Annotated in this window: 201 protein-coding genes, 1 tRNA gene, 1 other RNA gene, 7 pseudogenes and 2 riboswitches (2 of these 212 only partly in view); of the genes and pseudogenes, 132 read left to right on the forward strand and 78 right to left on the reverse strand. The window is 67.4% G+C overall.

Annotation, left to right across the window (positions count from 1 at the left end; genetic code table 11):
- Positions 1-2,570, forward strand: partial view of a DEAD/DEAH box helicase gene (locus IEW22_RS01605; protein ID WP_188584847.1) — the 3' portion only. Its footprint begins 967 nt before the window's first position; 2,570 of the gene's 3,537 nt are visible here — the last part of the coding sequence; its start codon lies off the left edge, out of view; it ends in the stop codon at positions 2,568-2,570.
- Positions 2,571-2,651: 81 nt separating this feature from the next.
- Here the strand turns inward: IEW22_RS01605 and IEW22_RS01610 are convergent, their stop codons facing one another.
- On the reverse strand, positions 2,652-3,167 hold the full coding sequence (locus tag IEW22_RS01610) for a T3SS (YopN, CesT) and YbjN peptide-binding chaperone 1 (protein WP_188584848.1): 516 nt from the start codon (positions 3,165-3,167) through the stop codon (positions 2,652-2,654).
- Between the two features lie 124 nt (positions 3,168-3,291).
- Complete coding sequence (locus IEW22_RS01615) at positions 3,292-4,191, reverse strand: spermidine synthase (protein ID WP_188584849.1); 900 nt, start codon at positions 4,189-4,191, stop codon at positions 3,292-3,294.
- A 120-nt stretch (positions 4,192-4,311) separates the two neighbouring features.
- Between IEW22_RS01615 and IEW22_RS19930 the strand changes: the two genes are divergently transcribed.
- A complete protein-coding gene (locus tag IEW22_RS19930) occupies positions 4,312-5,406 on the forward strand; it encodes a cobalamin biosynthesis protein (protein WP_229742082.1) in 1,095 nt (364 codons plus the stop codon).
- A gap of 334 nt (positions 5,407-5,740) precedes the next feature.
- Here the strand turns inward: IEW22_RS19930 and IEW22_RS19935 are convergent.
- Positions 5,741-6,505: pseudogene (locus IEW22_RS19935) on the reverse strand (SURF1 family cytochrome oxidase biogenesis protein); the annotation flags it as partial.
- 163 nt (positions 6,506-6,668) lie between these two features.
- Here IEW22_RS19935 and IEW22_RS01625 point away from each other — a divergent pair.
- A complete protein-coding gene (locus IEW22_RS01625) occupies positions 6,669-7,679 on the forward strand; it encodes a zinc-binding metallopeptidase family protein (protein ID WP_188584851.1) in 1,011 nt (336 codons plus the stop codon).
- A gap of 64 nt (positions 7,680-7,743) precedes the next feature.
- Here IEW22_RS01625 and IEW22_RS01630 read toward each other — a convergent pair whose 3' ends face one another.
- Entirely contained in the window at positions 7,744-8,238 is a 495-nt protein-coding gene (locus tag IEW22_RS01630) for a low molecular weight protein-tyrosine-phosphatase (RefSeq protein WP_268235451.1), read from the reverse strand.
- Entirely contained in the window at positions 8,231-8,926 is a 696-nt protein-coding gene (locus IEW22_RS01635) for an HAD hydrolase-like protein (protein ID WP_188584853.1), read from the reverse strand. The genes IEW22_RS01630 and IEW22_RS01635 overlap by 8 nt, the downstream gene beginning before the upstream one ends.
- A gap of 107 nt (positions 8,927-9,033) precedes the next feature.
- Here IEW22_RS01635 and IEW22_RS01640 point away from each other — a divergent pair, with 107 nt between their 5' ends.
- The 3 genes and pseudogenes from IEW22_RS01640 to IEW22_RS01645 all read left to right on the forward strand — a co-directional run.
- The gene (locus tag IEW22_RS01640; RefSeq protein ID WP_188584854.1) at positions 9,034-10,173 is read left to right on the forward strand and encodes a Nif3-like dinuclear metal center hexameric protein; all 1,140 of its coding nucleotides are present in this window, start codon (positions 9,034-9,036) and stop codon (positions 10,171-10,173) included.
- 68 nt (positions 10,174-10,241) lie between these two features.
- Positions 10,242-10,970 carry a zinc ribbon domain-containing protein gene (locus IEW22_RS19940; RefSeq protein ID WP_229742083.1) on the forward strand — a complete coding sequence of 243 codons (729 nt, stop codon included), beginning with the start codon at positions 10,242-10,244 and terminating at the stop codon, positions 10,968-10,970.
- A pseudogene (locus IEW22_RS01645) lies at positions 10,900-11,679 on the forward strand (histidine phosphatase family protein); the annotation flags it as partial. The gene IEW22_RS19940 and the pseudogene IEW22_RS01645, both read left to right, overlap by 71 nt.
- A gap of 15 nt (positions 11,680-11,694) precedes the next feature.
- Here IEW22_RS01645 and IEW22_RS01650 read toward each other — a convergent pair.
- A complete protein-coding gene (locus IEW22_RS01650) occupies positions 11,695-12,768 on the reverse strand; it encodes an alpha/beta hydrolase (protein WP_229742084.1) in 1,074 nt (357 codons plus the stop codon).
- Positions 12,769-12,871: 103 nt separating this feature from the next.
- Here IEW22_RS01650 and rnpB point away from each other — a divergent pair.
- Positions 12,872-13,286, forward strand: an RNA gene (gene rnpB / locus IEW22_RS01655) — RNase P RNA component class A.
- A gap of 12 nt (positions 13,287-13,298) precedes the next feature.
- Here the strand turns inward: rnpB and IEW22_RS01660 are convergent.
- The 3 genes from IEW22_RS01660 to panB all read right to left on the reverse strand — a co-directional run bounded on the left by IEW22_RS01660 (position 13,299) and on the right by panB (position 16,829).
- Positions 13,299-14,801, reverse strand: coding sequence for a CYTH and CHAD domain-containing protein (locus IEW22_RS01660; protein WP_188584856.1), 1,503 nt, complete (start codon positions 14,799-14,801; stop codon positions 13,299-13,301).
- 54 nt (positions 14,802-14,855) lie between these two features.
- Positions 14,856-15,878, reverse strand: coding sequence for a prolyl aminopeptidase (gene pip, locus IEW22_RS01665; RefSeq protein ID WP_188584857.1), 1,023 nt, complete (start codon positions 15,876-15,878; stop codon positions 14,856-14,858).
- A gap of 90 nt (positions 15,879-15,968) precedes the next feature.
- Positions 15,969-16,829, reverse strand: a complete 861-nt coding sequence (gene panB, locus IEW22_RS01670) for a 3-methyl-2-oxobutanoate hydroxymethyltransferase (RefSeq protein WP_188584858.1) — start codon at positions 16,827-16,829, stop codon at positions 15,969-15,971.
- Between the two features lie 145 nt (positions 16,830-16,974).
- Here panB and IEW22_RS01675 point away from each other — a divergent pair, with 145 nt between their 5' ends.
- The 4 genes from IEW22_RS01675 to IEW22_RS01690 all read left to right on the forward strand — a co-directional run bounded on the left by IEW22_RS01675 (position 16,975) and on the right by IEW22_RS01690 (position 24,060).
- Positions 16,975-18,594, forward strand: a complete 1,620-nt coding sequence (locus IEW22_RS01675; protein WP_188584859.1) for an alpha/beta hydrolase — start codon at positions 16,975-16,977, stop codon at positions 18,592-18,594.
- A gap of 84 nt (positions 18,595-18,678) precedes the next feature.
- Entirely contained in the window at positions 18,679-20,019 is a 1,341-nt protein-coding gene (glnA, locus tag IEW22_RS01680; RefSeq protein WP_188584860.1) for a type I glutamate--ammonia ligase, read from the forward strand.
- Between the two features lie 58 nt (positions 20,020-20,077).
- On the forward strand, positions 20,078-23,089 hold the full coding sequence (locus IEW22_RS01685) for a bifunctional [glutamine synthetase] adenylyltransferase/[glutamine synthetase]-adenylyl-L-tyrosine phosphorylase (protein ID WP_188584861.1): 3,012 nt from the start codon (positions 20,078-20,080) through the stop codon (positions 23,087-23,089).
- Positions 23,086-24,060 carry an endonuclease/exonuclease/phosphatase family protein gene (locus IEW22_RS01690; protein WP_188584862.1) on the forward strand — a complete coding sequence of 325 codons (975 nt, stop codon included), beginning with the start codon at positions 23,086-23,088 and terminating at the stop codon, positions 24,058-24,060. Before IEW22_RS01685 ends, IEW22_RS01690 begins: the two co-directional genes overlap by 4 nt.
- A 95-nt stretch (positions 24,061-24,155) precedes the next feature.
- Here the strand turns inward: IEW22_RS01690 and IEW22_RS01695 are convergent, their stop codons facing one another.
- From IEW22_RS01695 to IEW22_RS01715, 5 genes are all read right to left on the reverse strand, one after another.
- The gene (locus IEW22_RS01695; protein WP_373284117.1) at positions 24,156-25,154 is read right to left on the reverse strand and encodes a glycine betaine ABC transporter substrate-binding protein; all 999 of its coding nucleotides are present in this window, start codon (positions 25,152-25,154) and stop codon (positions 24,156-24,158) included.
- Between the two features lie 17 nt (positions 25,155-25,171).
- On the reverse strand, positions 25,172-25,963 hold the full coding sequence (locus IEW22_RS01700) for an ABC transporter permease (protein ID WP_188584864.1): 792 nt from the start codon (positions 25,961-25,963) through the stop codon (positions 25,172-25,174).
- The gene (locus tag IEW22_RS01705) at positions 25,960-27,357 is read right to left on the reverse strand and encodes an ABC transporter ATP-binding protein (RefSeq protein WP_188584865.1); all 1,398 of its coding nucleotides are present in this window, start codon (positions 27,355-27,357) and stop codon (positions 25,960-25,962) included. The genes IEW22_RS01700 and IEW22_RS01705 overlap by 4 nt, the downstream gene beginning before the upstream one ends.
- Complete coding sequence (locus IEW22_RS01710) at positions 27,354-28,001, reverse strand: ABC transporter permease (RefSeq protein WP_188585013.1); 648 nt, start codon at positions 27,999-28,001, stop codon at positions 27,354-27,356. Before IEW22_RS01710 ends, IEW22_RS01705 begins: the two co-directional genes overlap by 4 nt.
- Before the next feature lie 362 nt (positions 28,002-28,363).
- The gene (locus IEW22_RS01715; RefSeq protein ID WP_188584866.1) at positions 28,364-28,939 is read right to left on the reverse strand and encodes a MarR family winged helix-turn-helix transcriptional regulator; all 576 of its coding nucleotides are present in this window, start codon (positions 28,937-28,939) and stop codon (positions 28,364-28,366) included.
- Between the two features lie 93 nt (positions 28,940-29,032).
- Here IEW22_RS01715 and IEW22_RS01720 point away from each other — a divergent pair, with 93 nt between their 5' ends.
- Complete coding sequence (locus IEW22_RS01720) at positions 29,033-29,431, forward strand: VOC family protein (RefSeq protein ID WP_188584867.1); 399 nt, start codon at positions 29,033-29,035, stop codon at positions 29,429-29,431.
- Positions 29,432-29,577: 146 nt separating this feature from the next.
- Here the strand turns inward: IEW22_RS01720 and glnA (IEW22_RS01725) are convergent, their stop codons facing one another.
- Positions 29,578-31,011: a type I glutamate--ammonia ligase gene (gene glnA / locus IEW22_RS01725; protein WP_188584868.1), complete on the reverse strand. Its 1,434-nt coding sequence runs from the start codon at positions 31,009-31,011 to the stop codon at positions 29,578-29,580.
- A gap of 261 nt (positions 31,012-31,272) precedes the next feature.
- On the opposite strand from glnA (IEW22_RS01725), the gene IEW22_RS01730 reads away from it, so the two are divergent.
- Positions 31,273-31,764, forward strand: coding sequence for an RDD family protein (locus IEW22_RS01730; RefSeq protein WP_188584869.1), 492 nt, complete (start codon positions 31,273-31,275; stop codon positions 31,762-31,764).
- A gap of 273 nt (positions 31,765-32,037) precedes the next feature.
- Here IEW22_RS01730 and IEW22_RS01735 read toward each other — a convergent pair whose 3' ends face one another.
- From IEW22_RS01735 to IEW22_RS01760, 6 genes are all read right to left on the reverse strand, one after another.
- Complete coding sequence (locus IEW22_RS01735; RefSeq protein WP_188584870.1) at positions 32,038-32,781, reverse strand: DUF4191 domain-containing protein; 744 nt, start codon at positions 32,779-32,781, stop codon at positions 32,038-32,040.
- A gap of 101 nt (positions 32,782-32,882) precedes the next feature.
- The gene (gene lipA, locus IEW22_RS01740; protein WP_188585014.1) at positions 32,883-33,869 is read right to left on the reverse strand and encodes a lipoyl synthase; all 987 of its coding nucleotides are present in this window, start codon (positions 33,867-33,869) and stop codon (positions 32,883-32,885) included.
- A 92-nt stretch (positions 33,870-33,961) separates the two neighbouring features.
- The gene (gene lipB / locus IEW22_RS01745; protein ID WP_373284121.1) at positions 33,962-34,702 is read right to left on the reverse strand and encodes a lipoyl(octanoyl) transferase LipB; all 741 of its coding nucleotides are present in this window, start codon (positions 34,700-34,702) and stop codon (positions 33,962-33,964) included.
- A 61-nt stretch (positions 34,703-34,763) separates the two neighbouring features.
- Positions 34,764-35,642, reverse strand: a complete 879-nt coding sequence (locus IEW22_RS01750; RefSeq protein ID WP_188584872.1) for a TIGR01777 family oxidoreductase — start codon at positions 35,640-35,642, stop codon at positions 34,764-34,766.
- Positions 35,643-35,701: 59 nt separating this feature from the next.
- Positions 35,702-37,453, reverse strand: a complete 1,752-nt coding sequence (gene sucB / locus IEW22_RS01755) for a 2-oxoglutarate dehydrogenase, E2 component, dihydrolipoamide succinyltransferase (RefSeq protein WP_188584873.1) — start codon at positions 37,451-37,453, stop codon at positions 35,702-35,704.
- A gap of 223 nt (positions 37,454-37,676) precedes the next feature.
- The gene (locus IEW22_RS01760) at positions 37,677-39,215 is read right to left on the reverse strand and encodes a leucyl aminopeptidase (RefSeq protein WP_188584874.1); all 1,539 of its coding nucleotides are present in this window, start codon (positions 39,213-39,215) and stop codon (positions 37,677-37,679) included.
- 151 nt (positions 39,216-39,366) lie between these two features.
- Between IEW22_RS01760 and gcvT the strand changes: the two genes are divergently transcribed.
- Both gcvT and IEW22_RS01770 read left to right on the forward strand, forming a co-directional pair.
- Complete coding sequence (gcvT, locus tag IEW22_RS01765; protein ID WP_188584875.1) at positions 39,367-40,482, forward strand: glycine cleavage system aminomethyltransferase GcvT; 1,116 nt, start codon at positions 39,367-39,369, stop codon at positions 40,480-40,482.
- 100 nt (positions 40,483-40,582) lie between these two features.
- The gene (locus tag IEW22_RS01770; protein WP_188584876.1) at positions 40,583-41,686 is read left to right on the forward strand and encodes a branched-chain amino acid aminotransferase; all 1,104 of its coding nucleotides are present in this window, start codon (positions 40,583-40,585) and stop codon (positions 41,684-41,686) included.
- Between the two features lie 82 nt (positions 41,687-41,768).
- Here IEW22_RS01770 and IEW22_RS01775 read toward each other — a convergent pair whose 3' ends face one another.
- The 3 genes from IEW22_RS01775 to IEW22_RS01785 are packed head-to-tail and all read right to left on the reverse strand — an operon-like array spanning position 41,769 to position 45,151.
- Positions 41,769-42,533, reverse strand: coding sequence for an adenosylcobinamide-GDP ribazoletransferase (locus tag IEW22_RS01775; protein WP_229742085.1), 765 nt, complete (start codon positions 42,531-42,533; stop codon positions 41,769-41,771).
- Between the two features lie 20 nt (positions 42,534-42,553).
- Positions 42,554-44,461 (reverse strand): nicotinate-nucleotide--dimethylbenzimidazole phosphoribosyltransferase, encoded by a 1,908-nt coding sequence (gene cobT, locus IEW22_RS01780; RefSeq protein ID WP_188584877.1) that lies wholly within the window; start codon positions 44,459-44,461, stop codon positions 42,554-42,556.
- Positions 44,462-44,473: 12 nt separating this feature from the next.
- Positions 44,474-45,151 carry a DUF3043 domain-containing protein gene (locus IEW22_RS01785; RefSeq protein WP_229742086.1) on the reverse strand — a complete coding sequence of 226 codons (678 nt, stop codon included), beginning with the start codon at positions 45,149-45,151 and terminating at the stop codon, positions 44,474-44,476.
- 114 nt (positions 45,152-45,265) lie between these two features.
- Here IEW22_RS01785 and IEW22_RS01790 point away from each other — a divergent pair, with 114 nt between their 5' ends.
- From IEW22_RS01790 to IEW22_RS01800, 3 genes are all read left to right on the forward strand, one after another.
- Positions 45,266-46,360 (forward strand): glycerate kinase family protein, encoded by a 1,095-nt coding sequence (locus IEW22_RS01790; RefSeq protein ID WP_188584878.1) that lies wholly within the window; start codon positions 45,266-45,268, stop codon positions 46,358-46,360.
- 241 nt (positions 46,361-46,601) lie between these two features.
- Positions 46,602-46,955 (forward strand): HesB/IscA family protein, encoded by a 354-nt coding sequence (locus IEW22_RS01795; RefSeq protein ID WP_188584879.1) that lies wholly within the window; start codon positions 46,602-46,604, stop codon positions 46,953-46,955.
- 213 nt (positions 46,956-47,168) lie between these two features.
- Positions 47,169-48,140, forward strand: a complete 972-nt coding sequence (locus IEW22_RS01800; protein WP_188584880.1) for a carbohydrate kinase family protein — start codon at positions 47,169-47,171, stop codon at positions 48,138-48,140.
- Between the two features lie 56 nt (positions 48,141-48,196).
- Here IEW22_RS01800 and IEW22_RS01805 read toward each other — a convergent pair.
- Together IEW22_RS01805 and IEW22_RS01810 are read right to left on the reverse strand one after the other, a co-directional pair.
- Positions 48,197-48,343: pseudogene (locus IEW22_RS01805) on the reverse strand (integrase core domain-containing protein); the annotation flags it as partial.
- Positions 48,318-49,293, reverse strand: a pseudogene (locus tag IEW22_RS01810) (IS481 family transposase); the annotation flags it as partial. The pseudogenes IEW22_RS01805 and IEW22_RS01810, both read right to left, overlap by 26 nt.
- Positions 49,294-49,431: 138 nt before the next feature.
- Between IEW22_RS01810 and IEW22_RS01815 the strand changes: the two are divergent.
- The 3 genes from IEW22_RS01815 (at position 49,432) to IEW22_RS01825 (ending at position 52,472) form a co-directional block, all read left to right on the forward strand.
- Positions 49,432-50,091, forward strand: coding sequence for a GNAT family N-acetyltransferase (locus IEW22_RS01815; RefSeq protein ID WP_188584881.1), 660 nt, complete (start codon positions 49,432-49,434; stop codon positions 50,089-50,091).
- Between the two features lie 151 nt (positions 50,092-50,242).
- Positions 50,243-51,616: a divisome protein SepX/GlpR gene (sepX, locus tag IEW22_RS01820; protein ID WP_188584882.1), complete on the forward strand. Its 1,374-nt coding sequence runs from the start codon at positions 50,243-50,245 to the stop codon at positions 51,614-51,616.
- 172 nt (positions 51,617-51,788) lie between these two features.
- Entirely contained in the window at positions 51,789-52,472 is a 684-nt protein-coding gene (locus IEW22_RS01825) for a hypothetical protein (protein WP_188584883.1), read from the forward strand.
- 40 nt (positions 52,473-52,512) lie between these two features.
- Here the strand turns inward: IEW22_RS01825 and IEW22_RS01830 are convergent.
- The 6 genes from IEW22_RS01830 to asnB form a co-directional block, all read right to left on the reverse strand.
- Positions 52,513-52,585, reverse strand: a tRNA-Ala gene (locus IEW22_RS01830).
- A 79-nt stretch (positions 52,586-52,664) separates the two neighbouring features.
- A complete protein-coding gene (locus IEW22_RS01835) occupies positions 52,665-54,137 on the reverse strand; it encodes an alpha-amylase family protein (RefSeq protein ID WP_188584884.1) in 1,473 nt (490 codons plus the stop codon).
- Positions 54,138-54,170: 33 nt separating this feature from the next.
- On the reverse strand, positions 54,171-54,533 hold the full coding sequence (locus IEW22_RS01840; protein ID WP_188584885.1) for a histone-like nucleoid-structuring protein Lsr2: 363 nt from the start codon (positions 54,531-54,533) through the stop codon (positions 54,171-54,173).
- 118 nt (positions 54,534-54,651) lie between these two features.
- On the reverse strand, positions 54,652-55,149 hold the full coding sequence (locus IEW22_RS01845) for a phosphoribosyltransferase (protein ID WP_188584886.1): 498 nt from the start codon (positions 55,147-55,149) through the stop codon (positions 54,652-54,654).
- Positions 55,150-55,289: 140 nt separating this feature from the next.
- Positions 55,290-55,577 (reverse strand): hypothetical protein, encoded by a 288-nt coding sequence (locus tag IEW22_RS01850; protein WP_188584887.1) that lies wholly within the window; start codon positions 55,575-55,577, stop codon positions 55,290-55,292.
- A gap of 248 nt (positions 55,578-55,825) precedes the next feature.
- Positions 55,826-57,751, reverse strand: a complete 1,926-nt coding sequence (gene asnB / locus IEW22_RS01855; RefSeq protein WP_188585018.1) for an asparagine synthase (glutamine-hydrolyzing) — start codon at positions 57,749-57,751, stop codon at positions 55,826-55,828.
- 571 nt (positions 57,752-58,322) lie between these two features.
- On the opposite strand from asnB, the gene ctaC reads away from it, so the two are divergent.
- The 3 genes from ctaC to IEW22_RS01870 all read left to right on the forward strand — a co-directional run bounded on the left by ctaC (position 58,323) and on the right by IEW22_RS01870 (position 60,340).
- Positions 58,323-59,348: an aa3-type cytochrome oxidase subunit II gene (gene ctaC, locus IEW22_RS01860; protein ID WP_229742112.1), complete on the forward strand. Its 1,026-nt coding sequence runs from the start codon at positions 58,323-58,325 to the stop codon at positions 59,346-59,348.
- A 4-nt stretch (positions 59,349-59,352) separates the two neighbouring features.
- Complete coding sequence (locus IEW22_RS01865; protein WP_188584888.1) at positions 59,353-59,769, forward strand: cytochrome c oxidase subunit 4; 417 nt, start codon at positions 59,353-59,355, stop codon at positions 59,767-59,769.
- 64 nt (positions 59,770-59,833) lie between these two features.
- The gene (locus IEW22_RS01870; RefSeq protein ID WP_229742087.1) at positions 59,834-60,340 is read left to right on the forward strand and encodes a GNAT family N-acetyltransferase; all 507 of its coding nucleotides are present in this window, start codon (positions 59,834-59,836) and stop codon (positions 60,338-60,340) included.
- Positions 60,341-60,761: 421 nt separating this feature from the next.
- Here IEW22_RS01870 and qcrB read toward each other — a convergent pair whose 3' ends face one another.
- The 4 genes from qcrB to ctaE all read right to left on the reverse strand — a co-directional run bounded on the left by qcrB (position 60,762) and on the right by ctaE (position 65,190).
- The gene (gene qcrB, locus IEW22_RS01875) at positions 60,762-62,390 is read right to left on the reverse strand and encodes a cytochrome bc1 complex cytochrome b subunit (protein ID WP_188584889.1); all 1,629 of its coding nucleotides are present in this window, start codon (positions 62,388-62,390) and stop codon (positions 60,762-60,764) included.
- The gene (gene qcrA / locus IEW22_RS01880; RefSeq protein WP_188584890.1) at positions 62,387-63,559 is read right to left on the reverse strand and encodes a cytochrome bc1 complex Rieske iron-sulfur subunit; all 1,173 of its coding nucleotides are present in this window, start codon (positions 63,557-63,559) and stop codon (positions 62,387-62,389) included. The genes qcrB and qcrA overlap by 4 nt, the downstream gene beginning before the upstream one ends.
- On the reverse strand, positions 63,556-64,497 hold the full coding sequence (gene qcrC, locus IEW22_RS01885) for a cytochrome bc1 complex diheme cytochrome c subunit (RefSeq protein WP_188584891.1): 942 nt from the start codon (positions 64,495-64,497) through the stop codon (positions 63,556-63,558). Before qcrC ends, qcrA begins: the two co-directional genes overlap by 4 nt.
- 81 nt (positions 64,498-64,578) lie before the next feature.
- Complete coding sequence (ctaE, locus tag IEW22_RS01890) at positions 64,579-65,190, reverse strand: aa3-type cytochrome oxidase subunit III (protein WP_188584892.1); 612 nt, start codon at positions 65,188-65,190, stop codon at positions 64,579-64,581.
- A gap of 448 nt (positions 65,191-65,638) precedes the next feature.
- Here ctaE and IEW22_RS01895 point away from each other — a divergent pair, with 448 nt between their 5' ends.
- Together IEW22_RS01895 and trpD are read left to right on the forward strand one after the other, a co-directional pair.
- Positions 65,639-66,172 (forward strand): hypothetical protein, encoded by a 534-nt coding sequence (locus IEW22_RS01895; protein ID WP_188584893.1) that lies wholly within the window; start codon positions 65,639-65,641, stop codon positions 66,170-66,172.
- 40 nt (positions 66,173-66,212) lie between these two features.
- A complete protein-coding gene (gene trpD / locus IEW22_RS01900; RefSeq protein ID WP_188584894.1) occupies positions 66,213-67,355 on the forward strand; it encodes an anthranilate phosphoribosyltransferase in 1,143 nt (380 codons plus the stop codon).
- A gap of 37 nt (positions 67,356-67,392) precedes the next feature.
- Here trpD and IEW22_RS01905 read toward each other — a convergent pair whose 3' ends face one another.
- Both IEW22_RS01905 and IEW22_RS01910 read right to left on the reverse strand, forming a co-directional pair.
- On the reverse strand, positions 67,393-67,668 hold the full coding sequence (locus tag IEW22_RS01905) for an Lrp/AsnC family transcriptional regulator (protein ID WP_188584895.1): 276 nt from the start codon (positions 67,666-67,668) through the stop codon (positions 67,393-67,395).
- A gap of 101 nt (positions 67,669-67,769) precedes the next feature.
- Entirely contained in the window at positions 67,770-69,548 is a 1,779-nt protein-coding gene (locus IEW22_RS01910; protein ID WP_188584896.1) for a DEDD exonuclease domain-containing protein, read from the reverse strand.
- Positions 69,549-70,254: 706 nt separating this feature from the next.
- Positions 70,255-70,421, forward strand: a riboswitch (cyclic di-AMP (ydaO/yuaA leader).
- A 13-nt stretch (positions 70,422-70,434) separates the two neighbouring features.
- Between IEW22_RS01910 and IEW22_RS01915 the strand changes: the two genes are divergently transcribed.
- The 4 genes from IEW22_RS01915 to IEW22_RS01930 all read left to right on the forward strand — a co-directional run bounded on the left by IEW22_RS01915 (position 70,435) and on the right by IEW22_RS01930 (position 75,000).
- Positions 70,435-71,073 (forward strand): C40 family peptidase, encoded by a 639-nt coding sequence (locus tag IEW22_RS01915; protein ID WP_188584897.1) that lies wholly within the window; start codon positions 70,435-70,437, stop codon positions 71,071-71,073.
- Between the two features lie 312 nt (positions 71,074-71,385).
- Positions 71,386-72,435 carry a C40 family peptidase gene (locus tag IEW22_RS01920; protein ID WP_188584898.1) on the forward strand — a complete coding sequence of 350 codons (1,050 nt, stop codon included), beginning with the start codon at positions 71,386-71,388 and terminating at the stop codon, positions 72,433-72,435.
- Positions 72,436-72,460: 25 nt separating this feature from the next.
- Positions 72,461-73,813: a peptidase MA family metallohydrolase gene (locus IEW22_RS01925; protein WP_188584899.1), complete on the forward strand. Its 1,353-nt coding sequence runs from the start codon at positions 72,461-72,463 to the stop codon at positions 73,811-73,813.
- 68 nt (positions 73,814-73,881) lie between these two features.
- On the forward strand, positions 73,882-75,000 hold the full coding sequence (locus tag IEW22_RS01930; RefSeq protein ID WP_188584900.1) for a glycosyltransferase family 4 protein: 1,119 nt from the start codon (positions 73,882-73,884) through the stop codon (positions 74,998-75,000).
- A gap of 187 nt (positions 75,001-75,187) precedes the next feature.
- On the opposite strand, the gene IEW22_RS01935 is transcribed toward IEW22_RS01930, so the two are convergent.
- Entirely contained in the window at positions 75,188-77,029 is a 1,842-nt protein-coding gene (locus tag IEW22_RS01935) for an AMP-dependent synthetase/ligase (RefSeq protein ID WP_229742088.1), read from the reverse strand.
- A 213-nt stretch (positions 77,030-77,242) separates the two neighbouring features.
- On the opposite strand from IEW22_RS01935, the gene IEW22_RS01940 reads away from it, so the two are divergent.
- From IEW22_RS01940 to IEW22_RS01965, 6 genes are all read left to right on the forward strand, one after another.
- On the forward strand, positions 77,243-77,686 hold the full coding sequence (locus tag IEW22_RS01940; protein WP_188584901.1) for an SRPBCC family protein: 444 nt from the start codon (positions 77,243-77,245) through the stop codon (positions 77,684-77,686).
- Positions 77,679-78,116, forward strand: a complete 438-nt coding sequence (locus IEW22_RS01945; protein WP_188584902.1) for an SRPBCC family protein — start codon at positions 77,679-77,681, stop codon at positions 78,114-78,116. Before IEW22_RS01940 ends, IEW22_RS01945 begins: the two co-directional genes overlap by 8 nt.
- A gap of 23 nt (positions 78,117-78,139) precedes the next feature.
- Positions 78,140-79,363, forward strand: coding sequence for an ArsA family ATPase (locus IEW22_RS01950; protein WP_188584903.1), 1,224 nt, complete (start codon positions 78,140-78,142; stop codon positions 79,361-79,363).
- A gap of 66 nt (positions 79,364-79,429) precedes the next feature.
- Positions 79,430-79,813, forward strand: coding sequence for a hypothetical protein (locus tag IEW22_RS01955; RefSeq protein WP_188584904.1), 384 nt, complete (start codon positions 79,430-79,432; stop codon positions 79,811-79,813).
- On the forward strand, positions 79,800-80,816 hold the full coding sequence (locus IEW22_RS01960) for an ROK family protein (protein WP_229742089.1): 1,017 nt from the start codon (positions 79,800-79,802) through the stop codon (positions 80,814-80,816). Before IEW22_RS01955 ends, IEW22_RS01960 begins: the two co-directional genes overlap by 14 nt.
- Before the next feature lie 159 nt (positions 80,817-80,975).
- On the forward strand, positions 80,976-81,713 hold the full coding sequence (locus IEW22_RS01965) for a lysophospholipid acyltransferase family protein (protein ID WP_188584905.1): 738 nt from the start codon (positions 80,976-80,978) through the stop codon (positions 81,711-81,713).
- Here IEW22_RS01965 and IEW22_RS01970 read toward each other — a convergent pair.
- Positions 81,677-83,032 (reverse strand): glycosyltransferase 87 family protein, encoded by a 1,356-nt coding sequence (locus tag IEW22_RS01970; RefSeq protein ID WP_188584906.1) that lies wholly within the window; start codon positions 83,030-83,032, stop codon positions 81,677-81,679. The genes IEW22_RS01965 and IEW22_RS01970 overlap by 37 nt on opposite strands.
- A gap of 166 nt (positions 83,033-83,198) precedes the next feature.
- On the opposite strand from IEW22_RS01970, the gene IEW22_RS01975 reads away from it, so the two are divergent.
- A complete protein-coding gene (locus IEW22_RS01975; RefSeq protein WP_188584907.1) occupies positions 83,199-83,681 on the forward strand; it encodes a polyadenylate-specific 3'-exoribonuclease AS in 483 nt (160 codons plus the stop codon).
- A 128-nt stretch (positions 83,682-83,809) separates the two neighbouring features.
- On the forward strand, positions 83,810-85,219 hold the full coding sequence (locus IEW22_RS01980; RefSeq protein ID WP_188584908.1) for a class II 3-deoxy-7-phosphoheptulonate synthase: 1,410 nt from the start codon (positions 83,810-83,812) through the stop codon (positions 85,217-85,219).
- Between the two features lie 120 nt (positions 85,220-85,339).
- Here IEW22_RS01980 and pknB read toward each other — a convergent pair whose 3' ends face one another.
- On the reverse strand, positions 85,340-87,418 hold the full coding sequence (pknB, locus tag IEW22_RS01985; protein WP_188584909.1) for a Stk1 family PASTA domain-containing Ser/Thr kinase: 2,079 nt from the start codon (positions 87,416-87,418) through the stop codon (positions 85,340-85,342).
- Positions 87,419-87,749: 331 nt separating this feature from the next.
- On the opposite strand from pknB, the gene IEW22_RS01990 reads away from it, so the two are divergent.
- The gene (locus IEW22_RS01990) at positions 87,750-88,115 is read left to right on the forward strand and encodes an Rv2175c family DNA-binding protein (protein ID WP_188584910.1); all 366 of its coding nucleotides are present in this window, start codon (positions 87,750-87,752) and stop codon (positions 88,113-88,115) included.
- Between the two features lie 44 nt (positions 88,116-88,159).
- Here IEW22_RS01990 and IEW22_RS01995 read toward each other — a convergent pair whose 3' ends face one another.
- Genes IEW22_RS01995 through IEW22_RS02010 form a run of 4 tightly spaced genes read right to left on the reverse strand, consistent with a single transcriptional unit; the run spans position 88,160 to position 93,521 of the window.
- The gene (locus tag IEW22_RS01995) at positions 88,160-89,110 is read right to left on the reverse strand and encodes a phytoene/squalene synthase family protein (RefSeq protein WP_188584911.1); all 951 of its coding nucleotides are present in this window, start codon (positions 89,108-89,110) and stop codon (positions 88,160-88,162) included.
- Positions 89,107-90,720, reverse strand: a complete 1,614-nt coding sequence (gene mptB, locus IEW22_RS02000) for a polyprenol phosphomannose-dependent alpha 1,6 mannosyltransferase MptB (protein WP_188584912.1) — start codon at positions 90,718-90,720, stop codon at positions 89,107-89,109. The genes IEW22_RS01995 and mptB overlap by 4 nt, the downstream gene beginning before the upstream one ends.
- Complete coding sequence (locus IEW22_RS02005; RefSeq protein ID WP_188584913.1) at positions 90,717-92,375, reverse strand: phytoene desaturase family protein; 1,659 nt, start codon at positions 92,373-92,375, stop codon at positions 90,717-90,719. Before IEW22_RS02005 ends, mptB begins: the two co-directional genes overlap by 4 nt.
- A complete protein-coding gene (locus IEW22_RS02010) occupies positions 92,376-93,521 on the reverse strand; it encodes a polyprenyl synthetase family protein (protein WP_229742090.1) in 1,146 nt (381 codons plus the stop codon).
- 158 nt (positions 93,522-93,679) lie between these two features.
- On the opposite strand from IEW22_RS02010, the gene metF reads away from it, so the two are divergent.
- Positions 93,680-94,615 (forward strand): methylenetetrahydrofolate reductase [NAD(P)H], encoded by a 936-nt coding sequence (gene metF, locus IEW22_RS02015; protein WP_229742091.1) that lies wholly within the window; start codon positions 93,680-93,682, stop codon positions 94,613-94,615.
- Between the two features lie 40 nt (positions 94,616-94,655).
- Here the strand turns inward: metF and IEW22_RS02020 are convergent, their stop codons facing one another.
- The 5 genes from IEW22_RS02020 to IEW22_RS02040 all read right to left on the reverse strand — a co-directional run bounded on the left by IEW22_RS02020 (position 94,656) and on the right by IEW22_RS02040 (position 99,814).
- Entirely contained in the window at positions 94,656-95,846 is a 1,191-nt protein-coding gene (locus IEW22_RS02020; RefSeq protein ID WP_188584914.1) for a glycosyltransferase, read from the reverse strand.
- A 38-nt stretch (positions 95,847-95,884) separates the two neighbouring features.
- Complete coding sequence (locus IEW22_RS02025; protein ID WP_188584915.1) at positions 95,885-96,616, reverse strand: LppM family (lipo)protein; 732 nt, start codon at positions 96,614-96,616, stop codon at positions 95,885-95,887.
- A gap of 89 nt (positions 96,617-96,705) precedes the next feature.
- Positions 96,706-97,527: a carotenoid biosynthesis protein gene (locus tag IEW22_RS02030; protein ID WP_188584916.1), complete on the reverse strand. Its 822-nt coding sequence runs from the start codon at positions 97,525-97,527 to the stop codon at positions 96,706-96,708.
- On the reverse strand, positions 97,515-99,143 hold the full coding sequence (locus tag IEW22_RS02035) for a phytoene desaturase family protein (protein ID WP_188585025.1): 1,629 nt from the start codon (positions 99,141-99,143) through the stop codon (positions 97,515-97,517). Before IEW22_RS02035 ends, IEW22_RS02030 begins: the two co-directional genes overlap by 13 nt.
- Before the next feature lie 47 nt (positions 99,144-99,190).
- On the reverse strand, positions 99,191-99,814 hold the full coding sequence (locus IEW22_RS02040; RefSeq protein ID WP_188584917.1) for a GNAT family N-acetyltransferase: 624 nt from the start codon (positions 99,812-99,814) through the stop codon (positions 99,191-99,193).
- Between the two features lie 369 nt (positions 99,815-100,183).
- On the opposite strand from IEW22_RS02040, the gene IEW22_RS02045 reads away from it, so the two are divergent.
- From IEW22_RS02045 to ileS, 23 genes are all read left to right on the forward strand, one after another.
- Positions 100,184-100,744 carry an SAV_6107 family HEPN domain-containing protein gene (locus IEW22_RS02045; RefSeq protein ID WP_188584918.1) on the forward strand — a complete coding sequence of 187 codons (561 nt, stop codon included), beginning with the start codon at positions 100,184-100,186 and terminating at the stop codon, positions 100,742-100,744.
- Positions 100,745-100,996: 252 nt separating this feature from the next.
- Positions 100,997-101,413, forward strand: a complete 417-nt coding sequence (locus IEW22_RS02050) for a DUF3040 domain-containing protein (protein WP_188584919.1) — start codon at positions 100,997-100,999, stop codon at positions 101,411-101,413.
- Between the two features lie 352 nt (positions 101,414-101,765).
- Positions 101,766-101,984, forward strand: coding sequence for a hypothetical protein (locus IEW22_RS02055; RefSeq protein ID WP_188584920.1), 219 nt, complete (start codon positions 101,766-101,768; stop codon positions 101,982-101,984).
- A 140-nt stretch (positions 101,985-102,124) separates the two neighbouring features.
- Positions 102,125-102,556: a division/cell wall cluster transcriptional repressor MraZ gene (gene mraZ, locus IEW22_RS02060; RefSeq protein WP_188585026.1), complete on the forward strand. Its 432-nt coding sequence runs from the start codon at positions 102,125-102,127 to the stop codon at positions 102,554-102,556.
- A 166-nt stretch (positions 102,557-102,722) separates the two neighbouring features.
- On the forward strand, positions 102,723-103,703 hold the full coding sequence (rsmH, locus tag IEW22_RS02065; RefSeq protein ID WP_268235453.1) for a 16S rRNA (cytosine(1402)-N(4))-methyltransferase RsmH: 981 nt from the start codon (positions 102,723-102,725) through the stop codon (positions 103,701-103,703).
- Positions 103,700-104,665: a hypothetical protein gene (locus IEW22_RS02070; RefSeq protein WP_188584921.1), complete on the forward strand. Its 966-nt coding sequence runs from the start codon at positions 103,700-103,702 to the stop codon at positions 104,663-104,665. Before rsmH ends, IEW22_RS02070 begins: the two co-directional genes overlap by 4 nt.
- Positions 104,666-104,753: 88 nt before the next feature.
- Positions 104,754-106,703, forward strand: a complete 1,950-nt coding sequence (locus IEW22_RS02075; RefSeq protein WP_373284118.1) for a peptidoglycan D,D-transpeptidase FtsI family protein — start codon at positions 104,754-104,756, stop codon at positions 106,701-106,703.
- A 221-nt stretch (positions 106,704-106,924) separates the two neighbouring features.
- A complete protein-coding gene (locus IEW22_RS02080; RefSeq protein WP_188584922.1) occupies positions 106,925-108,613 on the forward strand; it encodes a UDP-N-acetylmuramoyl-L-alanyl-D-glutamate--2,6-diaminopimelate ligase in 1,689 nt (562 codons plus the stop codon).
- Between the two features lie 6 nt (positions 108,614-108,619).
- The gene (locus tag IEW22_RS02085; RefSeq protein ID WP_188584923.1) at positions 108,620-109,267 is read left to right on the forward strand and encodes a hypothetical protein; all 648 of its coding nucleotides are present in this window, start codon (positions 108,620-108,622) and stop codon (positions 109,265-109,267) included.
- The gene (gene mraY, locus IEW22_RS02090) at positions 109,268-110,356 is read left to right on the forward strand and encodes a phospho-N-acetylmuramoyl-pentapeptide-transferase (protein ID WP_188584924.1); all 1,089 of its coding nucleotides are present in this window, start codon (positions 109,268-109,270) and stop codon (positions 110,354-110,356) included.
- Positions 110,357-110,451: 95 nt separating this feature from the next.
- Positions 110,452-112,050, forward strand: coding sequence for a UDP-N-acetylmuramoyl-L-alanine--D-glutamate ligase (murD, locus tag IEW22_RS02095; RefSeq protein ID WP_188584925.1), 1,599 nt, complete (start codon positions 110,452-110,454; stop codon positions 112,048-112,050).
- Positions 112,047-113,783, forward strand: coding sequence for a putative lipid II flippase FtsW (gene ftsW / locus IEW22_RS02100; RefSeq protein ID WP_373284122.1), 1,737 nt, complete (start codon positions 112,047-112,049; stop codon positions 113,781-113,783). The genes murD and ftsW overlap by 4 nt, the downstream gene beginning before the upstream one ends.
- Positions 113,784-113,800: 17 nt before the next feature.
- Positions 113,801-114,928, forward strand: a complete 1,128-nt coding sequence (gene murG, locus IEW22_RS02105; protein ID WP_229742115.1) for an undecaprenyldiphospho-muramoylpentapeptide beta-N-acetylglucosaminyltransferase — start codon at positions 113,801-113,803, stop codon at positions 114,926-114,928.
- Positions 114,925-116,631: a UDP-N-acetylmuramate--L-alanine ligase gene (locus IEW22_RS02110; RefSeq protein ID WP_407066590.1), complete on the forward strand. Its 1,707-nt coding sequence runs from the start codon at positions 114,925-114,927 to the stop codon at positions 116,629-116,631. Before murG ends, IEW22_RS02110 begins: the two co-directional genes overlap by 4 nt.
- Entirely contained in the window at positions 116,624-117,454 is an 831-nt protein-coding gene (locus IEW22_RS02115) for a cell division protein FtsQ/DivIB (protein WP_229742093.1), read from the forward strand. Before IEW22_RS02110 ends, IEW22_RS02115 begins: the two co-directional genes overlap by 8 nt.
- 257 nt (positions 117,455-117,711) lie before the next feature.
- Positions 117,712-118,881: a cell division protein FtsZ gene (gene ftsZ / locus IEW22_RS02120; RefSeq protein ID WP_188584927.1), complete on the forward strand. Its 1,170-nt coding sequence runs from the start codon at positions 117,712-117,714 to the stop codon at positions 118,879-118,881.
- An 11-nt stretch (positions 118,882-118,892) separates the two neighbouring features.
- A complete protein-coding gene (gene pgeF, locus IEW22_RS02125; protein WP_188584928.1) occupies positions 118,893-119,624 on the forward strand; it encodes a peptidoglycan editing factor PgeF in 732 nt (243 codons plus the stop codon).
- Entirely contained in the window at positions 119,624-120,442 is an 819-nt protein-coding gene (locus IEW22_RS02130; protein ID WP_188584929.1) for a YggS family pyridoxal phosphate enzyme, read from the forward strand. Before pgeF ends, IEW22_RS02130 begins: the two co-directional genes overlap by 1 nt.
- Before the next feature lie 90 nt (positions 120,443-120,532).
- Positions 120,533-121,252 carry a cell division protein SepF gene (locus IEW22_RS02135; protein ID WP_188584930.1) on the forward strand — a complete coding sequence of 240 codons (720 nt, stop codon included), beginning with the start codon at positions 120,533-120,535 and terminating at the stop codon, positions 121,250-121,252.
- A gap of 55 nt (positions 121,253-121,307) precedes the next feature.
- Entirely contained in the window at positions 121,308-121,592 is a 285-nt protein-coding gene (locus IEW22_RS02140; RefSeq protein WP_188584931.1) for a YggT family protein, read from the forward strand.
- 289 nt (positions 121,593-121,881) lie between these two features.
- Entirely contained in the window at positions 121,882-122,757 is an 876-nt protein-coding gene (gene wag31 / locus IEW22_RS02145; protein ID WP_188584932.1) for a DivIVA-like cell division protein Wag31, read from the forward strand.
- 176 nt (positions 122,758-122,933) lie between these two features.
- Positions 122,934-123,497: a hypothetical protein gene (locus tag IEW22_RS02150; protein WP_188584933.1), complete on the forward strand. Its 564-nt coding sequence runs from the start codon at positions 122,934-122,936 to the stop codon at positions 123,495-123,497.
- 261 nt (positions 123,498-123,758) lie between these two features.
- The gene (gene ileS / locus IEW22_RS02155; RefSeq protein WP_188584934.1) at positions 123,759-127,025 is read left to right on the forward strand and encodes an isoleucine--tRNA ligase; all 3,267 of its coding nucleotides are present in this window, start codon (positions 123,759-123,761) and stop codon (positions 127,023-127,025) included.
- An 87-nt stretch (positions 127,026-127,112) separates the two neighbouring features.
- Here the strand turns inward: ileS and IEW22_RS02160 are convergent, their stop codons facing one another.
- The 7 genes from IEW22_RS02160 to IEW22_RS19955 form a co-directional block, all read right to left on the reverse strand.
- Complete coding sequence (locus IEW22_RS02160; protein ID WP_188584935.1) at positions 127,113-127,814, reverse strand: TetR/AcrR family transcriptional regulator; 702 nt, start codon at positions 127,812-127,814, stop codon at positions 127,113-127,115.
- A gap of 83 nt (positions 127,815-127,897) precedes the next feature.
- A complete protein-coding gene (locus tag IEW22_RS02165) occupies positions 127,898-128,305 on the reverse strand; it encodes a VOC family protein (protein WP_188584936.1) in 408 nt (135 codons plus the stop codon).
- Positions 128,302-129,048, reverse strand: a complete 747-nt coding sequence (locus IEW22_RS02170) for a TetR/AcrR family transcriptional regulator (RefSeq protein ID WP_229742094.1) — start codon at positions 129,046-129,048, stop codon at positions 128,302-128,304. Before IEW22_RS02170 ends, IEW22_RS02165 begins: the two co-directional genes overlap by 4 nt.
- Positions 128,999-129,583 carry an AAA family ATPase gene (locus IEW22_RS02175; protein ID WP_188584938.1) on the reverse strand — a complete coding sequence of 195 codons (585 nt, stop codon included), beginning with the start codon at positions 129,581-129,583 and terminating at the stop codon, positions 128,999-129,001. The genes IEW22_RS02170 and IEW22_RS02175 overlap by 50 nt, the downstream gene beginning before the upstream one ends.
- A gap of 29 nt (positions 129,584-129,612) precedes the next feature.
- Positions 129,613-130,305, reverse strand: a complete 693-nt coding sequence (locus IEW22_RS19945; RefSeq protein ID WP_229742095.1) for an APC family permease — start codon at positions 130,303-130,305, stop codon at positions 129,613-129,615.
- A 17-nt stretch (positions 130,306-130,322) separates the two neighbouring features.
- On the reverse strand, positions 130,323-130,466 hold the full coding sequence (locus IEW22_RS19950) for a hypothetical protein (protein WP_229742096.1): 144 nt from the start codon (positions 130,464-130,466) through the stop codon (positions 130,323-130,325).
- Positions 130,421-131,050: an APC family permease gene (locus IEW22_RS19955; RefSeq protein WP_229742097.1), complete on the reverse strand. Its 630-nt coding sequence runs from the start codon at positions 131,048-131,050 to the stop codon at positions 130,421-130,423. Before IEW22_RS19955 ends, IEW22_RS19950 begins: the two co-directional genes overlap by 46 nt.
- 108 nt (positions 131,051-131,158) lie before the next feature.
- On the opposite strand from IEW22_RS19955, the gene IEW22_RS02185 reads away from it, so the two are divergent.
- Positions 131,159-131,788, forward strand: a complete 630-nt coding sequence (locus IEW22_RS02185; RefSeq protein WP_188584939.1) for a TetR/AcrR family transcriptional regulator — start codon at positions 131,159-131,161, stop codon at positions 131,786-131,788.
- Positions 131,785-132,909 (forward strand): DmpA family aminopeptidase, encoded by a 1,125-nt coding sequence (locus IEW22_RS02190; RefSeq protein ID WP_188584940.1) that lies wholly within the window; start codon positions 131,785-131,787, stop codon positions 132,907-132,909. The genes IEW22_RS02185 and IEW22_RS02190 overlap by 4 nt, the downstream gene beginning before the upstream one ends.
- Positions 132,910-132,984: 75 nt before the next feature.
- Here the strand turns inward: IEW22_RS02190 and IEW22_RS02195 are convergent, their stop codons facing one another.
- Entirely contained in the window at positions 132,985-133,191 is a 207-nt protein-coding gene (locus IEW22_RS02195; RefSeq protein ID WP_188584941.1) for a hypothetical protein, read from the reverse strand.
- A gap of 192 nt (positions 133,192-133,383) precedes the next feature.
- Positions 133,384-133,561, reverse strand: a riboswitch (M-box (ykoK) riboswitch).
- 194 nt (positions 133,562-133,755) lie between these two features.
- Between IEW22_RS02195 and IEW22_RS02200 the strand changes: the two genes are divergently transcribed.
- Together IEW22_RS02200 and IEW22_RS02205 are read left to right on the forward strand one after the other, a co-directional pair.
- Positions 133,756-134,232, forward strand: a complete 477-nt coding sequence (locus IEW22_RS02200) for a nitroreductase/quinone reductase family protein (protein ID WP_188584942.1) — start codon at positions 133,756-133,758, stop codon at positions 134,230-134,232.
- A 110-nt stretch (positions 134,233-134,342) separates the two neighbouring features.
- Complete coding sequence (locus IEW22_RS02205; RefSeq protein ID WP_188585031.1) at positions 134,343-135,878, forward strand: DNA polymerase IV; 1,536 nt, start codon at positions 134,343-134,345, stop codon at positions 135,876-135,878.
- A 38-nt stretch (positions 135,879-135,916) separates the two neighbouring features.
- Here IEW22_RS02205 and IEW22_RS02210 read toward each other — a convergent pair whose 3' ends face one another.
- Complete coding sequence (locus IEW22_RS02210; protein WP_188584943.1) at positions 135,917-136,894, reverse strand: asparaginase; 978 nt, start codon at positions 136,892-136,894, stop codon at positions 135,917-135,919.
- A 349-nt stretch (positions 136,895-137,243) separates the two neighbouring features.
- Here IEW22_RS02210 and IEW22_RS02215 point away from each other — a divergent pair, with 349 nt between their 5' ends.
- The 5 genes from IEW22_RS02215 (at position 137,244) to IEW22_RS02235 (ending at position 141,340) form a co-directional block, all read left to right on the forward strand.
- On the forward strand, positions 137,244-137,789 hold the full coding sequence (locus IEW22_RS02215; protein WP_308421348.1) for a hypothetical protein: 546 nt from the start codon (positions 137,244-137,246) through the stop codon (positions 137,787-137,789).
- A gap of 63 nt (positions 137,790-137,852) precedes the next feature.
- Positions 137,853-138,506: a signal peptidase II gene (gene lspA / locus IEW22_RS02220; protein ID WP_229742117.1), complete on the forward strand. Its 654-nt coding sequence runs from the start codon at positions 137,853-137,855 to the stop codon at positions 138,504-138,506.
- Positions 138,499-139,425: an RluA family pseudouridine synthase gene (locus IEW22_RS02225; RefSeq protein ID WP_188584944.1), complete on the forward strand. Its 927-nt coding sequence runs from the start codon at positions 138,499-138,501 to the stop codon at positions 139,423-139,425. Before lspA ends, IEW22_RS02225 begins: the two co-directional genes overlap by 8 nt.
- Complete coding sequence (locus IEW22_RS02230; protein WP_188584945.1) at positions 139,422-140,162, forward strand: hypothetical protein; 741 nt, start codon at positions 139,422-139,424, stop codon at positions 140,160-140,162. Before IEW22_RS02225 ends, IEW22_RS02230 begins: the two co-directional genes overlap by 4 nt.
- Complete coding sequence (locus tag IEW22_RS02235) at positions 140,159-141,340, forward strand: serine/threonine-protein kinase (RefSeq protein WP_188584946.1); 1,182 nt, start codon at positions 140,159-140,161, stop codon at positions 141,338-141,340. The genes IEW22_RS02230 and IEW22_RS02235 overlap by 4 nt, the downstream gene beginning before the upstream one ends.
- Here IEW22_RS02235 and IEW22_RS02240 read toward each other — a convergent pair whose 3' ends face one another.
- Positions 141,341-143,080 (reverse strand): ABC-F family ATP-binding cassette domain-containing protein, encoded by a 1,740-nt coding sequence (locus IEW22_RS02240; protein WP_188584947.1) that lies wholly within the window; start codon positions 143,078-143,080, stop codon positions 141,341-141,343.
- Between the two features lie 484 nt (positions 143,081-143,564).
- On the opposite strand from IEW22_RS02240, the gene dnaE reads away from it, so the two are divergent.
- The gene (dnaE, locus tag IEW22_RS02245) at positions 143,565-147,131 is read left to right on the forward strand and encodes a DNA polymerase III subunit alpha (protein ID WP_268235455.1); all 3,567 of its coding nucleotides are present in this window, start codon (positions 143,565-143,567) and stop codon (positions 147,129-147,131) included.
- Between the two features lie 339 nt (positions 147,132-147,470).
- Here dnaE and IEW22_RS02250 read toward each other — a convergent pair whose 3' ends face one another.
- Entirely contained in the window at positions 147,471-147,704 is a 234-nt protein-coding gene (locus IEW22_RS02250) for a hypothetical protein (RefSeq protein WP_188584948.1), read from the reverse strand.
- Between the two features lie 116 nt (positions 147,705-147,820).
- Between IEW22_RS02250 and IEW22_RS02255 the strand changes: the two genes are divergently transcribed.
- Positions 147,821-148,255 carry a nitroreductase family deazaflavin-dependent oxidoreductase gene (locus IEW22_RS02255; protein WP_188584949.1) on the forward strand — a complete coding sequence of 145 codons (435 nt, stop codon included), beginning with the start codon at positions 147,821-147,823 and terminating at the stop codon, positions 148,253-148,255.
- 106 nt (positions 148,256-148,361) lie between these two features.
- A complete protein-coding gene (gene ilvA / locus IEW22_RS02260) occupies positions 148,362-149,642 on the forward strand; it encodes a threonine ammonia-lyase IlvA (protein ID WP_188585035.1) in 1,281 nt (426 codons plus the stop codon).
- 72 nt (positions 149,643-149,714) lie between these two features.
- Here ilvA and IEW22_RS02265 read toward each other — a convergent pair whose 3' ends face one another.
- Together IEW22_RS02265 and treZ are read right to left on the reverse strand one after the other, a co-directional pair.
- Positions 149,715-150,767 (reverse strand): LLM class flavin-dependent oxidoreductase, encoded by a 1,053-nt coding sequence (locus tag IEW22_RS02265; protein WP_188584950.1) that lies wholly within the window; start codon positions 150,765-150,767, stop codon positions 149,715-149,717.
- A gap of 71 nt (positions 150,768-150,838) precedes the next feature.
- Entirely contained in the window at positions 150,839-152,572 is a 1,734-nt protein-coding gene (treZ, locus tag IEW22_RS02270; RefSeq protein ID WP_188584951.1) for a malto-oligosyltrehalose trehalohydrolase, read from the reverse strand.
- 125 nt (positions 152,573-152,697) lie between these two features.
- Here treZ and IEW22_RS02275 point away from each other — a divergent pair, with 125 nt between their 5' ends.
- The 13 genes from IEW22_RS02275 (at position 152,698) to IEW22_RS02335 (ending at position 165,474) form a co-directional block, all read left to right on the forward strand.
- The gene (locus IEW22_RS02275) at positions 152,698-153,432 is read left to right on the forward strand and encodes a GntR family transcriptional regulator (protein ID WP_188585036.1); all 735 of its coding nucleotides are present in this window, start codon (positions 152,698-152,700) and stop codon (positions 153,430-153,432) included.
- A gap of 91 nt (positions 153,433-153,523) precedes the next feature.
- The gene (locus IEW22_RS02280; RefSeq protein ID WP_188584952.1) at positions 153,524-153,688 is read left to right on the forward strand and encodes a hypothetical protein; all 165 of its coding nucleotides are present in this window, start codon (positions 153,524-153,526) and stop codon (positions 153,686-153,688) included.
- Positions 153,689-153,693: 5 nt separating this feature from the next.
- Complete coding sequence (locus IEW22_RS02285; protein WP_188585037.1) at positions 153,694-154,887, forward strand: N-acetylglucosamine-6-phosphate deacetylase; 1,194 nt, start codon at positions 153,694-153,696, stop codon at positions 154,885-154,887.
- Positions 154,887-155,651 (forward strand): glucosamine-6-phosphate deaminase, encoded by a 765-nt coding sequence (locus IEW22_RS02290; RefSeq protein ID WP_188585038.1) that lies wholly within the window; start codon positions 154,887-154,889, stop codon positions 155,649-155,651. The genes IEW22_RS02285 and IEW22_RS02290 overlap by 1 nt, the downstream gene beginning before the upstream one ends.
- 311 nt (positions 155,652-155,962) lie before the next feature.
- Complete coding sequence (locus IEW22_RS02295) at positions 155,963-156,826, forward strand: MlaE family ABC transporter permease (RefSeq protein ID WP_188584953.1); 864 nt, start codon at positions 155,963-155,965, stop codon at positions 156,824-156,826.
- A 3-nt stretch (positions 156,827-156,829) separates the two neighbouring features.
- Entirely contained in the window at positions 156,830-157,696 is an 867-nt protein-coding gene (locus tag IEW22_RS02300) for an ABC transporter permease (protein ID WP_188584954.1), read from the forward strand.
- A 6-nt stretch (positions 157,697-157,702) separates the two neighbouring features.
- Positions 157,703-158,995: an MlaD family protein gene (locus IEW22_RS02305; protein ID WP_188584955.1), complete on the forward strand. Its 1,293-nt coding sequence runs from the start codon at positions 157,703-157,705 to the stop codon at positions 158,993-158,995.
- Positions 158,992-160,026, forward strand: a complete 1,035-nt coding sequence (locus IEW22_RS02310) for an MCE family protein (protein ID WP_188584956.1) — start codon at positions 158,992-158,994, stop codon at positions 160,024-160,026. Before IEW22_RS02305 ends, IEW22_RS02310 begins: the two co-directional genes overlap by 4 nt.
- The gene (locus IEW22_RS02315; protein ID WP_229742098.1) at positions 160,023-161,030 is read left to right on the forward strand and encodes an MCE family protein; all 1,008 of its coding nucleotides are present in this window, start codon (positions 160,023-160,025) and stop codon (positions 161,028-161,030) included. Before IEW22_RS02310 ends, IEW22_RS02315 begins: the two co-directional genes overlap by 4 nt.
- The gene (locus tag IEW22_RS02320; protein WP_188584957.1) at positions 161,027-162,187 is read left to right on the forward strand and encodes an MCE family protein; all 1,161 of its coding nucleotides are present in this window, start codon (positions 161,027-161,029) and stop codon (positions 162,185-162,187) included. The genes IEW22_RS02315 and IEW22_RS02320 overlap by 4 nt, the downstream gene beginning before the upstream one ends.
- Entirely contained in the window at positions 162,187-163,308 is a 1,122-nt protein-coding gene (locus tag IEW22_RS02325; RefSeq protein WP_188584958.1) for an MCE family protein, read from the forward strand. Before IEW22_RS02320 ends, IEW22_RS02325 begins: the two co-directional genes overlap by 1 nt.
- Entirely contained in the window at positions 163,305-164,474 is a 1,170-nt protein-coding gene (locus tag IEW22_RS02330) for an MlaD family protein (RefSeq protein WP_188584959.1), read from the forward strand. The genes IEW22_RS02325 and IEW22_RS02330 overlap by 4 nt, the downstream gene beginning before the upstream one ends.
- A gap of 115 nt (positions 164,475-164,589) precedes the next feature.
- A complete protein-coding gene (locus IEW22_RS02335) occupies positions 164,590-165,474 on the forward strand; it encodes a hypothetical protein (RefSeq protein ID WP_188584960.1) in 885 nt (294 codons plus the stop codon).
- Between the two features lie 5 nt (positions 165,475-165,479).
- Here the strand turns inward: IEW22_RS02335 and IEW22_RS02340 are convergent, their stop codons facing one another.
- The 4 genes from IEW22_RS02340 to IEW22_RS19960 all read right to left on the reverse strand — a co-directional run bounded on the left by IEW22_RS02340 (position 165,480) and on the right by IEW22_RS19960 (position 173,702).
- Entirely contained in the window at positions 165,480-165,995 is a 516-nt protein-coding gene (locus IEW22_RS02340) for a gluconokinase (RefSeq protein WP_188584961.1), read from the reverse strand.
- 62 nt (positions 165,996-166,057) lie between these two features.
- Complete coding sequence (gene treY, locus IEW22_RS02345) at positions 166,058-168,403, reverse strand: malto-oligosyltrehalose synthase (protein ID WP_188584962.1); 2,346 nt, start codon at positions 168,401-168,403, stop codon at positions 166,058-166,060.
- A gap of 69 nt (positions 168,404-168,472) precedes the next feature.
- Positions 168,473-171,217, reverse strand: coding sequence for a glycogen debranching protein GlgX (gene glgX / locus IEW22_RS02350; RefSeq protein WP_188584963.1), 2,745 nt, complete (start codon positions 171,215-171,217; stop codon positions 168,473-168,475).
- Between the two features lie 97 nt (positions 171,218-171,314).
- Entirely contained in the window at positions 171,315-173,702 is a 2,388-nt protein-coding gene (locus tag IEW22_RS19960) for an acyltransferase family protein (protein WP_229742100.1), read from the reverse strand.
- Positions 173,703-173,982: 280 nt separating this feature from the next.
- Here IEW22_RS19960 and IEW22_RS02360 point away from each other — a divergent pair, with 280 nt between their 5' ends.
- The 6 genes from IEW22_RS02360 (at position 173,983) to IEW22_RS02385 (ending at position 179,396) form a co-directional block, all read left to right on the forward strand.
- The gene (locus IEW22_RS02360; protein ID WP_188585040.1) at positions 173,983-175,242 is read left to right on the forward strand and encodes an adenosylmethionine--8-amino-7-oxononanoate transaminase; all 1,260 of its coding nucleotides are present in this window, start codon (positions 173,983-173,985) and stop codon (positions 175,240-175,242) included.
- A 127-nt stretch (positions 175,243-175,369) separates the two neighbouring features.
- Positions 175,370-176,533 carry an 8-amino-7-oxononanoate synthase gene (locus IEW22_RS02365; RefSeq protein ID WP_188584964.1) on the forward strand — a complete coding sequence of 388 codons (1,164 nt, stop codon included), beginning with the start codon at positions 175,370-175,372 and terminating at the stop codon, positions 176,531-176,533.
- A complete protein-coding gene (bioD, locus tag IEW22_RS02370; protein WP_188584965.1) occupies positions 176,533-177,381 on the forward strand; it encodes a dethiobiotin synthase in 849 nt (282 codons plus the stop codon). Before IEW22_RS02365 ends, bioD begins: the two co-directional genes overlap by 1 nt.
- 62 nt (positions 177,382-177,443) lie before the next feature.
- Positions 177,444-178,463: a biotin synthase BioB gene (gene bioB / locus IEW22_RS02375; protein ID WP_188585041.1), complete on the forward strand. Its 1,020-nt coding sequence runs from the start codon at positions 177,444-177,446 to the stop codon at positions 178,461-178,463.
- 43 nt (positions 178,464-178,506) lie between these two features.
- Complete coding sequence (gene bsaP, locus IEW22_RS02380; RefSeq protein ID WP_188584966.1) at positions 178,507-178,767, forward strand: biotin synthase auxiliary protein BsaP; 261 nt, start codon at positions 178,507-178,509, stop codon at positions 178,765-178,767.
- Positions 178,764-179,396: a DUF2567 domain-containing protein gene (locus tag IEW22_RS02385; RefSeq protein ID WP_188584967.1), complete on the forward strand. Its 633-nt coding sequence runs from the start codon at positions 178,764-178,766 to the stop codon at positions 179,394-179,396. Before bsaP ends, IEW22_RS02385 begins: the two co-directional genes overlap by 4 nt.
- Before the next feature lie 83 nt (positions 179,397-179,479).
- On the opposite strand, the gene IEW22_RS02390 is transcribed toward IEW22_RS02385, so the two are convergent.
- Entirely contained in the window at positions 179,480-180,187 is a 708-nt protein-coding gene (locus IEW22_RS02390) for an NUDIX hydrolase (protein ID WP_188584968.1), read from the reverse strand.
- A 172-nt stretch (positions 180,188-180,359) separates the two neighbouring features.
- Here IEW22_RS02390 and nadA point away from each other — a divergent pair, with 172 nt between their 5' ends.
- The 29 genes and pseudogenes from nadA to IEW22_RS02530 all read left to right on the forward strand — a co-directional run bounded on the left by nadA (position 180,360) and on the right by IEW22_RS02530 (position 211,721).
- On the forward strand, positions 180,360-181,502 hold the full coding sequence (gene nadA, locus IEW22_RS02395) for a quinolinate synthase NadA (RefSeq protein WP_188584969.1): 1,143 nt from the start codon (positions 180,360-180,362) through the stop codon (positions 181,500-181,502).
- Positions 181,499-182,368 (forward strand): carboxylating nicotinate-nucleotide diphosphorylase, encoded by an 870-nt coding sequence (nadC, locus tag IEW22_RS02400; protein ID WP_188584970.1) that lies wholly within the window; start codon positions 181,499-181,501, stop codon positions 182,366-182,368. The genes nadA and nadC overlap by 4 nt, the downstream gene beginning before the upstream one ends.
- Before the next feature lie 140 nt (positions 182,369-182,508).
- Complete coding sequence (gene hisD / locus IEW22_RS02405; RefSeq protein WP_188584971.1) at positions 182,509-183,840, forward strand: histidinol dehydrogenase; 1,332 nt, start codon at positions 182,509-182,511, stop codon at positions 183,838-183,840.
- Positions 183,837-184,982, forward strand: coding sequence for a histidinol-phosphate transaminase (locus IEW22_RS02410; RefSeq protein WP_188584972.1), 1,146 nt, complete (start codon positions 183,837-183,839; stop codon positions 184,980-184,982). Before hisD ends, IEW22_RS02410 begins: the two co-directional genes overlap by 4 nt.
- On the forward strand, positions 184,979-185,599 hold the full coding sequence (hisB, locus tag IEW22_RS02415; protein ID WP_188584973.1) for an imidazoleglycerol-phosphate dehydratase HisB: 621 nt from the start codon (positions 184,979-184,981) through the stop codon (positions 185,597-185,599). The genes IEW22_RS02410 and hisB overlap by 4 nt, the downstream gene beginning before the upstream one ends.
- On the forward strand, positions 185,596-186,234 hold the full coding sequence (gene hisH / locus IEW22_RS02420) for an imidazole glycerol phosphate synthase subunit HisH (RefSeq protein WP_188584974.1): 639 nt from the start codon (positions 185,596-185,598) through the stop codon (positions 186,232-186,234). Before hisB ends, hisH begins: the two co-directional genes overlap by 4 nt.
- Entirely contained in the window at positions 186,231-186,533 is a 303-nt protein-coding gene (locus tag IEW22_RS02425; RefSeq protein WP_188584975.1) for a hypothetical protein, read from the forward strand. The genes hisH and IEW22_RS02425 overlap by 4 nt, the downstream gene beginning before the upstream one ends.
- An 8-nt stretch (positions 186,534-186,541) precedes the next feature.
- Positions 186,542-187,303: a bifunctional 1-(5-phosphoribosyl)-5-((5-phosphoribosylamino)methylideneamino)imidazole-4-carboxamide isomerase/phosphoribosylanthranilate isomerase PriA gene (gene priA / locus IEW22_RS02430; RefSeq protein ID WP_188584976.1), complete on the forward strand. Its 762-nt coding sequence runs from the start codon at positions 186,542-186,544 to the stop codon at positions 187,301-187,303.
- Positions 187,300-188,283: an inositol monophosphatase family protein gene (locus tag IEW22_RS02435; RefSeq protein ID WP_188584977.1), complete on the forward strand. Its 984-nt coding sequence runs from the start codon at positions 187,300-187,302 to the stop codon at positions 188,281-188,283. Before priA ends, IEW22_RS02435 begins: the two co-directional genes overlap by 4 nt.
- On the forward strand, positions 188,280-189,053 hold the full coding sequence (gene hisF / locus IEW22_RS02440) for an imidazole glycerol phosphate synthase subunit HisF (RefSeq protein WP_188584978.1): 774 nt from the start codon (positions 188,280-188,282) through the stop codon (positions 189,051-189,053). Before IEW22_RS02435 ends, hisF begins: the two co-directional genes overlap by 4 nt.
- 151 nt (positions 189,054-189,204) lie before the next feature.
- Positions 189,205-189,549, forward strand: a pseudogene (gene hisI, locus IEW22_RS19965) (phosphoribosyl-AMP cyclohydrolase); the annotation flags it as partial.
- Between the two features lie 102 nt (positions 189,550-189,651).
- Positions 189,652-189,831 carry a tautomerase family protein gene (locus IEW22_RS19970; RefSeq protein ID WP_229742119.1) on the forward strand — a complete coding sequence of 60 codons (180 nt, stop codon included), beginning with the start codon at positions 189,652-189,654 and terminating at the stop codon, positions 189,829-189,831.
- 4 nt (positions 189,832-189,835) lie between these two features.
- A complete protein-coding gene (locus tag IEW22_RS02450; RefSeq protein ID WP_188584980.1) occupies positions 189,836-191,443 on the forward strand; it encodes an anthranilate synthase component I in 1,608 nt (535 codons plus the stop codon).
- Positions 191,436-192,284: a TIGR02234 family membrane protein gene (locus IEW22_RS02455; protein ID WP_188584981.1), complete on the forward strand. Its 849-nt coding sequence runs from the start codon at positions 191,436-191,438 to the stop codon at positions 192,282-192,284. The genes IEW22_RS02450 and IEW22_RS02455 overlap by 8 nt, the downstream gene beginning before the upstream one ends.
- Before the next feature lie 168 nt (positions 192,285-192,452).
- Positions 192,453-193,271, forward strand: coding sequence for an indole-3-glycerol phosphate synthase TrpC (gene trpC, locus IEW22_RS02460; protein WP_188584982.1), 819 nt, complete (start codon positions 192,453-192,455; stop codon positions 193,269-193,271).
- A 140-nt stretch (positions 193,272-193,411) separates the two neighbouring features.
- The gene (gene trpB, locus IEW22_RS02465; RefSeq protein WP_188584983.1) at positions 193,412-194,713 is read left to right on the forward strand and encodes a tryptophan synthase subunit beta; all 1,302 of its coding nucleotides are present in this window, start codon (positions 193,412-193,414) and stop codon (positions 194,711-194,713) included.
- On the forward strand, positions 194,710-195,507 hold the full coding sequence (trpA, locus tag IEW22_RS02470) for a tryptophan synthase subunit alpha (protein ID WP_188584984.1): 798 nt from the start codon (positions 194,710-194,712) through the stop codon (positions 195,505-195,507). The genes trpB and trpA overlap by 4 nt, the downstream gene beginning before the upstream one ends.
- A 17-nt stretch (positions 195,508-195,524) precedes the next feature.
- Positions 195,525-196,679: pseudogene (gene lgt, locus IEW22_RS02475) on the forward strand (prolipoprotein diacylglyceryl transferase); the annotation flags it as partial.
- A 256-nt stretch (positions 196,680-196,935) separates the two neighbouring features.
- Positions 196,936-201,531 (forward strand): glutamate synthase large subunit, encoded by a 4,596-nt coding sequence (gltB, locus tag IEW22_RS02480; protein WP_188585042.1) that lies wholly within the window; start codon positions 196,936-196,938, stop codon positions 201,529-201,531.
- Positions 201,524-203,026, forward strand: a complete 1,503-nt coding sequence (locus IEW22_RS02485) for a glutamate synthase subunit beta (RefSeq protein ID WP_188584986.1) — start codon at positions 201,524-201,526, stop codon at positions 203,024-203,026. The genes gltB and IEW22_RS02485 overlap by 8 nt, the downstream gene beginning before the upstream one ends.
- Positions 203,027-203,302: 276 nt before the next feature.
- Positions 203,303-204,721 (forward strand): pyruvate kinase, encoded by a 1,419-nt coding sequence (gene pyk, locus IEW22_RS02490; RefSeq protein ID WP_188584987.1) that lies wholly within the window; start codon positions 203,303-203,305, stop codon positions 204,719-204,721.
- Positions 204,722-204,916: 195 nt separating this feature from the next.
- Positions 204,917-205,801: an acyl-CoA thioesterase gene (locus IEW22_RS02495; protein WP_188585043.1), complete on the forward strand. Its 885-nt coding sequence runs from the start codon at positions 204,917-204,919 to the stop codon at positions 205,799-205,801.
- A gap of 8 nt (positions 205,802-205,809) precedes the next feature.
- Positions 205,810-206,283, forward strand: coding sequence for a hypothetical protein (locus IEW22_RS02500; protein WP_188584988.1), 474 nt, complete (start codon positions 205,810-205,812; stop codon positions 206,281-206,283).
- A gap of 93 nt (positions 206,284-206,376) precedes the next feature.
- The gene (locus IEW22_RS02505) at positions 206,377-207,048 is read left to right on the forward strand and encodes an HAD family hydrolase (protein ID WP_188584989.1); all 672 of its coding nucleotides are present in this window, start codon (positions 206,377-206,379) and stop codon (positions 207,046-207,048) included.
- 176 nt (positions 207,049-207,224) lie between these two features.
- On the forward strand, positions 207,225-208,232 hold the full coding sequence (phnD, locus tag IEW22_RS02510) for a phosphate/phosphite/phosphonate ABC transporter substrate-binding protein (RefSeq protein ID WP_229742101.1): 1,008 nt from the start codon (positions 207,225-207,227) through the stop codon (positions 208,230-208,232).
- A gap of 55 nt (positions 208,233-208,287) precedes the next feature.
- Positions 208,288-209,124 (forward strand): phosphonate ABC transporter ATP-binding protein, encoded by an 837-nt coding sequence (phnC, locus tag IEW22_RS02515; RefSeq protein WP_188584991.1) that lies wholly within the window; start codon positions 208,288-208,290, stop codon positions 209,122-209,124.
- Positions 209,121-209,948, forward strand: coding sequence for a phosphonate ABC transporter, permease protein PhnE (gene phnE / locus IEW22_RS02520; RefSeq protein ID WP_188584992.1), 828 nt, complete (start codon positions 209,121-209,123; stop codon positions 209,946-209,948). Before phnC ends, phnE (IEW22_RS02520) begins: the two co-directional genes overlap by 4 nt.
- Positions 209,945-210,784 (forward strand): phosphonate ABC transporter, permease protein PhnE, encoded by an 840-nt coding sequence (gene phnE / locus IEW22_RS02525; protein WP_229742102.1) that lies wholly within the window; start codon positions 209,945-209,947, stop codon positions 210,782-210,784. The genes phnE (IEW22_RS02520) and phnE (IEW22_RS02525) overlap by 4 nt, the downstream gene beginning before the upstream one ends.
- 103 nt (positions 210,785-210,887) lie before the next feature.
- Positions 210,888-211,721 (forward strand): MurR/RpiR family transcriptional regulator, encoded by an 834-nt coding sequence (locus tag IEW22_RS02530; protein WP_188584993.1) that lies wholly within the window; start codon positions 210,888-210,890, stop codon positions 211,719-211,721.
- Here the strand turns inward: IEW22_RS02530 and solA are convergent.
- Together solA and IEW22_RS02540 are read right to left on the reverse strand one after the other, a co-directional pair.
- A complete protein-coding gene (gene solA, locus IEW22_RS02535; RefSeq protein WP_188584994.1) occupies positions 211,700-212,893 on the reverse strand; it encodes an N-methyl-L-tryptophan oxidase in 1,194 nt (397 codons plus the stop codon). The genes IEW22_RS02530 and solA overlap by 22 nt on opposite strands.
- On the reverse strand, positions 212,890-214,047 hold the full coding sequence (locus tag IEW22_RS02540; protein WP_188584995.1) for a tyramine oxidase subunit B: 1,158 nt from the start codon (positions 214,045-214,047) through the stop codon (positions 212,890-212,892). Before IEW22_RS02540 ends, solA begins: the two co-directional genes overlap by 4 nt.
- 239 nt (positions 214,048-214,286) lie before the next feature.
- On the opposite strand from IEW22_RS02540, the gene IEW22_RS02545 reads away from it, so the two are divergent.
- The 4 genes and pseudogenes from IEW22_RS02545 (at position 214,287) to IEW22_RS02560 (ending at position 217,656) form a co-directional block, all read left to right on the forward strand.
- Entirely contained in the window at positions 214,287-214,883 is a 597-nt protein-coding gene (locus tag IEW22_RS02545) for a TetR/AcrR family transcriptional regulator (protein ID WP_188584996.1), read from the forward strand.
- A gap of 89 nt (positions 214,884-214,972) precedes the next feature.
- On the forward strand, positions 214,973-215,422 hold the full coding sequence (locus tag IEW22_RS02550) for a MarR family winged helix-turn-helix transcriptional regulator (protein ID WP_188584997.1): 450 nt from the start codon (positions 214,973-214,975) through the stop codon (positions 215,420-215,422).
- Positions 215,419-217,126: pseudogene (locus tag IEW22_RS02555) on the forward strand (MFS transporter). The gene IEW22_RS02550 and the pseudogene IEW22_RS02555 overlap by 4 nt, the downstream one beginning before the upstream one ends.
- Before the next feature lie 98 nt (positions 217,127-217,224).
- Positions 217,225-217,656 (forward strand): PPOX class F420-dependent oxidoreductase, encoded by a 432-nt coding sequence (locus IEW22_RS02560; RefSeq protein ID WP_188584998.1) that lies wholly within the window; start codon positions 217,225-217,227, stop codon positions 217,654-217,656.
- On the opposite strand, the gene IEW22_RS02565 is transcribed toward IEW22_RS02560, so the two are convergent.
- The 5 genes from IEW22_RS02565 to IEW22_RS19975 all read right to left on the reverse strand — a co-directional run bounded on the left by IEW22_RS02565 (position 217,635) and on the right by IEW22_RS19975 (position 221,991).
- Positions 217,635-218,381: a type 1 glutamine amidotransferase gene (locus tag IEW22_RS02565; protein WP_188584999.1), complete on the reverse strand. Its 747-nt coding sequence runs from the start codon at positions 218,379-218,381 to the stop codon at positions 217,635-217,637. The two genes, IEW22_RS02560 and IEW22_RS02565, sit on opposite strands and share 22 nt — an antisense overlap.
- A gap of 125 nt (positions 218,382-218,506) precedes the next feature.
- A complete protein-coding gene (locus tag IEW22_RS02570) occupies positions 218,507-219,169 on the reverse strand; it encodes an aromatic-ring-hydroxylating dioxygenase subunit beta (protein ID WP_188585000.1) in 663 nt (220 codons plus the stop codon).
- Positions 219,166-220,515 (reverse strand): aromatic ring-hydroxylating oxygenase subunit alpha, encoded by a 1,350-nt coding sequence (locus tag IEW22_RS02575; RefSeq protein ID WP_229742103.1) that lies wholly within the window; start codon positions 220,513-220,515, stop codon positions 219,166-219,168. Before IEW22_RS02575 ends, IEW22_RS02570 begins: the two co-directional genes overlap by 4 nt.
- Complete coding sequence (locus IEW22_RS02580; RefSeq protein ID WP_229742104.1) at positions 220,493-221,305, reverse strand: glutamine synthetase; 813 nt, start codon at positions 221,303-221,305, stop codon at positions 220,493-220,495. The genes IEW22_RS02575 and IEW22_RS02580 overlap by 23 nt, the downstream gene beginning before the upstream one ends.
- Positions 221,242-221,991 carry a type I glutamate--ammonia ligase gene (locus IEW22_RS19975; RefSeq protein ID WP_229742105.1) on the reverse strand — a complete coding sequence of 250 codons (750 nt, stop codon included), beginning with the start codon at positions 221,989-221,991 and terminating at the stop codon, positions 221,242-221,244. Before IEW22_RS19975 ends, IEW22_RS02580 begins: the two co-directional genes overlap by 64 nt.
- A gap of 149 nt (positions 221,992-222,140) precedes the next feature.
- Here IEW22_RS19975 and IEW22_RS02585 point away from each other — a divergent pair, with 149 nt between their 5' ends.
- The 4 genes from IEW22_RS02585 (at position 222,141) to IEW22_RS02600 (ending at position 226,033) form a co-directional block, all read left to right on the forward strand.
- On the forward strand, positions 222,141-223,034 hold the full coding sequence (locus IEW22_RS02585; RefSeq protein WP_188585002.1) for a MurR/RpiR family transcriptional regulator: 894 nt from the start codon (positions 222,141-222,143) through the stop codon (positions 223,032-223,034).
- Between the two features lie 300 nt (positions 223,035-223,334).
- Positions 223,335-224,789 carry a DEAD/DEAH box helicase gene (locus IEW22_RS02590; RefSeq protein ID WP_229742106.1) on the forward strand — a complete coding sequence of 485 codons (1,455 nt, stop codon included), beginning with the start codon at positions 223,335-223,337 and terminating at the stop codon, positions 224,787-224,789.
- Between the two features lie 111 nt (positions 224,790-224,900).
- Entirely contained in the window at positions 224,901-225,554 is a 654-nt protein-coding gene (locus IEW22_RS02595; protein ID WP_188585004.1) for a maltokinase N-terminal cap-like domain-containing protein, read from the forward strand.
- Entirely contained in the window at positions 225,551-226,033 is a 483-nt protein-coding gene (locus tag IEW22_RS02600; RefSeq protein ID WP_188585005.1) for a DinB family protein, read from the forward strand. Before IEW22_RS02595 ends, IEW22_RS02600 begins: the two co-directional genes overlap by 4 nt.
- Before the next feature lie 27 nt (positions 226,034-226,060).
- Here IEW22_RS02600 and IEW22_RS02605 read toward each other — a convergent pair whose 3' ends face one another.
- Together IEW22_RS02605 and IEW22_RS02610 are read right to left on the reverse strand one after the other, a co-directional pair.
- Positions 226,061-228,160 carry an amidase gene (locus IEW22_RS02605; protein WP_188585006.1) on the reverse strand — a complete coding sequence of 700 codons (2,100 nt, stop codon included), beginning with the start codon at positions 228,158-228,160 and terminating at the stop codon, positions 226,061-226,063.
- Positions 228,157-229,218 carry an agmatine deiminase family protein gene (locus IEW22_RS02610; RefSeq protein WP_188585007.1) on the reverse strand — a complete coding sequence of 354 codons (1,062 nt, stop codon included), beginning with the start codon at positions 229,216-229,218 and terminating at the stop codon, positions 228,157-228,159. Before IEW22_RS02610 ends, IEW22_RS02605 begins: the two co-directional genes overlap by 4 nt.
- 151 nt (positions 229,219-229,369) lie before the next feature.
- Between IEW22_RS02610 and IEW22_RS02615 the strand changes: the two genes are divergently transcribed.
- Positions 229,370-229,987 carry a TetR/AcrR family transcriptional regulator gene (locus IEW22_RS02615; RefSeq protein ID WP_188585008.1) on the forward strand — a complete coding sequence of 206 codons (618 nt, stop codon included), beginning with the start codon at positions 229,370-229,372 and terminating at the stop codon, positions 229,985-229,987.
- 37 nt (positions 229,988-230,024) lie between these two features.
- Here the strand turns inward: IEW22_RS02615 and IEW22_RS02620 are convergent, their stop codons facing one another.
- Positions 230,025-230,686, reverse strand: the 3' portion of a protein-coding gene (locus IEW22_RS02620) for an APC family permease (protein ID WP_188585046.1). It continues 1,117 nt past the right edge of the window; the window shows 662 of its 1,779 coding nt (coding positions 1,118-1,779); its start codon lies off the right edge, out of view — the gene reads right to left on this strand; it ends in the stop codon at positions 230,025-230,027.

Below are 230,686 nucleotides of genomic sequence, written 5' to 3' on the forward strand. Positions count from 1 at the left end.
TGACCCTGGCCCCACTTCGCCCGGCACCCGGCGAGGCGCTGGTGGCGATGTACGGCCGCGGGGAATCGGTCCGGGTGCCCGCCTCGGACAATGCCCGGTTTCGTACCGACCTGCTTCCGCGGCTCACGCTGACCACCCCCGTGCAGGTCGGCGGCGAGCGGATGGCTGCGCCGTCGGTGAGCGGGCCGTGGGTGCTCGCGCGTATTCGTGTCGACGGCCCGCGTCATCGCGGCGAATCCGCCGGTGCCGACGGTGACGAGACAGACCAGCGCACCGCGCGGGGGAGGTCGGAATCTGTTCGCGGACGGACACTTCGGGTCGAGTGGGCGTTTCGCTACGAGGTCGACGGTGTGCCCGTCGATCACCCCCATCGATTCGTCGACGCCCACGGCGGCGTCCGCGACCGGGCCGCCGAGGACGACGCCTGGCGGGCTGCGCGCTCCGCGGTGGAAGACGTGATCGCGTTGTCGTCGTCGTGGCCGGCCCAGGCGATCGCCCGCTGCCAGATCTGTCTGCGCAACGGAGAACCCGGAGCTCGCGCCGATGCCGCGGCGCTTCGGCAGGCCGCCACCCCGCATGACGCGGCGCGTGCGGCAACTGCTGCGGCGCTGGCAGATCCGGTGCGCTTCACCGAACTCGAATCGGCGCGCTTCGCGGTCGAGGTCATCCCTCGTCTGCGCGCTGACGACTCGCTGGTGGTCGAGATTCCCGATGATCTGCCCGCGTATGCCACCAGCGATGCCACACCCGTGCTGCGGGTGTCGGCTCCCGACGAGTCGGGGGCCCCACGCGCGCAGAAGCTCGACTGGCTCGACCTGCAGCTGACGCTGGAGATCGACGGCCGCACGATCGCCGTGGCCGAGGTGATGGCTGCGCTCTCCAATGGCGCGACACACATGCTCGACGATGCCGGCTTCTACTTCCCGTTGTCGGGACCGACCATCTCCCGGGTGGCCGAGCTGCTGGCCGAGGCGGAGGTACTCGACGACATCGGGGCCGCGCAGAGCGCACCCGACCACGGCCTGACGATCGATCAGCTGCGCGAGATGACGTGGTGGGAGGAGCTTTTCGAGCTGGGCATCGCCGACCGGCAGATTCACCGATGGCAGCAGCGTGTCCGTGAGGTGGCCGCGTTGGCACGCAGCCCGCAGCACGTCGAGGTGCCGGAGTCCATCACCGCGACCCTGCGCCCCTATCAGCGTGACGGACTGGACTGGCTGTGGTTCCTGTACTCGCACGGACTCGGTGGGATCCTCGCCGACGACATGGGGCTGGGGAAGACGCTGCAGACACTGGCGCTGGTCGCCGCTGCGCGCGGCAGCCAATCGCGTCCGTTCCTGGTGGTCGCGCCGACCAGCCTGCTGGGCAACTGGGCAGCCGAATGCGAGCGTTTCGCGCCGTCGTTGACGACCGCACTCGTCTCGACCACGTCGGCGAAACAGCCTGGGCCACTGGATGAACGAGTCGCCGGCGCCGATATGGTCATCACCTCGTATGCGATCTTCCGGATCGACAACGAGGCGTTCGCGGGTATCGACTGGGCAGGTGTGATCCTCGACGAGGCCCAGTTCGTGAAGAACCCGCACTCCAAGATCTACTCCTGTGTGCGCCGGCTCGGGGTGCCGTTCACGCTGGCGATCACCGGCACGCCGATGGAGAACAACCTCGGTGAGCTGTGGGCGCTGCTGTCTATCGTCGCGCCCGGGCTGCTCCCGTCGCTGCGGCATTTCGGGGAGCACTACCGCAAGCCGATCGAGACGGGAACCGAACCCCAACGGCTCGACAGTCTGCGCCGCCGCATCCGTCCGGTCGTGCTGCGCAGACGCAAATCCGACGTGATCGATGATCTGCCACCGAAATCCGAACACGTCCTCACCATCGACCTGGCGGGAGAGCATCGTCGGATCTACGACACCCGCGCCACTCGCGAACGGCAGAAGGTGCTGGGGCTGCTCGGCGACTGGGAACGCAACAAGTTCGCGATCTTCCGGTCGTTGACGATGCTGCGTCAGCTCAGCCTGCACCCGGGCCTGGTGGAGGATCGCCACCGTCAGACCACCTCGGCGAAGGTCGAGTTCCTTGTCGAGCGTCTCGGCGAACTCGCCGCCGAAGGGCATCGCGCCCTGGTGTTCAGTCAGTTCACCGGATTCCTGGATCTGTTGCGGGAGCGACTCGAACACAGCGGCATCGGGTTCAGCCACCTCGAAGGGGCGATGTCGCATGGTCGGCGCCAGCGTGAGATCGACGCATTCGTGGGCGGGGACCGCACCGCATTCCTCATCAGCCTCAAAGCAGGCGGCTTCGGACTCAACCTGACCGCAGCCGACTATTGCTTCATCTGCGATCCGTGGTGGAATCCTGCAGCCGAGCAGCAGGCCGTCGATCGCCTGCACCGTATCGGTCAGGACAATCCGGTGACCGTGTTCCGGATGGTGTCGGCGGGTACCGTCGAGGAGAAAGTGGTTGCGCTGCAAGAACGTAAGCGTGAGCTGTTCACCGCGGTGCTCGACGAGGGGGATCTGTTCGCCGGTTCGGTCACCGCCGCTGACGTGGCAGAGCTGCTCGGCTGACGACGGCGGCAGGAGACGGCCACCCCGACCGCAGCTCACAGACCACGAGGACTCAGACCACGAGACTCAGACCACGGGGACTCATCTGCCGAGGCTGCGTCGGCCCGAGCAGATCTGCATGACCTCGTCGGCGCCGGAGGTGAGGAAGGCGCCCCACAGGTGTGAGGCGTGACGGAGATTCTCGGCAACGAACACCGGAGTCGGCAGCCGCAGCGTCGCCTGCACGTCGGGGCCGACGCGCGTCAGATGGATGTCGGGCCACCGTGATTCGGTGTCGACCGCCAGCCGCGCGAACGCGGTGTCGTCGAGGACCGACGGGCAGCGCCAGCAGAAGCTCACCCTCTGACCGGACTCGGCGACGACGATCCACGAGGTGTGCCGTCGATGCGGCAGTGTCAGGTTGCCCAGCGCATCGGTGCACACCCGACGGCCGATCAGTCGGCTCAACGACGTCTGCACGAGTGCGGCGAGATGGCGCTGGTCGCGCGGGCGGATGGCCGCATCGGTCGGCGCGGCCGGACCCGCGCCGGGTGAGAGTCGTCGCGGGGTGCGCGCGGTACGGGACAGTCGTCGCGTGCGGGTGGGTGTGAGCGGCATGGCGTGGCCCCCTGTGCCGGATCGGATCGGTGATCTGACCTGTGACGTTCGGTGTGGCGATGGTCGGATGCGACGACCATAGATCGGTCCACCGACACCGCCGCCCGACGTCCGGAGGCGGCCGCTACCGGGCGCGGTGTGCCGGACCCTGCGCTGATCGGGCCTCGGCGTGGCTCTGCTCGGCTGATCGAGTCCCGCCGGGCCGGTCGCGGGACGGTGTGGCGAAGGACCGGGCGGCGTCGTCGCTGAGCAGATGGGCGGGACTCTGATCCGACAACAGGGCTGCCGACAGCGCCGCGCCACCGATCGGCCGGTCGGATCCGGCGATGATCACATTGCCCCGGGTGCGCCCCCGCAGCACCGACATGGGCGCGACCACCGCCACGTGGGCGAACACCTCGGCGACGCCGGCCGCGTCGGCCCTGATCGAGGTCACTGACCCGGCTGCGGCGGGTCCGCAGTTGACCACGTACAGCCCGCCGGGCGACAAGGCCGCGTGGACCTGCCCGGCGAACCGGGGACCGATGAACTCGTCGGGTGTGCGGTCGCCGGCGAACACGTCGCGGACCACCAGGTCGTAGGCGCCTGGGTGAGCAGTGTCCACCGCCCGCCGGGCATCGTCGACGCGGATCCGCAGTCCAGGCGCTCGGGGTAGATCGAACCAGTCGCGCACACCTGCGGCCAGAGCGGCATCGACCTCGACGGCCCGATGGTGCGAGCCCGGGTACTCGGCGACCAGATAACGGGGGAGCGCGCATCCGGCGCCACCGAGATGCAGCCCGCGCAGCCGAGGGGTGCCGGCGGTCTCAGGTGCGCCGTCGGAGTGGGCACGGATGATCGCTGCCATCCACCGCATGTATTCGAAGGCCAAGACGTGCGGGTCATCGGCGAGGTGCGAGCTCGGCTGGCCGTTCACCAGCAGCAGCCACCCGGGCACGTCGCGGTCGCGGACGATCTCGCAGGTGCCCGTGTCGATCGTCTGCTCGCCCTCGGGCGGGTGCGGGCTCGACGGGCGTGGCGACATGGTAGCGAGTCTAGAGTTGCCCCAGACCGAGCCCGTTTCGTGCATGGACTCGCGGTGAATCCGCGTGATGTGGCTGGTTGTGGTTCGGGTGCGGTGGCGTCGGGGTGAAATGAGGTGCAGGTGAGGGTTGCGCGGGCGAGTGGGCTGATCGCCGGTGTGGGGCTGGACGCCCTGCTGGGCGACCCGACCAGATTCCATCCGGTCGCCGGGATGGGACGTGCGGCCGGTGCACTGGAATCGGTCCTCTACCGCGACACCCGAGGTGCCGGGGTGGTCTACACCGTGATGTGTGTGGGGTCGGCTGCCGCACTGGGTGCGGTGGCGAGCGGCTGGTCGGTCGGTGGGCACACCGAGCGCTCGGGGGCGGGTCGAGTGCGGACGCCGGTGGGCCGCGCGGTGCGCGAGTTCACCGTGACCGCGGCGGCCACCTGGATCGTGATCGGGGGACGCTCACTGGTCCGGGTGGGTGATGGGATCGCCGGACTGGCCGAGGCCGGCGATCTCGACTCCGCACGCGAGCTGATCACCCACCTGTGCGGTCGCGATCCGAACAGCCTGGATCTTCCGGGACTCGTGCGCGCGGCCTGTGAGTCGGTGGCCGAGAACACCTCCGACGCGGTGGTGGCACCGCTGGTGTGGGGTGCGGTCGCCGGTGTACCGGGACTGTTGGGCTATCGGATGCTCAACACCCTCGATGCGATGGTGGGCCGCCGCGATCAGCGGTATGAGCGGTTCGGCTGGGCGTCCGCGCGCGCCGACGACGTCGCCAACTACGTTCCGGCGAGGTTGTCCGGTGCGGTGGTCGCGGTCATCGGGCCCGACCAGCGCGGTGCGGTGCGGGCGTGGCGAGCTGGGGCCCGAGCACATCCGAGTCCCAACGCCGGAGTGATCGAGGCGGCATTCGCCGGCGCCCTGGGGGTTCGCCTGGGTGGTCGAACCGAGTACCGGCACGGCGTCGAGCATCGCCCGGTGCTCGGAGGCGCCCACGCACCCGCCCCGACGCCGGCCGATCTCTACGCGGCGGGTGTGCTGTCGCGGCGCATCACGGTGACGGCGGCGATGCTGGCCGCACTGCTCAGTGTCCGTACCGATCGGCGAGTTTGGCGCGGGCATCCTCGGCGCGGTCGGACTCCTGCGCGCCGTGACCGATGGTTCCGTGGAACCGGGACTCGCCGAGTCCGGTGGTCGAATTGGCCGCGAGCCGATCGCGCATGAGCTGGTTGCGCCGCTTGCGCGACGATCCGCGCCCGGCCTGAGCGCCCTCGGTGCCGGCGGTGACGGTGCTCGCGGTGCCTGCGGGCTGCATCGCGTGGTCAGCCGGGCTGTCGTCGGTCGGGCTGTCATCGGTGGGGCTGTCGTCGGTGGAGCTGCGGCGAGTCGGGGCGTCGCCGGTGCGGCGGCTCGCCGACACCTCGTCTAGGTGCGCAGCGGACGCCACCGACACGCCCGCACTGTCGATGCCCGCGGGTCCGGCCGTATCACCGGCACCCGTGTTCGCAGCGGTCTTGGCGGCCGCGGCACGATCGGCGCGGCGGTGACGGATCTCGGAGTAGATGAAGTAGCCGAGTCCCAACGGTGCCATCACGCCGAATGCCAGCCACTGCAATCCGTACGACAGATACGGCCCGGAATCCATCTGCGGCAACGGGATCTCGCCGAGGCTGCCGGGTTGTGAGCCGTTGAGTTGCAGGTACCCGTGCTCCATCGGCGTGCGGGTGGCGTCCCCGATGGCCACCGGGTCGATGTTGTAGACCTGCAGTGCGCCGTTCTCGATCCGGGGCCCGCGATCGATCGCGGTCGGCTCGGCCATCCGGATACGTCCGGTGACGGTGACCGTTCCCTCCGGTACCGCCGGGATGTCGGGGAGAGCGGTTCCCTGCGTGGGTTTGACGTAGCCGCGGTTGACCAAATAGGTGTGATCGTCGGTGCGCAGCGGGATCAATACCTCATAGGACGGGCTCCCGTCGACCGAGCGCAGCCGCAGCACCGACTGGGCGTCGGGGAGATAGGTTCCGGTGAGGGTGACCGCACGCCATTCGTTGTCGGGGGCGAAAGTGTCGGTGCCCAGTTGCGCCACCGGCACGGGATCGGTCTTGATCGCCTGCTTGAGCAGGCTGATCTGGTGTTGCGTCGAGGTGTTCTTACCCAGCTGCCACGGTGCCAGCACGAAGAAGCACCCCACTGCGAACGCACCGACTACCACGGCCAGGGCGATCCAGCCGGGGCGCAGAAATCCACGCACGACACCCATGAGACCAACGGTACCCACCGCCGGTCGCGGTACCCAGCCGGGTGGGCAGTGATGTGGGCTCATCTGGTCGGTTTCACCCGCGGACACGGGCGAAACGCCGACCTCGCCGCCCGGCGCGGGCGAGTATTGTGGCGGAGGCGAAAACCCCTGCCCACCGGCGCCGCCATCACAGGCGGGCGTGCCCTTTGATCACCTAGCACACGACCTTCGAAAGAGGCCTTTGCCGATGCGTGCATTCCTGTGCCACAAGTGTGGCCAATTCCTGAGCTTCGAGAACTCGCTATGTCTGCACTGCCAGAGTTCACTCGGTGTGTACCTGCCTTCGCGAGACATCCTCGTACTCGACGAGAACGAACAGGCCGACGTCGACGGCGCCACAGTCGGACGCTGCGCCAACTCGGCGGTGGCGGCCTGCAACTGGCTTGTCGAACTCGGCCCCGACCTTCCGGCGCTGTGTGAGTCGTGTCGCCTGACGCGCACCCGGCCGTCCGACGACGACACCGAGGCGATGGCCGAGTTCGCCGAGGCCGAACTGGCCAAACGCCGACTGGTGTTCGAGCTGACCGAATTGAAGCTGCCGATCGTCGACCGCACAGAGGATCCCGAGACCGGGCTGGCGTTCGACCTGCTCTCCAGCGAGCACCAGACGGTGATGACCGGTCACGCGGACGGGGTCATCACCCTCGACCTCGCCGAGGGCGACGACGTCCACCGCGAACAGCTGCGCGTCGAGATGGACGAGCCCTACCGAACTCTGCTCGGGCACTTCCGGCACGAGATCGGTCACTACTACCAGATGGTCCTCGTCGGCGACGGGGAGAACCGTGCCGAATACGACGAGTTGTTCGGTGATCCCGACGCCGACTACCAGGAGGCGCTCGACAAGCACTACCACGACGGGCCGCCGGAGAACTGGGAGCAGAACTACGTCTCGTCCTACGCGACGATGCACCCCATGGAGGACTTCGCCGAGACCTTCGCGCACTATCTGCACATCCGCGACACCCTCGACACCGCCGCCGCCTATGCGATGGCCCCGGCCTCGGCGACGCTGGACTCGACGGTTCCCGGCGATGTCGGCTTCGATCGCGTCATCGAGTGGTGGCTTCCGTTGAGCTGGGCGCTCAACCAGATCAACCGGTCGATGGGCGTCAACGACCTCTATCCGTTCGTGTTGCCGCCGAAGGTGCTCGACAAGCTGCGCTTCGTCAACAAGGTCGTCACGGCGAATACCTAGCCGCGTGCTGTGACCCCCAGGTGATCGGCGCGGGTCCTGGCAGATGGCCGGGACCCGCGCCGCGTCACATGTCGTGCGAACGTGCCGGTGCGTCGTCGAGGTGCTCGTGGGTCCACGCCAGAAGTCCCGGCACTGCCGCCTCGATCTCCTCGCGCACCTCCCGGAAATCGTCGTTACCCCCGTAGTAGGGGTCCTCGACGTCGAGATCGTCACCTGCGTCGGGATCGAAGCTGCGCAACAGCACCGACCGGTCGCCGAGTCCGAGGTGCGTCAGCTCGCGCAGATGTCCCGAATCCATGGCGACGAGAAGATCGGAATCGATGTCGCGCGGACCGAGCTGTGCGGCAATGTGCTCGTCGGAATAGCCGTGCCGCAACAGTTCTGCGCGTGCCCGGTCGTCGGCGTGTTGACCCACATGCCAGCCGCCGAGACCACAGCTGGTCACCAGCACACGCTCGGCGAGGCCCTCGTCGGCGATCGCCTTGCGAAAGATGTTCTGCGCCATCGGGGAACGGCAGATGTTTCCCGAGCAGACGAAACACACATGAAGATCAGGCACCCAGCAACCTCCGGAGCTCCTCAACGGAGTCGACGACCCATGTCGCGCCAACAGATTCTCCCGGCTCAGAATAGCCCCACTTCACGAACACGGTGGGTATGCCGAAATGCGCGGCCCCGGTGACGTCGTGGTGGCGGTCGCCGATCATGACCACGTCGTCGCGGTCGGGATCCTCGGGATCGGTGGAGATGCCCAGTCGGGTCAGGGCCGAGGCGATGACGTCGGCCTTCGCCCGGCGAGAACCATCCGGTGTCGAGCCGGCGATCACCTCGAAGTTCTCGGCCAGTCCGAAATGCTGCAGGATCACCTGCGCGGTGTCCTCGTTCTTGGAGGTGGCCACCGCGAGCCGCCTGCCCTTTGCGTGCAGATCGCCGACGAGGTCTGCCATACCGTCGAAGACCGCGTTCTCGCGCCAACCGGTGTCGGTATAGCGCGCACGGTAGGCGCTCAGAGCGGCCGTGGCAGTGTCCTCGTCGAGACCCACCAGGTGCAGGGTGTCGAGCATCGGCGGTCCCGCGATGCCGCGGACCACATCGGGATCGGGCTCCGGCGCGCCGACCGCGGCGAGTGCATGTCGGAAGCTGTTGACGATCCCGGTAAACGAATCGGTGATGGTGCCGTCGAGATCGAAGAGGACGACGGTGGACGGGGCGGCTGGGTCTGGTCGGGGGTCTGGCTGGTCGGTCACACCCCAATCCTGCCCCCACCAGCCGTCAGTGGTGCGAGCGGCGGCGGTTCTGGGCGAATCGCGGTGCGTCCCGACCGCGCTGCGCGATCAACTAGTCTGGTTCAACCATGCCTTCTGTGACCGTCGCCGATGTGATCGCGGTACTCGACCGTGCCTACCCGCCGGTGCTGGCGCAGAGCTGGGATTCGGTGGGGCTGGTGTGCGGTGATCCGGCCGAATCGGCCGAGTCGATCCTGCTGACCGTCGACGTCACCGACGAGGTGGTCGACGCGGCCGTCGCCGACGGTCACACGATGATCGTCGCCCACCACCCGCTGCTGCTGCGCGGGGTGGATCGGGTAGGTACCGACACCGCCAAGGGCCGGATCGTCCATCGGCTCATCCGCCACGGCATCGCCCTGTTCACCGCGCACACCAACGCCGACTCCGCACAGCGTGGAGTGTCCGACGCGCTCGCCGACGCGCTGGGACTCGTGGACTGCGACGTGCTGGAGCCGACGCCGACCGGCGTAATGGACAAGTGGTCGGTGTTCGTCCCCGCCGAGGATGCGGACACGGTCGCCGAGGCGATGTTCGCCGCGGGTGCTGGCGAGATCGGCGAATACCGTCACTGCGACTGGCGCGTCGACGGGCGCGGTCAGTTCCTTCCCGTCGGCGCGGCGCAGCCGGCGATCGGAGCGGTCGGTGAGCTCGCGGCGGTCGCCGAGACCAAGATCGAGATGGTGGCCCGCGCGGGTGTGCGTGAGCGGGTCCTCGAGGCCCTGCGGCGCGCGCATCCTTATGAGGAACCGGCCTTCGACGTGCTCACACAGGCGAGCCTGCCCGGCGCCACCGGACTGGGCCGCATCGGACGGCTGGCAGAGCCGATGTCGTTGGCACAGTTCACCGCTCACGTCGCCGCGACGCTGCCCGCCACCCCGTGGGGGGTGCGCGCGGCGGGCGACCCGCAGTCGCGGATCGAGAAGGTCGCGGTGTGCGGCGGCGCCGGTGACTCATTACTCGATCTGGTCGCCAGAACCGATGCGGATGCCTACGTGACCGGCGACCTGCGCCATCATCCCGTCGACGAACACCGGCGTGCGGGCGGACCGGCACTGGTCGACGCCGGACACTGGGCCACCGAGTTCCCCTGGTGCGCTGACGCTTCGGCAACGCTCACCGCGGCCTTGCCCGCCGGCGTCGCGGTCGCTGTTCATCAGCGTCCGACAGACCCGTTCGTGGTGCACGCGGACAGCCCGCCGGCCTGAGACACCGCTCGACACCTCACACATCGGCCGTCTGACAGGCCACGACAACCCCAACAGATAGGAGGGCGATGAAAGCCGCTCCCGCAGACCAGCGACTGCTCCTGGTGGTCGCCGACATCGACGCACAATTGGCGCAGGTCCGCCATCGGGTGGCACATCTGCCCGAGGACGCCGAGCTGACCCGGCTGACCGGCGAACTGTCCGGCCAGCGCGATGCCCAGGTGCGCGCCGAGATCTCCGTCGAGGACGCCCAGCGTGAATCCTCCCGGCTCGAAGCCGAGATCACGCTCATGGGACAGCGCATCGAGCGTGACTCCGACCTGTTGGCGGGCGGTGGGCTCGCGCCCAAGGCGCTGGCCGAGCTCCAACACGAGGTCACCAGTCTGGGCCGGCGCCGCGACATCCTCGAGGACGAGCTGCTCAGCCTCATGGAGCAGCAGGAGGCCATCGACGTCGATCAACAGCGCGCACGGGAGTTCGGGGACCGGGTGCAGAAAGAGATCGACGAGGTGACCGCCAAGCGCGACACCGCCCGGCGCGAGGCCGCCGACCGCGAGACCGACCTGTTGGCCCGGCGGGAGAAGGCAGCCTCGGACGTACCGCCGGATCTGCTCGCGGTGTACGACCGGGTGCATGCGGGCGGACGGACGGGTGCGGCCAGGTTGGTCGGCGCCCGGTGCGGCGGCTGCGGCATCGAATTCGACCGCGGCACATATTCGAAGGTCTCCTCGGCCCCGGCCGACGACGTCGTCCGCTGCGAGGAATGCGGCGCCATCCTCGTGCGCGGCGGACAGTGACACGGCGGTGACACCCTCAGACGAGTCCCGACGCGACGCGACACCGCAGGCCTCGCAGGAGCATTCGGGTGGCCCCGGCTGGACCGGGGCGGTCGGCGCACCGACACGGCTGCTGTTGCTGCGCCACGGTCAGACGGCGTTGTCGGTCGACCGGCGCTACTCGGGACGCGGGAACCCGCCGCTGACCGACCTGGGCCGCCGTCAGGCCGACGCGGCCGCGCGGCGGCTCGCGGGAGTCGACGTGGCCGCGGTGATCAGCTCGCCGCTGGCCCGTGCGACGGCGACCGCGCAGGCGGTCGCCGATGTGCACCAACTGCCGGTGGTGGTCGAGGAGGGGCTCATCGAGACCGATTTCGGTGCGTGGGAGGGCCTCACGTTCGCCGAGGCCCTCGCGCACGATCCCGATCTGCACCGCCGATGGCGCTCGGATGTCTTGGTGAGTCCGCCCGGCGGTGAGAGTTTCGACGAGGTGGCCGTACGTGTCGCGCGGGCGCGTGACGCGCTCGTCGCAGCCCATCCCGCGAGCACGATCGTGGTGGTGTCGCATGTGACACCCATCAAACTGATGCTGCAACAGGCGCTCGGTGTGGGCCCGTCGCTGCTGTACCGCCTCCACCTGGATCTCGCGTCGCTGTCGATCGCCGAACACTATCCCGACGGTGGTACGTCGGTGCGTGGCGTCAACGACATCTGCCATCTCGACGGCTGAGAGCCCGACTCGGGGTCAACCAGACGTCGGATGCGCTGAGGAGGGCACCCGATCGTGGGCGTCGAGCCCGAGTGCGGCGCGCAGGGTCGGCCAGGCCTGATGCAGATCGCGCTCCCAGTATCCCCACGCGTGCACTCCGAGTCCGTAGTGAAAGCTCACCGACGTGACCCCGGCACCTTCGATCGCCGACTGGAACAGGCGCGTGCAGTAGTTGGATGCCCGTTCGATCACCACACCGGCCGGATCGGCCAGTGCCCGAATGCCCAGCGACAGGTCGTAATTGCCGTCGCCGACCGCCACATAGACAGGTTTGCCGGCGAATGCCTCCGGATGTGCGGACGGGTCGTGATCGAGCCAGGCCGGTGAACCCGGCGGCCCCCACATGTTCTCCGGGTCGCCCAGCCGGGTCGCGATCGTGGCCATCGTGGCCTGCTGCGCCGTGGGTACTCCGAGATCGGGGCATCCGCTGAAATAGGCTCCGCCGCTGTACAGGTGCGGATGCCGCATCTGCAGTACCGACGCTGCGGTGGCGCCCATGGACAGCCCCAGAAGGGCATTCGTGCCGTTGCCGTGAAATCGCCTGTCGATCAACGGGGGTAGCTCCCGGGTGAGAAAGGTCTCCCAGCGCATCCGGCCCAGCACGGGATCGTCGCGGCGCCAGTCGGTGTAGTAGGAGGCCGGTCCACCGACGGGGAACACCACGGTGGTCTGCTTACCGGACATGAACCGCTCGATGTCGGTCTGTCCGAGCCAATCGCTCTCGGTGAAACCCGATGTGGTTCCCGCGGAGATGCCGTCGAGGGCGTAGACGGTGGGCCGTGGTCGATCACCGGTCGGACCGAGGAGCACGTTCACGGTGACGACCCGACTCATCGCGGCGGAGAACACCTCGGCGCTCACCCGGTGGGCCGAGACCACATGCACCGACACCACGTGCGCGGGTCCGGCGCCCGCGGCCGCGGTTCCCGGCATCGCGGTGATCAGCCCGGTGACGGTCATCAGACAGGCCGGGGCGATGACGGTGACCGACGGCAGGACCGACTGCAGGACCGCGGCGACTGCTCGTACCCGCTGTGCGATGGTGACCACCGGCACGAGTCAACCAGGCACGGCGCCGATCGGCGGGGCGTCGCGCAGACCGATGTGAATTGTCCAGCGATCAGGGCCCGCGGGTATGATCTGACACCGCGAACGAGTCGGCCGGGCGGCCGCGGTCGCGGGTACCTCCGGCACATGACCGGTGGCCCGCGATCGAGGAAAGTCCGGACTCCACAGAGCAGGGTGGTTGCTAACGGCAACCCGGGGTGACCCGCGGGACAGTGCCACAGAGAACAGACCGCCGGTCGTCTGACGACCGGTAAGGGTGAAACGGTGCGGTAAGAGCGCACCAGCGTCGCGGGTGACCGCGACGGCTCGGTAAACCCCGCCCGGAGCAAGGTCGAAGCCCGCACCGCGTGTCGGTGCGGGTGCGCAGGTGTCCGAGGGCTGCTCGCCCGAGCCTGCGGGTGGACCGCTCGAGGTACCCGGTGACGGTGTGCCCAGATGGATGGTCGCCGCCGCCCCGTCTCGGGGTGGTACAGGATCCGGCTTACAGGCCGGCTCGTTCGCCCGCCGCGCGGCTATAGTTTCCGCGCCAGAGCCCGCCACGTGGCGATCGACTCCGCGCACATCTGCTGCTCGCGCGCATCGAGGCGCCCGAGGACGAATGTGTCGTCCCGGTCGGCGGCGCCGGTGCGCCGCAGCCGGGTGAGCCGGTGACGTGAGATCACCGCGTCGTGGAAATCCCCGAGGGCGTCCTGGATCGCCGCGGCCCGCCGCGCGGTCTTGCGGTGCGCGTCGACACCGAGGTCCTTCTCGGCCTCGGCGCTGTAGCGCAGCGCTTTGGCCTTCTTGCGGACGGTGTGCACGGCCTCCTCCCACTCGTGGGAATCCGCCGGCAACTCGTCAACCCTGCGTGTTGCCTTCTTCACCGCCTTGCGGGTGTGGGAAACCGCTTGGGCAACAGCATCTTTCGCGTCATCGTCGGCATGCGGACCGGGTTCGGGATCGCCGATCATCGCGTCGAGCATGTCGAGCAGCGCCAGATATCGGTCGGAGTCGAGTGCGGCGTGCACCCGCTCGACGGCGCGATCATGCGCATGTGACACGTCCTCGACGAGGGAACGGGTCAGCAACGGCCGCTGCTCCTCGTCGGCCAGCAGCTCGCGATGACGAGCGAGCTGCACCTCGGCGTCACGCGCCGCCCCGAGCACCTGGCCGAGTACCTTGAGCTCCTCGGCCAGCGCGTCGGTGCGCGGGCCGTCGAGCACGCCCGGGAAACCGCGGATCACACTGCGCAGCCGGCGGGCGGCCACCCGCATCTGATGCACCGCATCGTCCTCGTCGGCCCGGACGCGGGGATCGTGGTCCACCAGCAGATCTCGATGCCGGCGCAGTGACATCAGCACCAACTCCAGCGCGGTCGGATGGTCGCCCAGCGACCGCTGAGCGACGACCGGCGTCGACCCGATCGCGCGGGCCAGTTTCGACGAACTCGACGCAGGTCGGGCGCCGGCGGCCGTCAGCACCGACCCGACGTCGGCGAGTACGGCGCGTCCGGCGGCGTCGGTGTGGTCGGGGCGCAGCTCGAACTCCCACTCCGACCACGTCTGGGAGGTGCCGCCGGGCAGCAGGGAGCTGGCGGTGACGGTGTCGCGCGCCAGCTCGCCGAGCTCGTCACCGGAGTCGTCGTAGGCGACGGTGACCTCACGCTGGGTGTCGATCACCGCGACCGGGACCAGTCGCCGGCCGCGGACGTGGACGACGATCTGTGAGGCCAATGACTCGGGAACCGTGGACTCGTCGGGCGAGTCGCCGAGGTCGGCTTGGGTCTCCCGTCGTCCGTCCCCGGCGAGTGGGCGCTTGAGATGCCAGCCGGCATCGTGACCACCGGTACGCCGGCGGAGGGTGATGCGGTTTCCGGCGAGATCGAGCGAATTGGTGTCGAAATAGGTGGCCGAGAGGTCTTCGGTCTGCGGCTCCGACACCGAGGCAATGGCATCGACCTGCGTCAGATCCGGTGCGGGAGTGCCGGGTTCGACATCGAACTTGATCTCGAGCTCCACGTTGTCACGGGTGGGCACCGTGTTCTCCTCTTCTGTGCACGGCGATCGCCGACGGGCGGGTGGATGGGGACGTCACCGAGTCGCGAAGGCGTCGGTGGCCTCGATCAAATGATGGCGGATCCCCGGTTCGAAGGAGGCGTGACCGGCATCGGCGACCACATGCAGTTGCGCAGACGGCCACGCGCGGTGCAGATCCCAGGCACTGCGCATGGGGCACACCACGTCGTAACGGCCCTGCACGATCACTCCCGGGATGTGGGCGATCCGGTCGATGTTCGTCAGCAGCTGCCCGTCCTCGAGAAAGCCGTGATGCATGAAGTAGTGGTTCTCGATACCGGCGAAGGCGAGATCGAAGCGGGGGTCGGAATCCACGGCGGAGTTCTGCGGCAACAGATGTGAGGTGCTCTGCTCCCAGGTCGTCCACGCGGTCGCCGCGGCCTGCGCGAGGTGGCGATCGTCGCCGGTGAGCAGACGGTGATAGGCGGCGACCAGATCACCGTCGCGTTCGTCGGCCGGGATCACCGAAAGATAGCCCTCCCACTGGTCGGGAAAGATGTGGGCGGCGCCGCCGTTGTAGTACCAATCGATCTCCGAGCGCCGCAGCAGGAAGATGCCCCGCAGCACCAGCTCGGTGACGCGGTCGGGGTGGGCCTGGGCGTAGGCAAGGCCCAGCGTCGAACCCCACGAGCCGCCGAACACCTGCCAGCGCGCGACACCCAGGTGTTCGCGGATCTTCTCCATGTCCGAGATCAGCTTGTCGGTGGTGTTGACCGACAGATCGGCGCCGTCGGCGATATGCGGTGTCGACTGACCACATCCGCGCTGGTCGAACAGGATGATCCGGTAGGCCTTCGGATCGAAGAACCGTCGCTGGGTGGGGGAGGTGCCCCCGCCGGGGCCGCCGTGGACGAAGACCACAGGCTTGCCGTCGGGGTCGCCGCTGCACTCGTAGTAGATGTGCTGGCCGTCGCCGACGTCGAGGTGACCGGACTCGTACGGATCGATCTCCGGGTAGAAGTCGCGGTAGGCCGTCCCGGACGCCGGTGCCGGATCGGTGGTGGAGTGGGCGGAGGAGTTTGTGGACGGCGTGGTCATGGGCTCCACACTATGCCGCACACACCCGCGCCCGGTGGGCATCGGCCGCCGGGCGCGAGAGTCGGGCAGAAGTCCTCGCGGGGGGTGCGATCAGTAGCTGTGCTCGGGGCCGGGGAACGTCCCGGTGGCCACGTCGCGGGCGTATTGTTCTGCGGCCCGCCGCAATTCGGTCCCCACGTCGGCGAAGCGCCGCACGAACTTGGCGGTCTTACCCGAGGTGAGGCCGGCCATGTCCTGCCACACGAGCACCTGTCCGTCGGTTTCGTTGCCGGCGCCGATCCCGACGGTGGGGATGGTGAGTTTGCGGGTGATCTGGCCGGCGAGATCGGCCGGGACCATCTCCATCACGACGGCGAATGCGCCGGCCTCCTGCACCGCGATCGCGTCGGCGATCAATTGGTCGGATCCGTCACCGCGGCCTTGCACCCGGAAGCCCCCGAGGCCGTTGACGCTCTGCGGGGTGAACCCGATGTGGCCCATGACGGGGATGCCGGAGGCGGTGAGCGCGGCGATCTGATCGGCGATGCGTTCACCGCCCTCGATCTTCACCGCATGCGCGCCGCCCTCCTTGAAGAAGCGGACCGCCGATGCCAGTGCCTGCTGCGGGCCGGCCTCGTAGGAGCCGAACGGGAGATCGGCGACGACGAGTGCGTGCGGTGCGCCGCGGACCACCCCGCGCACGAGCGGGATGAGTTCGTCGGAGGTGACGGGGATGGTGGTGTCGTAGCCGTACACGACGTTGGCGGCGGAGTCACCGACCAGCAGTACCGGGATGCCGGCGTCGTCGAAGACGCGGGCCGACGAGTAGTCGTAGGCGGTGAGCATCGCCCACTTGTGCCCCTCTGCCTTCATCTGCGCCAGGTGATGGACGCGGGTGATGCGACGGGCGGGTGTAGCAGCCGGGTCCGACGCGGACGGGGTCTGCGCACCATAAACAGGTGTCTCTGACATCGTTGTCTCTTTTCGTGCCTCGAGTCCCGTCAGACGGGTACCCGGGTGGTCAAGGGCCACGTCAATCCTTCCACCGTGCACACTCGCCCGAAACCGACACATCTGTGTGTTCGGTCACATGACACCGACGTGACAGCATGAGCGGATGATCACGGCGCCGCATGTGCGGAGATCCCTCGCGCGACGCGCGCTGACGCTGTCGGTGCTGGTCACCTCGGCCGTCCTTCTCACCAGCGGGCTCACGGCGTGCGACTCCGGGGTCACCGGCAGTCCCGAACGGGTCACCGGGTCGGACTCGGTGTCCGAACCCGCCGGTGATCGGCCGACCACGATCGACGGCTTCTACGCGCAGACCCTGCGGTGGGGATCGTGTGAGTCGATGATCTCCTCGGACATCGACTATCCGAGCGACGGAAGCTCCTGTGCGCGGGTGCTGGTGCCGGTCGACTATGCCGATCCGGCCGGCGACACCGCATCGCTGGCCTTGTTCCGCTACTCGGCGCCCGGCGGATCGGCGCGCATCGGGTCGTTGCTGATGAACCCGGGCGGCCCGGGCGGATCGGGGGTCGACTTCATGGCCGGGCAGGCCGCCGATCTCGCCAAGCACGCCATCGGCGAGCACTTCGACCTGGTCGGATTCGATCCGCGCGGCGTGGGGCACTCGACTCCGGCCATCCATTGTCTGTCGGACTCCGACCGCGACGCCGACCGGGCTCGCGACGACACCGACTGGTCGCCCAGCGGCATCGCCGAACGAGAGGCCCACAATGCTCAGTTCGGCCGCGCGTGTGCCGACCAGCTGGGCACCGAATTCTTGTCGAAGGTCGGCACCGTGGACGTGGTGCGTGACCTCGATGTCATCCGCGCTATGCTCCGCGACGACAAGCTGAACTATCTCGGCTTCTCCTACGGCACCCGCATCGGTTCGGCCTATGCCGAGGCTTTCCCGACCAGAGTCCGCGCGATGGTCAACGACGGCGCGGTGGATCCCTCGCAGAACCCGGTCGACGAGCAGCTGGCGCAGACCGCCGGTTTCCAGCATGCCTTCGACGCCTTCGCCGCCGACTGCACAACGAGGAGCGACTGTGCCCTGGGCACCGATGCCGGTGCCGCGGTCTCGCGGTTCTGGTCGCTGACCCGGCCGCTGATCGGCCACCCCGCCGCGACCACCGACCCGCGTGGACTGTCGTACTCCGATGCGATGACCGGGGTGGCGCAGGCGCTCTACAGTCCCGAGCTGTGGCAGTACCTACGCACCGGGCTCGCCGAACTGCGTGCGGGCAGGGGGGACACGCTGCTCCGGCTGGCCGACATCTACGAGGGACGCGACGACGCCGGTCACTACGACCCCACTTCGGATGCGTTCACCGCCATCAGATGTGTCGACGGGCCGGCGATCACCGACCGTGCCACCGTCGACTCGCTGGAGCGCCGCTCGCGGCAGGTGGCGCCGTTCACCGACGACGGCCGCGGCACCGGGCACGGTGTCAAGGACGAATGCGCCTTCTGGCCGGTGCCGCCGACTTCGCAACCGCATCGGGTCTCGGCGCCGGGTCTGCCGACGACCGTGGTGGTCTCGACCACCAACGACCCGGCCACCCCCTATGCTGCCGGGCAGAGTCTGGCGGCGCAGATGGATGCGCGGCTGATCACCGTCACCGGTACCCAGCACACCGCCTCCTACGATGGCAACGCCTGCGTTGACCGCGCGGTCGACGCCTACCTGGTCAATCTCACACTCCCGCCTGAAAATCTCAGATGTTGAGACGCTCTGAGTGAAATGCCTGCATATTCTGGTTGTCTCGTGGATGTAACACCGATTTAACAGGGCACTTCTACTCTCCGGGGCATGGATCGGCAGAAGGAATTCGTGCTCAGGACCCTGGAAGAGCGTGACATCCGTTTTGTGAGGTTGTGGTTCACCGACGTTCTCGGCTATCTGAAGTCAGTCGCCATCGCCCCCGCGGAACTCGAAGGGGCTTTCAACGAAGGCATCGGCTTCGACGGATCGTCGATCGAGGGGTTCTCGCGCGTGTCCGAGGCCGACACGGTCGCGCGGCCCGATCCCTCGACCTTCCAGGTGCTCCCGTGGACGACGAGTACCGGCAAGCAGCACTCGGCCCGGATGTTCTGCGACATCGTCATGCCCGACGGGACACCGTCGTGGGCGGATTCGCGCAATGTGCTGCGTCGCCAGCTGAACAAGGCTGCCGACCAGGGATTCAGCTGCTACGTCCACCCCGAGATCGAGTTCTTCCTCCTGCGCGAGGCGCCGAAGAAGAACACCGAGCCGGTGCCCGCCGACGACGGTGGCTACTTCGACCAGACGACGCACACCGCCGCGCCCAACTTCCGCAGGCATGCGATCGAGGCGCTCGAGTCGATGGGTATCTCGGTGGAGTTCTCTCATCACGAGGGTGCGCCCGGTCAGCAGGAGATCGACCTGCGTTATGCCGACGCCCTGTCGATGGCCGACAACGTGATGACCTTCCGCTACCTCATCAAGGAGGTGGCGATCGGCGAGGGCGTCGCGGCGACGTTCATGCCCAAGCCGTTCACCGACTACCCCGGCTCGGCGATGCACACGCACATGAGCCTGTTCGAAGGTGACATCAATGCCTTCCACAACCCCGACGACCCGATGCAGCTGTCGGAGACGGGCAAGAAGTTCATCGCCGGGATCCTGCACCATGCCAGCGAGCTGAGCGCGGTCACCAACCAGTGGGTCAACAGCTACAAGCGGCTCATCCACGGCGGCGAGGCTCCGACGGCGGCCACGTGGGGCGGCGCCAACCGCTCGGCGCTGGTCCGACTGCCGCTGTACACGCCGAACAAGGCGTCGTCGCGTCGCATCGAGGTGCGCTCGCCCGATTCGGCCTGCAACCCCTACCTGGCTTTCGCGGTGCTGCTCGCAGCGGGTCTCAAGGGCATCGCCGAGGGTTATGACCTGCCCGACGAAGCCGAGGACAACGTCTGGGAGCTGACCCCCACCGAGCGTCGCGCGATGGGTTACCGCGAACTGCCGAGCAGCCTGGCGATGGCGCTGCAGGAGATGGAGAAGTCCGAGCTGGTCGCCGAGGCGCTCGGCGAGCACGTGTTCGACTACTTCCTGCGCAACAAGTGGGCCGAGTGGACCGACTACCGCGGGCAGGTCACCCCATTCGAGCTCAACCGTTACATCAGCCTCTAGCGGACCTCGTCAGGGAGTTGTCGATCGGGGCCGCGGGGCGTCACGATAAGTTCTCCCTGTGACACCGCCTCCCTCCCGCGCACGAATTCCCGGCCCCGGCCGCCTGGGGTTGCTCGACGCGTCGGCGTCGGAGAACCTCGATGCCCTCGGGTGGAACGACGAGAGGTCCACAGATCTGCTGTGGGCGCTCTCGCGTGCCCCGAGCCCTGATCTGACCCTGCGCACGCTCACCCGTCTGCACGATGAACTCGACGACGAGTGGACCGATGTCGACCGCCTGCTGCGTGACCGAGAATCGTTTCGCGGCAGGCTGTTCGGTGTCACCGGGGCCTCCGAGGCGTTGGGCGACCACCTCGCCGCCGAACCGCAGGACTGGCATCTGCTCTACCGGGACGAGCTGCCGACCGCCGAACAGATGCGCACGACGCTGCTCGATGCGGTGGGTGCGGTCGCCGAACCCGGCGAGGTGGAGAAGGGCAACCTGCTCTACCGCGCGGCCATTAGCGGTCCCAAGGCTGTGGTCGCACTGCGCAACGCCTACCGCTCGATCCTGCTGCAGATCGCCGCACACGATCTGGCGCCGGTGGTCGAGGACGAACCCGTGGTGTATTTCCCTGAGGTCGGGGCGCTGCTGGCCGACCTCGCCGACGCCGCGCTGACCGCGGCGCTGGCGGTGGCGATCCGCGAGGTGTTCGGCGACGGCGAGATGACCGTGCGCCTCGGTGTCATCGCGATGGGCAAGAGCGGCGCGCGCGAGTTGAACTACGTCTCCGACGTCGACGTGATCTTCGTCAGCGAGCCGGCCGACGGGACCAGTGCACGGCTGGCCGGGGAGATGATGCGGGTCGGGTCGCTGGCATTCTTCGAGGTCGACGCCGCGCTGCGCCCGGAGGGCAAGGCAGGGGCGCTGACCCGCACGCTGAACTCGCATGTGGCCTACTACGAGCGGTGGGCCAAGACCTGGGAGTTCCAGGCGCTGCTCAAGGCACGGCCGATGACCGGTGACATGGAGCTCGCACGTGCCTACGTCGACGCGCTGAGCCCCATGGTGTGGACGGCCTCCGAGCGTGAGGATTTCGTCACCGAGGTGCAGGGCATGCGTGAGCGTGTCGAACAGTCGGTGCCCGAGGAACTGCGGGCCCGCGAACTCAAACTCGGCCGCGGCAGCATCCGCGATGTCGAATTCGCGGTGCAACTGCTGCAGCTGGTCCACGGCCGGGTGGACGAGTCGCTGCGCGTGCGGTCGACCGTGGGTGCGCTCAAAGCCCTCACCGAGGGCGGCTACGTCGGTCGCGACGACGGGGCGAACCTCACCGCGTCGTATGAGTTCCTGCGTCTGCTCGAACACCGACTGCAGCTGCAGAAACTCAAACGGACACATCTGCTCCCGCCGTTCGACGACTACGAGGCGATGCGCTGGCTGGCCCGCTCCGCGCATATCCGTCAGCGTGCCGACATGGACGCCACCGACGTCTTGCGCACCGAGATCCGCCACCAGGCCCAGCGGGTGCGGCGACTGCACGAGAAGCTGTTCTACCGCCCGCTGCTCGAGGCCGTGACGCACTTCGACACCGACGAACTCCAACTCAGCGACGAGGCGGCGATCAAGCGGCTGTATGCGCTGGGGTACGCCCAGCCCGACCACGCACTCGGACACCTGCGTGCACTGGTCGCCGAGGGGGGACGTCGTGGTGCCATCCAGGAGATGCTGCTGCCGACGCTGCTCGAATGGATCTCGCGCACACCCGATCCCGACGCCGGATTGCTCAACTACCGTCGGCTGTCGGAGGCGCTGGAGAACCAGGAATGGTTCCTGCGGCTGCTGCGAGATGAAGGTGCGGTGGCCGAGCGGCTCATGCGCGTGCTGGGCACCTCGCCGTATGTGGCCGACCTGCTGACGCGCTCGCCCGAGGTGATCCGGCTCTACCAGGACGGCGCCCGCGGCCCGCGGCTGCTCGAAATCGACACCGACGACGTGGCGCATGGGATCGTCGCCTCGGCGATGCGCCAGTCCGACCCCGACCGCGCGATCGCGGTCGCACGGTCGTTGCGTCGCGCCGAGCTCGCGCGGATCGCCTCGGCCGACATCCTCGGGATGCTCGACGTGCCACAGGTGGTCGCGGCGTTGTCCTCGGTGTGGTCGGCGGTGCTCAATGCCGCACTCGAGGTGGTGGTCCGGTCGATGACCGCGGGAGGCACCGAACCGGCCCCGGCGCGCATCGCGGTCATCGGGATGGGACGCCTGGGGGGCAATGAGCTCGGTTACGGTTCCGATGCCGACGTGCTGTTCGTGTGTCAGCCCAATCCCGACGTGGACGAACCCAAAGCCGTCCGGTGGGCGAACATGGTCGCCGACCGGGTGCGCTCGGTGCTCGGCAAGCCGACCGCCGATCCGCCGCTGGAGGTCGACACCGGATTGCGCCCGGAAGGGCGCAACGGTCCGGTGGTGCGCACGCTCGCCGCCTACCGGGCCTACTACCACCAGTGGGCACAGCCCTGGGAGGTCCAGGCACTGCTGCGTGCGCATCAGGTGGCCGGTGACGACCAGCTCGGCATCGACTTCCTGCACATGATCGATGACATCCGCTATCCGCAGGGCGGAGTGTCGCGCGACGCGGTTCGCGAGATCCGCCGCATCAAGGCCCGAGTCGACTCCGAACGCCTTCCGCGCGGCGCGGATCCGGCGACACACACCAAACTGGGGCGCGGCGGCCTCGCCGACATCGAATGGACCGTGCAGCTGATCCAGCTGCGCTTCGCCCACCGGTTGCCGTCGCTGCACAACACCTCCACGCTGGAGACGCTCGACGCGATCGGGTCGGCCGAATTGCTCAGCGAGACCGACGTGGGACTACTCAAAGACGCGTGGATCACCGCGACGAAGGCGCGGAATGCGTTGGTGCTGGTGCGCGGCAAGCCCGTCGACCAGTTGCCCGGTCTCGGTCATCAGCTGCGCTCGGTCGCATATGCGGCCGGATGGCCAGACGGGCAGGCCTCGGAGTTCCTCGAGCACTACCTGCGCGTGACGCGTCGTGCGAAAGCCGTGGTGGTCAAGATCTTCGGCGCGTGAGGCGCTGGCCGTCGCCACCGCGCGGGGGATTGACCGCAGTGCTGTGGTTCCTCGTGGTGGCTCTCGGCTGGGCGATGCTGGCCGTCACGGCCGTGGCCGTGTGGCTGCACTGGTATCCCTCGCATGGCCAGAATGCCGTGGCGGCAACGAGTTTCGTGCCGTGGGCGATCATCGCCGCGGTACTGGGCGTCGTGGCCCTCTCGCTCACGCGACGATGGATCACGTTGGGCCTCACGGTGATCGCCGCGGTGGCGCTGGTGTGGACGCAAATCCCGCTCTGGCATGCCGACGCGGCCGCGCACGGCCGGCGGCTGGTGGTGGTGCAGTCCAACATCCGGCTCGGACAGGGTGACGTGACGACGCTGGTGAAGCGGGTGCGCGACGAGAACGCCGACCTGCTGACCGTCGAGGAACTCACCCCGCAAGCGTTGTCGCGCCTGCACGCCGCGGGGATCTCGGCCGAGTTGGGCTACGAGTACACCGCGGCCGACAGCGGTGGTCGCGGAGCCGGAGTGTTCAGCCGCACCGCGCTTCGCGACGGCGTGCTGCTCGACGGTCACACGCTCAACAACGTGCGCGCGGTGACCGCGGTCCCCGGAGTCGGTGATGTGACGATCTACGCCGTCCACCTGCTCGCACCGTGGCCGGATCCGCCGAGCAGGTGGACCGGCGAGCTCGCGGCGATGCGTGCGGACTGGATGTCTCGCTCCGGGCCCGTGCTCGCCTCCGGCGACTACAACTCGACCTACGACCACAAACAGTTCCGCGACCTGCTCACCGGCGGATTCGCCGACGCGGCTGTGCAATCGGGCAGTGGCTTCCTGCCGACCTTTCCGCGTGACCGCGTCTATCCGCCGTTGATCGGCATCGACCATGTGGTCTCACGCGGCTTTGTCGCCGACTCGGTGCGCAGCTTCGACGTCCCGGGCTCCGATCACCGCGGAATCGTGGTCACGCTGCGCGCGTCGTGACCCGTCGCTGATCCACGCGCACACCTGCTCCGGTCGTCACCACTGTCCTCAGTTGTCGTGCCCAGTCGTCTGTTGTGCCCAGTCGTCTGTTGTTCTCAGTCGTCACCCTTGGTGACGAAACCCTTCGAGACCATCCAGTCGCGCGCCACGTCGGCCGGCTCGCGGCCGTCGACGTCGACCTGGCGGTTGAGCTCGGTGATCGCCTGGATGGTCAGTGCATCCGAGACCGGCTTGGTGATCTTGGCGATCGACGGGTACTTCTTGGCGATCGAGGTGCGCATCACCACGGCGGCGTTGTAGTTCGGGAAGAACTTCTTGTCGTCCTCGAGCAGCGCGAGGTTGAGTGCCTTGATGCGTCCGTCGGTGGTGAACACCTCGCCGAAGTTGCAGTTTCCGTTGGCGATCGCCTGATAGATGATGCCGGACTGCAAGATCTTGATCGGGACCGAGCCGGCGTCGAAACCGTAAGCCTGCGCCATGCCGGGGAAACCGTCACGGCGACTTCGGAACTCGGTCTCCAGGCAGGTGGCCGCCGCACCCGGGTCGCGTCGTACGAGATCGGCGTACTGCGACAGCGTGCGGATCCCGGTTCTCGTCAGCGTCGCCTGGTTGGTGGCCAGCGCGTAGGTGTTGTTCAGCGGAGCGGGATTGACCCAGGTGAGTCCGTGGTGCTCGCGGTCCTCGGCGGCGACCGCCGCGAACTGCTCGGCGGGGTCGGTGATCGGCTTCTCGTGTTTGAGATAGGTGATCCACGCAGTGCCGGTGTACTCGTAGGTGATGTCGACCTGACCGGACTCCATTGCCGCACGCACACTCTGCGAACCGGAGATGTTGGTCAGATCGCGCACATCGGCACCCGCCGCCGACAGTGCGAACTCGAGGATGTAGCCGAGGATGATCTGCTCGGTGAAGTCCTTGCTGCCCACGGTGATCTTGGCACCCTTGAGATCGTCCTGCGGTGTGATGCTGCCGGAACCGACAGCCAGCGGCACGGCGCTTCCCGATTGCAGACCGCAGGCGGCGACGATGCTCACGAGTGCGGCGATCACCGCCAGCACCGCCACGCGTGGTGTCGAACCGATGCGTCGTGTCACACCACCGGTGCCCCGGATCATCGCAGGCCCTTCGGTCCGAGGAAGCGTTCGGCCAGCGCGCCGACCCAGTCGACCACCAGCGCCAGGCACACCGATAGACCGGCGCCCAGATACAGGGTGACGTTGTCGCGCAGCTTGTATCCGGTGTCGATGAGGATGCCGAGTCCGCCGGCATCGACGAGGAAGGCCAGGGTGGCGGTGCCGACGGCCAGCACCAGCGAGGTACGCAGGCCGGCGAGGATATAGGGCACGGCCAACGGCAGTTCGATGCGGAACAATATCTCCCTGGCCGACATCCCCTGTCCGCGTGCAGCATCGATGAGTGTGGGGTCCACCGAGTCGATGCCCAGCATGGTGTTGCGCAACACGGGCAGCAGCGAGTAGAAGGCGATCGGCAACACGCCGATCCAGAAGCCGGTTTGTGAGGTCCAGAGGAAGAACAGCACCAGCAGACCGATCGCCGGTGCGGCCTGACCGATGTTGCCGATCCCGATGAAGATCGGTTTGAGGGGTCGGAATCGCCTGCGGGTCAGCAGAACTCCCAGCGGAACCGACACCGCCACCACAATCGCGGTGATCGCGATGGTCAGCAGCAGGTGTTCGCCGATCAGCTGGCTCACGTAGGAGGCGTTGACGGTGGCCTTCTGCGTCGCGGTGAGATCCTGACTGAACACCCAGGAGAACAGCGCGACGGCGATCACGATGACGATGACCGGGGTCAGCAGGATGTCGAGCTGACCCGCGAGCCGATTGACCGACCCGCCACCGGTGGTGGATTTCGCCTTGGCGTCGGCGACTGTGGTGGTCATCGGTGCGCCTGCTCGGGGTCGTCGGCAGCCGCCGAGCCGTCGCTGTCGGTCTCGTCGGCGCTGCGAGCCCGCTCCGCCTTCGCGGCTTCAGCGGCCTTCTCGATGGGATCGCGGACGTCGGGGACGCCGGGCCCGGGTGCGGGGGAGGAGTCGTCGTCGGACTCGTCGTGATCGTGGGCGTGTTCCTCGTGCAGTGTGCGCACCGTGCTGATGAGCGTGTCGATGGTCACCACACCCTCGTAGCGGCCACGAACACCGGTGACGATCGCAGAGGCACTCGAATCGGCGAGGATCGCCTCGAGGGCATCCTGCAGCGTGGAACGCAGGCTCACCAACTCGCCGACGGGCTCACCCACGTCGCGGAGCGATCGCGCGTCGCGCAGATCGCGCTGTCGCACCCAGCGCACAGGCCGATCGCGCGAGTCGAGGATGATGCCCCAGTCGCGCACCTGATCGCGCAGATAGTCCACCGGATCGTCCTCACGCGCCGTGGGTCGCCGTTCGATCTCCACGTCGCGCACGCGCAGCAGGGTCAGCTGCTGAAGGGAGGCGTCGGAGCCGACGAACTTCGCGACGGTGTCGTTGGCCGGTGCGGCCAGGATGGCCTCGGGGGTGTCGTACTGCAGCACCTTGGACTGGTAGCCGAGAACGGCGATGCGGTCACCGAGCTTCACCGCCTCGGAGAAGTCGTGGGTGACGAACACGATGGTCTTGTGCAACTCGTCCTGCAGTCGCAGCAGCTCGTCTTGGAGAAGTCCGCGGGTGATCGGGTCGACGGCGCCGAAGGGCTCGTCCATCAGCAGGATCGGGGGATCGGCAGCCAACGCCCGCGCGACACCCACGCGCTGCTGCTGCCCGCCGGAGAGCTGGCGGGGGTAGCGGTCGCGGAACTCGGCGGGGTCGAGCCCCACCAGGTCGAGCATCTCCTCGACGCGGTCCTTGATGCGCGACTTCTTCCACTTCAGCAGTCGGGGCACGGTGCCCACGTTCTGCGCGACCGTCAGATGCGGGAAGAGCCCGGCGGACTGGATGGAATAGCCGATGTTGCGGCGCAATTCGTTGGCGTTGAGGTCCTTGTTGTCGCGACCGGCGATGGTGATGCGCCCGGAGGTGGGCTCGATCAGCCGGTTGATCATCCGCATCGTGGTGGTCTTGCCGCAGCCGGACGGGCCCACGAAGATCACGGTCTCGCCCGCGGGAATGGTCAGGTTGACGTCGTCGACGGCGGGCCGCCCGGCGCCCGGGTACTCCTTGGTGACGTGGTCGAGGACGATCTCGACACCGGTGTGTTCGGCGTTCGACCCGGTGGCGTTCGACCCGGTGGCCTTCGTGTCCTCGGTCCGGTGGTCGCCGCTGGTCGGAGTATCGGCTGTCTTCGGATCGCTGGTGGTCATCGAATGCCCTTCGGAGTGGTGAGCTTGCCGATGGCAAGCAGGATGCCGTCGAGGATCAGCGCGAGGATCACGATGAGGACGGTTCCGGTGAGGGCCTGCGGCACCGCTGTCGGACTGCCGACGCGGGCGAGACCGGAGAAGATGAGGTTGCCCAGTCCGGGACCCTTCGCGTATGCGGCGATGGCGAGGATGCCCATCGCCATCTGCGCCGACACCCGGATGCCGGACAGGATGGACGGCCAGGCCAGGGGGAGTTCGATCCGGCCGAGGATGCGCAGCCGGTTCATACCGATACCCCGGGCGGCGTCGGTGACCGCGGGGTCGACCGACGACAGGCCGATGATGGTGTTGCGGATGATCGGCAGCAGCGAATACAGCACGAGCGCGATGACCGACGGCGCGACACCGAGTCCGACGATGGGGATCAGCACGCCGAGGAGCGCGAATGACGGAACCGTCAGGATGACACTCGACAGCGCGGTGGCCGCCGCGGATCCGATGGGGCTGCGATAGACCAGAATGCCCACCACGACACCGATCACCGAGGCGACGACGAGGCACTGCACCACGGCACTGACATGCAGGTAGGAGTCGGTGAGCAATTGCTCTCGCCGAGTGGTGATGAAATCCCAGATCGCGTTCAGTGCGAACTCCCTTGTCCTCGTCAGCCGGGTGCGGTCGGTACGCGGGCGTGCCGACCTGTGCGCAGGGGACTGGAGTCGCCGTGTGGCTACAGCGACCGGTACGCGCCCCGGCCTGAGTGGATTTCGTCCGCTCACCACCGTAATCGTGCAGCGCATCGACAAGAAATGCAGGATCGAGAATTTCGCGGGTTTGCACGCGTGGATATGTCCGGAGAGCTGCGTCACGCTGCGGGTTCATGTCCTGTGCTCACAGGTGAAGGGCAGCAAAAATTCTTTCCATAGGAAAGCAAAATCTGATCTGACGGCCGCGCGGAACCGGCTGCTGAGTCATCCCACCGACAGGCGAGCATCACGCAGAGTGGTCATTCCGCGGCGTGCGATTCTTCCGTGTTGATCGGCTTTTCCTCTGTGATCGATCCTTCCGCGGCGATCGATCTCTCCGCGGCGATCGATCTCTCCGCGGCGATCGACCTCTCCTCGGCCGGGAGGTACAGGTCGAGATCGCGCATCATCTCGGTCAGTAGCTGGCGGAGTGTCTCCTGTTGCGACTCGGAGAGCCCCGCGTCATATCTCTGGCTGTCTCGCGTGACCTGCTGAACCCGTCTGAGCAGATCCGCTCCCGCTGCGGTGATGCGGCATTCCAGGATCCGTCCGTGTTCTGGATGCGGTGAACGGGTCAGGAGGCCTCGTTCGACCAGGCCGGCGACCGCGGTTGACATCGACTGCGGTGTGACCCCGGACCGGGCACTGAGCTGCGCCCCCGACAGTGCCTCGGGATGGGCGACGTCGAGCTGAGCCAGGGCGGAGAGCTGCGACTGCGTCAGCCCGAACTCGCGGAGATCCTCGTCGAGGCGTTTGGACAGTGCGGTGCTGACGCGGCGGAGCAGGTAGGGCACACGGCGGCCGAAATCCTCGGCCACGCGGTCGTTGTCGTCCACACCCTGATAGTAATGTCAGGCACCTGAGACTAATATCAGGTGCCTGACATATTGATGTCGGACTCCGCACTCTCGTCAACGATCGGATGCCCCATGAAACTTGCTTCGATACGCCTGATCACCAGTCGCCTCGACGAATTGGTCGAGTTCTATGAACGGGTCACCGGTGGGACCTTCGACCGTCCCAATCCGGTGTTCGCCGAGCTGGTGACGGCCGGCGGGACCCTCGCTCTCGGTGGTGATGCGACACTGCCGTTGTTCCCCGGTACCGGATTGACCGCCGGATCGAACGCCAGCGCGATCATCGAGTTCCAGGTCGACGATGTCGACGCCGAACGTGCGCGGCTCGGCGATCGAGTCCGGGTTCTGCAGGAGCCCGTCACTCTTCCCTGGGGCAACCGGGCGATGATGCTCGCCGACCCCGATGGCAACCGGGTCAATCTCTACGCGCCTGATACCGAGGAGGCCAAGGCCCGGTTCGCCGACCGCTGACGGGTGCGCGAACGCCGGGGCGGTCACGACCCCCGGGACAGACGAATCGGCCCGCCCGGGATCGAGGTGATCGCCGAGCGGGCCGATGCGAAAGCGCGAGCTGCGGGCCGACTTGCCAGAATTACCAGGTCAGCGGACCGAGCGGGTCAGCAATCGTAGTAGAGCGCGAACTCGTAGGGGTGCGGACGGATCTGCACCGGCAGGATCTCGTTCTCGCGCTTGAGCGCGATCCAGGTCTCGATGAGGTCCTCGGTGAACACTCCACCGGCGGTGAGGTATTCGTGATCCTCTTCGAGCTTGTCGATGACCGCCGACAGCGAGGTCGGAGCCTGCGGGATGTCCTTGGCCTCCTCGGGGGGAAGCTCGTAGAGATCCTTGTCGACCGGCTCGTGCGGCTCGATCTTGTTCTTGATGCCGTCGAGGCCGGCCATCATCATCGCGGCGAACGCCAGGTACGGGTTACCCGAGGAGTCCGGGCAACGGAACTCGATGCGCTTGGCCTTCGGGTTGTTGCCGGTGATCGGGATACGCACACAGGCGCTGCGGTTGCGCTGGCTGTAGACCAGGTTGATCGGGGCCTCGTAGCCGGGCACCAGGCGCTTGTAGGAGTTCACGGTCGGGTTGGTGAACGCCAGCAGCGACGGCGCATGGTGCAGGATGCCGCCGATGTAGTGACGAGCCAGATCCGACAGACCCGCGTAACCGGCCTCGTCGTGGAACAGCGGCTTGCCGTCCTTCCACAGCGACTGGTGGGCGTGCATACCCGAGCCGTTGTCGCCGAACAGCGGCTTCGGCATGAAGGTGACCGACTTGCCCTGAGCCCACGCGGTGTTCTTGATGATGTACTTGAACAGCAGCACATCGTCGGCTGCGTGCAGCAGGGTGTTGAACTTGTAGTTGATCTCGGCCTGGCCGCCGGTACCCACCTCGTGGTGACCGCGCTCGAGCTCGAAGCCGGCGTTGATCAGGTTGGTCGACATCTCGTCGCGCAGGTCCACGTAGTGGTCATACGGCGCGACGGGGAAGTAGCCGCCCTTGGGGCGGACCTTGTAACCGAGGTTCGGCGACCCGTCGGGATCGACCGGCGAACCGGCGTTCCACCAACCCGACTCCGACTCGATCTCGTAGAAGGTGCCGTTCATCTCCGAGCCGTAGGCGACGCCGTCGAAGATGTAGAACTCGGCCTCGGCGCCGAAGAAGCAGGTGTCGGCGATGCCGGTGGAGGCCAGGTAGTCCTCGGCCTTACGGGCAACGTTGCGCGGGTCGCGGCTGTAGGCCTCGCGGGTGAACGGGTCGTGGACGAAGAAGCTGACGTTCATCGTCTTGGCCTTGCGGAACGGGTCGATCTGCGCGGTTGCCGGGTCGGGCAGCAGCATCATGTCCGACTCGTTGATGGACTGGAAGCCACGGACGGACGAACCGTCGAAGGCCAGACCGTCCTCGAAGACGCTCTCGTCGAATGCGTCTGCGGGGATCGAAAAGTGCTGCATCACACCGGGCAGGTCGCAGAAGCGGATGTCGACGTATTCGACACCCTCCTTCTTGATGCCCTCGAGCAGTTCTTCCTTTGAGCTGTACACCGTGCTCCTTCGCTGTCGTTTCAGCCGGCCGGAGTTAAAGGACTCCGACAAGCATCATTGCAGTGCCGTGACCACACGGCAGACACTGCCACCCGCCTGTCGCCGACGATGTCGTCAGACCAACGGGATTCCACGCAGACGCTATGGATTCCACGTTGCGCGCGAGTCAAACCGATGTTTCGCCTGTGTAACGCAACTGGGAAAACGTGGTGGCCGAACGGCGCGTTCCGACGTCGCGGAGGCGGTCCCTATAGTGGGTGCATGGCACGAATCACGGGGTCCTGGCTGTCTGGACCGCAGGCTGGGCTCGACAACGGGCAGGCCGAGGGTGCCTATCGCGGTGAGGCCCTGGGCCTTCCGGCATCGGGGCCCGGTTCGCTGGCCACCTCGTGGCGACGAACCGGCGGCCTGCTCGCCGACTGGTTGATGGCCGGTTGCATCTCGTTGGGGTTCGTCGGTTTCAACTCCCAGCACCTCTCGAGCGTGGTGCTCATGGTGTGGTTCGTCGTCGGGGTGGTGACGGTGTCGCTGTTCTCCTTCACCCCAGGACAGTTCCTGCTCGGTATGCGCGTCGCGCGCGTCGACATGAACGGTGCGGGTGTGGTGCGCGGCGGCCTGATCTCAGTGGGTCTGTGGCGTGCGGTGGTTCGCCAGATCTTGATCGTTTTCTGCGTTCCCGCGCTGGTCACCGACGCCGACGGTCGCGGGATGCACGACCGCGCCACCGGAACAGCACTGGTGCTCACACGCTGATCTGCGCGCTCATCTTCGGATCTCCGCGCCGCACGACGCTGCGTCGTCGCGCACGCCGGTCAGTCCCGGTGCGAGTGTCCGCTGTGGGAGCGGTGACCCGGAGAAGTCACCCAATGTCAGTACCCCCAGTAACTCAGTACCCACAGCCACTTGTGTCCGGGTCAACTACGCTCTCGTGACTACGCCCCGGTGAACAACAGTTCACCGGGGCGTAGTCACGAGATGGGGTCTGGCAGGAACGAGCCCTCGACCCGCCGAGGGACGCGCGGTGGGTCAGCGACGGCGAACGGTACGCGCGACACCGCGCATCTTGGCGCCCTGGGGGACCGGACCCTTGGGCATGCCCGGTCCGGGCTGACGGCCGGCGAGCGCCGAGAGGCGGGCATCGACCGCGTCGACACGCTTGCCGTTGATGTTGTTGGGCAGCTTGTTGAGGTGGCGTTCGAGCTTGCTGAGCGGAACCTGGCCCTCCTCGTTGCCGACGATCACCTCGTAGATCGGGGTGTCACCGACCACCCGTGCGGTGCGCTTCTTCTCCTGCGCGAGCAGACCCTTGAGACGGGTCGGCGAACCTTCGCCGACCAGGATCACACCGGGCTTGCCCACCACGCGGTGCACGGCGTCGAGGTGGGTGGTGCCGACAACGGCCTGCTTGACGCGCCAGCCGCCGCGCATGTTGTCCAGAGCCCAGCCGGCCGCGCCGGGCTGGCCGTCGGCCTTGGCGTACACGCTGCGCTGCACACGGCGGCCGAAGATGATGAATGCGGCCAGGATGCCGAGAACCACACCGATGGGGATGAGGAATGCGGCGACGTCGAAGACGATGCCGAGAACGGTGAACACGGCCACGATCACCACGAAGGCGCCGATCATCAACGGCAGGAGAAGTTTGTCCTCCCGGCGCTGCATCTGGAACGCCTGCCACAGTTGGGTGCGGCGCTCCTTGGAGGCGCGTTTGCGCTCGGCCTTGGCCGCCGCCTTGGCCTCTTTGGTCGCGTTCGTCTGAGCCTTCGCCATGGGTGTCAGGATACTGACCCGCCCGGAGCGCGCCGCGTGCGGCCACACTGAGCGGGTGCGGCTGTCGCTCACCGGGCCCGAGCGGGCGCGGTGTCAGGAGTTCAGCGCCGCGCAGCGAGACGATCGATCACCGAGGTGGCCTCCTGTGCGGTGGACCCCTCGTCGGCGAGGTGGCGCATGGCCGCGGGCAGCTCACGGCCGTGATGGGCCATCGCCTGCGCGTAAAGGCGGCCGGCACGATACGAGGACCGCACCAGCGGGCCCGCCATCACACCGGCCATCCCGACCTCGCGGGCGAAGTCGGAGTGCTCGACGAACTCCTCGGGCTTCACCCATCGCTCCACGGGATGGTGACGCGGCGACGGGCGCAGATATTGGGTGATGGTGAGGATGTCGCAACCGGCGTCGTGCAGGTCGACGATCGCCTCGCGCACCTCCTCGGGTGTCTCGCCCATCCCGAGGATCAGATTGGACTTGGTGACCAGTCCGAACGCGCGCGCCTGCGTGACGACGTCGAGAGAACGGTCGTAGCGGAATGCGGGGCGGATGCGCTTGAAGATGCGGGGCACCGTCTCGAGGTTGTGTGCGAGCACCTCGGGCCGGGCGTCGAAGACCTCGGCGAGCAGATCCGGTGTGGCGTGGAAGTCGGGGATGAGGTTCTCCACACCGGTGCCCGGGTTGAGTCGGTGGATCGCGCGGACCGTCTCGGCGTACAGCCAGGCACCCTCGTCGGGCAGATCATCACGAGCGACACCGGTAATCGTGGAGTACCGCAGCCCCATCGCCTGCACGCTCTCGGCCACCCGCCGTGGCTCGTCGCGGTCGAGGGCGGCGGGCTTGCCGGTGTCGATCTGGCAGAAGTCGCAGCGGCGGGTGCATTGTTCGCCGCCGATGAGGAAGGTGGCCTCGCGGTCTTCCCAGCATTCGTAGATGTTGGGGCATCCGGCCTCTTCGCACACCGTGTGCAGGCCCTCGCGTTTGACCAGACCCTTGAGGTCACGGAATTCCGGCCCCATCGTGGCCCGGGTGCGGATCCACTCGGGTTTGCGCTCGATGGGCGTCTCGGCGTTGCGGATCTCCAACCGCAGTAGTTTGCGACCTCCCGGCTCCGGGGTCTGTCCGGTGCCAGCGGAATCGGTGCGGGTCGAATCGGTGCGGGGGGAAGAGGAAGGCTGCACGGTCACTGTTCCGATCCTAGGCGCGGTTGCGGTCCGTCGAGTGCGGCGACGATCGCGGCGGCAGCCGCGTCGATCACGTCGGGGATCGTGATGGCGCGGCCCGATTCGATGGTCAGGGAGGTGACACCCGCATCCGGGATGCCGCACGGCACGATCGCCTCGAAGTCGCGGAGGTCGGCATCGCAGTTGAGTGCGATGCCGTGCAATGCGACGCCGCGGGCGACGCGGATACCGATCGCGGCGATCTTGCGCTGCGGCCGGCCCGGTGACAGCGGATCGGGCGCGTCGGCGTCCACCCACACGCCGGATCGTCCCTCGACGCGCAGCGTCGGCACACCGAAGCCGCGGCACACGCCCATCAGCGCCTCCTCGAGTCGGCGCACGTAGTCGACCACGTCGAGTGGTTCGGTGAGCGCGACGATGGGGTAGGCGACGAGCTGGCCGGGACCGTGCCAGGTGATCTTCCCGCCGCGGTCGACGTCGATCACCTCCACATCACAGCTGCCGGTCGGGCGGTCGGAGTCCTCGGTGCGTCGGCCCGCGGTGAACACCGCCGGATGCTCGAGCAGCAGCAGCACGTCGTGGTCGAGGGTGCCGTCAGCGCGTTCACCGGCGAGACGGTGCTGGAGGTCGAAGGCTTCCCGGTATCCGACCCGACCCAGTCGGCGTACCTCGATCGGCGCAGTCGAGCGTCGGGCGCCGTGACGGCGCGATCGCCTCGGACCGGACGTGTCCGCAGCGATTCGGGTGTCCGCAGGGGTCCGGGTGCCTGTGGTGATTCTGGTGTCGACCGCGGAGGGGGAGTCAGGCATTGGCGTACTCACAGGCCGAATCGATGGTCGGATGGGTGAACTCGAAGGCGTGGTCGGCCAGTACCTTCGGCACCGCACGCTGACCGGCCAGAAGCATCTCGTCAGCCAGCTCGCCACCGGCGAGATGCAGCACCGCCGAGGGAACCCAGAACAGGGCTGGCCGATGTACCGAGGCCGCGAATGCTCGGGTGAACTCGGCGTTCGTGACCTGCTGGGGTCCGCAGGCGTTGACCGGACCCTCGATCTCGGTGCGCAGCAGGAACTCGATGATGCGCACCTCGTCGGTGAGGGTGATCCAGGGGAAGTACTGGTGACCGTCGCCCAGCCGGGCGCCGAGGCCGAGAGAGAACAGCGGACGCAGCCGCGACATCAGACCCCCGGAACGGGAGAACACCGGGGCGGTGCGCACCAGCGCGACCCGCGCCGAGGGTGTGGCGCGCGCGGTCTGCTCCCATTCGCGGGTCAGGTCGGCGAGGAAACCGCTGCCCGCGGAGGCGGATTCGTCGACCTCGCGATCTGCGGTGTCGCCGTAGAAGCCGGTCGCGCTGCCGTTGACGAGCACCGGCACCCCGCAGCGGGCGACCGCCTCCGACAGCACCGACGTCGGCACGATCCGGCTGTCGCGCAACTGCTGCTTGTACTGCCCCGACCAGCGCCGACCCGCGATCGACGCCCCGCACAGATTCACGACCGCATCGGCACCCTGCAGCGCCTCATCGGGCACCCCCGACGACTCCGGCCACCACTGGACCTCGTCGGGCGCGGAGGTGGTGCGGCGCACGAGCCGCACCACCTCATCGCCCGACCCGCGGAGCGAGTCGGCCAGTGCGGTGCCTATGAGGCCCGACGCCCCGGCCAGGACGACCCTCATCGGGCGTCCTGCCGGTGGGCGTCGGACGTCAGCGCCGGCATCGGTGCGACGGGCACTGCTTACAGCCCCAGATCCGCCTCGAACGCGGCCTCTTCGAGGCGGTGCTTGATCGTGGTCAGGAAGCGACCGGCGTCAGCACCGTCGATGAGCCGGTGATCGTAGGTCAGCGGCAGGAACGACATCGACCGCACGGCGATCGATTCAGAACCGAACTCGTCGGTCAGCACGGCCGGGCGACGCACGATCGCACCGGTTCCCAGCATCGCCGCCTGCGGCGGCACCAGGATCGGGGTGTCGAACAACGCGCCCTGGCTGCCGATGTTGGTGATGGTGAACGTCCCACCCGACAGCTCGTCGGGCTTGAGGTCGTTCGACCGCGCCCGCGAGGCAAGGTCGTTGATGGCACGGGCCAGACCCGCCAGCGACAGGTCGTCGGCGTTGTGGATCACCGGCGAGAGCAGACCCTGCTCGGTGTCGACAGCGATACCGAGGTTCACCGTGCCGTAGTAGGTGATCTCCTTGGCATCCTCGTCGAGGCTGGCGTTGACGTTCGGGTGCAGCTTGAGTGCCTCGACGACCGCCTTGGCGATGAACGGGAGGAAGGTGAGATTGACCCCCTCGGAGGCCTGGAACGACGCCTTGGCGGTCTTGCGGAGATTCGCCACGCGAGTCATGTCGACCTCGAACACCTGGGTCAGCTGTGCGGTGGTCTGCAGCGACTCGCGAGTCTTCTTCGCGGTGAGCAGACGGATCCGGCTCGCCTTCTGCGTCGTGCCCCGCAGCTTGGCCAGCTCGGGTCGGACACCCTTGGGCGCACTCGGTGCCGGTGTCGACGACGAGGCAGCAGCGGGCTCCGGAGCACTCGTGGGGGCGGGAGCCTTGGCGGCCTCAGCAGCGGCGAGCACATCCTGCTTGCGGATACGTCCGCCGACACCGGTGCCCTTCACGCTCGACAGGTCGACGTTGTTGTCGGCGGCGAGCTTGCGCACCAGAGGTGTGACGTACGGAGTCGACTCGAGGGTCGGCGGGTTGTCCGCCGGCTCGGTGGCCGCCGGTGCCGGCTCGCTCTTGGGTGCCGGTTCCGGTGCCGAGGGAGCGGGCGTGGGCTCCGCCTTCGCCGGCTCGGGGGTGGGCTCCGGTTCCGGTTCGGGCTCGGGTTCCGGCTCGGGACTCGGCGCCGAGGGTGCGGGCGCCGGTGCGGAATCGGGCGAACCGATGACGGCGAGCTTGCCGCCCACGGCGACCACGTCGTCTTCGTTCGCGACGATCTCGAGCAGTGTGCCCGCGACCGGGGAGGGGATCTCGGTGTCGACCTTGTCGGTGGAGACCTCGAGCAGCGGCTCGTCCTCGGCGACGGTGTCGCCGACCGACTTCAGCCAGTTGGTGACCGTGCCCTCGGTGACCGACTCGCCGAGTTCGGGCATCACCACGTCGGTGCCCGACCCGCTGCCGGAAGTAGCTGCGGCGACGGGCTTTTCGGCCGGTTCCTCGACCTCGGTGGAGGGCGTCTCGGCGGGTTCCTCGGCGGCGGGCGCCTCGTCGGCCGGAGCGGGCGTGGACTCGGCGCTCTCGCCGGCATCACCGATCAGTGCGAGTTCGCCACCGATCTCCACCACGTCGTCTTCCTGAGCCACGATCTTCGTCAGCACTCCGGCGGCGGGGGAAGGGATCTCGGTGTCGACCTTGTCGGTGGAGACCTCGAGTAATGGCTCGTCTTCTTCGACCGTGTCGCCCTCTTGTTTGAGCCACCGGGTGACTGTTCCCTCGGTGACGCTTTCACCGAGAGCGGGCATTTGGACGGAGAAGGCCATGTCTGTCGACTCCTCGACTCGAAGATCCGTTGTAAGGTCATCGCCCCGAGCGCCCGTTGTTCGGGCGAGCGGCGCGTCGTGCGTGGTGGCGCGCCGATGGTGCAACGCGCCGGTGTGCGGGTGTCGGTGAATCGGCGGTTGACCCACCGAAATGAACCCTACTCGCACCCGACGTCAACCACGTGGCGCGGTCGAATTGTTCCGCGAGAGGGCTGCGCGGCGCTCAGGAACCGGCCACATCCGCAGCGATCGACTCGATCACCCCGAACATCGTGCGCACCGGCACACCGGTACCACCCTTGGGTGTGTAGCCCCACGTGCCGCCGGTGTTGAAGGCCGGTCCGGCGACATCGATGTGGGCCCACTGCACGCCCTCCCGATCGCCCTTGGCGGCCCCGGTGACGAACTCGCGCAGGAAGATTCCCGCCGCGAGCATGCCGCCGTTGCGGCTGTTGGTCACGTTCGCCAGATCGGCCACCCGAGAGTTCAGGTCGGCGCGCAGTTCCACCGGGAACGGCATCGCCCATCCGTTCTCGCCGACCTCCCTGGAGATCTCGGCCACGCGATCGCGGAAGTCGTCGGTGCCCATCACTCCGGGGGTGCGGGCCCCGAGCGCCACGAGCTGCGCGCCGGTCAGTGTCGCGGTGTCCATCAGGTACTGCGGATCGTCTTCGAGGGCACGCACGATCCCGTCGGCCAGGATCAGCCGACCCTCGGCGTCGGTGTTGAGCACCTCCACGGTGGTGCCGCCGTACTGGGTCAACACGTCACCGGGGCGTTGTGCGGTGTCCGACGGCATGTTCTCGGCCATCGGGACGGTGGCGATCACGTTCACGCCGACCCCCCGTCGAGCCGCGAGTACGACGGTGGCGATGACCGCAGCGGCGCCGCCCATGTCGGAGGTCATGTGATCCATGTTGGCGGCCGGTTTGATCGAGATACCGCCGGTGTCGAAGGTGATGCCCTTGCCGACCAGTGCCACGGTCGGCGCGTCACCGGAGACGCGGTGGGCCAGCCGCACCAGCCGCGGCGGGCGTGAACTGCCCTGTCCCACACCGATGATGCCGCCGTATCCGGCATCGGCCAGCTGCTGCTCGTCGAGTACCTCGACCTCCAGGCCGGCGGCGTCACCGAGCGCGGCTGCCCGATCGGCGAAGGATGCCGGGAACAGGTCGTTCGGCGGAGTGTTCACCAGATCGCGGGCGATGCCGACCGCGTCGGCGATGGCCAGCGACCGTTCGAGGATCTCGCCGGCCGCCGATGTCGTGTCGGCGGTCAGCAGCCGCATCACCTCCAGCGGTGGGGAGGACGGGAGCGACTTGGCGCTGTGGTAGAAGTCGAAGCGGTAGGCACCGAGTACCGACCCCTCCGCGGCCCCGGGCAGGCTCACCGCGCTCAACGTGCTCACCGCGGTGGTGACGCCTTCGAGCTCGCGCACCGCGATTCCCGCCGCCTGGCGGATCAGTTCCTCGGTGAGGTCCTCCTCGGCGCCGAGACCGACGGCGAGGATGTAGCCCACCGGGACCGACGGGGGTGCGGGGATCTTGGTGAGCTCGCCGTGTTTGCCGCTCGCGCCGAAAACGGCGAGCGACCCCAGGATCTGGCTGGCTGCCGCATCGTCGAAGAGTGTGCCCACCGAGACGATGTCGGGTTCGTCGTCACCGGTGGTGAGTCCGAGCACGAGCACGTCGTCGTTGTCACCGAAGCCGGTGGCGAGTTCGACCTTGGGCCTGCGGGACTCGGTGATGGATTCGATGCTCACGTCCGTTGAACTCCTTCGTCGCTGCGGATGCTCGTCAGTAGCCGGCACCCAATCCTAGAACTCCGCCCTCGAACGCCGCCCTCGGCGGAGGTGTCGGCGAACACCCACCGGCACCACCCTCGGCCGGTCGCTCACACGATAAGTTGACGCCATGACGGACGAGCTTCTCGACGGGCCCATCGCGGCCTACCACGCCACATCGGGCGCGACCTTCGCAGAATTCGGCGGCTGGAACATGCCGGTGTCCTACAGCGGGACGGTGGCCGAACACACCGCGGTCCGCGAGCATGTGGGCGTTTTCGACGTGAGTCACCTGGGCAAGGTCGACGTGACCGGTGCGGGCGCGGCCGACCTCATCAATGCGACGCTCACCAACGACCTGGGCAAGATCGCGCCGGGCAAGGCGCAATACACCCTGTGCTGCAACGACTCCGGTGGTGTGATCGACGATCTGATCGTCTATCTGGTCAGTGACACCGAGGTGTTCCTCGTACCCAACGCGGCCAACTCCGCCGCGGTGGCCGCGGCGCTGGCCGCAGTCGCCCCCGAGACGGTGACGATCACCGATCGTCACCGCGACTTCGCGATCTTCGCGGTGCAGGGACCGCAGAGCCCAGACGTGCTCGACGCCATGGGTCTGCCCCACGACATGGAGTACATGGCCTTCGCCGACACCGAGTTCGACGGCATCGCGGTACGGGTCTGCCGCACCGGCTATACCGGCGAACGGGGCTACGAGTTGGTGGTGCCGTGGAATGACGCCGAGCGGGTCTTCCTCGAGATCGACCGCCACAGCAGCGATCTCGGCGGTCTGCTCGCAGGTCTGGGCGCACGTGACACGCTGCGCACCGAGATGGGCTATCCGCTCCACGGCCATGAGCTCACACCGTCGATCAGCCCCGTGCAGGCGCGCGCGAGCTGGGCGGTGGGCTGGGACAAGCCGGCGTTCTTCGGGCGTGGGGCACTCATCGCCGAGAAGCAGGCCGGTCCGGCGCGACGCCTGTACGGTCTGCGCGCGGTGGGTCGCGGTGTCCCGCGCGCCGATTGTGTGGTGGTGGCCGCGACGGACGGCAACGCGCTCGGCGGGCAACAGGTGGGGTATTGCACCTCCGGAACGTTCTCGCCGACCCTGAAGGTGGGGATCGCGTTGGCCTTCATCGACACCGACGCGGGGGTGTCCAAGGGCGATCACGTGGTCGTCGACGTGCGCGGGCGAGGCCTCGAATGTGAGGTCGTGATCCCGCCGTTCGTCGAATCGCACACGTGAACCGGCGCCTCGGGGAGCGTCGGTCGCGAGGTCGGTCACAACTGGTGGGGCAGACGTGGTCGGATTCAAGCGGCTGATCAAGCGGGGTTAGAATCGGGCAATGGCCGTCGAATTCCAGCGCATCGAGCATCCGCAACCGATGTCGGAGTCGCAACGCGCCGAGATCCTGGAGAATCCCGGATTCGGTCGTTACTTCACCGACAACATGGTGTCGATCGACTATGACGTCGATCGTGGCTGGCATTCGGCTCAGGTACTGCCGTACGGACCGATCGCGCTGGATCCCTCGGCGATGGTGCTGCACTACGGGCAGGAGATCTTCGAGGGCCTCAAGGCCTACCGCCAGGCCGACGGCGCCATCTCGAGCTTCCGCCCGGAGGCCAACGCCGAACGCTTCCAATCCAGTGCCCATCGTCTCGCGATGCCCGAGCTGCCGATCGAGGTCTTCATCGACTCGCTCAAGGCGCTGCTCGACGCCGACAACGCGTGGGTGCCACCCGCGGGCGGTGAGGCCTCGCTGTATCTGCGTCCGTTCATGTTCGCCACGCAGGCAGGTCTGGGCGTCAACGCGCCGTCCAAGAAGTACCGCTACGTGCTCATCGCCTCCCCGGCGGGCGCCTACTTCAGTGGCGGAATCAAGCCGGTGAGCGTGTGGCTGTCCACCGAATACGTGCGCGCGGTGCCCGGCGGCACCGGCGCCGCCAAGTGCGGCGGCAACTACGCTGCATCCTTCCTCGCTCAGGCGCAGGCCACCGAGAAGGGCTGTGACCAGGTGGTCTGGCTCGATGCGGTGGAGCGTCGCTTCATCGAGGAGATGGGCGGCATGAACCTGTTCTTCGTGTTCGGCTCCGGTGCCGACGCGCGGCTGGTGACCCCTGAGCTCACCGGTTCCCTGCTGCCCGGCGTGACCCGCAACTCGCTGCTCCAGCTCTCGACCGACGCCGGTATCCCGGTGGAGGAGCGCCGCATCAGTGTGGAAGAGCTGCGCAAGGGCGTGGCGTCGGGCGACATCACCGAGGTGTTCGCCTGCGGCACGGCTGCGGTGATCACCCCGGTCGGCCACGTGAAGGGCGACACCGACGACTACACCATCGGCGACGGTCAGCCCGGCAAGATAACTCTCGCGCTGCGCGACACGCTGACCGGTATCCAGCGCGGCACCTTCGCCGACACGCACGGGTGGATGACCGAGCTGTACCGCTGAGCGCACCCCGTCCGATCACCGGCCTGCCCCGCATACTGCGGCGCAGGCCGGTGTCGTGTGCGGTCTGATCAGGTCGGATTGTCTACAGCAGCACCGCGATGAGGGTCAGCGCCAGCACGATCTCCACCAGTGCCCCGAGTACGTCGCCGTTGATGCCGCCGAAGCGTCGGGCGCAGTGTGCGGAGAACGCCCAGGCGACCACCGCGGCGACCACCGTGATGCTCACACCGCGCCACCACTGATCGGCGTCGACCGGTGCGCCCGCGATCGCGAGCACCAGCAACCACCACAGGATCGACCAGCGCTGGGTTCCGGCGACGAGTTCGCCGAACCGGGTCCCCGGCGCCGCCCGCAGCTGCCGACGGCAGGCGATCACCGGTGCGTACCGGCTGAGCAGAACCGCGAACCAGACCGCGTACCAGCGGTGCTCGTCGGCCAGGACACCGATGCCGACGGCGTCGATACCGAGCAGCACCACCACGGTCACGATCGCGAACGGCCCTGACGAGCCTGAGTGCATGACCTTGGTCGCGCGCTCGGGATCACCATAGCTGCCCAGTCCGTCTGCGGTGTCGGCGAGACCGTCGATGTGCATGCCGCGGGTGGCCAGTGCCAGCACACCCACCACGATGAGTCCGATCATCAGCCCGGGCAGCGCGGTCATCGACAACAGTGCGGCCGCCGCGGCCGCGAGCAGACCGAGAACCGCACCCACCACCGGTGCGCAGGCGATCACGCGGCGCCCGTCGTCGCCGGTGATGGGCTCGGCCGGCGATCCGACCGGCGCGACCGTCAGCCAGCTCATCGCCATGTGCACGCCGCGCGCGGCGTGGGAAAGGGCACTCACCGGGCCGGTGTGAGTCGGGGTCAGCGCGCTGCTGCGGCGGCGTCGCTGTGGGCGCCGGTGTCGGTGCCCTCGGTGTCGGTGCCCTCGGTGTCGGAGTCGCCGATCTCGCCAGGCCCGTCAGCGGTGGACACCCCCGCGTCGGCGAAGGTCGCCATCGACTCCAGCGTCGCGAGTGCCGACTGCACCACCGGCAACGCCGTGAGGGCGCCGGTGCCCTCGCCGAGCCGCATGTCCAGGCGCAGGACGGGAGTGAGGTCGAGCCAGCTGAGTGCGATCGGGTGCGCGGGCTCGTGCGACTCGTGTCCGGCGATCCACCACGAGCGTGCGCCCGGGGCCATCCGGTCGGCGACCAGTGCTGCAGCCGTCACCACCACGCCGTCGAGGATCACCGGGGTCCGGCGTACGGCGGCCTGCGCGAGGAATCCCGCCATGGCGGCGATGTCGGCGCCGGCGACGGTGGCCAGCAGTCGCGGCGGATCGAAGCGGTGATATTTCGCCCGCCACATGCCGTCGCGGATCGCCGCGGTCTTGCGCATCCAGCCCGCATCGTCGATACCGGTCCCGCGACCGACCACCACCACCGGCTCGGTGGAGGTGAGCGTGCCGATGATCACCGCGGCCGCGGTCGTGTTGCCGATACCCAGGTCGCCGGCGATGAGCAGGTCGGCGCCACGATCGACCTGCTCATCGGCGATCGCACGACCGGCGGCGATCGCCGCGGCCGCCTCCTGCTCGGTGAGTGAATCGGTGTTGCGCAGGTCCCCGCTCGACCGGCGCACCTTGAACCGCGAGATCGACGGGTCGGTGTCGGCGTCGATGGCGAGATCTTCCAGCCGCACCCGGGCACCGGCGCGCGCGGCCAGCACGTTGACCGCGGCACCGCCGGAGATGATGTTGGCGGCCATCTGCACGGTCACCTCGGGCGGATACGCCGAGACACCGTTCGCGGCGACACCGTGATCGCCGGCGAAGACCACCACCACCGGGTCGACGAACGGGTGGGCGCTCGCACGGTCCTGACAGCCCGCGGCCCACACGGCGATGTCTTCGAGGCGGCCCAGCGACCCAGCCGGCTTGGTGAGCGTGAGCTCACGGGCCTTCGCGGCCTCGATGCGCTCGTAGGAGGGCGGTGTGACGTCGGGGAAGTCGGCTGCCGACTCCAGGGTGAGATCACCGCGGACGGGGTCACCGGCGGCGGAGGTCTCGACGTCGGGGATCGCTGTCGCCGCGGCCGGTACCGGGGCGGTCAGGCCCGCGGTCACGATGTCCTCGGCGACGATCTCCTCGGCGGCGACGGTGTGTTCATCGTCGGTGGCCGCGGGGGTCACCGGATCGGCGGCGCGGAGCTTCTCGTCGGTGCTGGTGTCGGTGTCGGTGCCGGTGTCGGTGCCGGTGCCGGTGATGTCAGTCCCGGTGATGTCGAGGACCTTGCCCGCGACGACGAACAGCACGCGGTCACAGACCGCCGCCACCGCGCGGTTGACCGATCCCAGGTCGTCCTGGAACCTGCGTCCGGCAGCAGTGGGGGCGACCACCGTCAGCCCCACCTCCGGGCTCACGAGCACCACGTCGCCGTCGGCCGATGCGACCGCCTCGGTCAGTGCCGAGATCTTCTCCTGCAGGTCCACCGACTCGTCATCCCAGCCGCCGGCGGCGTCGAGCTGCCCGCTGACCCAGTTACCCAGGTCGTCGACCAGGGTCGCCGGTGCCGGGGTGGCCAGTACCTCGGGCAGGTCGATGCTCTCCACCGTCGTCCAGCCGGCGGGCCGACGGTCGCGATGGCGGGTCACGCGTTCGCGGAACTGTGGATCGAGGCCGGCCGTCTGCACGGCAGTGGCCACATATCGGACCGAATCGTGCTGGGAGACGAGCTGTTCGGCGATCTCCGACTTACCGGAGCGAATCCCGCCGAGTACGAGTGTGCGCATGGGTGTCAATTCCTAGACGGCGTCGCCGGGGGAGACCTGCGGGCGCGGGGCGCGCATCCGACGCAGCATCATCGCGCGGTTGAAGGCGTACCAGCCGAGTTTGAAGCCGCCGTCGGTGGAGTCGGGGAACCGCTCGCGGACACGCTTGTTCACCATGCGTCCCAGGATCACGCCGTCGATGGCCAGGAAGATCGCGAATACGAGCATCACCACCGTCGCGTACTGCGCGATCGACGGTACGAACATGATCAGGATCAGCACGATGGCCATCGGGATGAAGAGTCCGGCGAGATTGCGGCGCGAATCGACGAGGTCGCGGACGTAGCGACGCACCGGCCCCTGGTCGCGCGGCATGAGGTATTTCTCCTCGCCGGCCATCATCCGCTCGCGCTGATCGGCACGCTGGTTGCGGCGCTCGTTGCTGAGTTCGCGCTTCTCCTGCTTGCTCATCGTGGAGCGCCGCTCCTTGCGACGCGCGCGTGCCTCGGCGCGCGTCTGCGGTGCGGGCGCGACCGGACCGCGCCGCTTGCGCTCGGCGTCGCGTCGCTTCGGGGTCGGACGGCCTTTGCCCTCGGTGTATGCGCGAGACGACCCGCTGGTCGGATCGTCGACGTCCACGTCGGTCTCACTCGTGTCGTCGGTCTGGACCGCCGGGCCGTCCGTCTCGACCTTTGTCCAAGGCATCTTCACGCTTCACAGGGTATTGGATCCGGACATCCGCGCGACCCGCAGGGACGCCAAGCCGACGCTCACACCCGCTCGTCCCACCCGGTGGGCGTCGCCTGTTCTCCCTATACTCCGGCCATGGATTCCGGTGCTCAGGGCCGTGCGAAGCGAATCGTCGTCGCCCCGGACTCGTTCGGCGACACCCTCACCGCGGTCGAGGCCGCCGCGGCCATCACAGCGGGCTGGACACGGTCGCGGCCGGACGACGAGATGATCTGCATACCCCAATCCGATGGTGGGCCGGGCTTCGTCGAGGTGCTGGCCAGCCGTTTCGGTGAGGTGGTCACCGAAACGGTCTCCGGCCCGCTGGGTGCGGCGGTCAGCGCCTCCTGGCTGCTCGATGAGCGCGACGGTGCGATGACCGGCTACATCGAATGCGCCTCGGCCTGCGGTCTGCACCAACTCGGCGGCGCGCCGACGCCGGTCACCGCATGGACCGCCTCGACCGTGGGGGTCGGCAGTCTCGTCGCCGCGGCACTCGCGCGGGGATGTTCCACGATCGTGGTCGGACTCGGCGGCAGCGCGACCACCGACGGCGGCCGTGGGCTCACCGAGGCGTTCGGTGGACTGGCCAGTGCCCTGGCGCGACTCGAGGGAGTCCGGCTGGTGGCCGCGAGCGATGTCGAGAACCCGCTGCTCGGGCCCGACGGTGCCGCCGCGGTGTTCGGGCCGCAGAAGGGGGCCGACGCGGCGACGGTGGCACGACTCGAGGAGCGGCTGGCGCTCTGGGCCGACGAGCTGCGCGCCGCCACCGGTCGTGATGTCGCCGGTCTGGCGGGTGCGGGTGCTGCCGGCGGTCTCGGTGCGGTGTTGCTCGCACTCGGCGGGCAGCGGATCGCCGGGGCGGCGATCGTCGCCGAGGCCACCGGACAGGACGAGGTGCTGGCTTCTGCCGACCTCGTCATCACCGGCGAGGGCAAGTTCGATCACCAGACCCTGCAGGGCAAGGTGGTCGCGGCGCTCACCCGATCGGCCGCGGCCAGTGGCGTCCCGACGATGGTGTTCGCCGGTCAGGTGGCGCTGACGCCGGCGCAGTACACCGCCGCTGGCATCGGCTCCGCGCATTCGATCGTCGACCACGCCGGGTCGGTGCAGGTGGCGATGGATGATGCCCGAGCGCAGCTCACCGGTCTCGCCGCGCAGGTCGCCGCCACATGGGGCCCGGTGTCCTGACGCGGCCGACCCTGATTCTCCTGGTCGGCCGCGAACTCCCGGCCTGCTCAGCACTTGGGCGGTGAGGCGATGCCCGGGTGGCTCGGCGGGCAACGCCGGACACGGCGGCGGGAATACCGGTTTGAGGAGTACCGTTGAGCCGTAGACACACCGGGGTTCGGCGTGCGATGTCGCGAAGACCGATTCGATCGGGGACATCGGTGGAGGTCCGGACCGTTGTCGAGGCACTCGAGGAGATTTCATGACCGTGCAGAACGAAACCACCACGACCACCGGCGTGGTTCTCACCGATGCAGCCGCAGGCAAGGCCAAGGCGCTGCTCGACCAGGAGGGTCGCGACGATCTCGCTCTGCGTATCGCCGTTCAGCCCGGCGGCTGCGCCGGACTCCGTTACCAGCTGTTCTTCGACGATCGCAGCCTCGACGGCGACATCAACCAGGACTTCTCCGGGGTCAAGCTCGCCGTTGATCGCATGAGTGCGCCGTACCTGCAGGGCGCGACGATCGACTTCGTCGACACCATCGAGAAGCAGGGCTTCACGATCGACAACCCGAACGCCACGGGCAGCTGCGCCTGCGGCGATTCGTTCAACTGATCACCACCCGCGACCTGATCGGCTCATGGCCGGTCGACGTCGGTAGGTGATTGCCGAACTACGCACCGAGAGCCACATCCGCCTGCGGATGTGGCTCTCGTGCTGTCTGGGCCCGTGGCGAGCAGGCCAGGGGAGCTGGTTGCCGGCATTCGTCGTCACGGTAGCGTCAGGATGAACGAGGCAAGGTGACCTGTGGCGGCGAGAGGAAAATCTGTGACGATTGCGGTGTGTGGGTCGATTGCGACCGACCATCTGATGAGGTTCCAAGGCAAGTTCTCCGAACAGCTTCTGCCCGAACAACTCTCGCATATCTCGCTGAGTTTTCTGGTCGACGAGTTGGTGATCCAGCGCGGCGGGGTCGGCGGCAACATCTCGTTTGCGATGGGTGTGCTCGGGGCGTCACCGCTGCTGATCGGTGCGGTCGGCGACGATTTCGCCGACTATCGGTCGTGGCTGGAGGAACACGGGGTGGACTGCCGCGGCGTCCGCGTGTCCGACACCGCGCACACCGCGCGGTTCGTGTGTACCACCGACGACGAGATGGCCCAGCTCGCCAGCTTCTACGCCGGCGCGATGTCGGAGGCCAGGGAGATCTCGCTGGCCGCGCTGATCGACGAGGTCGGCAGGCCCGAACTGGTACTCATCGGCGCCGACGATCCCGAGGCGATGCTGGCCCACAGTCGCGAATGCCGCGAGCTCGGCCTGCCCTTCGCCGCCGACCCGTCACAGCAGCTGGCCTGGCTCAACGGTGAACAGATCCGCGAGCTGATCGAGGGTGCGGCCTACCTGTTCACCAACGAGTACGAGTGGGGTCTGCTGCAGCAGAAGACCGGGCTCACCGCCGAGCAGGTCGCCGAGATGGTGGGGACCCGGATCACCACGCTGGGCAGCAAGGGCGCCGAGATCGTCGACCGCGCCGGGGTGCGCGTCCACGTCCCGGTGGTGCCCGAACTGGCCAAGGTCGATCCCACCGGCGTCGGCGACGGTTTCCGTGCCGGCTTCCTGGCTGCCACGTCGGCCGGACTCGGCTATGAGCGTGCCGCCCAGCTGGGATCGATGGTCGCTGTGCTGGTGCTCGAGACCGTCGCGCCGCAGGGCTGGGAGTGGGATCGCGACGAGGCCTTGCGGCGGATCGCCGGGGCCTACGGGGACCGGGCTGCGACCGACCTCGCCACGGTGATCTGAGGCGAGGCCGATCGGTCGGTCAGCGGGCATCCCGCCCGCATGGGATCCGGACGGGGCTAGTTGTACTGACCCGGCAGGTTGGTTAAGCGAGTGATGGGTGGTTTGTTCCTGCAGGCGGTGTGGGGTCGGTGGTGATTGTATTCGTGAACCCAGGCGGTGAGGGCGGCTCGTCGTTGAGCCTCGCAAGTGTAGGCGCGGGCGTAGCCNTCGTTTGTTCCTGCAGGCGGTGTGGGGTCGGTGGTGATTGTATTCGTGAACCCAGGCGGTGAGGGCGGCTCGTCGTTGAGCCTCGCAAGTGTAGGCGCGGGCGTAGCCCCAGCCGTCGGGCGAGCGTGCGGTGGAAGCGTTCGACTTTGCCGTTGGTCTGGGGTCGGCGTGGTCTGGTTCGTTGATGTCGGATTGACAGCTCGGCGCAGGTATCGCGCCACCTGTGTGAGACATACGCTGAGCCGTTGTCGGAGAGAACCCGCTGCACGGTGACGTCGCGTTCAGCGAACCAGGCCACGGCTCGGACCAGGACCGCGGTCGCTGTCATGGCGGTCTCGTCGTCGTGTACCTCGACGTAGGCGACGCGGGAGTGGTCGTCAATCACGCTGTGTACGAACGCATGTCCCATCTTCGGGTTATGGTACTTGTTCTTCTTTTTACCCGGTGTGGCTGCACGATTACGCATCCCTTGGGCACGTCCGACGAAGCGCCACCCTCCGCTGTCGGGGATGTTGCCGAACTTCTTCACATCAACGTGCAGCATCGCCCCGGGCTGATCGTGTTCGTAGCGGCGGACCGGTTCACCAGTCGCGCGATCAACATGGGAAAGCCTGTTGAGTCCGCACCGCACGAGCACTCGGTGCGCCGTTGCCGGCGCCACCCCACTGACCGCGGCCAACTGCACCGGCCCGAACCGTTTACGCAGTCGTAGCGACACGATCCGACGTGTGGTCGCCAGATCGGTTTTCGCAGGCATCGTGTGGGGCCGTGAAGAACGGTCGGTCATCGGTTCAGCAGCCGCGTAACGGCGCGCCCACCGCGCCACCGTGGGCCACGAACACTGAAACCGCGCCGCGACCTCGCTAATTGGTACGTGCTGATCAACAACCAGCTGAGCGACCCGTAACCGGGCACGAGGAGTCAGGGCAGCATTAGCGTGGGACACGAGGGCCTCCTGTGAGCGATAGAGCGGATACCTAGGCAGTTCCACTCCACCGCAGGAGGCCCTCCCACGTCGTCACCTAGGCCGACGTGTCGCACCCACTCGACCAACCTCTCCGGTCAGTACAGTTAGATCACAGTCGTGAGGTGGTGGGGGTCGGACAACGCGCGGCATCCGGGGTGGCCGGCCCGGCTGGGTCCGCTGCGCACGCGCGCGGGTGTGGTGGAGCTGCGTCCGGTGCGGTTGCGGGACGGCCGGTCGTGGAGTGCGCTGCGCATCCACAACCAGAACCACTTGATGCCGTGGGAACCCTCCGGCGTGGGCGCCTGGGCCGATCGGCACCACATGTCGGCCTGGCCGCCGTTGCATTCGGTGCTCAAGGCCGAGGCGAGGTCGGGGACCATGCTGCCGTTCGTGATCGAGGTCGACGGGGTGTTCCGCGGGCAGCTGACCGTCGGCAACGTGCAGCGCGGTGCACTGCGCAACGCCTGGATCGGTTACTGGGTGGATGCGGAGGTGGTCAACGGGGGCGTGGCCACAGCGGCGGTCGCGCTCGCGGTGGATCACTGCTTCTCGGTGGTGGGACTGCATCGGCTCGAGGCCACCGTCCAGCCGACCAACCAGCCCTCCCAGGCGGTGCTCACCAAGGCGGGGTTCCGGCGTGAGGGACTTCTGCAGCGCTATATGGACGTCGACGGTGCGTGGCGCGATCATCTGCTGCTCGCGTTGACCGCAGAGGAGATCGGCCCGGGTGTGGTCGCCCGGCTCGTGGGCACCGGCAGAGCCGCCTACGTGGAGTGAGCCGGCGCGGTGCGGTTCGCGGGATCGTGGCTGATCAATTCGGGTGTGCTCGGCGCGCCTCCACCCCTATCGCGTGGGGCTGCCCATAGCCTGGCTGTTACTGGTGTGAATAGCACCGACGGTGACAGGGGGCGAGAGGAGCGACCACACGATGCCCAACTCCGTGCTGTGGATCTGTCTGGTGGTTGTCTGGCTGTTCGTCCTCGCGCCCATGATGATCAAGCGCCGACCCGAGGTGCGTAAGACCACCGACGTCGCGTTGGCCACTCGCGTGCTGCATCGTGGTGGAAAGTCGGTGCGCGCCAAGAGCCGTCGCCCCGCGGGCCGCCACCCGCACGATCCCGACTGGGAACCGCCGGCGCGCGAGTATCGCAAGGCCGGTCAGGCGCTGACCGACGACGATGACCATCCCGATCTCGATGACGAGCTGGTCGCCGAGAAGGACACCGTTGCAACGGGTTCGGCGAAGGAGTCGACCGGCCGGGCCTCAAAGGGTTCGGAGTCCACGGCACGTGGGTCGAAGACCGCCGCCGATGCGCTGTCAGATGCGCCGACCGCGGTGATGCAGGCGGTCAATGTCGACGCCGACGAGCTGGTGGACCTCGACGCCGCGCATGCGCGGGTGAAGGCCGCGCGCGAGGCCGAGCTGGATGACGCTGCGGTGGATGACCCGACCGTCGATACGCACGATGGCAATACGCACGATGGCGACACCATCGATGCGGAGCTGGTCGACGTGAGCGTCACCGAGGCACGGATCGTCGCCGAGACGGTCGACGACGCCGACATCGTCGACGTTGAGATCGAAGACTTGGAGATCGACGACGTCGAGATCGAATTCGTCGCTGACGTGACGGAGTCCGATCTTATCGACGAGGGTGAGGACATCGCAGCCGAGGACATCGAGGGCGACGATTTCGACGCCGACCTCGACCATGACGACTTCGACGACGAGTGGGACGGGGATCTCGAGGACGAGGCTGATCGTGACGAGGCGCTAGACGACGAGGCTCGTGACGACGCGGCTCTTGATGACGAGGCTCTTGATGACAAGGTGGAGGCCGATACGGTTCGGCCCCTGCGCAACTCTCGTCGAGGTGGCTACGACCCCGAGGCCGATCGCCGACGCACCGAGAAGAAGTACCGCGTGCGCCAGCGCACCACACTCGGACTCGCGGCGCTGGCGATCATCGGCCTGGCGCTGGGATTCGTTCTCGGCACGGCTGGTTGGGTCATCGGTGCGGTGTTCTGCGTCGTGTTCGTGGGTTACCTCGCGGCGTTGCGGCGCACGGTGCGGATCGAACAGCGGATCCGTGCCCAGCGCGCGGCACGTGCGGCACGCGACCGTCGCGCACAGCAGCGTCGTCGCAATGAGGAGTCCCGAGCCGACGTACCGAGCCGTTTGCGCCGTCCCGGAGCAGTCGTTCTCGAAATCGACGACGAGGACCCGGCATTCGATCATCTGCCGCATTTCACCGCCCGTGTGCGCCGCGACGAGGTGGATCTCGATCGCGCGGTCGGCTGAGAGGCGAACGGCGACAGCACCTATACGCGACGCCCCGCTTCTCCCGCGAGGGAGGGGCGGGGCGTTTCGCTGTCTGGGGGCCGCACGGCGCACACTGCTCGGTGGTGATCTCCGGCACTGTTGCGCGTACTTCATTGATAATGACAATCGTTGTCATTATCGTCTCGTGATCATGAAGTTCACGCTGAATGCTCTTGTCATGCTCGCTCTTTCGGCCACCATCGCCGTGGGCGCGCCCGCCCACGCAATCGCTGCGCCGAGCGACCATTCGTTGACGCCGTGGGCGACGAGTACGAACTGGCGCTCCTTCGACGACGACGTGGTCGATCGATCGCCGGAGATGAACCAGGGGTGGGACGAGTCGGCGCGTGTGATCAGCTCCTCCGCGCACCTGCCGGTGACCTCACAGCAGCTCCGCACCTTCTGGGACGGCAACCCATCGACCAGTAGCCCGATCGACACGCTCTCGTTTTCCGGAAACACCATCGCTGGTCGCGACAAGGCCGGCCACCTGTTGTTCTCCGACACCTACCGCTACGTGACCACCCGTGTCCACGGGCTGGAGGACGGCCCAACCGAGATCTTCCGTGCCGATCATCTACGTGGCCGTTACGGCTACATCGCGCTGATGGCCCCCGAGGCGGCGACCGACGACAGCGGCCAACCGATGGCCCGCCATTTCCACTTCAGATTCGGAGCCACCAGCGACGTGGTCACCGAACACGACCACGGATTGGTGTACCTGACGATGGTGGATCACTCGGCGAGCCCGCAGGAGCGTGCGCGCACCGTGGTCGCCTTCCATCGCGCGATCCCGGCGATGATCGACGACATCGGGAAGCAGTTACGGCGATAAGACGGCGCCGACCGGGAAGAAGCCGACCTGGAAGTAGAAGTGGAGCTAAGGGGAATCGAACCCCTGACCTACTCGATGCGAACGAGTCGCGCTACCAACTGCGCCATAGCCCCGTGCCCGCGGTTTCCCACGAACTCGAACACTCTAACACCTGCCCGGCCACGGTCGAAAAACGGCCTGTCAGCAGCGGCATCAGGCCTCGCGACCAGCGAGGATCGCGTAACCGTGCCCGCCGAGGCGCACCTGAGTTCCACCGTCGTGCGCAGAATCCAGGGCGTCGTGGTCGCCGAGGAGACGTGGCTGAGGGAGGGGGATGTCGATGACCACGGTCGCCTCCGTGTCGGCCAGGTTCACCAGCACCAGTCGCACGTCCGCATCCAGCGTCCAGGTCCAGCCCAGGACTGACGTGGCGTCCGCGTCGGCGCCGGGCGGTGCCCACAGCGACCAGTCGCCGGTGTGGAACACCTCCTCGGCGACCAGTTGCAGCAGCACTCGATAGAAGCGGATGAGTTGTCGGTCCTCGGATTCGACAGGGAACCGGCCCAGCTGCACCGGCAGCCGGATCCGGGCTCCGGTCTGCTGCCCGTCGTGGACGAGCCGGCCACCGGGCAGGGTCAGAGCGGCGACGGCGGCCGCGCGCTGACGTGCGCCGAATACCACTGCGGCACGGGGCTCATCGTGATTCTCGATGAAGCGCAACAGTCGCCGTCCGAAGGCGGCGTCCGCGCTCAGCAGCGTTCTGAAGTCGGAGTGTCTGTGCGCCAGGGCGTCGTAGAGCGGTTTGTCGTAACACAGGTCGAAACCTTGCTCGACGAGCAAACGCTCGGTGTCCCAATATGTTTCGGCAATGAACTGGAAATCGGGATGGTCTGCGCGGATCGTCGCGATGAGCGCGGGCCACAGTTCCGTCGAGGGCGGTGGACCCACACGGTGTCCCCACGTGCGCGAGAAGATCGCGTTGGTCACCAGCATGGCCATATCGCATCGGACGCCGTCACACTGGGCGGCGATCGAGGCAACCGTGGCGACCAGCTGCGCGCGCAGTCGCGGCTCGAACACGTTGAGCTGGGCCACATCCGTCCAGGGCGGGAAGTGCGGATCGCGGCCGTTGGCGATCACCACCTCACCGGCGGTCACGAATTCCTTGGGCCGACCCTGCAGGTCATCCCGACCACCGAGTACGAACCACGACGGATGGTGGGTCACCCACGCATGGTCGACGGCGACGTGGTTGGGTACGAAGTCGAGGATCAGCCCCACGCCGCGTCGGGCGAGCGCCGCACGTGCGATCGCCAGGCCATCGGCGCCGCCGAGCCGCTCATCGACCGTGTACTCCTTGACACAGTACGGAGAGCCGACCACATCCTCGGATATGAAGTCCGGTAACGCTTCTCGGAACGTCGAGACCAGGCCGTCGTCATCGAGAGCGATCGCCACGCCGGCGACGCTGCGAGTCCAGACACCCATCAGCCACACGGCGTCCACGCCGCTGCCGGCGATGCGATCCCATTCGTGCTCGGGAACGGCGGCCAGACTCAACGGCGTATCCGAGCGCACCGTGCCCTCGCCGGAGCCGGCCAGACGGGTCAGCCACGGCCAGGTGTTGATCTCGAGGATCACCGGATTCGGCGGCAGCGGCACCGGCGGTGCGGACTGTGTCGACATCAGCTCAACGACCCCGTCGCACAGCGTCGGTCGTCAGTGCGCGGCGTCGAACGCGGCGAGAACGTCTCGCGGAATACGCCCGCGCGGACTCACCTCGTAGCCGTTGCGTCCGGCCCATTCGCGAATCGCATTGAGTTGGTCCTTCGGTCGGCGCGCCGGCGCCTCCCCGGTCGGCGTTGCCGATTCGATGGTCGTGACCACGAGCACATTGTCGGTATCGGCCTCGCGGGAAGCCTTGAGATACTTGCTCAGTGCTCGGCGGAATGTGCGCGCATGTGCCGGTGAGGTGTCGAATTCGTATTCCTCGTCGTCGAGGCCGAATTGGATGGTCTCGCATTCCTCGAGTTCGTGCCCGTCGAGGTCGTCGGTGTAGAGGACGGTGTATTTCTTCGCCACAACAGCGCCTTCCGGGTTGTCGAGCCGCGCCTGCCGTCGCCGAAGACCTGCGCTCGCGTGAGACTTGCGTGAGTGCTTGTGCGGGAATCGTAGCCGTGCGTGGGGTGTCGGCGCCGGATCAGCCGATTTCGTCGCGCGTCGCCACCGGACCGTCGACCGACCACGGGAAGTTGATCCATTTGTCGGTCTCACGCCAGAAGTAGTCGGGAGCGGTGATCGTGTGCGGTTTGCGATAGATCACCGCATTGCGCACCTCGGCCACGCGGCCCTGTTCTTCGCAATAGTCATCAACGAGTTTGAGTGTCTTTCCCGAGTCGGCGACGTCGTCCACGACGAGCACCCTCTGATCGGTGAGGCCACTGCTCTCCAGCAGCGAGGGGAGCAGCACCGGCTCCGACAGCGTCTCGCCGATACCGGTGTAGAACTCGACGTTCAATGAGATGAGGATCTTGCAGTCCAGCGCGTAGGCGATCGCGCCGGCCGGAATCAGCCCGCCGCGCGCGATCCCCAGGATGATGTCGGGTTTGAACCCGTCGTCGGCAACCATCTGTGAGAGCTCACGGCAGGCGGTGCCGTTGAGCTCCCAGGTGAGGATTTCGCGGTCGGTGTCGGTCATACACATATGCTGCCTGGCCGCGCGTGTTCTCCCAAATCATCGACTCTTTCCGGGCCGCTCATCGGCTTCGGTCGCGTGTTCTCGGTCGCGTGTTCTCGATTGCCGCCCGCGAGCTGGCGCCACCCTGGCCCCGGCGCCACTCAGCTGGCGAGCAGGGGATATGTCGAACCGAGCAGCACGAGGAAGAAGGTGAGCAGAAACCACATCGCCCCCTGCCAGACCACCCAGCGACCGTCGTGTTTCCAGGTGCGGTAGGTCCGCAGTGCGGCGACGAGTGCGCCGACGAACATGATCACCGGCGCGGCAATGGCGAAGATGTTGCGGATCCAGCCGTCCGACAGCAGGGCGGCGAGCACGCAGACGATCGAGGCCACCAGGACACCGAGGGTGTAGGTGGCCGCGCGCCGGTAGGTCGGATCCTCGGTCATCGTCGTACCTCCTCGTCCACCACATTCGTCCTCGTCGGCACCACCGGTCAACCACAGTCTAGGTCCGTTAGGGAAATGCAATGGCAGACAAAGGATTACAGGATCAGCTGGCAATGTGACACACGGGTCAACGATGGCGATTGGGCCTGGTGCACGGATAGGTGACAGGGTTAGTCACGCGGCCTGAGGGGCCTCGTGGTTGATGATGGTCTCGAATTCAATGGGGGTCAATCTGCCGAGGCGGTCCNCTAGATCCGGACCGGATAGCGCTCGTGCGAGATCTGCGGAACGATCGACCCCTCCACGAAGATGCCGTGCCACACCATGAAGATCAGCACCGTCCAGATACGTCGGCTGTTGTCGACCACACCGTCGCGGTGTTCGGTGAGCATCTGGCGTACGAAAGCCTTGTTGATCAGATGGTCCGTCTGGGACTTCTCGATGATGTCGTGCGCCCAGTCGTAGAGTTCGGGACCGGCCAGCCAATGGCGGATCGGCACGGGGAAGCCCAACTTCTTGCGATGCAGCACATGCGGCGGCACGATCTGCTCGAGCGCCCGGCGCAGCGCGTACTTGGTGGTGCCGTGGGAGATCTTCTGATCCACGGGAAGCCGTGAGGCCACCGAGAACACCTCGGGGTCCAGGAATGGCACACGAAGTTCCAGGGAGTTGGCCATCGTCATCTTGTCGGCCTTCACCAGGATGTCGCCGCGCAGCCAGGTGAACAGGTCCAGATGCTGCATGCGGGCCACGGGATCCCAGCCACGCGAGCGCGCGTAGATCGGCGCGGTGACGTCGGTGTGGGTCCACTCCGGCCGATAGTCGCGCAGGACCGCTTGCAGGCGGGCGTCGTCGAAGGAGCGGGCGTTGCCGTAGTAGCGCTCCTCGAGTGTCATGGACCCGCGGTGCAGCAGACTCTTGCCCCGCACGCCCTCGGGGATGCGGTCCGACAGCGCGCCGATCCCGCGCCGCACCGACGTGGGCAACTTGTCGAACGGCGCCAGCGACAAAGGCTCCTTGTAGATGGTGTAGCCACCGAACAATTCGTCGGCACCCTCGCCGGAGAGCACCACCTTGACGTGTTTACGGGCCTCCTTGGCCACGAAGTACAGCGGTACCAGTGCCGGGTCGGCGACCGGATCGTCGAGATACCAGACTATCTCGGGAATCGCCGCGGCGAACTCCTCGGGCTCGACCACCTTGACCACATGGCGTGCACCGATCGCCTCAGCCGACTCGGCAGCGACGTCGATCTCGGAGTATCCGTCGCGCCGGAAGCCGGTGGTGAACGTGATGAGGTCGGGGTTGTGCTGGATGGCCAGCGCCGCGATCGCGGTGGAGTCGATGCCGCCCGACAAGAACGATCCGACGGTCACGTCGGCGCGCATGTGCTTGGCCACCGAGTCGCGCAGCACGTCGGCGATCTCGTCGTAGCGCGCCTGCTCGGAGCCTGCCGCGAACGGACGTACCGGGAACTGCGGGGTGAAATAGCGGTGGGTGTGCGGACGCGCGCCGGGTCGCACGACCGCGTAGGTGCCCGACTCCAGGCGCCGGATGTTGGTGTGCAGACTCTCCGGTTCGGGCACGTACTGCAACTCGACATAGTGCTCGAGTGCGCGGTGGTCGAGCTCGTCGCCGAGTTCGAGGGTCTCGAGGAGGTCGAGGATCGTCTTCTTCTCACTGCCGAACGCCGTGCCGGTGGGCCCGGTGGCGATGAACAGCGGCTTGATGCCGAACGGATCGCGGGCGATGAACAGCACACGCTCCACGGTGTCCCAGATCGCGAACGCGAACATGCCGCGCAGCCGCCGCACCGAATCCGGACCCCAGTGGTGGTAGGCGGCGACGATCGCCTCACCGTCACCCTGCGTGCGGAACTGGGCACCCACCTCGTCGGCGAGCTGCTCGCGGATCTCCAGATAGTTGTAGATCTCGCCGTTGAATGTCAGCGCATACCGCTCGGGGGCCTCCGGGGGTCCCCAACGCAGCGGCTGATGCGAGTGATCGATGTCGATGATCGACAGCCGGTTGAAGGCGAAGACGAGGTCGTCGTCGAACCATGTACCCGGTTCGTCGGGTCCGCGGTGACGCATCCGCTCGGCCGCGGTGGCGACCAGTTCTGCCGCGCCCGGGGCAGAGGAGTCCTTGGTCAGCACACCCAGCAAGCCACACACCTGCGTAACGTCCTTTCCTCGAGTGCCCTCGTCGTCGGCGACCGCCACTACCGCGCGGAGTGCTCCACCGAACACGTCGAGTATGCCGTACGTGCGCGGACGGTCCCGACGGGTGCGAGTCGCGGATGCTGCGTGGCGTGAGCGCATGCGGTGCCGATGGTGCTGTGGGACACCGATGTTGACCCCTGCCGCAATGCCCGAGATGTCCGGCGTGGCGCCGCCGTCGGGCCCGTGACATGCGGCGCAGGGGGTCTTGTGACACATGTCCACGTCAAGGTCGGCCCCAATCGCAAAAGGTCGTCCCGCTTGGTCTACGCTGCGTAGTACTGGCCGGGAATCCGGGTTTGCGCTGCTGCCCGAATCCGTCCCCGGCCCAGGGTCAGGTTGCGTGGTTCTCAGCATGCAGGAAGGCGTGAAATTGACACACCGTGGACGGCCCCGGACCACCGGCGATCGGGACACGATCGCCGAGCGGCTTTCTGCGACTGACGCACGGCGGGCCCGCACCGGCTCGCATCGGACCCTCAAGCGGGTCGGCGTCGTCGGTGCTCTCGGAGTCGCGGCTCTGTTGATGTCGGGTTGCAGCACGTCGCAGTGGGTCAGTTTCGGTTGGCCCACCGGCATCACCCCCGAGGCGCATTCGATGCGTCACCTGTGGCAGTGGTCGGTCATCGCGGCACTCGCAATGGGCATTCTGGTCTGGGGACTCACTTTCTGGACCATCACTTTCCACCGCCGCAAGGCCAATCAGAGCGGCTCGGACGAGTTCCCTCGCCAGACCGCCTACAACGTGCCGCTCGAGCTCTTCTACACGGCGGTGCCGTTCCTCATCATCGCGGTGCTCTTCTACTTCACGATCATCGTGCAGAACAAGGTCGAGGCGAAGAAGCCCGACCCGACCGTCGTGGTCGATGTGACGGCATTCCAGTGGAACTGGAAGTTCGGCTACCGCGATGTCACGTTCAGCGACGGCACCAACTACAACGGCTTCGATCGCACCGGCGGACCCTTCGAGGTCCAGTCCGACAACGAGGCGACCGAGGAGAAGCCGCTCCCCGACGCCGGCAAGTCCGATGAGATCCGCAATTACCTGCAGTTCGACAAGATCGAGACGCAGGGCAGCTCGTCGCAGATCCCGGTGCTGGTGCTTCCCACCGACGCTCGTATCGAATTCCAGATCGCCTCGGCCGACGTCATCCACTCGTTCTGGGTGCCGGAGTTCCTCTTCAAACGAGACGTGTTCCCGTTCCCGAAGCAGAACCACACCGACAATCGGTTCCAGGTGTCGCAGATTGAACGCCCTGGCGCGTTCGTCGGCCGCTGCGCGGAGATGTGCGGCACCTTCCACTCGATGATGAACTTCGAGGTCCGCGCCGTCTCCCGTCCGGCTTTCGACGCCTACATCAAGTTCCGCCGGGACAACCCCGAGGCGACGAACGCCCAGGCGCTCGAGCACATCTGCCAGACCCCGGTGGCCGTGAGCACGCATCCGTTCGACAGCCGCCGCGGCGACCAGATCGACAGCTACAAGCCCGACGAGACCACCTCCAAGGGTTCGACCACTCTCGCCAACTGCTCTCTTCCGGTAGGAGCGTGACCAGATGCATATCGAAGCACGGTTGTTCGAGGGGCTGACAGCCTTCTTCTTCGGCGCGGCCATCCTCTATGGCCTCTGCACCGGTCTGTCGAGCCATCACGTCGAATGGGTCGGCACCGTCGGCATCGTCATGTCCGGTGGACTGACGCTGATCATCGGTACCTACTTCCGGTTCGTCGCACGTCGCGTCGACATCCGCCCGGAGGACTACGAGGACGCCGAGGTCAGCGATGGCGCCGGCGAGCTCGGCTTCTTCAGCCCGGGTAGCTGGTGGCCCATCCTGATCGCCGGCTCGGCGGCACTGTTCGCCATCGGCGGCGCCACCGGCAACTTCTGGTTCTCGATCTTCGCGGTGCTCTGCATCCTGGGATCCGCCGCGGGTCTGGTGTTCGAGTACTACGTCGGACCCGAGAAGCACTGATCGCCCCAGCGTGACACGTCACGACTTCAGGCAAAGCCGACCTCACATCATCGTGAGGTCGGCTTTGTCGTCCGAACTCACCTCATCGGATCTCGCGGAGATCCGACATCTGTGCGACCTCGCCTTCGACGGAGATTTCGACGACAACGACTTCGACCACGCCCTGGGCGGCACGCATGCGCTCGCGTACGTCGACGAGCGTCTGGTCGGGCACGCATCCGTGGTGCCGAGATCGATGGTCCTCGGGCGGTCGGATGCCCGCTGTGGCTATGTCGAGGCCGTGGCGACGGCACCCGACCATCGGCGCCAGGGGATCGGCTCGTCGTTGATGGAGGTCGTCGAGGAGGCCATCGTCGACGATGCGCGCTTCGGTGCCCTGGCCGCCAGCGAGGCAGGTCGTCCGCTCTACATCGGCCGCGGCTGGTCGCAGTGGAGGGGACAGTTGTACGCGTTCACCCCCGAGGGTCGTGTCCGTACGCCCTCGGATGAGGGATCGGTCTTCGTATTCGGCGAGGGCCTCGATCTGGACGCCGAGCTCACCTGCGACCAGCGCAGCGGAGACCTCTGGTAGCGCGGCTCATCTTCTCAGCCTGATTCACTGACGCACGTGGTTGCGGACGGCATAGCCAGCTGCGCGGGAGCGGAACTGGCTGGGGGTGTTCGCGCGCAACCAGTTCTGATGTGATCGCCCGTGCGACGTAACCAGTCCTGACGGCGTGACGCCCCCGCTCAACCAGTTCCCCCGCGACGAGTTCCCGCACGACGCGAGATTTGACGCGATGACCCACGGGGTAGGGGAGGGGAGCAGTCGCAGGATCGCGGCGGTACCTGGATTCCCCGCGCTGTCTGGCCCTGTGTGCGCGGTCTGCGGGCACAGACGTGGACGGAACGCGGGCGCAGCTCGACCTCGGCACACTCGCTCCACGACCCCGACATACGACAGTGCCCGTATCCCAATGGGATACGGGCACTGTCGGTGAGTTCGACTCAGATCACTCCAGCTCTCGCGGCTGGCCGTTGCGGGCCTGCAGCTCGGTGAGAGCCTCGTGCTCGGCGCGGTGCGCCCTCTCGTCGTTCTCGGCGTTGATCTTCTGCTCCTCCGGCGGATCGGCGACCAGGATGCCGGTACCGGGCTGTCCGCCGGCGCCGAGCTTGTTCATCCGCTTCGGCAGAGCAGCGCCCTGGTACGGCAGCGGGATGGGATGTCCGTGCTCGTCGATCGGGCCGAGCGGCTGATGCAGCTCGATGTACTCGCCGTTCGCCTGACGCTTGATGATGCCGGTCTCGATGCCGTGTTCGAGGGTGAACCGGTCGCTGCGCTGCAGCGCCAGGGCCCAGCGGTAGGCGATGAAGTACGCGATCGGCGGCACGATGATCAGGCCGATGCGGCCCATCCACGTTGTCGCGTTCAGCGAGATGTGGAACTTCAGCGCAATGATGTCGTTCATGCAGCTCAGAGTCATCACGGCGTAGAACGAGATGGCCATCGCACCGATCGCGGTACGCACCGGGACGTCACGCGGACGCTGCAGCAGGTTGTGGTGCGCATCGTCGCCGGTGAGCTTCTTCTCGATGAACGGGTAGGCGATCATCAGGGCGAACACAACGCCCACGATGACGACCACCCAGAACACTGCCGGGATCATGTACTTGTTGCCGAAGTAGATCTCCCACGCCGGCATCAGGCGAGCCAGGCCGTCTGTCCACATCATGTAGATGTCGGGCTGCGAGCCGGCCGAGACGTGTGCCGGGTTGTACGGACCGAGCACCCAGATCGGGTTGATCTGGAAGACACCCGCCATGATCGCCAGGATGCCGAAGGTCACCGCGAAGAATGCACCCGACTTGACCGCGAACACCGGGAGGATGCGCACACCCACCACGTTCTTCTCGGTGCGACCGGGGCCGGGGAACTGCGTGTGCTTCTGGTACCAGACCAGCGCCAGGTGGGCGCCGATCAGGGCCAGAATGATGCCCGGGATCAGCAGGATGTGCAGCACGTACATGCGCGGGATGATGATGTCGCCGGGGAAGTCACCGCCGAACAGCGCCCAGTGGACCCAGGTGCCGATGATCGGGATGCCCAGGACGATGCCGGAGGCCGCGGCGCGGACACCGGTGCCCGAGAGCAGGTCGTCGGGCAGCGAGTAGCCGAAGAAGCCCTCGAACATCGCCAGGATCAGCAGGAAGCAGCCGATGACCCAGTTGGCCTCACGCGGACGACGGAACGCACCGGTGAAGAAGATGCGCGCCATGTGCACGATGATCGAGGCGGCGAACAGCAGTGCTGCCCAGTGGTGGATCTGACGCACGAACAGACCGCCGCGGACCTCGAAGGAGAGGTCGAGTGCGGTCTCGTAGGCGCGGCTCATCATCACACCGTTGAGCGGCTGGTAGGCACCGTGATAGGTGACCTCCTGCATCGACGGATCGAAGAACAGGCTCAGGTAGATACCCGAGATGAGGAGCACCACGAAGCTGTAGAGCGCGATCTCACCCAGCAGGAATGACCAGTGCGTGGGGAAGACCTTGTTGATCTGACGCCGGATGCCCGGCGCCAAGTGATAGCGGGAGTCGATCTCGTCAGCCTGAAAGGCGACCCGCTCGCCGACCTTGCTCATCCCTTGTCCTTCCCCTGGCCGCGCTCCCAGAAGGCGGGTCCGACGGGTTCGATGAAATCACCGGCGGCAACCAGGTAACCCTGATTGTTCACCGTGAGCGGCAGCTGTGCCAGTGCGCGGGCAGCCGGGCCGAACACCGGCTTGCCGTATTCCAGTGCGTTGAACTGCGACTGGTGGCAGGGGCACAGGATGCGGTTGGTCTGCTGCTCGTAGAGCGATGTGGGGCAGCCCAGGTGCGAGCAGACCTTCGTGTAGGCGTAGTAGTCGCCGTAGTTGAAGCTCTCCTGACCCTTGCGCTTGATCACGCGCGCAGCGTCCTCGGGACGCAGACGAATCAGCATCACCGGGTTACGCACACCCTTGAGGCCCTCGACGAGCTTCTCGCGGGACTCTTCGGTCTCGCCGAAGCCGTCGGAGTTGCGCCACGGGAACACCGTCTCCATGCCGCCGGCGTCGAGGTCCTCGGGGCGGACCAGAGTGACCGAGTGCGGGTCGCCGGTGTCGCGGCGCAGGAACACGGGCTCGTTCGGTGTGGCCGGGTTGTTGTAGATCGGCGACCAGCCGGTGTGCCACAGCGGAGCGTTCTTGCCCTTGGCCCACGGGTTCTTGATGATGCCGCCGGCCAACGCGACGATGCCGGTGAAGGCGAAGACGCCGAGGCCGAAGGCGGCCGATCCCATGATCATCTTGCGGCGGGGGAGCGTGGAGCTCTCCAGAGCGTCGGTGAACATCGCCGAGGTGGTCTTGCGGTCGACCTCCGATGAACCGCCGTCGTGGCGGTCCTGCACCGAGATCTCGTCGGGGATGAACTTCTTCGTGTACTGGACCAGGCCGATACCGATCGACAGGATGCTCAAGCCGAAGGTGATGCCCAGCAGCGGCGTGTTGAGCGTGTACCACCAGTAGTGCTTCTGGTCGGGGAGAGCGAAACGCCAGTGGCCCCAGCAGAACACCACGAAACACAGCGCAGCGGACACGCCGGCGAGGATGAACCAGAAGGACACCGAGCGCGCGGCCCGCTTTTCCTTCTTGGTGCCGGGAACGGGGAACCGTTCCTGGCGGTAGATGATGTCGACACCGTCGAGGTTGGTGCCCAGCGTGACGAGATCGTCATGTGACATCCCGTCGAGCTCCTCTGGACTCGGTGTCGGTTTCGTCGAATCGCTCATCTGCGTGATCCAATCCACATCGCCGCGCCAACAACCGCGACCACTCCGATAGCCCACATGACCATGCCCTCAGACACCGGTCCGAAACCGCCGAGGTCGAGACCGCCCTGCGGATTCGACGTCGTCGCGTACTTGACGTACCCGATGATGTCGCGCTTCTCCTCGAGGGAGAGCTGACGATCGGAGAACTTCGGCATGTTCTGCGGCCCGGTCACCATCGCGGTGTAGATCTGCTGCTCGTTGGCCGGCCCCAGCGGCGGTGCGAACTTGCCGGAGGACAGCGCGCCGCCCCTGCCCGTGAAGTTGTGGCATGAGGCGCAGTTCAGTCGGAACAGCTCACTGCCGCGACCGAGGTCGTTGCCCTTGAGTTCGCCCATCTCGATGATCGGCAGACCGTCGGCGCCAACCTTGATCGAACCGTCGGCGTTGTGTGCGTAGAGGACACGCGGACCGCCGCCGACCGACTGGACGTATGCGCCGAGCTGGTCGATCTGTGCCTCGGTGAACTTGGGTGCCTTGCGGACCACCTGGGCCTCACCACGCACCGCGGGCATACGACCCGAGGATACCTGGAAGTACACGGCGGCGTCGCCCACACCGATCAGTGAAGGACCGCGATCGGGAACTCCGTCGAGGTTCGCGCCGTGACAGGTGATGCACGAGTTGTCGTACAGCTTCTTCCCGTCGTCGACCATCGAGGCAGTCGAGTCGGCGTCGGCCGTGGCCACCTGGGGCTTGGGGGTGATCGCCGTGGCGATACCGCCGGCCACGACGAGGCCTGAAAGCAGCAACACCGCGCCGGATGCCCGGCGACGGAGCTTGCGGCGACGCTTGGCCTGCCGCGGGCTCCGCGACCGGTCACTGGTGGTCGATGTGTCAGACCCGGCTGCACCGTCGGACTGACCATCGGCCGACGGTAGCGGTGGAGATGAACTCATCTGTATCTCTCTACTAGACGGGATTCATTTGTGGTGTACCGCCGGTGCGGGTCGCGACAAACGGGCGACCCGCATCGCCGACTACCTGATGAAGTAGATGGTCGCGAACAGCGCGATCCACACGATGTCCACGAAGTGCCAGTAATAGGAGACGACGATCGCCGCGGTCGCCTGCGCCGGGGTGAACTTCGAGAGCTTCGTACGTACGAGCAGGAAGATGAAGGCGATCAGGCCGCCCACCACATGCAGGCCGTGGAAACCGGTGGCCATGTAGAAGACCGAGCCGTACACGCTCGAGGAGAGCGTGGTGCCCTCGTTGACGAGGTTGTAGTACTCGTAGGCCTGGCCGCAGACGAAGATGAAGCCCATCACGAAGGTGAGCAGATACCAGCGGCGCAGACCGAACACGTCGCCGCGCTCAGCCGAGAACACACCCATCTGGCACGTCACCGACGAGAGAATGAGGATGCACGTCACCGGGACGGCTTCGGCGAGGTTCAGATGCGTGGGATGCGGCGGCCAATCACCACCCGAATTGGCTCGGGCGACGAAGTACATCGCAAACAAACCCGCGAAGAACATGAGCTCGCTGGACAGCCACACGATGGTGCCGACGCTGACCATGTTGGGACGGTTCAGCGAGTGCACGCGCTGGGTGATGGCTGTTCCCGAGGTACCTGCAGCGCTAGTCACACGAGAAGTATGACGGTTCGTAGTAACCGCTGACTACTTGGGTCCCGAAAATGATTCGGGGTATTCGCTGACCTGCAGGTAGGCCCGTGTTTCGCCACCGCCACGGGCGTGTCGGACTCGTCCGTTTGCGGGCGTGGACGCGTGTGGGACAGCCGTCGAGCGGCGGTGCGCCATGTCGGTCTTGCCGCAGACGTCCGCTGCCAGAGCGGTTTTCGGCCTCGGGTGAATCCACGAGTGATTCGGACCGCGGTGGTCACCGGCACCGACGACGACTGCCCGATCGGCTCGATCACGGGCGGGTTCGGATGTGTCGGCCGGACATGGGAATCTACGGGATACGGGAGAAGACAGCAGTGGGCAGCGGTTCCGATGGCGGGAACATCAGTGGCTACCGACGTGAGTGGCTGACGACATGAGTGGCTAGGGACAGCAGTGGCTAGGGATATCAATGGCTAGGGATATCAACGGACATCCGGTTGAGGTGCGTGGTCTGCGTCGATTCCGCCGGGATCGCGGTGCGCCCGAACTCGATCCACACGATGTGACGCTGACTGTGCTGGCGGGCAGTACGGATCCGGCGGTGTCGAGCGCGTCGGTGCTCGCCCAGGCCGGAGATCGGGTCGCTGCCGGTGAGGTCGAGGTGGTGCTGCGGCACCTGCTGGTCATCGCTCCGGATGCCGTCGACGAGGTGGTGGCGACCGCGGCGCAGGACCACTACGTCCGCGTCGATCATTCCCGCCTCGATGAGCCGGGGCCGGAGCCTGGGCCGGCGCGGACGGACACCGATGCCGGCCTGGAGGGTTTCGATCCCGAGGTTGTCGCCGACGCCCTGAACGCAACCGCGGGCAGGGTCACCCTGCTGCTCGCGCGAACCCAGCTGATCGACGCCATGCATTGCTCGCAGGAGCGATCGCGGGTGGCTGGGCTCGCTGCCCGCCACAACGGCGACGTGGTGGGGTGGCAGATCCTGGGGAGGGTGTAGACGGTGGTCGGCGGCTCACACGACTAGTCTCATCTGCGATATGACCACTTCATCGCCGCAACCTTCGTCCCCGTCACCGTCGTCTCGGCGTCCCTCGGCTGAGCCACTCACCTGGCAGAAGGTCCTCGGTTTGCTCAGTGACGGCGTCGACCTGTCGGTCGCCCAGGCGCGATGGTCGATGAACGAGATCATGAACGACAACGCGACGTCGGCGCAGATCGCCGCGTTCGGTGTGGCCATGAAGATGAAGGGCCCGATTCCTGACGAGCTGAGTGGCTTGGCCGACGGGATGCTCGAGCACGCGGTGCGCGTCCACGCCGAACCCGGTGCGGTCGACATCGTCGGTACCGGCGGTGACCGTTCGCACACCGTCAACATCTCGACCATGTCGTCGATCGTGGTGGCGGCTGCCGGTGTGCCGGTGGTCAAACACGGTAACCGGGCCGCCTCGTCGAAGAGCGGCGGCGCCGATGTGCTCGAAGCCCTGGGTGTGACGATCACGCTGGGGCCCGATGGCGTGGAGCGGACGCTACGCGAGGTGGGTATCGGATTCTGTTTCGCCCCGGTGTTCCATCCGGCATTCCGCTTCACCGGGCCGCCGCGACGGGAGATCGGGATCCCTACGGTGTTCAACGTCCTCGGTCCGCTCACCAACCCCGCGCAGCCGACGGGCGGGCTGATCGGGTGCGCGTTCGACGAGTTGGCCCCCACGCTGGCGCAGGCGTTCGCCGACCGGGGTGGTTCGGCACTCGTGGTCCGCGGTGATGACGGACTCGACGAGATCACCACGACCACCACCAGCACGATCCGCGTGGTGGGCGGTTCCGATGGTGACTCGCAGGTGCTGGAGGTCTCGTTCGATCCTCGCCGACTCGGTATCGAACTGGTGGAGTTGTCAGCGCTGCAGGGCGGTGATGCGGTCGTGAACGCCGGGATTGCGCGCGATCTGCTCGCCGGTGCCGGCGGACCCGTGCGCGACGCGGTGGTGGTGAACTCCGCCGCGGCGATCGTCGCCGCCGACACGAGCGGCATCGCCGGTGAGTCCGACCTCTATGACGCGCTCGCCGATGCGAAGGGCAGGGTCGAGTCGGTGATCGACAGTGGTGCCGCTGCCGATCTGCTCGACCGCTGGCGTGCGCTGAGCGTGGCGATCGACGACGCGGGCGGCTCCGCGGCGAGGTGACTCGACCGCGTGAGCGAGTGCTCGCTACCCGGGGGAGTCAGTCACCGAGTGAGAATCCGGCTTCGGCGTCGGCGCTGGAGTAACTGCGGAATGCGATGTGGGTGACCGTGTGACGCACGCCGGGCAGCCGGTTGATGCGCTCGGTCACGACCTCGGCGATATCGGAGTGCTCGCGCACCCGCACCTTGGCGATGATGTCGACGTCACCCGCGCAGGAGAACACCTCGGTGACCCCGGGCACGTCGGCGACCGACTGTGCGGTCTCGGGGATCTGATGGACGTCGGCGGAAATCAGCACGATCGCGGTGATCATGGCCTCAACCCTAATCTCCGGGGTACGGCGGCGCGGCATCGCTCCTCGCGGATGCTTCTGCTCGGCTCGGCGTCTGGTGTCCGTCGCACCGTGTTCACCGGTCATCCGCGATATGCGACAGTCGCCGCCTGACGCGCCGAACGAGCCCGATGACCCCACTGTGACCAGGTGCCCGCCCCGCGGGCGGCGACACTGAAACCGCTGCTCGCACAGACCAGTCGGGTTCCAGGCTCGGTTACCCAGCGGTGTACCAGCGCGGCCTCCTCGGCCCACGCGCCTCGCAGCGGGCCGTCGCCGGGCAGCACCGTCTCGGCTGCGGCCGACAATGCCTCGACGAGCGGCACCGGCGGTACCCCGCGTTCGGCCACACCGGCCGCCGCGAGCCGGCCATGGCGTACGACTGCCAGTTGCCATCCGCCGTGGCCGTCGGGCCTGGCGGCGACCAGTTCCGAGAGCCGGCAGAATCCGGACAGTCGCTGGCAGCGTTCGAGGGCTCCGACGGTGAGCGCGAGATGATCCCGCATGCGTGCGGCGGTCTCGAACATCTCCTGTTCCACCAACCGCTCGAGTCGGCCGAACATCGCTTCGAGTGCGGTGCTGTCGGTGCCGGCGAGCACTGCGGCAGCGGTCTCGGCGCGCCGGCGATAGGTCTGTGCATCCTCGCCGACAGCGGTCGCCGCATGGCATCCCCCGGCGGTGCGACGGCCGTCCTCGCCGAGTTCGCAACGGTGGATCGAGTCGGCACGCAGCCGAGCGGTGCAACTACGCAGGCGGCAGGCCTCGGTGAGGATGTCGGCGACCGCCGCGGCGTCCGCGCGCGAGGAGATCGGACCCACCGACAGCGGGCCCGGGGTGCGTCCGACGATGAGCCGGGGGTACGGTTCGTCGCCGAGCCGCACCCACCATCCCTTACGCGGATACTTCGAGCGGCGGTTGTAGGGCGGCGCATGCGCGGCGAGCAGTCGTAGTTCGCGCACGCCCGCCTCGAGTGCGTGTGCGCACTCCACATGGTCCACACGCGTCGCCAGGGCGACCATCTCGGCCATCCGGGCGCGTGTCTCGCCGCCGGTGAAATACGACCGGACCCGCCTGCGCAGGTTCACCGCCGTCCCGACGTAGAGGACTTCCTCGGACGGCCCGCGGAACATGTAGACACCCGGACATTCGGGAAGCCCGTCGGCGAGGGTGCGTTTGGCGCGTTGTGCGCGTGTCACACCGGGTAGATAGCTGCGCAGGTCGCCGAGGGTGCGCACCCCGCAGTTGCCGACCCGCTCGAACAACCGGTGCATCACTTCCACGGTGGTCCGTGCGTCGTCGAGGGCGCGGTGGGTCGGTGTGGTCGCCGTGCCGAAGAGCTGGGCGAGGTGCGACAGCGCCACTCGTGGCGCCTCGTCGCGCCCGAGTACGCGGCGGGCCAGCGTGACCGTGCACAGCGCAGGTCCGAACGTCCAGTCGCGGTCCTGCGCGGCGCACGCGGCCCGCAGGAATGCGGTGTCGAAACGCGCGTTGTGTGCCACCAGTACCGCTCCCGCGGCGAACTCGAGAAAGGCGGGCAGCACCTGCTCGATGGTGGGGGCGTCGACGATCATCGCCTCGGTGATGCCGGTGAGGTGCACGATCTGCGGCGGTATCGAGCGACCGGGGTCGACGAGGGTGGCGAACTCGCCGAGTACCTGTCCGCCGCGCACCTTGACCGCACCGATCTCGGTGATGCGGTCGTCGCCCGGGCGTGTGCCGGTGGTCTCGAGGTCCACAACGACGAATTCGACGTCGGCCAGGTCGACGTCGCGACCACCCGGCCCCAGATCCAGATCGTCGAACTCCAGCTGCCGTGCCGTCGCGGGTGACTGGTGCTCCCTCGCGGCGAGTGCGTTCCCCATGGGGCGAACGCTAGTTCGATCCTCCGACAAGTCGGGCTGCGACACGGAGGTCGACCAGCGGGCGAGTCGGGCCACGCAGCGACGAGCCACGTCGCGCGGGAGGACGGTCGGTCTGAGGCTGCTGTGATTATTGAAGTCTGCTGTTACTGATGAGGTTTGTCGGACGTCGGCGTTAGCGTGTCGGCGCAGGTGGTCGGAGAGGTCCTCGCGAGGGACGATCCGGGCCGCCTGCGGATGCGAATGTCAGTGCTCGACGAAATGAGACGGAGATCACTCTATGAACATCGACTGCGAGTCATGCCCGGCCCGGCACATCGCGTGCGATGACTGCGTGATGACGGTTCTCCTCGGCGACCCGAGGGTGCAGACCAGCGGGAATCGGTATCTTCACGGTAACGAACCGGTGATTGACCACGCGGCGCGATTGATCGAGACGGTGGAGTTGTTCGCCTCACTCGATATGGTTGCCGATCAGGGTCCGATTGACTACTGGCCATCGGATCAGTTGCAGCGCAACGATTTCCGTGGATACGGCACGTCTGGTCGCCGAGCGGGGTAGCCGCCGCGCCGATGTCGGCACGGTGACCAAATGGTGGACATAGCCGAGTTCGTTTCGTAACCTTTCCGAGACCTTGCGGAGCGTCCCGCTTCATCGGAAGTGGTCCGTCGGGTCACCGCTTAATTGCGCTCGCGCATAACGCTTCACGATCAGCAAGCGTCTGCACGGGCGTGAATCGGGGAACCACAGTACGGACATCTGTCCTTGGGGTGAATCCTGCGGTCATGGGGAGCAGTTCGCCATGGCATGCGGGTAGGACCATCTTCCGGTCCGAATCCGACAGCTAACCCGGTCGGCGGTCAGAGGGAGAAACGGAGAATTCGCTTCGTGGCGAAACATCGTTTGCAGAAGCCGAGTCGCGGCAAGAAGGTTGCCAAGAACGCGGTGGTGGCAGGTTCGCTGACGCTGGGTGCGGTCGGGGTGACCGCTGGCCCGGCACTGGCTGCGCCCGTGACCATTCCGGGCATCGGGACCTACGAGATCCCCGGTGTCAACGAGAATCAGATTCCCAAGGAGCTGCGCGCCGATCCGAAGGCGCCGGTGCTCAGCCTGCCCGCCATCTCGCTGCCCAACACCGGCTCGCAGACGCCCAAGGCCAAGCCGTCGCAGCCGGTGAGGCATGCGTCGGTCGGCCAGCGCGCCGCGTCGATCGCCGAGACCAAGGTGGGTGCGCCCTATGAGTACGGTGCCGCCGGACCGTCGGCATTCGACTGCTCGGGTCTGGTCTACTGGGCGTACAAGCAGGTGGGGCTGACGGTTCCGCGCGACTCCTACGGTCAGCTCGGAGGCGGACAGCCGGTGTCGCTCAACGCACTTGCTCCCGGCGACGTGCTCATCTTCAACGGTGGTAGCCATGCCGGTATGTACATCGGCAACGGCCGCTACATCCAGGCCTCCACGTACGGCGTCCCGGTGGGTGTGTCCACACTCGCCTCGGCAGACGTCTACGCCGCGCGGCGTTACTGAATCACGGGTTCACCGAACTGAATTGACGGCAACCTGCGGTCGTCTTTCGGTTCGATCACACAGGGGTGCGGATACGGGTTCGCTGCGAACCCGTATCCGCACCGATCGTCGGACGGTGCATGCACATGCGTGTACTCTCCGACAGATCGTCGATGAGTGGAGCATCGGGGGGATGCGCGTCGGGTCGGCCACTGGGTCGACACGACAGCTGCCATCGTCGAAATGAGTTCGGAGAGGACGGTTTGCGTGCACGACCGGTCTGGGGGGACCGTGGCGTCATCGCTGCGCCATGGTGGCGCTGGCCGACGCCTCATGTCTCGCGGCGCCATCGCGCTACTGGTCGCGGCTCTGCTCGCGCTCAGCGCCGTGCTCACCTTGCCCAGCTCGGCAGGTCTGGGTGCCGGCGCCGCCACCGCCACGCCGGTGACGCAGAACTCCGACCAGTTGCTCGCCCGCTACAAGGCCCTCGGCCGCCAGGCCGAACAGGCAGCCGAGGCGATGCACAACGCGCAGATCGAGTACCGCACACGCGCCGCCGAGGTGACCAGGGCGCGTGCGGCTTCCGCGTCGGCCCAACACACGCTCGACCAGTTGCAGACCCGAAAGGCGCAGCTGCAGGGTGACGTCGACGCGATCGTGCGCGCGAGCTATCGCGGTGCGCGCGTCAACCGTCTCTACGCGGTGCTGGTCAGCGACTCGCCGCAGTCTCTGCTCGACCAGATGTCGGGCCTGGAGATGCTCTCGCGGCAGACGTCGAGTGACCTGCGCACCTTCGACCAGGTGAAGGCCAAGGTGACCAAGGCGAAGGCCGACGCCGATGCGGCGACGACAGCGGCCACCGCGGCGGTGGCTGCCGCCAACAAGATCCGCGCGCAGCTCCAAGCCAAACAGTCCACGCTGCAGATGCAGATCGCCCAGGTCAAGGCGATCTACGAGTCGCTCACCGGCACCCAGCTCGCCGCGCTGGCCGGACCGCATTTCGATTTCGACCCGCGACTGGTGCCCAAGGGGACGGCGGCCGAACTGGTCGCAGTGCAGGCCGCGCTTACCCGTATCGGCGATCCGTATGTGTGGGGCGCGACCGGTCCCGACCAGTTCGACTGCTCCGGCCTGATGGTGTGGGCTTACCAGCAGGCAGGGCGGATTCTGCCGCGATCGAGCCAGGCGCAGCTGGCCGGAGGCACCCCGGTCTCGCGCGACGATCTGGAACCCGGCGACCTGATCATCTACTACTCCGACGCCTCCCATGTGGGCATGTACGTGGGCGACGGCTACGTAATCCACGCCTCCACATTCGGCGTCCCGGTGAAGGTGGTCCCCATCGATGCTGCGGGGCCCTACAATTCCGCGCGCCGGTACTGAGCGCACATCGCGGCGAAACAGCCCGATGATCGCGACGCGACTGGTGTGTGCGGCCGCGGCGATGGTCGCGGTCGTGTCGATCGCCGGCTGCGGCGGCGGTTCGACCACGACACCCACCGCCACCAGCGCGGCCAACGCCTATCTCGACGATCGCAGCGCGTCGGTGACCGCGATGCTGCGGGATTTCGGCTCGGCGCTGCGCGCGGGTGATGCCGCGAGGGCTCGGTCGTTCGTCGATCCGGGAGCCGACACGGCGTTCGCGCAGCTCATCGCCGACGCCGCCGGATCGGTGTCGGCCTTGCGTCCGGTGCACCTGGAATACGGTGTCGACGCCTCCACGGCCGGCTCCGGGACCGGGCTGGCCGAGACGCTGGTCCCCGACGACCTGCAGCGCAGACTCGACGCCGAGGGAGCCTCGGATTCCTGGGTGGCCCCCGTGGTGGTCGATTACGCGATCGGCGGGGTCGATTCGATGCCCACCCGGGTGAAGGCCCCGATGGTCCTCGTCCGTCACGACGACTCGTGGCGGATCCTTGGATACGCCTCCTCGGTCCTGCATTCCGGTTCGGCGCCCGCGCTGCCCTGGGATCACCCCGGGCTCCTGCGTACCGACGTGCGCACCGGCGACGTCGATTCGGTGGTGCTGTCCTACCCGGGCAGTCGCGCCCTGGCGCAACGCATCACGGCGGCCTTCCCGTCGGCGGTGCGCGCGGTCACCGACTTCTGGGGTGAGCAGTGGTCACAGGGGGCCGTGGTCGAGGCCACCGACACGCCAGCGCAGTTCGCCGCGCTCGGCGGTGGTGGCACCGACCCGGCCTCGGCTGCTGCAGCCACCGTCTATGACAGGGTGGTTGCCGGCAAGAGCGGACAGCGGCGGGTCGCGCTGGGACAACGGGTGGTGTTCACCCCGCAGGCCGTCACCGAACTCCCTGGCGCGACACTGGGCGTGGTGCTGCGCCACGAACTCACCCATGTGGCCACCCGGACCCGCACCGCTGAGGGTGCGCCGCTGTGGGTCACCGAGGGGACCGCCGAATACGTCGGCCGTTTCGGTACCTTCACCACGCTCGATGAGGCCGCACCCGACCTCGCGGCGTCGGTACGGGCGAACGGACCGCCCAGCGCTCCGCCGTCCGATGCGGCCTTCACGCTCAGCGGCCCCGACGCGCAGCTGGCCTATCAGCAGGCCTGGTCGATGATCGACTACATCGCGGGTCGATACGGGCGTGCGCGGACGGTGTCGCTGTATGTCGCGATGGCGGCCGGCCCCGAGACCACCGCGCAGCAGGATGCGTCGATCTCCACCACGCTGGGAGTATCCGGTGCCGATCTCGTCTCGGGGTGGCAGTCGTGGCTGCGCACGCAGGCGTCGCACTGAGCGCGGCCACACGCTGCGGTGCGCGGGTCGTGCCCGAGACCGGGCCGTCGGACCTCTACGGTTGATCCGTGCATCGAACTCTGTTGGTGACCAATGACTTCCCGCCGCGTCCGGGCGGTATCCAGTCGTATCTGGAGAATCTGGTCGACCGGCTGCCGGCCGACCAGGTGGTGGTCTACGCGTCGTCGTGGGACGGTGCCGAGGAGTACGACGCGGCGCATGAGTACACCGTGATCCGATATCGAGGCCGGCTGATGCTGCCGACCCCCGGTGTGGCCGCGCGCGCCCGCGACCTCGTCGCGCGACATGACATCTCGACGGTGTGGTTCGGTGCTGCGGCGCCACTGGCTGTCCTGGGGCCGACACTGCGACGCGCGGGTGCTCGGCGGATCGTGGCGAGCACCCACGGTCACGAGGTCGGGTGGTCGATGGTGCCGGTGGCGCGCGGGATCCTCCGGCGCATCGGTGACGACGCCGATGTGATCACCTACGTCAGCGACTACACGCGCCGGCGCTTCTCGGCGGCCTTCGGTCCGCGGGCGCGACTGGAGTATCTGCCACCCGGTGTCGACACCGACCGGTTCGCGCCGGATCCGCGGGCGCGCGAAAGGATCCGGGAGCGGCACGCACTCGGTGACCGCCCGACGATCGTGTGCCTGTCACGTCTGGTGCCGCGCAAGGGTCAAGACGTGCTGATCGAGGCCATGTCGTCGATCGTGCAGGCGGTTCCCGATGCCGTCCTGCTCATCGTGGGCGGCGGGCCGTACGGCAAGCGGTTGCATGAGATGGCGGCCGCGAGTCCGGCTCGTGCATCGATCATGTTCACCGGAACCGTTGCGGCTGAGGAGATCCCGGCCTACCACAACGCGGCGGATGTGTTCGCGATGCCGGCCAGGACGCGCGGCGGTGGCCTCGACGTGGAAGGGTTCGGCATCGTCTACCTCGAGGCCTCGGCCTGCGGTGTGCCGGTGGTCGCCGGGCGTTCGGGTGGTGCGCCCGAGACCGTGGTGGACGGCTCGACCGGATATGTGGTCGACGGACGGTCGGCACCCGACGTCGGCGATGCCGTGGTCGACATCCTCACCGATCCGGTGCGTCGCGCGCAGATGGGGACCGCCGGGCGCGAGTGGGCCGTCGGCAATTTCCAGTGGGGTGGCGCTGCGTCACGTCTGGCGGGACTGCTGTGAAGGATTGAGCGGGCGTCGAAAACGGCTGAGCCGGAGAAACTCTCACGACAGCCCGACCAGACAACCACAGCCCGACCAGACAACCACAGCCCGACCGGACAACGACAGCCCGACCGGACATCCGCAGATGTCCGGCGCCTGTCGTCATGTCCGCCCGACGTGATCGGGCGGGGTGTGGATCAGTCGATCACGCGTACATCGACTCGATCTCGTCGGCGTACTTCTTGGTGACCACGTTGCGCTTGACCTTGAGGGTCGGGGTCATCTCCCCGGTCTCCTCGGTGAAGTCGTGCGGCAGGATCTTGAACTTCTTGATCGACTCCGCATGCGACACGGTCTTGTTCGCTTCGGACACGGCGCTGTCGATGTCGGCGCGCAGGTCAGGATCTTCGACCAGTTCGGCAACCGTGGCCTCGGCGGGTTTGCCGTGTTCGGCCTTCCACTGCTCGAACGCCTCCGGGTCGATGGCGATGAGGACGCCGATGAACGGCTTCTGGTCGCCGACCACCACCGCCTGCGAGATCAGCGGATCCGACCGCAGGACGTCCTCGAGCCCGGCCGGCGAGACATTCTTGCCGCCGGCGGTGACGATGATCTCCTTCTTACGGCCGGTGATGCTGACGAACCCGTTGGAGTCGATCGTGCCGATGTCGCCGGTGTGGAACCAGCCGTCCTCCAGTGCGAGTTTCGTGGCCTCCGGATTGTTCCAGTAGCCGGTGAACACCACCCCGCCCGACAGCAGGATCTCACCGTCCTCGGCGATGCGCACCGAGTTGCCGCCGAGCGGACGGCCGACGCTGCCGACGCGGAAGGCGTCGGGGGTGTTGACGCCAAAGGCCGCCGTGGTCTCGGTCAGTCCGTACCCCTCGTAGACGGGCAGTCCGATACCGCGGAAGAAATGGCCGAGGCGTTCCCCGAGGGGTGCGCCGCCGGAGATCGCGAGCTGACAGCGACCGCCCAGGGCGTCGATCAGCTTGCTGTAGACCAGCTTGGCGAAGATCGCGTGCTTGATCCGCAGCAGCAGGCCCGGGCCGCCGGTGTCCAGCGACCGGCTGTACTCCACGGCGGTGTCGTTGGCCAGGTTGAAGATCTTCTCCTTGCCGCCCTGCTTGGCCGACTGTTGGGCAGCGGTGTAGACCTTCTCGAACACGCGCGGTACCGACAGGATGAAGTCGGGTTTGAAGCTGCCGAACTCGCTGACGATGTTGCGGGTGTCGTTGGAGAAGCCCACCTCGACGCCGCCCTTGACACACAGCAGGGTCACGGCGTGCGCGAGCACGTGTGCCAGCGGCAGGAACATCAGGGTGCGGCGACCGGGCTGGTCGAGGAAATCGCCCAGTGAACTCTGCAGGATCCCGGCGCATTCGGAGAGCATGTTCGAGTGGGTCAGGGTGCAGCCCTTCGGGCGCCCGGTGGTACCCGAGGTGTAGATCAGCACCGCCGGGTCGGCGGCCTTGACGCTCGTCCGGCGTTCCAGAAGGGCGTCGTCGGAGACATCCTTGCCCTGTTCGAAGAGCTCGTCGAATGCGCTGACACCGCCGGCGGCCGGATCGATCTGATAGATCTTCTCGACCGCACCGACGCTGCCCACGGAATCGACGATCGCGCGGTGCGCATCGTTCTCGACGATCAGCGCACGTGCACCGGAGTCGGTGAGGATCCACTCGACCTGGTCGGCCGAGGACGAGTCGTAGATCGGGACCGTGGAGGCGCCCGCCGCCCAGATGGCGAAGTCCAGGAGAATCCACTCGAGCCGGGTCGAGGAGAGCATCGCGACGCGATCGCCGTAGCCCACGCCCTGTGCGATGAGTCCCTTGGCCAGGGTGGTGATCTGATCGGCGGCCTCACCGGCGGTCACCACCACCCACTCGTCGCCGGACTTGCGCCGGAACATCGGCGCCTGACGATTTGACTTCGCTATGTCGAAGACGATGTCGGGGCAACTCGATGAGGGGTCGATGGTGAATTCGGCCGGAGTGCTGTATTCCGTCCTCGTGCCGGGTGCCGTGCGCACCGAGTTGTCGCTCACGCTTTCCTCCGCGTCCGTGGGACCAGTTGTAACCCAGGTTACCGCCGGGTAGTTTCTCGCCACCGGACCGGGGCATGTGTGAAGCTAAGGCCATGGACGCACAGCAGCGGTCGGGCGGCGCACGGTGCGCCGTGCGACGGTGTCGACCGTCTGGATGGCGCGGCCGGCGAGTCGGGCGGTGCACAGGGGGACACGGGTGATGGGGGAGAGGCGATGAGCAGTATCCAGATCGCCGACGAGACGTTCGTCGCGGCTCCGGCCGCACGGGTGGCCGAGGTGATCGCCGATCGGGGCAACTGGTCGCGTTGGTGGCCTGACCTGCGGCTGTCGGTGACCGAGGACCGCGGTGAGTCGGGTATCCGGTGGCGTGTGAGCGGCGGGGTCGACGGGACGATGGAGTTCTGGCTGTCTCCTCGGCTCGACGGTGTCGTCGTCCACTACTTCTTGCACGGTGAGCCGGCCGAGTCACTGCCCGACGTCGGACGTGCACGATGGGATCGGGTGGCGGCGATCGTGCGCACCCGCCGCGTTGCGGGCCGCGGCGCGGTCTTCGAGGTGAAACGATGCGTGGAACTGGGGCGTGCAGCCGGCGAGCCGGCCGTACCGTCGCATACGCAACCCGACGAGCACACACTGGAGAGTGACGCGCGTGTCTGACCACACCGAGCAGTCCATCGTCGTCGACGCCGATCCGGATGCGGTGATGGCGGTGATCGCCGATTTCGAGCACTACCCGGACTGGGTGTCGGCAGCCCGCTCGGTGCAGGTGACCGACCCGGGCACGGCCGGCCGGGCAAAACAGGTGAAGTTCGAGCTCGACGCCGGGGTGCTGCGCGACACCTACGTACTCGACTACACCTGGGCCAGCGACGGTCGTTCGGTCCAGTGGGATCTGTCCGAAAGTGAACTGCAGCGCGCCCAGCACGGCCGGTACTCGCTGACCCCGCTCACCGACAGCACCACGAAGGTGACCTACGAGCTGATGGTCGATCTGAAGATCCCGGTGATCGGGCAGCTCAAGCGCCGCGCCGAGAAGGCGATCACCGACACCGCCCTCAACGAGCTGAAGAAGAAGGTCGAAGGCTGAGCGACCTGGCACCCATCCACATCGTGGTCGGCCACGGCGGTGCCGGGGTCTCCACCGTCGCCGCCGCCGGGGCCGTCGAGACCGGTGCGTCGAGGCGTTCGACAGCAGCAGCGACCCGGCTGCGCGAGGAACCCACGTCGCTCCTGGTCACACTGGACCGCTTCCGGCCGGCCTCCCGACTCTTCGGGGTGTACTCGCGACCCGGGGTTCCGGTGCCGGTGTCCCAGCACGCCCATCTCCTCGAGATCGACACCCTCGGCTTGGTCGAGGACCTGTGGGCGGCGATTTCCGATGCGATGCCGACGGGACTGGGCGAGGTCACCGATGCCGTCACCGAGGTCGACCCGGCCGAGCTCATCGGTTTACCCGGCATCGAGACGGTGCTCGCCCTGCGCGCGATACGCGAGGTCGCCACCGACGGCCGGTTCAGCCGGATCGTCCTCGACTGCTCGGGCGGCGTCGATCCCTACGCGGTGCTGCGGGCGCCCCGGATGTACGCCGATCTCCTCGAGCGGATCTGGCCGCGGCATCGTCGCCTGTCGGCCTCCGGCGAGGGGGCCCGGGTCACCCGGATCGTGGCCGTGGTCGATGCCCTCGCGCGCGATTGCGAGGATCTCGCCGAACTGTTCACCGACCCCGCGACGACGACCTCCCACGTGGTGACCTCGGCATCTGACTACGGGCGCGAGATGGCCCGCCGCCATCTCGCGGTGGTGGAGCTGCTGGGGATCCCCGCGGCCACACTGATCGTCAACGCCGGTGCGTCCGGGTCGGCGGCGCACGGGACGGCGGGCGCACGGGACTCGGCGGTCGACGGACCGGGTGAGCTCGACCAGGCCTTCGTCGACATGGCGTCGACCTCGACGCTGGTGGCCACACCGCGGCTTCGGGAGGTGCCGCGATCGGTCCGGGCGCTGCGCGGACTGGGGGTATCGTTGCGCCAGACCAGGGGCGCGGACACCGGTCCGGCGGCGGCCCGCGTGGAACATGTGGCCGGTCACGGGCTGGAGTCCAGATACCGTCTCGCCTGGCCACAATCCCTCCCGGACCCCGCTGACCTGTCGCTCGGGCGCTCCGGCGACGACCTGCTGGTGACGGTCTGCGGAGTTCGCCGCGCGGTCCGTCTGCCGTCGGTGTTGCGCCGATGCACAGTGGACGACGCGCGGTGGGAGAACGGTGTCCTCGCGATCGGGTTCCGACCCGATCCGGCGGTCTGGCCGGCGCATGACACCCATCAGAGTGCATGAGGCCGGCCGGCGCGGACCGGGGCAGCGCCGGGATGCGACGGACGACAGGGCAGGACAGGGAGATCCATGACCGACGAGTTCGATGCCGAGAGCACCCAGCGCCTTGTGGCCGCGGTGGTGGGCCGGATCGACGAGTTCGCCGCAGCGCTGATCGGCCGCGTCGAGGCCACCTCCGCAGAGCCGGGAGGGGGCGTCGCATCCGGTGAATCCGCATCGACCGGTGGTGGTTTCGTCGACCTGCTGATCGTCGAGGCGCTGGAGGCACTGGCTCGTCTGCTCGCCTCGCTGATCTCGGTTCTGGAGACGCTCGCGGTGGCTGTCGACGCCTTCCTGACCACCCGTGTCCACGCGACCGCCGGTGCCGCGTCGACCGATGCGCGACGCGCACGTTCGAGCTTTCAGCCGATAACGGTGCACATCGATCCCGGGACGGCCGATGGTCGCCGCTGAGCATCGCGGTCCTCGCGCGTCCGCCGCGGCCGGTCTCTCCTCGACGATGACCGTCGGCATCGACGTGGGCGGCACCTCGGTGCGGGCCGCGGTCGTCGATATTGGCGGGCGAATCCACGACACCTCCCGCGCGCAGACCCCGGCGACCGCCGAGGCGCTGGAGAACTGCCTCGACCGACTGGTCGGGGAATTCCGCACGCGGTGGCCGATCTCGGCGATCGGGCTGGCGCTGGCCGGCTTCTTCGACTCGGACTGTTCGGTGTTGCGGTACGCACCCCATCTGCCGTGGCGCGAGACCGCAGTCGCTGCACAGATGTCCGAGCGCATCGGGCTACCGGTGTTCTGCGAGCACGACGCGAACGCTGCCGCGGCGGCCGAATACCGGTTCGGGGCCGCCGCACACGGTCGCAACGTGGTGGTCATGACGCTGGGTACCGGTGTCGGTGCCGGGTTCCTTCAGGACGGTCGGCTCTATCGCGGGAGCTTCGGGGTGGCACCGGAACTGGGTCACATCCAGGTGGTGCCCGATGGCCGCAGCTGTGCCTGCGGCAAACGCGGATGCTTCGAGAGGTATTGCAGCGGAACGGCTCTGGTCGACACGGTGGTGGAGATCGCGGCCGACCATCGGCACTACGGCAGCGGACTGGCCCGCGAATCGGCGATCGATCCCGGGTCGCTGACCGGACGGCGTATCGCCGCTGCGGCATCGGAGGGTGACGAGGTGGGCCTGGCGGCATTTGCCGACCTCGCGCAGTGGCTCGGTGCCGGACTGGCGACGGTGGCCGACGTCTTCGATCCCGATGTCATCGTGGTCGCCGGTGGGGTGGGCACCTCGGCGCACCTGTTCCTCGATGACGCCCGTGAGCACTATCGCGCCCGCGTCACCGGGGCCGGTCACCGCAGTCTGGCCCGCATCCGGCCCACCCAGCTCGGCGAGACCGGTGGCATGGTGGGCGCCGCCGAAGTGGCCCGTCAGCGCCTCGGTTCCTCGCTGCCGCGGTAGCTCGACGACGACTTCGTCGCCGGCGGATAACGCTTCGTCATGTCCGCCACGCGGGCGCCCGGGCTGTGGGTAGAGTTGTGCTCGCCTCGGGGAACGATGAGGTCTCGTGTCGGGTATGCGCTGCGGTGAGCCGGGGCATATGAGAGGAATGGGCGAATCATGCTCTATTGGCTGGTCAAGTTCATCTTCGTCGGCCCGCTGATCCGGGTGTACAACCGGCCGAAGGTCGAAGGACTGGAGAACATTCCCGCCGACGGCCCGGTCATCCTCGCCGGAAACCATCTGTCGATCGCCGACTGGCTGTTCGCGCCTCTCGTGGTCGACCGCCGTATCACCTACCTGGCCAAGAGCGACTACTTCACCTCCCCGGGTGTGCGCGGCGCGCTGCAGAAGTTCTTCTACTCCAAGACCGGTCAGGTCCCCATCGACCGCAGCGGCGCCGACGCCGCCGAGAATTCCCTGATCACCGCCAAGCGCCTGCTCAACGAGGGCAAACTCGTGGGACTGTATCCGGAGGGCACCCGTTCACCGGACGGACGGCTCTACAAGGGCAAGACTGGTGTCGCGCGAGTGGCGCTGGACACCGGCGTGCCGGTGATCCCGGTGGGCATGATCGGTACCAACGAGGTCAGTCCCCCCGGACCCTTCCGGTGGCGTCACCGCAACGTCACCGTCAAGTTCGGTAAGCCGATCGACTTCTCCCGCTACGAGGGCATGAGCGGCAACCGGTTCATCGAGCGTGCCGTCACCGACGAGATCATGTACGAGCTCATGCGACTCACCGGCCAGCAGTACGTGGACGTCTACGCCGCGACGCTGAAGAACCTGACGCCGGACACGGCCTCCCCGGACCCCTCGGCTCAGACCGACGGGTCGAGGTCGAAGCCGGCCGCCTGAGTCGCAACCCCTGCTCGATCAGCCGAACCCGCCCGATCAGCGTGTGAGCGGCCGCCGCTCGTCGCGTCGACGCAGGCACTGATCACCAGGAACGCCACACCCCAGATGAGGTAGGCGTTGCCCACCGGTGTCTCCAGCAGCGACCAGTCCCGTCCCTCATGTGGCAGCAGCTGATAGGCGCCGGCCGCGAACACGACGAGCCCGGCGACGCTGAGCCATCCGTAGATATGTGCGACGCGCCGTGAGCCGGCCCGGACGCTGGTCACCGCGGTGGCGGTGAGCGCCGGCACCACCCACACCCAGTGGTGAGCCCACGAGGTGGGACACACGAGAATCGCCCAGATCGCGGTCACCGCCATGGTGTGCACAGTGGCGAGATGGCGGGCGGCGAGATGGCGGGCGGCGAGATGGCGGGCGGCGAGATGGCGGGCGGCGAGGTCCCCAGTGGTGGTGCGCGCCGATGGGAGCGCACCGACGGTCATGTCCCCGCGCGTGACGATCCGCCGGATCGCGACCAGCGCCAGCACCGTCACCGCGGCCGCGCATATCGCCCACAGCGCGTGCATAGTCGTTCCCGGCCCGATGAGCCGGATCCAGAATCCGAAGATGTTCTGATCGAGCGGACCTGTCTGGTCGCCGATCCGGCCGGAATCGGTGAGCGTCGAGGTCCAGTAGCGCACGGTGTCGTCGGGCGCCCAGGCGGCTGCCACCAGTCCGGCCGTCACGAACGCCACCAGGCCCGTCACCGCAGCCCGCCGCTCACCACGGATCGCCAGACAGAGCACAAAGGCCAGCGGGGTCAGCTTGATGGCCGCGGCGATCCCGATCAGGACCCCCCGGCGACCCGATGGGATCACGAACAGGTCGACCATCACCAGGGTCATCAGCACGATATTGAACTGGCCGAATCCCAGCGTCGTCCAGACCGGGTTGAGCCAGATGCCGAGGGTCGTCATCGCCATCACCACCCACACCCGGTCGCGGCGACCACCGATCTGCAGCGTCCGGACCAAGATCGCCGACACCGTCGCGAGACAGGCGATCGACACCGCGGTGATCGCCAGGCCGCTGGTGGCCGGCCCGATGAACGACAACGGCAGGAACACCAGCGCCGCGAACGGCGGATAGGTGAACGGCAGCCACAGTCCAGAAGCGGTGAACGGCATCGAACCGTTCGCGTACAGCGGCACCCCGGCCCGCCAGGTGGCCGCACCCAATCGGTAGACGTCGACGTCGACACGCGGCCGGGTGAACACGTCGAGCAGTTCGGGGATGCCGAAGAGCTGGAACCAGACCGAGGCGGCCAGGGCCGCCACCACGATCACTCGCCAGACCGGCCGACCGGCCGCCTCCGAGATCAGCCGATCCGCTCGCGAATGCCTGGGTCGATCCGTGCTGTCGATGGCCGACTCCTCCCGTTGCTCACCCGGGCGGTGGGTGAGAGTGCATGTCACCCCCGGTGCGGGTCACCCCTAGGGTGATCGGGTGCGCTACTTCTATGACACCGAGTTCATCGAGGACGGGCTGACGATCGACCTCGTGTCGATCGGCGTGGTCGCCGAGGACGGACGCGAATACTATGCGGTGTCCACCGGATTCGACCCCGACCGGGCGGGTGCGTGGGTACGCGCGAACGTGCTCCCCAAACTGCCATCGCCGTCCTCCCGAACGTGGCGCAGCAGGGAAACGATTCGAGACGACCTGCTGAACTTCTTCACCGAACCCGGCGAGGACATCGAACTGTGGGCGTGGATCGCGGCATACGACCATGTGGCGCTGTGTCAGCTGTGGGGGTCGATGACCGCACTGCCGCGACCGATCCCGCGCTTCACCCATGAGCTGAAACAGGCGTGGGAGGCGGCCGGCAGTCCGGAGCTGCCCCGACAATCAGGCGACAACCACGATGCCCTCGCCGACGCCCGGCACAACCTGGTGAAGTGGAAGGTGATCACCGGCGCTGCGGGCTGAGCGTGCTCCCGAATGTGCGCCGGGACTACTGACCGCCCGCGACGTATCGCGGCGGGTGGGCGTCTTCTCGCAGCTCGTGCGGATGGCCGGGTTTGGGGAGGACGCGTGGGCGCGTTTACCCTGGACCGGTGGTGAACTGGACCGTTGACGTGCCCATCGAAGAGCTACCCGAACTGCCTCCGCTGCCGGGTAACCTCGCCGACCGTTTTGCCGACGCCATCAGCCGTCCTGCCGAGCAGCAGCCGTCGTGGCCCGCGGACAAGGCGCGCGCGATGCGCACCGTGCTCGAGAGTGTGCCGCCGATCTGCATGCCCGCCGAGGTGGACAATCTCTCGGCGCAGTTGGCCGAGGTCGCCCAGGGACGCGCATTCCTGCTCCAGGGCGGTGACTGCGCGGAGACCTTCGCAGACAACACCGAGCCGCACATCAAGGCCAACATCCGCACCTTGCTGCAGATGGCGGTGGTGCTCACCTACGGTGCCAGCACGCCGGTGGTGAAGGTGGCCCGCATCGCCGGCCAGTACGCCAAACCCCGCTCGTCGAACGTCGACGCACTCGGATTGCCGTCGTACCGAGGCGACATGGTCAACGGATTCCCCGCCGAGGAGTCCGTGCGCATCCACGACCCCTCACGGCTGGTGCGCGCCTACGCCAATGCCGCCGCGGCGATGAACCTGGTGCGGTCGCTGACCGGACGTGCGGGGATGGCCGGACTGCATCGCGTGCACGACTGGAACCGGGAGTTCGTGCTGACCTCGCCGGCCGGTGCCCGGTATGAGGCACTGGCCGCGGAGATCGACCGCGGTCTGAAGTTCATGGACGCCTGTGGTGTGAACGACTCGAACCTCGACTCGGCGGCGATCTTCGCCTCGCATGAGGCCCTCGTCCTCGACTACGAGCGCGGCATGCTGCGCCTGGCCGACGATCCGCAGCACCCCGACGATCCCGATTCCAAGCGGCTCTACGACCTGTCGGCCCACTTCCTGTGGATCGGGGATCGCACCCGGCAGATCGATGGCGCGCACATCGCGCTCGCCGAGCTCATCTCCAACCCCATCGGTCTGAAGATCGGCCCGAGCACCACACCCGAACTCGCCGCCGACTACGTCCGCAAGCTCGACCCGAACAAGATCCCGGGTCGCCTGACGCTGGTCGCGCGGATGGGTAACGACAAGGTGCGGACACTGCTGCCGCCGATCGTGTCGGCAGTGGAGGAGACCGGTCACAAGGTGATCTGGCAGTGCGACCCGATGCACGGCAACACCCACACCTCGCCGACCGGCTACAAGACGCGCCACTTCGACCGGGTGGTCGATGAGGTCCAGGGCTTCTTCGAAGTTCATCGCGCACTGGGCAGCCACCCCGGTGGCATCCACATCGAGCTGACCGGTGAAGACGTCACCGAATGCCTCGGTGGGGCGCAGGAGATCTCCGACCTCGACCTCGCCGGCCGCTACGAGACGGCCTGCGACCCGCGGCTCAACACCCAGCAGGCGCTCGAACTCGCCTTCCTCGTGGCGGAGATGCTCCGCGGATGACTACTGCGGAGATGCTCCGCGGATGAGTACTGCGGAGATGCTCCGCGGATAGACGCTGGGCGGATGGCGCTGGGAAAGCGGCTACCTGCACGGCGGGGCCGTACCGGCCACCGCGGCATGTCAGGGCAGTGAACCGATCTCGATCTGCGTACCCGGCGACACCCGGTCGCCGGCCGAGACGCTCTGATAGATCACGATCGCCCGCGACGAGTGGGTCAGGCTCCGCACCTTGACCCGCAGCCCGGCCTGCTCCAGCGCGTCCCGCGCCGAGGACACCGATTTGCCCATGACCGAGGGGACCGTGACCGCATCGGACACGTAGAGCCGCACGGTGGTGTCACCGGAGTCCAGGGTCGAGGAGGCTGCGGGTTCGGTTTTGGCGATGGTGCCCGCGGCCGCATCGCCGTCGGCGGTCGACCCGGCATCCACCGGCGTGAGCCCCACGGCGATGAGCGTGTCGCGAGCTTTGTCTTCCGACATGCCGGTCACGTCGGGCACCGAGGTGGCCGGGCCGCTCGAGACGGTCACGGTGATCGCTGAGTCGGTGGCCACCACGGTTCCTGCGGCCGGACTCAGCGAGATGACGCTGTCGGCGGGGTAGCGGCTGAACTGCCGGTCGCCGACGGTGACGGCGAGTGTGCGGTCGGCCAGTTGCGCGGTGGCGGCCGACAGCGAGGTGCCCGGCGCGATCTGGGGGACCTCCGGTCGGCCCGCCGAATAGTTCAGTGTCACTGACGACGACCGCGTCGCGCGGCTGCCGACCTGTGGAGACGTACTCAGCGCGGTGTCGCGGGCGACGGTGTCGTCGTAACGAGGTTTGTCGACCACGCGGAAGCCCGCTTCGGACAGTGCGTGATGCGCGGCGGTGCGGTTCATCCCGGCGATGTCGGGAATCTGTGTGAACCGACCCTCGCCGAGCCACCAGCCCACGCCGGCGAGGGCTCCGGCCAGAACCAGGACGGCGACGAGCAGTGCTAGGACGCGGCGTCGTGAACGGGTGCGACGAGCGGGGTAGTCCTGTGCGGCCGCGGCCAGCGTCGGTCGTGCGGCGAAGGCCGCCGGGTCGGGCATGACCGCCGTGCCGAACCGTTCCCCGGCGGGATCGCGGCCGGCGAGTTCGGGATCGGCGTATCCGGGAGCGGGGGCCGGCGGCAGCACTGTCGAGTCGAATACCGGTGGAACCGTCTGCACGCGCGTCGCGGTGCGCGGGGCCTCGGGAGGGTCGGCGGTGTCGGGGCCGCGAGCGCTGTCGTCCGCGACGCCACCGGCGGCCATCGAATGCCGAACCCGCTCGGCACTGGCGCGTTCGGCCGAACGCAGCGGCGCGGGAACGGTGAAGCGCGGTAGCTCGAGCCGGGTCGCGATGTCGGTGAGGGCCGCCTGCATCTGCGCCGCGTCGGCAAAGCGGTGTGCGGGGTCGCGCGCGGTGGCTGTGAGCACCAGTTCGTCGAACTCGGCGGGGACGCCGTCGATGAACTCGCCCGGTGCGGGAACGTCGGAGTTCAGACGCGCGTAGGCCAGGCCCAGCGGGGTGTCACCGTCGAACGGCGTTCGGCCGGTGATCATCTCGAAGGCCATGATGCCCGCCGAGTACACATCACTGCGGGCATCGGCGGCGGCGAACTCCACCTGTTCCGGTGAGAGGTAGGCCGCGGTCCCGAGGATCACGCTGTGCGAGGTGATGCCGGCGGCCGCGATCGCGCGCACCAGGCCGAAGTCGACGACCTTCACCTCGCCGGCGTCGGAGATCAGGACGTTCTCCGGTTTGATGTCGCGGTGTACCAGTCCGGCATGGTGAGCCTGCGCCAGTCCGCCCAGGGCCGGGCCGAGAACCGCGGCCACCGCATGGGGTGGCATGGGACCGCGTTCGCGGAGCAGTTCGCGCAGCGTCCCGCCTTCGACCAGCTCCATGACCAGGAAGGCGAATTCGCCGTCAATGCCCTGGTCGTAGACGGGTACGAGCCCCGGGTCCTTCAATCGTGCGACCGCACGCGCCTCGAACTCGAGGCGGCTCAGGAACTGCGGATCAGACGAGTAGCGCGGGTCCATCACCTTGACCGCGACCGGCCGGTCGAGGCGCAGGTCGACACCCACGTACACGCTCGACATCCCCCCGCGCGCGATCAGTGCGTCGATGCGATACCGGCGATCGAGGACGGCACCGAGAAGCGGGTCACGCACCGGCGTCACCACGGGCATCGTGGATGGGGTCGGCGGATGACGGCAACAGGCCACGTCATCGATCCGATGTCGACCATCGCGCCGTCTCGCCTCCTTCTCCGTACCGGGCATCTAGTGGACCGGATATCTGCGGACCGGTCTCGGGTGGCCGGTCCTGTCTGTGTGCAGGCTGATCTGTGTATCAGGTCTGCGGCACGACCAGTATGCGGCGAATCGGTCGTGCAGCCCTCAAGCGTACCGACAGATCATCCCGGCGAGGTCACGGTGGGAGATCGGAGTCGACCCCCGGTGATCGCTGCCCCGATGATCCGCGTCAGATGATCGGGTATGTGCCGGGTAATCTGTCCGGGTGGTATCGCTTCCGCTGACCGAGGATTTCCTCCCTGCCGACCGTGAGGTTCTCGATCTCGACGAGGTCGCGCGTCTGCTCGGCGTCTCGCAGGGCCGCGTGCGCACCCTCATCGCCGATCACACGCTGCTCGCACTGCGGCGCGACTGCCGTCCGGTGGTGCCGGCGGTGTTCTTCGACGACGGCGACATCCTCAAACATCTGACGGGGCTGATCGCGGTACTCATCGACGGCGGCTATCAGCGCGACGAGGTCATGCACTGGCTGTTCACCGAGCAGGACGATCTCGCGATCATGCCGATCGACGCCCTGCACGGACATCAGGCGCGCGAGATGATGCGTCGCGCCCAGGCGCAGGCCTTCTGAGTTCGACGGCACTCCTGTCGTCGAGAGCGAGCGCTGATCACCACTCACCGCGCCCGGTCGGGTGCGAATGCGGTGATCGCGGCCGCTGCGCGGCGTAGCCGGGCGGCTGTGCCCACGCGCACTCGCGTGTCGAACACCTGGAAGTCCACCGCCTCCATCTCGCCCAGGATGTCGCGGTAGATCTCGAACGCTGCGCGGATACCGGGCCGGCTGCGGGCGGCGAGCATGCCGACACCGGGTTCGGCCTGCCGATACACCGATCGTGTGATCGCGACCAGATGTGCCAGGCCTCGCTGCAGTTCGGGTGCTGCACGACCGGTGGCGCGGGCATCCCGCAGGGTCTCCTCATCGACGCCGAATGCGGCGAGCTCGTCGAGTGGCAGGTAGATGCGATCGCGGTCGAGGTCCTCGCCCACATCGCGCAGGAAGTTGGTGAGCTGGAACGCGTCGCCGAGCGCACGCGCGGTGGGTTCGGCATCGCCGATCCGCACGCCGGCAGCGGTGCCGAGGATCGGCAGCATCTGCAGTCCGATCACCGACGCCGAGCCGAACATGTACTCCGACAACTCGTCCAAGGTGCGATATCGGTTGCGGAACAACGGGTTCCCCGGCACGTCCATCCGCATCGAGGTGAGGAAGGCGGTGAACAGTGACCGGTCGATGTCGAAACTGGTGATGGTGTCGACGACGGCGAGGAGACGATCGTCGACGGTGTCGACGACGGCGAGGGTGCCGCGTGCGCGCGTGTCGTCGAGCGCGGACATCAGCGCGACCTCGATCTCGTCGATCGCGCGGGAGGGATCGTCGACGTCGGTGTCGGCGACGTCCACCCAGTCGTCGACCATGCGCGCGAAGCCGTAGAGCGCGTACACCGCCTCCCGCCGATCGGCGGGCAGCATCCGGGTGCCCAGGTAGTAGGTGCGGCCGTGTTCGGCGGTGAGCGCACGGGAGATGTCATAGCTGCGTTGCAGCGCCGGCGCGCGAACGGGTGTCATCGCGATCCCCGCTCGCTCGCCGTCGCCGGGGTGCCGGCAGGCGTCTGGGGATGGGTCACGGGCCGATTGTCGGTGCTGTATTGCTCGGCGGAGCCGAATCGGTGGTCGGTGGCGACGACCCAGCCGGCGAGCGCCGAGACGAGCACGCAGATGGTGAGCTTGCCCGGCTCGTACAACAGGATCGAGTCGTCGGGCGCGAAGGCGAGGAGCATGAACGTCGAACCGGCCACCACCACGCCGAGCATCCGTCGGCCGGGTGCGCAGGCGACCGCCGGGATCAGCGCCCACACGTAATACCAGGGCAGCGACGACGGTTCGAGTAGCAGCACCGCGCTCATCGCCAGCGTCAGACCGAGCATCGCGGTGCGCTCGTCGCGGCGTGCCCACCACCAGATCACCACGAGTGCCATGGCCATCACGATCTCGCCGATCAACCGGGTCACCGCGAGCACCGGCAGCAGCGACATCGTGGCCACCGGTGCGGCGGCCCAGGTGATCACGTGCGCGATGAGCGTGGGCACGGTGAGCCAGTTGATGATCCGGTCGGCCCAGCCCAGTCCGGTGAGCCACCCGAGCCCGTGTCCTTCTGCGGCGGTGAGGATCCCGAACACCACCGACGAGACCACGATCACACCGGCGAAGACCCCCGCCACATCCCGTGGACGTACCGCTCGACGGGAGCGGATGTGGTCGAGCCAGATCCACACGACGAAGGGCAGCGCCACGCCTGCGGTGATCTTGATGCCGGTCGCGACGGCCAGGACCACCACGCCGGGCACATGTGCACCTCGGACCACGAGTAGCAGACCGGCGGCGAGCACACCCATGAGCAGCATCTCGACATGCGGTCCACCGACGGTGTGGATGAGGATCATCGGGTTGAACAGCACCAGCCACATACCGGCGGCTGCGGGGTCACGCCGGCGACCGGGAAAGTGCTTGGCCAGCAACGGAACGGCCCACACCGCCAGTGCCACACCCGGCAGCATCACCAACCGCATCATCGCCACGCCGGCCACCGGGTTGTCGCCGGTCACCGCGACCACACCTCGAGCGACGAGCATGAACGCGGGCCCATAGGGGGCGGTGGTGGTGGCCCATACCTGGGCCATCGAATCCAGCAGCGGCCCAGGGTTGTTCACCGGACCGTCGGCGTAGGGGTTGAAGCCGTGTGACACCAGCGAAGCCTGCGCCAGGTAGGCGTAGACGTCGCGGCTGTACACCGGCACCGCGAACAGCAATGGTGTCACCCACGCCACCACCCACCAGCGCAGCGCCGTCATGCCCGGCAGCGCGCCGGTGCCCAACCGGATCCGCCGTCCCAGGACGATCCACGCGCAGACCATCACCGCGACCCCGGCCCAGAACAGCAGGGACGCCACGGATCTGCCGTGACCGTAGGTCACCCACGCCAGCCCGGCGTCCTGCAGCCATGTGTTGTTACGTGGGATGTCACCGACGCCGTAGCTGCCCAGCGCCACCAGCAATGACCCGACCGCACCGGCGCCCAGCGGTGAGATGAGCTGTGACCGCAACGCCGTCCGGTGCGCGGAACTGCTCTGAGCCCTGCTCGGTGCGCCGGCGTCGGGGTGACGGGTCGCGGCGGTCATCGCCCACCGGCTGCCGAGGACGACGGCTGTGACCCGTGTGCGGACCCGAGTACCGCGGCCACGCGTTCGGAGGCCAGTCGACCGGACACCAGCACAGGGGGGATGCCGACACCCGGCACGGTCGACGACCCTGCGAGCACGACTCCCGGTATGCCGGGCCACACATTCGGCGTGCGGAACGGCCCGGTCTGGGAGTAACGGTGCGCCGCGGCGAACGGCGTGCCCGCCGACATGCCCGCGCGCGACCAGGTGAGCGGGTGGTCGATGCGCACGATCTCGAGATGCTCGTCGATGCCCGCGTAGCCGCGGTCGGCCAGTGTCGCGAGGACCTCGCGCGCGTAGGCCGGCGCCAGTTGATCCCAGGGGAGATCGGCTGAATCGAGGTTCGGGCACGGTGCGAGCACCGAGATCGATTCGTATCCGTCGCGGACGAACGTCGCCGGATCCGACTGCGCGGGACGGGTGATCAGCAGAGAGGGATCCGACATCAGTGTTCCGCGCCGCCCGGTGATCTCGGAAAAGGTTTGCGCCCAGGCATCTCCGAACAAGATGGTGTGGTGACGGGCCGGCCAGGAGCGTGCGAGGTCCTCACGGACGAGGCCGTGGACGACCACCGCACTGGGGGAGTGGTGCACCCGTCGACGGCGCCGACGCCGTCTGGCGGCGGTGGACTCCCGCATCAGCGTCTCGGTGACCGGGGTGTCGGTGGTGAGCACCACCGCGCGGGCATCGATCACCCGACCGTCGGACAGCTCGACGCCACCCACGGTGTCGCCGCGGACGATCACTCGATCCACCGGCGTATTCAGTGACACCGAACAACCTTCGCGCACAAGGTGTTCGGCGATGGTATCGGCGATCGCACCCATCCCGCCGCGCGGATACCAGACTCCCATACCGATGTCCATATGCGCGATCAGTGCGTACACACCGGGCGCGCGGCTCGGCGCGACTCCGGCGTAGAGGGCTTGGAAGGTGAACACCCGTCGCAGTCGCTCGTCGTGAATGAACCGCCGGATCACCATCTCGAGCGGCGCGAGTGCGCCCATCGACAGCAGCCGCATCGTCGCACCGCGCGACGTCGCGTCGAGGTAGTCGAGCACACCGTCGGCGTTGCGGTCGACGAACGTGTCGAACTCGACGTCGAACAGGTCGGCCAGCCATCGGCGTAACCTCTTGTGCGCCTGACCTTCTCGTTCGCCGAAGGTGGCGGTGATATTCGCCGACAGGCTCTCGGGGTCGCGTGCGATGTCCACGTCGGTGCCGTCGGCGAAACGTACGTGATAGGTCGGGTCGATCGGGGTCAGCGCGACCGATTCGGCGAAGGTCGCGCCGGTGGTCGTCTCGCCCGTCGTGGTCGCCGCCAGGGTCCGTTCGACCAACTCGGGCATTGTGAGAACTGTTGCACCGGTGTCGAATCGGTGTCCGGCGATGGTCTCGGTGCGAACCCTCCCACCTACCGCAGGCGCGGATTCGACCAGCGCAACGCGGTACCCCGATCCGGTCAGATGTGCCGCGGCGGCGAGTCCGGACAGGCCCGCACCCACCACCACGACGTCTGCCGTGTCCGGGGCCTCGTGCCCAGCGCCGTCTGCCGCCGGGGCGCCGTCGTGGAGCGTGTCCGGTCCGACGCGAGAGTCGTTGGGGGTGTTCACCTACGACTCCCGATGCGCCAGGCGCGCGGTGAAGCTCGCGAGGGCGCCCACCGCGGTCGGCTCGGCGTCGGCCCCGCGCAACCGATCGAAGGCGCGCGTGGTGAGTTCGTCGATGGTCGTCTCGATCTCCTCGAGCGCGCCCACGTCGACGAAGATCGCGCGGGCCTCGTCGAGTTCGGCCTCGGTGAGCGGGTGCCCGATCAGCGCACGCAGCCGATCGGCCAGCGCCGGATCACGGTCGTGGGCGCGTCGCAGTGCCACCGCGAGCAGTGCGGTTCGTTTGGCCGCCACCAGATCGTCGCCGGACGGTTTACCCGTTCGCGCGGCGTCGCCGAACACTCCCAGGACGTCGTCGCGGAGTTGGAAGGCCAGCCCCAGGTCGGTTCCGGCGGCCAGCAGGGTCTGCTGCAGCTCCTCGTCGGCGCCGGCCAAGGCGGCGCCCAGTGTCAGCGGCCTGCTCACCGTGTAGCCGGCGGTCTTGTGGCGCATCACGCGATAGGCCGCATCGATCGACTCGTTGCCCGATGCCTCGGTGACGATGTCGAGCAACTGACCGCCGAGCACCTCGGTACGCATGATCGACCAGATGCTGCGGACCCGCCGCAACGACTCGGGCGTGATGGGGGCGTCGGCGATCATGTCGTCGGCCCACGCCAGGGCGAGGTCGCCGACGATCACCGCGGCCGACACTCCGTAGTGGGCGGCGTCGCCCGACCAGTCCGCGCCGCGGTGGGTCGCCTCGAACTGGCGGTGTGCGGTCGGACGGCCGCGGCGGGTGTCGGAGCGGTCGATGATGTCGTCGTGGATCAGCGCGCACGCCTGCACCAGCTCCAGTGCGGCGAAGGTGGCGATCGCGGCGTCGGAATCGGGCCGGTCGGGGGCGCTGCGTCCCTCACCGGTGGGCACGGCGAGCCAGCCGAGATATGCGAACAGGGGCCGCACCCGTTTGCCGCCGAGCAGCACGAACCGGGACAGCACGTCGACGGCAGCGCGGTACTCCTCACCGATCAGGGCGACCTCGTCGGCTCGGCTGTCGAAGTAGCGGCGCAGCGCGGCCTCGGTGCCATCGACCACGTCGGCGAGCAACTGCGTGGAGTCCGCGCCCGGCGAGTCGACACTCGACGAACGGTCGGACGATGCACTCACGGGCGTCTCCTGAGAAATAGTCGGCGCGCCAAGCGTAACCGGCCGGGGCGCGTCGTCCCCGTCGATGCCATCCGCGCACCGTTGGATCCCGTGACCGGGTGGACCCGCTAGCCGGTTGGACCCTCTGGTCGGTTGGACGCTGCCCGTATCCTGAACAGGTGACTCAGACACAGCGACAGCCGTCGATCGTCGAGAGGCTCTCCGAGCCGCATTCGGGACCCGTGCCGTTCTCGGTGGAATTCTTCCCCCCGCGTGATGAGGCCGCCGAGGAGCGGCTGTGGCGCGCCGTGCGCGTATTCGAACGAATGCATCCGGCGTTTGTGTCCATGACCTACGGCGCGGGCGGCTCTACCCGCGACCGCACCGCACGCATCACCGGCCAGCTCGAGCGGGAGACCACACTGCTGCCGGTGGCGCACCTGACCGCGGTCAACCACAGTGTCGACGAGTTGCGGGCGATGGTCGGCACCTACGCCGACCAGGGCATCTCCAACATCCTCGCGCTGCGCGGCGACCCGCCCGGTGACCCGCTCGGCGACTGGCATCGCCATCCGCAGGGAGTGGCCTACGCCGAGGATCTCGTACGGCTGGTCCGCGACCTCGGTGATTTCCACGTGGGTGTGGCGTCGTTCCCCGAGGGGCATCACCGCTCACCCGATCTCGAGCACGACACCAGGCAGCTGGTCGCCAAGCTGCGCGCGGGCGCCGAGTACTCGATCACCCAGATGTTCTTCGACGTCGAGTTCTACCTGCGTCTGCGTGATCGGCTGGTCGCCGCCGACCCCGAACAGGGTGCCAAGCCGCTGATTCCGGGGATCATGCCGGTGACATCGCTGGCGACCGTACGCCGGATGGTGGAGTTGTCGGGTGCGTCGATCCCCGCCGATGTCGAGCGTCGGCTGGTGCACGCCGCCGGTGACGGCCCGGAGGAGGACCGTCAGGCGGTGCGAGCGGTGGGCATCGACCTGGCCACCGAGATGTCGCAGCGACTCATCGCCGAAGGTGTGCCGAGTCTGCACTTCTGCAGCATGAACTTCGCCAAGGCGACCAGTGAGGTCCTCGAACGCCTGGGGATGGACGTCCTCGTCGCCTGATCGGGCCGCTGGTCGCAGGATCCTTCGAGGCCGACACCCGTCAGCTGCGGGGTACCGCCCGCCCACGCCACACCGGCCGACGTCCGCGCAGATCGGCGACGACCGCGTCGGCGACCACCGCAGCGCTGATCGCGATCGCCGCCGGATGTGTTGTCGCCGAGGCGAAGTCGACTGGTGACAGATGTCCGGTCTCCAGCCGCCTGGCGACCAGCCGCGATGAGATCCCCGCGGCCAGAGCCGCACCGGCCATCCGTGAGTTCCCGCGGCGACAAACCAGTTCCAGTGCCGGGGTGACCCAGATGAGCGCCGCGCCCACAGCGACGGCCGCCGCGGTGATCGGTCCGCCGAATGCCGCGACCAGCCAGCGGCGGTGCCCGGACCACGTCTGGCGGGGGTTGTCATACATCCGGCAGCGAACGCGTCCGCCGGGTGCGCGGCTGGTGCGCACCGCGGTGCGGCCACCACGGGTGCGGATCAGGCGAGCCAGTGCCACATCCTCGGCGACGGCGCCGGCCACGCCCCGGTGGCCGCCGATGCTGCGGTAGGTCCTCTCGTCGGTCACCAGGAACTGACCGATGGCCACCGCCGTCGACGCGCGCGGGCGGCGCTCGGTGAGATCCAGTGGCACCGTGGCCAGCCACGACCATGCGAGCAGCGGTTGCACCAGGCGGCCCAGCAGGTCGTCGGCCAGTTGTGCGGGCCAGATGCTCAGCAGGAACAACCCCGACGACCCTGCCGAAGCCGCCCGCCCCGCGCGGGCTCCGACCCCGAACGCATGCACCGCATCGGCGAGCGCATCGGGTTCGAGCCGAACGTCGGCGTCGAGGAACACCAGTACCCGATCGGCTTGTCCGGGCTCGTCCAGCACCGCGTCGGTGAGCCGCTGCAGTGCGAAGGATTTACCGGTCCAACCCGCCGGCGGTTCCTTGTACGACACCCGCAGGTCGAAGCGAGGGTCGCCGGCGACGGCCCGACGCACCACGTCTCCGGTGGCGTCGGCGGACGCGTCGTCGAGGATGTGGACTCGCAGGTGTGCGATCCCCCGCGACGATCGCAGGTCGGCGATGAGCCCGCCTATCCGCTGCGCCTCGTCGCGCGCCGGGATGAAGACGTCCACCGCAGGTCCCGCTTCAGCTCGTGCGCCGGTGGCACGCAGACGCGCGGTGCGCGCATTGCACGCGGTGATCGCCAGCGTCGTGAGCGAGACCGCCGCTGGGAGTGCGCGGGCCACGACGGCGGCGGCAGCGAGTGCGCGGGGAAGTGAGCCGATCAGTGGTGGACTCGGCGGTCGTCGGTCGGACCTGCCTGCCCATCGCCGGCCTCGCTCGCGGTCGAGTTGCCGTCGGGATCGTCGAGGGGCTTGCCGACTCGCGGTGAGCGGTCGCGGAACCACCACGCCATGAAGATCACCAGCGCCACCACGATCAGCGAGATTCCGGTGATCACCAGCGTCCACTTGCCGAAGTCGGCGGTGCTCGGATCGGGGTAGTCGGCCTCGGCGGTCATCACCGCGGGCTGCCCGGGCGTCGGTTTCCAGGTGACGCCCTCGTTGCTGGTCTGTACACCGTTGGTCGCCGAGACCGGACCGGCGAACCGCACCGTCATCTCCACGTAGTCGTCGGGGGTCAGCGGGGTGAAGTCGGCGACCCCGCGCATGCGGACCACCGAGCCGCTGCGTGTGGCACGGATGTTCATGTCGACGGAGCTGTTGGGGTAGGCCTCGCCGATGATGTCGCCGATCTGGTCGAACTGACCGAGCGTCAGCTGATCGAAGGTGACACGGGTACCGATACGGCCGTCGGCCCGGTACTGCTGGTCGACCATGTTCGACGACATCGACTCGGGGATCGACACCTGCGGGCCCTTGGTGTCCCCGGTGTCCTTGGTGGCGAGGATGAACTCACCCCAGAGCCGGTCGCCGACGAGGTGTTGGCTGTTGCCGCAGCCGCTGAGAGTCATCGAACCCACGATGACCAGCACAGCGACGAACGCGCCGATCATCGAGCGTCGCCGTGCGACCCCTGGCCCAGGGCGCATCTGTTCCCGCTTTCTCCGCTGCACATCGAACATCGTGCCAGCCTCGGTGGGGTTCACGACGGGTATCGCTGGCGTGGCGTCGATCTGTGCCGCACAGCGGTCACCGCCGCCGGGACGCCCAGCACGCCCATCACCACGAAACCCCACGGGGCCGACCAGGTGAGACCGGGCAGGAACACCAGATGGGCCAACGCCGAGCCCAGCCAGGTCCACACGAACCAGCCGCCCGGCGCGCCCACCTCGGACGGGTCGCAGTGCCCGGGGTCGGCGAATGTCAGTGCCGTGAACACCACCGCACCCATCGCCAGCCATCCGACGTAGTTGGTGAGTGGGATGTCGTCGATACCCGGGAGCGTGGGCGCGCCGGGGGCGTCCCACACCCACAGCCGATCGGCGACCATCTGAGGGTCGAGATAGAGATCCCATCCCACCAGCGCGACCATCGCCAGCACGACCCGCGTCGGTCGGGCAAGCGGCAGCACAGCCGACACCCGCCACACCGCCAGCGCACCGGTGAACCAGGCGACGCAGATCAGCAGCGGCACCGAGGCGACCGCGGGACCGAGCCGTCCCATCGCATAGTGATAGGAGCCGAACGGGACACCAGTGGCCGTGCCGACCACCTCGAATGCCAGTCCGGTGGCCATCACGCCGACGCAGATCGCCACGGTGCGGCCGACACCGCGCCGGCGGCACAGGTCGGCGGCCATCGTGAGCGCACCGGAGAGCACGACCACGATCACGAGCGTGTCCCGGGTCCCGCCACTGACCAGCGGATAGCCGATCTGCGCGAGGATGCAGACCGACAGACACAACCACGCCGTCGCCGACCAGGCGCGCCCGGTGGCCGAGACCGGACGACTCACCGCGACCATCGCGGCATCCATCGGCGTGCGCACAGCTCGTGTGCGGCGGCCGCGGCGGCGAGTCGGCCACTGGCCCCGTTGACGCCGCCGCCGGGGTGCATCGATGCGCCCGCCAGGGTGAGACCCCTCAGGCTGGGGATGTGCCCTCCGGCGAGATCGGGATGTGGCCGCCACGCGAACATCTGGTCCAGTGACATCTCCACATGCATGACGTTGCCGCCGAGCAGGCCGAGTTCGGTGTGCAGATCGTCGGGGGTCTGGACGTGGACGTGCTCGATCTGATCCGCGAAACCCGGTGCGTGCCGGTCGAATTCGCTGATGATGTCGTCGGCGGCCCGGCTGCCGAGGTCATGCCAGGAGCGGCCGCCCGACAACCGGTAGGGCTGCCACTGCGACCACAGGGTCAGCAGGTGGCGTCCTTCGGGTGCCAGGGTGGGATCGATGGCCGAGAACCCCATCGACAGCACCGCGGGACGGCGGGGGAGTTGACCCGCGAGCGCGTCGCCGTGTGCGGCCGCGAGATGGCCGCGTTCGCTCACCAGTAATCCCAGCCCGCTGTGAACTCCGTGCGGTGGCAGATCCGTGGGCAGTCCCGGATAGTCCGGTAGTGCGCGTGCGCCGATCCGCACGGCCATCCCGATCCCGTTGCCCACGCTGATCTCCCGTCGCCAGCGCTTGGTCGCCGAGGCGGGCAGCCCACCGGCCTCGAGGAGATCGAAGGTGGTCAGCACGTGGCAGGCGGCGATCACGGTCCGGGCGCGTGTGGTGGTGCCGGTGGAATCGGTGAGCACCCATCGATGCGTCGCCCGACCGGAATCCCCGGTGGGGGTGAGGCCGGTGATGGCGCGAGCGGTGTGCACCGCCCCGCCGTGATGGGTGATCGCCGAGATGAGTGCCGAGGTCAGCGCGCCGCTACCGCCGATCGCGCGTCCCGGTGGCCGGCGGTGCATCAACGCGGCGAAGCCCACCATCGGCGCGGTGCCCGGCTGGTCCATCGGCGGACCCGACTGGGCGCCGAACCAGGCGAGCGCGGCCTTGAGACGTTCGTCGTCGAACCAGGAGTCGAGCAGGGCGTCGCCGGACTGCAGGAACTCCTGGGACACGGTGCCCGCCGCGGTGCGACCCGATCGGCCGCGTCGATCGGGCAGCCCCCAGAACGCGCGTGCCAGTGACGGCGGCGTGGGGGGATGGGTGAGTGCGCGCATCATCGCCTGCGCCCGCGGTGCCCACACTCCGACGAACCGTCGGTAGGCGTGCGCGTCGGCGTCGCCGCAGGCCGCCGCGATGTGTGCGCAGGTGGCGTCGAGATCCACCGAGAACACGATGGCCGGTGAGTCCTCGGTGGCGGGGGCGAAGGCCCACGGGTCGCAGTCGAGGTAGCGCAGACCGAATCGTCCGAGTTCGAGCTCGTCGATGATCGGCGTGTGCCGGATCATCAGGTGCGCCGATGAGCCGCGGTCGACCCGATAGCCCGGGAACCGCTCCACGGTCGAGACGGCCCCGCCGGGTACTGAGTCGCGCTCGAACACCGCCACCTCGTGCCCGTCACGGGCGAGGTAGGCGGCGGCGATCAGACCGTTGTGGCCCCCGCCCACGACGGCCACCTCCACCTCGTCGTTTCCCATCTCGTCGTCCCCCATCCCGTCGTCCCCCATCTCGTCGCAGACCGGGCTCATGGTCGCGGCGTGTCGGTCGGCCGGGCCAGCGGCAGGTCGCGACCCAGGACGGCGAACGGTCGCGGGTCGCCGGTGAAGGTGAAATGCCGCAACACGTCGAGGAATCCGAAACGGCGGTAGAGCCGCCATGCGCGGTTGGACTCGCCGGGGACTTCGGGGGTGGAGAGCAGGACACGATCCTCGGGGCGGTCGGCGAGCAGCCTGGCCAGCAGTGCCGCACCCACACCTCGGCCCTGCACGTCGGGGTGTACGTGCAGCTCGGTGAGCTCGAAATAGTTGTCGAGGATCCGTTCGATGTGGTCGCGCGAGTACCCCGACACTCGAAGACCGGTCCGCAACTGCTGATGCCACCACTGGTTCGGTGCCCCGCGATAGCCGTAGGCGATCCCGACCAATCGCGGGGAGCTCGACGAGCTGCGGGTGCGAGCGGCGGGTTCGTCGTCGTAGAGCAGCGCACCCACCGCCCGCCACCCCGGACGCGTGATGTGCTCGCGCCAGAGCGGTTCGCGATGGATCTCGGTTCCCGCCGGATATCGCATCGCCGTCACGTACACCGTCAACGCTGGACGCAGCCAGGACTGTGCGTCGCGTGCGGGTAGGTCGACGATCTGGATTGTCACCTGCGAACTGCCTTTCGGCCGATTTCCGGTCTGGCGGTGGATGTCGTGTCTGGTGTCTCGTGGTGGCTGTGGGGTCCCGTCGTGGACGGTGGGTCGGGTGGGGGACATCAAGTCTTGCAGTGAGCCAGGACTCTGGTTAACATTGAATATGTCGAACGGGTGTTCGAGGACTCAGCCTCCGCAAGCGAGAGACTCTGCCCCGACGACCATCCTCGGTTCGGTGGTGGGTGAGGGAAGCACACACCACCGAACCGGGCGATCGATCATCACCGTGGTCACCCGCCCACACGCTCTTGTCGGTGGCCCGGCGTACATCTTGTCTCAGCGACAACGCGCACACGTCACCAGATCGGGAAGGGGAGAGGCGGTATGAACGCTCGGGCCACACGCACTCACACACGCGGCGACCGCACGGCACCGACTCGCGCGGCCCGCGCACTGCCGTCGGATCCCCGCGACTCGATCACCGCGCATGCCGGCGCTCCCGGGACCGCGGCGCCAGCCTCTCCCGCTGCCTGGTCGCTGCTGCATCGAGCAGACGCCTTGTTCGCCGAGGCCGGACTGGTCGCCGATCCGGTCGAGCGGTTCGGTGTCCTGTATCTCGCCGCGCTGCGCGCGGCCGGTGCCGCGCTGGCCGTGTCGGAGAAGGGGGTGCGTCGCAGCACTTCCCGCGGTGCGTGGGATCGGTTGAGCCGCGCGGTGCCGCCGCTCGCGGCGTGGGCTGAGTACTTCCGGGCACTCTCGGCGATCCGTGCCGACATCGAGGTCGGTCTTCCGCGCTACCTCAGCGGCGAGCAGGTGGCGGTTGTCGACGGCGCCGTCCGAGACTTCCTGTTGTGCGTCGAGAAGCTACTCGATGGTGATCTACGTCTCTCTTCCAGGCCGAGCGCGAGCGCTTCTCGAGGCTCAGGCGGCCGTAATGTCGCATGAGATGGTCGATTCGGACGCTCCGAGACCTGCTGCGGGTCGATCGAGCCGGTTCTCGACGTCGGGATGGTCCGGATGTGGACTTTTGTTATCAATCCATGAGGAGCCCGATCCGCGGGTAATGGTGGTCGCACGTTCGGCAACCTCGTATCATTTTTGGTGAAGAGAGGCCGTACAGCCGATACGGTCACGGACAGACGTATCTCACCCACATCGTCTGCCCGTCGGTGAGGGTTAGTGCTGAAGGAGGGGGCGGTGCCACTCTCGGAGCACGAGCAGCGGATGCTCGAAGAGATCGAGAACGCGCTCTACGCGGAGGATCCGAAGTTCGCGTCGACCGTTCGAGGTCGACGTTTCGGTGGTTCGACCGCTCGGCGCCGCATTCAGGCGGCGGTGGTGTTCGTCATCGGACTCGCGCTGCTCATCGGCGGCTTGCTGGTCAACGTCCGTATCGGTGACTTCCCGATCCTGAGCCTGGTGGGCTTTGTGGTCATGTTCGGCGCGGGGCTGATGGCGTTGTGGGGCCTCGGCGGTCCCAAGGCCGGCTCCGGTCACGGATCCGGCGGCGGGTCGGGAGAGTCCACGTCGTCGGCACCCAAGCGCGGTAAGGGTCGTCGTTTCTCCGAACGCATGGAAGAGCGCTTCAACCGTCGCTTCGATCAGGATCGCTGAGCTCGTTCAGGCCGCGTGGGCTGTCCCAGATTCGAGTCTCGCGCATCTGACCAGCGCGTCTGGTCAGCACGCTCAGGCGTCTATCGACCCCAGGTCTACTCGAGGTGTCGTGGGCTCGCGTTGCCGATATCCGGGACTGGCGGCGGGTGGTCCTGACGTTCATGCTCCGGACATGCACGCTCCTGCGTAGCCTCGCGATGGGTGATCGACCGCTCGGCTCGTGAAGCGCCCACTCGTCAGCCTTCCACTCGTTAACCTCGTTAACCTTCCGATTCCTCAACCTGTCAGTGGGTGAACCGCCCACTCGAGCGCCCAGATAGCGCCATCTGTCACAGACAGGTGGCGCTTTTTCATGGCCATCCCGCCGAACGTCGCGTCCACCTCGGGCGTGGCCGCCCTCGCTGTGGGGATCTGCCCCACCTTCACCCCCGATCCCCACTCTCCACCATTGCGCACCCCTCGCGCACCCCGGTGTGGTCGTGGCGACGCGCTCTCCTGGGAAAACGCGGTGCGCGACATGCCGGTGATCCTCGTGAAGGAGAAATCTCCCCACCCAATTTCACCCGTCTGAACTGCATGTTTGTCCATGAGTGGGGGAGAGACCTGGCTCTGGGGGTGGAAAGTGGCGGAAAGTGGGGTAATGTGGGCCGCACAGGAAGGCGAGAACCGGACCGTCGCCTGTGAAACCGGCGGGAGGCTGTCGTGGACAACTTGTTCCTCGGCACCTACACGCCAAAGTTGGACGACAAGGGGCGACTCACGTTGCCCGCCCGCTTTCGGGACGCACTGGCAGGAGGGGTGATGATCACCAAGAATCAGCACCACAGCCTGGCGGTGTACACCCGTGAGCGGTTCGAGGAGCTCGCCATGCGGGCACTCGACGCATCGCGCAACAACCCCACTGCACGTGACTTCCAGCGGCAGCTCGCCGCGGGAACCGATGAACAGCGACCCGACTCGCAGGGCAGGATCACACTCTCTGCCGAGCATCGCCGCTACGCGAGCCTCAGCAAGGACTGTGTGGTCATCGGCAACATGCAGAACCTGGAGATCTGGGATTCGGCCACCTGGGCCGACTACCAGGCGGCACAGGAAGAGGACTACTCGGAGAAGGGCTTCACGGCTCTCGATTCGATCGACTGACCCGACGAACGTCGCGAGTTCACCCCGGCGACTTGTCACCGGGACATCGCGGGTGTGACGCGGCCTCTGCCCGATCCACCCCTGGCGCACTTCCCCAGCGCCAGGTGTGAGCTCGGGTGGAGACCACGCCACACCCATGCAGGGAAAGTAGTGGGGAGGGAGATCGGTGGACCGTGTTTCCGGCGCCCACGGCCATGTGCCCGTGATGGCCTACCGCATCCGCGAACTCCTCGCCCCGGCGATCCTCGCCGACTCCGATGGTCCCGCTGTTCACGTCGATGCCACGCTCGGGGCCGGCGGGCATGCCGAGGTGATGCTGACCAGCTTCCCGGAACTCCGACTGATCGGTGTCGATCGCGACGCATCGGCTCTCGACATCGCCCGAGAGCGCCTGTCGCACTTCGGTGATCGCGTGACGTTGGTCCAGGCGCGCTATGACGAGATCCCCGAGGCCCTCGACAGCCTGGGACTCTCCGAGATCACCACGGCACTGTTCGACCTGGGTGTGTCCTCTATGCAGCTCGACCGCGCCGAGCGCGGATTCGCCTACGCGGTCGACGCCCCCCTGGACATGCGGATGAATGCCGACGACCCCCTCACCGCGGCCGAGATCCTCAATACGTATTCGCATGGCGAGATCGCCCGAGTGCTCTCGGAATACGGCGAGGAGCGCTTCGCCGGCCGGATCGCCTCGGCGATCGTCCGTGAGCGTGAGCGTGAACCCTTCACCACCAGCGGGCGTCTCGTCGAGTTGCTGTACGCATCGATCCCTGCTGCCGCGCGCCGTACGGGCGGTCATCCGGCCAAACGTACGTTCCAGGCGCTGCGGATCGAGGTGAACGACGAGCTCGGTTCGCTGCGGCGCGCGATTCCGGCTGCCGCCGAAGCGCTCTCGGTGGGCGGTCGGATCGCCGTGATGAGCTATCAGTCGCTCGAGGATCGAATTGTCAAGCGCGAGTTCGCCGAACGCCTGCGGTCGACCTCACCTCCCGGCCTGCCCGTCGAACTGCCCGGCACCGAGCCCGAGTTCCGAGCGGTCACTCGCGGAGCCGAACTGGCCTCTCCTGAAGAGGTGGAACAGAATCCGCGCTCTGCACCCGTTCGTGTGCGGGTTGTCGAACGAACACGTCGAAGGAGTCAAGCGTGAGTGTGATCGACGTTGCGACCAAGGACGAGACGGCCCGGCGTCCCGGCGAGGGATCACGCAGTGGTACCCCCCGTTCGTCGTCGCGCGGTTCGGCGCTGCGTGACGCTCCCGGTCGGAATGCTTCGGGCAGAGCGGGTTCCACCCGATCGACGTCGAGTCGCACCCGTTCGGAGTCGGCCAGTCGTGCACTGGAGCGTCGCCGTCGTCGCCTGGCCGCACAGTCGACCACCACGATCATCCGCGACGAAGTATCCGTGCCGACAAGGGAATCGCTGGCCGCACGTATCCGCAGGGTGCCGTTCGTGGTCGTGGTCATCGGCATCATCATGGTGGCGCTCGCGGCAACACTGTGGCTCACCACACGTTCGGCGCAGGATGCTTACCTTCTCGGCGCGGCGCGCGATCAGAACCAGCGCCTCGTCGATCATCGTGATGCGCTCAAGAAGGAGTACGAGTCGGGGGACTCGGCACCCGAACTCGCCGACAAGGCCACGAAACTGGGAATGATTCCCGCCTCGGCGGTACCGCGGATCATCGTCGGCACCGACGGCAGGTCGAGGGTGTCCGGTGATGTCGTGGCCCAGCAGGGCAAGCCCGAGCCGTCGCTGAACGCGCCGCACTCCGGCGGCGCCGCGGCCGACACGCCTCAGCAGGGTCGGACCCCGCATGCGGCCGGTGAGCAGGCCGCGACGTCGAATCAGCTCGGTGCCGGCGACAACCTGTCCGGTGCTGCGGCCACGACCAACGTGCTGCCTCAGTCGGGCGCAGCCCCGACTGCGCCGTCGCCGACACCGAACTCCGCGACGGCCCCTGCTCAGGCTGCGCAGCCGCAGGATGGGGCGCCCCGATCGGGGGCGTCGGAATCCCCGGCTCCTCAGGCGAGTAGCGCACCGGGAACATCGCCGAATCCGCTCGCCCCGGGTACCGCCACGCCGGGCTCAAATTCCGAGGTTCTCCGTTAAACAAGTGAACAATTGGGAACATGAGTGACGCGAGTGACGGCAGTGATTTTCGCGGCTGTCAGGGCTGTGTGAGGTCGGGAGGAAACCGGTGACCACGACGCAATCCCGTCGTCCACCGGCCGCCCGCGGCCGCGCCGCGACGGAATCCTCCGGGAGCCGTCGCCGCGCCCATTCCGGCCCGATCCGCGCCGACGTCGCACGCACGGCCGGCGGTGGCTCCGGAGGCAACGGCGGCAACGGCAACGGTGACCGCGAACAGCGCCAGTTCTTCCGCCGGCACCGCATCGCGGTCGTCGTCATCATCGTCGCCGTCGTCGCGGTTGCGGTGAAGATGCTCGTCGTGCAGTCCTTCGAGGCACCCAAGCTCAGCGCCGAGGCGGCTGACCAGCGCGCCGTCACCACCGTCCTGCCTGCCGTGCGCGGCGCGATCGTCGACCGTGACGGCACGCCGATCGCCTACACCGACGACGCACGAGCGCTGACGTTCCAGCCCGTCGTCGAACGCAAGGCGATCATCGCCGAACACCAGAAGGACCCCACCAAGCCCGACGTGAACACCCGTATCGAACAGATCGTCGCCGGCGTCCACGCCTTGCTGCCCGAGGTCTCCGCCGACGACCTGCGCGCGAAACTGCTGAGCAACGACTCCTTCACCTATCTGGCGCGCGCGGTCAGTACCGAGACGGCCCGCAAGATCGTGGAGGCCTTCCCGGAGATCGGCGCCGAGCGCCAGGAGGTCCGGGTGTATCCGGGTGGGTCGCTGGCGGCCAACATCGTCGGTGACGTCGACTTCGACGGCAACGGGTTGATCGGTCTCGAGTCGTCGATGGATTCGGTGCTCTCGGGTCAGAACGGTTCGACCACCTACGATCAGGGCTCCGACGGCGCGATCATCCCCGGCAGCACCCGCAACGTCCATCCCGCCGTGAACGGCAAGCAGGTCAGACTCACCATCGACTCGGATCTGCAGTACTTCGTGCAGAACGAGGTGCAGAAGGCCAAGGACGCCTCCGGTGCTCGCAACGCGCAGGCCGTGGTGCTCGACTCGCGCACCGGCGAGGTGCTGGCGATGGCCAACGACAACACCTTCAACCCGTCCAAGTCGCTCTCGGATCAGCAGAGCGCCGAGCTCGGTGATCGACCGGTCACCTCGCCGTTCGAGCCGGGTTCGGTGAACAAGCTGGTGACCGCGTCTGCGGCGATCCAGTACGGGCTGACCACACCGACCGAGGTGCATCAGGTACCCGGCAGCATCGAGATGTCCGGGGTCACCGTGCACGACGCATGGGATCACGGCGTGGCGCCGTACACCACCACGGGCATCTTCGGAAAGTCGTCGAACGTCGGAACGCTGATGCTCGCTCAGAAGGTCGGCGAGGATCGCTTCGCGCAGATGCTGCAGAAGTTCGGTCTCGGCCAGCGCACCGATGTCGGGCTGCCCGGGGAGAGCGGCGGGTCGGTCCCGGCCCGCAGCCAGTGGTCGGGCGGCACCTTTGCCAACCTCCCGATCGGCCAAGGCTTGTCGATGACGTTGCTGCAGATGACCGGCATGTACCAGGCGATCGCGAACAACGGTCTGCGGATCCCGCCGCGCATCGTGTCCTCGGTCGGTGACCAGGGGCAGAAACGTCCGGTGGGTGTGCAGGTGGTGAGTCCGCAGACCGCCACCACGGTGCGCAACATGTTCCGTGCGGTGTTCCAGGAGGATCCCTGGGGCACCCAGTCGGGTACCGGCTACAAGGGTGCCATCGAGGGTTATCAGCTCGCCGGCAAGACCGGCACCGCTCAGCAGGTCGACCCGAATTGCGGCTGCTACTCCAACAGCAGCTACAACATCACCTTCGCCGGAATCGCCCCGGCGGACAATCCGCGGTTCGTGGTCGGGATCATGCTCGACGCGCCCAAGCGCAGCAGCGACGGCACCGGCGGCGAGTCGGCCGCCCCGCTGTTCAAGTCGATCGCCTCGTGGCTGCTCCAGCGTTACCACGTGCCGCTGTCGCCGACGCAGACGCCGAAGATGGTGCTGCAGGCCGGCTGATCAGTGGGGCCGGGATTGCGGGTGGGGGATCGCCGGTAAGTTGTACCCGGCCCTGTAGCGCCAGCCCGGCCCGCGGTCGGAAGTCGTGAGGCTGCCGGAACCCGGTCGGGCGCGGCGCGCGGGACCAGCGCACAGACGGGCACGAGCACAAGCGCACAGAACTAGGAACTCAGCGGGTCGGCACGTCCGATCGAGGTGACATCGAGGAGGTGCACGGGTTGATGGCTGCTGGGACACGATCGGGGCAGGCTGGTCGGCGCCGACGCCGAGAATCGCAACCGGCCGATCCGACGCGACCGGAACACGTGACGCCGACATCGGTGTCGGTGCTCTCGGCGAGCTGCCACGCCCGCGTCGACCTCCTCGGTTCGGCGACCGAGCAGAACGAGGTCTCGGGGGTGACGCTGCGCGCCCAGGATGTGCGTGCGGGTGATCTGTTCGCCGCATTGGAAGGGGTGCACACCCACGGTGCGCAGTTCGCCGCCGACGCCATCGCGGCCGGCGCCACGGCCATCCTCACCGATCCGCGGGGACGCGCGATCATCGACCGGCTCGGGCACGACGGCACCTGCGCAGTGCTGGTGCATCCCAACCCGCGCAGCGTCCTCGGCTCGCTCAGCGCGCGAATCTACGGCCAGCCGTCGCGACGACTGAAACTGATCGGGATCACGGGTACGTCCGGCAAGACCACCACGTCCTACATGACCGAGGCCGCGCTGATGGCCGATCACCGCACCGTCGGTCTGCTCGGGACCGTCGAGACGCGCGTGGACGGGGTGCGGGAACCCAGCTCGTTGACCACGCCGGAGGCGCCCGCGCTGCAGGGCATCCTCGCGCACATGCTCGAGCGCGGCGTCGATTCGGTGGTGATGGAGGTGTCCAGCCACGCCCTCGCGCAGGGACGTGTGCAGGGTTCGGTGTTCGCCGTCGGCGGGTTCACCAACCTCTCCCGCGATCATCTCGACTATCACCACACGATGGAGGAGTACTTCGACGCCAAGGCGCTGCTGTTCGCTCCGGAGTCGCCGGTCCACACGTTGCATCCGGTGATCTGCGTCGACGACGACTGGGGCAAGCGGATGGCCGCGATCGCCGGTCGTGACGCGGTGACGGTCTCCACAGGGCCGACACCCGCACAGTGGCGGGCCGGACCGTCGCAGGCCGCATCCGACGGCTCCCAGCGTGTGGAGATCATCGACCCGGACGGCAGACATCACGAGATGACGGTGTCCCTGCCCGGTCGCTACAACGTCGCCAACGCGCTGCTCGCCGTCGCCATCGCCCATACCGCCGGGGTGTCCACCGCGACGGCGGTCGCTGCGATCGCGTCGGTGAGCGTGCCGGGCCGTCTGGAGAAGATCGACCGCGGACAACCGTTCCTCGCCGTCGTCGACTATGCGCACAAACCGGCCGCCGTCTCGGCTGTTCTCACGACGCTGCGCGCTCAGGCCCACGCCCGTGTCGCAGTGGTGCTCGGCGCCGGCGGCGACCGTGACACCGAGAAGCGGCCACTGATGGGTGCAGCGGCCGCGCGCGGCGCCGAGCTGGTGATCGTCACCGACGACAACCCCCGCAGCGAGGACCCGGCTGCCATCCGTGCCGCTGTTCGTGCCGGAGCCCAGGCGGTACCCGCCGACGAACGGCCCGCCGAGGCCGAGGAGATCCGTGAGGTGGCCGATCGGGCGGCGGCGATCGAGGCCGCGGTGCGGTGGGCGAGGTCCGGTGACATCGTGTTGATCGCCGGCAAGGGGCATGAGCGAGGTCAGGAGATCGACGGGGTCAAGCACCCGTTCGACGACCGGGAGGTGATGGCCGAGGCGCTCGGGCGGCTGTCCGCATCGACCGCCCGCACCGACGGTGTCGAGGACGCCGAGGGTGCCGCGAACGCCGACGTGAGTGACGAGGTCTGAACATCCATGAGTGAGATACCCCCGCAGGACACCCACGACCACATCACGGTCTTCGATGCGAGCGATCCGTCCGTCGATGACGCGACAGTGCGCGCGCTCATGCGTGAGCTCGTCGTCGGCGCGCGTGGTCGTGGTGGCCGTACGTGGCTGGTGATGGCGCAGGTGCCGGTCGACGGGGTCCCCGCTGCATCCGATTCCACTGCATCCGATGCCGACACCGACACCGAGCGCGTTGCCGAGAACGCGCGCGCCCTGGCTCACGACGCGATCGGCCGTCAGGCCGTCCGGCTGGCCGTCGACAAGGTGATCGCCGTGGGGGCCGGTCGCACCGCCCGCGCGCTGCATCAGGGGGCGGTGATGGAAGGCTCCTGGGGAGATGAGGCGGCGCTGGCCGAGACGGCGGAATCAGCGACGGCACTGCTCACCGACCAGCTCGACGGCGGTGATCTGGTGCTGATGGCCGGTGAGGGCACGCGGCCGGTACTCGAGGCACTCGGCCACCACGGCGGGCTGCGCATCCGGACCAGGCCCGCGCGTGACCTGGAGAGCGGCGACGGCGTTCACGTCCTTGGAACACAGACAGTTGGAATACAGACAGACGGCGCACAGGCAGATGACGGACACGCTGACGGCACACAGACAGGGGCGATCTAGGTGAGGCAGATCCTCGTGGCGGGCGTGGTCGCGCTGGCCGTGTCCATCCTTCTGACCCCGGTGCTGATCAAGGTCTTCTCCCGGCAGGGCTTCGGCCAGGAGATCCGGCTCGAAGGTCCCAAGAGTCACCAGACCAAGCGGGGCACCCCGTCGATGGGCGGTGTCGCCATCGTCATCGCACTGTGGGCCGGTTACTGGGCCGCCCACATCGCCGGCGCCATCACCGACGGCCCGGGCCCGTCGGCGTCGGGGCTGCTGGTCCTCGGGTTGTCATCCGTGCTCGCACTCGTCGGGTTCCTCGACGACTTCATCAAGATCCGCAAGCACCGCAACCTCGGCCTCAACAAGACCGCGAAGTCCGTGGGACAGCTCATCGCCGCGCTGTTGTTCGGAATCCTCGCGCTGCAGTTCCGCAACAACGCCGGCTACACCCCGGCGAGCACCAACCTGTCCTATGTGCGTGACATCGCGGCGATCTCGATGGGGTCGATCGCGTTCGTGATCTTCTGCTGGCTGATCGTGGCCGCCTGGTCGAATGCGGTGAACTTCACCGACGGACTCGACGGACTCGCCGCCGGATCGATGGCGATGGTGCTCGGGTCCTACGTCCTGGTGACGTTCTGGCAGTACCGCAACGCCTGCGTGGGCGGGCCCAAGACCGCCGAACAGATCACCCCGGGTTGCTACACGGTGCGCGACCCGCTCGACCTCGCGATCCTCGCCTGCGCCGGCGGCGGCGCTTGTCTGGGCTTCCTCTGGTGGAACGCCGCACCTGCGAAGATCTTCATGGGCGACACCGGATCGCTGGCGCTGGGGGGGTTGCTGGCCGGACTGTCCATCACCACCCGCACCGAGCTGCTGGCCGTGGTCATCGGCGCGCTGTTCGTCGCCGAGATCGTGTCGGTGGTCGTGCAGATCGCGTTCTTCCGCACCACCGGCAGGCGGGTCTTCCGCATGGCGCCGTTCCACCATCACTTCGAGTTGGGCGGCTGGGCGGAGACGACGGTCATCATCCGGTTCTGGTTGCTCACCGCGATCGCCTGCGCCTTCGGACTCTCGTTGTTCTACAGCGAGTTCCTGGCAACGTAACTCCCGCACGATGAGCCCTGCGTGAGTACCCGAGAACCGTCGGACGTGATCGCCGCATGCGATCGCTTCGGCCGGCGCCCAGACAGGGGAACAGCATGACCGATCCGCGACCAGACGACCTCGCCGATCCCGACACCACCGCGCTCACCGGGGCGGCGCTGACCGACGAGGCGCTGACCTCCGGCGCGCTCGCGGCGTCGCGGACAGTGGTTTTCGGCGGGGGGGTCGCCGGGTTGTCGGCGGCGAGGTTCTTTCGTGACATCGGCGGCCACGTCCGGGTGGTGGAGGACCGCGAGGCAACGGCGCGTGCGGTCGCCGAGCAGGGGATCGCGACGCTGGGCACCGCCGAACTGAGCGCGACCGCGGACTGGACATCCGGTGTCGACCTCGTCATCACGTCGCCGGGACTGCGCCCGACGCATCCGCTGCTGCGCGCTGCGGCGCAGGCCGGTGTGCCGGTGTGGGGTGAGGTCGAACTCGCCTGGCGTATCGACCGGGCCGGTGTACTCGGGCCACCGCGCACCTGGCTGGTGATCACCGGGACCAACGGGAAGACCACCACCACGTCGATGACCGAGGCGATCATGTCGCAGGTGGCCGAGACCGTCGCCTGCGGGAACATCGGGCTGCCGCCGCTCGACGCACTGCGTCGGGAACCGCGGGTGGAGGTGCTGGCCGTCGAGGCGTCGTCCTTCCAGCTGTACTGGGCGCCCTCGGTGCGACCGGCCGCGGGGGTGGTGCTCAACATCGCCGAAGACCACCTCGACTGGCATCAGACGATGGCCGGGTACACCGCGGCAAAGGCGCGCGCGCTGACCGGTGACGTCGCGATCATCGGCGCCGACGACGAGGCGGCCGCCGCGCTCGCCGCGGCGTCGCCGGCACCCACTGTCGTCCGACTGTGCAGCGACCGACCACGCGACGGTGAGATCGGCGTGATCGATGGTGTGATCGTCGATCGTGCCTTCGATGACGGTGGCGAGCCGGTGCCGTTGGTGGCCACCGAGAAGATCCGGCCGGCCGGTCCACCCGGCTTGCACGATGCGCTCGCGGCAGCCGCGCTCGCGCGTGCCGCCGGAGCGTCGGCGTCGGCCGTTGAGGCGGGTCTGGCGGGCTTTCACCCGGGCGCTCACCGTGGCCAGGTGGTCGCGGTCGTCGACGGGGTGTCGTTCCTGGACGACTCCAAGGCCACGAATCCGCATGCGGCACTGGCCTCGATTCTCGCGCATCCGCGCAGCGTGCTGGTCGCGGGCGGACAGCTCAAGGGTGCGGCCGTCGATGAGCTGATCGTGAGCACGCGCGACCGGGTGGCCGCAGCGGTGGTGCTCGGCGTCGATCGTCAGGAGATCCTCGACGCTCTTGCGCGACACGCCCCAGAAGTCCCAACAGTCACAGTGTTCACAGGGGACGATGGCCGGGTGATCGTTTCGTCCGCGCAGGATCATCCGTCGGCGACCGATGCGGCCGCCGTCACCCGAGTGAGCATCGACGTCGCAACACCCCCGGAATCGTCACCGGATGCGGTGATGGCGGCCGCGGTCACCGCGGCCGATCGGCTGGCCCGACTCGACGGCGAGAACCCCGTGGTGCTGCTTGCGCCGGCGGCGGCATCACTGGACATGTTCTCCGGATACGGCCACCGCGGCGACTCCTTCGCCCGCGCCGCCGCGGCACTGCACGAACGGCGGTCCTGACGGTGGCGACGATCTCAGGGGCGGCGGCGTCAGGAGTGGCGGACACCGACACCGACACGGACACACTGGCGGCGAACGATGACGGGGTCGACGAGACCGACGACCTCGCCGAGGCGGGATCGACCGGACGCTCCGGTGGTACCCGAGGCGAGAGTGGGTCAGCGGCGCGCAGGGGCGGTCGCCGCTCGCATGAGTCGATCCTGTCTGTGGTCGGACAGTCGATCGGCGGGGCGATCACCCGCGTCCGCGACGGCGTGCTGGGACGTCCGCTGGCCTCGTATCACCTGATCGTCACGCTCGCGGTGCTGCTGACCGTCATCGGACTGGTGATGGTGCTGTCGGCGTCGTCGGTGGAAGGCTATGCCGAGGACGGCTCGGCCTACGGCAAGTTCACCCAGCAGGTGGTCTTCGCCGCGCTCGGCGCCATCTTGTTCTACGTCGCGCTGCGCCTGCCCGTGCGCTTCCTGCGTCGCTTCGCCGGGCCTGCGATGACGCTGGCCACGATCTTGCTGATGCTGGTGCTGGTGCCCGGCATCGGCACCCTCTCGCAGGGTGCCCGTCGCTGGTTCGTGGTCGCCGGACTGTCAGTGCAGCCTTCGGAGCTGGCGAAGCTGGCGTTGTGTGTCTGGGGCGCACATCTGCTGGCCTCACGGCGCCGACTCGACGCCTCGCTCAAGGAACTGCTGCTCCCGCTGCTGCCGGTGTCAGCTCTGATCTGCCTGCTGATCATCCTCGAGCCGAACCTGTCGACCACCATCACCGTGGCGATCATCGTCGGCGCCCTGCTGTGGTTCGCCGGTCTGCCGCTGCGGGTGTTCGTCAGCTTCGTGATCGCGGCCGTCATCGCCGCGGTGATCCTGGCCATGGTCGCCGGCTATCGCAGCCAGCGCGTGATGAGCTTTCTGGGTAACGTCGACGATCCGCAGGGCGCCGGCTATCAGGCGCGCCAGGCGCGTTATGCCCTGGCCAACGGCGGTTTCTGGGGTGTGGGACTCGGTCAGAGCCGGGCGAAGTGGAACTACCTGCCCAACGCGCACAACGACTTCATCTTCGCGATCATCGGTGAGGAGCTCGGCCTGATCGGCGGTCTGATCGTGGTCGCGCTCTTCGGATTGCTCGCCTACGTCGGCTTCCGCATCTCGCGCCGGTCGGTCGACCCCTTCCTGCAGCTCATGACATCGACCATCACCGTCCTGATCACGGCCCAGGCGCTGATCAACATCGGCTACGTGGTGGGTCTGCTTCCCGTCACGGGCATCCAGCTGCCGCTGCTGTCCGCGGGCGGCACCTCGACGCTGACGATGCTGGTGATGCTGGGATTGCTGGCCAGCGCCGCACGCCACGAGCCCGAGGCCGTGGTGGCACTGACCGTCGGCGGTGAGGGCCGGGTGGGTCGTCTGCTGCGACTGTCGCCGCCGGTCCCGTTCGCGCCCTCGCGGGTCGACGCGCTTCGTCGGCGCCTGTCGCAGCGCGACGATCAGCGTGCCGTGCCGCCCACTCGCAGTGGCGACCGCCGCCGTACGTCACCCGCTGCTCGCGGTCGCGGTTCCGCGTGGAAGCCCGGTGACGGGGCATGGAACACTGCTGCGGTGAACGTCTCCGCCCCACACCCGTCCTCCTGGCGCGCCCCGCGGCCCGGCGGTTCCGCCGGCGCCCCGCGTTCGTCGGCCCGCCGGTCGGCGCCCACCCGCTCGAACGCACCCGCTCCGCGGTCGCGGGGGTATCGCCGGTGAGCGCAGACACCGTCTCGGTGGTCGTCGCCGGGGGCGGGACCGCCGGACACATCGAACCCGCACTCGCCGTCGCCGACGCGATACGACTCGCCGCACCCGACGCGCGGATCACGGCGCTGGGCACCCGACGCGGTCTGGAGACCACACTCGTGCCCGACCGCGGATACGACCTCGAGCTGATCCCGCCGGTCCCGCTGCCGCGCAAGCTCACCCCCGATCTGTTCAAGGTCCCGATGCGGCTGGTCAGTTCGATCCGGCGCACGCGGCAGGTGCTCGACAAGGTCGACGCCGATGTCGTGATCGGCTTCGGCGGCTACGTCTCCCTGCCCGCCTATGCCGCCGCGAAGCTACGCCTGCGCGGACGCGTCCCGGTGGTGATCCACGAGGCCAACGCGAGTGCCGGGATCGCGAACAAGGTGGGCGCGCGGATGGCCGACCGCGTGCTGGCCGCCGTCGACGGATCGGGGCTCGACGCCACCAAGGTCGGGATGCCGGTGCGCGCGAGCCTGGCCCATCTCGATCGCGCAGCGCTGCGCGCGCAGGCGCGCAACTACTTCGGACTCGACCCCGAGGCACCCACCGTGCTCGTCTTCGGCGGCTCGCAGGGTGCACAGCGACTCAACAGTGCGCTCGAGGGCGCGTCGAAAGCGTTGGGGGATGCCGGGATCGGGGTGCTGCACGCGCATGGCGCCAAGAACTCGGTCAGCCCGGACACACCTGCCGACGCCCCGCCCTATGTGGCCGTCGCCTACCTCAACCGGATGGATCTGGCCTATGCCGCAGCCGATCTGGTGATCTGCCGGTCGGGTGCGATGACGGTCGCCGAGGTGTCCTCGGCCGGACTGCCTGCGGTGTATGTGCCGCTGCCACACGGCAACGGCGAGCAGCGGCTCAACGCCGCACCGATCGTCGACGCCGGCGGCGGTCTCCTCGTCGACGATGCCGATCTCACCGCCGACTGGATCACCGCGAACGTGCCGCCGCTGCTCACCGATGCCGAACGCCTCTCGGTGATGGGTGAGGTCGCGCGATCCTTCGGTCACCGTGACGCCGCCGACGCGGTTGCCGCGGTGGGCCTCGAGCTCGGTCGGCGGCACCACCGGGACACCGCGCGTCACAAGCGTTTTCGGAAGGCTCACCGGTGACGGGCGACGTGGCCGCAGCCGGTCAGGGGAGAACTCCGATCTCGGGCCAGTCGGTGGCACTGCCCGGATCGCTGGCCCGCGTGCACATGGTGGGGATCGGCGGTGCCGGGATGTCTGGTCTGGCCCGGATCCTGTTGTCGCGCGGTGCGCAGGTGTCGGGTTCAGATGCCAAGGAGAGTCGCGGTGTGGTCGCACTGCGCACCCGTGGCGCCTCGATCCGGGTGGGTCATTCGCCCGAGGCCCTCGACCAGCTACCGGGCGGTCCTACGGTGGTGGTCTCCACGCAGGCGGCGATACCGGCGAACAACCCCGAACTGGTGGCCGCGCGTGAGCGTGGCATCCCGGTGATCATGCGTCCGACCCTGCTGGCCGAACTCATGAGCGGGCATCGCACTCTGCTCATCGCGGGAACACACGGCAAGACCTCCACCACCTCGATGTCGGTTGTGGCACTGCAGCATTGCGGCCTGGACCCGTCGTTCGCCGTCGGTGGTGAACTCAACGAATCGGGTACCAACGCCCATCACGGTACGGGTGCGATCTTTGTCGCCGAGGCAGACGAGAGTGACGGTTCACTACTCGAATACGGCGCGGACGTCGCGGTCGTGACCAACATCGAATCCGACCATCTCGACTTCTTCGGCACTGTCGAGGCCTACGTCGCGGTGTTCGACCAGTTCGTCGACCGCATCCGGCCCGGCGGGGCGCTGGTGGTCTGCCTCGACGACCCCGGGTCGGCGGCGCTCGGTGAGCGCAGTGCGGCGCGACTGGCCGATCGGGGAGTGTCGGTACTGGGATACGGCCGCGGTGCGTATGCCGCGCAGGCGCCGTCGGTGTCGCATGTCGCGGTGCTCGTGGACTGGCAGGTCCGCGCGACAGGTGGTGTGTCGGTGATGCGATTCGCCGTGCGACCAGAGGTCGCTGCGACCATCGCCCCCGAGACGCGCGCTGAGACGGGCCCGCCGTCGCCGTCGCCGTCGTCGTCCCTCTCGCCCTCGTCATCGCTGTCGCTGCCGGGATCTGCCGACCAGTTCGACGCGCACGGGGACATGGTGGAGCGCACGGTGATCCAGGCTCTGCCGGGCGAGCACATGGCACTCAACTCGATGGGCGCGGCGCTCGGTGCGGTCTGCGTCGGTGGGTCGCTCAACGAGGTGCTCGACGGTCTCGAGTCGTTCACCGGTGTCCACCGGCGTTTCCAACTGCGCGGTGAGATCAACGGTGTCGCGGTCTTCGACGACTACGCGCATCATCCGAGTGAGTTGCGGGCGGTACTCACCGCGGCCCGGCACATCGTCGACGCCGCCGGCGGCCGCATCATCGCGGTCTTCCAGCCGCACCTGTATTCGCGGACCGAGACGTTCGCCCCCGAATTCGCCTCCGCACTCGACCTCGCCGATCAGGTGGTGGTGCTCGATGTGTATGGCGCACGCGAAGATCCGATCGCCGGGGTCAGCGGTCGCACGATCGCCGACCGGGTGACCAGGCCGGTGCGCTTCGAACCCGACGTGTCGCGGCTGCCGCGTGAGGTGGCGGCGATCGCGCGGCGTGGCGATCTGATCCTCACCCTCGGCGCCGGCGACATCACGATGCAGGGGCCGGAGATCATCGAGGCACTGCGCGACCTCGGGCCCGGCGCCACCTCGCGCAGGGATGTCAACATGTCCGACGCCGCAGAACCGGAAGGTGATGGGGATGGCTGAACGCGTGATGACCGGAACCTCGACGAACCCCCGCAACCGCAGGGACCCCGACGTTCTCGATGCCGGTCTGGATCGAGATCCCGACGACAGCGTTGATGTCGAGGAGGTCAGCGCGCGCACCGGCCGTAACCGCAGCCGCCGTCGCGCCCCGCGTACTCCGGTGCACGGGATGCGCAGGCTCGCGTGGACCGTCGGCTCGATCGTGGTGGTCATCGGTCTGATCGCCGTCGCCTATCTCAGCCCGCTGATGTCGGTGCGGTCGGTCGAGGTGACCGGCGCGCGCACGGTCAGCGCCGACGAGATCCGTTCGGCGGCAGCCATCTCCCAGGGCACCCCGCTGCTGCAGGTCGACACGATGGCCGCCGCGCGCCGCATCTCGGTGATACCGCGGATCAAGCAGGCCCGCGTGTCACGGTCGTACCCCTCGTCGCTGGACATCTCGGTCACCGAACGTGTGCCGGTGGTCTCCTATGGCTCCGGCGCCGACCGGAAGATGGTCGACGACAGCGGTTTCCTCTTCCCGCCGGTCGCCGGTGACGCCAAGGTGCCGGTGTTGGCGACCGGGCATCCCGGCCCCTCGGATGCCGCCACCCGAGCTGCGGTCACGGTGATCGCGGGGTTGCCCGCCGAGATCCGCGATCACGTCCTCACGGTCACGACGGACTCGCCCGTCAACGTGGTGCTCCGTCTCGACGGCAACCGCACGGTCGACTGGGGCGATGCCGATCGCACCGCGCAGAAGGCGACCACGCTGCACTACCTGCTGGGCCAGGACGGCAGCGAGTACAACGTGAGCAGTCCGGACAACCCGGCCGTCAGCTGAGGCGAGCGACCCCTCGGTCCGCCGATCCGGTCGGCGTGTCGCCGACCGACGGCGCGCCACACCAGATCCCTGGCATCGATCCCGCGACACGCCGTGACGGTTGCTGGCCGTAGGCGCACCGGGTGCATACCGTCGTCTCCAGCACACGGCCACTTGACATAACTCTAAGCCTTAGGTTTAGGTTGAGGGTTTCGTTGCGACCGGAAACTTCCCACTGAGCCGCAACCGCGGACTATCGCTACTAGGAAGGCGAGCGCATGACGCCACCGCACAACTACCTGGCCGTCATCAAGGTCGTCGGCATCGGCGGCGGCGGCGTGAATGCCGTCAACCGGATGATCGAGCAGGGCCTCAAGGGTGTCGAGTTCATCGCGATCAACACCGATGCGCAGGCCCTGATCCTCTCCGACGCCGACGTCAAGCTCGATGTCGGCGGGGATTCCACCCGCGGTCTCGGCGCCGGCGCCGATCCCGAGGTGGGACGTCGTGCCGCCGAGGATGCCAAGGATGACATCGAGGAGCTCCTCAAGGGTGCGGACATGGTGTTCGTCACCGCCGGTGAGGGCGGCGGTACCGGCACCGGAGGTGCACCGGTCGTGGCCTCGATCGCGCGCAAACTCGGTGCGCTGACCGTGGGCGTGGTGACCCGTCCGTTCTCGTTCGAGGGCAAGCGACGCGGCACGCAGGCCGAGGCCGGCATCGCCGGGTTGCGCGAGGCATGCGACACCTTGATCGTCATCCCGAACGACCGTCTGCTGCAGCTCGGCGACGCGCAGGTCTCACTTATGGATGCCTTCCGCAGTGCCGACGAGGTGCTGCTCAACGGCGTGCAGGGCATCACCGACCTGATCACCACGCCGGGTCTGATCAACGTCGACTTCGCCGACGTCAAGGGCGTCATGAGTGACGCGGGCAGTGCGCTGATGGGGATCGGTTCCGCGCGTGGGGACTCTCGCGCGGAGAAGGCCGCCGAGGCCGCGATCAACTCGCCGCTGCTCGAGGCGTCCATGGACGGCGCGAAGGGTGTGCTGCTGTCGATCGCCGGCGGCAGCGACCTCGGGCTCTTCGAGGTGTCCAAGGCTGCCGAGCGCGTTCAGGAAGCCGCACACGAAGACGCCAACATCATCTTCGGCACGGTGATCGACGACAATCTCGGTGACGAGGTGCGAGTGACGGTGATCGCCGCCGGTTTCGAGAGCGGCGCACCGGCGCGACTGCGTACCGAGGCGAAGGTGGGCCGCGGCGCGATTGCCGACGGGCGCGCCGGTGAGGTGAAGTCGAACACGCGACAGGACGTGTTCGCGGGTACCGAGGCAGCGGTGAACGGCGACCCGTTCGCCCCCGACGAGTCGAAGGTCGTCGCGCCGCGTCGCAACCCGGTCACCCTCGACGACGACATCGACATCCCGCCGTTCATGAAGCGGTGACGACAGTTCTCATGACTGCTCCGCAATCCCGGGTCCGCCGTGTCGTCACCGACCGACACGGCGGTCACTCGTCTGCGCCCTATGCCGAGTTCAACCTCGGCGACCATGTCGGTGATGATCCGGATACGGTGCGGCGCAACCGAATCCGACTCGCCGAAGGTATCGGCGTCGACCCCTCGCGGATGGTGTGGATGGAACAGATCCACAGCCGCAACGTCGCGGTGGTCGACGGACCGGTCGATCATCCGCTCGAGGCCACCGATGCGGTGGTCACGTCCCAGCCCGATCTGGCGCTGGCGGTTCTCACCGCCGATTGCGTGCCGGTGCTGCTGTCCGACGACGAGGCCGGGGTCATCGCCGCGGTGCATGCCGGGCGCGTGGGTGCGCGGATCGGGATCATCCCGGCGACGCTCGAGGTGATGGTCGCCCAGGGTGCCGACATCTCGCGTATCGGTGCGCTCCTCGGCCCCGCCGCGGCGGGGGAGAGCTACGAAGTGCCCCCGCAGATGCAGGCCGACGTGGAAGCACATCTGCCGGGCAGCGCCTGCCGGACTGCCAAGGGCACCACCGGACTCGATCTGCGCGCGGGGATACGCAGGCAGCTTCTCGATGCCGGAGTGGCGGCCGTCGCGGTGGACCCCCGCGACACGATCACCGACACCGATCTGTTCAGCCACCGACGCGGTGCACCGACCGGAAGGCTGGCGTCGGTCATCTGGCGTGACACCACCCCGGAGTCGTGATGACCGGAGATGAGGTGCCCCACCGGGATTCGGCTGCGCCCGGCCCCGGCGACGCGCGCACAGTGCAGCTGCGTGACAACCTCGCCGCCGCACACGCCCGTCTCGAACGCGCCTGTCGTGATGCCGACCGCGACCCGGCTGAGGTCGAACTGCTCGTGGTCACGAAGTTCTTTCCGGCCGACGATGTCTCACGTCTGATCGGACTCGGTGCGCATGCCTTCGGGGAGTCCCGCGAACCGGAGGCCGGTCGCAAGGTCGCCGCGGTGCGTGCGGCCCTCCATCTCGACAACCCCGACACCGACAGCCCGACCGGTGGTGTCACCGACACGGCGCCGGTGTTCGACATGATCGGCACACTGCAGCGCAACAAGGCCAAGTCGGTGGCCCAGTGGGCGCGACGAGTGCATTCGGTGGACAGTGCCCGCCTCGCCGACGCGCTGGACACGGCTGCCGCGAGCGCGCTCGACAGCGGCGCGCGCTCAGCCGTTCTGGATGTTCTCCTCCAGGTGAGCCTCGACGGCGACATCTCCCGCGGTGGTGCGCTGATCGAGGATCTGCCATCGCTGGCCGACGCGGTCGACGAGGCTGATGCGTTGGCCCTGCGCGGACTGATGGTGATCGCGCCGCTGAGGGTCGACGCCGACGAGGCGATGGCGAACGCCGCACAGGTGCGCGAGCGATTCCTCGCCGATCATCCGGGTGCGACGGTGTTCTCGGCCGGCATGTCCGGAGACCTCGAAGCGGCGGTGAGACACGGTTCGACATGTGTGCGTGTCGGTACGGCGATCATGGGTTCACGGCCTATACGCTCGCCGTAACAGTTGACAACACCTGTCACACAGAGAACACGAAACTCATTCGTAACACGGGTCAGCTGGGAAGTCTGCGGCGAGGGAAGGTCACACGCGATGACGACGATGCAGAAGTTCAAGGCCTACTTCGGGATGGTTCCGCCCGGCGAGTACGAGGACGACTACCTCGAGGATGCGTCGGCTCCGCGCTCGCGACCCGAGGCCTACGCCCGCGACGGCTACGACTCCGACCCCTACGCGGCCGAGCCGCGTGAACGTGGCGGTGCCTATGAGCGTGCCGGCTACCGCGACGAGTACTACGGCGACTACGAGGACGACTACGCACCTGCCGGCGGATACGAGCGTGCCTCCGCAGGTTCCTGTGAGCGTGCTGCGGCACCGGAATACACCTACGCCGGCCCTGTTCGGGAGCGGTACGTGCCGTCGCGCCCGGAGCCGCGTCTGGAGCCGCTGGCGCCTCGCGGTGCCCGTCCCTCGGCGCGCACGTCGGCGCCCCACGGCGAGGAGCTCGACCACATCTTCGGAGAGGGCAACCCGTTGGCCAAGATCACCAAGCTGCGTCCCAGCGACTACAGCGAGGCGCGCACGATCGGCGAGCAGTTCCGCGACGGCAACCCGGTGATCATGGATCTCGTCGAGATGAGCAACGACGACGCCAAGCGTCTCGTCGATTTCGCTGCCGGGCTGGCGTTCGCGCTGCGCGGCTCGTTCGACAAGGTCGCCACCAAGGTCTTCCTGCTCTCGCCGGCGGGGATCGACGTCTCTGCCGACGATCGCCGCAAGATCGCGGAGAACGGCTTCTACAACCACGCATGAGCGCGCGCGACGTCGACGTTTTCACCAACACCGGCGATTCAGGCAGAGTTGAGGCGTGACCGTCCTGCGTGAGGTGATCTACTACCTCCTGTTCATCTACTGGCTTCTCCTGCTGGGGCGCCTCGTCATCGAGCTGGTCCGTGCATTCGCGCGTGAGTGGCGACCGACCGGATTCGCGGTCGTGGTGATCGAGGTCGTCTTCACCCTCACCGATCCGCCCATCAAACTCCTGCGCAGGATCCTGCCGCCCATACCGCTGGGGTCGGTTCGTCTGGATCTGTCGCTGATGATCACCATGATCGTGGTGCTGATCCTCATGCAGATCGTCGCGCCGGGCTGACCCGCGACGCGGACAAGACGCGGATAACCCGTTGCGGTGCCGTGCTGAATCGTCGCTGTACCATCGTTCACACGCCGATCGGTAGTCCACGGTGATACAGATCAGCAAACAGTCCGATGTGGGTGGTACTCCGGGGATGCGACGAACGGTTCTGGTGTGACAGGATGAAACGCCAGTTACAGTGAACCCGGATAGTGCGCACACGTGGCTGTTCGAGTTCGCTTGCTGCAACCGCAGCATGTGACGATATGACCCCACACGCTCGACACAACGCTGAAGGGAACCGACAATGCGGCTGACACCAGCTGATGTGCACAACGTCGCGTTCAGCAAACCGCCGATCGGGAAACGCGGTTACAACGAAGACGAAGTTGATCAGTTCCTCGACTTCGTCGAGGCTGAACTCGCTCGCCTGATCGAAGAGAACACCGAACTCAAGCAGAAGGTCGACGACCTCGAGGGTGATCTCGACCAGGCGCGCAGCGGTGGCTCCGCGGGCGCCGGTGAGGCGAAGGCGGGCACCGAGGGTGGTGGGGAAGCCACCCAGGCGTTCGCCACGGCCACCGCCGCCAAGGACGACTCGTCGAGCACGACCGCCGAGGCCCCGGCCGTCAGCGCGGTCACGTCCGAGGATCATCACCTGCGCGCCGCCAAGGTTCTGAGCCTGGCACAGGAGACGGCCGACAAGCTGACCACCAACGCGCGCACCGAATCCGAGTCGCTGCTCACCGATGCTCGTCAGCGTGCCGACACGATGGTGACCGAGGCCCGGGAGAAGTCCGAGGCCATGCTCACCGATGCGCGTCAGCGCTCGGAGGCGATCCTGGCCGATGCGCAGACTCGCGCGGACACCCAGATCCGCGAAGCCCAGGAACGTGCCGATGCCCTGCAGAGCGATGCCGAGCGCAAGCACACCGAGATCATGGGGACCATCAACCAGCAGCGTGGTGTCCTCGAGGGTCGTATCGAACAGCTCAAGACGTTCGAACGTGAGTACCGCACCCGACTGAAAACGTTCCTGCAGAGCCAGCTCGAGGAACTCGACCAGCGCGGCAGCGCCGCACCTGCCGACAATTCCCGCGCCGATGCGTTGTCGTCGGACAAGGGCGGCAGCGGGTTCTCCAACACCGCCAACGGCAGCGGGTTCGGTTCGCCGTCCAACTGAGACGGGTTGCCGGGTACCGCTTCGGTGCACGTCACCTGTAGTGAATAGTCGATCGATGTCAGCGGACGGGTCTTTCCCGTCACGCTGACATCGTCGTCCGCGTACGTCTGTCATGCGGATGAGTGTCCGTGAGGGGGCGGCCTGCGGGCCGGCGAGTGAGCGGAGGTGGTTGACACATGCTCCTCTTGGCCCTGGGTGCCACCCTTGTCGGATTTGCGCTGTTGGTGATCGCGTTGTTCACCGGCACACTCTGGTTGGCCATCGCCTGCATCGTGATCTGCGTGGTCGGTATCGGCTTCCTGGTGGCCGACATGCTGGGCATCGGACACGCCCACCGCAGTGACGGCGACGGTGACGGCGGCGAGGTCAACGGTAGATCGGCCACCGCCTCGGCGAATGTGGACTCGCAGGCCGGTGACGGGACCGCCGAGGCTGAGGACGAGGGTCGCAGCAGCCAGACGCGCACCGAACGCTTCGACGACGACAACCCATTCGCCGGCGAGATCGACCCCTTCGAGGACACCGATCGGTTCGCGGCCATCACCGACGCCGAGGAGAACCGGGATACCGGCAGCCGCAGCGAACCCCGGCCCGACCCCGGCCCGCCCGACCAGCAGATGCCGGGTGACGAGGCTGCAGATCACACGGCGTCCGAGGGGAACGCGTCGAGCCCGGGTGCCGACGATGCCGCTTCCGCGCACCGGTTCGGACGCCATCGCCATACGCGCGACGACGACTGAGGACCTCGCGCTCGTCGCTGCTCTCGACGTCTTCTACACTGGCAGGCAGACGCGTTGATCCGGCCATCACCGGGGAGCATCCGGAAGAACGGGCATCACCCTCACGGTGATCCTCAGTAGAACCGGGCGGGTGTGGCCCGACACAGCCACCGACCTCCGTTCCTCGCGACCGGCGGTGTGAGAGGCGTTCGCCACGGCGAGCGCAAGCGGGGTGGTACCGCGGTCGGATGCGCCGAGCATCCGCATCGTCCCCGTGCCGACATGCAATCTGTACGCACTGGCACGAGGAGTATCACCGTGGCTGACCTGCCGACCCGCGAGGGCACGCCCCAGAGCGAGGGCGCATCCGCACACACCCGCGCCTATCCGCTGGTCGATCTGACCGGCGGATCGGGCACCGCCACCCCGTCGTTTCCCGACCTCGAACGCAACGTGCTCGAGTACTGGGATGCCGACGACACCTTCCGCGCGTCCATCGCCAACCGCGACGGTGCCCCCGAGTTCGTCTTCTACGACGGACCTCCCTTCGCCAACGGGTTACCGCACTACGGCCACCTGCTCACCGGCTACGTCAAGGACCTGATCCCGCGGTTCCAGACCATGCGCGGCAAGAAGGTCGAGCGGCGCTTCGGGTGGGACACCCACGGGCTGCCCGCCGAACTCGAAGCCGAACGCCAGCTCGGGATCACCGACAAGTCGGAGATCGAGAAGATGGGTGTCGCCGAGTTCAACGACTACTGCCGCACCTCGGTGCTGCGCTATACGGGCGAGTGGCGCGACTACGTGACCCGTCAGGCACGGTGGGTCGACTTCGACAACGACTACAAGACCCTCGACATCGACTTCATGGAGTCGGTGATGTGGGCGTTCAAACGTCTGTGGGACAAGGGGCTGGTCTATCAGGGCTATCGGGTGCTGCCGTACTCCTGGTACGAGCAGACCCCGCTGTCGAATCAGGAGTCCAAACTCGACGATGCCTATCGGATGCGGCAGGATCCGGCCGTCACCGTCACCATGCCGATCACCGCACCGGGTTCGCCGCTCGATGGCGTGAACGCCCTCATCTGGACCACCACTCCCTGGACGCTGCCGTCCAACCTCGCGATCGCCGTCCATCCGGATGTCGACTACGTGCATGTGCGCACCGGCGACGACAGCGCGCGACCGGGCACCGAGTACCTGCTCGCCGCGGCACGCGTGTCGGCCTACGCCAAGGAACTCGGCGCGCAACCGGAGGTGCTGGGCACCTACACCGGTCGCGAGATCGAGGGACTCACCTACACGCCGCCGTTCGATTACTTTGCCGGCCATCCGAATTCGCATCGAGTGTTGCTCGCGGACTACGTCACCACCGACTCCGGTACCGGTGTGGTGCACCTCGCCCCGGCATTCGGTGAAGAGGATATGGATGTGGCCACCGCCAACGGTATCGAGGTGGTGCAGCCCCTCGATCCCGGTGGCCAGTTCACCTCGCTGGTGCCCGACTACGAGGGGCTGCAGGTCTTCGACGCCAATCCAGCCATCATCAAAGACCTCAAGGCATCCGGCCGCATCCTGCGTCACGAGACCATCGAGCACTCCTACCCGCACTCGTGGCGGTCGGGAAAGCCGTTGATCTACATGGCCGTTCCGTCCTGGTTCGTCGCGGTCGACCCGATCAAGGCGAGGATGGTGGAGCTCAACAAGCAGATCACCTGGGTGCCCGAGCACATCCGCGACGGCCAGTTCGGCAAGTGGCTCGAAGGGGCCAAGGACTGGAACATCAGCCGCAACCGCTACTGGGGTGCGCCGATCCCGGTGTGGATCTCCGACGACCCGGAGTACCCGCGCACCGACGTCTACGGGTCACTCGACGAACTCGAACGCGACTTCGGTGTGCGCCCGGACAACCTGCACCGGCCCTACATCGACGATCTCACCCGGCCCAACCCCGACGACCCGACCGGCCAGTCGACGATGCGCCGCGTCCCCGAGGTTCTCGACTGCTGGTTCGAGTCCGGATCCATGCCCTATGGGCAGGTGCACTATCCGTTCGAGAACGCCGACTGGTTCGACGGTACCGACGCGGAGAAGCCGCACAACCCAGGCGATTTCATCGTCGAGTACAACGGGCAGACGCGCGGCTGGTTCTACAACCTGCATTTCCTGGCCACCGCGCTGTTCGACCGCCCGGCGTTCAAGAGTGTCATCGCCCACGGCATCGTCCTCGGCGACGACGGGCAGAAGATGAGCAAGTCCAAGCGCAACTACCCCGACGTCAACGAGGTGTTCGACCGCGACGGATCCGATGCGATGCGCTGGTTCCTGATGGCCTCGCCGGTGCTGCGCGGCGGCAACCTCGTGGTCACCGAGAAGGGGATCCGCGAGGGCGTTCGGCAGGCCCTGCTGCCCCTGTGGAACGCCTACTCGTTCTTCTCGCTGTACGCCGACCGGCCGGCGACGTGGCGAACCGACTCGCAGAACCTACTCGACCGCTACATCCTCTCCAAGCTCGCCGCCACCCGCGACGCGATGACCGATCAGCTCGAGCGGTTCGACATCGCCGGTGCCTGCGAGGAGTTCCGGCAGTTCTGCGAGGCGCTCACCAACTGGTACGTGCGGCGATCGCGTGCGCGCTTCTGGGCCGGTCAAGACGCCGACCCCGACGCCTTCGACACCCTCTACACGGTGCTGGAGGTGGCCAGTCGTCTGGCCGCGCCGCTGCTGCCGATGGCCACCGAGACCATCTGGCGAGGACTCACCGGCGGTCGGTCGGTGCACCTGGCCGATTGGCCCGCCGAATCCGAGCTGCCGCGCGACGCCGATCTGGTGTCCGCGATGGACGACGTGCAGGCGGTGTGCTCGACCGCGTCGAGTGTGCGCAAGGCCAACAAGCTGCGTGTGCGACTCCCGTTGCACGAGTTGACGATCGCCTCGCCGGCCGCTGACAGTCTCGCGCCCTACACCGAGCTGATCGCCGAGGAGATGAACGTCAAGAAGGTGACGCTGTCACCCGACGCCGAGCAGTACGGACGCGTCGAGATCGCGGTGAACGCCCGCGCCGCCGGCCCGCGGCTGGGAAAGGATGTCCAGCGGGTGATCAAGGCGGTGAAGTCGGGCAACTGGTCGGTGCGCGAGGACAACGGCGAACAGGTGGTCAGTGCCGACGGCATCGATCTGTTACCGACCGAGTACACCCGCAAACTCGTTGCGCAGGAGCCAGATTCGACTGCGGAGCTGCCCGGTGGCCGTGGTCTGGTGGTCCTCGACACGAGCCTCGACGAGACGCTGGAGGCCGAAGGGTGGGCCAAGGACCGCGTGCGTGAGTTGCAGGACGCGCGGCGTAACGCCGGACTCGATGTCTCTGACCGCATCGCGGTGACGATCGCCGTGCCTGCCGAGCACGTCGAGTGGGCTCGTCGTCATCGTGACCTCATCGCCGGTGAGATCCTCGCCGTCGAGTTCGACATCGTCGATGCGCAGACGGATCTGGGTCCGGGCGCTGTCGACATCGGCGACGGTGTGCGCGCGATGATCAGCAAGGTGTGACCGGCGACCGGTGCGGTCGGCCGCGACGTCGGTTGGCCGCACCGATCCGGTGGTCGGGTCCGCCGACCAGAACACGCTGCGGACGAGTCAGTCGATCACCGAGGCGAGGAGCCGCGCGATCTGCGCGTCGAACAGGGTGGCGGGGTCGTCGAAGGTGTCCGCGCCGTACTGGCCGAACACCTCGAGGCTGATCGCCCCGATCACCGTCGCCCACAGCGACATCGCCACCAACAGTGCGGAATCCGAGAGATCAGCGTCGAATTCCGTTCGGATTGCGCCGAACTCGGAATGCAGGTCGTCGGTGTCGGCAGCGTCGATGTGCAGTGCGCCAGCCGCCTCGGCGGCAGCGATCTCACCGAGGATCATCGCGATGACCCGGGTGCCCGGATCGCCGGTCTGCTCGGCGGGTGCGGAATAGCCCGGTACCGGGCTGCCGTAGAGCAGTGCCCACCGCGACGGGTCGGCGGCGCCCCACGCGCGCATCGCATTGGCCGCCGCCTGCAACCGTTCGCGCGCCGACCCGTCGCCGACACGTCCGATCGCGGCCGCCACCTCGTCGGCGAGATCGGTATATCCCTCCACCAGCAGCTTCGTGAGGAGTTCGTCGCGGTTGGCGACGTAGCGGTACACCGCCGAGGACACCACCCCGATGTCGCGCGCGATGGCTCGCAACGACAACCCCGCGGGCCCGTCGGTCGCGAGGTGCCTCCGGGCCGATTCGAGGATCAGGCGTTCGGTGTTCTCGCGTGTCTGCGCGCGGGTAGTGCCCCGCCTGTCCGACGTCACCATGTCAGTGTGTCACGACGAGAGCGGCGCTCTCCCGGGTCTGCTCGTCGTCGACGACAGCTGGTCGGGACTCGGCCTCACGGTCACTAGCCTGCCGAGACGATCCACGTGACACCGTACCGATCGGTGAGCATGCCGTAGAGCGGCGCGAATGCGCTGGGACCCAGCGGTGTGAGCACAGACCCACGCTCGATGAGGCGGTCCCACTGGTATCGCGTGGCGACCGGATCGTCGCCGTGTAGCGCGAGGTAGAAACTGTTGCGCCCCTGGTCATACGGTTTGGCGGTCTGTACGTCGTAGGCGAGGAGACGAAGGCCGGTGGGTGAGGTGAGCTGCCCGAATGCAACCGCATCGGCCTGCGCTGGATCGTCGGCCTGATGAGTATCGGCGTAGGTGGCAATGGTGACGTCACCTCCGAAAACCGTGCGGTAGAACTCGAGGGCTGACCGTGCCTGCCCGCGAAAGTTCAGGTGGGCTGTGATGGTGTCGGTCACGATGGATCTCCTGGCAGGGATGGGTGTGAGTGTGGATGCCCGTCACTTCGGCCTCGAAGGGCGGGCAGGACGACGTCGTCGACGAGGGTGATCACGAACGCGCGCGTGACGGGGAGCCGATCGACGGCAATTCGATAGACGCACATCGTCGGGATCACCGACGCGAGCGTGTCTATATCCCCCGGCGGGAACTCGCCGCGGTCGATCGCTCGTCGGAACAGGGATTTGCTCGCCTGCACCCACGGATCGAGTCCCGCATTGACGCTCAGCGCTGCGATCTTGGGTTCAGTCCGTCCCGCATCTGCGACAGCGGTCATCACATCGATGCGAAGTTGTTGCTCGTCGGCTGTCATGGGGATGATCGACGCGAGCAAGTCGCCGCGCAGCGTCCCGGTGTCGGGCGTGCCCGCTGTCACCGTGTCGGTGGCGCCGAGTTGGCCCACCGCGGCGACGACCAGGTCGGCTTTCGTCGGCCAGCGCCGGTACACCGTGGCGCGGACCGTGTGGGCCCGCGCCGCGACCGCGTCGACCGTGGTCGCCTCGTAGCCGACTTCTGCCAGGATTTCCAGCGTCGCGGTGAGGATCGCCGCGTCACGCGATCGATCGAGTCGCCGCCCGGCGCGCCTCGGAGGGTCAGGTGAGGCTGGCATGGCGTAACGATACGAGCAAATATCGATACGATCAAGTATTGAATTAATTACTGGGGCGTGCACTGATTCTCGTGGCCACTGCGCGGGGCTCATCCTCACCCGTCTCTACTGCGACGGTGGCGAGCGCGCGAACCGCAGGATCGCTCACCCAGTTGGTGACCAAGGCGTGGTGCCCTGTACCCCAGGCTGGGCGATCCGCATGCACCCTCGGGCAGAGGACCTCGAGCGCGCGACCCGGATCGAGCGACGGGGTCAGGTAGACCACCTGATCGACGGAGGACAGTGCTCGTGCGACCGCGTCGCGTGGCGCTGCCCTCGTGTACGAGGTGTGCCCGGCGCCGAGTGCGATGACGACATCGCGCCCGGCGCCGCGCTCGATCGAGTGCGCGTCGGCTATCAGCCGTTCCACGGCATGCGCCCGCGCCGGTTCCCACTCGCGTTCGGCTGCGAGCCGTCCGATATCGAGGCTGCGTGCTCGCAATCGCCCGACGTCCCAGCCGACCTCGCGGTAGTAGGTGTCACCGATGTCGTCGATGTCGACGAACACCGAACCGGTCATGTCGGCGAGTTCCCAGCCCACCGATGTTTTACCGGCACAAGGCGGCCCGATCAGCGCCACAACCGTCATGGCCTCGATTCTGCCGCGTCACCATCACCTCACGCCGCTGTGGTCTTGCCGGCCTCGTCGATCTCGTCCTCGTGGATCGGATCGGGCAGTGTCCAGCGATCACCGCGGCGTGGATGCAGGTAGGCGAGGTAGTACACGACGCCGATGGCCATCGTCACCACGGCGACGGCGAGCTGAGTCCAGGTGGACGGCGTGATCATCGAGTAGATGATGTACCCGCAGATGGCGATCACCACCACGGGTGCGAGCGGCCACCACCGCATCCGGTAGCCGCGACTGGTCGCGCCACCCTTGCGGCGCAAGCGAAGTGCGGCGAGTGCGACCACGAGATAGACGATCACGCCGTTGGCGCCCGTCGCCGTGATCAGCCAGTTGAGCGGGACGAAGGCCGCGGTGACCGCGGCGATCGCTCCGACGACCAGCGTTGCCGCGACGGGGGAGTGCAGCGTGGGGTGTACCGACCCGAGCACCTTGTCCACCGGATCGGGCCAGGAGCGGTCGCGCGCCGAGGAGAACAACAGGCGGGCGATCTGCAGGATGATCGCGATGACCGCGTTGATGATCGCGATCGCGATACCCACGCTCACCACGACGTTGAGCGTCGAACCGCCACGCGCGGTCAGGAAGTAGTTCATCGGGGAGTCCGACGACAGCAGATCCTTCATGGACGGACTGCCCAGCACCACACCCATCAGCGGGATCATCTCGACGGCGACCGTCACGGCCAGGCACATCATGATCACCCGGCCGATCGTCTTGCGGCGTTCTTGGTCTCCTCCACGTAGTAGACGGCCGCGCCGTACCCGTTGTAGGCGAACAGTGCGACCGGCAGCAGGGTCACCAGTCCGGTGAAACCGACTGCGGTGAGGTCGTTTCCCGACATCGTCTGCGCATGGAAGAACTCGGCCGGCCCGCGCTCGACGTGGATGGTAAGGCCAGCACGGTGACGGCGAGGATCTCGACCACGAGGAACACTCCGGTGACCCACGCGTTCGTCCGGATGTTGAGGATCGCGACCACGGTCGTCACGACGATGACGCCCACTCCGATCCACTTGCCCGACAACGCCGACCAGGCCACCCCGAGATATTCGCCGGTTCCCAGCGCGATCACGCCGATGATGAGCACACCGCTCACGAGTGCCAGCAGGAACAGTGCGAATCCGATCGGTCGGCCGAGGAGGCGTGCGGCCCAGGTGTATTCGCCACCTGTGACCGGATAGGTGGCCGAGAGCTCGGCGTAACACATCCCGACGAACACCGCGGCCACCGCGGCGATGGCCATCGTCAGCACCGAGGCGCCGCCCGCCGCGAGCAGAACGGTCGGAATGATGATGAACACGCTCGAGGCGGGTGTGACCGAGGAGAGCGTGATGAGGATGTTCTCGCGCATGGTGAGACTGCGCGAGAGCTGCTGTTGATAGGAGATGCCGGGGGAGGATTCCAGACGCGGGTCGAGTTCGGTCATGGCCAACCTTTCTTTGATTGGACAATCAAAGAATTGTGTATCATCGCTTGTCAACGGCAGTGAGATCTCGTAATTTTCTTTTAACGCAGGTATCAACACGGGGGAACGATGGCACGGCGGAAGGATCAGGCGGCGGCGCGCGAGTCGATCGTGGCGGCGACACTCGTCGCCATCAGGGACCGGGGGATCGCCTCGTTGCGGATCTCCGACATCGCCTCGATCGCCGGCGTGTCCACCGGCACCGTGCACTACTACTTCGACAGCTTCGAGAACCTCCTGATGGAGGTCCATCGACTTGCCAGTGCGCGGTTCTTCTCCGAACGCCTGACGATGGTCGGTGGGCTCACCGACGCACGAGACCGGTTGTCGGCCATGATCGCCACCGGACTCCCGCAGACGTCCGACGACGCGCTGGTCACCGCGCTGTACCGGCTCGATGCGCACATGGGTTTCCGTGGCGACCACTCGATCCTCATCACCGCGCTCTACGACAAGCAGGTGTCGCTCTACATGGGCATCATCGATGTCGGTGTGGCGCAAGGACATTTCGTGCTGACTGCCCCCTCGATGGATATCGCCGCGAATCTGGTCACTCTCGAGGACGGTTACGGCCTGCACATCATCAGCGCCAACGGCTCGTTGTCCTATCGGCGGGCGGTCGAGCTCATCACGTCCTACGCGCGCAGTGCCACCGGGTGCGCAGAGCTGGGACAGCGTAGTGAAAGGGAAGTGAAATGACCACGCGTATCAGGGATCTGGGAGTCCAGCCACTCGGGACGACGGGTGCGCGAAACGCCATCACCGACGTCGCGGGTGTGGAAGTGGGGTACCAGACGATCATTGCCGGTGAGGGCCCACTGGACGTGGGCGTCGGACCGGTTCGCACCGGCGTCACCGCGATCCTGCCGCGTGGTCGTGCCGGTGTCGGACGGCCGTGTACCGCAGGGTTCTATTCGCTCAACGGCAACGGTGAGATGACCGGCGTGCACTGGATCAACGAGGTCGGCGAGTTCACGATGCCCGTCACGATCTCGAACACCCACGCCATCGGCGCCTGCCACACCGGCGTCGTGGAGTGGATCAACCAGGTGGACCCCATGCTGGCCAGGCAATGGTTGCTGCCGGTGTGCGCGGAGACCTGGGACGGCTACCTCAACGACATCAACGGCAACCACGTCACCCCCGAAATCGTTCGCGCAGCACTGGATTCGGCCACCGGAGGCGACGTCGCCGAGGGCAATGTCGGCGGCGGGACCGGTATGAACTGCTACGGCTTCAAAGGGGGCAGCGGGACCTCATCGCGGGTGGTCGAGTTCGGCAGCCGGACCTTCACCGTCGGCGCCTTCGTGCAGGCGAACTTCGGCTCGCGACATGAGTTGACCATCACCGGAGTCCCTGTCGGCCAGCTGGCGCAGGTGGACAACCCCATGGAGACCGGGGACTGGTTCGAGCGCGAGGTCACCGTTCCCGGCGGTGCCGGTTCGGTGATCGTGATCGTCGCGACCGACGCCCCGGTCAACTCGGCGCAGTGCGCCGCGATGGCCCGCCGCGTCCCGATGGGCTTGGCCCGCACCGGTACTACGGGATCGCTGTTCTCCGGTGATCTGTTCCTCGCCTTCTCGACAGCCAACGATCGGCCCTCGACCACCGGGATGCCGCTGACGCCGGCGGACGAGGCCGAAATCGCGACGGTGGACACCATGCCGTGGAACCGGATGGACGAGCTGTACGCCGCCACCGCATACGCCGTCGAAGAGGCTGTGCTCAACGCGCTCTGCGCAGCGCAGGACATGACCGGCCGTGACGGACACCGCTCGCCGGCGCTACCGCATCACATCGTCTCTGAGTTGATGCGGTAGCACCTCGGAAAGTGTTGTCGGCGAGCAGGTTCGACAATGATCAGATGGTGCCGACAATGATCGGGTGGTGCTGGCTCACCGGTAGCGCAGCTGCCCGCCGTGTGCGCGGTCGGTGACGTGGTTGGGGTGTGCACCGATCGACGCAGAGATCACCGCGACCGGCGTGGTCGAGAGCCGAAGATTGTGGCGCTCTTGCGGCGTCAGGTTGCTGCGGTGGTGAACCCAGCTCACGCAGGATCGAGCGGCGGTCTGGGTGCGGGTTGCCAGTGTGATGACGAACATGATCGAGTCTCCGTGGAAGTGAAGGGAATCGGCCGTCTGGCCGGATCGGACGGGGGATGGTCACCGTCGGGCATCGTCACTCACCTCCTCGTTGCTCGGAATGCGCGCGGGCATCATTTCGTCGCACGACTCGGTGCAACGGACACACACGGGAACACCACGCAGGGGAAGGACTCGGGCGCGACTGCGCCGGGGGCACTTCCTCGTCAGAGCTTTGGCACTGGACGACGTGTCCGCCGGTGTGAACCGGCGGAAGCCACTTTGGATCACCCCTTAATCCGGGGAGATCTGTCCTAACCCTGGGCGTCTCTCGACGTCGTCGGATCAGTGGCCTGTGTTCGTACAGGAGCCTCGCCTAGCGAAGTGCGGCCCGTGAGGGCCTCTACAGTGATAACCCCCCAACCCTGCCCTCGTCAACCGATTGCGCAGGTCAGCCAAATCGTGGCCGACCGTGTGGTCGCAATCGTGCACAAACGAGAGCACTGCTCTTGACAATTTCGGTTGGCGTGAGAGGCTGGACCCACGTCAACCGAGAGCACTGCTCTCTGAACTGTGGGAGATGCCATGACCGACACGCGATATGTCGAGCCCGCCGGGCCGATCGAAGGGGCCCTCAACCGCGCGGTCCGCTGGTTCTCCGATCGCGGAATGGGACCGGCGGGTGCTCAGACACTCGAGGTCACCGGACGGAAAACCGGTGCGCTGCAGCGAATTCCGGTGAATCCGGTCACCGTCGGTGGCGCCGAGTACCTGGTGTCCCCGCGCGGGCTGACCCAGTGGGTCCGCAACGTGCGCGTCGCCGATCACGTGGTGTTGCGGTCAGGTCGCACGGTGCGTGCTGTGACGGCGATCGAACTCGATCCCGGCGACGACCGGGCGGTGGCCGTGCTGCGCGAGTATGTCCGTCGATGGGGGTGGGAGATCGGTCGATTCCTGCCGTCCCCGCTGTCGGCCGATTCCGCTGACGCCGACTTCCGTTCGGCGCTCGACACCGTCCCGGTGTTCGCCGTCATCCCGTCAGGCACCGCCGCATCGGCATGAGTCTGGTGCGCCGTCGCGCCACGTTCGGGTCTGCGCGACCCTTCTCTACGATCATGTGAGTGATCGTCGCCGGCCCCACCTCCACCGCGCGATGGGTGCTGCACATCGACATGGATGCCTTCTTCGCCTCGGTCGAGCAGCTCACCAAACCCACGTTGCGTGGCCGGCCCGTTCTCGTGGGTGGGACGGGTGGCCGTGGGGTGGTGGCCGGAGCCAGCTATGAGGCCAGGGTCTTCGGTGCGCGCTCGGCGATGCCGATGCACCAGGCGCGTCGACTGGTGGGGGTCGGGGCCGTAGTGGTACCGCCGCGCGGCGAGGTCTACCACGTGGTGAGTCGGCGGGTCTTCGGCGTCATCCGATCGTTCGTTCCGGTGCTGGAGACACTGTCGTTCGACGAGGCGTTCGCCGAGCCCGAGGTGCTTCACGGCGCCGGGCGCGAGGAGGCCATCGCCTTCGCCGAGGAACTGCGCGAAGCGGTGCGCCGCGACACCGGCCTGGCGGCATCGGTGGGACTCGGCGGCGGCAAACAGATTGCGAAGATCGCCTCGGGGATGGCCAAACCCGACGGTGTGGTGGCGGTGGACCCGGGCACCGACCGGAGTTTTCTCGCGCCGCTGCCGGTGCGGAAGTTGTGGGGGATCGGACCGGTGGCCGGTGATCGTCTGCAACGACTGGGGATCGAGACCATCGGGCAGCTCGCGGCGCTGTCGGACCCGGAGGTGGCCTCGGTGCTCGGGGCCACGGTGGGCCCGGCGTTGCATCAGCTGGCCAACGGGATCGACAATCGTCCGGTCGCCGAACGCGCACAGGCCAAACAGATCAGCGCCGAATCGACCTTCGCCGACGACCTCACCACCATGGCGCAGTTGCATCCCGCGATCGTGGCCGCGGCATCGTCGGCGCATCGACGTCTGCTCGCCGATGGTCGTGCGGCGCGCACCGTGGTCCTCAAACTGAAGAAGTCCGACATGTCGGTTCTCACCCGGTCGGCGACTCTCGCCGCGGCAACGATCGAACTCCCGGTCCTGACCGCAGCAGCCGCCCGGCTCGCGCTCGACCCGCTCGACATCGGTCCCGTTCGCCTTGTGGGAGTGGGCTTCACGGGTCTGTCGGCCGACCAGCAGCTCGATCTGTTCGCGCCGGTGGGCGACGTGGACGCCCGGGCCGCTGAGCGTGCCGGGGTCGGATCCGGTGCGGACGCCTCCGATGCCGGCAGTGGTAAACCAGACGACAGTGGGAAACCAGGCGACAGCGGGAAACCAGACGACAGCGGGCAGCGCGGCGAGCACGGATACCGGGATGATTCCGCTCGCGTCGACCTGTCGTCTGTGCAGAAGGGCGACCCCCGCACCGACGCCCTGCGGGCCGGCCGCGATGTCCGCCATCCCGAGTTCGGGCACGGATGGGTGCAGGGGAGCGGACACGGCGTCGTGACGGTGCGCTTCGAGACCCGACTGACCGGACCGGGGCCGGTGCGCACATTCCCGGTGGGGACCAGTGAATTGACGGTCGCGGACCCGCTCGCGAGCCTGGACTGGCCGCCCGAGCACCTGCGCCCCGACGACGAGGACGGCGCGCGCGAGGAGACCGGCGAGGTCGAGTCGACCGAGGGCCGACAACTCCTCGACGATCCGCCCTCGTCATGACGGCCGTCAACTGTCCTCAGTCCCGTCCATCGAATCACTCAGTCGGTGGTCTGCGAGGCGCTCTCGATGAACTCGGCGATCTCCGCCACATCGGCGCCTCGCGACAGCAGATCCATCAGCAGGATGCGTAGTTGCGGGGGACGCAGCCACGGCGACAGGATCGCTCCGGCGGCAACGAGATCCACTGCGCCGCCGCCACCGCCGTACACCGCCTCGACTTCCCCGAACGGCAGCCGCGTGGACACCACCACCGGCACCGAGCCCGCGGTCAGCTCCCGCACCACGTCGGTCACCCGCGCATGGGAGTTGCCCGAGCCGGTGCCGGCCAGCACCATTCCGTAGCGCGAGCCGAACCTGTCGCGCCCGCGTTCGGCGACGGCGGTGAGCAGACCGGCGTCGATCGCCGGATAGAGCGAGACGATGTCGGCCCCGGCCGATGCCAACTCGGCCGCGTCGCGCCGTGGTAGCGGTCGGCGCAGATGGGGGTTCACCGATCCGAATGCGTCCGCGTCGGTGGTCGAGACCTTGCCGATCCCGCGCGCAGGCAGTAGCCGGTCGCCGAATGCGACGAGAACGCCGCGCCCGCGGTTGGCCGGATCCGACACCGCCTCGAGTGCGGCGGACAGATTCGACGGCCCGTCGGCGTCGGGATGGTCAAAGGTGCGTTGAGCCCCGGTGAGGATCACCGGCCGCGGGTCGTCGTGGACCAGGTCGAGCAGCATCGCGCTCTCCTCGAGAGTGTCGGTCCCGTGGGTTACTACGATTCCGTCGATGTCGGGATCGTCGCGCAGAATCGCCGTGATCTCGCGGCGCAACAGGTCGAGCTGCGCCACGGTCACCGCCGAGCTGTCGACCGCATAGACCTCGTGGGTGCGGATGCGGTCGATGTGCGTGGTGTGGTCGTGGGCGGCCTCGACGAGTTGCGCTCCGCTGCGGGTCGGGACCGCGCCGCCGGCCTCGGACGTGCTCGCGATGGTGCCGCCGGTGCTCACGACGACGATCTGTCCGCTGTTCATGGCCGATAGCGTGCTGGTGGCAGGGCAGCCGGGTCAACACAGGCGCCGGTGACACACAGGTGCCCGATTCCTTCGGCTTCCTTCGGTCTGCGCCCTCACAGCACCGCTAAGGTTGTCGTCGCGTGTGTCTGTCACCGGGTCGGTGACGATGCGGCTGGCATAGTGGTGTGGTTCCGGCACCCGGCGAGTGCGGGTGTCATGACCCTGATGGGTCGGTGCGCTCGACCATGGGCGACCGGTCTGGGCCGGGCGACACCCGGGTCGACCGGCGAACACAGGACCCACCGTGAGAAGTACCGATAACCACCGGCCCCGGCTGCCCCGGGGCCCGAAAGAAGAGGACGGATTCGTGAAGGTAGCCAAGTTGGCCGTCGCTGGTATGGCCGTTGCCGCATTCCTGTCGGTCGCCGCATGTGGCAGCGACGACAACAGTGACAGCAGCAGTGACACGACCACCACGTCCGCGACGACCTCGGCTGCGGCCACGGGGACGGCCGCCGCCGGCGACGAGGCCGGTGTCACTGACTCGTCCACGCCGCCGACCGCCGCGACACTGGACGCGATGCTGCAGAAGGCCATCGATCCCAACGTGCCCGCGACGGACAAGACCCAGCTCGTCGAGGGGTCCGAGGCCGATCCGCAGCTGTTCGACAAGCTGGTGCAGGCCAAGCAGGACAACCCGGGTGTGACCTACAAGATCATCCCGCCGGTGGTGTCCTCGGGCGCCAACCAGGCCACGGCCAAGGTGCGCGTCCAGCTGCCCAACAACCCGGTGCAGAACGTCGACGCATCGATCGTCTTCACCGACGGCCGATGGAAGCTGTCCAAGAACACCATCTGCCCGCTGCTGCAGGCCAACAACATCAACAGCGCCATGTGCCCGGCGAGCAGCTGATAACCCGTCTGGGATGATGGTCAGGTGAGTGAACGGTCGACGGTGTCGGGATCGGGCAACGATGTGGGAGTCCACGACGACGCGGGTGAGGGTTCCGGCGAAGGCGCGCACGCGCGCCGCCGGGTCCGCCCCGTCGTCGCATTGCTCGTCGTCGCACTGATCATCCTGGTCGCCGACATCGTCACCAAGACGATCGTCGTGGCCACCATCGATCCGATGCACCCGGTGTCGATCATCGGCGACACGGTCACCTTCACTCTGATCCGCAACAGCGGCGCGGCCTTCTCCATGGCCACGGGATACACCTGGATCCTGACGCTGGTGGCGGTGGCCGTGGTCATCGGCATCGTCCGCTTCAGCAAACGTCTGCGGTCGGGGTGGTGGGCGCTGGGCCTGGGTCTGGTGCTCGGCGGTGCGATGGGCAATCTCGTCGATCGGCTCTTCCGTTCGCCCGGACCCTTGCGCGGACACGTCGTGGACTTCATCTCGGTCGGCTGGTGGCCGGTGTTCAACGTCGCCGACTCGGCCGTGGTGTGCGGCGCGATCCTGATGGTGATCCTCACACTGTTCGGTGTGGACATCGACGGTCGCAGTCATGGTGGCCCCGGCGAGCACGACCCCGGCGACGGCGGCCCCGGTGAGCACGACCCCGGCGAGGATGCCCCCGACGCACGGGGCGCGCAGGGCACCTCCGGCAAGGATTCGCCGGATGCGTGAGAGCCGTGCGATGCCCGTCCCCGACGGCGTGGACGGCCTGCGCGTGGATGCAGGCGTGTCGCGCATCCTCGGCCTGTCGCGCACGATCGTCGCCACGCTCGCCGAGAGTGGTGACGTCACGCTCGACGGGGTGGCGGTGGGTAAATCCGAACGCCTCACCGCAGGCAGCTGGCTGGAGGTGATCCTGCCCGAGCCGGCTCGTCCGCTCGAGATCGAGGCTCAGCCCGTCGAGGGTATGGACGTGATCTACAGCGACGCCGACATCATCGTCGTCGACAAGCCGGCCGGCGTCGCCGCACATCCCTCGCAGGGGTGGACCGGCCCGACGGTCATCGGCGGACTGGCGGCCGCAGGATTTCGCATCTCCACCTCCGGCCCACCCGAACGCAAGGGCATCGTGCAACGCCTCGACGTGGGGACCTCCGGCGTCATGGTGGTGGCCGCATCCGAACGTGCCTACACCCTGCTGAAACGGGCGTTCAAGTACCGCACGGTCGACAAGCGCTACCACGCACTGGTGCAGGGACACCTGGATCCGCCGCTCGGCACGATCGACGCACCGATCGGACGCAGTCCGGGCAACGACTGGAAGTTCGCGGTCACCTCGTCGGGCAAACCCAGCGTGACCCACTACGACACGGTCGAGATGTTCGCCTCGGGCAGTCTGCTGGATGTCCATCTGGAAACCGGTCGTACCCACCAGATCCGGGTCCACTTCTCCGCACTGCATCATCCGTGCTGCGGTGACCTCACCTACGGTGCCGACCCTGTACTCGCCGACCGGCTGGGTCTGCAGCGGCAGTGGCTGCACGCTCGGTCGCTGGGATTCGCTCATCCGGCCGACGGACGCCACGTCGAGTTCACGAGCCCCTATCCCGACGACCTGCAGCGAGCTCTGGACATCCTGCGCGCCCAGTGAGGATCGACAGGTCCGCGGCGCGCGCATCGGTTGCCGCGGTCGCCGTGGTGGCGGTGATCGCCCTGCTCTGCGCCGGGATCTACGCGCTGGGTGTGGCGAATCCCGCGACGCGGGTACCGGTCACCTCCGATGTCGCGGGACCTTTCGATGGGGAGCCGTCGGCGCACTATGCCCAGCGGACCCGTGCGCAGCTCGACGCACTCGACCGTGGCGACGACCGGCCGCGCTGGGCGCTGGTCGCCTTCGATCGCCATCTCAGTGATCGCCAGACCCTGTCGGTGGTGGCTTCGACCGGAAGCGGTCGGCATGCGCTCGTGCTCCGGCAGGTCGCGCTGCATGTGCCGCTGACCGACGTCCGCACACCCACCGAGGTCCAGCCGTCGGCGACAGGGGAGGGCGGCCTCGTCACGGCCCGGATCCGTGCGGCCGACCGGATCCTCGGCCGCGCGCAGGGGCTGGATGCGTCCCAGCGCCGTGCCGTCGATGTCGCTGCGTTCAGCGCAGCCCACCTCACCTCGGGATGTGCATGTGTCATCGGTGTGGTGGTGCGCGGTGTCCCGGATGCCTTCGTCGCGCTCGCCGGGCAACCCGACGTGTTCTCCGTGGAGGCGATGCCCCCCGACGCCAATTCGACCTTCGCCGTGCGGGTTCCGATCCCGGGATATGCTGGCGGTTACGGCACCGAACCCGACACCGGTGCGGTGCCATCGAGTTCCACAGAACGGTATCCGTCATGAACGAGTCAGCGCCGCAGTCGATCTCGGGCTACCAGATTGAGTCGGTGATCGGCAGTGGCGGGATGGGAACGGTTTATCTGGCGCGGCATCGGGCACTGCCGCGCTACGTCGCGCTGAAAGTACTCGACACCCAGGCGGGCGCATCCGCCTCGGCGCGTGCGCGATTCGGCCGCGAGGCGCGGCTGGCGGCGGCACTGTCGCATCCACACATCGTGCGTGTGCTCGATGCTTCTGTTGACGGGACGTCTGTCGATGGGACCTCGCCCGGCAGCCCCGCAGACGCCTCCGCACCCCTGTGGATCGCGATGCAGTACGTACCCGGTACCGACGCTGCCGCCGAGATCGGCGCCGCCGGCGGGACCGGCCTGGATCCACGTCACGTCGCGACGGTGATCACGGCGGTCGCCTCCGCACTCGACCACGCCCACCGGCAGGGAATGCTGCATCGTGACGTCAAGCCGGCCAACATCCTCATCTCGTCCGAGGACGACCGCGTACTGCTCACCGACTTCGGGGTCGCGCGCCTGATGGACGATCCGGTGACGATGAGTACCTCCAACACCATGTTCGTCAGCCTCGCCTACGCCGCACCCGAACGTCTGCGCGGCGATCCCAGCGACGGGCGCGCCGACCAGTACTCGTTGGCCGCCACAGCTTTTCACATGCTCGCCGGTGCCCCGCCGTTTCGGCGTGAGACAGTCGCGGCGATGCTCATGGCACATCTGGCCGACGAGGTGTCCTCGGTGGCAGCGATCGGCGGATCGCCGGCGCTCGCGCAGAGCGCCGACATCGCACGTGTCGACGAGGTGCTGGCACGAGGACTGGCCAAAGACCCCGCGCAGCGGTACGTCGATTGCAGCCAGTTCGCCGCGGCACTCGCACGGGCCCTCGGACAGCCCTACCGGTCGGCGGCGGTGCCGTCACAGCCCGGTCTCGATGCCGGCGAGTACAGGCAGGTGATCCCGCCGGCACGGCCACACACCCGCGACGGCGTAGCTTCGCACACAGCCATACCCGGCCCCGCCCAACCCAGGCAGTTCGCTTCGGCGCCGTCACCGGTGACCGGTGCGGCCGCACCCCCTCATCGGCTCGGCTCGGCACGGGTGTGGCGAGCGGTCTTCTTCGCCACCCTGGCGATCTGCATCGTCATCGTCGCAGTGGTTCTCGCCCTGGGGTGACTACCGGGCGTGGTCAGACCCCGGCACACCGGACAGCTGATGCAGTCGTGCGTCGGTGCCGAGTTCGATCACCGTCGCCGGACCGATCCGGTTCAGAAATGCGTGGTCGTGGCTGACCACCAGGAGTGCGCCGCGGTAGGCGTCGAGCGCTTCGGCGAGTTGATCGACGCTGGTGATGTCGAGGTTGTTCGTCGGCTCGTCGAGGATCAGCAGCTTCGGCGGCGGATCGGCGAGCAGAAGTCGCGCGATGCTCACCCGAAAGCGTTCGCCGCCGGAGAGCGTCGCGACGGGTCGCTCGACCATGTCGCCCCGTAACAGGAGCCGCGCGAGCTGATTGCGGATCGTGGCGCGCGAGCTGTCCGGAGCCGCGCCGGCGACGTTGTCGATCGCCGAGGCGGTGTCGTCGAGAATGTCGAGGCGCTGCGGCAGATAGCCCACCCGGTCGGTGAGCAGGCGCCCTGTGGGCCTGGTCTCGTCGGTGCCCTTCCCATGGATGAGTTGTTCGAGGAGCGCCGATTTCCCGCTGCCGTTGGCGCCGACGAGTGCCACTCGTTCGGGTCCGGCTATCACCACGGTGTGATCGGCGTCGGTGAGTTCAGCCAGTCGACGTCCCCGTGGCACATCCGGGTCGGGCAGCTCGAGGTGGATGTGCTCGTCGTCGCGTACTCGTGCGCCGGCGACGTCAACGGCCTTCTGCGCGGCGATGATCCGACGTTCGTGCGTGGAACGCATGGCGCCGGCAGACACCTGCGCAGACGCTGCGCGCCTGCCGGCAAGGATCTTCGGGATGCCCCCGTCACGTTGTGTCTTCTTTCCCTTCTGCTTGCGTCGGGCGAGCGTCGTCTCGGCCTCGATCCGCTGACGCTTCTCGACCTTGAGGATCTGTTGTGCTGATCGGGCGGCCTGCTCGGCGGCCGCCTGTTCCACGTCGAGACTCGATCTCCAGGCGCTGTAGGAGCCGCCGAACACCGTGAGTCCGCCGTCGTACAGCTCGGCGGTGGCGTCCATGTGTTCGAGCAGGGCGAGGTCGTGGCTGACGACGATCAACGCGCCCGGCCACTCATCGACGAGGTCCACGAGGGTCGCGCGCGTGTCGCGGTCGAGGTTGTTGGTCGGCTCGTCGAGCAGTGTGATCGGAGTTGCCCGCAGCTGCAGTCCGGTGACCGCGATGAGAACGGCCTCGCCGCCGGAGATCTCGTCGACGCATCGATCGAGCCCGATGTGGTCCAGACCGATCCGACCCAAGGCTGCGACAGCGCGGGCGCGCATGTCCCAGTCGTCGCCGACGGTCTCGAAATGGGTCGGGTCAGGGTCGCCGGACTCGATGGCAGTCAGTGCGTCGAGAATCGCGTCGACGCCCAACAGCCCGGCAACGGTGGTGTGGTGGTCACGGATGAGTGTCTGAGGCAGGTACCCCACCTCGCCGACCGTGTCGAGATGGCCGGTGGTGGGTGCCAGTTCGCCGGCGATCAGCCGCAGCAGTGTCGACTTGCCGGCACCGTTACCGCCGACGAGTCCTGACCTGGCTGCGGTGAAGGTTCCGTCGAGCCGGTCGAGGGCCACAGTGCCGTCTGGCCACTCGAAGCTCAGATCCGACAGGGTGACAACAGGTTTCGAGGTACTGGTGGCGGCGGCTGGGGTGGACTGATGTGGGACCCCCGACGTCGAGGATGTCTGCGGTGAATGCGAGGGGGGTGAATGCGAGGGCGGTGGATGCGAGGGCGGTGAATGCGAGGGCATGGTCGAGTTCTCCCGAGTCGCCCCGGTCGATCTGTTCGGGCGGGACGTGAGTTGCTGTGCTGGATCGTCGGCGATGAGACGGAGGATCCGACCGCTCGCGACCGCGCGGTGAACTCACGCGCGAGTCGGTTGTCGCTGTCGGTCGGCGCTGCCTGTTGTGACGCTGCCTGTCGTCACGGGGCCCGGCCCGTCTCGATCAACTCCACACACGACGACAGTAGCTCCGCTGGTGACAGATCACCACCGAGTTCTCCGGTGATCGACTCACGACGGCAGGGACTAACGGGACCCACGTGTCGGTTGTGGATGTTGTGAAGCAAGTGATCGACCGCCGGCGGCGTTTGCTGCGAAGGGCTGTCCGAGGGTCGATCTAGACTGAGTGCTCCGATGTACGCGCGGTTCCGGTCGAGGGCCGACGCCGGTCTCGGGATAGTGGTCGTGAACTGGTCGGGGGCTCGGACCCGGCAGGATAGGGGTGGACGCGGTGTCTGATGGTCGGTCGAGCTCCACCGGGTCGTTCGTGCATCTGCACAACCACACCGAGTACTCGATGCTCGACGGTGCGGCTAAGGTGGCCCCGTTGTTCGCCGAGGCCAAGCGGCTGGGTATGCCGGCCATCGGTATGACCGACCACGGCAACATGTTCGGTGCCAGCGAGTTCTACAACGTCGCCAAGAAGAACGAGATCAAGCCGATCATCGGCATCGAGGCCTACATCGCCCCCGCATCGCGGTTCGAGACCAAGCGCATCACCTGGGGTACCCGCGACCAGAAGTCCGACGACGTCTCCGGCTCGGGTTCCTACACCCACATGACGATGGTCGCCGAGAACGCGACCGGCCTGCGCAACCTGTTCCGGTTGTCCTCGCTGGCCTCCATCGAAGGGCAGCTCGGCAAGTGGGCGCGTATGGACGCCGAGATCATCGCCGCCCATGCCGAGGGCATCATCGCCACCACCGGCTGCCCCTCCGGCGAGGTGCAGACGCGACTGCGGCTCGGTCATGACCGTGAGGCACTCGAGGCCGCCGCGAAGTGGCAGGACATCTTCGGCAAAGACAACTTCTATCTCGAGCTCATGGAACACGGGATCGAGATCGAATCCCGCGTGCGTGACGGACTGCTGGAGATCGGGCGCAAACTCGGCATCAAACCGCTGGCCACCAACGACTGCCACTACGTGGCTCAGGGCGACTCCTCCAATCACGAGGCGCTGCTGTGTATCCAGACCGGCAAGACGCTCTCGGATCCCACCCGCTTCAAATTCGACGGCAACGGGTACTTCCTCAAGTCCGCCGAGGAGATGCGCGAGCTGTGGGATCGGGAGGTTCCCGGCGCCTGTGATTCCACTCTCGAGATCGCCGAGCGGGTCCAGCCCTACGACGACGTGTTCACCCACCGCGACCGGATGCCGATCTTCCCGGTTCCAGACGGCGAGACGCAGGATTCGTGGCTGCGTCGTGAGGTCGACAGCGGACTGACCCGCCGGTTCCCCGACGGCCCGGTACCCGACGATTACCGCAAGCGCGCCGACTACGAGCTCGGCGTGATCATTCAGATGGGGTTCCCCGCCTACTTCCTGGTGGTCGGCGATCTCATCCGGCACGCTCTCGAGGTGGGGATCCGGGTGGGTCCAGGCCGCGGGTCGGCGGCCGGCTCGCTGGTCGCATGGGCGCTGGGCATCACCAACATCGACCCGATCCCGCACGGGCTGCTGTTCGAGCGATTCCTCAACCCCGAGCGTGTGTCGATGCCCGATATCGACATCGACTTCGACGATCGCCGACGTGGTGAGATGGTGCGATATGCCAGTGAACGCTGGGGTGTCGACAAGGTCGCCCAGGTCATCACCTTCGGCACCATCAAGACGAAGGCCGCGATCAAGGACTCCGCGCGCGTCCAGTTCGGCCAGCCCGGTTACGCGATCGCCGACAAGATCACCAAGGCCCTGCCGCCGCCCATCATGGCCAAGGACATCCCGCTCTCGGGGATCATGAACCCCGAGCACGAGCGGTACGGCGAGGCCGCCGAGGTGCGCACCCTTATCGAGACCGATCCCGACGTCAAGCGGATCTACGACACCGCGCGCGGTCTGGAGGGACTGATCCGCAACGCCGGTGTGCACGCCTGCGCGGTCATCATGTCGTGCGAGCCGCTCACCGACGCGATCCCGGTGTGGAAGCGCGCGCAGGACGGCGCCATCATCACCGGCTGGGATTACCCGTCGTGTGAGGCCATCGGGCTGTTGAAGATGGACTTCCTGGGTCTGCGCAACCTGACCGTCATCGGCGATGCGATCGACAACATCAAGGCCAACCGCGGGATCGACCTCGACCTCGACACCGCGCCCCTCGACGACGCGAAAACCTACGAGCTGCTCGCCCGCGGTGACACACTCGGCGTGTTCCAGCTCGACGGTGGGGCGATGCGAGAATTGCTCAAACGCATGCAGCCCACCGGTTTCGAAGACATCGTCGCCGTGCTCGCGCTCTACCGGCCCGGTCCGATGGGTATGAACGCCCACAACGATTACGCCGACCGCAAGAACGGTCGCCAAGCGGTCAAGCCGATCCATCCGGAGCTCGAGGAGCCGCTCAAGGAGATCCTCGCCGACACCTACGGTCTGATCGTCTACCAAGAGCAGATCATGCAGATCGCCCAGAAGGTCGCCGGATACTCGCTCGGTCGAGCAGACATCCTCCGGCGCGCGATGGGTAAGAAGAAGGCCGAGGTCCTCGCCGCCGAGTTCGAGGGCTTCGAGGCCGGTATGAAGAGCAACGGGTTCTCCTCGGCGGCGATCAAGGCACTGTGGGACACCATCCTTCCGTTCGCCGGATATGCGTTCAACAAGTCGCACGCCGCCGGATACGGGCTGGTGTCGTTCTGGACCGCCTATCTCAAGGCGAATTATCCGGCCGAGTACATGGCCGGCCTGCTCACCTCGGTCGGCGACGACAAGGACAAGGCCGCCATCTATCTCGCGGACTGCCGCAAGATGGGGATCACCGTGCTGCCGCCGGATGTCAACGAGTCGGCGCACAACTTCGCCGCCGTCGGCACCGACATCCGTTTCGGCCTCGCCGCGGTGCGCAACGTCGGACACAACGTGGTCTCGTCGATCATCGCCGCTCGTGAGGAGCGAGGGAAGTTCATCAGCTTCTCTGATTACCTGTCGAAGATCGACGTGACCGCTTGCAACAAGAAGGTCACCGAATCCCTCATCAAGGCAGGCGGTTTCGACTCGCTCGGCCATCCGCGCAAGGGACTGTTCATCACCCACGTCGACGCCATCGATGCGGTGTTGTCGACGAAGAAGGCCGAGGCGGTCGGTCAGTTCGATCTCTTCGGCGGTGGCGACGACGGCGGCTCGGCCGACGGCGGGTCGGATGTGTTCGCGGTGCCGATCCCGGAAGAGAACTGGGAGACCAAACACCAGCTCGCCCTGGAGCGAGAGATGTTGGGGCTCTACGTATCCGGGCATCCGCTCGCCGGTGTGGAACACGTGATCTCCGCGCAGACCGACACCTCGATCACCACGCTGCTCGAGGGCAACATCTCCGACGGCGCGCAGATCACCATCGGCGGCATCATCTCTTCGGTCACCCGCCGGGTGAACAAGAAGGGTGAACCATATGCGGTGGTCACCCTCGAGGACATGGTCGGCGGGGTGGAAGTCTACTTCTTCCCCCGCGCATTCCAGGCGTTCGGAATGGACATCGTCGCCGACGCGGTGGTGCTCATCAAGGCGCGCATCAACATGCGCGACGACTCGATGATGATCAGCGCCAACGATCTTGCGGTGCCCGATCTCTCGGCCGTCGGCACCGCGAAGCCGGTGTCGCTGACCATGCCGACGCGCCTGTGTACCCGCGACCGTGTGTCAGCGCTCAAGCAAGTCTTGTCGCGTCATCCCGGCACGTCAGATGTCCACGTGCGGCTGATCAGCGGCGACAAGGCCACGCTGTTGCGCCTCGACGACGGGCTGCGGGTCACGCCGAGTTCGGCACTCATGGGGGATCTGAAGGCGCTGCTCGGACCGAGCTGTCTGGGCTGACGCTTCAGATGCGGCTCACGGAATGTCAATGCCTGGTGGGAGTGCTGGCGCGCTGTCGAGCACAATCTCGAATCGCAAACCCGGATACCTATTTCACAGGGCGACAGTTCGAGGCTTGCTCCACCTTCCCCCTGAGCCCCCACCTTCCCCCTGAGCATGAGCTATCACGAACTCACGGAAATGTTCATGGAAGGCGTACCACGCCCCCGCTCGGATACTCCTCGGCCGCGCAGCACGGGCTGTACGACCCGGACGAGCGGACTGTATCGCGAACCCGATCACCGAACGGCGTTGCGAGTGAGGGCAGTAGTAAACAAGTGCAGCATTGTCAGAGGCGGATCACCGACGACGATGACGGGCGCGCTGGGTGAGCCAGACCGCGACGCTGGCGATGGTGGCCACCCACACGGCCGCGACCGCCGAGGTGGTGCCAACGCCGACGGCAAGACCAACGACGAGGAATGTCATCAGCGCCTGCAGCTTGTAGAGCGGCCAGGCCACTCCGGCTATCTCGACCGAATGCGTGCGTGCACGGGCAGAACCGGAACCGTAGTCGTGAGTGGTAACGCTCATCGAGACACCCCTGCCAGTTGTTCACGCTGTGGGTTCAGGGTAGCTGGCCGGAGAAGTTCGGGCAACCGAAACCTGTCCCCAGGGTTGCCTCATCTCAGTGGTGGTTGACTGGTGGCATGACTGAATCGACGTATGAGCCGAGCCCCTCCGAGTGGGTCCGCGAGCAGGTGGAGAAGTTCGAATCGTCCAACGGCGCCGAGGGCAACGAAATGCGGGGTATGCCGATCGTGGTGCTGACGATGACGGGCGCGAAGTCGGGCAAGATTCGCAAGGTGCCGCTCATGCGGGTCGAACACGACGGCGAGTATGCGGCGGTCGCGTCCAAGGGCGGGGCACCGGAGAACCCGGTCTGGTACAACAACCTCATCGCGAATCCGGAGCTCGAACTGCAGGACGGTGCGGTCAAGAAGACCTACACCGCCCACATCGTCACCGGTTCGCAGCGTCAGGAATGGTGGGACCGCGCGGTTGCCGCCTTCCCCGATTACGCCGACTATGCGACGAAGACCGATCGGGAGATCCCGGTCTTCGTTCTCACCCCGAAGAGCTGATCATCTGCCCCGGTGGCAGACTTGACGGGTGAGTGTTTCCACAGATCAGTCGAATCCCCGCCGCACCGATGACACCGCGTCCGCCGCCGAGAACCTCTCGGCCGAGCTGACCGTTGCCGATATTCGCGATGCCGTCGGGCGAATTTCGGAGGTCGTGGAACGCACGCCGCTGCAGTTGTGTGAGCGGCTGTCCGCGCAGACCGGCGCCAACGTCTACCTCAAGCGCGAGGATCTGCAGCGCGTGCGGTCCTACAAGATCCGCGGTGCCTACAACGTGATGGCGCAGCTGACCGAGTCCGAACGTGCCGCAGGTGTGGTCGCCGCGAGTGCAGGCAACCACGCGCAAGGGGTGGCCTACGCCTGCCGAGCAATGCAGATTTCCGGTCGCATCTATGTGCCCACCCGCACGCCCAAGCAGAAACGTGATCGGATCCGTTGGCACGGAGGCGATTTCGTCGAGCTCATCGCGGTCGGCGACACCTACGATGCGGCCGCCGCAGCTGCACAAGCCGACGTTCTCCAGACCGGCGCCACGTGGATTCACGCCTTCGACGACCCCCGCACGGTCGCCGGACAGGGAACCATCGCCGCGGAGATCGTCGACCAACTCGGGGGTTCCCCCGATCTCCTCGTGGCACCCGTCGGTGGCGGCGGCTGCCTGGCCGGCATGTCGGTGTACATGCGCGGACTCTCCGACGATGTGCGCATCGTCGGGGTGGAGCCCTCCGGGGCGCGCTCCCTGGCCGCCGCGCTCGAGGCGGGTGAGCCGGTCACTCTCGACGAGATCGATCCCTTCGTCGACGGTGCGGCCGTCGCCCGGATCGGCGGACTGGGCTACCGGGTGATGTCGGGACTCGGCGCCCAGGTCGGATCCGGGCGCGTGTCCACGGCTGCACCCACAACCACGGTGATCACCCACGCCGACGAGGGTGCGGTGTGTTCGGCGATGCTCGAGCTCTACCAGAACGAGGGCATCATCGCCGAGCCGGCGGGTGCGCTGGCCACCGCCGCTCTGGAGGATCTCGACATCGAGCCCGGTTCGACGGTCGTGTTGCTGCTCTCGGGCGGTAACAACGACGTGTCCCGATACGGTGAGGTCATCGAGCGCTCGCTCGTGCATCGCGGCCTCAAGCACTACTTCCTGGTCGCCTTCCCACAGGAACCCGGTGCGCTGCGTCGCTTCCTCGACGAGGTCCTCGGACCCGACGACGATGTGACGTTGTTCGAATACGTCAAGCGCAACAACCGGGAGACCGGTGAGGCGCTGGTCGGTATCGAACTCGGCGACCAGGGCGACCTTGACCCGCTGCTCGACCGTATGGCGCACTCCCGGCTGGACTGCGAGCGGCTGGAGCCGGGTTCACCGGCATATCGGTATTTGATCTAGTCGATGACCCCGGCTAGCGGGGTGCGCAGCACGACCGCGATCGGGTGACGCGCGGACGGGACGCAGACCGTCTCAGCGTGCGGCGCTACCGACAGTGACGTCGGACATGGCCTCGGCGATCAATCGATGAGACTCCAGGCGCGCGTCCTGCTCGGCGACCATCGAACTGATCATCACCCCGTCGGCGCCGGTCATCTCGACCACGCTCTGCAGTCCGTCGCGCACCGTGTCGGGACCCCCGATGATCCAGGCCGACGAACTCGGCTGTAGCGCGCCGAGTGCCAGCGGATCCAGCCGCACCTCGGCCGCCTCGGCCGACGGAAGATAACGACCAGGGTTTCCGGTGCGCAGACGGGCCATCGCCACATGCTGTGGGCCGGACAGGTACTGCGCCGTGGCGTCGTCGGGGCCGGCGAACACGGTGACGGTGATCATCGCGTGCGGACGATCCAAGTACTCACTCGGCCGGAAGTTGTCGCGATAGGCGGCCATCGCCGGCATCGTCGCCTGCGGGGCGAAGTGGCGCGCAAAGGCGAACGGCAACCCGAGAATGGCGGCCAATTGTGCGCTGTACGTGGAGGAACCGAGCAACCAGATCTCCGGCGCGGCACCGTATCCGGGGGTGGCGGTGATCGCCGCGTACGGATGATCGTCGGGGAATCCGCCGGTGAAGTACGCACGCAGTTCGGCGAGTTCACGCGGGAAGTCCTCGGCCGCGTTCCCGCCGCGCAGCCGACGCAGCGCATGGGTGGCGACCTGGTCGCTGCCCGGGGCACGCCCGATCCCCAGATCGATACGTGGGCCGAACAGTGCTTCGAGTGTGCCGAACTGCTCGGCGATGGCCAGCGGGGCGTGGTTGGGGAGCATGACTCCGCCCGACCCGACGCGGATGGTCGAGGTCGCCGCTGCGACCTGCCCGATCATCACCGAGGTGGCCGCACTGGCGATTCCGGGCATCGAGTGGTGCTCGGCGAGCCAGAAGCGGGTGTACCCCAACCGCTCGGTGGCCTGGGCGAGTTCGATCGTGTTGCGCAATGCCGTGGTCACCGGCGCGGTGTCGGTCGGATCGTGCTCGGCCGGGGCGACGACGGGGGACAGATCCAGAACGGAATAAGGCACAGACATGCCCAGTTCAACGCGCCGAGAGCACCGGGCTATTCCGAGTCGAGGCTGTCACGGCCGGTGCCAGACCCCTGCTAGGCCACGATGCGCCCGACCGCGACGTTGTGACCGCCGAGAGCGGTGCCCTCGGGAGTGTCAGCGATCAGGGCGTAGCTGAGCACCGGTGCGATGTGGAGCGGAACAGTTGTCGCGGTGTCGCCGAACGAACACAGCACGGCCATCGTGCCCCGCTTCATCACCAGCCACCCGGCGTCGGGGTCGACGTCCACCGATATGGAATCGAACGTGTCGGCGGCGAATTCGGGAGTCGTCTTACGCAGTTCGATCAATGCCGTGTAGAACTCCAGGATCTCGCGGTGCGGATTCACGTCCAGTTCCGACCAGTCGAGTTTGGACCGGGTGAAGGTCTCGGGATCCTGCGGGTCGGGAATGTCCTCGGAGTTCCACCCGTGTGCGGCGAACTCCGACTTGCGGCCCTCGGCGGTGGCCTTCCCGAGTTCGGCCTCCGGATGGGAGGTGAAGAACTGGAAGGGCGTCGATGCGCCCCACTCCTCACCCATGAACAGCATCGCGGTGAACGGCGACAGCAGCACCAATGCGGCCTTCACGGCCAATTGCCCGGGCGTGAGGTAGGCACTCGGGCGATCGCCTAGTGCACGGTTGCCCACCTGATCGTGATCGCAGGTGTAGACCACCAGTGCCGAGGCGGGAGTGTGTTCGCGATCGATCGGCCGCCCATGTCTGCGACCTCGGAACGAGGAGTAGGTGAGCGCGTGGAAATAGCCCTCCTGCAAGACCTTCTGCAGTGCCTGCAATCCCTGGAAGTCGGCGTAGTACCCCTGCGTCTCACCGGACACGTTCACGTGGATGGCGTGGTGCACATCGTCGTTCCACTGGGCGGTGAGGCCGAATCCGCCGCGCTCGCGACCGGTGATCAGCTGCGGCGCGTTGAGATCGCTCTCCGCGATGAGTCCGAGCGGACGGCCGAGTTCGCGCGACAGCGCCTCGGTGCGGACCGCGAGTTCTTCGAGGATGTGCACCGCGGTGTGATCGACCAGTGCATGAACCGCATCGAGCCGCAGCGCGTCGATGTGGAACTCGCGGAACCAGCGCAGTGCGTTGTCGATGATGTAGGCACGGACCTCGTCGGAGTGCGCACCGTCCAGATTCGGCGTCTGCCCCCAGGAATTCGAGCCGTCGGACAGGTACGGCCCGAAGCGGGGCAAATAGTTGCCCGAGGGGCCGAGGTGGTTGTAGACCACATCGAGCACCACCCCCAGGCCGCGCGCGTGGCAGGCGTCGACGAAGCGCATGAGTCCGTCGGGTCCCCCGTAGGTCTCGTGCACGGCATACCAGTCGACCCCGTCGTATCCCCAGCCGTGTGTCCCGTTGAAGGCGTTGACGGGCATGATCTCCACCAGGTCGACACCCAGGGACACCAGGTGGTCCAGGCGCGCGATGGCGGCGTCGAACGTGCCCTCGGGCGTGAAGGTCCCGATGTGCAGTTCGTAGATCACCGAGCCCTGCACCGGCACACCCGCCCAGGACGAGTCCGTCCACACGGACTCATCCGGCGACCAGAACGCCGATGCCTCGTGTACGCCGTCGGGCTGTCGCGGCGAGCGCGGGTCGGGGAGGGCTTCGTCGCTAGCGTCGATACGAAATCCGTAGCGCCGCGCGCCTTCTGGCCGATTCGTCCGGAACCATTCATCGTCCTTGGTCATCTCGACGACGGTGGAGTCGTCGATGATGAGCTGTATGCGTTCGGCGTCGGGCGCCCAGACTGCGACGGGCTCGTGCGTGGTCACCACTACACGGTAGGGGTCCACCGCGCGACGCGCTCGATGCGCGCACTCGCACGCCCTCGCTCGTACCACTCATCCTGGGTGGTCAGTACCTGTTGTGGCACACTGGCTGCGTGAAGCCCACGCCGATGCTCCCGGATACCGAGATCGTGGAGGGTATCGAACCGAAGCACGAGCAGCTCAGGCATGTGCTGGAGAAGTACTGCACCGAGCAGCTCTCACCAGGTGACGTCTTGCCCAGCGAGCGCGCGCTGTGTGAGCAGTATGCGGTCAGCCGGATCACCGTACGCGAGGCCATCGGGCAGCTGGTCGCCGACGGGCTGCTCGTTCGGGTCCACGGCAAGGGCACCTTCGTTGCGGCGCATGAGGTCCGATCGCAACTGCATCTCGCCTCATTCCACGAGGACATGCGCAAACTCGGATTGACCCCGAGCACCGCGGTGCTGGCCGCCACCGAAGACACCCTGCCGGCCGACACTGCGCAGTTGCTGGGTCGATCGTTGGGCGACAAAGGCTTTCACATCCGACGGCTCCGGCTCGCGAACGGGCTCCCGATGTCGGTGGACGATTCGTGGCTTGACGGCGCACGCTTTCCCGGGCTGTTGCACCATGATCTGGGCTCATCACTCTATGAGCTGTTCGAGCGGGAATACGGGTGCGTGATCGATGAAGCCGAACAGACCGTGGGGGCGATCAGGGCCGACGCCGGGCTCGCCTCGGTCCTCGGTATCGCGATCGAGGATCCGATTCTGTCGTTCGACCGCACCTCGTCGAGCGACGGTGTGCCCGTGGAACATACGGTGTCGTACTACCGCGGCGACCGATACCGCGTGCAGATGTCGCTGCGCAATCGTGCCGGCTGATTGACAGCTCGGGTCGGACGACCCATTCTGGCTATACTGGTCATGACCTGACAGGCCATGTGTGACCGTGTCTCCCACCCGGAGGAAACCGATGACAACCACTGCCGCCCACCCCAGCAGCGGGCTGGCCGGCCTGCAGACGCTTCGCAGTCAGGACACCGCTGCACTGTTGTGGGGCAAGGTCGGCGACACCGACGCCCAACGGCTGGTGAACGTCGGCGTCCTCGGCGGTCGCCGGCCGGGGAGCCGGGCGTGAGCGGAATGGGTACGTCGCCACGCGACGACGAGCGCGACGACCTCGCCGATACGACGGTCCTGCGTGCGACGCTCGTCTCGGGCGGCATGGTGATCCCCGACGCGGTAGTGGAGACGGCCGGTGATCGGCTCGTCTACGCGGGGCCGGCGGCCGGGTACAGCGGTGCCACGATTGCGCGGCAGGACCTGCTGGTCATGCCGGGCTTGATCGACGTCCATTGTCACGGCGGTGGTGGCGCGGGTTTCCCGGACGGCGGGTCGTCGGCCGCGGCGACGGCTATCGCCTTCCACCGGCGGATGGGGACCACATCCATGCTGGGCAGTCTGGTGTCGGCGGCGCCGGACACCCTTCTCGACCGGATCGCGACACTGTCACCGCTGGTGCGAGCGGGTGAGCTCGGGGGAATCCATCTCGAGGGGCCGTTCATCGCCCGATCGCGCTGTGGTGCACAGGATCCCAGATACATCATCGACGCAGACCCGGGACTGCTCCGTGACCTGCTGGCTGCCGGAGGCGGTGCGATCAGGTCCATGACCATCGCGCCGGAGACCTCCCACTTCGCCGAAGCGGCGCAGATCCTGATCGACCACGATGTGGTTGTGAGCCTTGGGCATTCGAGCGCCGATCACGCCACCGCCCGGCGGGCGCTCGACGCCTGCATCGGCGGAACGGTCAGCGCCACACACCTGTTCAACGGGATGGAACCGATGCATCATCGGTCGCCGGGACTGGTCGCGGCCTGTCTGGCGGCTGCGGGCAGGGGTGAGCTCGTGGTCGAATTGGTCAGCGACGCTGTGCATCTCGACCCGGCGACGGTGGCCATGGTGTTCGACACCGTCGGACCCGACCAGATCGCTCTGGTCTCGGATGCGATGGCGGCCGCGGGGATGCCCGACGGGCACTACCGACTCGGGCCCGCACAGGTCACCGTCGACCGCGGTATCGCCCACCTGAGCGACTCCGGCGATCGGCCGGTGATCGCCGGGGGCACCTCGGTGATGCTCGACCTGGTTCGTACCGCGGTCGGCGGCGGAGTGGATGTGGCCGCTGCTGTCGCCTCGGCGACGCGCACACCGGCGCGGCTGGTCGGTATGTCCGACCGTGGTGTGCTGGCCGCAGGTATGCGGGCAGACTTGGTGGTGACCGGCCCGGATCTGGGGTTACGACACGTGATGCGCGACGGAAAGTGGGTGCAGTGATGGAGGTCATCATCGCCGATCGGCCGGAGAACGTGCTGGCCGACATCATCACCGACGTGGTGCGCAGTGGGCCGGCGACACTGGGGCTGGCCACCGGATCATCGCCGGTGGCGACCTATCGCGAGCTGATCCGCAGGCATACCGATGAGGGACTGTCGTTCGCCGATGTCCGCGCGGTGCTCCTCGACGAATACGTGGGCCTGGGGCCCGATCACCCGCAGTCCTATGCGCGTTTCATCAGGGAGCACCTCACCGATGCCATCGACATCGCTGAGGTGTATTCGCCGGAGGGGCTCAGCCGCGACCCCGACGCCGCCGCGGCCTCCTATGACGAGCTCATCGGCAAGGTCGGACCCGTCGACGTACAGATCCTCGGGATCGGGGCCAACGGGCACATCGGATTCAACGAACCGACGTCGTCGCTGTCGTCGCGGACTCGGGTGAAGACACTCACCGAACAGACGCGTGCCGACAACGCCCGCTTCTTCGACGATCGCGCCGAGGTGCCCTATCACGTCATCACCCAGGGGCTGGGAACCATCGGCGAGGCCCGGCGACTGGCGTTGGTGGCCACCGGTGTGGGCAAGGCCGCTGCGGTCGCGGCCGCGGTGGAGGGCCCGTTGTCGGCCATGTGTCCGGCCTCGGTTCTGCAGTGGCATCGGACCGCGACGGTGATCGTCGACGAGGCCGCGGCCTCGCGATTGACCAACAGCGACTACTACCGCTATGTCTACGCGCACAAGCCATCGCGTCCGCATCCCTGACCGCGGTCCGTTACGTGCTGTCACCGCGAGTGTGCAGCCTTGTGAGGTGGCGACAAGGGTGTGCGCACCGATGGTCCCGGGAGTGTGCTGAATCCACTGCATTCGGGGTCGATCGGCGCCGGAGTTCTGCCGTCACATGTGAGCAGTCATAGTTTTCGCGGATTTCGGGAGACGAAACGCGAGCGTCGCGCCGAACGTATGACAGACGGCTGACAAGCCCCCTCGGAATCACCGGAAATCCATCTCCCCGGCTGTACTCTCACACGCAAAGTGAGACGTACGTCATAGTCTTGGTTTCGGGGAAGGGTTCCATGTCGGTCAGTTCATCGTCGATCACCTCGGGCGCGGCGCCGTCGACGAAGTCGCCCCGTGGCTCGATCCGGCGATGGATCTCCGCTCACATCGGCGCATCCCTGACCACGATGGGCAGACAGCTCGCCCTTGGCGCCCACGCGCTGCGCGCCGGCATCGTCGACGTGTTCACGTGGCGATTCTCGTTCTCGGAGTTCATCAAACAGTGCGGTTTCATGGCCACCACATCGGTCTTGCCGACGCTGCTGGTCGCCATTCCGATCGGTGTCATCGTGTCCATCCAGGTGAGCAACATCGCCGGACAGATCGGCGCCAACTCCTTCTCCGGTGCGGCAACAGGTTTGGGTGTGGTGCGACAGGGCGCGCCGCTGGTCACCTCACTGCTCCTCGCCGGGGCGGTGGGATCGGCGATCGCCGCCGACCTGGGGTCGCGGACCATCCGCGAGGAGGTCGACGCGATGCGAGTGATGGGCGTCGACCCGGTCGAGCGACTGGTCGCCCCACGGCTTTTCGCCTGCGTGCTGGTGAGCTTCCTGCTCTGCGGCTTCGTCTGCTTCGTGGGATTCGTCACCGGTTATGTGTTCAACGTGTACTTCCAGGGCGGCACCCCGGGCAGCTACACCGGCACCTTCGCATCGTTCGCCTCCCCGTCGGATCTGGTCTTCGCACTGATCAAGGCCGTGATCTTCGGGGTCATCGTCGCGGTGGTGGCCTGTGACCGCGGTCTGAACGCCCAGGGTGGCCCGGCCGGCGTCGCGAACTCGGTCAATGCTGCGGTGGTCAACTCGGTGATCCTGCTGTTCGCGGTGAACGTGGTTCTCACGCAGGTGTTCGCGCTGATCGAACCCCCCAGGGTGGTGTGAGCGATGGTCGCCTCGCGCTACACCCCGCCACTGCTGCGGCCCCTCGGATGGGCGCGACAGGCCTTGCTGGCTCCGCGCGATCTGCTGGCGCGGATGGGTCATCAGATGACCTTCATGATCCGCAGCATCGCCGCGGTACCGCAGACCTTCCGGCACTACAGCTCGGAAGTCTGGCGGCTGCTCGCCGATGTCACCTGGGGCAACGGCGCGATCCTGGTGGGCGGCGGGACATTCGGTGTCATCATCCTGCTCGGCATCATGGGTGGGGCCACGGTGGGTATCGAGGGGTACACCGCACTCAACCTCCTCGGCATGGCGCCGGTGACCGGTGGCGTGTCGGCATTCGCCACCACCCGTGAGCTCGGACCACTGCTGGCCGCGACGGCGTTCACCGCGCAGTCCGGGTGCCGTTTCACCGCGCAGCTGGGATCGATGCGCATCAACGAGGAGATCGACGCACTCGAGTCGATCGCCATCCGTCCGTTGCCGTATCTGGTGACCACCCGGATGCTCGCGGCGACCATCGCGGTGGTGCCGCTGTACTCGGTGTCGTTGGCCGCCAACTATCTGTCGTGTCAGGTGATGTACCAGATCCAGAGCGGTTCGGGCAGAGGCGAATACCTGCACTACTTCTATCAGTTCGTCTCCTCACGCGATCTGCTGTTCTCGGTGCTCAAGGTGATTGTCTTCGTCATCCTCACCACCTTCGTGCAGTGCTATTACGGCTATTTCGCGGCGGGCGGACCCGAAGGTGTGGGCGTGGCCGCCGGCCGCGCGATACGTCTTGCGATCATTGTGATCGTCTTCGCGAATCTGGCCATGACACTGGTGTTCTGGGGCGCCGGACCCGGGATCAGGATCTCGGGGTAGGCGGCGATGGCACGACGACGTGGGGACCCGTCACTCAACGGATACGCGATGCGGGGGCTGGCCTGCCTGGTGGTCGCCGCAGTTGTGGTGACACTGCTCGTGATGAGATACCGCGGCGACTTCAGCGATCAGGTGAGGGTCGACGCGGCGCTCAATGACATCGGCGACGGCCTCACGTCGCATGCCGACGTTCGCTACAACGGCTACATCGTCGGGTCGGTCGACTCGGTGTCCCTCGATGTCGGCGCCGGCGAGGTGGCCACGGCGTCGACTCGCAAACTCGTCCACATGGACCTCGACCCGACACAGGCCAGGGGGATCCCGTCCAACGTCACCGCACGAACGGTGCCCGCCAACCTGTTCGGGGTCAACTCGGTGGAACTGATCGTGCCGACCCGACAGTCGGCCGAGCAGATCAGCTCCGGTCAGACTGTCCCGGCCGACGTCTCCGCCGAGACGATCGCGTTGCAGGATGCGCAGAATCAGCTGCGGACGCTGCTGACCGCTGTCCCACCGGCCGACCTGGCCTCGATGCTCGGTGCGCTCTCGGATGCATTGCGGGGCGGCGGTGCGACCTTCGGCATGTTCGTCGGTCTGCTCGACGGGTACTGGAAGGCGATCAACGCGCAATTCCCCGACGGTGCCCCGTCGGGTTTCGAGAATTTCGACGACACGATGCGCGGGCTGCGGGCGTCGATGCCCAAGGCCACGGATGTGCTCGCCAAGGCGATCATCCCGTCGGTCACCCTGGCGGGTCATCAGGCGGACCTGGCCGCGATGCTCTCGGCCGCCACGCAGGCGACGCAGTCGGCCCACACTCTGTTCGCCCGAAACCCCAACAGCGCCAAGATCCTCACCGCCGACCTGTCGACGGTGCTCGGCGCCCTCACCCGCCGCAGTGACGCGATCCCGCAGTCGTTGGCGGCACTGGACTCCCTGGCCCAACGCGCGCTGGGGATCTTCACCGGCGTCAACGGCCGCATCCAGCTCAATCTCGGCCTCTCGCTGACGCCCTGGCAGCAGTACACCGCCGCGAACTGCGCGGTATACGACGGCGGCCAGTACGGCATCACACGGGCACCGAACTGTCCCGCCGGTGCGACCGGCGGCTGGTCGCCGAGTCGGCCCGACACGGGTTCGGTGGGCGGCAATCTCGGCCTGGTCACCACCGCGAAGGACGCCGCCACGGTGTCGGCGGCATCGGGTTCGACGGCCAGCGCCCCCGAGACCCTCATGCTCGGCCCGTTGGTGCGGTCGATCATGATCACCCCGGCGCCAGGTCACGGAGGCCGACGATGAGCGCTCCCGCCGCGTCATATCGCAAGCCGCTCATCGGGTTCAGTATCTTCGCGATCGTTGCGCTGCTGGTCACCTACACGATCTACTCCACACTGGAACGCTCGGTGGACGGACCGACCTCGTCATTCGTGACCACCTTCGGTGACGCCGCCGGCCTGCGATCCGGTGACGACGTACGTATGGCCGGGGTGCGCGTGGGGCGGGTGGAATCGGTGTCACTCGATCACGGGCGCGCACAGGTGCGCTTCATCGTGGCGAAGTCCCAGAAGATCTACGCGGCGACCCGCGCCGCGATCCGCTATCAGAATCTGGTCGGCCAGCGCTATCTCGCCTTGTCGCTGGTGGACGGGAAACCCAGGACCGTCATACATCCCGGATCCACTCTGCCCCTTCCCGGTGAGGACTCCTTCGATGTCACACGATTGCTCGCCGGGTTCCAGCCGATCTTCGACACGCTGGCGCCCGACCAGGTGAATGCGCTGTCGCAGGGTCTCGTGCAGGCATTCGACGGCGATGACATCTCGCTGAGCTACACGATCGCCCAACTGGGAAAGTTCGCCGGTGACATGGCAGGTCGAGACCAGGTGCTCGGAGCGGTCATCACCAACCTGTCGCAACTCATGTCGGAGATGGCCGGACAACAGGATTCGATCTCCTCGACGCTGTTGTCGCTGCAGAAGGCGATCACGACTCTCGACAACAACTCGGCGGCCTTCGGCCGGGGGGTGTCCGACATCGGCCAGGCGGCGTCGGGGATGGGAGATCTGTTGGCCCGGCTGCGGCCCGGGCTGGTGTCGGCCTCGAGCACACTCGCCTCGGCGACGAGGGGACTGGTCGGCGACGGCGCCGCACTCGACACGATCGCCACCGATCTGCCGACTTTCCTGCTGTCGCTGCCCCGCGTGATGGGGACAGGTGCCTATCTGAGCCTCTACATCTGCGACCTCGACATCTCGATCGGCAACGTGCTCTTCCCGCCCGGGATCATCAACAAGATCGGCGGCACGGCACATTCGGCGGTGTGCCGATGAACACCGGTGTGAGGCGTCTGCGGATGTCGTTCTCGGCGCACAGATATGCGTGGATCGGCGTCGCCGGTGTGATCGTGATCGTGGTGGCACTGGTCGCCACCTTGGGCATCGGGCGTGCAGGCATCGGAAAGCGTTCCTACGATGGCGATTTCGCGCAGGCCGGCGGTATCCGCTCCGGTGATCCGGTACAGGTGGCAGGTGTCGACGTCGGCGAGGTGTCGGCCACACGCCTGCGGGGCGACCACGTCCACATCGTGATGAAGGTCGACGACTCGGTGCGTCTGCGCTCCGACGCCTCGGCGGAGATCAAACTGTCGACCCTGTTGGGCCGCCGCTACATCGACCTGAGCCTCGGGGATTCGGCCAGCCCACTGCAGGGCAGTCACATCCCCACCACCCGCGTGCCCTACGACCTGCAGCAGACGATCGAGCGTGGCACGCCGATCATCGCGGGGGTGGATGCGGACTCGTTGGGCCACAGCGTCTCCGATCTGGGGTCTCAGCTGTCCGGACTGCCCGACACCGCACGCGAGACGGTGGATTCGCTCACCGAGATGTCGCGGGTCTTCACCGATCGCAGCGACCAGATCACCCGGTTGATCGCCGACACCGACACCGTCACGAAACTCGTCGACGACCGCCAGTACCAGCTCGCGGTGATCGTCGGTCAGGGGCAGAGCCTCGCGGCCAAGATCGCCACCCGCGAACAGTTGCTCACCCAGATGCTCGATGGCGTGGCACAACTCGTCACCCAGGCCCGTGCACTGGGTGACCAGGACAATCAGCGGTTCGCGGCACTGTTGGTCAACCTCGACACGATCAGCCGGGGCTTGACGAAGAACCGGGACAACCTGCGTCACCTGCTCGAGATCCTGCCGCTGACCGCGCGCGCGACGAACAACGCCGTCGGCGACGGACCCTATGTGAACTCGGTTCTGACCTGGGGACTGTTCCCCGACAACTGGCTGTGTCTGGCAGGGGCGGTGACCGGATGCGCGCAATGAGACGACCCCCGATCACCGGCCTTCGCGGCGGGCCGACCGCGCACGTGTCGGCGGCCGCGCTGCGCAGCCGCCTCGTGCAGTGTGCGGCGCTGGCGGCAGCGATCGTGGTGGGTCTGGCCGGGTGTGGGCTGGTGCCCGGTCAGGCGACCCGTGCGGCGGGCCGGGCGAACGTCATCACCGCCTACTTCGACAACGTCGCCGGACTGTTCCCCGACAACGACGTCGACGTCCTCGGCATGCCGGTGGGCCGCGTGCTCTCCGTGGATCCCGACGGACAACGGGTGAAAGTGCGGATGACCGTCGACAAGTCCGTGACCCTGCCGGCGTCGGCGACCGCCGCGATCGTCAACTCGTCGATCATCACGACCCGTCATGTCGAACTGGCGCCGACGTATTCGGGTGGCCCGAAGCTCGCCGACGGCGCGGTGATCACCAAGACGCGCAGTCCGGTACAGATCGGTGACCTGTTCGATTCGGTGGACCGCCTGGTCTCGGCGCTGTCGACGACAGCGGACGGGTCGAAGCCGGTCGGTGATCTGCTCGATGCGGTGAGCGGGGCGACCGCCGGCAACGGTCGAGCGATCCGGACCTCCATCGACGAACTGGGCAAGGCCGCCCAGCTCGGTGCGAACAACGGCGATGCGCTGGCGACTCTGATCACCCGGTTGGAGTCGATCACCTCGACGCTGGTGGCCGGGTATCCGAAAATGCTGGCGTTCTCGCGCGGTGTGACACAGGTATCTGACCTGTTGGCACGCCAGGCACCTGGGCTCCAGGGCACCCTCGACGCGATCAACGAGACCCTGGAGAACACGTCGAATTTCCTGCGTTCCAACGCCTCCACACTCGGCTCGAGCACAGGACGGCTCGCCGCACTGGCAGCCAACCTCGGTGACTACTCGAGACAGGTGGTGGAGTCGATCGATCTGGCACCGTTGCTCTTCGAGAATCTCGGAAACTCCGTGTCGCTCCCGCAGCGGGCGTGGCGGGTCACCGCTTTCGTCGACAAGTCGCTACTCGACAACGAATCGTTGTCGATGCTGTGCGACACCCTGCATCTGCAGCCCAACGGTTGTCGGACGGGCAAGCTCACCGACATGGGGCCCGACCTGGGGATCGCCGGCGCGCTCGACGGGCTCCTGGGAGGGCAGCGCTGATGTGGTGGGTGCAGCGACGACCTCGAGGTCGCAGCGCGGCGTTGTGGGCGACGGTGTGTGTGGTGGTGACGGTGCTGCTCACCGGCTGCGGCGCGATGCCGTCACTGACCGTCGAACAACTCCCGCTGCCCGCCCCCGGCGGTGTGGGCGATGGCATCACGGTGACAGCGCGATTCGACAATGCGCTGAACCTGCCCGACAAGGCCAAGGTGAAACTGGGCGGCACCGACGTCGGTGAGGTGACGTCGATACGCGCACAGGACTATTCGGCGATCGTCACGATGCGGGTGAAGCGATCTGCGCGTGTCGCGGTCGGCACCGGTGCGCAGCTGCGTCAGGCGACGCCACTGGGAGATGTGTTCGTGGCACTGACCGCGCCGGCGCGCACCACCGGCGCGGTGATGTCCGACGGTGACATGATCACCGGTCCCACCGGTGCTGCTGCCACCGTCGAGGACATCCTGGTGTCGGCCACCGCGATCGTCGACGGGGGAGCGCTGACTCAACTGCAGCAGATCGTGCAGGAACTGAGTCTGGCCGTGGGTGGCCACGGCGACGAGATCCGTGGTGTGGTCGATGGATTGACCACCGCCATCCGTCGTCTCAACGACAACAGCGTCGAGGTCGATCACTCACTCGACCAACTCGCCGGACTGACCGGAGATCTCGCTGCCGGCAGGCAGAAGATCACCGCCGGGATCCGGGCGCTGGGACCCGCACTCGACACCGTCACCAACCAGACGTCGTCGATCCTGTCGACCTTCGACACAGTACGCAGCGTCACCGGGGCGGTCGACGACTTCGTGGCGACCAGCCGCGACCAGGCCGTGCAGTTCGTGGCGAACCTCAATCGATTCGCCACGGCACTCGACGAGTCGACCGCATATTTCGTCCCCCTGGCCACGAAGCTGCACACACTGACACCGCAGTGGGTGAACTCGATGCGCAGCAGTGCCGCCGCGTTGTCGGCCAAACTCTACTATCTGACAACCGGTTTCGGCGCCGACGACGGGGCTCGTCTGCCCGGCCTCGACGATCTGCGCGCCGGCGCCGACAGTCTCGAGGAGACGCTGCAACGTGTCATCGCGCGGCTGACCGGGACGCGGGGGTGCTGCCGATGAGGGCCCGGTTGCGTGCACACTCGACGCTGGTCGCCAATTTGTCCCTGCTGCTGATCCTGGCGGTCGGGGTGGCCTTCCTCGGGTTCGGTGTGCTGCGATGGCGACCCTGGGACGACACCTATCGGGTGACTGTGCACTTGGCCGATTCGGCCGGCATCCAGAAGAACTCCGATGTGACACTGCGCGGTTTCCGGATCGGATCGGTCGAATCAGTACAGGTGCGCCCCGACTCCGTGGACGTGGTGGTGGCGATCTCCGGAGACCACCGCATCCCGTCGGACTCGCCGGTGTCGGTGCAGAACCTCTCTGCCGCCGGTGAACAGTATGTGGATTTCACCCCCGCGGGTACAGCGGGGCCCTACCTGCACGACGGATCGTCGGTGGCAGTACATCAGACCCACACGATGGTGAGTTTCCCTACACTGCTGGCACATTCGACCGACGTGATCGGACAGATCGCGCCCGACAAGCTGCGCTCGACCATCGACGAGCTCAACGTCGCGCTGGCTGACGACGGGCCCGACAGTGACACCAACCGGCTGCGCACACTCTTCGACGCAGGCGGCACCCTGTTCGCCGACCTGTATCGCGTGATGCCCCAGACGACCCAGTTGATCCGCAACGCCGGTGAGATCTTCGCGACCAGTGCGAACATCGGGCCGGATCTCTCGACGACCGTCGACAACTTCGACGTGGTGATGAACTCCGCGATCGCCGCCGACAAGGAGTTGCGGACCCTGTTGACCCAGTCGCCGGCGGAGCTGACCTCGGTGGCCGGTTCGGTCTCGGCCGTCACCGATCCGATCACCGATGTACTCAAGCAGTTTCAGCTGATCGCGCGTCAGGGTGCCGTGCGCGCACCGGCCTTGGCGAGTCTGTTCCCGGCCATCGTCGACAACTCCCCGAAACTCGGGAACATGTTCCACGACGGCGCGTGGTGGGCGGTGGCATCGCTCTACCCCCGCCCCTACTGCGACTACGCGGTGACGCCGACCCCGCCCACTCAGATTCTGGCGATGACGGTGCCCACGAACCTCTACTGCGTCACCGACGACACCCGCCAGCAGAACCGGGGATCGGCCAACGCGCCTCGTCCACCTGGCGACGACACCGCGGGCCCGGCGCCCGGAGCCGACCCCACGGCGCACACCACGCCACTGAACTGAGCGTCGCCGACCCGGACATCCACCGACCAACCAGACCAGCGATCAATCAGACCAGCGACCAAAAACCAACCAGACCAGCAGAACCGGCCACGACCACGACAGGAGAGTGATGACCGTGTCCGACACGACAACGATCGATCACAGCACCGGACCAGGCGAACTCGAGGATCCGGAGACCGGCGACGCGCAGGTCGAGACGCCTGCGGCGGGGGAGACAGCAGCTGGAAAGACTGCGGCGAGAAAGACGGCGGCGGAGAAGACTGCGGTTGAAAAGACTGCGGCGAGCTCTGCTGAGCAGGAGGCGACCCAGGAGAGGTCGACCGGTGCGGGTCCGACCGCCGCGCGGGCAGCGACCTCGCGACAGCTGTCGATCACCGTGAGCGTTCGCGGCGTGATCCGGGTTCTCGCGGTCCTGGTGATCCTCGGGCTCGCGGCGGCGGCAATCGTGTTCGGTGTGTTGTGGTCTCGGGGGCATGATCTCGAACAGGCACGCGGCGAGGCATCGGCATCGTCGACGCATTTCGTCGAGGAGCTGGTCACCACACTCAATGCCGCCGACGCCGATCAGTACACGGCGCGGATGACCCCGTTGGCCACCGGAAAGCTCAAGGCCAATCTCGAAGCGCAACGCAGCCAGACCCAGCAGAACGTGGCCGAGATGAATCTGAAGGTCACCCCGTCGATCTGGTCGTCGTCGGTGCAGGAGGCGACCACCTCGCGTGCGACGACCGTGGTGATCGCCGAGGTGACCGGCACGAGCAAGACCGCCGTGTCGCCGGTCACCGAGACGCTCGTGTTCCGGCTGCATCTGGAGAAGCACGGGAGCCGTTGGCTGGTGGCCGATTTCGAGGGCCTCCAGGGCGGTGACAGTACCCAGGCCGGTGGTACCCAGGCCGGTGGTACCCAGACGGGTGGGGGCCAGAGCGGTGGTACCCAGACGGATGGGGGCCAGGCGGGTGGTGCACAGCCTGCGGATCCGGCTGCCACACCGGGCGGCTGAGCCGATCAGCGCAGGTTGCGCAGTCCGGTCAGGGCGTTGGCCACCACGTCATCGATCGATGCGTCGACGTCGACAGTGATACCGGGCTCGTCGGGGGCGAGCGGTTCGAGGGTGTCGAACTGCGAGTTCATCAGCGAGGTCGGCATGAAGTGGCCTGTCCGGGCGGCCTGCCGTGCCGTGATCACCTCCCGGGAGCCCTGCAGATAGACGAAGACCACTGTCGGACAGCGGCTTCGGATCACGTCGCGGTAGCGGCGCCGCAGTGCCGAGCAAGCGATGACGCCGCCGGGATGAGTGGCCAGCCAGTCGCCGACCCGGATGAGCCAGCCGGCGCGGTCGGCGTCGTCGAGTGGATGGCCGGACGACATCTTGGCGATGTTGGCCGCCGGGTGCAGCGCGTCGGCGTCGGCGGTCGGAGCGTCGAGCGCATGCGCGAGTTCGGTGGCGACGGTTGACTTCCCGCACCCCGACACCCCCATCACCACGACCGGACGCCTGGCGGTGGGCTCACTCCGCGTCATGGCGTCCCAGTGGTGGTGCTGCGATCGGCGAGATGGACCTGACCGGTGCCGACATCATCGGATCATCTGGTCAACACCGCCACGGCACCGTCGGCGAACAACTGGTCAGCGGTGACGGTGCCCGACAGCACACGCTCACCGACGATGTCGTGCCAGTCTCCGTCGGGCAGGTCGAGTGTGGTCGAGGAGCGCAGGGTGTCGGAGAACGAGACAGTCCAGCGCGCCACGGCGACGACGACCTCGACGTCGGTTTCTGTGCGGCCGCGGCCGAATGCCAGTACGTGGGAGCTGCCCGGCCCATCGGACAGCAGCGGCACATACGACGATCCGGCGCCGAACACGGCAGGCCGAGCCTTGCGCAGATGTCCGAGCGTGGTGACCAGTCGCGTCTTTGGGTTGTCGGGGTCGGCGTCGTAATCCACCGGGCGTCGGTTGTCGGGGTCGGCCAGCGAATCCTCGTACCACTGGGTGCCCTGATAGATGTCGGGGAAGCCGGGCACGGTCATCGCCAGCGCCTTCTGCACATGTGACTGCGCATACCAGTGCGGTGCGAGTTCCTCGACGAGCGTGGAGATCTCGGCTCCGCAGGGTCCGTCGATCACGTCATCGATCCAGCGGTGGACACTCGACTCGAAGGCCTCGTCGACATCGATCCAGCTCGTCCCCACGCCGCCTTCACGCATCGCCTTGGTGGCGTACTCGTGGAACCGTCGGCGCCCGTCGGTGCCGAGTCCGCGGCCCACCGGCCAGATCCCGAAGAGGTTCTGGCGGAAGAACAGTCCCAGTGTCGCCTCGGGGGCCGGAGCATCGTTTTCGGAGTTGCGCACGATCTGCGACCACCGCGCGGGCACCTGTGACAGCAGACTGATCCGGGCACGCACGTCCTCGCCGCGTTTGGTGTCGTGCGTGGAGGTGGCGGTCATCGCCGTCGGCCACTTGTGCGCCCGGGTGCGGTTGATCCAGTGGAAGGTGTCGGCGTCGATGGTCGGGATGATCGGATCGCACCCCACCTCCTGGGTGCTCACCAGCCGTGCCGTGCGATAGAACAGGCAGTCCTCGACGCTCTTGGCCATCACCGCGCCGCTCACCTGGGCCAGCCGTACCGATGCCTCCCCACCGACGGCGATCGCCTCGGACACGAGGTGTGCGGCCGGGTGATCGGCGGAGTTCTGGGCGATGACGTCATCGAGCAGAGAACCCAACACGGGGTAGTCGCCGCGGTACACCGGTGTCCCGGCGATGATGTCGGTCAGTGCGCCGGTCAGATCGGCGAGGTCGGGGTCGCTGTGGGCATCGGCGTCGCGGATGACAGCCCGGCGGAGCCGGGCCAGCTCGGAGGGGAAGGTGGTGGTGGCGACGTGGCGTTTGAGGGCGAGCTTCTCACGGGAGAGCCAGTCGGCGTCGCCGGGATGGGTACCCCATGCGGCGTGCAGGGAGGTCAGCCCCTCCATCCCACTGGGGTCCACGAGCACCGCGCCCAGCACGGCGAGATGGTCATAGCCGGTGGTGCCCTGCACCGGCATCCCCGGGTCCAGCGGTTCGTCGTCGGAGAGGATCTTCTCGACGATCACGATCCGGTCGTCGCCGAGGTCGGCGCGCAATCGGGTGAGATAACCGATCGGGTCGGCCAGGCCGTCGGGGTGGTCCACCCGGATGCCGTCCACGAGATCCTCCGCGGCGAGCAGCCGCACCAGGGTGTGGGTGGCGTCGTAGACCTCCGGATCCTCTTGGCGCAGACCGGCCAGACCGTCGACGGAGAAGAATCTGCGATAGCCGATGAGACCGGATCGCCAGGGGACGAGTTTGTAGTGCTGGCGGTCGTGGACGGTCTGCGGGTCGGCACCGTCATCGGTGCTGCCCGAGGCCACTGGATAGCGGTGTTCGTAATAGGCCAGTTCGGTGTCGCCGGAGCTCTCGTCGGTGACGAGTTCGAGTGAGGACTCGTCACCCTCCTCCCCGAGAACCGGTAGTGCGATACGGCCGTCGGCTCCATTGTCGACGGCGAAGTCGATGTCGAAGTAGCGGGCGTACTGCGAGTCGGCGCCGTGAGTCAGCACATCCCACCACCAGCAATTGGCCTTGGGGTCGGCCACGCCGGTGTGGTTGGGCACGATGTCGACGATGATCCCGATGCCGAGATCGCTTGCGGCGCGGCGTAGGTCACGCAGACCGTCGAGGCCGCCGAGCACATCCCACACCTGTGGCGGTGGGACCCAGTCGTATCCGTGGTCGGATCCGGGCTGCGACTGGCCGATCGGCGACAGGTACAGGTGGCTGACACCCAGCTCGGCGATCTGCGGGACATGTTCCACCGCATCGGCGAAGGTGAACTGCGCATTCATCTGCAGTCGGTAGGTGCAGGTGACCGCGGGGCGGGCACTCGGCGATCCGGTGGTGCGCTGCGTCATCGTGGCACACTCTCTGTTCGTCGGGAGAAATGGTCGCGAATTGCCGCAGGCGCCTGATTCACCGGTGGCTCATCGTGATTTCTTCAGGACCAGAAGTGATCGTCCCGCCACCTCGAACGGAGTGTCGGGCGTAACGGTGATGGCTGACACGCCACGGCTGTGCGCGGTGTCGAGAACACCCACCCACTCGCGCGCACCCAGCCAGGTCGGCACGCTGAAATCGATTGCCTCCCAGTAGGCGTTGAAGCACAGCACAAAGGAGTCGTCGACAACGGCGCGACCGCGCAGATCGGTCTCGTGGATACCCTCGCCGTTGAGGAAGACGGCCAGGCTCTTGCCGAATCCGCTGTCCCAGTCGGCCTCGCTCATCTCCTGTCCAGCCGGGGTGAGCCAGGAGATGTCGCGTTGCTGGTCGCCAGAGCGGATCGGGCGGCCGCGGAAGAAGCGGCGCCGACGGAACACCGGGTGTTCGGCGCGCAGCCGGATCACCTCGCGGGTGAACTCCACCAGATCGGCGTTCTCCTCGGCGAGATCCCAGTTCATCCACGACAGCGGCGAGTCCTGGCAGTAGACGTTGTTGTTGCCCATCTGCGTCCGGCCCATCTCGTCGCCGTGGGCGATCATCGGCGTTCCCTGCGACAGCATCATCGTGGCGAGGATGTTGCGCTGCTGACGCGCCCGCAGCTCGTTGATCTCCGGATCGTCGGTGGGTCCTTCGACGCCGCAGTTCCACGAGCGGTTGTGACTCTCGCCGTCGCGGTTGCCCTCTTCGTTGGCCTCGTTGTGCTTGTCGTTGTAGGACACCAGATCTCGCAGCGTGAAGCCATCGTGGGCGGTCACGAAGTTGATCGATGCGCTCGGACGCCGACCGGTGTCCTCATACAGATCGGAGGAGCCGGTCAGGCGTGAGGCGAACTCGCCCAGTGTCGACGGCTCGCCCCGCCAGTAGTCGCGGACCGTGTCGCGGTACTTGCCGTTCCACTCCGTCCACTGGGGCGGGAAGTTGCCGACCTGATAGCCGCCTTCGCCGATATCCCACGGCTCGGCGATCAGCTTGACCTGGCTGACCACCGGATCCTGTTGGACGAGATCGAAGAATGACGACAGCTTGTCGACATCATGGAGTTCGCGGGCCAGGGTCGCCGCGAGGTCGAATCGGAAGCCGTCGACGTGCATCTCGGTGACCCAGTAGCGCAGCGAGTCCATGATCAGCTGCAGGGTGTGGGGATGGCGGACGTTGAGGCTGTTACCGGTTCCGGTGTAGTCCATGTACATCTCGGGCCAGTCGTCGACGAGCCGGTAGTAGGCGGCGTTGTCGATGCCACGGAAACAGATGGTCGGCCCGAGATGGTTGCCCTCGGCGGTGTGGTTGTAGACCACGTCGAGGATCACCTCGATGCCGGCCTCGTGGAATGAGCGCACCATCGCCTTGAACTCGTTGACCGATGACCCGGCCTTGCGCGCTGACGAGTAGTCGGCGTGCGGCGCCATGAACCCGAAGCTGTTGTAGCCCCAGTAATTCCGGAGACCCAGATCGAGCAGACGCTGATCCTGCATGAACTGATGCACCGGCATCAACTCGATCGCGGTGACGCCCAGTCGCTTGAGGTGGTCGATGATCGCCGGATGCGACAGGCCCGCGTAGGTGCCGCGCATCGCCTCGGGAACCTCGGGGTGGGTGGCGGTCATACCCTTGACATGAGCCTCGTAGATGACGGTCTCGTTGTACGGCCGACGCGGAGGACGGTCGTTGCGCCAGTCGAAGAACGGGTTGATGACCACCGAGATCATGGTGTGCCCGATCGAGTCGTATCCCGGGCGATCCGGGGTGCGGCGATCCTCGGACCCGTCGGTGACCGGGGCGTTGCCCTCGGCGGTCAGCGGGTCGGTCGCGGCCGCTACCCGGCCGTCACCCTCGTCGCTGTCGTCGCCGCTCTCCGCGTCGCCGCGCTCGGTGTCCTCACCCGCATCCGACGCCTCGTTCTCCGAATCGGTGTCGCTGCCAGTCGATTCGGCGCCGTGGTTGTCGGTGTCGGCATCGTGATCACCGTCAGCAGATGTCGCGGCGTCGTCGGCGACCACCTCGGTCCCGGCTGGCTGCGCGGCGTCTGGGTCAGGGTCGGTCGTTTCGGGATCTGTTGGCGCAGAGGATGTCTCGGCGGGGTCGTCGTCGGACACCTGTTGATCGGACGCAGGGTCCTCGGTGTCGGGTTCGTCGCCGGGCAGCTCGATCGCATACGAGTACAGCGACCGGTCGCCGTCGAATTCCCCGTGGAATGCCTTGCCGTACGGATCGAGGAGGAGTTTCGAGGGATCACACCGTAGGCCCTGCGCGGGATCCCACGGGCCGTGGATGCGATAGCCGTAACGCTGACCGGGAACGACAGCCGGCAGGTAGCAATGCCAGACGTAACCGTCGACCTCGTCGAGCGCTATGCGTCGCTCACTCCCGTCACGTGCGATCAGACACAGTTCGACCTTGGTGGCCACTTCCGAGAACAGCGAGAAATTGGTGCCGGCGCCGTCGAAGGTGGCGCCGAGCGGGTAGGGCGAGCCCGGCCACACCATCAGTTCGTCGGCGAGGAGCGGCTCGATGTCGGAGTCACCCGCCTCGGCGCGCTGTGCCGGCGAGGCGTCGTCAGCCGGGGCGGCGGGCACCGGTGTCGATTCGGGGGCCGACGACTCACTTGACGGGGTCGCCGACGAGGAAGTGTCGGAATCCGACTTCGACTCATCCGTTCCGGGTGTGGCCTCAGTGGCTCGAGTGGTCTCGGTGGCCTGCGGGTCGCGCGCGTTCGATGATGTGGCGGTCATGCCCACCCTTGCGAAGTCATGTGACGAGACTAGCCCCCGCCGTCGTGGCCTTCATGTCGGCGAGGCCGGTGTGCAGGTCGGGTGATCGTCGACGTGATCAGGCCCACGGCAGGGCGTTGTGCATCTGGCGTCCGAGCTCGTCGGTGATGCTGCGGACGAAGGTCGCCGACAGGTGATGCCAGTCGTGGTAGACGATGATGTTGCCCACCACGGCCGGACAGATCTGCGCGTTGCACACCGCATTGGACAGATCGAGCGGATGCAGGCCCGGGTAGTTCGCCACGATCGCGTCGGTGGGGTTGACGGGGTCCAGCGCGGTGGAGCGCTGTGTCGCGCAGGTGGTGTCGGGATCGTTGCCGTCGGCCAGGCAGGTGGGTGTGTCGATGGCCCCACCGGCGCTGTTGTGCGGCCAGGGTGTGTCGCGGATGCCGAAGACCGGGATGCCCGCAGCACTGAACTGGCCGAAGATCGGGAGGTAGTCGGCCGGGACGGCGTCGCCGCCGGTGATCCCGTCGCGTGGGCGGGTGCTGTTGGTGAACACGGCGTCGGGACGGTCGGCGATGATCCGGTCCATCACCCGTACCACCCAGTCGTGGCACTGCGGGTAGGGCTGTCCGAGTTGGGTCGGGTTGGGATCCGCCGACAGCGGACACCCCATCTTCAGGTAGGTGGTGACGCGGAAGTGGTTGCGTTTGCCGAGGATGTCGAGTGCGGTGATCCAGTGCTCGGCGTGCGATCCGCCGGCGAGCGCGATCGTGTGGGTGGCGGTCGGGTCGCCGTATACGCCCACCCGGATGCTCGGATCGGTGAAGTTGCTGATGTCGCCGCGGAAGGACGTGATGGGGAGGTCTTTGAGCACTGTGAGCGGCGTCGGCTGCGGGTCGACATGCGCGACGGGCAGGTTCTCGAGGAAGGCCCGGCCGCCGGGATAGATCTTCGGGTCGAGATCTGCGGTGTCGACGGTTGCCGTGGACACGTGGTGCTCCCACATCCTGATCGACACCACCACCGCGGCGGTCGCGAGGACCAGCACGGTGGTGACCACCGTGCTGTAGGTCAGCAGTGCGCGTGCCCATCGGCCGGTCCGGCCGGTGCCGGCTGAGGGCGTGGACGAGCGCGATCGTGATCGCGCGTGCGGGTCGACGTTCTCCGGCTGGATCGTGACCCAGCCGGAGGTGGAGTTCTGCAGGGCAGATCCCGCGGTGGGCCGGGGCTGCGGGTCGGACGACGGGACGGGCGAATCCGGGAGCAGGTCGTCCAGCGGGGCATCGGCCGCCGAGCCGACCCCGTCGGCGGCGGTCGCCTCCTCGGTGACCGTGGGCCGGGCTCGAGGACGGATTCCGCGCAGCGGGTCCTCGACGAGGGTCTTCGTCAGCCACGCCACCACCAGCGACAGCGCCAGGATGAGCAGTCCCTCGATCACCCCGGCGTGGTTCTTGCCCTGCCAGGTCAGATAGAAGATCAGCAGCGGCCAGTGCCAGAGGTAGAGCGAATACGACACCGAGCCCAGCCACACCGGGCCGCGTCCGGCCAGTGCCACGGTGGTCCTCGGTGGCGTGGCGTCGGCCGACGTGGGGGCACCCGCCCAGATGATCGCCAGGGTGGAGACCACCGGGACCAATGCCTTGGCACCCGGATAGGACTCGACGCCGTTGATCCACCACCCACAGCTGATGATCAAACCGAGCGCCACCAGGATCACCAGGTCGCGGAGAAGGCGCGGCAGTCGGACCCGCGGCATCCAGATGGCCAGGAGTCCGCCGATCAGCGGTTCCCACAGACGCGAGAAGGTGTCGTAGTAGTTGAACGGCTGGTTCACCGACATCCGGTACTGCGCCCAGGCGAAGGATGTCGCCGCGAGCGCCAGCACCACCACGAAGACCAGGCTGCGCATGACGGCAGCCGTGGCGGTGCGACCGAGGATGCGACCAATGATCTTGACGACCCCGGTGAGCGCCATGGCCGCCAGCAGCACGCCGACGAAGAACTGTCCCTGCATCGACATCGACCAGATGTGCTGCAGCGGACTGTTGGCCGAACTCGCGGCGGTGTAATCCTGCGAATTGAAGGCCAGATACCAGTTTTGGTAGTACAGCAGGCTCGCGATCCACTCGCGGCCGATGCTCACCCAGCGGGTCTGTGCGACGACCGCGACCGTGAGCACCGCGACCGCGATCAACATCGTGACCAGCGCCGGGAGCAATCGGCGGATGAGTTTGCGCACGCGCGGGAACGGGTTGACCGCATCGATCAGGCCCACGGTGTCGGATTGGCTGCGGATGGAGTGGCGTAGCAGCGACCCGACGAAGAAATAGCCCGACAGGGTGAGGAAGACATCGACACCACCGGAGACACGGCCGAACCAGACGTGGAAGCAGGCGACCAGCGCGATGGCGATCCCGCGCAGACCGTCGAGATCGGTCCGATATGCGGGCGCGCGTGACGGTGTGGCGTCGGCGGCGCGCGTGACCGTGGGTGCTGCCACGTGACGATGCGCCTTTCGTGTCGTGCCGGCCAGGTGCGGCCGAGGATCCGGGGGCGTGCCGGTCGACGTGCGGTGCGGGTGGTTCCGAGCGCGTCTCGACCGGGCAGGTCGTGCATGGGTGCACTGATTGCCCGGTAGATCAATCTACCGAACCGGCCGGCGGATTCCGCGCACGCGCGTGACCGTGGCTCGTCTGCATGCGATCCTCGTCGGCGTGTCAGACAGCGCCGGGTCCACCCGGTCCCGCCGCAGCGATGCTGCCTCGCTCGCCGACGATCTCGTGGAGCGCGATCGGGACTGTGTGTGGCATCCCTACGGGCAGATGCCCAGCGTGCAGTCGCCGCTTCCGGTGGCCTCCGCCGAGGGTGTGCGGCTACAGCTGGTCGACGGCCGCTCATTGGTGGACGGGATGAGCTCGTGGTGGGCGGCGATCCACGGCTATCGGCATCCGGTGCTCGACGAGGCGGTGCGCACCCAGCTGTCGTCGATGGCCCATGTGATGTTCGGCGGGCTGACACATCAACCCGCGGTCGATCTCGCGCAGCTGCTGGTGGAGATCACCCCCGCGCCGCTGCGCACGGTCTTCTTCGCCGACTCGGGATCGGTGTCGGTGGAGGTCGCGGTGAAGATGGCGCTGCAGTACTGGCGTGCGCGGGGACTACCTGCCAAGCGCCGCCTGCTCACGTGGCGGGGCGGATACCACGGCGACACTTTCACCCCGATGAGCGTCTGCGACCCGGTCGGCGGCATGCATGCGCTGTGGACCGACATCCTCGCCGAGCAGCTCTTCGCACCGGTGCCCCCGACGAGCCATGAGCAGGACTACGTCGATCAGCTCGCCGCGCTGGTCACCGCTCACCGCGACGAGCTCGCCGCGGTGATCGTCGAGCCGGTGGTGCAGGGGGCCGGTGGGATGCGGTTCCCGTCGCCGCGATACCTGGCCGACCTGCGCGCGCTCTGCGACGAGAACTCGGTCCTGCTGATCTTCGACGAGATCGCCACCGGTTTCGGTCGGACCGGTGAATTGTTCGCTGCCGACCATGCCGGGGTGTCGCCGGACATCATGTGTGTGGGCAAGGCGTTGACCGGCGGATACCTCACGCTGGCGGCGACGCTGTGCACCCGCGAGGTGGCCACGACCATCACCTCCGGCCATCCCGGTGTGCTCGCCCACGGTCCGACGTTCATGGCCAATCCGCTGGCCTGCGCGGTGGGTCTGGCCTCCACCCGGCTGTTGCTGGACTCGCCGTGGCGCACTCGCGTGGCCGCGATCGAGGGCGGCCTGCGTGCGGGGCTGGCCGACACCGTCGGCGGATCGGGTGTCACCGACGTGCGGGTTCTCGGCGCGATCGGTGTGGTCGAACTCGACGACGACGTCGACATGGCGGCGGCCACCGACGCAGCAGTCGCCGCAGGCGTGTGGTTGCGCCCGTTCGGCCGGTTGATCTACACGATGCCCCCACTGATCGCCGACGCCGACGACGTCGCGCTGATCTGCGCGGGGATCACCGCCGCGGTGCGAGCATCCACGCGCACGTGACCTGACCGGCGACCGGGCCGCACCGGTGACGGGACAGCGCATCTGACCTGTCACCGGTGTGCGACATGACGCCGTGATCGTCCCGGGATGGCTGCATGGGGATCACCGATCTGCCACACTGTTCGCGATGACTACTGAACAGTGTTCAGGTTTGGCCCTGAGCTGGCTCGATGCCGACGCATCCGCACGACGTGAGGCCGGACTGCATCGCGAGGTGACCCCGCGTGAGGAGTCCGGCGCACTGGTCGACCTGGCCTCCAACGACTATCTCGGACTGGCCCGGCATCCCGCGACGATTGCCGGCGCGCAGGAGGCCGCGGCGCGCTGGGGGACAGGTGCGACCGCGTCGCGCCTGGTCGCCGGGACGACCCGGCTGCACGACGACTTCGAACGCGACCTCGCCGCATTTCTCGGTGTCGAAGCGGCCCTGGTGTTCTCGTCGGGCTATCTGGCGAACATCGGTGCGGTCAGCGCGCTCGCCGGCCGGGACGGATTCATCGTCAGCGACACCGGGGCGCACGCATCGCTGATCGACGGATGCCGGCTGTCGCGATCGCAGGTGGTGGTGATCGAGCGCGGCGATCACGAGGCGTTGGCGCGTGTTCTCGCGACGCGGACGCGGCAGCGGGCGCTGGTGGTGACCGACTCGGTGTACAGCATCGACGGGGTGATCGCCCCGATCGCCGAGTACCACCAGGTGGCACGCGAGCACGGGGCGATGCTGCTCGTCGACGAGGCGCACGCGCTGGGCGTCCGGGGGCGGGGCGGGCGCGGCGTGGTCGACGAGCTCGGACTCTCCGGCGCCGACGACCTGGTGGTGACCACGGTGTTGTCGAAGTCGCTGGGATCGCAGGGTGGTGTGGTCGCCGGTTCCGCGCGTGTCCGTGACCATCTCGTCGACACCGCACGCACCTTCATCTTCGATACTGGGCTCAACCCACCGGCAGCGGGTGCGGCGCGCGCCGCGTTGGCGACACTGCGCGACAACCCGGACCTGTGCGACCAGGTGCGGCACAATGCCGCACGCATCGCCGAACGGTGCGGCGGACAGCCGCCCGAGTCGGCGGTGGTCTCGCTCATCGTCGGCGATCCCCATCGCGCGGTCGAGGCCGCGGCGGGCTGCCGTGGCGTCGGCGTGCACGTGGGGTGCTTCCGCCCGCCGTCGGTACCCGCCGGCACGTCACGTCTCCGTCTGACGGCCCGCGCGGACTTGTCCGAGGACCTCATCGACGACGTGACGTCGCGGATCCGCGGGGTGCTCGACGGACTCGGCGTGCGGGTGGGCGCGTGATGAGCCCGGCGAGCGCACCCGACCAGTCGCTTCCAGTCCAGTCGCTCACGCACGATCAGCCGAATGCGCGGGGTCAAGTGCCGCCGGACCCGGCCGGGCGCGTCGTGGTGGTCACCGGAACCTGCACCGATGTGGGCAAAACGGTGACCGTCGCGGCGCTGGTCGCCGGGTTTCGTGCGGCCGGCTGCTCGGTGGCCGTCTGCAAACCGGCTCAGACCGGTGTCGAGGCCGGCGCCGACGGTGATCGGACCGATGACCCGCGGCGCGCAGACGGTGGGGACCTCGCGGTGGTGCGCGCGCTCGCCAACCCTGACGAGACGCTCGAATGTGCGCGTTTCCGGGAACCGTTGGCGCCCTTCACCGCTGCCCGCCGAGAACACCGCGAACCGCTGCGGCTGGCGCAGATCACCGCCGCCGTCGACGATCTCCGGTCCCGTCACGACGTGGTGGTGGTCGAGGGTGCCGGTGGTGTGCTCGTGCGGTTCGACGAGACGACCACCATCCTCAGCGTTGCCGATGCCCTGGCTGCGCCGATGGTGGTGGTGGTCGACCCGGCACTCGGCGCGCTCAACCACGCCGAACTGACCGTCGGAGCGATACGCGCGGCAGGGGTGGAGGTGGCCGGGCTCGTGATCGGGCGATGGCCTCGCGACCCCGACCTCGCGCGCCGATGCAATCTCGACGATCTCCCGACGGTCACCGACAGCCGCATCCTCGGGGTCATCCCCGAGGGCGTGAGCGACCTGACCCCAGCGGAATTCGCGGCGGCGGCCATCACCTGGCTCGATCTCTCCCACCACATCCCCGACACGAAAGCCTCACCCCCGACACGAAAGGCCCGCACGTGACCGACATCCGCACCGACGACGCCGCACCCGCCGATCGGACCCCCACGACGACGGGTACCGCGATGACCGGCACCGCGGCGGGGAGCGCCGACGACATCCTGGCGATCGCCACCGAACAAGTCCTCGGACGAGGCGTCGGACTGACCCGCGAGCAGGTACTCGCGGTGTTGTCGTTGCCCGACGAGCGCTTGCCCGAACTCCTCGACCTCGCGCACAAGGTGCGCATGCGGTGGTGTGGACCGGAAGTGGAGGTCGAGGGCATCATCTCGCTGAAGACCGGCGGATGCCCCGAGGATTGCCACTTCTGTTCGCAGTCAGGCCTTTTCGAGTCACCGGTGCGCAGTGCCTGGATCGACATCCCCGCGCTGGTGGAGGCGGCCAAGCAGACGGCGAAGACCGGCGCGACCGAGTTCTGCATCGTCGCGGCGGTGCGTGGGCCGGATGAGCGCCTGATGAGTCAGGTGGCCGCCGCCGTCGAGGCGATCCGCGCCGAGGTCGACATCCAGGTCGCCTGCTCGCTGGGGATGCTCACCCAGGACCAGGTCGACGCGCTGGTCGAGATGGGGGTGCACCGTTACAACCACAACCTCGAGACCGCGCGCAGCCACTTCCCGAATGTGGTGAGCACCCACACCTGGGAGGAGCGTTTCGACACCCTGCGGATGGTGCGGGATGCCGGGATGGAGGTGTGCTGCGGCGGCATCCTCGGCATGGGGGAGACGCGCGAGCAGCGCGCCGAGTTCGCTGCCGAACTCGCCGAACTCTGCCCCGACGAGGTTCCGATGAACTTCCTCAACCCGCGTCCGGGCACGCCGTTCGGCGATCTCGAGGTGATGCCGGCGACGGAGGCGCTCGCCTGTGTCGGCGCGTTCCGGCTCGCGTTGCCGCGCACCATCCTGCGCTTTGCCGGCGGACGTGAGATCACCCTCGGGGACCTCGGTGCCCAGCAGGGTATTCTCGGCGGCATCAACGCCGTGATCGTCGGGAACTACCTCACGACCCTGGGCAGGCCGGCCGAGGAGGATCTCGACCTGCTGGTCGACCTACAGATGCCCATCAAGGCACTCAATGACACGATGTGACGTGACCCGATCTAATCGCGTACCGGATTCCCCCGTCAGCCGTGTGAGCGCTGTCAACCCCGTCAGCGCCGCCACCCCGCGCGGGCCGTTGGCCGAACCGAGTCGGTTCGGGGTGCACACCGGTGAACCGGTGGAATCGGCAGACGGTCGTCGGGAGCCGCCCGCGGTGGCACTCGGGCTCGAGCCGCCGCGATTCTGCGGGCAGTGCGCTCGACGGATGGTGGTGCAGGTGTGTCCGGACGGCTGGTCGGCGCGCTGCTCGCGCCACGGCACGGTCGACTCGACGGAGGTGGGTTCGCGATGAGCTGGACCGCAACGACATTCGGCGGTCGGACCGGCGTCGAACCGGCGGCACCACCCACCCGTGCCTGGATGTCGACCGGCGCGGTGGTGCTGCTCGGGATCGTGGTCGGCATCGTCTGGGGTGTGCTCACGCCGGGACTGCGAGGTGTAGTGGTCGCGCCCGGTCGCGCGGGGCTGCTGTCTGACAGCACCGTGCACCGCTTCGATGCGATCGCGATCTTCGCGTGTCTGTGTGCGGTCTACGGTGTCGCCGCCGCGCTCGGTCAGTGGATGGTCGCGCGATCACCCGCTGACAGGGCGTTCGTCCGCAGCGCCCGGGGGACGATCATTCTCGTGATCGCGACCATTGCCGGCTCGGCGCTCGGCGCCTGGATCGGCGGTCTGATCGCGCATGCCCGCTACCCGGGCGCCGGCTCGGCGCAGTTCGGCCAGTACTTCTTCGAGGCGCCGTCGCTGTGGATACGCGGGGCCTCAGGCCTCGGTATGAGCGCCCCATGGGTGCTCGTGGTCGTCGCACCCGTATGTGCGCTGATCGCTCAGGCGATCGTGGTGCTCAGCAACCCTCGCGCCGATCTCGGCGTGGGCACCGACGCCGAGATCGGTCTCGGCGTCGGTGAGCACACCCACTGACTCGACCGGACTGACTCGACTGGACTGACTCGCGCCCGGCCTGACTCGAGACAGGGCCGGTGCGGGCCGCCGAGTCGGTCACCTCACGGGGGCGGACGCAGCGTGGCGAACTCGTCGGTCACCCGAAGTCGGTTGTCGGTGAAGCGGTACAGCGCCGGGGGCCGCCCGCCGGACCTGCCGGTGCGGCCTACTGTGCCGGTCGTCTCGACCACACCTCGCCGACTGAGAATGCGCAACAGATTGGTGGCGTCGACGGGATAGCCCAATGTCGCGCGGAAGATCTCCGAGAGCGCGGACATCGGGAACTGGTGCGGTGCCAGCGCGAAGGCGATGTTGGTGTAGGACATCTTCGCCGCCAGTCGTGACCGCGCCAGATCGACCATCGACCGGTGATCGAAACTCATCGTGGGCAGCGCGTCGACCGGCAGCCACCGCGTGTCGGCGGGCAGTTCGGTTGCCGAGTCCACCGGCACCAGACCCAGGTAGGTCGAGGCGATGGCCCGCGGCCCCGGCATCCGGCCCGGGTCGGAGAAGGTGGCGATCTGCTCGAGATGGGCGACCTCCCGCAGATCGACCTTCTCGGCGAGCTGACGGCGCGCCGAGGTGGTCAGGTCTTCGTCGGCACCCAGCGCCCCTCCGGGTAGCGACCAGGTTCCGGCCTGCGGTTCGATGCCGCGCTGCCACAGCAGGACCGCCAGGCGCGGAGCGCCGGTAGCCGCGTCGGTGTCGGGGTCGTCGATGATGCGGAAGACCACGCACCGAACCTCATGAACCATCGTGGCCGCCGACATGGCAGCGATTGTATGTTCCGCCCGATCAGGCGACGGGGGAGACACACGAGGACTGCCGGACGGAGGCGCCCGGAACGCGGTGCTGTACGGAACAGGGTTTTCGATCTATAGTCGAAAACCGCATGACGTGCGCCGGCGACGACGCCAAACCGCGACAGGAGGTGGTGTTCACATGACCACCACGACACAGCCCATCACAGCCCAGCCCGAGACGGCCCAGATTGAGACGGCCCAGTCCTCGACAGCCCACACCGCGACACCACACCCCGCATCGACGCGACGGGTGCAGACGGCGATCCTCGACGCGGGAGCCGGCGCGGCCGCGACAGCACCGCGGTTCACCGGTGTCGAACCCGACGCCGACTGGTTCGCCGAGGTCCGCGACCTGCTGCGCAAGCGCAATGCGACGCTTCTCGCGCACAACTACGAGCTCCCCGCGATCCAGGATGTGGCCGATCACGTCGGCGACTCGCTGGCGCTCTCGCGTATCGCAGCGGAGTCCGACGCCGACGAGATCGTGTTCGCCGGGGTGCATTTCATGGCCGAGACGGCGAAGATCCTCAGCCCCGACAAGACCGTGTTGATCCCCGATGCGCGCGCCGGATGTTCGCTTGCCGACTCGATCACCGCCGACGAGCTGCGTGAGTGGAAGGCGGAATTCCCCGACGCCGTGGTGGTCTCGTATGTGAACACCACCGCGGAGGTCAAGGCGCTGACCGACATCTGCTGCACATCCTCCAACGCGGTGGAGGTGGTGGCGTCGATCGATCCCGATCTCGACGTGTTGTTCCTTCCCGACCAGTTCCTCGGTGCGCATGTGAAGCGGCAGACCGGTCGCGACAACATCCACATCTGGGCCGGCGAGTGCCACGTGCATGCGGGCATCAACGGTGACGAGCTCACCGCCAAGGCCGCCGCACATCCGGATGCCGAGCTGTTCGTCCATCCCGAATGCGGTTGTGCGACATCAGCTCTCTATCTCGCCGGCGAGGGCGTCGTGCCCGACGAGAAGGTGAAGATCCTGTCCACCGGAGGGATGCTCGATGCCGCACGCGCCACCGGCGCGCGACAGGTGCTCGTGGCCACCGAGGTCGGGATGCTCCATCAGCTCCGCAAGGCCGCACCCGACGTCGACTTCCAGCCGGTCAACGATCGTGCCTCCTGCCCGTTCATGAAGATGATCACGCCTGCGGCGCTGCTGCGATGCCTGCGTGAGGGTCGCGACGAGGTCCACGTCGACGCCGACACCGCGGCCAGGGCCCGGCGTAGCGTCGAGAAGATGATCGCCATCGGCAATCCGGGGTCGGGCGAATGATGGTCGGGGGAGCCGAGGTGACCGAACTGGTGGTCCCCGATGCGCGGTCGGTGATCCGCACCGCACTCGACGAGGATCTGCGCCTGGGCCCCGACGTGACGACGGCCGCGACCGTGCCGTCGTCGGCGCGCACCCACGCCCGCATCGTCACCCGTGAGGCCGGCGTCGTCGCCGGTGTCGACGTGGCGCTGGCGGTGTTCGACGAGGTGATCGGCGACGACTACACGGTGATCTCGCGGGTGGCCGACGGATCGGCGGTGGAACCCGGCGAGGTGGTGGTGGAGGTCGAGGCGCCCACCGGGCGGCTGCTGACCGCCGAACGCACCGCGCTGAACCTGCTCACGCACCTGTCGGGGATCGCCACCGAGACCGCCCGGTGGGCGGCCGCGGTGGCCGGAACCGGCGCGGTGATCCGCGACACGCGCAAGACGTTGCCGGGGTTGCGGGAGCTGGAGAAGTACGCGGTGCGTGCCGGCGGGGGACACAACCACCGGATGGCACTCGGCGACGCCGCGCTGATCAAGGACAACCACATCGCTGCCGCGGGTTCGCTGACCGCGGCGTTGCAGGCGGTGCGCGAGCTGGCGCCCGACATCGACGTCGAGGTGGAGGTGGACTCGCTCGAACAACTCGACGAGGCCCTGGCCCTGGGTGCCGAGCTGATCCTGCTGGACAACTTCCCGCTGTGGCAGACCCAGATGGCGGTGCAGCGGCGCAACGCCCGCCGTCCGGAGACCAAGCTGGAGAGTTCGGGCGGCCTGTCGCTCGAGGTGGCCCGCGACTACGCCCGCACCGGGGTCGACTATCTGGCGGTCGGCGCGCTGACTCATTCGGTGACCGCCCTGGATCTGGGTCTGGACCTCTGAGAAGGGCCGCCCGACCGGTGTCGGTGGTGGCGACGATGACGGGCAGCCGACGCGCGGGTGAGCCGGCTGCGGGCAGGTGAACTCGGTGAGCTCACCTGCCCGTATCCTTGACGGGTAACCCAGCCCTGTAGGAGAGATACATGCTTGCCCGCACCGACCTCCGCGGTTCCACCCTGTCGACGGCGATGCTGCGCCGGGTGCTCCCGCGTGGCGGAACCGACATCGAGTCGGTTCTCGGCACGGTCACGCCGGTGGTCCAGGCGATCCGCGAGCGCGGCGTCGCAGCGGCCCTCGACTACGGCGAGACCTTCGATCACGTGCGTCCGGCGACGGTGCGGGTTCCCTCGGATCGGATCATCGCCGCCCGCGACTCACTCGACCCGCAGGTGCGTGCTGCGCTCATCGAGTCGATCGACCGCGCGCGGGTGGTGCACTCCGCGCAACGCCGCACCGACGTGCGCACCGATGTGGTGCCCGGCGGAGCTGTCACCGAGCGCTGGATCCCGGTCAGCCGAGTCGGCCTCTACGTGCCCGGCGGCAATGCCGTCTACCCGTCGAGCGTCGTGATGAACGTGGTGCCCGCGCAGGAGGCAGGCGTCGGGTCGATCGTGGTGACCTCACCGCCGCAGGCTGATTTCGGTGGCTGGCCGCATCCGACCGTGCTGGCCGCATGCGCACTGCTCGGTGTCGACGAGGTGTGGGCGGTCGGCGGGGCGCAGTCGATCGCGCTGCTGGCCTACGGCGGCACCGACACCGACGGCACCGAACTCGAGCCGGTTGACATGATCACCGGACCGGGCAACATCTATGTGACCGCGGCCAAGCGACTGTGCCGCAGTGTCGTCGGGATCGACTCCGAGGCCGGGCCCACCGAGATCGCCATCCTCGCCGACGATTCGGCCGATCCGGCGTTCGTGGCGGCTGACCTCATCAGCCAGGCCGAACACGACGTGCTCGCCGCGTCGGTGCTCGTCACCGACAGTGAGCCCTTCGCCGACGCGGTCGAGGCCGCGGTCGCCGAACAGGTGGAGTCGACCAAACACCGCGAGCGGGTGCTCGCCGCGCTGTCGGGCAGCCAGTCGGGAGTGGTCCTCGTCGATGACGTCGACGCCGGTGTGGATGTCGTGAATGCTTATGCCGCAGAACATCTCGAAGTGCAGACGCGCAGCGCGGCCGACGTGGCCGCGCGGGTCCGCAACGCCGGGGCGGTCTTCGTGGGTGCGTACTCGCCGGTCAGCCTCGGCGACTATTGCGCGGGCTCCAACCACGTGCTGCCGACCTCCGGATCGGCCCGCTACAGCTCGGGGTTGTCGGTACAGACCTTCCTCAAGGGCGTCCACGTCATCGACTACGACGAGCAGGCCCTGCAGGGTGTCTCGGGTCATGTCGTCGCGCTGTCGTCGGCCGAGGATCTGCCTGCCCACGGCGACGCGGTGACCGTCCGCTTCGGTCGTGCGGGGGCCGGCAGGTGAGCGCGCCGGGCGCGCGCGTCGCACTCTCGGATCTGCCACTGCGGGACAACCTGGTGGGCAAGAACCCGTATGGCGCACCGCAATTGGAGGTGCCCTACGCGCTGAACACCAACGAGAACCCGCATCCGCCGAGCGCGGCGCTGATCGACGACGTCACCGCGTCGGTACGCGAGGCCGCAGCAGTGCTGCATCGCTATCCCGACCGCGACGCGCTGGCGTTGCGAACCGACCTCGCCGAGTACCTGTCGCAGGCCACCGGCGTGCAGCTGACTGCCGAAAACCTCTGGGCGGCAAACGGTTCCAACGAGATCCTGCAGCAGCTCCTCCAGGCGTTCGGCGGTCCGGGACGTTCGGCGCTCGGCTTCGTGCCGTCGTATTCGATGCACCCGATCATCTCCGACGGCACCGACACCACCTGGTTGGCCGCCACCCGCGATCGTGACTTCGGACTCGACATCGACTATGCGGTCGGAGAGATCACCGCACGCACCCCCGACATCGTCTTCGTCACCTCGCCGAACAATCCGACCGGCGGTTCGATCGCCGTGGACGACCTGCGCCGAATCCTTGCCGCCGCACCGGGTCTGGTGATCGTCGACGAGGCCTACGCGGAGTTCTCCGACCAGCCAAGTGCGGTGACACTCCTCGACGAGTTCGGCGACACGCTGGTGGTCTCGCGCACCATGAGCAAGGCGTTCGCCTTCGCCGGTGGTCGCCTGGGCTACCTCGCGGCGGCGCCGGCACTGGTGTCGGCGCTGTTGCTGGTGCGATTGCCCTACCACCTGTCGGTGCTGACTCAGGCGGCCGCGCGAGCGGCGCTGCGCCACCGTGACGACACTCTGGCCGGAGTCTCGGCGATCATCTCCGAACGCGACCGGGTGGCCGCGCGTCTGGGTGAGCTCGGATTCGACGTGGTCGACTCCGATGCGAACTTCCTGCTGTTCGGCGAGTTCGCCGACGCACCAGCGGCGTGGCAGCGCTACCTCGACCGCGGCGTGCTCATCCGTGACGTGGGCATCCCCGGACGGCTGCGGGTGACCATCGGGTTGCCCGAGGAGAACGACGCATTCCTGGCCGCCAGCGCGCAGATCGCCCCCGACGGCCTCACCGGCACGATCCGGATCGGACAGGAGACGGCATGACTGACACCGGCAGGACCGCGCGGATCGAGCGGACCACCAAGGAGTCGTCGATCGTCGTGGAGATCGACCTCGACGGCACCGGGCGCACCGACATCTCCACCGGTGTCCCGTTCTACGACCACATGCTCACCGCATTCGGTGCGCACGGCAGCTTCGACCTGGCCGTACACGCCGAAGGCGACGTGGAGATCGAGGCGCATCACACCGTGGAGGACACCGCGATCGTCCTGGGTCAGGCCATCGGCCAGGCGCTCGGTGACAAGTCGGGGATCCGGCGTTTCGGTGATGCCTGGATCCCGATGGACGAGACGCTCGCGCATGCCGTCGTCGACGTATCGGGGCGTCCCTACTGCGTGCACACCGGGGAACCCGAGCACCTTCTCACCGCGGTCATCGGCGGCTATCCGGGCGTGCCGTACTCCACGATCATCAATCGCCACGTCTTCGAGTCGCTGGCCATGAATGCGCGGATCGCGCTGCATGTCCAGGTGATCCACGGTCGCGACCAGCACCACATCACCGAGGCCGAGTTCAAGGCGGTCGCCCGCGCGTTGCGTGCGGCCTGCGAATACGACCCGCGCCAGTCAGGGGTCCCGTCGACGAAGGGCGCGCTGTGAGCGTGACGGTCGCGGTCCTCGACTACGGGTCGGGGAACCTGCGGTCGGCGCAGCGGGCACTCGAACGCACCGGCGCGACGGTGACCGTCACCTCCGACCCCGAGACGGCGCTGGCCGCCGACGGCCTGGTGGTACCCGGTGTCGGCGCCTACGAGGCCTGCATGAACGGCCTGCGCGCGGTCAACGGCCCCCGCATCATCGGCTCACGGCTGGCCGGATCGCGCCCGGTGCTCGGCATCTGTGTGGGTATGCAGATCCTCTTCGACGAGGGGGTCGAGTTCGGCGTGCACACCGAGGGGTGCGGCGAGTGGCCGGGCACCGTGACCCGCCTCGACGCCCCGGTGCTGCCGCATATGGGCTGGAACACCATCGAGACACCGCAGGACTCGGTGCTGTTCGACGGGATCGACGCCGACACCCGCTTCTACTTCGTGCATTCCTATGCCGCCCAGCACTGGACGATGGACAGCGACGGGTCGCCGATCGCAGCGCCCAAGCTCACCTGGTCGACGCATGGCAGCCGATTCCTCGCTGCGGTGGAGAACGGCCCACTCTCGGCTACCCAGTTCCATCCGGAGAAGTCCGGCGAGGCCGGGGCACAGGTGTTGCGCAACTGGGTGGGCTCACTGACATGAGCGCACCGCGTCAGCTGTCCTACGGTCGACTCGCCGTGCTGTCGGTGCTGGCCGCCGGGGCGGTGATGCTGGTGGGACTGGTAATCATCGTGATCGTCGCACAGTTCTCGCCGATCGCCGCGCTGATTCTGGCCCTCCTCACACTCGTTGGTGCGGTCGCGGCGATGGGCATCACCGCCAACCGCCTGGTCGAACGGGCGCTGTCAGCACCCGACGAGGATGCGCCCGGACACACCGTTGCCGGTCGCGACGACCACGCTCACAACGATCCCGAGCACAAGCACAACGAAAAGGAATGACACATCTGATGGGTGCAATCCTGCAACTGCTGCCGGCGGTCGACGTCGCCGACGGTCAGGCCGTCCGACTCGTCCAGGGCGCAGCCGGCACCGAGACCTCCTACGGCTCTCCGCGCGAGGCCGCATTGGCCTGGCAGAGCGACGGCGCAGAGTGGATCCATCTCGTCGACCTCGACGCGGCTTTCGGCAGGGGTGACAACCGCGCCCTGCTCGCCGAGGTGGTCGGCGAACTCGACGTCGACGTGGAACTGTCCGGCGGTATCCGCGACGACGACTCGCTCGCCGCGGCATTGGCGACAGGATGCCGGCGGGTCAATCTGGGCACCGCGGCCCTCGAGCAACCTCAGTGGTGCGCGAAGGTGATCGCCGAACACGGCGACCGGATCGCGGTGGGACTCGACGTGATCCGCAACGATCCCGACGGCACCGCCCCGCACGGCTACCGGCTGCGCGGTCGCGGCTGGGTCACCGACGGCGGTGATCTGTGGGAGGTCCTCGACAGGCTCGAACGTGACGGCTGTGCGCGCTACGTGGTGACCGACGTGAGCAAGGACGGCACCCTGGCGGGACCGAACCTCGAACTCCTCGCCGAGGTCGCCGACCGCGCCTCGGCGCCGGTCGTCGCCTCCGGCGGTGTCTCGGCGATCGACGACCTCGTCGCCATCTCAGGACTGACCGACCGCGGGGTCGAGGGCGCGATCGTCGGCAAGGCGCTCTACGCCGGGCGTTTCACCCTGCCCGAGGCACTCGAGGCGGTCGCACGGCGATGACGTCGCACGACCGGTCGGGATCGCAGAGCAGCACGGGTGCGCGCTCAGCCGCCGACGCGGGGCTCGACCTCGATCGACTCGTCGACGTCGCCGCATCGATCCTCGACGCGGCGGCCCCGCGATTCACCGAGGGCCTCGGTGCCGGGTCGGCGGTGGACAAGGGCGGCTCGGATTTCGCCACCGAACTCGACCTCGAACTCGAACGGTTCATCGCCTCCGAGCTGTCGTCGCGGACCGGGATCGGGGTGCACGGCGAGGAGTACGGCGGACCGCCGGTGGACACCGGCGTGGTGTGGGTCGTCGACCCGATCGACGGCACCTTCAACTACTCGGCGGGCCTGCCGCTCGACGGCATGCTGGCGGCCCTGCTGATCGACGGCGATCCGGTGATCGGCCTGACGTGGCTGCCGCTGCTCGGGACCACCTACACCGCCGTGGCGGGCGGTCGCCTGCACGTCAACGGGGTCGCGCGGCCTGCGTTGGCCACCGGTTCGCTGCGTGAGGCGATGATCTCCTTCGGCGCATTCAACGTGGCCTCGCGCGGGAGATATCCCGGCCGGTGGCGCCACGCCGCGCTCGGCGAGATCTCGAAGCGCTCGTCGCGGCTGCGGCTCTTCGGCAGCACCGGTGTGGACCTGGCCTACTGTGCCGCCGGAATGCTGGGTGGGGCGGTGGTGTTCGGTCACAACGCATGGGACAACGCCCCCGGTGTGGCACTCGTGCGTGCCGCGGGCGGGATCGTCACCGATCTCGCCGGTGAGCCCTGGACCATCGCATCGCACTCGGTGCTCGCCGGTGCCCCGGGAGTGCACGACGAACTGCTGACGCTGCTGCGTGGACTCGGCGACCCGGCTCACTTCGCCCCGTCCATCAGCACCCCGACAGCCACGAACACCCCGGCAGCGACCAGCGCCCCAACAGCGCCCGGCACCCCGACAGCGCCCGGCACCCCGACAGAAGAGGACACCCAAGAGTCATGACGTTGGCCGTTCGAGTGATCCCCTGTCTCGACGTCGACGACGGACGCGTTGTCAAGGGCGTCAACTTCCAGAACCTGCGCGACGCCGGCGACCCGGTGGAACTCGCCGCACGCTACGACGCCGAGGGTGCCGACGAGTTGACCTTCCTCGACGTCACAGCGTCGAGTTCGGGGCGGTCGACGATGCTCGAGGTGGTCAAACGCACCGCCGAGCAGATCTTCATCCCGCTCACCGTCGGTGGCGGCATCCGGACCGTCGAGGATGTCGACGTGCTCCTGCGCGCCGGCGCCGACAAGGTCAGTGTGAACACCGCCGCAATCCAGCGACCCGGCGTGCTCTCGGAGATGAGCCGGCGGTTCGGTTCGCAATGCATCGTGCTGTCGGTGGATGCGCGCTCGGTCCCCGAGACCGACCCGCCGACCGCCTCGGGCTGGGAGGTCACCACGCACGGCGGTCGCCGCGGAACGGGTATCGACGCGCTCGAATGGGCCCGCCGCGGCGAGGAGCTCGGGGTGGGGGAGATCCTGTTGAACTCGATGGACGCCGACGGGACCAAGCGGGGTTTCGACCTGCGGATGATCGAGGCGGCCCGGGCGGCGGTGGGGGTGCCGGTCATCGCGAGCGGCGGTGCCGGCAAGGCCGCCGACTTCCCGCCGGCGGTCGAGGTCGGTGCCGATGCGGTGCTGGCCGCATCGATCTTCCACTTCGGTGAGGTGTCCATCGGCGAGGTCAAGTCCACGATGGCCCAGACCGGGATCGTCGTGCGCTGATCGGCGGCGGATGGGCTGATCGATCGCACGTACAGGGCCGTCGACCGGGACAACTGACGACCTGGGACGATGGATTGACAACGACCACGTGCGAGGCGCTCGCCGGTGACCGTTGGACGAAGTGGGGTATTTCGATGAAGGTGGGTTCTCGATGACATTGGACGCATCGCTCGCCGAGCGGCTCACACGCAATGCCGACGGGCTGTTCACCGTGGTGGTGCAGGAGCACTCCACCGGAGACGTGCTCATGGTGGCCTGGATGGACGACGAGGCGCTCGACCGCACCATGCGCACCCGTCGCGCGACCTACTGGTCGCGGTCGCGCAGCGAGTACTGGGTCAAGGGTGAGACCAGCGGACACACTCAGTACGTGCACCGGATCCAGCTCGACTGTGACGGGGATGCGCTGCTGATGACCGTCGACCAGGTCGGCGCGGCCTGTCACACCGGAACCCACACCTGCTTCGACGACCGGACGATCCTGCCCGAGCAAGCCGCCACCGACACCGTGACGCCCCAGACCCCCACCGCCCAGACCCGTACGCCCCAGACCCGTACGCCCCAGACCCGTACGACCCAGACCCAGGAAGCTGAGCACATGCCGCTGATCCAGATCTCCCAGACACCGGGCCTGTCCGACCGAGTGAAGCGCGAGACCATCGCCGCGGTCACCGAGGCCTACGCGAAGGCGACCGGCAAGAGCCCCGACGCGGTGTGGGTCACCATCACCGAGATCCCGCGCAGCCAGTGGGGTGTCGGCGGGGAACCGCTGGGCTGAACAGATGACCGACTCGCACACACTCGACGCCCACGCCGAAACGCCCGACACCGCCATCCCCGACGGCGGCGAGGCAGGCACCACCACGTTGGCGCAGTTCCTGAACCTGGCAGCCGACCACCGCGTGGTCCCGGTGGTCCGCAAGGTGCTCGCCGACTCCGAGACCCCGCTGTCGGCCTATCGGAAACTGGCCGGCGATCGCGCCGGGACCTTCCTGCTCGAATCCGCCGAGAACGGACGCTCGTGGTCGCGCTGGTCGTTCATCGGTGCGGGTTCGCCGTCGGCGCTCACGGTGAGCGACGGCGAGGCGTCGTGGTGGGGCACGGTCCCCACCGGCGCGCCCAGTGGTGGCGCGCCGCTCGACGCGCTCGCACGCTCGCTGGAGATCCTGGCCACCGACCCGCTGCCGGGAATGCCGCCGTTGACCGGCGGATTCGTGGGCTATCTCGCCTATGACGCGGTGCGTTGGCTGGAGAAACTGCCGCACACCACCGTCGACGACCTCAACCTCCCGCCGATGATGTTCCTGCTCGCCGCCGACCTCGCGGCGTTCGATCATCACGAGGGCTCGATCACGTTGATCGCCAACGCGATCAACTGGGACGGCACAGACGACCGGGCCGAGGAGGCCTACCGGGACGCCGTCGCGCGGCTGGACCGGATGACCGACGCCCTGGCTGCGCCGTCGGCGTCGACGGTGTCGGTGTATGACCGGCCCGATCCCGACTACACCGTCCAGCGCGACCTCGACACGTACCGCACGATCGTCACGAGTCTGGTCGAGGAGATCCGGGCGGGTGAAGCGTTCCAGATCGTGCCATCGATGCGATTCGAGATGGCCACCGACGCCGACCCGCTCGACGTCTACCGTGTGTTGCGGGCATCGAACCCCAGCCCGTACATGTACCTCCTGCGGATGCCCGGTGTCGGCCGCGACCCGTTCACCATCGTCGGGTCGAGTCCCGAGGCACTGGTCACCGTGCACGACGGGGTGGCCACCACCCATCCCATCGCCGGTACCCGGTGGCGTGGCGCCACCGAGGAAGAAGACGTGCTGCTCGGCAAGGATCTCATCGCCGACGAGAAGGAGAACGCCGAACACCTGATGCTGGTCGACCTCGGCCGCAACGATCTCGGACGGGTCTGCGTCCCGGGCTCGGTGAAGGTCAGCGACTACCGACACATCGAGCGCTACAGCCATGTGATGCACCTGGTGTCCACGGTGTCGGGGACGCTGCGCGGGGACAAGACCGCACTCGACGCCGTGACCGCGTGTTTCCCCGCGGGCACCCTCACCGGGGCGCCGAAGGTGCGGGCGATGGAACTGATCGACGAGCACGAGATCACCAGCCGCGGCCTGTACGGCGGCATCGTCGGCTACTTCGACTTCGCCGGCGATGCCGACACCGCGATCGCCATCCGGACCGCACTGATCGCCGACGGATCGGCGTTCGTGCAAGCAGGTGGGGGTGTCGTCGCCGACAGCGAGCCGGAGTACGAATACAACGAGGCCCGTAACAAGGCGACCGCGGTACTGCGGGCCATCGCCGCAGCCGAGACCATGCGGCGCACCGGCGATCCCGCCACCGCGCCACCGGAGGACCATGTCTGACAGCTCGACCCCCACAACCCCCGACCCGGACACCCCGGCGCCGGACTCCACGGATCCCGCCACGGAGAAATCGGTGAACCCGGAGAAGGCAGTGAATCCGGAGAAGACTGCCGATCCGGCGAAGGCGCGACGCCGGGCCTTGGCGATCTCGTCGCTCCTGCTGGCGATCGCCGCGATCTGTCTATGGGCGGCCAGTCGGATGACCTGGGCCACGGTGGTCGGCGCCGACGGCATGTCGCCGCCACGGACGTTTCGAGTCCACGGATCCGATTGGAGTCCGTGGCTGACCCCGCTCGCGATCGTGCTGGTGGCCGCCATCGCAGCCACCGCCGCACTGCGCGGATGGCTGCAGCGACTGGTCGCCGTGATCGTGGCCGTGATCGGCGTGGTGGTGATGATCCCGGCCATCTCCCTGCTCACCTCCGGGGACAACACCTCCTATGCCGCCAAGGCGATCGAGATCCCCGCGCGCTATCAGGTGCTGCAGATGACCACCAACAGCTGGTCGGCCGTGGTCGCCATCCTCGGCGGGTTGTGTGCGATCGTGGCCGCGATCTCCATCCTGCGTGTTGGCCGGACGGGCACGTCGATGTCCAGCAAGTACCTCTCGCCGGGTGCTCGTCGCGCCGAACTCGAACGTCAGGTCTTCGCCGACCGGGCCGCAACCGACACGGTGGCCGGTGACGGTCGTGAGTCGGCACGGGTCGCCCGTGACGATTCCGCAGATCACGCCGACGACGCGGAATCGACTGCCGCGAGCGGTTCGGGCACCGACCTCAACGAACGGATGCTCTGGGATGCACTCGACACCGGCGAGGATCCGACCGACCGGGGTCGGTGAGCGACGAGCGGTCGGCCGAGTCCCGCCACACCCAGCCCCGGTGACGGTTGCGGGTTCGCTCGCGGTTACCCTTTGAGGAGCGAGCCGGAGCATGGGGGCTCGCCGGCCGAATGAACGTCGATCGCCGCATCGACAGACGTCCGAGTACCGAAAGGGTTAGCTGCGACCGTGAACACGCCGTCAGTTCTCGATTCGATCATCGAGGGTGTCCGAGCCGATGTCGCGGCGCGCGAGGCCCTCGTCGACTTCGCGACACTCAAGAAGCAGGCCGAACGCGCTGCCGCCCCGATCGATGTGGCCGCCGCACTACGTGAACCCGGCATCGGCGTGATCGCCGAGGTCAAGCGCTCGAGCCCGTCGAAGGGTGCACTCGCGCAGATCGACGATCCCGCTCACCTGGCACGCAAATACGAAGAAGGCGGGGCACGGGTCATCAGCGTGCTCACCGAACAGCGCAGGTTCAACGGCTCGCTGGCCGACCTCGACTCCGTGCGCGCGGCGGTGTCCATCCCGGTGCTGCGCAAAGACTTCATCGTGGGCCCGTATCAGATCCACGAGGCCCGGGCCCACGGCGCCGACATGGTGCTGCTGATCGTGGCCGCGCTCGAACAGAACGTGCTCTCCTCCCTGCTCGACCGGGTGGAGTCGCTGGGTATGACTGCGCTCGTCGAGGTCCACACCGAAGAAGAAGCCGACCGGGCCCTGCAGGCCGGGGCCAGCGTGGTCGGCGTGAACTCGCGCAACCTCAAGACGCTCGACGTCGACCGCGACACCTTCGGCCGTATCGCCCCGGGTCTGCCCACCGAGGTGATCCGGGTGGCCGAGTCGGGTGTGCGCGGCACCGCCGATCTGCTGGCCTACGCCGGTGCGGGTGCCGATGCCGTACTGGTGGGTGAGGGTCTCGTCACGAGCGGCGATCCGCGTGCAGCGGTGTCCGATCTGGTCACCGCGGGTGCACACCCGTCGTGCCCCAAACCCGCCCGCTGACGCCCACGCCAGACGGACGGTCGGTGTCGGCGCAGCGCCGCAGGCCGGCCCGACCCACAGATTTGACCCCAACCATCATCACCAGCGACACCGGGATCGTTCCGGCCGCGCACTGGTGGAACGCCTGATCGGATCACAACATGTCAGCCGACACCACATCCCGTTCCGACTTCCCGAGGGCCAGCGCCGGTCTCGCGCAGCGCACTTCGATCGAACCCGATGTGGGCGGACACTTCGGTGTCTTCGGCGGCAGGCACGTACCCGAGGCGCTGATGGCAGTGATCGACGAGGTCACCACCACCTATGAGAAGGTCCGCGCCGACGACTCCTTCCTCAACGAACTCGACCGGCTGCAGCGCGACTACTCGGGACGCCCGTCACCGCTGTTCGAGGCCACGCGGCTGCGCGAACACGCAGGCGGCGCGCGGATCTTCCTCAAGCGTGAGGACCTCAATCACACCGGTTCACACAAGATCAACAACGTGCTCGGCCAGGCGCTGCTGGCACAGCGGATGGGCAAGACCCGGGTTATCGCCGAGACCGGTGCCGGTCAGCACGGTGTGGCCACGGCCACCGCGTGCGCGCTGCTCGGCCAGGAATGCGTGGTCTACATGGGTCGGGTGGACACCGAGCGCCAGGCGCTCAACGTCGCGCGCATGCGGCTGCTGGGTGCGCAGGTGGTGGCCGTCGACACCGGCTCGGCGACACTCAAGGACGCCATCAACGAGGCGATGCGCGACTGGGTCACCAACGCCGACGACACCTACTACTGCTTCGGCACCGCAGCGGGGCCGCACCCCTTCCCGATGATGGTCCGCGATCTGCAGCGGATCGTCGGTATGGAGGCGCGCGCCCAGATCCTCGACCAGGCCGGACGGCTGCCCGATGCGGTCACCGCCTGCGTCGGCGGCGGTTCGAACGCCATCGGCATCTTCCACCCGTTCATCGATGACGAGGGCGTGCGGCTGGTCGGCTTCGAGGCCGCCGGTGACGGTGTGGAGACCGGACGGCATGCGGCCACCTTCACCGGCGGCTCGCACGGCGCGTTCCAGGGCGCGTACTCGTACCTGCTGCAGGACGAGGACGGCCAGACCATCGAATCCCATTCGACCTCGGCGGGTCTCGACTACCCGGGTGTGGGACCCGAACACGCCTATCTCAAGGAGATCGGCCGGGCGGAGTACCGGCCGATCACCGACACCGAGGCGATGAACGCCCTGTCGTTGCTGAGCCGCACCGAGGGCATCATCCCGGCGATCGAATCCGCCCATGCGGTGGCCGGTGCGCTCAAGCTCGGTCCCGAGCTGGGCGACGGCGCGATCATCGTGGTCAACCTGTCCGGACGCGGCGACAAGGACGTCGACACCGCAGCCGAGTGGTTCGGGCTGTTCGACGACAAGAACCCCGCCGCAAGCGGCGATGGCGAGGAGGCTGCGCAGTGACCGATTCACGACTGGGCCCGGTGTTCGAGCAGTGCCGCAGCGAGGGCCGTGCGGCCCTCATCGGCTACCTGCCGGTGGGCTATCCGGATGTGCCCACCTCGGTGCAGATCTTCCGCTCGATGGTCGAGGCCGGCTGCGACATCATCGAGGTCGGCGTGCCGTATTCAGATCCCGTAATGGACGGCCCGACCATCCAGGCTGCCGCTGATCTGGCGCTGACCAACGGCGTCCGCGTCCGCGACACCTTCACCGCCACCCAGGCCATCGCCGACGCCGGCGGGCATGCGGTGGTGATGAGTTATTGGAACCCGGTCCTCAAATACGGTGTCGATCGCTTTGCTCGCGATCTGGCCAACTCCGGCGGTGCCGGTCTGATCACGCCGAACCTCATCCCCGAGGAGGCCGGTGAGTGGATCGCCGCCTCTGACGAGCACGGTGTCGACCGGATCTTCCTCGTCGCGCCGTCCTCGACCGAGGAGCGGCTGGCGATGACCGTCGACTCCTGCCGCGGATTCGTCTACGCCGCCTCCACGATGGGCGTCACCGGCGCCCGCGACGCGGTGTCGGATGCGGCCCCGGAGCTCTGCGCGCGGGTCCGTGCCCACTCCGACATCCCGATCGGCGTCGGACTCGGCGTGCGAAGCGGGGCCCAGGCAGCCCAGATCGCGTCCTACGCAGACGGCGTGATCGTCGGTTCGGCGATCGTCTCGGCGGCGGCCGAGGGCGATGACGTCCTGCGCGCATTGGTCGGCGAACTTGCCGAGGGTGTGCGCTCGGCCGCCGTGGCTTCCTGACTCACTATGGTGGCAGCGTGACCGACACGACCGTCCTCGCCTACATCCCCAGCCCGTCGCAGGGGGTCTGGTACCTCGGGCCGCTACCGATCCGCGCATATGCGCTGTTCATCATCGTCGGCATCATCATCGCGGTCTGGTGGGGCGACCGTCGCTGGCGTGCCCGGGGCGGACGCCCGCAGGAAGTCCTCGACGTCGCGATCTGGGCGGTCCCGTTCGGTCTCGTGGGTGGTCGGCTCTATCACCTGGCCACCGACTGGCGTACCTACTTCGGCGACGGACCCAAACAGCCCATCGACGCGCTCAAGGTGTGGGACGGCGGGCTCGGCATCTGGGGTGCAGTGCTGCTCGGCGGCGTCGGCGCCTGGATCGCCACTCGCCGGATGGGCATCAAACTCCCGCCTTTCGCCGACGCGATCGCCCCGCCGATCCTGCTCGCACAGGCCATCGGCCGCCTCGGCAACTACTTCAACCAGGAGCTCTACGGCCGGGAGACGTCGCTGCCGTGGGGCCTGAAGATCTACGACCGCATCGACAAGTCGGGCAACGTCGATCCCAGTCTCATCGACGGGCATTCCACCGGGCATGTGGTGGCCATCGTCCAGCCGACTTTCCTCTACGAGCTGATCTGGAACGTGCTGATCGTGATCGCGCTCGTCCTGCTCGACCGGACCGGCCGAATCGGCCACGGACGACTGTTCGCCCTGTATGTGGCCGGGTACTGTGCCGGGCGGTTCTTCGTCGAGCTCCTGCGCGCCGACCACGCCACTCACGTATTCGGCATCCGGATCAACCTGTTCACCGCGGCCATCGTCTTCGCCTGTGCGGTGGTGTACTTCCTGCTCGCGCCACGGGGGCGGGAGACACGCGACGAGGTCCACCGGCACCCCGAGATCGACCAGGATGCCGCTGCGTACGACAGTGACGGTGACCCTCTCGATGACGACGAGTTCGGGGACGAGGACTTCGATGACGACGATCGTGGCGACGTGGACCTGAGTGATGAGGACCCCGGTCACGACGATCTCGATCAGGACGATCTCGACGGCGACACCCTGGACGGCGAGGACCTGAGCGACGAGGACCTGAGCGACGAGGACCCCGCCGAGGAGGATCTCGACGGTCGTGATCAGGAGCGCCCCGACACCGCTGCGCAGACGGAATCCGAGGGCGCATCGGGTCGACGCAGCTGATCGACGCGCCGAGCGATCGGTGTGTCCCGCTCGTCAATCGGTGTGACCGACCAGGTCACCGGACAACCGTGTGAACTCCGGTGGCCGATGTGTTCGCCGGTGATAGGGTTTGTGATTACTGCGCGTGTAACCGCGCGTTCTTCGCCACGGGCCAGTGACGTCCTGAGGGTCTGCGTGATCGCTGGTTGTGCGGTTGCACCGTCAGGTGAACCGGCCATTCGTGGGAAGGTCTTCCATGCTCGACTCCACTGCTGCCCGCCGGACCGGTCCGCTCTTCTCCCACGCGCCCGGTGCACAGGGGCTCTACGACCCCGACGTCGAATCCGATGCATGCGGTGTGGCCGTGGTCGCCGATGTGCACGGCCGCCGGTCGCACTCGATCGTCGCCGACGGACTGCTCGCGCTGGAGAACCTCGAACACCGAGGTGCCGCGGGCGCCGACCCGAAGGACGGCGACGGCACCGGGATACTCATGCAGCTCCCCGTCGAGCTCTACCGCGAGGTCGTGGACTTCGATCTGCCCGAACCGAACGCGGCCGGGGACAACACCTTTGCCGCCGGTCTGGCATTCCTGCCCGCCGATCCCGGTGAACGCGAGATCGTCGTCGGGCTCATCAACGACCTCGCCCGTGACGAGGGCATCACCATCCTGGGCTGGCGTGACCTCCCCGTCGATCCCGACGGTGCCGACATCGGTACCAACGCACGCGGCTGTATGCCGTACATGAGTCAGCTGTTCGTCACCGTCGACCCGGCCGGCGGCGCGGCGAGACCGGCAGGACTCGATCTCGACCGCATCGTCTACCCGTTGCGAAAGCGCGCCGAACACCTGCGCACCGATGCGGGTGAGGGGGTGTACTTCCCGTCACTGTCGAGCCGCACCATCGTCTACAAGGGGATGCTCACCGAGGTGCAGCTGCCGGCGTTCTACGCCGACCTGCGTGACGAGCGCTGCGCGAGCGCGATCGCAATCGTCCACTCGCGGTTCTCCACCAACACCTTTCCCGCGTGGCCGCTGGCTCATCCGTTCCGCTTCCTCGCTCACAACGGCGAGATCAACACCGTGCGCGGCAACCGCAATCGGATGCGCGCCCGCGAGGCCCTGCTGGAGACCGATCTGATTCCCGGTGATCTGTCCCGCGTGTTCCCGATCTGCACCGACGGGGCATCGGACTCGGCGTCATTGGACGAGGTCCTCGAACTGCTCCACCTCGGCGGCCGCAGCATCGCCCACAGCGTGATGATGATGGTGCCCGAGGCGTGGGAGAACGTACCCGCGATGGATCCGAAACGGCGGGCATTTCTCGGTTTTCACGCCTCACTGATGGAGGCGTGGGACGGCCCCGCCTGTGTCACCTTCACCGATGGCACGGTCATCGGGGCGGTCCTCGACCGCAACGGGCTGCGGCCGGGACGCTGGTGGCAGACGCGTGACGGTCGCATCGTCCTGGCCTCGGAGGCCGGTGTGCTGGAGATCCCCACCGACAACATCATCGCCAAGGGGCGCCTCGAGCCGGGCAAGATGTTCCTCGTCGACACCCGGCAGGGCCGCATCGTGCCCGACGAGGAGATCAAGGCCGACCTCATCAACGCCGCGCCGTATGACGAGTGGTTGCATGCGGGTCTGCTCGACATCGCGACCCTGCCCTCGCGGCCGCGGTATCAGCCCGACCACGAGACCGTGGTCGAGCGGCAGATCACCTTCGGGTACACCGAAGAAGATCTGCGCGTGCTGCTGACGCCGATGGCCGCCTCGGGTGCCGAACCGATCGGCTCGATGGGGACCGACACCCCGATCGCGGTGCTGTCGAAGCGATCCCGGCTTCTCTTCGACTATTTCGTCGAGCTGTTCGCCCAGGTCACCAATCCGCCCCTCGATGCCATCCGCGAGGAGATCGTCACCTCGATGGGGCGCGTGATGGGGCCCGAACTCAATCTGCTGGCGCCCACCGCGGCATCGTGTCGCCAGATCGTGCTGCCCTGGCCAGTGCTCGACAACGACGAACTCGCCAAGATCGTGCGCATCAACGACGACGGTGACAACCGTGGGCTCTCGGCGAAAGTCCTTCGCGCACACTATGACGTCTCTGCCGGCGGGGAGGGCCTGGCCGAGGCGATCGAGGACCTGCGTCGTCGTGCGTCGGAGGCGATCGCCGAAGGTCATTCGACGCTGGTGATCTCGGATCGACGCGTCGACCGCGACAGTGCACCCATCCCGTCGCTACTGGCCGTCTCGGCGGTGCACCATCACCTGGTGCGCTCCAAGGAACGCACCAGGGTGGCACTGGTGGTGGAAGCCGGTGATGCCCGCGAGGTGCACCACGTGGCGCTGCTGGTCGCCTTCGGCGCCGCGGCCGTCAACCCGTACCTCGCCATCGAATCCATCGAAGACCTGATCCGCGAGGGTGAGCTCACCGGGGTGGCAGCCAGCAAGGCGGTGCGCAACTACATCCAGGCTCTGGGCAAGGGCATGCTCAAGGTGATGAGCAAGATGGGGATCTCGACGGTGAGTTCCTATACGGGCTCACAGGCATTCGAGGCCGTGGGGCTGAACCCCGAACTGGTCCAGGAGTACTTCACGCGCGCCAAGTCGCGGATCGGCGGTGTCGGCCTCGACGAACTCGCCCGCGAGGTGCGGATGCGTCACGACCTCGCCTTCTCCGACAATCCGACCGAGCTCGCCTATCGTCGGCTCGAGGTGGGCGGGGAGTACCAGTACCGCCGTGAAGGGGAGCTGCACGTCTTCACCCCGGAGACGATCTTCCTGCTCCAGCATGCGACGAAGACCGGGAAACACGAGGTCTACCAACGCTATTGCGATGAGGTCAACCGGTTGTCGCGTGAGGGCGGCACCCTGCGCGGTCTCTTCGAATTCGACACCGCAGGGCGCGAGCCGATCCCGCTGGAGGAGGTGGAGCCGATCAGCGAGATCATGAAGCGGTTCAACACCGGCGCGATGAGTTACGGGTCGATCTCCGCCGAGGCGCACGAGACGATCGCGATCGCGATGAACCAGATCGGCGGTCGGTCCAATTCGGGTGAGGGCGGGGAGAACACCGACCGGCTCTACGATCCGCGCCGGCGCAGCCGCGTCAAACAGGTCGCCTCGGGCCGGTTCGGCGTGACCAGTGACTATCTCGTCAATGCGACCGACATCCAGATCAAGATGGCACAGGGCGCCAAACCCGGTGAGGGAGGCCAGCTCCCGGCCTACAAGGTGTACCCGTGGATCGCCAAGACCCGGCATTCCACACCGGGTGTCGCACTGATCTCACCCCCGCCGCATCACGACATCTACTCGATCGAGGATCTCGCCCAGCTGATCTACGACCTCAAGAACGCCAACCCGCAGGCTCGGATCCACGTGAAGCTGGTCAGCGCGCTGGGCGTCGGGACGGTGGCGACCGGTGTGTCGAAGGCCCATGCCGACGTGGTGCTCATCTCCGGTCACGACGGCGGTACCGGCGCATCGCCGCTGACCTCGCTCAAACATGCCGGGACACCGTGGGAGATCGGCCTGGCCGACGCCCAGCAGACCCTCATGCTCAACGGCTTGCGCGACCGCATCACGGTGCAGTGCGACGGCGCGCTGCGTACCGGGCGTGACGTGATGGTGGCGGCGCTGCTCGGTGCCGAGGAGTACGGGTTCTCCACCGCACCGCTGATCGTGACGGGCTGCGTGATGATGCGGGTCTGTCATCTCGACACCTGCCCGGTGGGTGTGGCCACGCAGAATCCCGAACTGCGTGCGCGGTTCACCGGTCAGGCCCAGCATGTGGTCAACTTCTTCGAGTTCATCGCCGAGGATGTCCGTCGACATCTCGCGATGCTCGGCTTCCGCACTCTCGACGAGGCGATCGGTCACGCCGAGGTGCTCGACACCGACAAGGGCGTGGCCCACTGGAAGAGTCAGGGACTCGACCTGTCGGCGATCTTCGCGACGTCGGATTCGGATTCTCCGAAACATCGTGTGCGAGAACAGAATCACGGTCTCGAGAAGGCGCTCGACCAGACGATGATCCAGCTCGCGGAGGGGGCGCTGGAGGATGCCCATCCGGTCACGCTGGAGCTGCCGGTGCGCAACGTCAACCGTACGGTGGGCACCTTGCTCGGGCAGGAGGTGACCCGGCGATACGGTGCCGACGGGCTGGCCGAGGACACGATCACGGTCAACCTCACCGGGTCGGCCGGGCAGTCCCTCGGCGCATTCCTGCCCCCGGGCATCACGCTGTCGCTGACCGGTGACACCAACGACTATGTGGGCAAGGGGCTGTGCGGCGGCAAGATCATCGTGCGGCCCGACCCCGACGCCTGGTTTGTGGCCGAGGATCAGGTGATCGCCGGCAACACGATCCTCTACGGCGCCACCTCGGGGGAGGTGTATCTGCGGGGGCAGGTGGGGGAGCGCTTCTCGGTGCGCAACTCCGGTGCCACAGCGGTGGTCGAGGGTGTGGGCGACCACGCGTGTGAGTACATGACCGGTGGGCGTGTGGTGATCCTCGGACCCACCGGACGCAACCTCGCGGCCGGCATGTCCGGAGGCATCGCCTTCGTGTACGACCTCGACCCGGCGAAGGTCAACCGGGCACTGGTCGCGCTGCAACAACCCGACCCCGACGATCTGATCTGGTTGCACGACATCATCTCTGCGCACGCCGGCTACACCGGATCGGCCATCGCGGCGTCCATGCTGGCCGACTGGCCACGACGCTGCCTGGCGTTCACGAAGGTGATGCCCACCGACTATCAGCGGGTGCTCGACGCCGCGCGGATGGCCAAGGCAGAGGGACGAGATGTCGATTCGGCGATGATGGAGGCGGCACGTGGCTGATCCCCGCGGTTTTCTCGAGGTGTCCAAGCAGGAGTCGCACTACCGACCGGTGCGCAAACGCATCCACGACTGGGATGACGTGTACGTCCATCCGGCGCCGCCGGTGGTCAAGGCCGAGGTGGCCGAACAGGCCCGGCGGTGCATGGACTGCGGTATCCCGTTCTGTCACTCGGGATCGGCCGGATGTCCGCTGGGCAACCTGATCCCGGAGTGGAACGATCTGGTTCGGCGCGGGCGCTGGGATGCCGCCAGCGAACGCCTGCATGCGACGAACAACTTCCCGGAGTTCACCGGCAAGATCTGTCCGGCGCCGTGTGAGGCCGCATGCGTGCTGAGTATCTCCGAGCACACCACCGGCGGCAGCGTCACGATCAAACGTGTCGAGAAGACGATCGCCGAAACGGCTTGGCATGAGGGGTATGTCGACCCGCAGCGGCCTGCCATCCGGACGGGCAAGTCGGTCGCGGTGGTCGGATCCGGTCCCGCAGGTCTGGCCGTTGCCCAGCAGCTCACCCGAGCCGGTCACGCGGTGGTGGTCTACGAGCGTGACGACCGACTCGGTGGTCTGCTCCGCTACGGCATCCCCGAGTACAAACTGCAGAAGGCCGACATCGACCGTCGGCTGTCCCAGATGCGTGCCGAGGGAACCGAATTCGTCACCTCCTGTGATGTCGGGGTCGATCTGACCGTCGAGCAGCTGCGTTCGCGCCATGACGCGGTGGTGCTGGCCATCGGCGCGATGAAGGCACGCGACAACGTCGTTCCCGGCCGCGAGCTCGGCGGCGTCCACCTGGCGATGGAGCATCTGGTGCCGGCCAATCGCGAATGTGAGGGCGACGGACCGTCGCCGCTCACCGCCAAGGGCAAGCATGTGGTGATCATCGGCGGCGGCGACACCGGCGCGGACTGTCTGGGTACCGCACACCGCCAGGGTGCGGCATCGATCGTGCAGCTCGACTACAACCCCGAACTGCCCTCCGAACGCGACGACGACCGTTCGCCCTGGCCCACGTGGCCGCTGATCATGCGCACCTCGAGTTCGCATGACGAGGGCGGCGAGCGCAAGTATCAGGTTGCGGTGCAACGGTTCCTCGGCGACGAGGACGGTAACGTCCGCTCGATGGTGCTCGCCGAGGTCACCGTGACGCGTGACGCAGACGGTCGCCGCGCCATCACCCCGGTGGGCGACGCGTTCGAGATCCCCTGCGAGCTCGCACTGTTCGCCATCGGTTTCGAAGGTGTCGCCGACGAGCCGTTGCTGTCGGAGCTCGGGGTCGACAAGAACCGGCGCGGGGTCATCGACTGCGGCTCGGACTGGCAGACGTCGGCACCGGGCGTGTTCGTCTGCGGCGACGCCCACCGCGGCGCCTCACTGGTGGTGTGGGCGATCGCCGAGGGACGGTCCACCGCGCGTGCTGTGGACGCCTACCTCGTCGGCGACTCCGAACTGCCCTCACCGGTGCGACCGAATTCATTGCCCCTGTCCGTGGTCTGACCCCAGATGTGCCGCGACGTCGTGGCACAGATCCCGTCGGGTCAGGCATCTGCCGGTGGCATGCGTGTCATCCGTCGGTCCCGACACCGGCGCGATGTCGCCGTCCCGGGTCGGCGTCTCGTCGCACAGGGCGGGCCGGGCAGACCGGCGTCACGATGCGTCTGCCCGGTTGGTCCGGTGTTACCGCTCAGTAGCATTCGACATTGCCGGAGAACGTTGGATGACAACATCGTCAGGACGTGGAGATGGGCACCACACCGGACTAGGCTCGATCGCGTGAACCGTCGAACCAAGATCGTGTGCACTCTGGGCCCAGCCACGGAATCCGACGATCTCGTCCTCGAGTTGGTCAAAAGCGGCATGGATGTCGCGCGACTGAATTTCAGCCACGGATCGCATGCCGACCACAAGGAGATGTACGCCCGCGTCCGCAAGGCGTCCGACTCCACCGGACGAGCCGTCGGGATCCTCGCTGATCTCCAGGGACCCAAGATCCGCCTCGGAACCTTCAAGGACCACAAGACCTACTGGGCAACCGGTGAAGAGGTCCGCATCACGGTCGACGACGTGGAAGGTACCCACGACCGGGTGTCGACCACCTACAAGAACCTCGCCGAGGACGCCAAGCCCGACGATCGTCTGCTCGTCGACGACGGCAAGGTCGGCCTCACCGTCGAGGAGGTCGACGGTAACGACGTCGTCGCCCGCGTGACCGAGGGCGGGGAGGTCTCCGACCACAAGGGTCTGTCGCTGCCGGGGATGAGTATCTCGGTTCCCGCGCTGTCGGAGAAGGACATCAACGACCTCGAGTTCGCGCTCGGACTCGGTGTGGACCTCGTTGCACTGTCGTTCGTGCGTTCGCCCTCCGACGTCGAACTCGTGCACGAGGTGATGGATCGGGTCGGGCGCCGGGTGCCGGTGATCGCCAAACTCGAGAAGCCCGAGGCCGTCGACAATCTCGAGGCGATCGTGCTCGCATTCGACGCGGTGATGGTGGCGCGCGGTGACCTCGGCGTCGAGATGCCGCTCGAGCAGGTGCCGCTCGTGCAGAAGCGCACCATCCAGATGGCGCGCGAGAACGCCAAGCCGGTGATCGTGGCCACCCAGATGCTCGACTCGATGATCGAGAACTCGAGACCGACGCGAGCGGAGGCATCCGATGTCGCCAACGCCGTCCTCGACGGCGCTGACGCGGTGATGCTCTCGGGCGAGACATCGGTCGGCAAACACGTGATGGAAACGGTGCGGACGATGAGCCGGATCGTCTCGGCCGCGGAGAACGGCGGCCGCGGCGTCCCACCGCTGAGCCATGTGCCGCGGACCAAGCGGGGCATCATCTCCTACGCCGCACGCGACATCGGTGAGCGTCTCGACGCCAAGGCGCTCGTCGCGTTCACCCAGTCCGGTGACACCGTGCGCCGGCTCGCGCGGTTGCACAGCTACCTGCCGCTGCTCGCGTTCACCCCGCTGCCGGAGGTGCGTAGCCAACTCGCGCTGAGCTGGGGTACCGAGACGTTCATCGTCGAGCAGGTGCGATCTACCGACGAGATGATCGCTCAGGTCGATGACGCGTTGACGTCGATCGGCCGGCTCAAGCGCGGCGACCAGATCGTCATCGTGGCCGGTTCGCCGCCGGGAACTGTGGGCTCCACCAACCTCATCCGGGTGCACCGGCTCGGAGAACAGATCACCTAGAGCGCTGGGTGGTGGCGTGCCGGCACCGCGGCGGCTGTCACCACGGTGCGCATCGCACTCGTCGAGGTCTTGCTCGTTGAGGTCGAACTCGTCGAGGTCATGCCCGTCGAGGTCGAGATGTCGGGATAGGGTGACTCGAGCGGTCCGCGTCCGGCTGACCGCGGTGAGAAAGGACCCCGACGAGTGCCCGACCCCGTGAACACCGAGGTGTCGCCGGATCTCGCGGCACTGCTGGCGATCCTCGATCTTCGACAGGTCGGCGACGACGTGTTCGTCGGTGTGCACCCGGAGAAGGTCGGACCGCGGACATTCGGCGGTCAGCTGCTCGCGCAGTCGGTGGTCGCCGCGGCCCGCACACTCACGAAGGGCACCCCGCCGGTGCATGCGCTGCACGCGCACCTCATCCGGGGCGGGGATGTGAACGCAGACCTCGAATACCGGGTGACACGGCTGCGCGACGGCCGGCCGTTCGCCAACCGTCAGGTCACCGCGGTGCAGAACGACGAGGTGATCTACACGGCGCTCATCGCGTTCCAGCAGCCCTCGGCCGGACTCGAGCACGGTGTCGACCTGCCCGACGTGCCGGGCCCGGATGCTCTCGAACCGGTGGATGTGCACTTCACCGGGTTCGAGGACGAGATCCCGATGTTCATCGATGCGCTGCGCCCCATCCACATGCGGTTCGCCAACGATCCGTCGTGGAAGCTGCGCGAGGCGGGCACCACTCTCGGGCACAACCGCGTGTGGATGCGCACCGACGGGCCGCTGCCCGACGACACGACCATGCATGTGGCAGCGATGTGTTACGCGTCGGACTCCACGGTTCTCGATTCGATCCTCACCACCCACGGGTTGTCCTGGGGTGCAGACCGACTCTTCGTCGCCACGGTGAACCACTCCATGTGGTTTCACCGACCGGTGCGCTTCGACGACTGGCTGTTGTACGCCACCGAGTCGCCGGTCGCGGTGGCCGGGCGAGGCCTGTCGAGCGGCCGATTCTTCGACGCTGAGGGATCGCTCATCGCCACGGTGACCCAGGAGGCGATCATCAAACACATGGTCTCGAGGGCAGCGCGCTGACGCCGCCCGTGCGTCCGGCGTACTGGCTGCCGCCCGGACCCGACAGGCCACGCCGTACGTGGCAGCGACGCAGCCGCATTCCGGTGATCGTCGGGGGCACCCTGCTGCTGGCCGTCCTCGCCGCGATCACGATCATCGCGCTGGCCCTCGGCTCGTCGCCGGGACATTTCACCGCACGTGGTCGAGTGGTGATCGACTCCAGGTCGGCGCAACTGACCGACGGCGGCGGTTGTGTCGGCAGCGGACGGTTCTCCGCAGTCGTCGGTGGTGCGGCGCTACGGATCGGCTACGGCGAGCATCCTGATGCCTTCGTGGGGGAGCTGTCCGACGGCGAGGTGGACGGGAACTCGTGCGTGTTCTCGTTCTCCGTCGACGACGTGACGTCGGGCCACGGGACGTATTCGCTGCAGATCGCCGACGTCGTCGACGAGAAGGTCAGCGAGCATGATCTGCGCTCGGGAATCCGCCTGACATTGTTCTGACTGCGTCCGCGCGGTGTGAAATCGAGATGAACAACTGTTTCATACCCACTCCTTCTGTGGTCGAAGTGTTCATAGGTGGGTATGTTGCTCCTCGTGGATGCAGCACCGATTCTTCTCTTCGACTTCGACGGCACGACCTGTCTCGGTGACGATCCAGTGCTTGCCTATGCCCACGAGGTCGAAAAGCTGCTTCCCGCTGACGAATTCGGTGTGATCGAGACCGAACTGAACGCATTCCTGCGCGGTGATCGCGGATCGGTGTTCCTCGACGGTTACGCCGCAGTGGCGCAACTGGTCGGCGATCGCTGCTCCCTCGACGATCTGGCGGGCTGCTATCTGCGCAGCCGTGAACAACTGGCGGACGGAGTGCTCGACGTCCACGCTCCGGCCGGACTGGCCGATCTTCTCGCCGGTACCGATGCGACCGCAGTGCTGGTGACCAACGCTCCCGACATCGGAATCGATTCGGTGCTAGGGCAATTGGGGCTGGCGCAGGCATTCGACCATGTGGTGACCGATGCCGCCAAACCTGCCGGGATGCGAAAGATGCTCAGCGCGGCCGATATCGGCGAGCGATCCGTCGCCGCGATCGGCGACATCTGGATCAACGACCTTGCCGTACCACACGAATTCGGTTATTCCACAGCCTATATCGACAGATTCGGGCGAGGCGACGGTGACCCGACCTGGCGTGCGGTCACGCCGGAGGCACTGATCGACGAGCTGGCCACCTGGCTCGAGGTATCCACCGGCGAGCAGACCTGACCGGGCGGCCCGGCCGCCGCGAGACCGATACACGCCACATGCACTGCCAGATGAGGGGAAACACAGTGAAGACCCAGAAGATGACATCACAGGACACGACAGCACGAACCCCGACAGCACGGGGCGGCTCGGCACGAGCAGACATCGCGAGAAGGTGGGCGCACCGAGGCTGCCGCATGCGTGTGGTGCCCGCCGTCACCGCTGTGGTGCTGGCTGCCGCGCTCATGTCGGCCTGTGGCGCACACGACGATTCGAGTTCGGCGGCCGGATCGAGTGCGGCCGGGCCCTGCACCGGCAAGTCGGATCCCAACGCCGCGGCCCCCAAGGAACTCACGCTGGCGCTGGTGCCGTCGGGAGATGCGAACAAGCTGGTCGAGACGGTCAAGCCGCTGGAGAAGGCGCTCACCGAACGGCTCGGCATTCCCGTCAGGGGTGTGATCACCCAGGACTATCAGGCCGCTGTCGAGGCCATCGGTGCGAACAAGGCGCAGATCGGCCTGCTGCCGCCGTTGCAGATGGTGCAGGCGTGTGAGCGCTACGGCGCGGTGCCGTCGTTGCAGTCGGTGCGCAAGGGCAAGACGACCTACCCCGCACAGTTCTTCACCAACGACCCGTCCAAGTACTGCGCCGACACACCGAAACCCGATGCCGACGGATATCTGTTCTGCAACAACACCGCCTCGGGTGACGGGCCCGCAGGTCTCGACGAGATCGGCAAGATCAAGAACTCCAAAGTGGTGATGCTCGAGTCGGCGTCGTCTGCGGGATACGTGTTCCCCACCGCTGCGCTGAAGACCGCCGGCGTCAACGTGAAGACCGACGACGACCTCACACAGGTGGGCTCGCATCCGGCGTCGGTCCTGGCCGTTCTCAAGGGCGACGATCAGGTGGGTGTGTCCTACTGGGACGCACGCCAGTCAGTGGCCACCGATCAGCCCGACGTCAAATCCAAGGTGGTGGTGTTCGCGCTCACCAAGGAGATCCCCAACGACGGGGTGTCGGTGTCGGCGGGGTTGTCCTCGCAGTGGCAGGACAAGATCAAGCAGGCCTTGCTGGACTACGCGGGGACGAGCGAGGGTGTGAAGTCCCTCGACGCGATCTATCAGATCACCGGTCTGCGCCCGGCCGACGCGACCGCCCTCCAGGCGGCCAAGGCCGAGGCCGACTCGATCGGTGCATCCTAGACATCGCGACCGGCGGCATCGACCGACGGCGTTCCAGCTGTGAAGGGGTAGCGGCATGACGGCACAGGATCAGGCCGGACAGGTCACGCACGGTGAACCGGCGACGGTGCCGGTCGACATCGAACTCGAGGATGTCCACGTGACCTATCGCAACGGGCATCATGCCCTGCGCGGAGTGTCGCTGAGCATCCCGGCGGGGGAGATGGTCGCGGTGGTGGGACTGTCCGGTGCCGGCAAGTCGACCCTCATCCGGGTGATCAACGGGCTCGTCCCGATCACCTCGGGCAGCGTGCGGGTCGGGGGCAGGCGGGTGGAGGCTCTGCACGGGCGTGCCCTGCGCGACCTGCGTTCGGAGATCGGCATGATCTTCCAGGGGTTCAACCTGACCGGGCGCACCTCGGTCATCAACAACGTGCTGGTGGGCCGCGTGCACAGCGCACCCACGTGGCGCACCATGACCGGCGCGTATTCCGCCGACGACGTCGAGATAGCGATGCAGTGTCTCGAGCGCGTCGACATCGTGGAAAAGGCCTATCAACGGGCCTCGACGCTCTCGGGCGGTCAGCAGCAGCGGGTGGCCATCGCCCGTGCCCTCGCGCAGCGACCGAAGGTGATGCTCGCTGACGAGCCGGTCGCGTCGCTCGACCCGCCCACCTCCCATGTGGTGATGCGCGATCTGCGCAGGATCAACACCGAGCTGGGATTGACGGTGATGGTGAACCTGCACTTCCTCGACCTCGCGCGGATGTACGGCCGGCGACTGGTCGGGCTGCGTGAGGGGCAGATCGTGTTCGACGGGGTCGGCGCCGATGCCGACGAGGAGGTGTTCGAACGGATCTACGGGCGCTCGCTGACCGGCGAGGACGTGATGGACGCGAGGGCGTCGCTGTGACGACGGGGACTGCGCAGGCGCCGACCGGGCGGGGGTCGCCGCCCGGGTCCCGGCGCCCGGCGAAACCGCATACGGCCTGGCGACGATGGCTGGCCGCGGCGGTGGTCGTCGTGTTGACGGTGCTGTCCTGGCGCGCCGTGGACGGGGACGTGTCCGACATCGCGAACAACTGGCGCAACGGCGCCGACAAGATCGCCGAATTGCTACAGCCCGACTACTGGTTCTTCCCGCAGACGGTGCGTCCTCTGCTGGAGACACTGGAGATGGCGGTGATCGCCACCGCCGTCAGTGCGCTGGTGTCGATTCCGTTGACATTCTGGGCATCTCGCGTGACCAACCCGAACCGTGGCGCGCTGCTCGCGGTGCGCACGGTGATGAACGTGATCCGTGCCATCCCCGACCTGATGTCGGCGGCGGTGTTGGTGTCGATGGTGGGAACCGGCGCGCTGCCGGGCATCCTGGCGCTGATCCTGTTCAACATCGGCATCATCGTCAAGCTCGTCTCCGAGGCACTCGACGCGGTGGACACCGGGCCGCGAGAGGCCGCCTTCGCCGCCGGGGCGACGCTGGTCGAGGCCAACCGCGCGACCATGTGGCCGCAGATCGTGCCCACCTATCTGGCGCAGACCCTGTACGTCCTCGAACTCAACGTCCGCTCGTCCTCGGTTCTGGGTCTCGTCGGGGCGGGCGGGCTCGGACTGCTCATCGACGAGGTGCGCAGCTATTACCACTACCACCCGCTGTCGCTGATCATCCTCGAGATCCTCGTGGTCGTCCTGGTGATCGAGGCGGTGTCGTCGACGATCCGCAGGAGGCTCGCATGATGCCCACGGTCACCGCCGGCGCCGTGACGCCGCCGCCGACGCCGACTCGGCGGCCCCGCAAGCCCCGTCACCTCGGGGTACGGATCGCATGGGTGATCGTCACCGTCGTGGTGATCGCCGCATTCGCCGACATCGACATCACCTGGTCGCGGTTGTCGACCTTCCCGCAGGACTTCGTGCACTACGTGTCGCTGATGTTCTGCCCGCCCGACTGGGCGTCGATCGGCAAAGCCGCCGACGCGACCTGGCAGTCGGTGGAGATGGCGTGGCTGGGAACGGTGATCGGGGTGGTGGTGTCGCTGCCGCTGGGCTTCTTCGCCGCCTCCACCGTGTCGCCGGTGTGGCTGCGGCTCCCGTTGCGACTGGTGTTCGCGGTCCTGCGAGCGGTGCCCGAGGTGATCATCGCCATCATCATCTTGTCGGTCACCGGCCTGACACCGTTCACCGGTGCGCTGGCGATCGCGGTGGGATCGGTGGGCACCCTGGGCAAATGGGAGTACGAGGCCATCGAGGGTGCCCCGCGCGGGCCGATCGAGGCCGCAACCGCGTGCGGGGCTTCACGCTCGGAGATCCTGCGTTGTGCGGTGTGGCCGTCGGTGTCACCGGAGATACTGGCATTCTGGCTGTACCGCTTCGAGATCAACGTCCGTGCGTCGGCCGTGCTGGGTCTCGTCGGTGCGGGCGGTATCGGCTCGATGCTGACCCAGACAGTGCAATATCGGATGTGGCCCACCGTCGGAACGCTGTTCTTGGTGGTGGTGGTCGTGACGGTCGTCATCGACCAGATCTCCGGGCGCATCCGGCAACGAATCATCACCGGGAGGTGGCGTGGCTGAGAAAGAGGCGACACACAACTCCGGCGCGGATCGACCCCGCACTACCGCGTCCGGTGGGTCCGATGGCGGAACGGCCGAAAGATCCTGGCGACCAGGTGAACTCGTGGCACATGTGCGGGCGATGGCACCGTCGCTGCTGCCCACCGAGCAGGCGGTCGCGGCAGTACTGCTCACCAACGCCGACCATGTGATCGACATGTCCTCCCAACAGGTGGCAGACCGGGCGGGAGCATCGCGGGCGACGGTGGTGCGCGCCTGCCAGAGCCTGGGGTTCACCGGATATCAGCAACTGCGGGTGCTGCTGGCCCGAGACGCGGGGATGACCGCGGTCGCGGCCGAACCCTCCGGGCAGGGCCCTGCGGCCACCGTCCGGGCCACCTTCGACCACGTCGCGGCATCGATGCAATCGATGACCGCGCTGCTCGACGACGACGACGTGGAACGCACCGTGGAACTGCTCGTCGGTGCGTCGTCGGTGGTGGTGATCGGAAACGGGCTGTCGACCGCGGTGGCCGCAGACTTCGCCGCGCGACTGATGTCGCGCGGGATCCATGTGATGGCGCCGGCTGATGTGATCACCCAGCATGTGACGGTCGGGGTGGTCGACCACCACGACGTGGTGGTGGTCTTCAGCGGCAGCGGTGCGTCGACGCCGAGTATCCGCGCGGCCGAGCTGGCCACCCGCGCCGGCGCGACAGTTATTGCGGTGACGGCATTCTCGCATTCACCGCTGGCCACCGCGGCCGACATCACCCTGGTGGTGGGGATCGCCGACTTCAGTTTCCGCGACGAGGTGACGGTGACCTCGCGGATACCGCAGTTCATCCTCCTGGAGGGACTCGTGGCCGCGGTGTCGGCGAGACTCGGCGAGAGTGCCGAGCGCCGCCGCACCGCAACACTCGAGGTGATCAGCGACTACTTGATCGACGAGGGCTGATCGGCGGCCGCGGCAGTCATCTGGTCGCGGTGCCCGGCGATGGTGAACCCGTATTCGCTGAAGCGACCCTCACCGCCGGTCGCGAGATCGGCGAGCATCTCGCCCCACACCGGGGCGAACTTGAACCCGTTGCCACTCATGGCGGTTGCGATGACGATCGCACCGCCGGCGACGGTGTCGATGATCGGCATCTTGTTGGCGGCAACCGAATCCGAGTGCAGCGACCAGCGCACCACGTCGGGGATCAGGTCGGGCATCATCCGAGCGGCCTGTCGGCCGATCCACTCGAGCTGCTCGCGGTCCAGTGTGGTCGGGCGCTCGTCCCAGTCCGACACCGGATCGAGAATCACATGCGGGCAGATCTTGATCGCGTATCCGTCGAGTGACGGGACGCCGAATGCGTGGACGTCGTCGAGGTCTCGCATGAAACCGGGCAGACGTTGCGGGGTGAACATCTCGATATGTCGCGGCATGAGCCAGGTCAGCGAATAGGTGTCCACGGCAACCACATCCGCGAGTTCGGGGAGCAGGCGGGTGGTCCATGGACCGGCGGTCACCACCACCCGGTCGGCGAGCACCTCACCCCTCGTGGTCCGCACGCGCACACCGTCGGACGTCTCGTCGATGCCCACCACCTCGGTGTCATACCAGGTGTCGGCACCACCGGCGAGTGCCTGATCGGTCGCCGCGGCCACCGCCACCTCGGGCCGCATCGCGCCGCCGAGCAGGTCGAGCACCCCGATGTCGGAGTCCTCGACATAGAACTGCGGAAAGGAACTGCGCAGTTCGCCTGCGTCGAACACCTGGTGGGGCAGGTCGTAGTCCTTGATCGAACGCAGTGTCGACTCGATGTCAGGGTGTCCCTGCGGGGCCACACTCAGTGCGCCCACTTCCAGCAGCACATCCTGACCGTAGGCCGCGCCGAGTTCGCGCCACAGGTCACGCGAGCGCAGCAGCGCGGGAGTGAACAGTTGGCCTTCCTTGGCCGCCACGCGGAACAGACGTGACTCGCCCGCGTAGGCACCGTTGGTGTGGATACGTCCGAACTGTTCGATGCCGAGCACATCGACGCCGCGGGAGGCCAACTGCCACAGGGCCATCGACCCCATCGTGCCCAGACCCACCACGACCACCTCGACGCGGCGCACGGAGTTGAGGGTGTCGGTGCTCATGCCAGCTCCGGTGTTTCCCACAGGTTCAGCTTGGTGCCGATACCGCGCTCGATAGCGTTGCGGTACAACGTGGTTCCCCACGCCACATCTTCCACGGGCATGCCGCCGACGGAGAAGATCACGATCTCGTCGTCGCTGCGGCGACCCACTGCGTCGCCGTCGGCGACCGCTCCGATGTCGATCAGGTCGTCCTTGCTCATCGTGCCGTCGTGGATCATGTCGATGAACTTGGAGCCGATGATCGGGACGTGGTTGTGCGACGGATACGCGGTCTCCTCGGCCCAGGCCTCGTACATGCGGGTGTTGTCGACGACCTTGCGCACGTCGGGGGCTTCCATCGCCTTGTCGATGTTGCAGGTTGAGGGCATCGACAGGAAGGCGCCGGGCTTGACCCACTCACGTTTGACGGTGGGGTAGGTGTTCGGGTCGCCCTCGAGGCCGGTCGTGCAGAAGGTGACGATGTCGCAGTCGCGAACGGCATCTTCGATCTCGTCGACCTCGGTGATGGTGGTGATCTGGGGGAACTTCTCGGTCACCCAGGCGGTGAACGAGTCCATGCTCTTACGGCTGCGGCCCTTGACCTTGATGGTGTCGATCTTGGGACACACGGCGATGAACGCCGACAGCGAGGTCTTGGCCATCACGCCGGGGCCCACGATGCCCACGACCCGGGAGTCGGGACGGGCGAGCAATCGCGCGCCGACACCGGGGATGGCTCCCGTGCGATAGGCGGACAGCAGGTTCGCGCTCATCAGCGCCAGGGGTGCGCCGGTGACGGTGTCGTTGAGCATGAACATCAGGATCGAACGGGGCAACCCCTTGTCGCGGTTGTCGATGTTGGAGCCGTACCACTTCACGCCTGTGGTCCCGAAGCTTCCGCCGAGGTAGGCGGGCATCGCCATGAAGCGCCGGTCGGGGGTGTTGACGGGCATCCCGGGAAACGGCGAGGTCTCCGGGAAGCCGATCATGGCACCGTGCGAGTCGTTGTTGGACCCCGCCATCCGGTAGTCGCCACGATGCAGCAGAACGAGGGTCTCCTGCATGGTGTCCACGCAGGCGGCCATGTCGGTCACGCCGGCGGCGATCATGTCGGGTTCGGACAGGTACAGAAAATCGATCGCGGTACTCGGGCGAGTCGTTGGCGTGTCGGTCATGGTCGATGCTTCCTTCGTCGGCGGCGCGGGGGTCGGTGGTGACCACGTCGCGCCGGTGTCCTCGCGTATGTACTGCCGGGCCGCATCGGCAGCAGTAAGGTGAAACCTACACAGAGAAAATTACGTTTGTAATGTTTCGATCGATGGTCTCAATGTTGTGATCGTGTAAACAGCTCTGGCACCCGGTCGCCGAGGCCGGTGGTGATCACGAAGGATTTCGATGTGAAGGCGAGTGACCGATGAACCAGCGTGCGCTGATCGGTGCGACATCCGCGGACAGGCCCGGATACGGGCAGGGCCGCGACGCCCTCATCGCTGCCACGATCCGGATCGTCTCGCGGCAGGGGATCCGCAAACTGACCTATCGGGCCGTGGCCACCGAGGCCGGAGTCACCCACGGCACCATCCAGCATCACTTCGCCAACCTCGACGACCTGCTCGAGGCGGCGTTGGAGTACTGCGTGGAGATCAGCCTGGACGGGTCGACGCTGGCCACGGGCGCGCAGGACATCGACGATTTCGTGGCCGGACTCAGCGACTCGGTGCTTGCGACCCTCGACGAGCAGGTGTTCCAGTACGAGTTGGTGCTCGAGTCGCGCCGGCGTCCGGAGCTGCGTCCGCATGTCGACCGCTACTACGCGACCTATCGGGAAGCCACCCGGACCTCGTTGCGCAGTCTCGGGTTGCCCGACGACGCGGAGACGGCCGACGTGATCTTCTCGGCGATCGACGGGCTGGTGTTCCGCGCGGTGACCCTCGGCGGCGACGACCTGCTGTTGCTCGAACCGCAGATCGACCGGCTGCGTGGGATGTTGCGCCGACTGCGCCGATCCTGATCGGGGTCGCGCGATCTGCGCTGGTTGATCCGCGCTGGTTGATCAGCGCTAGTTGATCAATGGGGGTTTATCAATCTACATTGATGGCCATGACTGAGTCCGACCATGCCGAGGTGGATGTCGATGCGGTGGCCGCCGAGCTGCGCATCGTCACCGGCGCGCTGATCCGGCGTCTGAGGGTGCATCGCGCCCCCGGCGACCCGACTGTCGGTGAGGGACGGGTTCTGGCCCGTTTGGACCGGGGGGGACCGGCGACGTCGGCAGACCTCGCGCGTCGGGAGCAGGTGAGCCCGCAGGCGATGGGCGTCACCATCGCCGGTCTGATGGAGCGCGGTCTGCTCGACCGCGCCGTCGACCCCTCCGACGGCCGCCGCATCATGCTCACTCTCTCGCCGGCCGGGGTCGAGGCGCTCACCGATCGTCGCCATCATTCCTCGCGGGCCCTGGCCGAGGCGATGTCGGCGGCGCTGTCGCCCGACGAGGTCGTGGCCGTCGCCGAGATCCTGCCACTGCTCGACCGTGTCGGTGAGGCCCTGTGACGGCGGTCGACACCAGGAGTGCGCAGGCGGGCGGTCCGAGCGGACATGACGACCGCTACCGGTGGGTGGCGTTGTCGAACACCACGGCGGCAGTGTTCATGTCGGCGCTCGACGGTTCGATCGTCATCATCTCGCTGCCGGCCATCTTCCGCGGCATCGGTCTGGATCCGTTGTCCTCGTCGAATATCGGATTCCTGCTGTGGATGATCATGGGCTACCGCCTCGTTCAGGCGGTCGCCGTCACCACCCTCGGGCGTCTTGGCGACATGTTCGGTCGTGTCCGCATCTACAACGCCGGGTTCCTGGTCTTCACCATCGCCTCGATCCTGTTGTCGTTCGACCCGTTTCACGCTCAGTCGGCAGCGATCTGGCTGATCGGCTGGCGAGTACTGCAGGCTCTCGGAGGGTCGATGCTCACCGCGAACTCGGCGGCGATCCTCACCGACGCGTTCCCCGCCGACCGGAGGGATTCGCGTTGGGTCTCAACCAGGTTGCCGCGCTCGCGGGCCAACTCAGCGGGCTCGTGCTCGGTGGGCTGCTCTCGGCGTGGGACTGGCGTGCGGTGTTCTGGGTGAACGTACCCATCGGGCTGTTCTTCACGATCTGGGCGTATCTGAAGTTGCGGGACAACGGAGAACGCCATCCCGGGCGCATCGACTGGTGGGGTAACGCGACCTTCGCGCTCGGACTGTCGGCGATCCTCATCGCCATCACCATCGGACTCCAGCCCTATGGCGGTCACACGATGGGATGGTCGAATCCGCTGGTGATCGGGTTGCTGGTGGTTGGAGCAGTGTTGCTGGTCGCCTTCATCGGTGTCGAGAAGCGCGTCGCCGACCCGATGATCGAGTTGTCGCTGTTCCGGATCCGGCCGTTCACCGCGGGTAACACGGCCGCATTGTGTTCCTCACTGGCACAGGGCGGTCTGCAGTTCATCCTCATCATCTGGCTGCAGGGGATCTGGCTTCCGTTGCACGGCTACGACTATGCCGACACCCCACTGTGGGCCGGCATCTTCATGCTCCCGCTCACCGCCGGGTTCTTCGTGGCCGGACCGCTCACCGGTGCCCTGTCGGACCGTTTCGGCGCCCGCGGTTTCGCCACCGTCGGCATGGTGGTCTTCGGCCTGAGCTTCGTGGGACTGCTGTTGCTGCCCATCGAGTTCCCGTACTGGGCGTTCGCGCTGCTGATCGCACTCAACGGCATCGGCACCGGGATGTTCGCCGCACCCAACACCTCGTCGATCATGAGCAGCGTGCCCGCGCGCTATCGCGGGGTGGCCTCGGGGATGCGGTCGACCTTCCAGAACTCGGGAACCGCACTGTCGATCGGGGTGTTCTTCTCACTGATGATCGTCGGCCTGTCGTCGAGCCTGCCCGCAGCCATGTCGAGCGGACTGTCGAGCCACGGTGTGCCCGCCGATGTCGCGCACGACGTCGCCGGGCTGCCCCCGGTGTCGTCGCTGTTCTCGGCCATCCTGGGGGTCAACCCGATCGAGCACCTGCTGTCGGGCACCGGGGTGATGGGTTCGCTGTCGCAGGAGCAGGTGGCCACGCTCACCGGCCACAGCTTCTTCCCGCAGCTGCTGTCGGGGCCGTTCCCGACGGTCTCGTGGTGGTGTTCACCGTCTCGATCGCACTGTCGGTCTGCGCAGCGGTCGCTTCGCTGTTGCGCGGGCGCCGGCCCGAGCGCGTCGGCGAGTGAGACCGGAACAGACGGGCGCACACAACCCCGGGGAATCGGCATGTCGGAGAATCAGGATGTCAGGGAATCAGCTCCAGATGCCCGGGGTTGCGACACACATGACCAGCAACGAATTCGACCCCCGCTCACTGATCGCCGAGACATCGATCGGCGTGCTCGCCACGATCAAGGCGAACGGACTGCCACAACTGTCACCGGTGACCTCGGTGTACGACCGTGATCGCGATCGCATCCTGGTGTCGATGACCGAAGGTCGCGCGAAAACGGCCAATCTGCGGCGTGATCCCCGCGCGGCGATCGAGTACACCAGCCCCGATCACTACACCTGGGCCACCGCCGAAGGAGATGCGACGCTGATCGGGCCCGGCACCGATCCGCAGGGTCATGAGGTCGATGCGCTGGTCGAGTACTACCGGCTCGGCGCGGGGGAACATCCCGACTGGGACGAGTATCGCTCGGTGATGGTGGCCGACCGGCGAGTGTTGCTGATCCTGAACGTGACTCACGTCTACGGCGCGAAGCTACGGTGATCTGAGCCGAGTCCCGCGTGGCGCAGGAACCGCTCGAACAGCTCGTCGCAGTCGGCTGCTGCTGCGGTTGCGCGTGATTCGATCTCGGCGGTCATCGCGGGCACGTCGACCTCGGAGTCGTAGGAGTTGTCACGACCGTGGCGGTCGAACCCCTCGCGCCAGGCGAGGAAACACTCCGGGGTGATCTCCGGATGGAACTGCACGCCCAGATGGGCGCCGACGGTGAACGCCTGCACATTGTGTTCGGTGCGGGCGATCACCTCCGCGGTCGGGGGAGCGGTGATCGTGTCGTGGTGGGATTCCATCCACGGTCCGGGCGCGATCAGCTCCGGACGTGTGGTCTCCACGAGGGTGAAACCGTGTTCGGGTCCGCTGCTGGGTGCGACCGAACCGCCGAGTGCGTCGGCGAGTATCTGCGCGCCGAAACAGACCCCGAGTACGGGGATGCCGGCGGCATCGACTCGCTGCAGGAACTCCCGTTCTGGTGCCACCCAGTCCAGTGACGAGTCGTAGACGGAGTCCGGCGACCCGGTGACACATACGAGATCTGTGCCGGCGAGGTCGATTCCGTCGAGTTCACGCGCCTCGAGGATGTCGACGGTGAAGCCGCGGCGCAGCATCGCGGGCAACAGGGACCCGAGAACCGGGCGTCGAAATCGCGGTGCCACATCGTGGACAACGACCAGCACGGCAGGGTGGACAACGACCCGTGCGGCAGGACTCATCGGACCAGCATCTCCTTGCTCGAAGGGAATCCGCGCGCACCGCCTGCGCACATGGCCTCGGCAACGTTACGCGTGCGGATATCGTCCGGCAGGTTGTGCGGACGCGAAGACAGAGCGAGGAGGCGTCAGAGAAGGAAGGTGAGGTTGTGGTGGCTGCGGTGACCGTCGACGAGACACACGATCTTGCGATCGATCTTCAGCTCGCCGTCCTGCCGCACGAAGACATGCCCCATCCACCCCGGCATGGTCTGCAGAACATGGCCGTCGCGTAGTTCGTGGACCACGAACTGCGAACGAACCTTGACCTCGTCGGCGGTCGCGGTGGGGATCCGGACGAAGCCGGTGTTCACATGGGAGGTGTAGGAAGGCGGCAACTGCGAATACGCCACACCCGTTCTCAGCCATACGATCCGGTCGCCCATGCGTCGACGGTCGTCGAAGGCGATCGTCACCCGCGACTGCGGATCACCTGAGTCCGGATCGGGCATATCCCGTGCCGCGGGAATCCAGTACAGGCATTCCCTCGAGTACAGCTGATACCACTGCTCGAACGCTCTGCGGTCCAATAGCCAACTCTCGTGCAACACCAGTGCCTCATACTCGTCGCGTTCGGGCTGCGTCAGCGGCGTGCCGACCGCGTCCCATTCCACCAGGTCGTGGCGTAGCTTCGCGTAGTACGCGTCGTCGATGTAGGGCGATCGCAGACTGTCGGCGAGGATCGTGTCGAGCGCATAGCGCACCACCGGATCGTCGGGGTCGCGGTGGATCTCGCGTTCGGGGGCGCTCATCGGGCCACCAGCTTGGTCTCGGAGGTCATCAGCTTCTTCCAGCGCCGCCAGAACGCTCGGATCGGGAGTTCGTCGGTGACCGGGCCGGTCACGTTGCCGTTGGCGTCGAGGGTCTCGGTGCCGGTGTCGATGTGGCGGTTGGTCACCACCCACTCCATCTCCTCGACACCGAGTCCGCGTTGGCACTCTTCGAAATTGGCGAGATCGTCCGGCTCTCCGAATGCGGGAAAATCCTCCTGCAGTCGTACGCGCAGCGAGTTCACCTCGGGTGGCAGGTCGGGTGCGTGCAGGCTCGTCGAATACCAGACGATGTCGGTGTCGTCGACGGCGAGCGGCTCGATCACCTGGATCTGATTCCCGATGATGAGCAGGTTGGGGAAGATGTTGAGATTCATCCCCGATCCGACCACCACGTCCAGGGCGGCCTTGGCCGACACCTCATCCAGTTGTGCCCGGATCGCTTGTTCGAAACTGTCCTGCCCCGGCATCGGCGCGGCCGAATCCCAGTAGCTGTCGATCTCTGCGCGCTGATCGAGGAATGTGTTGCCGTTGTGCAGGTCGGTGACTGTCTGCAGTCCCGCATCGGTGTCGCCGAGCGCCCACTGCATGTCCACGCCGACGCCGTAGCGGTCCTTACGCATCCGCAACAGCGAGGCGTGAGAGAAGCCGGGGTGGTAGCCGTCGGCGGAATTGTCGTAGACCAGTTTCCAGTTGCCCTTGCAGTTGAGCCGGGTCTGGCCGTGGCGAACCACCAGCTCCGCGCCGGGCCACCGATCGAGCCACTGGTCGATATAGCTCGTCACATCGCCGAGATGGGTTGCGAGATCGTCGATCTCCTGATCGAGGGTGCCGAAGACGAATCCACGGTAGGAATCGATGCGCAGGCGACCGAGACCGAGCTCGTCACGATCGAAGCTCGCCCCGTATCCCTTGTGCATCGGCACACCGGTGAGCTTGCCCGTGTTGGTGAAAGTCCAATTGTGGTACGGGCACATGAAGCTGCGCGCATTGCCCGAATCGGTGCGACACACCGTCGCCCCACGATGGGTGCATCGGTTGATGAGGCCGTGGATGCTGCCGTCTTTGGCGCGGGTGACGATGATGGGCCGCAGACCGAGATTCTTGCGGACGAAGTCGTTGGGCTGGGGGATCTCGCTCTCATGCGCGAGATAGGTCCACGTGCCGCCGAACACCCGGTTCATCTCCGCGGTGAAGATCGCCGGATCGGTGTACATGCTGCGGTGCACCCGAACGTCGGTCACGAGTTCGTCGTAGCGGTGGAGCGGACCAGTGGTGTCGGGGCCGTCCACATCCGGACCTGTCTCAGTATTTCGTGAAGTACTCACGGTGCTCCCATTCGGTGACGACGTCGGGGGTCTTCTCCCAATCCGGCTCGGCGGCAAGGAATCGACCGATCTCCGAGGCCTTCATACCCAGTACCCAGTCGATGAACGTGTTGCCGAACGTGTCGCGGAAGAACTGGCTGCGTTTGAGTTCGTCGACAGCATCCATCAGAGTGACCGGGAGTTTCGGGCGGTCCGTCGCGCTGTAGGGATCGGCTTCCACCGGTCCGGGGTCCAGCGTGCGCCGGATGCCGTCGAGCCCGGCGGCGATCTGCGAGCCCAGGTAGAGATACGGATTCGCCGTCGGCTCGCCGATGCGGTTCTCGATGTGGGAGGTGGGATCTCCTGGACCGCCCTGGACACGGCACATCGCCGCACGGTTGTCGTGGCCCCAGGTGGCGCGGTCGGGGGCCAGGGAATAGGGGCGGCGGCGTCGGTACCCGTTGACGCTGGGGGTGGTGAACACCGATGCCGCAGCGGCGTGTTCGAGCAGACCAGCCACGAAGCTGCGACCCAGCGGTGAGAGGAGGCCGTCGGAACCGGGTTCGGCGACGAAGAGGTTGTTGCCCTCGGTGTCGTTGATGCTCTGATGCAGATGCCACCCGCTTGCGCAGAAGCCGGGCAGGCCGGGAGCGGTCATGAACGTCGCATGCAGACCCATGCGCGCGCTGACCTGCTTGATCATCGACCGGAACAGCGTCATCGTGTCGGCGGCCTGTAGTGGGCCCATCACGTCGAAGGTGAACTCGAGCTGGCCGGGACCGAGTTCGTCCTCCATGGTGCGCAACGGCATGTCGAGCCGCTCACAGTATAGTCGGCGACGGTCCCGAGGAAGTCGTCGATGCCGTCCATCTGCACTTCGGACTGGTAGGCATAGCCCTTGCCGATGGTCTCGACCACCGGCGGTGCCGGCGGTGATCCGAGTGTCCCGCTGTCCTCGGGAGCGAGCTTGGGGTCGACGATACGGGTGAGGTAGAACTCGATCTCCAGTCCGGCGACGTATTCCATTGACTCCGAGGCCAATTCCGCCACGACCTTCTTGAGTTTGTGCCGTGCGTCGAACGGAGCGGGAGTCCCGTCGTTGAAGTACATGTCGCCGAGGATCCATCCGGTGCCCGGCGACCACGGGAGTTCGTGGAAGGTGAGCGGATCGGGTACGAGCACGAGGTCGGGGAAACCCTCCATCTCGGCCATGTCGAGGCTGCCGCCCTTGGTGAACGGGTTGAAGGCGATGTTCTCCCCGGAGTCGAAGTTGAACTGAGCGGAACTGAAATCCAGTGCGTTGGTGAGCGTCGAGAGGAATGTTCTGGGCAGCAGCGTCTTTCCCCGCAGCTTTCCCTGCGGGTCGGCGACGCTGACCCGGATCGTCTTGAACCGCTTGTCTTTCACTTGCTGGGCGATGGCATCGGCGGCGGCGTGTTGCTCTTCGGTCCACAGACCGTGACGCGCGATGAAACCGTGTGGAGACGCTTCGGACATGGCTGCTCCTGGCTGAGGAGTGGATGGTGAGGGTGGTGGGACATATGGACTAACCGAGACGTAAGGGACGTTATGGGCGTTACGTGTCGGTGAGAGGACGTAATGCGTTAAACGTGTGTAACGGGACGTCGGCCTCTAGACTCGCTCTCATGACGCGCGCGATCGAACTCCACGGGACTGTGGCGCAACGGATTCGGCAGGTCAGAGATGCCCTGGCGCCGGGGGAGATGCGAGTGGTCGCTGCGTTGACGGAGTCCTATCCGACGGCGGGACTCGTGCCGATCGCCCAGCTCGCCGCCGAGGCCGGGGTGAGCGCGCCCACGGCGCTGCGACTGGTCGGCAAGCTGGGCTTCTCGGGGTACGGCGCGTTTCAGGAGGCTTTGCGTGCCGAAGTGCAGACCCGACTGTTCTCACCGGTCACCGTGTATCCGGCAGGTGTCGACGGCGACCTGCATTCGGCGATCGTCGATGCGGCCAATCGCTACGGGGAGGGGTTGCAGGCGACGGTGAACGGGATCTCGGCGGACGATCTCGCACGTGCGGTCGAGCTGCTGGCCGATCCGACCCGCCATGTCGTGACTGCGGGCGGCAGGTTCAGCTCCATTCTGGCGACGCAACTGTCGCGATATCTGCACATGCTTCGCCCGGATGTGGTGGCGGTGGAACCGAATTCCGGTGATCACATGGCATCGCTGATCGACATCGACGCGACCACGGTGGCCGTGGTGTTCGACTACCGCCGGTATCAGGGCAGTACGGTCGAGTGGGGGATGGCTGCAGCCGAGCGGGGTGCGGAGTTGATCGTGGTCACTGACGCCTACCTGAGTCCACTCGCTGCTCGCGCGGCGACGGTGTTCGCCACCAGTCATCTCGGGCCGGGGCCGTTCGACTCGATGGCGCATGGCTTCATGTTCGTCGAGCTGATCGTCTCACTGGTCGCCACACATCTGGGCGGGCCGGCCCGTGATCGGCTCGCCGCCTTCGAGGAGCTGCAGGTACGTGAGGAGGGCCGACGTGGCACCCGCCCTACCAAGCTCCCTTAACCGGCCAAGCTCCCTTAACCAGTGCTCTGAGCGGCCGATGCACATATTCCACAACGGTGCCGAGGTGTCGAAGCGGACTCCGTTTTGCCGGTGACCGCCCTCTCGCGTAGTGTGAGAGGTGATGTGACCGGCCGAATGGCAGTGGTCAACGCGTCGTAGAACGCTTCTCCGACGGGCCTCTGGCCCGCTCTTTGACTTCGTACGGCGAACGGATGCGCACAGATGCGTGTTCGCCATCGACACCCTGTGGCGCAGGAAAGCGCTGACGAGGCGTGTCCACAACGGAAAGACATACGGACCTTGTCCAACACATTTGCATCCCTCGGCGTGCCCGCCGAACTCGTGAAAGTTCTTGCTTCCGAAGGCAAGACCGAACCCTTCCGCATCCAGGCGGAAACCCTCGCCGACACGCTCGAGGGCAAGGACGTCATCGGCTCCGGCAAGACCGGTTCCGGTAAGACCCTGGCATTCGCCATCCCGATGGTCGCCGGACTCGCCGAACTGGGTGTCACGCGTCGCCCCGGCGCACCCACCGGCCTGATCCTCGCACCCACGCGTGAACTGGCGTCGCAGATCGCGGCAGTGGTCACACCGCTCGCCAAGGCGATGAACCTCACCGTCACCACCGTCTTCGGTGGTGTCCGTCAGAATCGTCAGGAAGAGGCCTTCCGGCGCGGCGTCGACATCGTCGTCGCATGCCCGGGCCGCCTCGAGGACTTGATGAAGCAGAAGATCGTACGACTCGACGACGTCGAGATCACGGTCCTCGACGAGGCCGACCACATGGCCGATCTCGGCTTCCTCCCTGGTGTGACCCGGCTGCTCAGTGCCACGCCCGCCGACGGTCAGCGGATGCTGTTCACCGCGACGCTCGACAACGGCGTCGACAAGGTCGCCAAGCGCTTCCTCGACCATCCGGTGGTCCATTCCACCGAGGAGACCTCGGCTCCCGTCCAGATGACGCACCACGTGTTCGAGGTGTCTGCGGCCGACAAGAATGCGCTCGTGCACGAGCTGGCCTCGGGACAGGGACGTCGGATCTTGTTCATGCGCACCAAACACCAGGCCAAGAAGCTGGCGAAGAAGCTCACCGAGAGTGGAGTCCCGGCTGTCGATCTGCACGGCAACCTCAGCCAGGCTCAGCGGGACCGCAACCTGCGCGCCTTCGGCGAAGAGGGTGGCGTACGCGTTCTGGTCGCCACCGACGTCGCCGCACGAGGCGTACACGTCGACAACGTGGAACTCGTGGTCCATGTGGATCCGCCGGCCGAGCACAAGGCCTACCTGCACCGCTCGGGCCGCACGGCACGTGCGGGCACCAGCGGCGATGTGGCCACGGTCTGCCTGCCCGAGCAGCGACGCGACGTCGCGGGCCTGCTGCGCAAGGCGGGAATCTCGGTCGCGCCGACACGGGTGAACGCGAAGTCGCCCGAGGTGGATCAGCTGGTCGGCCCCCGTGCGGAGTTCGTCACTCCGTCGGCGGGGCCGGCACCGGCACCGCGTCAGCAGCGGCCCCGCCGCGGATCCGGTACCGCCAACCGCGGTGGCGGCGGTCAACGTCGCGGATCACAGCAGCGTTCCACCGACTCCACCGGTGCTCGCCGCACGCGCGTGACCAGCGCCGCCGGAGACCAGACCCCCTCGCACTCCTCGTCGCGCCGTGGCGCCGATGCGGGCAGTGCACGTCGGGGGACGGGTGCGCGCCGCGCATCGGGGCAGCGTTCGGCTCCCCGTCGCACCCGCGCCGGAGCCTGAGTTCTCCTCGGCGCCGCCGGGGCAGTGCCATGATTGCGGTGCCATGATGTGACCTGGCGCAGGCCAGCCCATGCCCGCGTCGATACGCGGGCGGTGACGACGGGAGCCCCGATGGCATTCATCTTTCCGAGTGCGAGTCTTGTCCCCGACAAGGCCACCGTTGCCAAGCGCTGGCTGGCCACCACCACGTGGTTCGACGGTGACGTGGATGCCGTCGAGGTTCCCTTCCGCTGCGCCTATCGTTTCGACGACCCCGCCGGCCGGGTGGGTGTCGAGACACTCGTGGTGCATGACGGCGGTCGCTGGCTGCAGGTTCCGTTCACCTACCGGGATGCCCCACTGCCCGGGGGTGATTCGGCTCTGATCGCACAGATGCAGCACTCGGTGCTCGGACGGCGCTGGGTGTACCCGGGTGCGGCTGATCCGGTCGCCGTGAGCTGCTACATCCGCACGATCATCGACCGTGGCCGTTCGGCCACGGTCGAATTCGACTCCGACGACGGCCGCCGCAGAGTCGAACTCGGAGTCAGTGCACACGGAACGGGAACTACTGGTCTGTCGGGTCACGACGTCGACGTGCTCGGGATCCTCGAAGCCGACCTCGACTCGGCGACCGCGCGGATCCAGACGTCGATGGGCCTGGTGACGATTCCTTACATCGTCGAGGCGGACGGCGATCTGACCACCGCCGGTCCCGCATTGGTGGGTTCGGTCCCCGGACTGCATGGCGACGTGGTCTTGGCGACCTTCGAACCGCGCGCATGAGCGACGACGGTGGGCACACTCGGGAGTGGCAGCTCGCCGCACTCGATACCGCCGACCGCTGCTGGGACGGGATTGTCGCGGTGGTCACCGATATGACCGAAAGCACTGTCAATCAGCGTCTTTCGATACCCGGATCGAACTCCGTGTTCGCCATCGCCCACCACTGTGTCGAGATGACGCGGTGGTGGCTGGGCACATTCGGCTGCGGTCTGGATCTGCCTCGCGATCGCGCTGGCGAATTCGAAGCGACCGGAACCCGCGACGAGCTGCTCGCGCGGATCGCCGCGGTCCGGTCGGAGTCGTCGGTGTGGACGCAGCAGATGCTCGATGTGGGCATCGCAGGCCGTGACGCTCGCGGCACGACCGCCGATGTCGACCTGGCGACGGTCAGCGCGCAGTGGGTGGTGCTCCATGTGATCCACGAACTCGCACAACACCTCGGGCAGATGCAGATCACCCGGGACGCAGTGCGTGCCTGACTTCGTTCCTCCCCAATCGGCTCGCGCTCAGCCGATACCGCCGGTCACCACATACTCGGCCCGCGTACGGCCGTCGCGCGCGGTGGCCACCACCGTCACGATGGCGCCGTAGGGCTCGCGCCACTGCGAATGCCGTCTGTGCAGCTCCGCTGCCGGCAGCTGTGCGGTTGCGCTGAACTCGGATGCGTCCCGCTGTACCGGCGCGGTGACACCGTTGACGAAGATTTGGAGCAGTGCGCCGTCCGTCGACCCGGTGACCTCGACGCGCACGAAGTCGGGGTCGGCCTCGGATGTGTGTACCGATGCGGAGACCGAGAGGTCTGGTGCACCAAGGGAGTTCAGTGACCCCGGGGAGTCCTGCATGCCAGATCCCGGCGTCTCAGACCCCTGCGTTGCGAATCCCCGCGTTGTCGATCCCCCCGCTGCCAATCGCTGTATCGGAGAGAGTTCGGGGGTCGAGGCCGGGGCGACCCGCCGCCGCGTCCGGTGTTCGTAGGCCCAGCCGTAGGACAGCAAGGCGTTGTCGCTGTAGGCCCGACCGGCGAATGTGAGGTTCACCGGCATCCCGATGTCGCTCATCATGCCCATCGTGACGTTCACCGTGGGGATCCCGTAGTGGCGGATCATGGTGTTGCCGGTGGACACCCAGACACCGTTGTCCATCGCCCGCGCATGCGAGGACGGATCGATGTCGGCGTCGGCCTTCCCCACGTCGAGTGCCGAGGGGAACACCAAGCCGTCCAAACCCAGGTCGTCGAGCCAGTTCTCGAAGTCCACCCGGCGGAGCTCTTCGAGACCACGTACCCCCGCCGCCAGGTCGGGTATCTCGGCGAGGGGCGTGATCCCGGCTGCCGCACGCTCTGGATAGTCGCCGATGTCGAGGTTGTAACGCGCGTAATACCCGTGCAGCTCATCGGGAATGGCGCCCGCAGGCAGTGGGTAGATGCGGGCTCCGTCGACGTCGGCGAGCCTGGTGAGCGCAGCGTCGCCGTTGGCGTCGAGATAGTCGTTCCACGACCACACCGTCAGATCCCACATCTCGGCATCGAAGAAGCCGGCGGGCAGGATGCCCCGGGCGTAGCCGTCAGGGGCCTGTGGCCGATCGAGTTCGTAGTTGGTGAGCGCGGGGAAGTCCACCTCGACCACCTCTGCGCCCGCGGCCTCGAGATCGGCACGGGCACGGGCCCACAACTCGAGGACCGACGGACGCGGAGTGATCGGCCATCCGGCATCGGGATCGTCGCCCAGAAGTATCCGCGGAATCCCGAATCGTTTGCCGTGCAACGCCTCCGGATCGCGCAGCGAGGAATAGGAGTCGGGCCGCACCGATGACGCGGTCGGCAGCTGCACCCACGGTTGCGTGCGCCAGAAATCGCCTCGCGTGTCGGGATCGTCGGCGACCAGCACCTCGAGCAGATTCAGCAGATCGTCGACCGTACGCGTCTGCGGGACAACCACATCCATCGTCGGTGTAAGCGGCCAGTTCCCGCGCACCGAGATCACGCCGCGCGACGGCGTGTAGGCCACCAGCGCATTGTTCGAGGCGGGGGACCGCCCGCTCGACCAGGTTTCCTCACCCAACCCGAAGGCGGCCATACTCGCCGCGGTCGACACTCCCGAGCCGTTGGAGGAACCCGATAGGTAGGCGGCGGCGAGATAGTCGCGGTTGTAGGGACTCTCCGCGCGCCCGTAGACGCCACGTTGCATGCCGCCGTTGGCCATCGGCGGCATGTTCGTCAGTCCCATACATATCGCTCCCGCGGCACGGAGACGTTCGATGGCGTAGGCATCTGATCCGGCGACCAGCTCGGCGAATGCGGGAGAGCCCGAGGCGACCGTCAGCCCCGCGACGCGGTAACTGTCCTTGGCGGTGTAGGGAATCCCGTCGAGCGGACCGAGCGACTCGCCCCGAAGGCGGCGCATGTCGGAGGCATGTGCCTCGGCGAACATCGCCGGGTTCAGCACCGGGACGGCGTTGAGAGACAGCCCATGACGGTCGTAGAAGGAGATCCGGTTGAGGTACCCGGCGACCAGTTCGACGCTGGTCACCTCGCCGTCCGACAGGGCTGCACTCAGCTCCGCGATCGAGGTCTCGACGAGGTTTGGCGCCGGCGTGGTGTCGCTCATGACCGGTGACCCGTCGTGGTGACCACAGCGGCGTTCTCCACAGCCGGCTGCTGCTGGGTGATGCAATGGATCCCGCCGCCACGAGCGAGGATCTCGCGGGCGTCGATGCTCACCACGCGGCGGCCCGGATATGCCTCAGAGAGGATGTCGACCGCGTGTGCATCGGCCTCGGGTTCGCCGTAGCCGCAGGCGATCACGCCGCCGTTGACCACCAGATGGTTGATGTAGCTGTAGTCGACGAAACCCTCCGAATCGCGGATGGTGGCCGGTGCCGGCAGGTCGATGATGTCCCACGCGCGGCCGGCCGCGTCGGTGGTGGTGGCGAGGAACTCCTTCAGCTCGCGGGTCACCAGATGGTCGGGATGTTCGGGATCTGCCTGCTGGTGCAGGAGCAGCGTCCCCGGCGAGGGGATCGTGGCCACCATGTCGACATGTCCGCGCGTGCCGAATCGGTCGTAATCACGGGTCAGCCCGCGGGGCAGCCAGATCACCTTGCGTGCCCCGAGTGTGCGCTCGAGTTCGGCCTCCACCGTCTCGCGCGTCGCATAGGGGTTGCGCTGCGGGTCGAGTTGCACTGTCTCGGTGACGAGTACGGTTCCCTCGCCGTCGACGTGGATGGCGCCGCCCTCCTGAACCAGCAGGGAACTGATCACCGGCACTCCCGCCTGCGCGGCGACGAATCGTCCGATGCGCCGGTCGTTGTCCCACGCCGACCATTCCTGGGCGCCCCACCCGTTGAACGTCCAGGCGACAGCGCCGAGCTCACCGTTGTCGCCGACGACGAAGGTGGGGCCGATGTCGCGCATCCAGGCATCGTCGAGTGGGGCCTCGACGATGTCGACGGCGCCCGAGAGCATGCGGCGGGCGCGATCGGTCTCCGACGGGTCCACGACCATCGTGACGGGCTCGAAGTCCACGACGGCATTGGCCACCGCACTCCACGCCTCATACGCGGTTTCGACGTCGGCGGCGCTGTCTGCCAGCGTCGTGTTGACGCGCGGGAACGCCATCCACACGCGTTCGTGGCGCGCCGTCTCGGCAGGCATCATCCAGGACATCGGGGAACCCCTCACTTATTGATAGAACAATCAATAAGTTGAACTTTAGGTCGGGCTGGGTGTGGGGTCAAGGGGTTGGCGGAGCCATGTTGATCACACGATCAACACAGCGTTGACTTGCCGGGCGGTGCACGTGATGATCGCGAGTGTGATGGCAGCGAGAACCCGCACGCGCAAGCCGCCGGCCGAGCGGGCCGACGAGATCCGGGCTGCGGCCAGGGAGATCGCCTGTGCAGAAGGTCTGACGTCGTTGACGTTGCGTGCCATCGGGGCCCGCGTCGGCGTCGCGCCGGCACTCGTCGCACACTACGAACCCGTCATGGACGAACTGATCGCCGCCACATTCGCGGCGATCACCACCGCCGAGGTGGACGATGTGGCCGACCTGGTCGGTGGTGAGCAGACAGCGACGGACAAACTGCGGCGACTCATCGCGACTCTCACCGAACCGGGACGCGACGATGTCACCGTGGTGTGGGCCGATGCGTTCAGCATGGGACGGACGAACGAGTCGTTGGCCGCGGCGGTGCGCGAGGTGATGGACCGCTGGCAGCAGCTCGTCGGTGATCTCATCACCGGCGGTGTCGACAGTGGCGAGTTCCGCACCGACGATGCCGACGATGTGGCCTGGCAGTTCCTCGGGATGATCGACGGCGTCAATTCCCATGCGATGGTGCGTTACGCCGACACACTCGACCGGGGCCGACTGGTACGTCGCGCGATGGAGAACGAACTCACGCTGTCGCGCGGTGCGCTGCACCAGGACTGAGGCGCGCGCACCGCAGCTGGACTCCGGAGGCGGATACTCAGCCGGTGGTGACCGCGCGGTCGGCGCGAGAGGCGGTGTGCGTCCGTGCGACCAGTGCATGGGTCTGCTTGTGCAGCGCGCGTTCGAGGTCGTCTGCGTGTCCCGAGGACAGCAGGCGCGTGCGCGTCGTCGACGCCTGGTCGGGGATGATCACCAGCACGTCGTCGGCCGACGAGAGCTCGCACACGTACTCGACCAGGACATCCACGATGCCGCTCTCGTCGGCGGTGTCGAGTTCGGTGAGTGCCTCGAGGGGGTGGAATCGCCGCCACTGATCGGCGAAGTCAGTGGTATCGGAGTGGTCGCTCCCGGTGTCAGTGCTATCGCGGTCAGCGCGGGGCTCATCGACACGCACGTGGACTGCGCGCACCTCGCGACCGAACGAATGTGCCAGCCGCAGCGCATCATTGGTGGCACAGCACACCGGTGAGGCGACCGGGACCACCGCGAGGCCACGGCCCGCGAAAGAGTGCCGCTGTCTGGTCGGCAGGTGGTCGGCGGTGATCGCAGCGCGGACGTCGGACTCGCGGTGGCGCCGGTAGTGACGAGCGAGTGCGGCCATCGCGGTGACCAGCACGGCGAGAACGAGGATGACGTACAACGATCCCTCGTCGGCTTTCATCGCCGTGAGGACCACGGCCGCGATGCCCGTGAGGGTCG

The sequence above is a fragment of the Gordonia jinhuaensis genome, assembly GCF_014639795.1.
In the GTDB taxonomy this organism is placed as follows: Bacteria; Actinomycetota; Actinomycetes; order Mycobacteriales; family Mycobacteriaceae; genus Gordonia_B; species Gordonia_B jinhuaensis.

Excerpts from the sequence above, each read along its gene's own strand:
- IEW22_RS01610 (WP_188584848.1), bottom strand. The coding sequence starts at position 3,167 with ATGCCGCTCACACCCACCCGCACGCGACGACTGTCCCGTACCGCGCGC.
- IEW22_RS01615 (WP_188584849.1), bottom strand. The coding sequence starts at position 4,191 with ATGTCGCCACGCCCGTCGAGCCCGCACCCGCCCGAGGGCGAGCAGACG.
- IEW22_RS01625 (WP_188584851.1), top strand. The coding sequence starts at position 6,669 with ATGCGTGCATTCCTGTGCCACAAGTGTGGCCAATTCCTGAGCTTCGAG.
- IEW22_RS01640 (WP_188584854.1), top strand. The coding sequence starts at position 9,034 with ATGCCTTCTGTGACCGTCGCCGATGTGATCGCGGTACTCGACCGTGCC.
- IEW22_RS19940 (WP_229742083.1), top strand. The coding sequence starts at position 10,242 with ATGAAAGCCGCTCCCGCAGACCAGCGACTGCTCCTGGTGGTCGCCGAC.
- pip (WP_188584857.1), bottom strand. The coding sequence starts at position 15,878 with ATGACCACGCCGTCCACAAACTCCTCCGCCCACTCCACCACCGATCCG.
- panB (WP_188584858.1), bottom strand. The coding sequence starts at position 16,829 with ATGTCAGAGACACCTGTTTATGGTGCGCAGACCCCGTCCGCGTCGGAC.
- IEW22_RS01675 (WP_188584859.1), top strand. The coding sequence starts at position 16,975 with ATGATCACGGCGCCGCATGTGCGGAGATCCCTCGCGCGACGCGCGCTG.
- glnA (WP_188584860.1), top strand. The coding sequence starts at position 18,679 with ATGGATCGGCAGAAGGAATTCGTGCTCAGGACCCTGGAAGAGCGTGAC.
- IEW22_RS01700 (WP_188584864.1), bottom strand. The coding sequence starts at position 25,963 with ATGACCACCACAGTCGCCGACGCCAAGGCGAAATCCACCACCGGTGGC.
- IEW22_RS01705 (WP_188584865.1), bottom strand. The coding sequence starts at position 27,357 with ATGACCACCAGCGATCCGAAGACAGCCGATACTCCGACCAGCGGCGAC.
- IEW22_RS01720 (WP_188584867.1), top strand. The coding sequence starts at position 29,033 with ATGAAACTTGCTTCGATACGCCTGATCACCAGTCGCCTCGACGAATTG.
- IEW22_RS01730 (WP_188584869.1), top strand. The coding sequence starts at position 31,273 with ATGGCACGAATCACGGGGTCCTGGCTGTCTGGACCGCAGGCTGGGCTC.
- IEW22_RS01735 (WP_188584870.1), bottom strand. The coding sequence starts at position 32,781 with ATGGCGAAGGCTCAGACGAACGCGACCAAAGAGGCCAAGGCGGCGGCC.
- IEW22_RS01750 (WP_188584872.1), bottom strand. The coding sequence starts at position 35,642 with ATGAGGGTCGTCCTGGCCGGGGCGTCGGGCCTCATAGGCACCGCACTG.
- sucB (WP_188584873.1), bottom strand. The coding sequence starts at position 37,453 with ATGGCCTTCTCCGTCCAAATGCCCGCTCTCGGTGAAAGCGTCACCGAG.
- gcvT (WP_188584875.1), top strand. The coding sequence starts at position 39,367 with ATGACGGACGAGCTTCTCGACGGGCCCATCGCGGCCTACCACGCCACA.
- IEW22_RS01770 (WP_188584876.1), top strand. The coding sequence starts at position 40,583 with ATGGCCGTCGAATTCCAGCGCATCGAGCATCCGCAACCGATGTCGGAG.
- cobT (WP_188584877.1), bottom strand. The coding sequence starts at position 44,461 with ATGCGCACACTCGTACTCGGCGGGATTCGCTCCGGTAAGTCGGAGATC.
- IEW22_RS01790 (WP_188584878.1), top strand. The coding sequence starts at position 45,266 with ATGGATTCCGGTGCTCAGGGCCGTGCGAAGCGAATCGTCGTCGCCCCG.
- IEW22_RS01795 (WP_188584879.1), top strand. The coding sequence starts at position 46,602 with ATGACCGTGCAGAACGAAACCACCACGACCACCGGCGTGGTTCTCACC.
- sepX (WP_188584882.1), top strand. The coding sequence starts at position 50,243 with ATGCCCAACTCCGTGCTGTGGATCTGTCTGGTGGTTGTCTGGCTGTTC.
- IEW22_RS01825 (WP_188584883.1), top strand. The coding sequence starts at position 51,789 with ATGAAGTTCACGCTGAATGCTCTTGTCATGCTCGCTCTTTCGGCCACC.
- IEW22_RS01835 (WP_188584884.1), bottom strand. The coding sequence starts at position 54,137 with ATGTCGACACAGTCCGCACCGCCGGTGCCGCTGCCGCCGAATCCGGTG.
- IEW22_RS01845 (WP_188584886.1), bottom strand. The coding sequence starts at position 55,149 with ATGACCGACACCGACCGCGAAATCCTCACCTGGGAGCTCAACGGCACC.
- IEW22_RS01850 (WP_188584887.1), bottom strand. The coding sequence starts at position 55,577 with ATGACCGAGGATCCGACCTACCGGCGCGCGGCCACCTACACCCTCGGT.
- ctaC (WP_229742112.1), top strand. The coding sequence starts at position 58,323 with ATGTCGGGTTGCAGCACGTCGCAGTGGGTCAGTTTCGGTTGGCCCACC.
- IEW22_RS01865 (WP_188584888.1), top strand. The coding sequence starts at position 59,353 with ATGCATATCGAAGCACGGTTGTTCGAGGGGCTGACAGCCTTCTTCTTC.
- qcrB (WP_188584889.1), bottom strand. The coding sequence starts at position 62,390 with ATGAGCAAGGTCGGCGAGCGGGTCGCCTTTCAGGCTGACGAGATCGAC.
- qcrA (WP_188584890.1), bottom strand. The coding sequence starts at position 63,559 with ATGAGCGATTCGACGAAACCGACACCGAGTCCAGAGGAGCTCGACGGG.
- qcrC (WP_188584891.1), bottom strand. The coding sequence starts at position 64,497 with ATGAGTTCATCTCCACCGCTACCGTCGGCCGATGGTCAGTCCGACGGT.
- IEW22_RS01895 (WP_188584893.1), top strand. The coding sequence starts at position 65,639 with ATGGCTAGGGATATCAACGGACATCCGGTTGAGGTGCGTGGTCTGCGT.
- trpD (WP_188584894.1), top strand. The coding sequence starts at position 66,213 with ATGACCACTTCATCGCCGCAACCTTCGTCCCCGTCACCGTCGTCTCGG.
- IEW22_RS01905 (WP_188584895.1), bottom strand. The coding sequence starts at position 67,668 with ATGATCACCGCGATCGTGCTGATTTCCGCCGACGTCCATCAGATCCCC.
- IEW22_RS01910 (WP_188584896.1), bottom strand. The coding sequence starts at position 69,548 with ATGGGGAACGCACTCGCCGCGAGGGAGCACCAGTCACCCGCGACGGCA.
- IEW22_RS01920 (WP_188584898.1), top strand. The coding sequence starts at position 71,386 with ATGTCTCGCGGCGCCATCGCGCTACTGGTCGCGGCTCTGCTCGCGCTC.
- IEW22_RS01925 (WP_188584899.1), top strand. The coding sequence starts at position 72,461 with ATGATCGCGACGCGACTGGTGTGTGCGGCCGCGGCGATGGTCGCGGTC.
- IEW22_RS01940 (WP_188584901.1), top strand. The coding sequence starts at position 77,243 with ATGAGCAGTATCCAGATCGCCGACGAGACGTTCGTCGCGGCTCCGGCC.
- IEW22_RS01955 (WP_188584904.1), top strand. The coding sequence starts at position 79,430 with ATGACCGACGAGTTCGATGCCGAGAGCACCCAGCGCCTTGTGGCCGCG.
- IEW22_RS01960 (WP_229742089.1), top strand. The coding sequence starts at position 79,800 with ATGGTCGCCGCTGAGCATCGCGGTCCTCGCGCGTCCGCCGCGGCCGGT.
- IEW22_RS01965 (WP_188584905.1), top strand. The coding sequence starts at position 80,976 with ATGCTCTATTGGCTGGTCAAGTTCATCTTCGTCGGCCCGCTGATCCGG.
- pknB (WP_188584909.1), bottom strand. The coding sequence starts at position 87,418 with ATGCCCGTGGTGACGCCGGTGCGTGACCCGCTTCTCGGTGCCGTCCTC.
- IEW22_RS01995 (WP_188584911.1), bottom strand. The coding sequence starts at position 89,110 with ATGACACCCGTTCGCGCGCCGGCGCTGCAACGCAGCTATGACATCTCC.
- mptB (WP_188584912.1), bottom strand. The coding sequence starts at position 90,720 with ATGACCGCCGCGACCCGTCACCCCGACGCCGGCGCACCGAGCAGGGCT.
- IEW22_RS02025 (WP_188584915.1), bottom strand. The coding sequence starts at position 96,616 with ATGATCGGCGCGTTCGTCGCTGTGCTGGTCATCGTGGGTTCGATGACT.
- IEW22_RS02030 (WP_188584916.1), bottom strand. The coding sequence starts at position 97,527 with ATGGTCGCGGTGAGTCGTCCGGTCTCGGCCACCGGGCGCGCCTGGTCG.
- IEW22_RS02035 (WP_188585025.1), bottom strand. The coding sequence starts at position 99,143 with ATGGGAAACGACGAGGTGGAGGTGGCCGTCGTGGGCGGGGGCCACAAC.
- IEW22_RS02045 (WP_188584918.1), top strand. The coding sequence starts at position 100,184 with ATGAACGCTCGGGCCACACGCACTCACACACGCGGCGACCGCACGGCA.
- IEW22_RS02055 (WP_188584920.1), top strand. The coding sequence starts at position 101,766 with ATGGCCATCCCGCCGAACGTCGCGTCCACCTCGGGCGTGGCCGCCCTC.
- IEW22_RS02080 (WP_188584922.1), top strand. The coding sequence starts at position 106,925 with ATGGCTGCTGGGACACGATCGGGGCAGGCTGGTCGGCGCCGACGCCGA.
- IEW22_RS02085 (WP_188584923.1), top strand. The coding sequence starts at position 108,620 with ATGAGTGAGATACCCCCGCAGGACACCCACGACCACATCACGGTCTTC.
- murD (WP_188584925.1), top strand. The coding sequence starts at position 110,452 with ATGACCGATCCGCGACCAGACGACCTCGCCGATCCCGACACCACCGCG.
- IEW22_RS02115 (WP_229742093.1), top strand. The coding sequence starts at position 116,624 with ATGGCTGAACGCGTGATGACCGGAACCTCGACGAACCCCCGCAACCGC.
- ftsZ (WP_188584927.1), top strand. The coding sequence starts at position 117,712 with ATGACGCCACCGCACAACTACCTGGCCGTCATCAAGGTCGTCGGCATC.
- pgeF (WP_188584928.1), top strand. The coding sequence starts at position 118,893 with ATGACTGCTCCGCAATCCCGGGTCCGCCGTGTCGTCACCGACCGACAC.
- IEW22_RS02130 (WP_188584929.1), top strand. The coding sequence starts at position 119,624 with ATGACCGGAGATGAGGTGCCCCACCGGGATTCGGCTGCGCCCGGCCCC.
- IEW22_RS02135 (WP_188584930.1), top strand. The coding sequence starts at position 120,533 with ATGACGACGATGCAGAAGTTCAAGGCCTACTTCGGGATGGTTCCGCCC.
- wag31 (WP_188584932.1), top strand. The coding sequence starts at position 121,882 with ATGCGGCTGACACCAGCTGATGTGCACAACGTCGCGTTCAGCAAACCG.
- IEW22_RS02150 (WP_188584933.1), top strand. The coding sequence starts at position 122,934 with ATGCTCCTCTTGGCCCTGGGTGCCACCCTTGTCGGATTTGCGCTGTTG.
- ileS (WP_188584934.1), top strand. The coding sequence starts at position 123,759 with ATGCAATCTGTACGCACTGGCACGAGGAGTATCACCGTGGCTGACCTG.
- IEW22_RS02160 (WP_188584935.1), bottom strand. The coding sequence starts at position 127,814 with ATGGTGACGTCGGACAGGCGGGGCACTACCCGCGCGCAGACACGCGAG.
- IEW22_RS02170 (WP_229742094.1), bottom strand. The coding sequence starts at position 129,048 with ATGAGCCCCGCGCAGTGGCCACGAGAATCAGTGCACGCCCCAGTAATT.
- IEW22_RS02175 (WP_188584938.1), bottom strand. The coding sequence starts at position 129,583 with ATGACGGTTGTGGCGCTGATCGGGCCGCCTTGTGCCGGTAAAACATCG.
- IEW22_RS19950 (WP_229742096.1), bottom strand. The coding sequence starts at position 130,466 with ATGTCGGGAAACGACCTCACCGCAGTCGGTTTCACCGGACTGGTGACC.
- IEW22_RS19955 (WP_229742097.1), bottom strand. The coding sequence starts at position 131,050 with ATGACCGAACTCGACCCGCGTCTGGAATCCTCCCCCGGCATCTCCTAT.
- IEW22_RS02185 (WP_188584939.1), top strand. The coding sequence starts at position 131,159 with ATGGCACGGCGGAAGGATCAGGCGGCGGCGCGCGAGTCGATCGTGGCG.
- IEW22_RS02190 (WP_188584940.1), top strand. The coding sequence starts at position 131,785 with ATGACCACGCGTATCAGGGATCTGGGAGTCCAGCCACTCGGGACGACG.
- IEW22_RS02195 (WP_188584941.1), bottom strand. The coding sequence starts at position 133,191 with ATGTTCGTCATCACACTGGCAACCCGCACCCAGACCGCCGCTCGATCC.
- IEW22_RS02200 (WP_188584942.1), top strand. The coding sequence starts at position 133,756 with ATGACCGACACGCGATATGTCGAGCCCGCCGGGCCGATCGAAGGGGCC.
- IEW22_RS02205 (WP_188585031.1), top strand. The coding sequence starts at position 134,343 with ATGGATGCCTTCTTCGCCTCGGTCGAGCAGCTCACCAAACCCACGTTG.
- IEW22_RS02210 (WP_188584943.1), bottom strand. The coding sequence starts at position 136,894 with ATGAACAGCGGACAGATCGTCGTCGTGAGCACCGGCGGCACCATCGCG.
- IEW22_RS02225 (WP_188584944.1), top strand. The coding sequence starts at position 138,499 with ATGCGTGAGAGCCGTGCGATGCCCGTCCCCGACGGCGTGGACGGCCTG.
- IEW22_RS02235 (WP_188584946.1), top strand. The coding sequence starts at position 140,159 with ATGAACGAGTCAGCGCCGCAGTCGATCTCGGGCTACCAGATTGAGTCG.
- IEW22_RS02240 (WP_188584947.1), bottom strand. The coding sequence starts at position 143,080 with ATGCCCTCGCATTCACCGCCCTCGCATCCACCGCCCTCGCATTCACCC.
- IEW22_RS02250 (WP_188584948.1), bottom strand. The coding sequence starts at position 147,704 with ATGAGCGTTACCACTCACGACTACGGTTCCGGTTCTGCCCGTGCACGC.
- IEW22_RS02255 (WP_188584949.1), top strand. The coding sequence starts at position 147,821 with ATGACTGAATCGACGTATGAGCCGAGCCCCTCCGAGTGGGTCCGCGAG.
- IEW22_RS02265 (WP_188584950.1), bottom strand. The coding sequence starts at position 150,767 with ATGTCTGTGCCTTATTCCGTTCTGGATCTGTCCCCCGTCGTCGCCCCG.
- IEW22_RS02275 (WP_188585036.1), top strand. The coding sequence starts at position 152,698 with ATGCTCCCGGATACCGAGATCGTGGAGGGTATCGAACCGAAGCACGAG.
- IEW22_RS02280 (WP_188584952.1), top strand. The coding sequence starts at position 153,524 with ATGACAACCACTGCCGCCCACCCCAGCAGCGGGCTGGCCGGCCTGCAG.
- IEW22_RS02285 (WP_188585037.1), top strand. The coding sequence starts at position 153,694 with ATGGGTACGTCGCCACGCGACGACGAGCGCGACGACCTCGCCGATACG.
- IEW22_RS02290 (WP_188585038.1), top strand. The coding sequence starts at position 154,887 with ATGGAGGTCATCATCGCCGATCGGCCGGAGAACGTGCTGGCCGACATC.
- IEW22_RS02295 (WP_188584953.1), top strand. The coding sequence starts at position 155,963 with ATGTCGGTCAGTTCATCGTCGATCACCTCGGGCGCGGCGCCGTCGACG.
- IEW22_RS02300 (WP_188584954.1), top strand. The coding sequence starts at position 156,830 with ATGGTCGCCTCGCGCTACACCCCGCCACTGCTGCGGCCCCTCGGATGG.
- IEW22_RS02305 (WP_188584955.1), top strand. The coding sequence starts at position 157,703 with ATGGCACGACGACGTGGGGACCCGTCACTCAACGGATACGCGATGCGG.
- IEW22_RS02310 (WP_188584956.1), top strand. The coding sequence starts at position 158,992 with ATGAGCGCTCCCGCCGCGTCATATCGCAAGCCGCTCATCGGGTTCAGT.
- IEW22_RS02315 (WP_229742098.1), top strand. The coding sequence starts at position 160,023 with ATGAACACCGGTGTGAGGCGTCTGCGGATGTCGTTCTCGGCGCACAGA.
- IEW22_RS02320 (WP_188584957.1), top strand. The coding sequence starts at position 161,027 with ATGAGACGACCCCCGATCACCGGCCTTCGCGGCGGGCCGACCGCGCAC.
- IEW22_RS02325 (WP_188584958.1), top strand. The coding sequence starts at position 162,187 with ATGTGGTGGGTGCAGCGACGACCTCGAGGTCGCAGCGCGGCGTTGTGG.
- IEW22_RS02330 (WP_188584959.1), top strand. The coding sequence starts at position 163,305 with ATGAGGGCCCGGTTGCGTGCACACTCGACGCTGGTCGCCAATTTGTCC.
- IEW22_RS02340 (WP_188584961.1), bottom strand. The coding sequence starts at position 165,995 with ATGACGCGGAGTGAGCCCACCGCCAGGCGTCCGGTCGTGGTGATGGGG.
- treY (WP_188584962.1), bottom strand. The coding sequence starts at position 168,403 with ATGACGCAGCGCACCACCGGATCGCCGAGTGCCCGCCCCGCGGTCACC.
- glgX (WP_188584963.1), bottom strand. The coding sequence starts at position 171,217 with ATGACCGCCACATCATCGAACGCGCGCGACCCGCAGGCCACCGAGACC.
- IEW22_RS02365 (WP_188584964.1), top strand. The coding sequence starts at position 175,370 with ATGACTACTGAACAGTGTTCAGGTTTGGCCCTGAGCTGGCTCGATGCC.
- bioD (WP_188584965.1), top strand. The coding sequence starts at position 176,533 with ATGAGCCCGGCGAGCGCACCCGACCAGTCGCTTCCAGTCCAGTCGCTC.
- bioB (WP_188585041.1), top strand. The coding sequence starts at position 177,444 with ATGACCGGCACCGCGGCGGGGAGCGCCGACGACATCCTGGCGATCGCC.
- IEW22_RS02385 (WP_188584967.1), top strand. The coding sequence starts at position 178,764 with ATGAGCTGGACCGCAACGACATTCGGCGGTCGGACCGGCGTCGAACCG.
- IEW22_RS02390 (WP_188584968.1), bottom strand. The coding sequence starts at position 180,187 with ATGTCGGCGGCCACGATGGTTCATGAGGTTCGGTGCGTGGTCTTCCGC.
- nadA (WP_188584969.1), top strand. The coding sequence starts at position 180,360 with ATGACCACCACGACACAGCCCATCACAGCCCAGCCCGAGACGGCCCAG.
- nadC (WP_188584970.1), top strand. The coding sequence starts at position 181,499 with ATGATGGTCGGGGGAGCCGAGGTGACCGAACTGGTGGTCCCCGATGCG.
- hisD (WP_188584971.1), top strand. The coding sequence starts at position 182,509 with ATGCTTGCCCGCACCGACCTCCGCGGTTCCACCCTGTCGACGGCGATG.
- hisB (WP_188584973.1), top strand. The coding sequence starts at position 184,979 with ATGACTGACACCGGCAGGACCGCGCGGATCGAGCGGACCACCAAGGAG.
- IEW22_RS02425 (WP_188584975.1), top strand. The coding sequence starts at position 186,231 with ATGAGCGCACCGCGTCAGCTGTCCTACGGTCGACTCGCCGTGCTGTCG.
- priA (WP_188584976.1), top strand. The coding sequence starts at position 186,542 with ATGGGTGCAATCCTGCAACTGCTGCCGGCGGTCGACGTCGCCGACGGT.
- IEW22_RS02435 (WP_188584977.1), top strand. The coding sequence starts at position 187,300 with ATGACGTCGCACGACCGGTCGGGATCGCAGAGCAGCACGGGTGCGCGC.
- hisF (WP_188584978.1), top strand. The coding sequence starts at position 188,280 with ATGACGTTGGCCGTTCGAGTGATCCCCTGTCTCGACGTCGACGACGGA.
- IEW22_RS19970 (WP_229742119.1), top strand. The coding sequence starts at position 189,652 with ATGCCGCTGATCCAGATCTCCCAGACACCGGGCCTGTCCGACCGAGTG.
- IEW22_RS02450 (WP_188584980.1), top strand. The coding sequence starts at position 189,836 with ATGACCGACTCGCACACACTCGACGCCCACGCCGAAACGCCCGACACC.
- IEW22_RS02455 (WP_188584981.1), top strand. The coding sequence starts at position 191,436 with ATGTCTGACAGCTCGACCCCCACAACCCCCGACCCGGACACCCCGGCG.
- trpB (WP_188584983.1), top strand. The coding sequence starts at position 193,412 with ATGTCAGCCGACACCACATCCCGTTCCGACTTCCCGAGGGCCAGCGCC.
- gltB (WP_188585042.1), top strand. The coding sequence starts at position 196,936 with ATGCTCGACTCCACTGCTGCCCGCCGGACCGGTCCGCTCTTCTCCCAC.
- phnD (WP_229742101.1), top strand. The coding sequence starts at position 207,225 with ATGCGTGTGGTGCCCGCCGTCACCGCTGTGGTGCTGGCTGCCGCGCTC.
- phnC (WP_188584991.1), top strand. The coding sequence starts at position 208,288 with ATGACGGCACAGGATCAGGCCGGACAGGTCACGCACGGTGAACCGGCG.
- phnE (WP_229742102.1), top strand. The coding sequence starts at position 209,945 with ATGATGCCCACGGTCACCGCCGGCGCCGTGACGCCGCCGCCGACGCCG.
- solA (WP_188584994.1), bottom strand. The coding sequence starts at position 212,893 with ATGAGCACCGACACCCTCAACTCCGTGCGCCGCGTCGAGGTGGTCGTG.
- IEW22_RS02540 (WP_188584995.1), bottom strand. The coding sequence starts at position 214,047 with ATGACCGACACGCCAACGACTCGCCCGAGTACCGCGATCGATTTTCTG.
- IEW22_RS02545 (WP_188584996.1), top strand. The coding sequence starts at position 214,287 with ATGAACCAGCGTGCGCTGATCGGTGCGACATCCGCGGACAGGCCCGGA.
- IEW22_RS02550 (WP_188584997.1), top strand. The coding sequence starts at position 214,973 with ATGACTGAGTCCGACCATGCCGAGGTGGATGTCGATGCGGTGGCCGCC.
- IEW22_RS02560 (WP_188584998.1), top strand. The coding sequence starts at position 217,225 with ATGACCAGCAACGAATTCGACCCCCGCTCACTGATCGCCGAGACATCG.
- IEW22_RS02565 (WP_188584999.1), bottom strand. The coding sequence starts at position 218,381 with ATGAGTCCTGCCGCACGGGTCGTTGTCCACCCTGCCGTGCTGGTCGTT.
- IEW22_RS02570 (WP_188585000.1), bottom strand. The coding sequence starts at position 219,169 with ATGAGCGCCCCCGAACGCGAGATCCACCGCGACCCCGACGATCCGGTG.
- IEW22_RS02580 (WP_229742104.1), bottom strand. The coding sequence starts at position 221,305 with ATGCCGTTGCGCACCATGGAGGACGAACTCGGTCCCGGCCAGCTCGAG.
- IEW22_RS19975 (WP_229742105.1), bottom strand. The coding sequence starts at position 221,991 with ATGTCCGAAGCGTCTCCACACGGTTTCATCGCGCGTCACGGTCTGTGG.
- IEW22_RS02585 (WP_188585002.1), top strand. The coding sequence starts at position 222,141 with ATGACGCGCGCGATCGAACTCCACGGGACTGTGGCGCAACGGATTCGG.
- IEW22_RS02595 (WP_188585004.1), top strand. The coding sequence starts at position 224,901 with ATGGCATTCATCTTTCCGAGTGCGAGTCTTGTCCCCGACAAGGCCACC.
- IEW22_RS02600 (WP_188585005.1), top strand. The coding sequence starts at position 225,551 with ATGAGCGACGACGGTGGGCACACTCGGGAGTGGCAGCTCGCCGCACTC.
- IEW22_RS02605 (WP_188585006.1), bottom strand. The coding sequence starts at position 228,160 with ATGAGCGACACCACGCCGGCGCCAAACCTCGTCGAGACCTCGATCGCG.
- IEW22_RS02610 (WP_188585007.1), bottom strand. The coding sequence starts at position 229,218 with ATGTCCTGGATGATGCCTGCCGAGACGGCGCGCCACGAACGCGTGTGG.
- IEW22_RS02615 (WP_188585008.1), top strand. The coding sequence starts at position 229,370 with ATGGCAGCGAGAACCCGCACGCGCAAGCCGCCGGCCGAGCGGGCCGAC.